General features: G+C 57.6%; 194 protein-coding genes, 11 pseudogenes and 1 riboswitch (1 of these 206 cut by a window edge). Of the genes and pseudogenes, 107 read left to right on the top strand and 98 right to left on the bottom strand.

Features of this window, described 5'->3' with window-relative positions; all coding sequences use genetic code 11:
- From AC0JZ8_RS02300 to AC0JZ8_RS02330, 7 genes are all read left to right on the top strand, one after another.
- Positions 1-280, top strand: the final stretch of a protein-coding gene (locus AC0JZ8_RS02300; protein WP_471891591.1) for a DUF6088 family protein. Its footprint begins 314 nt before the window's first position; only the last 280 of its 594 coding nucleotides appear in the window; its start codon lies off the left edge, out of view; its stop codon occupies positions 278-280.
- Positions 273-1,286 carry a nucleotidyl transferase AbiEii/AbiGii toxin family protein gene (locus AC0JZ8_RS02305; protein WP_471891592.1) on the top strand — a complete coding sequence of 338 codons (1,014 nt, stop codon included), beginning with the start codon at positions 273-275 and terminating at the stop codon, positions 1,284-1,286. The genes AC0JZ8_RS02300 and AC0JZ8_RS02305 overlap by 8 nt, the downstream gene beginning before the upstream one ends.
- A 61-nt stretch (positions 1,287-1,347) precedes the next feature.
- The gene (locus tag AC0JZ8_RS02310) at positions 1,348-1,974 is read left to right on the top strand and encodes a hypothetical protein (RefSeq protein WP_471891593.1); all 627 of its coding nucleotides are present in this window, start codon (positions 1,348-1,350) and stop codon (positions 1,972-1,974) included.
- Positions 1,975-1,992: 18 nt separating this feature from the next.
- Positions 1,993-2,361, top strand: a complete 369-nt coding sequence (locus AC0JZ8_RS02315; RefSeq protein ID WP_471891594.1) for a UvrD-helicase domain-containing protein — start codon at positions 1,993-1,995, stop codon at positions 2,359-2,361.
- Between the two features lie 325 nt (positions 2,362-2,686).
- Complete coding sequence (locus AC0JZ8_RS02320) at positions 2,687-3,313, top strand: UvrD-helicase domain-containing protein (RefSeq protein WP_471891595.1); 627 nt, start codon at positions 2,687-2,689, stop codon at positions 3,311-3,313.
- Between the two features lie 165 nt (positions 3,314-3,478).
- Positions 3,479-3,682: a hypothetical protein gene (locus tag AC0JZ8_RS02325; RefSeq protein ID WP_471891596.1), complete on the top strand. Its 204-nt coding sequence runs from the start codon at positions 3,479-3,481 to the stop codon at positions 3,680-3,682.
- A 44-nt stretch (positions 3,683-3,726) separates the two neighbouring features.
- Positions 3,727-3,984, top strand: coding sequence for a hypothetical protein (locus AC0JZ8_RS02330; RefSeq protein WP_471891597.1), 258 nt, complete (start codon positions 3,727-3,729; stop codon positions 3,982-3,984).
- Between the two features lie 231 nt (positions 3,985-4,215).
- Here the strand turns inward: AC0JZ8_RS02330 and AC0JZ8_RS02335 are convergent, their stop codons facing one another.
- Positions 4,216-5,223 carry a Rossmann-fold NAD(P)-binding domain-containing protein gene (locus tag AC0JZ8_RS02335; RefSeq protein ID WP_471891598.1) on the bottom strand — a complete coding sequence of 336 codons (1,008 nt, stop codon included), beginning with the start codon at positions 5,221-5,223 and terminating at the stop codon, positions 4,216-4,218.
- A 90-nt stretch (positions 5,224-5,313) separates the two neighbouring features.
- Here AC0JZ8_RS02335 and AC0JZ8_RS02340 point away from each other — a divergent pair, with 90 nt between their 5' ends.
- The gene (locus AC0JZ8_RS02340) at positions 5,314-5,934 is read left to right on the top strand and encodes a TetR/AcrR family transcriptional regulator (protein ID WP_471891599.1); all 621 of its coding nucleotides are present in this window, start codon (positions 5,314-5,316) and stop codon (positions 5,932-5,934) included.
- Between the two features lie 21 nt (positions 5,935-5,955).
- Here the strand turns inward: AC0JZ8_RS02340 and AC0JZ8_RS02345 are convergent, their stop codons facing one another.
- On the bottom strand, positions 5,956-6,165 hold the full coding sequence (locus AC0JZ8_RS02345; protein ID WP_471891600.1) for a hypothetical protein: 210 nt from the start codon (positions 6,163-6,165) through the stop codon (positions 5,956-5,958).
- A 369-nt stretch (positions 6,166-6,534) separates the two neighbouring features.
- Here AC0JZ8_RS02345 and AC0JZ8_RS02350 point away from each other — a divergent pair.
- From AC0JZ8_RS02350 to gcvPB, 4 genes and pseudogenes are all read left to right on the top strand, one after another.
- Positions 6,535-7,276: pseudogene (locus tag AC0JZ8_RS02350) on the top strand (DDE-type integrase/transposase/recombinase); the annotation flags it as partial.
- 478 nt (positions 7,277-7,754) lie between these two features.
- Positions 7,755-8,912, top strand: a complete 1,158-nt coding sequence (locus AC0JZ8_RS02355) for an ATP-NAD kinase family protein (protein ID WP_471891601.1) — start codon at positions 7,755-7,757, stop codon at positions 8,910-8,912.
- A gap of 28 nt (positions 8,913-8,940) precedes the next feature.
- On the top strand, positions 8,941-10,344 hold the full coding sequence (gene gcvPA / locus AC0JZ8_RS02360; RefSeq protein WP_471891602.1) for an aminomethyl-transferring glycine dehydrogenase subunit GcvPA: 1,404 nt from the start codon (positions 8,941-8,943) through the stop codon (positions 10,342-10,344).
- Positions 10,341-11,894 (top strand): aminomethyl-transferring glycine dehydrogenase subunit GcvPB, encoded by a 1,554-nt coding sequence (gene gcvPB / locus AC0JZ8_RS02365; RefSeq protein WP_471891603.1) that lies wholly within the window; start codon positions 10,341-10,343, stop codon positions 11,892-11,894. Before gcvPA ends, gcvPB begins: the two co-directional genes overlap by 4 nt.
- Positions 11,895-13,063: 1,169 nt before the next feature.
- Here gcvPB and AC0JZ8_RS02370 read toward each other — a convergent pair.
- A complete protein-coding gene (locus AC0JZ8_RS02370; protein ID WP_471891604.1) occupies positions 13,064-14,164 on the bottom strand; it encodes a LacI family transcriptional regulator in 1,101 nt (366 codons plus the stop codon).
- A gap of 692 nt (positions 14,165-14,856) precedes the next feature.
- Here AC0JZ8_RS02370 and AC0JZ8_RS02375 point away from each other — a divergent pair.
- Positions 14,857-15,702 carry a helix-turn-helix domain-containing protein gene (locus tag AC0JZ8_RS02375; RefSeq protein WP_471891605.1) on the top strand — a complete coding sequence of 282 codons (846 nt, stop codon included), beginning with the start codon at positions 14,857-14,859 and terminating at the stop codon, positions 15,700-15,702.
- A gap of 22 nt (positions 15,703-15,724) precedes the next feature.
- Here the strand turns inward: AC0JZ8_RS02375 and AC0JZ8_RS02380 are convergent.
- From AC0JZ8_RS02380 to AC0JZ8_RS02395, 4 genes and pseudogenes are all read right to left on the bottom strand, one after another.
- Positions 15,725-15,856, bottom strand: a pseudogene (locus AC0JZ8_RS02380) (IS3 family transposase); the annotation flags it as partial.
- Positions 15,857-16,054: 198 nt separating this feature from the next.
- Positions 16,055-17,602, bottom strand: a pseudogene (metG, locus tag AC0JZ8_RS02385) (methionine--tRNA ligase).
- A gap of 602 nt (positions 17,603-18,204) precedes the next feature.
- Positions 18,205-19,251 carry a LysR family transcriptional regulator gene (locus AC0JZ8_RS02390; RefSeq protein WP_471891606.1) on the bottom strand — a complete coding sequence of 349 codons (1,047 nt, stop codon included), beginning with the start codon at positions 19,249-19,251 and terminating at the stop codon, positions 18,205-18,207.
- Between the two features lie 18 nt (positions 19,252-19,269).
- Complete coding sequence (locus AC0JZ8_RS02395) at positions 19,270-19,989, bottom strand: L,D-transpeptidase (protein WP_471891607.1); 720 nt, start codon at positions 19,987-19,989, stop codon at positions 19,270-19,272.
- A 249-nt stretch (positions 19,990-20,238) separates the two neighbouring features.
- Between AC0JZ8_RS02395 and AC0JZ8_RS02400 the strand changes: the two genes are divergently transcribed.
- The 3 genes from AC0JZ8_RS02400 (at position 20,239) to AC0JZ8_RS02410 (ending at position 23,464) form a co-directional block, all read left to right on the top strand.
- On the top strand, positions 20,239-20,901 hold the full coding sequence (locus AC0JZ8_RS02400) for a TetR/AcrR family transcriptional regulator (protein WP_471891608.1): 663 nt from the start codon (positions 20,239-20,241) through the stop codon (positions 20,899-20,901).
- Between the two features lie 83 nt (positions 20,902-20,984).
- Positions 20,985-23,054, top strand: a complete 2,070-nt coding sequence (locus AC0JZ8_RS02405; protein ID WP_471891609.1) for a prolyl oligopeptidase family serine peptidase — start codon at positions 20,985-20,987, stop codon at positions 23,052-23,054.
- A gap of 23 nt (positions 23,055-23,077) precedes the next feature.
- Positions 23,078-23,464 (top strand): hypothetical protein, encoded by a 387-nt coding sequence (locus AC0JZ8_RS02410; RefSeq protein WP_471891610.1) that lies wholly within the window; start codon positions 23,078-23,080, stop codon positions 23,462-23,464.
- A 112-nt stretch (positions 23,465-23,576) separates the two neighbouring features.
- Here AC0JZ8_RS02410 and AC0JZ8_RS02415 read toward each other — a convergent pair whose 3' ends face one another.
- Positions 23,577-24,482, bottom strand: a complete 906-nt coding sequence (locus tag AC0JZ8_RS02415) for an arginase family protein (protein WP_471891611.1) — start codon at positions 24,480-24,482, stop codon at positions 23,577-23,579.
- A gap of 120 nt (positions 24,483-24,602) precedes the next feature.
- Here AC0JZ8_RS02415 and AC0JZ8_RS02420 point away from each other — a divergent pair, with 120 nt between their 5' ends.
- Positions 24,603-25,499 carry a LysR family transcriptional regulator gene (locus tag AC0JZ8_RS02420; RefSeq protein WP_471891612.1) on the top strand — a complete coding sequence of 299 codons (897 nt, stop codon included), beginning with the start codon at positions 24,603-24,605 and terminating at the stop codon, positions 25,497-25,499.
- Positions 25,500-25,614: 115 nt separating this feature from the next.
- On the opposite strand, the gene AC0JZ8_RS02425 is transcribed toward AC0JZ8_RS02420, so the two are convergent.
- From AC0JZ8_RS02425 to AC0JZ8_RS02435, 3 genes are all read right to left on the bottom strand, one after another.
- Positions 25,615-26,472 carry an alpha/beta fold hydrolase gene (locus AC0JZ8_RS02425; protein WP_471891613.1) on the bottom strand — a complete coding sequence of 286 codons (858 nt, stop codon included), beginning with the start codon at positions 26,470-26,472 and terminating at the stop codon, positions 25,615-25,617.
- 71 nt (positions 26,473-26,543) lie between these two features.
- Complete coding sequence (locus tag AC0JZ8_RS02430; protein WP_471891614.1) at positions 26,544-27,179, bottom strand: glutathione S-transferase family protein; 636 nt, start codon at positions 27,177-27,179, stop codon at positions 26,544-26,546.
- 48 nt (positions 27,180-27,227) lie between these two features.
- Positions 27,228-27,851 carry a pyridoxamine 5'-phosphate oxidase family protein gene (locus AC0JZ8_RS02435; RefSeq protein WP_471891615.1) on the bottom strand — a complete coding sequence of 208 codons (624 nt, stop codon included), beginning with the start codon at positions 27,849-27,851 and terminating at the stop codon, positions 27,228-27,230.
- A gap of 121 nt (positions 27,852-27,972) precedes the next feature.
- Here AC0JZ8_RS02435 and AC0JZ8_RS02440 point away from each other — a divergent pair, with 121 nt between their 5' ends.
- Positions 27,973-28,878: a LysR family transcriptional regulator gene (locus AC0JZ8_RS02440; protein ID WP_471891616.1), complete on the top strand. Its 906-nt coding sequence runs from the start codon at positions 27,973-27,975 to the stop codon at positions 28,876-28,878.
- A 103-nt stretch (positions 28,879-28,981) separates the two neighbouring features.
- On the opposite strand, the pseudogene AC0JZ8_RS02445 reads toward AC0JZ8_RS02440, so the two are convergent.
- The 7 genes and pseudogenes from AC0JZ8_RS02445 to AC0JZ8_RS02475 form a co-directional block, all read right to left on the bottom strand.
- A pseudogene (locus AC0JZ8_RS02445) lies at positions 28,982-29,406 on the bottom strand (flavin reductase family protein).
- A 55-nt stretch (positions 29,407-29,461) separates the two neighbouring features.
- Positions 29,462-30,211, bottom strand: coding sequence for an SDR family oxidoreductase (locus AC0JZ8_RS02450; RefSeq protein ID WP_471891764.1), 750 nt, complete (start codon positions 30,209-30,211; stop codon positions 29,462-29,464).
- 147 nt (positions 30,212-30,358) lie between these two features.
- Positions 30,359-31,252 (bottom strand): helix-turn-helix domain-containing protein, encoded by an 894-nt coding sequence (locus AC0JZ8_RS02455; RefSeq protein WP_471891765.1) that lies wholly within the window; start codon positions 31,250-31,252, stop codon positions 30,359-30,361.
- 96 nt (positions 31,253-31,348) lie between these two features.
- Positions 31,349-31,927: a hypothetical protein gene (locus AC0JZ8_RS02460; protein ID WP_471891617.1), complete on the bottom strand. Its 579-nt coding sequence runs from the start codon at positions 31,925-31,927 to the stop codon at positions 31,349-31,351.
- 114 nt (positions 31,928-32,041) lie between these two features.
- Positions 32,042-32,425 carry a nuclear transport factor 2 family protein gene (locus AC0JZ8_RS02465; protein WP_471891766.1) on the bottom strand — a complete coding sequence of 128 codons (384 nt, stop codon included), beginning with the start codon at positions 32,423-32,425 and terminating at the stop codon, positions 32,042-32,044.
- A gap of 60 nt (positions 32,426-32,485) precedes the next feature.
- On the bottom strand, positions 32,486-32,911 hold the full coding sequence (locus AC0JZ8_RS02470) for an ester cyclase (protein ID WP_471891618.1): 426 nt from the start codon (positions 32,909-32,911) through the stop codon (positions 32,486-32,488).
- Between the two features lie 78 nt (positions 32,912-32,989).
- Positions 32,990-33,739: an SDR family NAD(P)-dependent oxidoreductase gene (locus AC0JZ8_RS02475; RefSeq protein ID WP_471891619.1), complete on the bottom strand. Its 750-nt coding sequence runs from the start codon at positions 33,737-33,739 to the stop codon at positions 32,990-32,992.
- 138 nt (positions 33,740-33,877) lie between these two features.
- Between AC0JZ8_RS02475 and AC0JZ8_RS02480 the strand changes: the two genes are divergently transcribed.
- Complete coding sequence (locus tag AC0JZ8_RS02480; protein WP_471891767.1) at positions 33,878-34,177, top strand: winged helix-turn-helix transcriptional regulator; 300 nt, start codon at positions 33,878-33,880, stop codon at positions 34,175-34,177.
- 21 nt (positions 34,178-34,198) lie between these two features.
- Here AC0JZ8_RS02480 and AC0JZ8_RS02485 read toward each other — a convergent pair whose 3' ends face one another.
- Positions 34,199-34,777: a TetR/AcrR family transcriptional regulator gene (locus AC0JZ8_RS02485; RefSeq protein WP_471891620.1), complete on the bottom strand. Its 579-nt coding sequence runs from the start codon at positions 34,775-34,777 to the stop codon at positions 34,199-34,201.
- 132 nt (positions 34,778-34,909) lie between these two features.
- On the opposite strand from AC0JZ8_RS02485, the gene AC0JZ8_RS02490 reads away from it, so the two are divergent.
- Together AC0JZ8_RS02490 and AC0JZ8_RS02495 are read left to right on the top strand one after the other, a co-directional pair.
- Positions 34,910-35,878 (top strand): SDR family NAD(P)-dependent oxidoreductase, encoded by a 969-nt coding sequence (locus AC0JZ8_RS02490; RefSeq protein ID WP_471891768.1) that lies wholly within the window; start codon positions 34,910-34,912, stop codon positions 35,876-35,878.
- A gap of 406 nt (positions 35,879-36,284) precedes the next feature.
- A complete protein-coding gene (locus AC0JZ8_RS02495; protein WP_471891621.1) occupies positions 36,285-36,821 on the top strand; it encodes a DUF4269 domain-containing protein in 537 nt (178 codons plus the stop codon).
- 303 nt (positions 36,822-37,124) lie between these two features.
- Here AC0JZ8_RS02495 and AC0JZ8_RS02500 read toward each other — a convergent pair whose 3' ends face one another.
- The 4 genes from AC0JZ8_RS02500 to AC0JZ8_RS02515 form a co-directional block, all read right to left on the bottom strand.
- Positions 37,125-37,439: an antibiotic biosynthesis monooxygenase family protein gene (locus tag AC0JZ8_RS02500; protein WP_471891622.1), complete on the bottom strand. Its 315-nt coding sequence runs from the start codon at positions 37,437-37,439 to the stop codon at positions 37,125-37,127.
- Between the two features lie 27 nt (positions 37,440-37,466).
- Complete coding sequence (locus tag AC0JZ8_RS02505) at positions 37,467-38,456, bottom strand: zinc-dependent alcohol dehydrogenase family protein (protein ID WP_471891623.1); 990 nt, start codon at positions 38,454-38,456, stop codon at positions 37,467-37,469.
- A 134-nt stretch (positions 38,457-38,590) separates the two neighbouring features.
- A complete protein-coding gene (locus AC0JZ8_RS02510) occupies positions 38,591-39,514 on the bottom strand; it encodes an LLM class oxidoreductase (RefSeq protein ID WP_471891624.1) in 924 nt (307 codons plus the stop codon).
- 136 nt (positions 39,515-39,650) lie between these two features.
- Positions 39,651-40,640 (bottom strand): zinc-dependent alcohol dehydrogenase family protein, encoded by a 990-nt coding sequence (locus AC0JZ8_RS02515; protein WP_471891625.1) that lies wholly within the window; start codon positions 40,638-40,640, stop codon positions 39,651-39,653.
- Positions 40,641-40,785: 145 nt separating this feature from the next.
- Between AC0JZ8_RS02515 and AC0JZ8_RS02520 the strand changes: the two genes are divergently transcribed.
- A complete protein-coding gene (locus AC0JZ8_RS02520) occupies positions 40,786-41,709 on the top strand; it encodes a LysR family transcriptional regulator (protein WP_471891626.1) in 924 nt (307 codons plus the stop codon).
- A gap of 164 nt (positions 41,710-41,873) precedes the next feature.
- Here the strand turns inward: AC0JZ8_RS02520 and ampC are convergent, their stop codons facing one another.
- From ampC to AC0JZ8_RS02540, 4 genes are all read right to left on the bottom strand, one after another.
- On the bottom strand, positions 41,874-43,019 hold the full coding sequence (ampC, locus tag AC0JZ8_RS02525; RefSeq protein ID WP_471891627.1) for a class C beta-lactamase: 1,146 nt from the start codon (positions 43,017-43,019) through the stop codon (positions 41,874-41,876).
- 63 nt (positions 43,020-43,082) lie between these two features.
- Entirely contained in the window at positions 43,083-44,243 is a 1,161-nt protein-coding gene (locus tag AC0JZ8_RS02530; protein WP_471891628.1) for an SGNH/GDSL hydrolase family protein, read from the bottom strand.
- 108 nt (positions 44,244-44,351) lie between these two features.
- Positions 44,352-45,803, bottom strand: coding sequence for an efflux transporter outer membrane subunit (locus AC0JZ8_RS02535; protein ID WP_471891629.1), 1,452 nt, complete (start codon positions 45,801-45,803; stop codon positions 44,352-44,354).
- Between the two features lie 311 nt (positions 45,804-46,114).
- Positions 46,115-47,182, bottom strand: coding sequence for a DMT family transporter (locus tag AC0JZ8_RS02540; RefSeq protein WP_471891630.1), 1,068 nt, complete (start codon positions 47,180-47,182; stop codon positions 46,115-46,117).
- Positions 47,183-48,365: 1,183 nt separating this feature from the next.
- Between AC0JZ8_RS02540 and AC0JZ8_RS02545 the strand changes: the two are divergent.
- A pseudogene (locus AC0JZ8_RS02545) lies at positions 48,366-48,659 on the top strand (IS3 family transposase); the annotation flags it as partial.
- Between the two features lie 52 nt (positions 48,660-48,711).
- Here AC0JZ8_RS02545 and AC0JZ8_RS02550 read toward each other — a convergent pair.
- From AC0JZ8_RS02550 to AC0JZ8_RS02580, 7 genes and pseudogenes are all read right to left on the bottom strand, one after another.
- A complete protein-coding gene (locus tag AC0JZ8_RS02550) occupies positions 48,712-50,040 on the bottom strand; it encodes a sensor histidine kinase (protein ID WP_471891631.1) in 1,329 nt (442 codons plus the stop codon).
- Positions 50,037-50,714 carry a response regulator transcription factor gene (locus AC0JZ8_RS02555; RefSeq protein ID WP_471891632.1) on the bottom strand — a complete coding sequence of 226 codons (678 nt, stop codon included), beginning with the start codon at positions 50,712-50,714 and terminating at the stop codon, positions 50,037-50,039. Before AC0JZ8_RS02555 ends, AC0JZ8_RS02550 begins: the two co-directional genes overlap by 4 nt.
- A gap of 30 nt (positions 50,715-50,744) precedes the next feature.
- Entirely contained in the window at positions 50,745-51,281 is a 537-nt protein-coding gene (locus AC0JZ8_RS02560; RefSeq protein WP_471891633.1) for a quinone oxidoreductase family protein, read from the bottom strand.
- Complete coding sequence (locus AC0JZ8_RS02565; RefSeq protein ID WP_471891634.1) at positions 51,275-51,700, bottom strand: alcohol dehydrogenase catalytic domain-containing protein; 426 nt, start codon at positions 51,698-51,700, stop codon at positions 51,275-51,277. The genes AC0JZ8_RS02560 and AC0JZ8_RS02565 overlap by 7 nt, the downstream gene beginning before the upstream one ends.
- Positions 51,701-51,796: 96 nt before the next feature.
- The gene (locus tag AC0JZ8_RS02570) at positions 51,797-54,904 is read right to left on the bottom strand and encodes an efflux RND transporter permease subunit (RefSeq protein WP_471891635.1); all 3,108 of its coding nucleotides are present in this window, start codon (positions 54,902-54,904) and stop codon (positions 51,797-51,799) included.
- Between the two features lie 3 nt (positions 54,905-54,907).
- Positions 54,908-55,999, bottom strand: coding sequence for an efflux RND transporter periplasmic adaptor subunit (locus tag AC0JZ8_RS02575; protein ID WP_471891636.1), 1,092 nt, complete (start codon positions 55,997-55,999; stop codon positions 54,908-54,910).
- Positions 56,000-56,354: 355 nt separating this feature from the next.
- Positions 56,355-56,690 (bottom strand): annotated as a pseudogene (locus AC0JZ8_RS02580) (aminotransferase class III-fold pyridoxal phosphate-dependent enzyme); the annotation flags it as partial.
- On the opposite strand from AC0JZ8_RS02580, the gene AC0JZ8_RS02585 reads away from it, so the two are divergent.
- Positions 56,650-57,474, top strand: coding sequence for a LysR substrate-binding domain-containing protein (locus AC0JZ8_RS02585; protein WP_471891637.1), 825 nt, complete (start codon positions 56,650-56,652; stop codon positions 57,472-57,474). The pseudogene AC0JZ8_RS02580 and the gene AC0JZ8_RS02585 overlap by 41 nt on opposite strands.
- A 715-nt stretch (positions 57,475-58,189) precedes the next feature.
- Here the strand turns inward: AC0JZ8_RS02585 and AC0JZ8_RS02590 are convergent.
- The 3 genes from AC0JZ8_RS02590 to AC0JZ8_RS02600 all read right to left on the bottom strand — a co-directional run bounded on the left by AC0JZ8_RS02590 (position 58,190) and on the right by AC0JZ8_RS02600 (position 60,027).
- The gene (locus tag AC0JZ8_RS02590) at positions 58,190-58,693 is read right to left on the bottom strand and encodes a nuclear transport factor 2 family protein (protein WP_471891638.1); all 504 of its coding nucleotides are present in this window, start codon (positions 58,691-58,693) and stop codon (positions 58,190-58,192) included.
- Positions 58,694-58,984: 291 nt separating this feature from the next.
- Complete coding sequence (locus AC0JZ8_RS02595; protein WP_471891639.1) at positions 58,985-59,239, bottom strand: nitronate monooxygenase; 255 nt, start codon at positions 59,237-59,239, stop codon at positions 58,985-58,987.
- 26 nt (positions 59,240-59,265) lie between these two features.
- The gene (locus AC0JZ8_RS02600; protein WP_471891640.1) at positions 59,266-60,027 is read right to left on the bottom strand and encodes an NAD(P)H-dependent flavin oxidoreductase; all 762 of its coding nucleotides are present in this window, start codon (positions 60,025-60,027) and stop codon (positions 59,266-59,268) included.
- 117 nt (positions 60,028-60,144) lie between these two features.
- On the opposite strand from AC0JZ8_RS02600, the gene AC0JZ8_RS02605 reads away from it, so the two are divergent.
- Positions 60,145-60,396 carry a hypothetical protein gene (locus AC0JZ8_RS02605; protein ID WP_471891641.1) on the top strand — a complete coding sequence of 84 codons (252 nt, stop codon included), beginning with the start codon at positions 60,145-60,147 and terminating at the stop codon, positions 60,394-60,396.
- A gap of 208 nt (positions 60,397-60,604) precedes the next feature.
- On the opposite strand, the gene AC0JZ8_RS02610 is transcribed toward AC0JZ8_RS02605, so the two are convergent.
- Positions 60,605-61,498: a LysR family transcriptional regulator gene (locus tag AC0JZ8_RS02610; RefSeq protein WP_471891642.1), complete on the bottom strand. Its 894-nt coding sequence runs from the start codon at positions 61,496-61,498 to the stop codon at positions 60,605-60,607.
- Between the two features lie 97 nt (positions 61,499-61,595).
- Here AC0JZ8_RS02610 and AC0JZ8_RS02615 point away from each other — a divergent pair, with 97 nt between their 5' ends.
- Positions 61,596-62,390: an SDR family NAD(P)-dependent oxidoreductase gene (locus AC0JZ8_RS02615; protein WP_471891643.1), complete on the top strand. Its 795-nt coding sequence runs from the start codon at positions 61,596-61,598 to the stop codon at positions 62,388-62,390.
- Positions 62,391-62,659: 269 nt separating this feature from the next.
- Here the strand turns inward: AC0JZ8_RS02615 and AC0JZ8_RS02620 are convergent, their stop codons facing one another.
- On the bottom strand, positions 62,660-63,286 hold the full coding sequence (locus tag AC0JZ8_RS02620) for an FMN-dependent NADH-azoreductase (RefSeq protein WP_471891644.1): 627 nt from the start codon (positions 63,284-63,286) through the stop codon (positions 62,660-62,662).
- A gap of 115 nt (positions 63,287-63,401) precedes the next feature.
- Between AC0JZ8_RS02620 and AC0JZ8_RS02625 the strand changes: the two genes are divergently transcribed.
- The 4 genes from AC0JZ8_RS02625 to AC0JZ8_RS02640 all read left to right on the top strand — a co-directional run bounded on the left by AC0JZ8_RS02625 (position 63,402) and on the right by AC0JZ8_RS02640 (position 69,583).
- Positions 63,402-64,304, top strand: coding sequence for a LysR family transcriptional regulator (locus AC0JZ8_RS02625; protein ID WP_471891645.1), 903 nt, complete (start codon positions 63,402-63,404; stop codon positions 64,302-64,304).
- 429 nt (positions 64,305-64,733) lie between these two features.
- Entirely contained in the window at positions 64,734-66,542 is a 1,809-nt protein-coding gene (locus tag AC0JZ8_RS02630; protein ID WP_471891646.1) for a DUF262 domain-containing protein, read from the top strand.
- Between the two features lie 340 nt (positions 66,543-66,882).
- A complete protein-coding gene (locus tag AC0JZ8_RS02635) occupies positions 66,883-68,547 on the top strand; it encodes an HsdM family class I SAM-dependent methyltransferase (RefSeq protein WP_471891647.1) in 1,665 nt (554 codons plus the stop codon).
- Positions 68,537-69,583 (top strand): hypothetical protein, encoded by a 1,047-nt coding sequence (locus AC0JZ8_RS02640; RefSeq protein ID WP_471891648.1) that lies wholly within the window; start codon positions 68,537-68,539, stop codon positions 69,581-69,583. The genes AC0JZ8_RS02635 and AC0JZ8_RS02640 overlap by 11 nt, the downstream gene beginning before the upstream one ends.
- 155 nt (positions 69,584-69,738) lie before the next feature.
- Here AC0JZ8_RS02640 and AC0JZ8_RS02645 read toward each other — a convergent pair whose 3' ends face one another.
- From AC0JZ8_RS02645 to AC0JZ8_RS02670, 6 genes are all read right to left on the bottom strand, one after another.
- Complete coding sequence (locus AC0JZ8_RS02645; protein WP_471891649.1) at positions 69,739-71,619, bottom strand: ATP-dependent nuclease; 1,881 nt, start codon at positions 71,617-71,619, stop codon at positions 69,739-69,741.
- A gap of 1,007 nt (positions 71,620-72,626) precedes the next feature.
- Positions 72,627-72,977 carry a pseudoazurin gene (locus AC0JZ8_RS02650; RefSeq protein ID WP_471891650.1) on the bottom strand — a complete coding sequence of 117 codons (351 nt, stop codon included), beginning with the start codon at positions 72,975-72,977 and terminating at the stop codon, positions 72,627-72,629.
- Between the two features lie 82 nt (positions 72,978-73,059).
- On the bottom strand, positions 73,060-73,821 hold the full coding sequence (locus AC0JZ8_RS02655) for an ABC transporter ATP-binding protein (protein WP_471891651.1): 762 nt from the start codon (positions 73,819-73,821) through the stop codon (positions 73,060-73,062).
- A complete protein-coding gene (locus AC0JZ8_RS02660; RefSeq protein ID WP_471891769.1) occupies positions 73,818-74,795 on the bottom strand; it encodes a FecCD family ABC transporter permease in 978 nt (325 codons plus the stop codon). The genes AC0JZ8_RS02655 and AC0JZ8_RS02660 overlap by 4 nt, the downstream gene beginning before the upstream one ends.
- Positions 74,796-74,875: 80 nt before the next feature.
- Entirely contained in the window at positions 74,876-75,892 is a 1,017-nt protein-coding gene (locus tag AC0JZ8_RS02665; RefSeq protein WP_471891652.1) for an ABC transporter substrate-binding protein, read from the bottom strand.
- A gap of 146 nt (positions 75,893-76,038) precedes the next feature.
- Positions 76,039-76,231, bottom strand: a riboswitch (cobalamin riboswitch).
- A gap of 35 nt (positions 76,232-76,266) precedes the next feature.
- A complete protein-coding gene (locus AC0JZ8_RS02670) occupies positions 76,267-76,911 on the bottom strand; it encodes a class I SAM-dependent methyltransferase (protein ID WP_471891653.1) in 645 nt (214 codons plus the stop codon).
- Between the two features lie 846 nt (positions 76,912-77,757).
- Between AC0JZ8_RS02670 and AC0JZ8_RS02675 the strand changes: the two genes are divergently transcribed.
- From AC0JZ8_RS02675 to AC0JZ8_RS02695, 5 genes are all read left to right on the top strand, one after another.
- The gene (locus tag AC0JZ8_RS02675) at positions 77,758-79,173 is read left to right on the top strand and encodes a PepSY-associated TM helix domain-containing protein (RefSeq protein WP_471891654.1); all 1,416 of its coding nucleotides are present in this window, start codon (positions 77,758-77,760) and stop codon (positions 79,171-79,173) included.
- 41 nt (positions 79,174-79,214) lie between these two features.
- Complete coding sequence (locus tag AC0JZ8_RS02680) at positions 79,215-79,742, top strand: copper chaperone PCu(A)C (RefSeq protein ID WP_471891655.1); 528 nt, start codon at positions 79,215-79,217, stop codon at positions 79,740-79,742.
- Positions 79,739-80,329 (top strand): SCO family protein, encoded by a 591-nt coding sequence (locus AC0JZ8_RS02685; RefSeq protein ID WP_471891656.1) that lies wholly within the window; start codon positions 79,739-79,741, stop codon positions 80,327-80,329. Before AC0JZ8_RS02680 ends, AC0JZ8_RS02685 begins: the two co-directional genes overlap by 4 nt.
- A gap of 25 nt (positions 80,330-80,354) precedes the next feature.
- Positions 80,355-81,137 (top strand): DJ-1/PfpI family protein, encoded by a 783-nt coding sequence (locus AC0JZ8_RS02690; RefSeq protein WP_471891657.1) that lies wholly within the window; start codon positions 80,355-80,357, stop codon positions 81,135-81,137.
- 754 nt (positions 81,138-81,891) lie between these two features.
- Positions 81,892-82,131, top strand: coding sequence for a hypothetical protein (locus tag AC0JZ8_RS02695; RefSeq protein ID WP_471891658.1), 240 nt, complete (start codon positions 81,892-81,894; stop codon positions 82,129-82,131).
- A gap of 234 nt (positions 82,132-82,365) precedes the next feature.
- Here the strand turns inward: AC0JZ8_RS02695 and AC0JZ8_RS02700 are convergent, their stop codons facing one another.
- Positions 82,366-83,544: a GAF domain-containing sensor histidine kinase gene (locus AC0JZ8_RS02700; protein WP_471891659.1), complete on the bottom strand. Its 1,179-nt coding sequence runs from the start codon at positions 83,542-83,544 to the stop codon at positions 82,366-82,368.
- Between the two features lie 112 nt (positions 83,545-83,656).
- Positions 83,657-84,022, bottom strand: a complete 366-nt coding sequence (locus AC0JZ8_RS02705; protein WP_471891660.1) for a response regulator — start codon at positions 84,020-84,022, stop codon at positions 83,657-83,659.
- A 359-nt stretch (positions 84,023-84,381) separates the two neighbouring features.
- Between AC0JZ8_RS02705 and AC0JZ8_RS02710 the strand changes: the two genes are divergently transcribed.
- Positions 84,382-85,107, top strand: coding sequence for a Crp/Fnr family transcriptional regulator (locus tag AC0JZ8_RS02710; RefSeq protein ID WP_471891661.1), 726 nt, complete (start codon positions 84,382-84,384; stop codon positions 85,105-85,107).
- 172 nt (positions 85,108-85,279) lie between these two features.
- On the opposite strand, the gene AC0JZ8_RS02715 is transcribed toward AC0JZ8_RS02710, so the two are convergent.
- The 3 genes from AC0JZ8_RS02715 to AC0JZ8_RS02725 form a co-directional block, all read right to left on the bottom strand.
- A complete protein-coding gene (locus AC0JZ8_RS02715) occupies positions 85,280-85,651 on the bottom strand; it encodes a response regulator (protein WP_471891662.1) in 372 nt (123 codons plus the stop codon).
- Between the two features lie 233 nt (positions 85,652-85,884).
- Positions 85,885-86,094 (bottom strand): hypothetical protein, encoded by a 210-nt coding sequence (locus tag AC0JZ8_RS02720; RefSeq protein ID WP_471891663.1) that lies wholly within the window; start codon positions 86,092-86,094, stop codon positions 85,885-85,887.
- A gap of 134 nt (positions 86,095-86,228) precedes the next feature.
- Positions 86,229-86,375: a hypothetical protein gene (locus tag AC0JZ8_RS02725; RefSeq protein ID WP_471891664.1), complete on the bottom strand. Its 147-nt coding sequence runs from the start codon at positions 86,373-86,375 to the stop codon at positions 86,229-86,231.
- Between the two features lie 1,131 nt (positions 86,376-87,506).
- On the opposite strand from AC0JZ8_RS02725, the pseudogene nhaA reads away from it, so the two are divergent.
- Positions 87,507-88,698 (top strand): annotated as a pseudogene (gene nhaA / locus AC0JZ8_RS02730) (Na+/H+ antiporter NhaA).
- A 268-nt stretch (positions 88,699-88,966) separates the two neighbouring features.
- Here the strand turns inward: nhaA and AC0JZ8_RS02735 are convergent.
- Positions 88,967-90,028, bottom strand: a pseudogene (locus tag AC0JZ8_RS02735) (DUF2254 domain-containing protein); the annotation flags it as partial.
- A 207-nt stretch (positions 90,029-90,235) separates the two neighbouring features.
- Here AC0JZ8_RS02735 and AC0JZ8_RS02740 point away from each other — a divergent pair.
- Positions 90,236-91,615, top strand: coding sequence for a chloride channel protein (locus AC0JZ8_RS02740; RefSeq protein WP_471891665.1), 1,380 nt, complete (start codon positions 90,236-90,238; stop codon positions 91,613-91,615).
- A gap of 263 nt (positions 91,616-91,878) precedes the next feature.
- Here AC0JZ8_RS02740 and AC0JZ8_RS02745 read toward each other — a convergent pair whose 3' ends face one another.
- On the bottom strand, positions 91,879-92,901 hold the full coding sequence (locus AC0JZ8_RS02745; protein ID WP_471891666.1) for an aldo/keto reductase: 1,023 nt from the start codon (positions 92,899-92,901) through the stop codon (positions 91,879-91,881).
- Positions 92,902-93,095: 194 nt separating this feature from the next.
- Here AC0JZ8_RS02745 and AC0JZ8_RS02750 point away from each other — a divergent pair, with 194 nt between their 5' ends.
- On the top strand, positions 93,096-93,914 hold the full coding sequence (locus tag AC0JZ8_RS02750; RefSeq protein ID WP_471891667.1) for an alpha/beta fold hydrolase: 819 nt from the start codon (positions 93,096-93,098) through the stop codon (positions 93,912-93,914).
- Between the two features lie 73 nt (positions 93,915-93,987).
- Positions 93,988-94,545 carry an iron transporter gene (locus AC0JZ8_RS02755; RefSeq protein WP_471891668.1) on the top strand — a complete coding sequence of 186 codons (558 nt, stop codon included), beginning with the start codon at positions 93,988-93,990 and terminating at the stop codon, positions 94,543-94,545.
- A gap of 3 nt (positions 94,546-94,548) precedes the next feature.
- Here the strand turns inward: AC0JZ8_RS02755 and AC0JZ8_RS02760 are convergent, their stop codons facing one another.
- The 3 genes from AC0JZ8_RS02760 to AC0JZ8_RS02770 form a co-directional block, all read right to left on the bottom strand.
- Positions 94,549-95,007 carry a VOC family protein gene (locus AC0JZ8_RS02760; RefSeq protein ID WP_471891669.1) on the bottom strand — a complete coding sequence of 153 codons (459 nt, stop codon included), beginning with the start codon at positions 95,005-95,007 and terminating at the stop codon, positions 94,549-94,551.
- Positions 95,008-95,011: 4 nt separating this feature from the next.
- Positions 95,012-95,629, bottom strand: a complete 618-nt coding sequence (locus AC0JZ8_RS02765; RefSeq protein WP_471891670.1) for a flavodoxin family protein — start codon at positions 95,627-95,629, stop codon at positions 95,012-95,014.
- A 104-nt stretch (positions 95,630-95,733) separates the two neighbouring features.
- A complete protein-coding gene (locus AC0JZ8_RS02770) occupies positions 95,734-96,066 on the bottom strand; it encodes a response regulator (RefSeq protein WP_471891770.1) in 333 nt (110 codons plus the stop codon).
- 248 nt (positions 96,067-96,314) lie between these two features.
- Between AC0JZ8_RS02770 and AC0JZ8_RS02775 the strand changes: the two genes are divergently transcribed.
- Positions 96,315-97,172 (top strand): SDR family oxidoreductase, encoded by an 858-nt coding sequence (locus AC0JZ8_RS02775; protein ID WP_471891671.1) that lies wholly within the window; start codon positions 96,315-96,317, stop codon positions 97,170-97,172.
- 27 nt (positions 97,173-97,199) lie between these two features.
- Positions 97,200-97,412, top strand: a complete 213-nt coding sequence (locus AC0JZ8_RS02780) for a hypothetical protein (RefSeq protein WP_471891672.1) — start codon at positions 97,200-97,202, stop codon at positions 97,410-97,412.
- A 77-nt stretch (positions 97,413-97,489) separates the two neighbouring features.
- Here AC0JZ8_RS02780 and AC0JZ8_RS02785 read toward each other — a convergent pair whose 3' ends face one another.
- The gene (locus AC0JZ8_RS02785) at positions 97,490-97,813 is read right to left on the bottom strand and encodes a DUF2934 domain-containing protein (RefSeq protein ID WP_471891673.1); all 324 of its coding nucleotides are present in this window, start codon (positions 97,811-97,813) and stop codon (positions 97,490-97,492) included.
- A gap of 97 nt (positions 97,814-97,910) precedes the next feature.
- Between AC0JZ8_RS02785 and AC0JZ8_RS02790 the strand changes: the two genes are divergently transcribed.
- The 3 genes and pseudogenes from AC0JZ8_RS02790 (at position 97,911) to tkt (ending at position 101,197) form a co-directional block, all read left to right on the top strand.
- Positions 97,911-98,225: a plasmid stabilization protein gene (locus AC0JZ8_RS02790; RefSeq protein WP_471891674.1), complete on the top strand. Its 315-nt coding sequence runs from the start codon at positions 97,911-97,913 to the stop codon at positions 98,223-98,225.
- Between the two features lie 66 nt (positions 98,226-98,291).
- Entirely contained in the window at positions 98,292-98,999 is a 708-nt protein-coding gene (locus tag AC0JZ8_RS02795; RefSeq protein ID WP_471891675.1) for an MgtC/SapB family protein, read from the top strand.
- Positions 99,000-99,168: 169 nt separating this feature from the next.
- Positions 99,169-101,197, top strand: a pseudogene (gene tkt / locus AC0JZ8_RS02800) (transketolase).
- A gap of 41 nt (positions 101,198-101,238) precedes the next feature.
- Here tkt and AC0JZ8_RS02805 read toward each other — a convergent pair.
- The 4 genes from AC0JZ8_RS02805 to AC0JZ8_RS02820 all read right to left on the bottom strand — a co-directional run bounded on the left by AC0JZ8_RS02805 (position 101,239) and on the right by AC0JZ8_RS02820 (position 104,927).
- Positions 101,239-101,448, bottom strand: coding sequence for a hypothetical protein (locus AC0JZ8_RS02805; protein ID WP_471891676.1), 210 nt, complete (start codon positions 101,446-101,448; stop codon positions 101,239-101,241).
- 50 nt (positions 101,449-101,498) lie between these two features.
- Positions 101,499-101,924 carry a response regulator gene (locus AC0JZ8_RS02810; RefSeq protein ID WP_471891677.1) on the bottom strand — a complete coding sequence of 142 codons (426 nt, stop codon included), beginning with the start codon at positions 101,922-101,924 and terminating at the stop codon, positions 101,499-101,501.
- Complete coding sequence (locus tag AC0JZ8_RS02815) at positions 101,921-103,048, bottom strand: PAS domain-containing protein (protein WP_471891771.1); 1,128 nt, start codon at positions 103,046-103,048, stop codon at positions 101,921-101,923. The genes AC0JZ8_RS02810 and AC0JZ8_RS02815 overlap by 4 nt, the downstream gene beginning before the upstream one ends.
- 61 nt (positions 103,049-103,109) lie before the next feature.
- A complete protein-coding gene (locus tag AC0JZ8_RS02820; protein WP_471891678.1) occupies positions 103,110-104,927 on the bottom strand; it encodes a PAS domain S-box protein in 1,818 nt (605 codons plus the stop codon).
- 221 nt (positions 104,928-105,148) lie between these two features.
- On the opposite strand from AC0JZ8_RS02820, the gene AC0JZ8_RS02825 reads away from it, so the two are divergent.
- The 8 genes from AC0JZ8_RS02825 to AC0JZ8_RS02860 all read left to right on the top strand — a co-directional run bounded on the left by AC0JZ8_RS02825 (position 105,149) and on the right by AC0JZ8_RS02860 (position 117,242).
- A complete protein-coding gene (locus AC0JZ8_RS02825) occupies positions 105,149-105,385 on the top strand; it encodes a hypothetical protein (protein ID WP_471891679.1) in 237 nt (78 codons plus the stop codon).
- A gap of 324 nt (positions 105,386-105,709) precedes the next feature.
- Entirely contained in the window at positions 105,710-106,762 is a 1,053-nt protein-coding gene (locus AC0JZ8_RS02830) for a CBS domain-containing protein (RefSeq protein ID WP_471891680.1), read from the top strand.
- 60 nt (positions 106,763-106,822) lie between these two features.
- Positions 106,823-107,329 carry a hypothetical protein gene (locus tag AC0JZ8_RS02835; protein WP_471891681.1) on the top strand — a complete coding sequence of 169 codons (507 nt, stop codon included), beginning with the start codon at positions 106,823-106,825 and terminating at the stop codon, positions 107,327-107,329.
- A 348-nt stretch (positions 107,330-107,677) separates the two neighbouring features.
- Complete coding sequence (locus AC0JZ8_RS02840) at positions 107,678-109,846, top strand: McrB family protein (RefSeq protein WP_471891682.1); 2,169 nt, start codon at positions 107,678-107,680, stop codon at positions 109,844-109,846.
- A gap of 121 nt (positions 109,847-109,967) precedes the next feature.
- Entirely contained in the window at positions 109,968-111,101 is a 1,134-nt protein-coding gene (locus tag AC0JZ8_RS02845) for an McrC family protein (protein ID WP_471891683.1), read from the top strand.
- 434 nt (positions 111,102-111,535) lie between these two features.
- Positions 111,536-112,591, top strand: a complete 1,056-nt coding sequence (locus AC0JZ8_RS02850) for a DNA cytosine methyltransferase (protein WP_471891684.1) — start codon at positions 111,536-111,538, stop codon at positions 112,589-112,591.
- On the top strand, positions 112,584-115,547 hold the full coding sequence (locus AC0JZ8_RS02855; RefSeq protein ID WP_471891685.1) for an ATP-binding protein: 2,964 nt from the start codon (positions 112,584-112,586) through the stop codon (positions 115,545-115,547). Before AC0JZ8_RS02850 ends, AC0JZ8_RS02855 begins: the two co-directional genes overlap by 8 nt.
- Before the next feature lie 3 nt (positions 115,548-115,550).
- A complete protein-coding gene (locus AC0JZ8_RS02860) occupies positions 115,551-117,242 on the top strand; it encodes a response regulator receiver domain (protein ID WP_471891686.1) in 1,692 nt (563 codons plus the stop codon).
- Positions 117,243-117,341: 99 nt separating this feature from the next.
- On the opposite strand, the gene AC0JZ8_RS02865 is transcribed toward AC0JZ8_RS02860, so the two are convergent.
- Entirely contained in the window at positions 117,342-118,481 is a 1,140-nt protein-coding gene (locus AC0JZ8_RS02865) for an RHE_PE00001 family protein (RefSeq protein WP_471891687.1), read from the bottom strand.
- Between the two features lie 180 nt (positions 118,482-118,661).
- Here AC0JZ8_RS02865 and AC0JZ8_RS02870 point away from each other — a divergent pair, with 180 nt between their 5' ends.
- From AC0JZ8_RS02870 to AC0JZ8_RS02880, 3 genes are read left to right on the top strand one after another with little or no spacing between them, the layout of a single operon-like run.
- Positions 118,662-118,919, top strand: coding sequence for a type II toxin-antitoxin system VapB family antitoxin (locus tag AC0JZ8_RS02870; protein ID WP_471891688.1), 258 nt, complete (start codon positions 118,662-118,664; stop codon positions 118,917-118,919).
- On the top strand, positions 118,916-119,320 hold the full coding sequence (locus AC0JZ8_RS02875) for a type II toxin-antitoxin system VapC family toxin (protein ID WP_471891689.1): 405 nt from the start codon (positions 118,916-118,918) through the stop codon (positions 119,318-119,320). The genes AC0JZ8_RS02870 and AC0JZ8_RS02875 overlap by 4 nt, the downstream gene beginning before the upstream one ends.
- Positions 119,317-120,462 carry a site-specific integrase gene (locus tag AC0JZ8_RS02880; RefSeq protein WP_471891690.1) on the top strand — a complete coding sequence of 382 codons (1,146 nt, stop codon included), beginning with the start codon at positions 119,317-119,319 and terminating at the stop codon, positions 120,460-120,462. Before AC0JZ8_RS02875 ends, AC0JZ8_RS02880 begins: the two co-directional genes overlap by 4 nt.
- A 43-nt stretch (positions 120,463-120,505) precedes the next feature.
- Here AC0JZ8_RS02880 and AC0JZ8_RS02885 read toward each other — a convergent pair whose 3' ends face one another.
- Positions 120,506-120,823, bottom strand: coding sequence for an ArsR/SmtB family transcription factor (locus tag AC0JZ8_RS02885; protein ID WP_471891691.1), 318 nt, complete (start codon positions 120,821-120,823; stop codon positions 120,506-120,508).
- A 110-nt stretch (positions 120,824-120,933) separates the two neighbouring features.
- Between AC0JZ8_RS02885 and AC0JZ8_RS02890 the strand changes: the two genes are divergently transcribed.
- Positions 120,934-122,034 (top strand): NADH:flavin oxidoreductase/NADH oxidase, encoded by a 1,101-nt coding sequence (locus tag AC0JZ8_RS02890; protein ID WP_471891692.1) that lies wholly within the window; start codon positions 120,934-120,936, stop codon positions 122,032-122,034.
- 396 nt (positions 122,035-122,430) lie between these two features.
- On the opposite strand, the pseudogene AC0JZ8_RS02895 reads toward AC0JZ8_RS02890, so the two are convergent.
- A pseudogene (locus AC0JZ8_RS02895) lies at positions 122,431-123,084 on the bottom strand (TenA family protein); the annotation flags it as partial.
- A 4-nt stretch (positions 123,085-123,088) separates the two neighbouring features.
- Positions 123,089-123,565: a TenA family protein gene (locus tag AC0JZ8_RS02900; protein WP_471891693.1), complete on the bottom strand. Its 477-nt coding sequence runs from the start codon at positions 123,563-123,565 to the stop codon at positions 123,089-123,091.
- A 279-nt stretch (positions 123,566-123,844) separates the two neighbouring features.
- On the opposite strand from AC0JZ8_RS02900, the gene AC0JZ8_RS02905 reads away from it, so the two are divergent.
- The 3 genes from AC0JZ8_RS02905 to AC0JZ8_RS02915 are packed head-to-tail and all read left to right on the top strand — an operon-like array spanning position 123,845 to position 124,638.
- Positions 123,845-124,006, top strand: a complete 162-nt coding sequence (locus AC0JZ8_RS02905) for a glyoxalase superfamily protein (RefSeq protein ID WP_471891694.1) — start codon at positions 123,845-123,847, stop codon at positions 124,004-124,006.
- Entirely contained in the window at positions 124,003-124,155 is a 153-nt protein-coding gene (locus tag AC0JZ8_RS02910; protein WP_471891772.1) for a glyoxalase superfamily protein, read from the top strand. Before AC0JZ8_RS02905 ends, AC0JZ8_RS02910 begins: the two co-directional genes overlap by 4 nt.
- Positions 124,156-124,161: 6 nt before the next feature.
- Positions 124,162-124,638 carry a hypothetical protein gene (locus AC0JZ8_RS02915; RefSeq protein ID WP_471891695.1) on the top strand — a complete coding sequence of 159 codons (477 nt, stop codon included), beginning with the start codon at positions 124,162-124,164 and terminating at the stop codon, positions 124,636-124,638.
- 112 nt (positions 124,639-124,750) lie between these two features.
- Here the strand turns inward: AC0JZ8_RS02915 and repC are convergent, their stop codons facing one another.
- The 3 genes from repC to repA form a co-directional block, all read right to left on the bottom strand.
- Positions 124,751-125,965: a plasmid replication protein RepC gene (gene repC, locus AC0JZ8_RS02920; RefSeq protein WP_471891773.1), complete on the bottom strand. Its 1,215-nt coding sequence runs from the start codon at positions 125,963-125,965 to the stop codon at positions 124,751-124,753.
- Between the two features lie 154 nt (positions 125,966-126,119).
- Positions 126,120-127,145 (bottom strand): plasmid partitioning protein RepB, encoded by a 1,026-nt coding sequence (gene repB / locus AC0JZ8_RS02925; protein ID WP_471891696.1) that lies wholly within the window; start codon positions 127,143-127,145, stop codon positions 126,120-126,122.
- On the bottom strand, positions 127,142-128,356 hold the full coding sequence (gene repA, locus AC0JZ8_RS02930; RefSeq protein WP_471891774.1) for a plasmid partitioning protein RepA: 1,215 nt from the start codon (positions 128,354-128,356) through the stop codon (positions 127,142-127,144). The genes repB and repA overlap by 4 nt, the downstream gene beginning before the upstream one ends.
- 380 nt (positions 128,357-128,736) lie before the next feature.
- Between repA and trbB the strand changes: the two genes are divergently transcribed.
- Genes trbB through trbI form a run of 11 tightly spaced genes read left to right on the top strand, consistent with a single transcriptional unit; the run spans position 128,737 to position 138,257 of the window.
- On the top strand, positions 128,737-129,702 hold the full coding sequence (gene trbB / locus AC0JZ8_RS02935; RefSeq protein ID WP_471891697.1) for a P-type conjugative transfer ATPase TrbB: 966 nt from the start codon (positions 128,737-128,739) through the stop codon (positions 129,700-129,702).
- Complete coding sequence (locus tag AC0JZ8_RS02940; protein ID WP_015647763.1) at positions 129,692-130,084, top strand: TrbC/VirB2 family protein; 393 nt, start codon at positions 129,692-129,694, stop codon at positions 130,082-130,084. Before trbB ends, AC0JZ8_RS02940 begins: the two co-directional genes overlap by 11 nt.
- A complete protein-coding gene (locus AC0JZ8_RS02945) occupies positions 130,077-130,376 on the top strand; it encodes a conjugal transfer protein TrbD (protein WP_015647762.1) in 300 nt (99 codons plus the stop codon). The genes AC0JZ8_RS02940 and AC0JZ8_RS02945 overlap by 8 nt, the downstream gene beginning before the upstream one ends.
- Positions 130,377-130,386: 10 nt before the next feature.
- Entirely contained in the window at positions 130,387-132,822 is a 2,436-nt protein-coding gene (locus tag AC0JZ8_RS02950; protein ID WP_471891775.1) for a conjugal transfer protein TrbE, read from the top strand.
- The gene (trbJ, locus tag AC0JZ8_RS02955) at positions 132,815-133,618 is read left to right on the top strand and encodes a P-type conjugative transfer protein TrbJ (protein ID WP_471891698.1); all 804 of its coding nucleotides are present in this window, start codon (positions 132,815-132,817) and stop codon (positions 133,616-133,618) included. Before AC0JZ8_RS02950 ends, trbJ begins: the two co-directional genes overlap by 8 nt.
- The gene (gene trbK, locus AC0JZ8_RS02960) at positions 133,615-133,797 is read left to right on the top strand and encodes an entry exclusion protein TrbK (RefSeq protein WP_018326239.1); all 183 of its coding nucleotides are present in this window, start codon (positions 133,615-133,617) and stop codon (positions 133,795-133,797) included. The genes trbJ and trbK overlap by 4 nt, the downstream gene beginning before the upstream one ends.
- A gap of 17 nt (positions 133,798-133,814) precedes the next feature.
- Positions 133,815-134,972 (top strand): P-type conjugative transfer protein TrbL, encoded by a 1,158-nt coding sequence (gene trbL, locus AC0JZ8_RS02965; protein WP_471891699.1) that lies wholly within the window; start codon positions 133,815-133,817, stop codon positions 134,970-134,972.
- A 21-nt stretch (positions 134,973-134,993) separates the two neighbouring features.
- Entirely contained in the window at positions 134,994-135,656 is a 663-nt protein-coding gene (locus AC0JZ8_RS02970) for a conjugal transfer protein TrbF (RefSeq protein WP_471891700.1), read from the top strand.
- A 15-nt stretch (positions 135,657-135,671) separates the two neighbouring features.
- Positions 135,672-136,502 carry a P-type conjugative transfer protein TrbG gene (gene trbG, locus AC0JZ8_RS02975; RefSeq protein ID WP_471891701.1) on the top strand — a complete coding sequence of 277 codons (831 nt, stop codon included), beginning with the start codon at positions 135,672-135,674 and terminating at the stop codon, positions 136,500-136,502.
- Positions 136,503-136,505: 3 nt separating this feature from the next.
- Entirely contained in the window at positions 136,506-136,949 is a 444-nt protein-coding gene (gene trbH, locus AC0JZ8_RS02980) for a conjugal transfer protein TrbH (protein ID WP_471891702.1), read from the top strand.
- 12 nt (positions 136,950-136,961) lie between these two features.
- Complete coding sequence (gene trbI / locus AC0JZ8_RS02985) at positions 136,962-138,257, top strand: IncP-type conjugal transfer protein TrbI (protein WP_471891703.1); 1,296 nt, start codon at positions 136,962-136,964, stop codon at positions 138,255-138,257.
- A 39-nt stretch (positions 138,258-138,296) separates the two neighbouring features.
- Here the strand turns inward: trbI and AC0JZ8_RS02990 are convergent, their stop codons facing one another.
- Together AC0JZ8_RS02990 and AC0JZ8_RS02995 are read right to left on the bottom strand one after the other, a co-directional pair.
- Positions 138,297-138,959, bottom strand: a complete 663-nt coding sequence (locus AC0JZ8_RS02990; RefSeq protein ID WP_471891704.1) for an acyl-homoserine-lactone synthase — start codon at positions 138,957-138,959, stop codon at positions 138,297-138,299.
- A gap of 117 nt (positions 138,960-139,076) precedes the next feature.
- Positions 139,077-139,796: a helix-turn-helix transcriptional regulator gene (locus AC0JZ8_RS02995; RefSeq protein ID WP_471891705.1), complete on the bottom strand. Its 720-nt coding sequence runs from the start codon at positions 139,794-139,796 to the stop codon at positions 139,077-139,079.
- Positions 139,797-139,842: 46 nt separating this feature from the next.
- Between AC0JZ8_RS02995 and AC0JZ8_RS03000 the strand changes: the two genes are divergently transcribed.
- A complete protein-coding gene (locus AC0JZ8_RS03000; RefSeq protein ID WP_471891706.1) occupies positions 139,843-140,118 on the top strand; it encodes a hypothetical protein in 276 nt (91 codons plus the stop codon).
- A gap of 229 nt (positions 140,119-140,347) precedes the next feature.
- A complete protein-coding gene (locus tag AC0JZ8_RS03005; protein ID WP_471891707.1) occupies positions 140,348-140,647 on the top strand; it encodes a transcriptional repressor TraM in 300 nt (99 codons plus the stop codon).
- 15 nt (positions 140,648-140,662) lie between these two features.
- Here the strand turns inward: AC0JZ8_RS03005 and traR are convergent, their stop codons facing one another.
- Complete coding sequence (traR, locus tag AC0JZ8_RS03010; protein WP_471891708.1) at positions 140,663-141,367, bottom strand: autoinducer-binding transcriptional regulator TraR; 705 nt, start codon at positions 141,365-141,367, stop codon at positions 140,663-140,665.
- 305 nt (positions 141,368-141,672) lie between these two features.
- Here traR and AC0JZ8_RS03015 point away from each other — a divergent pair, with 305 nt between their 5' ends.
- The 3 genes from AC0JZ8_RS03015 (at position 141,673) to AC0JZ8_RS03025 (ending at position 143,435) form a co-directional block, all read left to right on the top strand.
- Positions 141,673-141,924, top strand: a complete 252-nt coding sequence (locus tag AC0JZ8_RS03015) for a hypothetical protein (protein ID WP_471891709.1) — start codon at positions 141,673-141,675, stop codon at positions 141,922-141,924.
- A gap of 134 nt (positions 141,925-142,058) precedes the next feature.
- Complete coding sequence (locus AC0JZ8_RS03020) at positions 142,059-142,814, top strand: XRE family transcriptional regulator (protein WP_471891710.1); 756 nt, start codon at positions 142,059-142,061, stop codon at positions 142,812-142,814.
- Positions 142,815-143,435 carry an RES family NAD+ phosphorylase gene (locus AC0JZ8_RS03025; RefSeq protein ID WP_471891711.1) on the top strand — a complete coding sequence of 207 codons (621 nt, stop codon included), beginning with the start codon at positions 142,815-142,817 and terminating at the stop codon, positions 143,433-143,435.
- Between the two features lie 32 nt (positions 143,436-143,467).
- Here the strand turns inward: AC0JZ8_RS03025 and AC0JZ8_RS03030 are convergent, their stop codons facing one another.
- Genes AC0JZ8_RS03030 through traA form a run of 4 tightly spaced genes read right to left on the bottom strand, consistent with a single transcriptional unit; the run spans position 143,468 to position 149,139 of the window.
- The gene (locus AC0JZ8_RS03030; protein ID WP_471891712.1) at positions 143,468-144,079 is read right to left on the bottom strand and encodes a TraH family protein; all 612 of its coding nucleotides are present in this window, start codon (positions 144,077-144,079) and stop codon (positions 143,468-143,470) included.
- A 17-nt stretch (positions 144,080-144,096) separates the two neighbouring features.
- A complete protein-coding gene (locus AC0JZ8_RS03035; RefSeq protein WP_471891713.1) occupies positions 144,097-145,263 on the bottom strand; it encodes a conjugal transfer protein TraB in 1,167 nt (388 codons plus the stop codon).
- The gene (traF, locus tag AC0JZ8_RS03040; protein WP_471891714.1) at positions 145,253-145,819 is read right to left on the bottom strand and encodes a conjugative transfer signal peptidase TraF; all 567 of its coding nucleotides are present in this window, start codon (positions 145,817-145,819) and stop codon (positions 145,253-145,255) included. Before traF ends, AC0JZ8_RS03035 begins: the two co-directional genes overlap by 11 nt.
- Complete coding sequence (gene traA / locus AC0JZ8_RS03045; protein WP_471891715.1) at positions 145,816-149,139, bottom strand: Ti-type conjugative transfer relaxase TraA; 3,324 nt, start codon at positions 149,137-149,139, stop codon at positions 145,816-145,818. The genes traF and traA overlap by 4 nt, the downstream gene beginning before the upstream one ends.
- A gap of 250 nt (positions 149,140-149,389) precedes the next feature.
- Here traA and traC point away from each other — a divergent pair, with 250 nt between their 5' ends.
- From traC to AC0JZ8_RS03075, 6 genes are all read left to right on the top strand, one after another.
- On the top strand, positions 149,390-149,686 hold the full coding sequence (gene traC / locus AC0JZ8_RS03050) for a conjugal transfer protein TraC (protein ID WP_471891716.1): 297 nt from the start codon (positions 149,390-149,392) through the stop codon (positions 149,684-149,686).
- Between the two features lie 4 nt (positions 149,687-149,690).
- Complete coding sequence (gene traD / locus AC0JZ8_RS03055; RefSeq protein WP_160012314.1) at positions 149,691-149,906, top strand: type IV conjugative transfer system coupling protein TraD; 216 nt, start codon at positions 149,691-149,693, stop codon at positions 149,904-149,906.
- A complete protein-coding gene (traG, locus tag AC0JZ8_RS03060) occupies positions 149,893-151,809 on the top strand; it encodes a Ti-type conjugative transfer system protein TraG (RefSeq protein ID WP_471891717.1) in 1,917 nt (638 codons plus the stop codon). Before traD ends, traG begins: the two co-directional genes overlap by 14 nt.
- A 49-nt stretch (positions 151,810-151,858) precedes the next feature.
- Positions 151,859-152,011, top strand: coding sequence for a hypothetical protein (locus AC0JZ8_RS03065; protein WP_471891718.1), 153 nt, complete (start codon positions 151,859-151,861; stop codon positions 152,009-152,011).
- Between the two features lie 48 nt (positions 152,012-152,059).
- The gene (locus tag AC0JZ8_RS03070; protein ID WP_471891719.1) at positions 152,060-152,551 is read left to right on the top strand and encodes a WGR domain-containing protein; all 492 of its coding nucleotides are present in this window, start codon (positions 152,060-152,062) and stop codon (positions 152,549-152,551) included.
- 64 nt (positions 152,552-152,615) lie between these two features.
- Positions 152,616-153,125, top strand: coding sequence for a thermonuclease family protein (locus AC0JZ8_RS03075; RefSeq protein ID WP_471891776.1), 510 nt, complete (start codon positions 152,616-152,618; stop codon positions 153,123-153,125).
- Positions 153,126-153,161: 36 nt separating this feature from the next.
- Here AC0JZ8_RS03075 and AC0JZ8_RS03080 read toward each other — a convergent pair whose 3' ends face one another.
- From AC0JZ8_RS03080 to AC0JZ8_RS03090, 3 genes are all read right to left on the bottom strand, one after another.
- Entirely contained in the window at positions 153,162-153,335 is a 174-nt protein-coding gene (locus AC0JZ8_RS03080; protein WP_174007836.1) for a hypothetical protein, read from the bottom strand.
- A 291-nt stretch (positions 153,336-153,626) separates the two neighbouring features.
- A complete protein-coding gene (locus tag AC0JZ8_RS03085) occupies positions 153,627-153,791 on the bottom strand; it encodes a hypothetical protein (RefSeq protein WP_471891720.1) in 165 nt (54 codons plus the stop codon).
- Between the two features lie 321 nt (positions 153,792-154,112).
- The gene (locus AC0JZ8_RS03090; RefSeq protein WP_471891721.1) at positions 154,113-154,421 is read right to left on the bottom strand and encodes a DUF736 domain-containing protein; all 309 of its coding nucleotides are present in this window, start codon (positions 154,419-154,421) and stop codon (positions 154,113-154,115) included.
- A gap of 455 nt (positions 154,422-154,876) precedes the next feature.
- Here AC0JZ8_RS03090 and AC0JZ8_RS03095 point away from each other — a divergent pair, with 455 nt between their 5' ends.
- Positions 154,877-155,050, top strand: coding sequence for a hypothetical protein (locus AC0JZ8_RS03095; protein ID WP_471891722.1), 174 nt, complete (start codon positions 154,877-154,879; stop codon positions 155,048-155,050).
- Between the two features lie 3 nt (positions 155,051-155,053).
- On the opposite strand, the gene AC0JZ8_RS03100 is transcribed toward AC0JZ8_RS03095, so the two are convergent.
- The 8 genes from AC0JZ8_RS03100 to AC0JZ8_RS03135 all read right to left on the bottom strand — a co-directional run bounded on the left by AC0JZ8_RS03100 (position 155,054) and on the right by AC0JZ8_RS03135 (position 167,606).
- A complete protein-coding gene (locus AC0JZ8_RS03100) occupies positions 155,054-155,977 on the bottom strand; it encodes an ArdC family protein (protein WP_471891723.1) in 924 nt (307 codons plus the stop codon).
- A gap of 277 nt (positions 155,978-156,254) precedes the next feature.
- Positions 156,255-156,842 (bottom strand): hypothetical protein, encoded by a 588-nt coding sequence (locus AC0JZ8_RS03105; RefSeq protein ID WP_471891724.1) that lies wholly within the window; start codon positions 156,840-156,842, stop codon positions 156,255-156,257.
- Positions 156,843-157,226: 384 nt separating this feature from the next.
- Positions 157,227-157,538 (bottom strand): hypothetical protein, encoded by a 312-nt coding sequence (locus AC0JZ8_RS03110; RefSeq protein WP_471891725.1) that lies wholly within the window; start codon positions 157,536-157,538, stop codon positions 157,227-157,229.
- On the bottom strand, positions 157,535-158,428 hold the full coding sequence (locus AC0JZ8_RS03115; RefSeq protein ID WP_471891726.1) for a DUF7007 domain-containing protein: 894 nt from the start codon (positions 158,426-158,428) through the stop codon (positions 157,535-157,537). Before AC0JZ8_RS03115 ends, AC0JZ8_RS03110 begins: the two co-directional genes overlap by 4 nt.
- Positions 158,425-160,176 (bottom strand): ParB N-terminal domain-containing protein, encoded by a 1,752-nt coding sequence (locus tag AC0JZ8_RS03120; protein ID WP_471891727.1) that lies wholly within the window; start codon positions 160,174-160,176, stop codon positions 158,425-158,427. Before AC0JZ8_RS03120 ends, AC0JZ8_RS03115 begins: the two co-directional genes overlap by 4 nt.
- Before the next feature lie 541 nt (positions 160,177-160,717).
- The gene (locus tag AC0JZ8_RS03125) at positions 160,718-165,808 is read right to left on the bottom strand and encodes a DEAD/DEAH box helicase family protein (protein ID WP_471891728.1); all 5,091 of its coding nucleotides are present in this window, start codon (positions 165,806-165,808) and stop codon (positions 160,718-160,720) included.
- A gap of 89 nt (positions 165,809-165,897) precedes the next feature.
- Positions 165,898-166,503, bottom strand: a complete 606-nt coding sequence (locus AC0JZ8_RS03130; protein WP_471891729.1) for a DUF1419 domain-containing protein — start codon at positions 166,501-166,503, stop codon at positions 165,898-165,900.
- A gap of 65 nt (positions 166,504-166,568) precedes the next feature.
- Positions 166,569-167,606, bottom strand: coding sequence for a DUF3991 and toprim domain-containing protein (locus AC0JZ8_RS03135; RefSeq protein ID WP_471891730.1), 1,038 nt, complete (start codon positions 167,604-167,606; stop codon positions 166,569-166,571).
- Between the two features lie 207 nt (positions 167,607-167,813).
- On the opposite strand from AC0JZ8_RS03135, the gene AC0JZ8_RS03140 reads away from it, so the two are divergent.
- Positions 167,814-168,188: a hypothetical protein gene (locus tag AC0JZ8_RS03140; protein ID WP_471891783.1), complete on the top strand. Its 375-nt coding sequence runs from the start codon at positions 167,814-167,816 to the stop codon at positions 168,186-168,188.
- A gap of 633 nt (positions 168,189-168,821) precedes the next feature.
- Here the strand turns inward: AC0JZ8_RS03140 and AC0JZ8_RS03145 are convergent.
- Positions 168,822-169,034 (bottom strand): hypothetical protein, encoded by a 213-nt coding sequence (locus AC0JZ8_RS03145; RefSeq protein WP_471891731.1) that lies wholly within the window; start codon positions 169,032-169,034, stop codon positions 168,822-168,824.
- A gap of 146 nt (positions 169,035-169,180) precedes the next feature.
- Here AC0JZ8_RS03145 and AC0JZ8_RS03150 point away from each other — a divergent pair, with 146 nt between their 5' ends.
- From AC0JZ8_RS03150 to cyoD, 7 genes are all read left to right on the top strand, one after another.
- Positions 169,181-170,317 (top strand): AI-2E family transporter, encoded by a 1,137-nt coding sequence (locus tag AC0JZ8_RS03150; protein WP_471891732.1) that lies wholly within the window; start codon positions 169,181-169,183, stop codon positions 170,315-170,317.
- A 29-nt stretch (positions 170,318-170,346) separates the two neighbouring features.
- Complete coding sequence (locus AC0JZ8_RS03155) at positions 170,347-171,138, top strand: DUF4396 domain-containing protein (RefSeq protein ID WP_471891733.1); 792 nt, start codon at positions 170,347-170,349, stop codon at positions 171,136-171,138.
- A gap of 108 nt (positions 171,139-171,246) precedes the next feature.
- Complete coding sequence (locus AC0JZ8_RS03160; RefSeq protein WP_471891777.1) at positions 171,247-171,717, top strand: YciE/YciF ferroxidase family protein; 471 nt, start codon at positions 171,247-171,249, stop codon at positions 171,715-171,717.
- 80 nt (positions 171,718-171,797) lie between these two features.
- The gene (gene cyoA / locus AC0JZ8_RS03165; RefSeq protein WP_471891734.1) at positions 171,798-172,637 is read left to right on the top strand and encodes a ubiquinol oxidase subunit II; all 840 of its coding nucleotides are present in this window, start codon (positions 171,798-171,800) and stop codon (positions 172,635-172,637) included.
- Positions 172,638-174,605: a cytochrome o ubiquinol oxidase subunit I gene (cyoB, locus tag AC0JZ8_RS03170; RefSeq protein ID WP_471891735.1), complete on the top strand. Its 1,968-nt coding sequence runs from the start codon at positions 172,638-172,640 to the stop codon at positions 174,603-174,605.
- Positions 174,602-175,216, top strand: coding sequence for a cytochrome c oxidase subunit 3 (locus AC0JZ8_RS03175; RefSeq protein ID WP_471891736.1), 615 nt, complete (start codon positions 174,602-174,604; stop codon positions 175,214-175,216). Before cyoB ends, AC0JZ8_RS03175 begins: the two co-directional genes overlap by 4 nt.
- Positions 175,216-175,602 carry a cytochrome o ubiquinol oxidase subunit IV gene (gene cyoD, locus AC0JZ8_RS03180; protein ID WP_471891737.1) on the top strand — a complete coding sequence of 129 codons (387 nt, stop codon included), beginning with the start codon at positions 175,216-175,218 and terminating at the stop codon, positions 175,600-175,602. The genes AC0JZ8_RS03175 and cyoD overlap by 1 nt, the downstream gene beginning before the upstream one ends.
- Here cyoD and AC0JZ8_RS03185 read toward each other — a convergent pair.
- Positions 175,559-176,089 (bottom strand): DUF421 domain-containing protein, encoded by a 531-nt coding sequence (locus tag AC0JZ8_RS03185; protein ID WP_471891738.1) that lies wholly within the window; start codon positions 176,087-176,089, stop codon positions 175,559-175,561. The two genes, cyoD and AC0JZ8_RS03185, sit on opposite strands and share 44 nt — an antisense overlap.
- Before the next feature lie 142 nt (positions 176,090-176,231).
- Here AC0JZ8_RS03185 and AC0JZ8_RS03190 point away from each other — a divergent pair, with 142 nt between their 5' ends.
- The 4 genes from AC0JZ8_RS03190 (at position 176,232) to AC0JZ8_RS03205 (ending at position 179,285) form a co-directional block, all read left to right on the top strand.
- Positions 176,232-177,491: a cation:proton antiporter gene (locus tag AC0JZ8_RS03190; protein WP_471891739.1), complete on the top strand. Its 1,260-nt coding sequence runs from the start codon at positions 176,232-176,234 to the stop codon at positions 177,489-177,491.
- Positions 177,492-177,599: 108 nt separating this feature from the next.
- Complete coding sequence (locus AC0JZ8_RS03195; RefSeq protein ID WP_471891740.1) at positions 177,600-177,791, top strand: CsbD family protein; 192 nt, start codon at positions 177,600-177,602, stop codon at positions 177,789-177,791.
- Positions 177,792-177,879: 88 nt separating this feature from the next.
- Entirely contained in the window at positions 177,880-178,308 is a 429-nt protein-coding gene (locus tag AC0JZ8_RS03200) for a DUF2238 domain-containing protein (RefSeq protein ID WP_471891741.1), read from the top strand.
- An 11-nt stretch (positions 178,309-178,319) separates the two neighbouring features.
- Positions 178,320-179,285 (top strand): cation diffusion facilitator family transporter, encoded by a 966-nt coding sequence (locus AC0JZ8_RS03205; protein WP_471891742.1) that lies wholly within the window; start codon positions 178,320-178,322, stop codon positions 179,283-179,285.
- A 41-nt stretch (positions 179,286-179,326) separates the two neighbouring features.
- Here the strand turns inward: AC0JZ8_RS03205 and AC0JZ8_RS03210 are convergent, their stop codons facing one another.
- On the bottom strand, positions 179,327-179,734 hold the full coding sequence (locus AC0JZ8_RS03210; protein WP_471891743.1) for a hypothetical protein: 408 nt from the start codon (positions 179,732-179,734) through the stop codon (positions 179,327-179,329).
- Between the two features lie 420 nt (positions 179,735-180,154).
- Between AC0JZ8_RS03210 and AC0JZ8_RS03215 the strand changes: the two genes are divergently transcribed.
- The 6 genes from AC0JZ8_RS03215 (at position 180,155) to AC0JZ8_RS03240 (ending at position 186,710) form a co-directional block, all read left to right on the top strand.
- Complete coding sequence (locus tag AC0JZ8_RS03215; RefSeq protein ID WP_471891744.1) at positions 180,155-180,409, top strand: DUF982 domain-containing protein; 255 nt, start codon at positions 180,155-180,157, stop codon at positions 180,407-180,409.
- 92 nt (positions 180,410-180,501) lie between these two features.
- Complete coding sequence (locus tag AC0JZ8_RS03220; protein ID WP_471891745.1) at positions 180,502-180,705, top strand: hypothetical protein; 204 nt, start codon at positions 180,502-180,504, stop codon at positions 180,703-180,705.
- Positions 180,706-180,759: 54 nt separating this feature from the next.
- Positions 180,760-182,070, top strand: a complete 1,311-nt coding sequence (locus AC0JZ8_RS03225) for a DUF2254 domain-containing protein (protein ID WP_471891746.1) — start codon at positions 180,760-180,762, stop codon at positions 182,068-182,070.
- 198 nt (positions 182,071-182,268) lie between these two features.
- Positions 182,269-183,087, top strand: coding sequence for a PRC-barrel domain-containing protein (locus tag AC0JZ8_RS03230; RefSeq protein WP_471891747.1), 819 nt, complete (start codon positions 182,269-182,271; stop codon positions 183,085-183,087).
- A gap of 333 nt (positions 183,088-183,420) precedes the next feature.
- Positions 183,421-185,691: a mechanosensitive ion channel domain-containing protein gene (locus tag AC0JZ8_RS03235; protein ID WP_471891748.1), complete on the top strand. Its 2,271-nt coding sequence runs from the start codon at positions 183,421-183,423 to the stop codon at positions 185,689-185,691.
- Positions 185,692-185,708: 17 nt separating this feature from the next.
- On the top strand, positions 185,709-186,710 hold the full coding sequence (locus AC0JZ8_RS03240; RefSeq protein WP_471891778.1) for a YihY/virulence factor BrkB family protein: 1,002 nt from the start codon (positions 185,709-185,711) through the stop codon (positions 186,708-186,710).
- Positions 186,711-186,731: 21 nt separating this feature from the next.
- On the opposite strand, the gene AC0JZ8_RS03245 is transcribed toward AC0JZ8_RS03240, so the two are convergent.
- Positions 186,732-188,630: a potassium transporter Kup gene (locus tag AC0JZ8_RS03245; RefSeq protein WP_471891779.1), complete on the bottom strand. Its 1,899-nt coding sequence runs from the start codon at positions 188,628-188,630 to the stop codon at positions 186,732-186,734.
- Between the two features lie 455 nt (positions 188,631-189,085).
- On the opposite strand from AC0JZ8_RS03245, the gene AC0JZ8_RS03250 reads away from it, so the two are divergent.
- From AC0JZ8_RS03250 to AC0JZ8_RS03260, 3 genes are all read left to right on the top strand, one after another.
- Entirely contained in the window at positions 189,086-189,247 is a 162-nt protein-coding gene (locus AC0JZ8_RS03250; RefSeq protein ID WP_471891749.1) for a hypothetical protein, read from the top strand.
- Positions 189,248-189,516: 269 nt separating this feature from the next.
- Positions 189,517-189,885 (top strand): helix-turn-helix domain-containing protein, encoded by a 369-nt coding sequence (locus AC0JZ8_RS03255; RefSeq protein WP_471891780.1) that lies wholly within the window; start codon positions 189,517-189,519, stop codon positions 189,883-189,885.
- Between the two features lie 160 nt (positions 189,886-190,045).
- A complete protein-coding gene (locus tag AC0JZ8_RS03260) occupies positions 190,046-191,425 on the top strand; it encodes a chloride channel protein (protein ID WP_471891750.1) in 1,380 nt (459 codons plus the stop codon).
- Between the two features lie 205 nt (positions 191,426-191,630).
- Here AC0JZ8_RS03260 and AC0JZ8_RS03265 read toward each other — a convergent pair.
- The 5 genes and pseudogenes from AC0JZ8_RS03265 to AC0JZ8_RS03285 all read right to left on the bottom strand — a co-directional run bounded on the left by AC0JZ8_RS03265 (position 191,631) and on the right by AC0JZ8_RS03285 (position 196,449).
- Positions 191,631-192,590 (bottom strand): annotated as a pseudogene (locus AC0JZ8_RS03265) (bile acid:sodium symporter family protein).
- Positions 192,591-192,757: 167 nt separating this feature from the next.
- Positions 192,758-194,266 carry a tripartite tricarboxylate transporter permease gene (locus AC0JZ8_RS03270; protein WP_471891751.1) on the bottom strand — a complete coding sequence of 503 codons (1,509 nt, stop codon included), beginning with the start codon at positions 194,264-194,266 and terminating at the stop codon, positions 192,758-192,760.
- Positions 194,263-194,724, bottom strand: a complete 462-nt coding sequence (locus AC0JZ8_RS03275; RefSeq protein ID WP_325265675.1) for a tripartite tricarboxylate transporter TctB family protein — start codon at positions 194,722-194,724, stop codon at positions 194,263-194,265. Before AC0JZ8_RS03275 ends, AC0JZ8_RS03270 begins: the two co-directional genes overlap by 4 nt.
- Positions 194,725-194,728: 4 nt before the next feature.
- Positions 194,729-195,706 carry a tripartite tricarboxylate transporter substrate binding protein gene (locus tag AC0JZ8_RS03280; protein WP_471891752.1) on the bottom strand — a complete coding sequence of 326 codons (978 nt, stop codon included), beginning with the start codon at positions 195,704-195,706 and terminating at the stop codon, positions 194,729-194,731.
- A 26-nt stretch (positions 195,707-195,732) separates the two neighbouring features.
- Positions 195,733-196,449 carry a FadR/GntR family transcriptional regulator gene (locus AC0JZ8_RS03285; protein WP_471891753.1) on the bottom strand — a complete coding sequence of 239 codons (717 nt, stop codon included), beginning with the start codon at positions 196,447-196,449 and terminating at the stop codon, positions 195,733-195,735.
- Positions 196,450-196,655: 206 nt separating this feature from the next.
- Between AC0JZ8_RS03285 and AC0JZ8_RS03290 the strand changes: the two genes are divergently transcribed.
- Entirely contained in the window at positions 196,656-197,198 is a 543-nt protein-coding gene (locus AC0JZ8_RS03290) for a 2,4'-dihydroxyacetophenone dioxygenase family protein (protein WP_471891754.1), read from the top strand.
- A gap of 95 nt (positions 197,199-197,293) precedes the next feature.
- Positions 197,294-198,019, top strand: coding sequence for an SDR family NAD(P)-dependent oxidoreductase (locus tag AC0JZ8_RS03295; protein ID WP_471891755.1), 726 nt, complete (start codon positions 197,294-197,296; stop codon positions 198,017-198,019).
- Positions 198,020-198,362: 343 nt separating this feature from the next.
- Here the strand turns inward: AC0JZ8_RS03295 and AC0JZ8_RS03300 are convergent, their stop codons facing one another.
- The 3 genes from AC0JZ8_RS03300 to AC0JZ8_RS03310 all read right to left on the bottom strand — a co-directional run bounded on the left by AC0JZ8_RS03300 (position 198,363) and on the right by AC0JZ8_RS03310 (position 199,851).
- The gene (locus tag AC0JZ8_RS03300; protein ID WP_471891756.1) at positions 198,363-199,019 is read right to left on the bottom strand and encodes a hypothetical protein; all 657 of its coding nucleotides are present in this window, start codon (positions 199,017-199,019) and stop codon (positions 198,363-198,365) included.
- A gap of 494 nt (positions 199,020-199,513) precedes the next feature.
- The gene (locus AC0JZ8_RS03305; RefSeq protein ID WP_471891757.1) at positions 199,514-199,684 is read right to left on the bottom strand and encodes a BA14K family protein; all 171 of its coding nucleotides are present in this window, start codon (positions 199,682-199,684) and stop codon (positions 199,514-199,516) included.
- Between the two features lie 5 nt (positions 199,685-199,689).
- Entirely contained in the window at positions 199,690-199,851 is a 162-nt protein-coding gene (locus tag AC0JZ8_RS03310) for a hypothetical protein (RefSeq protein ID WP_471891758.1), read from the bottom strand.
- A 505-nt stretch (positions 199,852-200,356) separates the two neighbouring features.
- On the opposite strand from AC0JZ8_RS03310, the gene AC0JZ8_RS03315 reads away from it, so the two are divergent.
- Positions 200,357-200,548 (top strand): CsbD family protein, encoded by a 192-nt coding sequence (locus tag AC0JZ8_RS03315; protein WP_471891781.1) that lies wholly within the window; start codon positions 200,357-200,359, stop codon positions 200,546-200,548.
- Between the two features lie 263 nt (positions 200,549-200,811).
- Here AC0JZ8_RS03315 and AC0JZ8_RS03320 read toward each other — a convergent pair whose 3' ends face one another.
- On the bottom strand, positions 200,812-201,675 hold the full coding sequence (locus AC0JZ8_RS03320; RefSeq protein ID WP_471891759.1) for an alpha/beta fold hydrolase: 864 nt from the start codon (positions 201,673-201,675) through the stop codon (positions 200,812-200,814).
- Positions 201,676-201,819 lie beyond the last annotated feature (144 nt).

The following is a 201,819-nucleotide window of genomic DNA, read 5'->3' on the forward strand; positions in this document are numbered from 1 at the left end:
CCGGTCCGTTTACTTCACATCCGGCCGCAGCCGAACCATGACTGTCGGCAGCCAGACGGTCGAGTTGAAGCACGTGCCGCGCTGGCAACTCGCCTTGGCGAACAAGCCTGCCGGCCTGGCTGTTCGTGCGCTGGCCTGGCTCGGCCCGGAAAAGGCTGAAGAGGCTCTTCCGAGCATCAAGCGGAAGCTGTCCACAGAGGCGTTCGCCGAACTCGTTGCCGCCGCCCCTCAGTTTCCTAGCTGGCTTGCCCGCAGTGTAGGAAAGGCCGCTCATGGCTGAACAGTTTTTGCGGCTGACCCGGGAAGATCGAAGAGAAGTTCTTGCGATCGCAGCGGAGAAATCCAGACGGCCGATCCACCTCCTGGAGAAGGACACGTGGGTCGTCTGGGCGCTGCAGACCCTTTATGGAACGACTCTCGGCGACCACCTTGTCTTCAAAGGCGGCACGTCCCTCTCGAAAGCCTACAACGCCATCCGCAGGTTTTCGGAAGATGTTGACCTGACCTACGATATCCGTCAGCTCGCCAATGATTTCGTGGGCGAGAATGAGGAGGCGTTGCCAAAAACCAGAAGCGAGGAAAAGCGCTGGTCGAGCGAAGTTCGCAAGCGTTTGCCGGTCTGGGTATCCGAGACCGTGCGTCCGCTCATTATCGATGCGATCAACGCCCAGTCGCTTCCAGCCACCGTCCGGGTCGAAGCCGACAAGCTATTCATCGACTACGAAGCAGTTGCTGGAGGATCCGGCTATGTCGCCCCAAGCGTAATGCTGGAGTTTGGAGCTCGATCGACCGGAGAGCCGGCAAGCGTTCGCGAGATTTCATGCGACGCTGCTGGCCTTGTCGATGGCATCGAGTTTCCCACCGCCAGACCGCGGGTCATGCATGCCGAACGCACGTTCTGGGAAAAGGCGACGGCAATCCACGTCTTCTGTCTGCAGGAACGGCTCCGCGGAGAGCGCTTTTCACGCCACTGGCACGATATCGTTCGTCTTGACGATATAGGCATCGCGGACAGCGCAATCGCTGATCGCGACCTGGCCAAGTCGGTGGCACAACACAAATCGATGTTTTTTGCCGAAAAAACGGCCGACAGAACGCCGATCGACTACGAAGCAGCCGTGGGCGGAGGACTGCAGCTGGCACCTTCCGGCGAAGGAAGGGCGGCTCTCGAACAGGACTACGCCCGGATGCTGGAAGACGGTCTTCTTCTCGATAAGGCCGAGACCTTCGACGAACTACTCGCTCGATGCGCGAAAATCCAAGACAAGGCCAATGCCGGCGGCTGAGAAAAAGCGTCCCTGATCGCCGGAAGCCAACTGAAATGACAATTCACGCGATGGCCGACCCGTGATTTTCAATCACTACACCACCTATCGGCCCGGCCTTTTCGCTCGTCTGCTTCCTTCCGGTAGGTGGAAGCTCCGGCTACCCACGGCGACCGCGGGCTCTGTCGAGCTCAACACCGGAACGCGGGCCGAGCTGCGATGTCTCGATACTATCGCCATCGGGATCAAAAATGCCCTGCTTTGGCACACGGTCGAAGTTCGCAAGCGCAGTCATGTCGAAACTCTGTCGTGCCTCGGCGAAGAGGCTGCGAGCCAGCTCGCGAATGACTTCCACAGGTTCATCAATCGCTACCTGCTCGAACTGATCGGGACGGATCAGGAGGCTTTAAAAGAGGTCGATGCGAAACTCGAGCCCTTGATCGAGGGAGAGCGGCAATACTTGGCGCAGGCGGATCTCGTGCAAGCCATCGCGAGTGTTTCGGGCCCAGCCGCCGCCGCACTCTCCCATCCCTTGTTTGACGCCGATGGCATAACAGCGGCCATGGAAGCTAATCTTCAACGGTCCCTGTCTTTCTTGACCGACCCCGACCGGCGCAATCGGTACAATGATGAATTTGTTGCGACCGAGCTCACCAGGCACGCCACTTTCTTCGACGATCTCGATGGCCGATCATTATCGGATCAATAGAGGGAATCCTGTATTCGGTTGGAGGACAGCAATCTCCTGATCGCGTCTGCAGGGTCCGGGAAGTCGGCGACGATGGTCGGCAAGATTGCTTATGTGCTGGACAAGGGGCTGTATCAGCCGCAGGAAATCCTCGTTCTCGCCTACAACAGGACAGCCGCTGGAGAGCTGAAGGAGCGAATTGGACGTCAGCTTGGCGTCCAACCGGCGGATCTGCGGTGCAAGGTCGCGACGTTCCACGCTCTTGCTCGGGGTATCCTCGAACTGGTGGAGGCCAAGCCACCGCAATTGGCGAATTGGGTGGACCATCCTGCTGGCGAAGCACGGGTCATCGCCAATCATCGAAGACTTGATGCGATCGGACGCGGGCTTTGCAAAGGTCTGGATTGAGCTTCTGGCGCTCTATCCGAAAGCCGATATTCCCGCGTCCGTCTTTGACAGCGATGCGGACTATAACCGCTACATCTAGGCGCGCCGGCGTGGCGGCGAAGCGTCAATCGGCGCATTTGCGGGGTCTATGTCAGATCTTTGCAAGAGCAGATGATAGCGAACTGGCTGTGGCTCAACACGGTCGAGTTCGAATATGAGCGCCAAATCGCCACGCAAGACGAAGACGGGTCGATTAGGCATGTGCATCCTGACTTCTATATCCGGCAAGTATCCCCATCCATGAGCATTTGCCATCGATAGCGAATCCTCGTCATTCACCAACTATGTGGAACATGCCGATAGCAAGCTGGCGGCCTACAACCGTACAGAACTGGACGCATTCACGACGAAATCGGCCGAGACCAACGACGGAACGCTTCTCCTTCGGCTCCAGGCCGAGCTTTCCAAACGGGGAATTCAGCTCCAGCAACGAAGCCTAGAGGAAATCCTGAACGCGGTCGAACCGGTCATCATACAACATTTCCAGAAAGTGATCGCCATCTGCTTCAAGCATATCCGAGCTGGCGATCTGACTTTGGAAATGCTCCTTGAGCGCGCAAGTACCCTTCACGACAAGAAGCGTGCCAGAACGTTCGCACAGGCAATCTGGAAAATTACCGCAGCTTTTGCGAAGAAGCTCGAAGATGACAAACGCATCGACTTTGATGCCATGGTCGCCAACGCCACCCGTTTGGTGGAGAAGACCCGGTATAAGAGCCCCTACTCCCTCATCCTCGTCGACGAATTCCAGAATATCTCGGATTCCCGCGCCAATCTGATCAAGGCACTGAAGCACCAGAAACCATTTTCAAAGATCTTTGCAGTCGGAGACGATTGGCAATCGATTTATGGTTTTCCGGATCCGACATCAGCATCTTCACGCAATTCGAGACGACCTACCGCAATCAGGTGATCGCCGATGCTGCCGCCAACTTCATACAACGGAACCCCGCTAAGCTGAGAAAAGCAGTTCGCTCGGTCAGACCGGCGATTGCGCGATCCATCACGGCAATTCCGATCACGGGCGAGAACGGCAAGCCCCAATTCAGTCAGGCCAGCCTGCGGCTCCTGGACCGGCTTGGCAGGTTTCTGGGTGGGACCGCAGACCGTCATTCGAGCTCTGGTCGATCACGCCCGCGCTCCGGATACAACGATCGACGAACGCCTGGAAGCCGTCATTGACGCACGCCACGCGGGACTTGGGTCCGCAACCGACACGGACCGCGAATTTACGCAGAAGGCAAAAGCCTCCCTGTCGCTGCTCGCCCGCCGACCGGACTAGGCGCTCCCGCGCAACCAGACCCTCAGCTGTTTATGGAGTTGGACATGAGAGAAACTCGGCCTGTGCCCATACCCCACGAAATGAAGATCGTCGACGTGATCGAGAGTGCGGATCAGGCCTTGGCTTCAGCGGTTTCTCTGGCGCGGGACCAGGCGGTTAAGAAGGCTGTCGAGGATATGAGAGCCATCGGCCAGGAGAAATCCGCGCCGGCGATGGAGTATGTTGCGAGCGTCGTTCGCCAGAGGATGTACTGCGTGATGTGCGGCGCGGACCCGGACACACTGCAGGGGCGGCGACCCTGAGATCGCGTATCACGTCATCCGCAACAGCCAGAATATCGCGAGACATTATTGGGCTGCGGATATCGAACCCTACCCGCCGAGGTGAGGAGATCTGCCGCATCTGGTCGCGATCGCAAACCGGTGTCATGAACGTGCGAAGCGATGCCCTCGGCGCGGCCGGCAACGACACGTGTTCGTTGCCGGCCGAAGATTCTTTCGAGCCGGTGTTCCCAGCAACCGATGACTCTGTCTTCAGAGGCGTTCCAGTTCCACTACAGCGCCGCCAGCCGCTTCCAGACGGTTGAGATAGGTTGCCGGATCGAGCAACTGATAAGGGAAGTAAAGACCAGGTGACGCGGGGTTGCGTCGGTCCAGTCCGGTCAAGCGTTCAAGGATCGTCGCAACGCCGAGCGCCGTCAAAGGCGCCGCCCCGCTGGGGTGAAACACTGCATGTCTTGTCAGAAGCGTCTGACCATCACGCCCTTCCCCGGACAACTCGATGATGATCTCCGTCGACTTCGGTCCTCCGCGACGCCGCGTTGAACTGACGCCGGTCGCGAGATTGAATTGTACGTCTGTCGCGCCGGTGGCCGCGGCAAGGCCCGCGACGTCGATCGACGAAAAGCCCGAAGCTTTGATATCGGTACCGTCGATCGCTCGAAACCACGCTTTAGCGTCATCACCCGCGCGCCAGATGTAGGTGCCACCGCGGAGCGTGAGCGCTGCCGGCATCATTCTGGACAAGCGTTCGAAATCTTCCGCGACAGCCGGACCGCCGCCATCCTCCTCGTCCACCAGCGCGCCGATCTTGATGCTGTCGACACGATGGAAGCTCTTGGCGAGTTCGAGTGTGGGAACCGTTGTTGCGCCCACCAGCCACTCATAGCCGAGCACCACTGCCCCCGCCTCGGGTCTGTGCATGTACGTCGCGATCTCGGGAGCAATCTCGAAGACGCCGGACGAGATGTTGAGGTGGGGTAGCGAACGCGCATGCGCAAACCTGAGACCGGCCAGACGGTTGTCGGCGTAGAAGACCGCCACGGCGCCGACGTCCCGGCCCCCCAGACCCAGATCTTCGGCGGAAAGGTCCAGTTCTACGGCGTCGGCATTGCCGAGCTCGTCCGCAGCCGCCTGCGCTTTGGCAATGTTCCGACCGGCCAAAACCAGCGGGACGTCAGGATAGAGGCTGCGCAGGGTTTGAGCGCTGAGGCGGCCGATCGCGCCGGAGCCACCCATCATCAGGATCGGTTTGACGTGCATAATCTCTTTGCTTCCATCATCTCGTAAGTTACCATTGGTAGACAATGCCGTATTAACCTACTATTGGTAGGATAGCAATCAAGGATCGATATGGACCCCAGTCAGACGACAGAGAAGTCGGGGACGGTCGCAAAGAGGCTGTCGAAGGCCAAGCGCCGACGGCAACTTCTCGACACTGCTTTGTTGATCGTTCGTGAAGAGGGTGCGGACCGCCTGACGCTGGGTCACCTCGCTGTTCGCGCCGGTGTGTCGAAGCCGGTTGCCTACGATCATTTCGAAACCCGCTCCGAACTCCTCATTGCACTTTACAGATGGATCGACACGCAAAAGGTCGACGCCTTTCGCGACGCGATGGCAGTCAATCGTCACAGCAGCACCGAGACGGTCGGTCTGCTTGCAGCCGCTTACATCCAGTGTGCCGCCGACATAGACGGCGAGTTCCATGCGGTTGGCGCAGCGCTAGCCGGCAGCGAAGAGAAAGCTGCCGTATTCCAGGAATTGCTGGCCCTCGGCGTGGCGATGTTTGTCACAGTGCTGGCGCCGCACAGCCGATTGCCCTCAGATGAGTTGAAGAGGCGCTGTGTCGGCCTGGTTGGCGCCGGTGAAGCGCTTGCGGCGGCAAAGCTGCGTGGCGACTGCGATGAAGGTGAAGCAATCGCCACGTTCACCGGGATAATTGCCGGGGCCGTGCTAAGCGCGGGGCCGTCCTGAGCCGCGGATTGTCAACGCAAGTTACCGCGTCATCGTGCCGAAAAACAAAACCTCGCCAGAATTGGTTTTCACTCCGCTGACGCTCAAGGGCGCGTCGTAGTCCGCCGGCACCTCGATGCAGAGCCGGGCGTGAAGTTCGGTGGCTGCGCCTGGAATCAACGGCAAAAGGCAACGCGCTAAAAGAGCAAGTCCGTGTATCTGCTCAGTTAGCGTCGCTTCAAGCCGGCGCAAAACTGCCTCCCGTTCGCATCCCTCAAGAGGGCGGAGGAGCTTTCGCGTCTCTTCAAGGCGCATATTGAGTGAAGACGCTGTTTGCTTCACCCAGATAGGCAAAGATCTCGCTCGAACCGACATAAGGTTCATAGCGGTCGAAGGCGTCCCTTGTTCTTCCAAGCAACCTTCCGCTCGATCGACCAGCGGACTGTCCGGCACCGCAAGCGTCACCCCTCCTGACCTTGCCCCGCTGAAATAATCCTTTTTGAAATAAGCTCTGGCCTATTGAGAGGACCAGAGAATAGAGCTGGCTCGGGAAATCTGCACAGCTAGGATAAGTGGAATTTCTGCCTGACTGCGGCTTAGATGCCGGGAACAGTAGAGAGCATGACAAGACGACCGCGCCGGAACCATAGCCCGGCTTTCAAGGCAACGGTGGCGCTCGCCGCTATTCGAGGTGAGCAGACGCTGGTGGAATTGTCCTAGCAGTTTTACGTGCATGCCGACCAGATTCAACAGTGGAAAGATCAGCTCCTTGAGGGGGCGACGGGCGTTTTCGGCGATGAAGCCAAGGCGGAACCGGCAGGTCCAACGGTCGATGTCAAAACGCTGCACGCCAAAATAGGCGAACTGACACTGGAAAACGATTTTTTCGCTGGAGCGCTCGGCAAGGCGGGATTGCTGAGCGGAAAAAATGATTGACCGCGCGCACAAACTGTCGGTCTCACGCCAGGCGAAGCTTCTCGGCTTCAGCCGTGGCAGCGTCTATTATTTGCCACGTCCAGTGTGCGACGGCGATCTGACCCTGATGCGGCGGATCGACGAACTGCACCTCGACTACCCGTTTGCCGGAAGTTGGATGTTGCAAGGGCTCTTGAGGGGAGAAGGGCTGGAGACCGGGCGGCTGCACGTCGCCACGCTGATGAAGAAGATGGGCATCGAGGCGATATACCGTCGCCCGAACACGTCGAGACCGGCACCTCGGCACAGAATCTATCCCTATCTTCTGCGCAAGCTGACGGTGACCCGGCCCAACCAGGTCTGGGCAATGGACATAACCTACGTTCCGATGGCTCGCGGTTTTGTCTATCTCTGCGCCGTCGTGGACTGGTTCAGCCGGAGGGTTCTGCCGATGGGCCCATACCACCGGCTTAGACGAAACGCTGCTACAGTTTGATCGCGTTTACGTGGCCCCACCGCTATCCAGTCATATTATTAAACGGTAAACACACGACTACATGGCCCAAATACTGCGTAGTCACAGCAACTACATCGTAGTTAGGCACCGGGGCTGGAGGAAACTACACAAAAAATCGCATTTTTCGTTACTATCTATTCGGACGAGCGAAAGCGCTCGTTTTAATCATCGCCCTAGCGCGAGATACGTCTTACTTATCTACGTGAAAACAGTTGGTGCAATACGTTACTTTCGCCTAATTGCGATTGTCGGGACATTGGCCGCAACTTCGGCACCGTCATAGCAACTTCGGTGCCGCGCACCGCAATTTCTTCCACTAAATCACAGGCTACAGGATCAGCACTAACGACACGTGCTCCGTTTCTCGAGTGCATGTCTCCGTATTTTGAAGCTAACAGAGAAGCTGCACATGTCTGTTTCCGACCGTACAAGTGATCATGATAATTCACGTCCATTCATCGGCTTCATCGTCAACCCAATCGCAGGAATGGGCGGAAGCGTCGGATTGAAGGGTACGGACGGGGAAGCGATCGTTCGTGAGGCCGTCCTCCGCGGCGCCCGTCCAATCGCTGGGGAAAGAGCCAGCGAGGCCCTAAAGCGGTTGCTGGCAATCTTACCTCACATTCGTGTCCTCACCGTCGCCGGACCAATGGGTGAGGTTGTGGCACGAGAGGTTGGCATTGAACCCATTGTTCTAAACCTTTCACACACAGGCTCATATAAGAGCCTCGATACTCGCTTGGCCGCTGAAGCTATGGCGGACCAAGGCGTAGGCCTGATCCTCTTTGCTGGCGGTGACGGCACAGCGCGCGATATACTTGGCGCGAGCGGCCATCGGGTGCCGATGTTGGGGGTGCCAGCGGGCGTAAAGATGCATTCCGCTGTCTTTGGCACTACGCCGGCCAACGCGGGTCACGTCGCCGCCCTGTTTCTGGCTGGCGGCCCCCACGCGCTGTTGCGGGAGGCGGAAGTAATGGACTTGGACGAAGATGCGATGCGCGCCGGCACCCTTTCGGCACAGCTCTATGGTTACGCACGCAGCCCCTTCGAACGTCGCCTCGTACAGAATGCGAAAGCCGGCTCAACTCGAGGTGAGAACGCAGTGCTGGACGCAGTAGCCCGGCAAGTAGCCAGCAATATGCAGGACGGAAAAATTTACATACTCGGTCCGGGAACGACCACCCGCCGTGTGGCAGACGCCATTGGTATCTCGTCCACGCTGTTAGGTGTCGATGCGGTCCTGAACCGAAAGGTCGTTGGTGCCGATCTTGATGAGCAGGCGCTCTTGGCCGTCATCGAAGGGCATCCAGCCGAGATACTCGTCGGCGTGCTCGGCGGTCAAGGCAGCCTCTTCGGGCGTGGCAACCAGCAAATCAGCGCGGAGGTAATCAGAAGGGTAGGCCGCAACAATATCAGAGTCATGTCGACTGTGGAGAAGCTGATCAGTTTACCCACCGGGGTTCTGAGCGTCGACACCGGCGACGCCGAAATCAACGCAATGCTGACAGGACATATGCCCGTCATCACCGGTCCTGACCGGACAATGTTGGTGAAAATTCGTGCCTAATCAAAACGCTCACTAAGGAGTATTCTCTATGAGAGACGAGACAGCACATCCCTATATGGCAAATTCGGTGCAGGCAATTCAGCGAGAGATGCTGGATTCGATTGGCGTCAAGACGATCGAGGACCTGTTCGTTCAGATCCCCAAGGACCACCGCATAAGCCGCCCGCTCAACCTTCCTCCCGCCCTAAGCGAGCGGGAGCTGCGGCGCCATCTCATCGAGACTCTCTCGAAGAACAGCACCACGGAGGATAATTTAAGTTTCCTCGGCGCCGGCATCTGGCAACATCATGTTCCGGCGGCGGTCGACGAGATCGTCCGGCGCAACGAATGGCTGACCTCCATTTATGGCGAGCCTAGTTCCGACCATGGGCTCTACCAAGCATGGTTTGAGTTCTGCAGCCAACTCGGTGAGTTGCTGAACCTCGACCTAGTCGGCATGCCCGTGCGTAGTTGGGGCACCGCCGCCGGCCACGCACTTCGAATGGCGGCCCGACTGACTGGCCGTCACGAAGTGGCCGTCGTTCGCGCAATCGACCCGGAGCGGCTTTCGATCATTCGCAACTATTGCGAACCGCCGGAGATGTCGAACCACATTGCAATCCGCCTCGTAGACTACGATCCGGCGACGGGGCGGATAGATCTCGAAGCTCTGAAAGCCGCGGTCGGCGAGCAGACAGCAGCCGTCTACTTCGAAGTCCCATCTTATCTTGGCATGATCGACCATCAGGCAGCCGAGATCGCCTCAATCGCTCGCGCGGCCGGTGCCGAAACCATCGTAGGCGTTGACCCGATCTCTCTGGGTGTGCTGTCCCCACCATCGTCCTACGGCGCCGACATTGTCGTCGGCACCATTCAGCCCTTGGGCGTTCACCTACATGCCGGCGGCGGGGTCGGCGGTTTCATCGCGACGCGCGACGAACCTCGCTACGCAGGGGAGTATCCGACGCTTTGCATCAGTATCGCCGAGACGCTCAACCCGGGCGAGTTTGGGTTCGGGCGCGCCATGCTCCACCAGTCTTCCTACGACCTACGCGAAAAAGGCAAGGACTGGATCGGTCACTCCGTCTACCTGTGGGCGGTCGCCGCGACTGCCTACATGGCGATGATGGGGCCGCAGGGCTTCGCTGAGATAGGTGAAATTATTCTACAGCGCGCTCACCACGCCGCGCGCCGCCTTGGCGAACTCAAGGGAGTCAGTGTCAAGTTCCCCTCGGGCTTTTTCAAGGAATTTGTCGTCAACTTCGACGACGCCGGAAAGAGCGTCTCGCAGATCAATGATGCGCTACGCGACGAAGGCATATTCGGCGGTCACGACCTCTCCACCGACTTCCCCGAGCTCGGCCAGAGCGCACTCTACTGCGTCACCGAGGTCCATACCCATTCCGACATCGAGCGCCTAGCTGGCGCGCTTCAGAAGGTGATCTCACTATGAGCGTCGAACTTAAGCAATACCAGGCCCCCGTCTGGAACGAGCCGGTCATCATGGAGATGGGATACCCGGGTCGCCGTGGCGTGCTCTTTCCGCGCGCGGAACCGGAGATCCGGCAGCATATCGGTGACGTGTCGGACTTGATCCCGCCCGGCATGCGCAGGCAGGACAAACCGGCCTTGCCCGAGTTGTCGGAGCCGGAGGTTCTCTACCATTATCTACGTCTCTCTCAGCAAACATTGGGCATGATGGGCATCAGCCTCTTCGGCACCTGCACCATGAAGTACAACCCCCAGATCAACGAGCAGATGGCCTGGCGTCCCGAGATCACGGAACTCCACCCTCTGCAGCATGAAGACACCATGCAGGGCGCATTGGAGATCGTGCACAACATGGACCTGATGCTACGCGAGCTGTCGGGGATGCATCAGTTCGTGTTCCAGGCGGGAGGCGGGTCCGAGGCAGCCTATTTGAATTGTGCGGTCACACGCGCCTATCACGCCTCAAACGGCGAGCTGGAACAGCGCGACGAAGTTATCGTGACGATCCAGACCCACCCCTGCAACCCTGCCACTGCGGCAGCGGCTGGCTTCAAGGTCATCACCCTGATGCTGGACGAAAACGGCTACCCGTCGCTCGACGCGCTAAAGGCGGTGGTGTCCAACCGCACTGCCGCGATCATGGTCAACAACCCCGATGACATGGGCGTCTACAATCCCGACATGAAGGAATGGGTGCGGATCGTTCACGAAGCAGGCGGACTAGCCTTCTACGACGCCGCCAACTTCAACGGCACCATGTCGAAACTTCGTGCTCGCGAGCTCGGTTTTGACGCTTGCATGTTCATGCTGCACAAAACCTTCGGCGCGCCGAAGACCGGCGTCGGCGGGCCTGCGACCGGCGCCTATGGGTGCTCGGCTAAACTTGCGCCCTTCCTACCATCCCCGCTGGTTGTCCGTGACGGAGACCGCTATCGCCTCGACGCTGACCGACCACTGAGCGTCGGCAAGATCCGTGAATTCCTGGGCAACATCCAAGTGGTCCTGAAGGCCTACGCATGGACCCGCGCCATGGGTGCCGATGGCATTTCCCAAGCCTCCGACATTTCGGTTATGTCCAACAACTACATGGAGAAGGGGCTGCTCGCGATCAAGGGCGTGACCCGCTCCCATCCTGAGCAGACGACCCCCAGAATGGAGATGACGCGTTACTCTTTCCAGAAGATGAAGGAGGAGACCGGCGTTGACATTCACGACGTTCAGAACCGGATGACAGACTTCGGGATCGATCCGTTGTGGGCAAGCCACGAGCCTTGGCTTCTGCCCGAACCCTTCACGCCCGAAGCCGGTGAGATGTACGGCAAGGAGGCCCTGGACCGATGGATCGCTGTCCTCAACCGCATCTCCGACGAGGCTTACTCCAATCCGGAGATCGTCAAGACTTCACCCCATAACCAAGCGATCCACCGTCTGAAGCCAGGAATGATCGACGATCCATCGACCCGGGCCATGACTTGGCGAGCTCACCTGAAAAAGCGAGCGCAGAAGGCGTAGCGAGCTCGTATCGATTGGTCAGCCGGCGGTGTGATACTGTTCGTATCCACTGCCGGAACGTCCGATCCATTGTCGCGCCCCAACTGTTGCAACGCAAGAAACATGTAACCCCACCGCTTTGCATAAGATCATCAGAGATCGTCACTCAGTCCTGCCGTTACTGCAATTTCAGCTGCGACTGCTAGCAGATTCGCCACCAAGGGTGGTACTTTATCAGGAGTAAACCATGACGCGAGCATCCTCCAGAGCAATTAAGAGCGTTGCGATTTTAGTGACATTTGCCGGTTTGGCCGTTGAAATACCAATAGTTACAATAGCTCACGCTATTGAGCCGATTTCGGGCAGTCTCATATTCAAGGGGCAACCTAAGACAAAGCTGCAGCGATCCCCAATCGGGAGCACTGTCCCACACCACTTCCACGCAGATAGAGATAGCTACTATGAAACCTACGTGCTCAGAGAAGACCGTTCACTAGAACTCATAAGCCGTCAGCGGTGGAGTAAGAGGTGACGCGTTGAACCTCTGCCTTTATATGTACTAGGCCGAGCTAATCACGACCTAGAAGTGGCGGGGCGGGTTATTGCGCTCCGTCGAAGCCGAGATCCCGCGCCTCTTTTCAAATACTATGCCGTCACATTCGCGCCATAGGCTCTTTGTGCTCGGCGACTTTGCTACGGCCGTCCACGGGAGCCTAGGAAGCCTCGATCTTACCCAGGCGCCGGGGCAGTTAAACCAACTCCAGAAAAGCCATCGCTCGAAGCCGAATACACGAATACACCGTGGACGGAGCATTCCGCCATCATGGAAATGTTAATGCTGAGTTACAAACTTAAATGACTTCGACCCCAAGCCTTGCCCAGCGAGGCCCCGCCAATATCGCGGAAACACCCAACTGCAAGTTAGAACGAGTGCTTCTGTGGGGACTGGATACCCGGGACGCAGTAAGCCCAAGCCGGCCTACCTGTCCTCCCCGAATGCTTACGAGATCAGCATCGAGTTTGTGAAAGTCCACCCGAAAGTTCCAAGCCGCGTTTCCGCTCTTTGCGTCAGGAAATTCGTCACTGCCCTTCACGTCCGATCGTCAAAGAAGAGGCTTTCCGAATCTCCGCAACATCTTGATTTGGCGGCAACACTAGTGAGAGCTACTTCACCCCGGTACTTTCATTGATCAGTCTGCTGTTAACTGCAGCGAAACTTTCGTCGGAACAATCAGAGTTTGCAGTTCCGAGACAGGCTGTCCTGCGATCGAACCAATCAGCGCTTTGGCCAACCCCTGGCCCGTTTCTCGCACGTCCTCGTGCACGACGTAGAACTCGTCGCCGAATATCGGAAGGTTTGCGAAGAGTTGCTTTGTGACGATATCGACGTCGTGGCCGATGGTAGCGCCAACATCTTTCAGAGCGGCCTGAATTGCCAGGATAGCGCCACCCGTGCCGCTGACCCCTCCGGAACTGTTGACCAACCCATCCGGCGCCGACCGTTGCTGCATCAGGCTTCTGATAGCGAGCCTGATTTGCTCAATCGAGCTATCGTTTGAGATGCCATGGATTGGCACCTCCGTCAGTCGCAGTTCGGCTATCGCCGTATTGAAGCCTTGCCGCGTGTGGTCGTGAAAACTGACGCCAGCGGGCGGAGCAAGGAGCGATATACGCTTACGCCCGAGACCGGCGAGACATTCAACGGAGATCCGAGCAAAGGCGTAGTTGTCGAAGTCAAAATACGGATGTTCGATACCCATTTGCGTTCGACCGTGTGTGACGAAGGGCATACCTTGCTCGATCATGTACTTCACCCGCATGTCCTCGGGCTCAATCCGGGAGATGATGATGCCGTCCACGGCCTCTGACTCGACCAAGTGTCTGATCGGCGCGACCGGATCGCTGTGTTTAGAATAGGGCGTGACCATTAGATGATACGGTGTGTCTTCTATCCCCTCATTGATCCCGCAAATCATCTGCGACACAAAGCTACCGATTTGCTCGTCGGTATCGAGGACCAGGCTGATTACGTTAGTCTTTCCGGTCCGCAGTCGAAGACCGGCTCGGCTTGGATGGTAGCGAAGCGTTCGCGCCATCTCATGGACGGACTCGCGCGTGGCGATGGCGATTTTCTCGTCGTCTTGCAGGGCGCGCGAGACCGTTGTAACGCCGATACCCAAGGCGGTTGCAATAGTTTTAAGCGTTGGTTTCTTACCACGTAGTTCCAATGAAAGCATCCGTATCTTGGTTTGTTTTTTGGCTGCCCTTTGCACCTTACTAACAATTCTCATCGCATTCACCGTCAAATCCGAAATAGCTTATGTTTTCGAGCGAGCAACGCTTGATCAAGCCTTTCTCTGGCTAAAGAACAGCCTCAACCAAGCAGAAGGGACCCACCACGATCCTTGACGATGAGAAGTTGTATCGATACAACTATTCTATGAAACGATACAACAGGTCTGTTTGCAGTGACACAATCTCATCGGAAACGGGTCTGAGGGAGCCCTTCCGACATACGAGGGCGTGGCCGGGTGGCGTCACTGAGCCGTTTGAGATTTTTCGGCCGACTTGGAGTACACATCGTCAAGCGCTGCCGGACGCCACGTTCTTTCAGGACATAGTCGGACACGCCCGTGTCGACCCCTCTGAGGGGCAGCACTTAAATTCCAAAGGGCATAAATGCCGTCGTCGCCTTACCTAGTTTCGCAAGGTCGCCCGTTATGAAAGTGAGCTATCAGCTTCACATTCTCCCTAGACGCACGGGTCAATGGCACGCAGTCGCCAGAGGAGTTTGTGACGGTAGCTTCTCATATAATCCGTTCGGCCGGCACAGTCGTATCTCCGGATCGCTTGCCATCCAGCTTAACTTTGGGCGCCTGTGGTGCTTGTTCACGACTCCTGACGGACGCCAATGAACGTTCAAGGTCATAGATCATTCGTGCAGTGGTACAGCACGGGGCCGCATTCGTCCCACGTGCGCTCGATGAAATCGACAGGCGGAGTTCTCAACCTGATTGAGGTCCACCGCCCGGCCGGAGACATGTCCCGCCCAGCTCTGCCAGACATCGTGCTAATGGAAGACATTCTTGGCTGCAGTCGCGTCAGGGGTGACTTAGGGGGCGGTCGATTCGATACTATGACCGGGAAAGGCACACTCGCTCTTGCTGCGCCGAATTTTGCGACCAGGGTAATCAATGACGAACGCCATCGGCTTCGTAGCCTGTCGTTTCCTGTGGCGCAGTGGCAGAGCGTGCTCGACGAGGCCGCCGATGGCCGGTTCTCGATCGACGCTTCCTGCATCTACGGGAAAGTCTTTTACTCGCCGATGATCAGGGCGATGCTACGGAAACTTTGGGCACTATGTGACGAAGAGGGCGCGCCGTCGCGACTGCTGGCGCGGGCGGCGGGCTGCGAGATACTTGCCGAACTCTGCAGATTAGGCGGAACTCCGTTCACGCCCGTAAAAGGCGGCCTTTCACCTCGGGCAGAGCGGCGTTGTCTGGAATTGATGCGGTCACGTCTCTCGGAGGATATCGGCCTGGAGGATCTGGCAGCCGAAGCGCATCTGTCGCCCTTTCATTTCGCCCGCATGTTCAAACAAAGCATTGGAGCATCGCCGCGGGTGCACCTGACGCGGCTTAGATTGGAGAAAGCCTGTGAGTTGCTTGAAACTACAAATCTGCCTGTCACAGAAATCGCCTTAGAGGTTGGTTATTCCTCCAATCAAGTGCTGGCACGGCTGTTTTTGAGACATCGGCAAATAAGCCCTTCTGAGTATCGGCGTGCAGTTCAAAATCGGGTGCGCAGATTTGCTCTGCACCCCCTGTGACGTAGCTTATGCCATTATGCCATCGTTTACCGCTGTCGACCTCGGTCTTCTTCACCCATTCATGCAGCGTGGCTGGCGAGCAGCCGATCTTGGCCGCAATAGATGAAACGGTAGCCCAGCGGGATGGATGCTCGGCTTCGTGATCCAGCACCATACGAATGGCACGTTGACGGACACTAGCTGCGTTGTTGCCCTCAGGGCACCTGGCGGCAACGGTGCAAATTAGTTGCCTGCAGAACGGCAGCATTTCAGAAATACCGTGTGAAACCTGCCTGTCTGCTTCCGGCCCCGTATCAGCCATCCCCATGAGCAAGTAGCTCACAACACCATCGCTTTGACACGCGAAAGAGAGCTAAGCCCGTTGCGGAAACAGAACGGTGCCGAGCAACGTTCTGCCGCCTGATACCGCCAAGGGGGCGTCGTATCTCGCTGGCGCGAGCAGGCCAAGTTTGACGTGCAATTCGGCCGCCGCTCTCGGCAGGAACGGCAGTAGGCAACGCGCTACGATAGCAAGCCCGTGGACCTGCTCCGCCAATGTGGCCCCAAGGCGACGCAAGATCGCGGCCCGCTCGTCTGTTCTAAGGTGGCCGAGCAGTGCTTTCGCATCCGCCCAGGGAGCCTGCCTTGTGAATTCCCTGTTCGCCTCGCCCAGTTAGCCAAAAATCTCGGCAAGGCCCACATGAAGCTCATAATTGTCGAAAGCCTGATGAACTCTTTCGTAAAGTCCTGACGCTTGTCGCACCAGCGCACTGTCCGGGACTTGAGGTGCGACCCCGTTGAAAGCATTTCTCAGAAGTGTTAGCACTCGGTTCGCCAAGTTTCCCAGTTGTCCGCCAAGTTCCCCCGACCATGCGGCCTCCAGTCGTTCTTCGGAAAAGTCGCCGTCATCTGCAGAGCGTATGTGCCGAAGCAAATAGTATCTGAGGGCATCCGGTGTGCCGTACGTCTCGACGAGGCGATCCGGGGAAATTCCGTTTCCGGCCGACTTGCCGATTTTCCTGTCGTCGACCGTCAGATAGCCGTGTACGAAAATGGATGAGGGCAGGGGCAGACCGGCGGATAGCAAAATTGCCGGCCAATAGATGGCATGGAATTTCGAGATGCCCTTTCCGACGAAATGCAGGCGTTCGCCATCACCGGCCCAGTAGCGCTGATAGATTAAATCGTCAGATCCGTGCCCGAGACCGGTCAAGTAATTGGCGAGCGCATCAAACCAGACGTAGACGACCTCGTCGCTGCCGGGAACCGGCACGCCCCATCCACGCGCTCGGTCTGCGCTGCGCGACACGCTGATATCCGTCAGTCCGCGCCGGAGCAAAGCGATGATTTCGTTGCGTCTATGCGCAGGCGTAACCTGAAGCTTTTCCGTTTCAATCAGGTCAAGGATTCCGTCGCCGTATCGGGAAAGGCGGAAGAACCAGTTTTCTTCCCGAATGAGTTCAAGAGCCACGTTATGCTCGGGGCATTTCCCGTCATGGAGTTCCGATGGTTCGTAAAACTGCTCGCAGCCTACGCAATAGAAGCCTTCGTAAGCCTTGCGATAAAGATCGCCACTGGCGGCGCAGGAATTCCAGAGGGAGTGAACGCAAGCGACGTGTCTTGGATCGCACGACGTGCGAACGAACTCATCGTTGGAGATGTCGAGCTGTCTGCCGAGCCGGTCGAAGCTTTCGCCGTTGGCAGCGACAAAATCTGCAACAGGCCGCCCGACGGCTTCTGCCGCTCGCACGTTTTTAAGGCTGTTGTCATCGGTCCCACACTGAAACCGAACATCCTTGCCAAGGAGCCGGAAATGGCGAGCATAGGCATCGGCCTGTACGAGCTCGAGTGCGAACCCGACATGCGGTGAGGAATTGACATAGGGTATCGAGGTGGTGAGGTAGATGGACGGGGTTTTCATTGGAGAATCCTCTCGAAAGCTGGAAAAGCCTAGGAGGCGGATTACCGAAGAAAAACCGCCTCAAGGGCGGTTTGTTGTGCAACAAAGACGCACGAAACCCGCCACGCTAAAAGCGCAGCATCATCATCGTAGCGTTGATCGGGTTACTATGCATGTCGGAAACAGATATCATCTTCCAAAGCAGATAACAAGCATTTATGGGTTTCAAGCCGCGCTACCCTCTTTTGCGGACATCATTGCACAGCCTTATTCCTACTGGCCGAGTGACCCACAACCGTGTGAACGTTATACTTGGCGATGATAGGATTGTAACTGTCACTCGATCAGGGCGCCGACAACGCAAATTTCCGCCGAAGCCAGCAGACGTCAGAAATCCAGTCAACTTGAAATGTGGCGCTACCCTTGCGCCGATCATTCTCCTTCTCTAGCGACGCTTCGCGGTGCAAGAGGCTTTGACAGCAACTTCGTCCAAGCGAAACTGAAACTCCCATTTTAACGGATGCAAGCCGTTGCATTATCTAACGTCGTCACGACGAACTCAGTTCTCTCTGGCTGAACGAGCTACGACACGTCAACCTTCGCGTTCTAGTTTCAGTTTGATATCAGCCCGCTGCAACCCTTAGCGACCGACTGAGCAACCCAACGGTAGGATCTGCAAATAGATGCCGCTCTTCGACAAGACCCTCTATCAATCGCAGTTCTGCTACCGCAAACTCGCTGAATGTCCGCACCAGCGAACTCATAAACCGGACAGACGGATAGGCTAGAAATGCCTCCGTTGGTTTGACCTCGTATTCCGGTAGAATTCGCAACAGTGTACCCTGCGCTATTTCGTCGTTGACCATGAGTTGCTGAACTGGCCCTGCTGCGTGTCCTTCCATCAGGGTGGCCCCGATAACGGCCGCACTGTTTGTACGGATAATCGGCCGTATCGGAATTTCAAACATGCCTCCTGTATGGTCGTGAAGTGTTAGAGTATCGGCCAAAGTGATGGATCTGGAACTGGCGACCATGTTGATTTGAGACAGGCGTTCGATTGATTCGATTGGCCCATGCCGCTCAAGGAAACTTGGAGCCGCGACGAGGATTCTGCGGATCGATCCTAGACGGCGAATGATAAGTTCCTGGCTGACGGGTCGACCATACTTGATGGCCACGTCGAAATTCTCGTAGACGAGATCTACGTCTCGATTGTCGAGAATGAGGTCGGCAGTGACAGCCGGGTGAAGACGCTGGAACGCCATGACGATTCCATGAAGGTGCTTTGTACCGATGCAGGACGGCGCATGCATCCGTAGGTGGCCTTCCACCTTGCCGAGATCACGCTTTGCACCCTCGAGCGCGGCATCGATGGCAAGCAGCGCTTCGCGGCTTGCATCGTAAAGCGCCTGCCCCTGCGAGGTCGGCCTGACGATCCGCGACGAACGTTCGAGCAGGCGCGCACCGACATGCCTCTCGAGATTTCGTAGGTGCTTCGTGACACCCGGCTGAGTGATCTTGAGATCACGCGCGGCGGCAGTCACCGACCCGCGCTCAACGGTGCGCACAAAAGCTCTCAGGGCGGCTGCAATATCCACAAGGAACTCCCGCTGTTGGTCGAAGGGTGGCTTGAGCCATGATAACCGCCAATGTGACTTTTTGAGCGGCAACCACCGGTCCCGGCGCATTTAGCCGAACGTCGGTTCCTGATGCACGACGATGCGAGCGTGATAGGGAACGCGCTCATAGAGATCGATGATGTCGTGATTAACGAGGCGGACGCATCCCGACGAGACGTTCTTGCCGATCGACTGCCATTCGGGGCTGCCATGCAGGCGGTAGAGCGTATCCTGCCGGTTCTGGAAAATGTACAGCGCACGCGCACCGAGCGGGTTCATGACACCCGGATCCATGCCGCCATTGGCGACGGAATACCGGTCCAGTTCCGGCTGGCGGGCAATCATCTCGGCTGGCGGCTTCCATCGCGGCCAGTGCTGCCGCCAGTGTATGGTGCCTTCGCCTTGCCAGGCAAAACCCTGGCGGCCGATACCGACGCCATAGCGCATCGCCGTGCCGCCCTCCTCGACGAGATAGAGAAAACGTCCCGGCGTATCGACGACCACCGTTCCTGCTGTCTCGCCGGTCGGATCGGCAACCCGCTGCCGGTAATATTTTGGATCCATCTGCCGGTAGGGAATGGCGGGGACCAGATGGCCGCCATCCTCGAACGCGGCATATCGTGCCTCCAGTTCGGCATCGACGGCGCTCAAGATACCGGGCTGCTCCACCGGCGTTCCGGCCACAGGCTGGACAACCGCTGGGCTGCTGGTAGCGCATCCCGAGAGGGCGGTGGCCGCCGAGCCGATCAGGAGCGCTCGGCGAGACAATGTCTTGGTGTCTGATTGCATCTGCACTTCGCTGTTGTTTGACGAGCGCCAGGACGGCACTCTTTTCGCGCCAGAACAGCAGAGCGACGCAATGGCGTCTATGGCTGATGGGGTAATGGGCACCATAACCGATGGTTATGCGAGGGACGCCTGACCTGCGCGCCGCGAGTTTTCTTCATTCACTACACCCTCAACCTCGATCGGAACCGTAACCACAAAATTGTCATTAACTGCCATTATCAGTGCCAATTAATGACAACAGGAGTGATCATGTCGGACCGTTCTAAAGCTGCACAGCTCGCCGTTGCCCGATCTGCGGCGCGGCTGTTCATCGAACGCGGTGTTGCTGCGACAGCGGGCGGCGAAATCGCCAGGGAGGCCGGCATCTCGGAGCGCACCGTCTGGCGCTACTTCCGCAACAAGGAAAGCTGCGTTGCGCCCCTGTTCAGCCGGTCATGGGCAAATTTCGCCGAACAGACGCGAAGCTGGCCGCGCAACATTTCATTGGAAACGCATCTGGCGACCTGCTTCGACCTTGCAAAACGCGCGCCGGAGGAGCTTGCCGATGCAATATTGATTGTTCGCTTGATCGCGATGGTGCCGGACGAACCCGATCTCCGCTCTATCTGGCTGTTGTCCTATCATGACGGCGAGGATGCGCTGGCCGAGATCATCGCCGACCGGCTCGACCGCTCGCGTAACGACTTCGACGTCAGGCTCTGCGCCGTCGCCACCATGGGCGCGGTGCGCACGATCGACGAGACGATCAGTCTCGCCGCTATCCGCCACGGCCAGAGTTTTACGACCGCGGAGGTCGTTGCCCGGATGGCAGAGGCGATCCGCGCCGTCAGCAACCTGAATTTTTGTGACCCCGTCGAGCCGAACCCTTTCGGCATTCGCACGGCTCTTCCCCTTAATAGCAAGACCCGCTGACCTGAAACCGGCCCATGCCGTTATGGCATCCGAACCCTTTCGATGTCTGGTCTGCATCGGCCTCACCTGTATTGGAGAACACTATGTCCGACATCGATTATCCGCGCACAGAGCGCATCGACGTCGTCGAGGAACATTTCGACCAGACGATCGTCGATCCCTATCGTTGGCTGGAAAACAGCGCCTCCCAGGACGCGAACGTTGTTACCTGGATCAAGGCGCAAAACGACCTGACGCGTGCCTGCCTGGAAACGTTGCCCGGCCGCGACGTGTTTCGCAAACGCATGGGCGAGTTGCTCGATTACGACCGCTACACCGCTCCTTTGAAACGCGGTAGCCATTATTTCTACACCCTCCACGAAGGACCCGTGAACCAGCCGTCGCTCTACATGCGCGATCATGTGGACGGCGAAAACCGTCTGTTGATCGACCCCAATGCCTGGTCGAATGATGGCGCCGACGCACTGGCCGAATGGCAGGTGTCCGATGACGGCAAACTGATCGTGTTCGGCATTCAGACCGGCGGCGAGGACTGGCGCAAGCTCAAGGTGCTGGACGTCGAGACCGGCAATGTTCTGGACGACGAGGTCCAGTGGGCGCGTTTTACCAAGATTGCTTGGGCCCCCGACGGTTCCGGCTTTTTCTATTCCCAGTTTCCCGAACCCGAGGCTGGCAAGGCGGCCGTCGCCGGCGTCGCCAACCAGGCCGTCTATTTCCATCAGCTGGGTATGCCGCAGCGCGACGACCGGCTCATCTACGCCACTCCGGATCGCCCGCACCTGCTGCACATGGCCGACCGGGTCGTCAACGGACGCTACCTGCACATTATTTCGACGCCGGGCTCGAACGAAAATGCGCTCACCGTCGTGGACCTCGATGCAAGAGACTGGACGCCACGCACCATCATTGCCGATCTGGAATCCGAGTGGACCGTCATCGGCGAGGATGAAACCAGGCTGGTGGTGATCACGACACACGGTGCCGAGCGCCGCCGGCTGGTGTCGCTTGATCTGGCGCAGGCCGAGCCGCATCCTGTCGAGATCCTCGCGGAAGCGCAGGACAACGCCGTGCTCAACGACGCCGCCATTCTCGGCGGCCGGCTGCTGATTGCCTATCTCGTGGATGCCAAGACTGAAATCCGACGCTTCACGCTGGACGGCGAGCAAGACGGCATCGTTGCCCTGCCCGGCATAGGCTCCGCCGGCGGCCTGCGCGGAGACAGCCAGGAGGACGAAGCTTTCTTCGTCTTCACCAGCTTCGACGCGCCGACCGCGATCTATCGCTACGATGTCGGCACGGAAAGGGTCACGCCCTGGGCCAAACCGCACGTGCCGGTCGATCTGGAGCGTTTCGTCGTCGAGCAACGATTCTACCGCTCGAAAGACGGCACCGAAGTGCCGATCTTCATCATGCGCCGCAAGGATTCGACCTCCGCCGCCCCGACCTTGCTGTACGGCTATGGAGGTTTCGGCATCAGCCAGATTCCCTATTACAACCCGCTGCAACTGGCCTGGGTGGAACAGGGTGGCGTGCTGGCCGTCGCCAACATTCGCGGCGGGGGCGAGTATGGCCGTGCATGGCATCGCGCCGGCAAGCGGGAGAACAAGCAGAATGCCTTCGACGATTTCATTGCCGCCGGCGCGTTCCTGAAGCAGGCCGCCATCACCACGCCGGACGGCCTCGCCATCCAGGGTGAGTCCGGTGGCGGCCTGCTGGTCGGCGCCGTGACCAACCAGCGGCCGGACCTCTTCGACGTCGCCCTTCCCGGGGTTGGCGTGATGGACATGCTGCGTTACGACAAGTTCACGGGCGGCATTCTGTGGCGCGGCGAATTCGGCAGCCCTGCAGAGGAAGTGCATTTCCGCAACCTGATGCGGTACTCGCCCTATCATGGCATCAAGCCGGGCCAGAACTACCCGGCGATCCTTGCCACAACGGCCGATGCGGACGACCGCGTCGTCCCGGCGCACACTTTCAAATACGTGGCGGCGCTGCAAGCCGCAGAGCTTGGACCGAACCCGCATCTCGTGCGGATTGAAACCCGGGCCGGACACGGTGCGGGCATGCCGATGGACAAGGTTGTCGCACAGCACGCCGACATGTGGGCCTTCGCCGCGAAGTGGGCCGGGCTCGAAATCCGCCCGATCCGATGATGCACCTTGATGGGAGATGAACCATGACGGATGCTTGCCCCATACCGACCGGGCCAGAGAAACAGCTCAACGACATCCTGATGCAGGCCGAAGCGGCGATGGTGGAAAAAGTCATGGCGGCACTGAGGGATGCCGAACGGGCGGCCATCGCCGGGTTTCACGAAAACACGCTCGAGGCGACACCGCCACCCCTCGAATATTTCGCCGCTGTCCTGCACCAGAGGATGTTTTGCATCATGTGCGGTGCGGATCCGCAGACCATGCAGGGTGGCGACCCGAAACTTGCCATCGCGGTGATCCGCAACAGCCAGAACATAGCCCGGCATTACTGGGGTGCCGACACGGGCCCGGTCCATCCGGCTCCTGCGGTAGAGCCTGCGGTCCCGTCATTCCCGCCGGAGGGAGAGTAGCAACCGTTGTATCGGTTGCGTCTCGCGCGATCCGGCTCGGTGTTTTGTCCGCACCGCAGCGACAGATGGCTGGATGTCTGCGGCGGCACTGACCAGCCGCCGCAGACGTTTCTCACGACTGACGCTGGGTTTGACCGACCAGAGGCAGTTTCGATAGCGCATCACGCAGCGCAATCGCATCCCATGGCATGTATTCGGTAATACCCAAGCCAACGACATCGGCCTGGCTTGCGACATCCGACAGCAGTCTGACGACCTGAGCGAGCGTCATCCGGCCGGCCTGAATGTCGTCCTCGGTTTGCGCGGGCGCGCCCGGTTTCGAAAACGTCAGCGACCGGAACAGGCTCGCGTCCAAGACATCGAGGTCAAAATGCACCGCGACGTGCTTGGCGCCGGTTGCGCGCAGCCAGGCAAGGACGGGCGCGCTGTCGGTCGCCAGTTCCTCAGGCCCTACGCGCTGGATCTGCAGGCGATCGGCAAGCTCGTCCTCGAATTTCTGCAGTTCCGAATACTGATCCGGGAGCTTGCGCCAACCCGCAACCATCGCATTGCCAGGTTTGACCGGCGTCTTCACGGCTGAGAGAAATTCCGCATCGCCCTGCCCCATCAGACTGCCGAGCACATGCGCATGGGAGTTCGGAAAAACCTTTGGCGAAAACAGGTCGCTGTGCGCATCGATCCAGAGCACGGCGAGGTCTCCACCATATCGCTCGTTCAGATAGGCGAAGGGTGCCAGGTCGACGCCACAGTCTCCGCCGAACACGACAATCCGGTCCGGCTGATGACGATCGATGCGTCGGCGGGCGTCTTGAAACTGGCTCACCACGGCATCCCGCGCCAGAACTCCGTCACTGACCGGCAAGGGTTGACCGTCCGGCTCTGCGATCGTGACTTCCTCGACAGGTCCGTCCGCCTCGGGGGCGAGCCAGGCCAACAGTTTCGAGCCGAACATGTAGGACGGATCGCCGCCACCCTGCCATTGTGGAAAGAGTAGACGAAGGGTTTTCTCGTTTTGCATAAATCAACTCCAGTTAAAACACATCCCGTCTGATATGGTGTCGAGAAAATCGCGTACCATGGCTTATTTGGGACGTTTTGGATACACTGAAGGCAAGATCCTTCCCGTACGTGAGGCTCCATGGTAGGTGCAAACCTCAACGATATCGCTGTATTCATGGCCGTTGCCGATGCCGGCAGCTTTGCCGCCGGTGCCAGGGTCTCGGGCCTCACACGATCGGCGGCAGGCAAGGCCGTATCACGCCTAGAAGACAGGCTGGGCGTGCGCTTGCTGAACCGGACGACACGCGCACTTAGCCTGACGGATGAGGGTCGGTCGTTTCATTCACATGGACTACGGGTCATCGATGCCGTCGATCAGGCAGAAGCAAGTGTCGTCAGCCCGACGGGCGTGCCCCGCGGCGTGCTGCGTATATCTGCGCCACATGCGTTCGGTCTGCGCATCCTGATGCCGTTGATCGAAAAGTTTCTTGCCCAGTGGCCCGGGACGCAGATCGAGGCGAGCTTTACCGACCGACTTGTCGATGTCGTCGACGAGGGTTTCGACCTGGTGATCCGCTTCGGCGGTTCCTCTGTCGACAGCCGGCTGATCTCGCGCGTCCTTGCTCGTGACCGCTACCTGCTCGTTGCATCTGCCGATTATGTCGAGCGGCATGGCCAGCCTAACAATCTCGACGAGTTGAGACATCACCAATGCCTTGCCTTCTGCAGTCGGGGAAAACGGCAGCAGTGGCGCTTTGCAGATGACGGCGGGCACTGGGTTACTTTGCAGGTCAAAAATCGACTTCGGCTTGATAGTGGAGAAGCTTTGCATCACGCCATCGGTCGCAATCTTGGTATCGCCCTGATGCCGAGCTTTCTGCTGGCGCAGGACGTACAGTCCGGTCGTTTCGTGCAGCTCCTGCCTGAGATCCAGACGGAAACGGTCGAGATCAGCGTGATCTATCCCGACCGACGCTTTCTTGATTCCAGGGTCAGGCAATTTGTCGATCTGCTTTCGTCAGATATCTGCCTTTAGCTCTTACGAGCTCTTGGCAATCGGCAATCGCCACTGAAACAATCCTTCCAGATTGACGGGTACCTCTTTCAGAACACGTCAATGCGACGGATCCGTCGCCATCCCGTGCTTCCTGCTAAATATTCTGCCCAAGGAAGCTACGCATGATCTGGAAGATTTCGCTTGCGTGGGTTTCGAGCGCGAAGTGGCCGGCGTCTAGAAGGTGTACGTGCGCGTTCGGCAGATCGCGCTTGTAGGCCTCGGCCCCAGCGGGGACAAAGGCCGGATCATGACGACCCCATACCGCAAGGAAGGCCGGTTGAAACTTACGAAAGTATTCCTGAAATTCAGGATACCGTTCGAGATTGGTCCGGTAATCCAAAATGAGATCCAGCTGGATTTCTTGCGCCCCCGGCCGCGCCATCAAGGCAATATCGAGCATGTAGCCATCGGGGCTGAGCAGACGGGGATCAGTCCCGGTACGATACTGCCAGTTCTCGATCACGTCTGGCGACAGCGTTAAACGGCAAGCTTCCCGCGTCTCGGGGCTGGGGTCGCGCCAGTAGGCCTGCCAAGCGTCCCACTGGTCACTGAAACCCTCAACATAGGCGTTGCCGTTCTGGCTGATGATCGCAGAGACCCGTTCCGGATGCGCGGCCGCGAGACGATAACCGGTCGGGGCGCCATAATCGAACACGTAGAGTGCATAACGATCGAGCGATAAGGCTCGTGTAAAACCGTCGATGACTTTGGCCATGTTATCGAATGTATAGTCGAACCGTCCCCGCTCGGGGGCTTGGGTATATCCAAATCCCGGAAGATCCGGCGCTATCACCCGATACTTTTCGGCAAGCAGCGGAATGAGATCGCGGAACATGTGACTGGACGTAGGGAAGCCATGCAGAAGAAGCAGAACCGGAGCATCCCCCGCGCCTGCTTCCCGATAGAATACGTTCACCTCTCCGACCTGCTGTGTTTTGTAGCTCACTGTCATGTCATTCTCCGTTAGGCTGGCAGGCATAGACCGACGGTCCATCCGTGGACCTCATGCGTCGTCTTTAGAATTCAGATGGATAAAAGGACGCTTTTTTCCCGTTCCAGCGCGCGTCGTGCCGCGGGGCGTTCGACCATCCGGTTCTTCATGGCAACGATGTTTTCCAGTTCCATGATCGGCAATCCGAGCTCGCGACCCCAGGGAAAGAAGACCAGGGCATAGGGGTCGGCAAGGGTAAATTCATCACCCATCATCCACGGGCGGTCGGCCAACGTGCTGTCGATCTCTTGCAGGTAAGCCCAATAGCTGTCCTTGGCCCGCGCCTTGAGGTCCTTATGCGAGCTGCTATCCGTGGCATAATGCTCCGGATGAATGAACTGCTTGAACGTCCGATGCACCGTTCCTGATAGCCACGCACAAGTCGCAATCGTCCGCGCCCTGTCCAGTGGATCGTCGCCGAGCAAGTCGCCATGACGATGGGTTGTCCCAACCCATCCCAAGATGGCCGTTGTTTCTAGGAGCACGCGACCGTCATCGAAACGCAGCGCCGGGACTTTCGCCCGCGGGTTGATGGCCAAAAAGTCAGCTTTGTTCTGCTCGCCGGAGAAGATGTTGACCTTCTTCGCCTCGAAGGCAGCGCCGGCCTCCTCCAATGCGACATGAGAGGCCATCGAACAGGCGTATGGGCTGTAGTAAAGGGTCAACATGCTAAGTCATCCTTGAAGTTTTGTAGGGTTCGGGAATGGAAGCTCGGATCACTGGAACGCACCTGCGATCTGCTGGCGCAATGCGCTATTCTCCGCCTCAAGTAGGGCAAGCCGGTCCCTGATTGGTCGCAGACTTTCTTCGATCTGTGCCTCGGTGTAGCGAGGGACGATATACTGGGGGCAGTTCCAGTCGAAGTTCTGAAGTCGCAGCCGGATGATCCGCTCCGCCTTGCCCGGCGCGTCTCCCAGAACCGCGGTCGTCAAAGCCGCGTCCGCGTCGAGAGGCACCGTCTCCGCCTGGACATAAATCTTCAGCCGGGTCCTGCGCGGATAGTCCATCAGGAATAGACATGCCTTGTCGTTCGCCGAAAGATTTCCCGTGCTGATATACTGGAAATTTCCGCGATAGTCGGCAAACGCGAGAGTCCGGTCGTCTTGCACTTTCAGGAAGCCTTTTGCTCCGCCGCGATGCTGGATATACGGCCACCCGGTCTCTGAAGTTGTTGCGATGTAAAAACTGTCGCGATCGGCAATGAAGCCCGCTTCCTGATCGGTAAAGCGGTCGAACTCGCGGTCACCCCGAAAATTCTCCCACATATGCGCCACTCCGAGTTTTTGCTGGACGTCACGCACCGCTGGCGTGACCGCCACATTCAAGAACCCATAGGCCATTGCCGTCTCCTATTGCCGAGCCTCATTAAGGCATACAACTGATATGACGTTATATTCGGCTTCTGAGGGATGCATAATCCGCCGATACTGGATAGCATCTGCTCGGAAATTGGGGAAATCGATGGATCGACTGGAGGCCATGTCGCTGCTGATCGACACGCTGGATGCGGGTAGCTTCTCGGCTGCCGCGAAGAAACGCGGCGTGCCTTTAGCGACACTCACGCGCAAGGTCGGACAGCTCGAACAACACCTTGGTACCGTCCTCCTGATCCGATCGACCCGGAAACTGTCGCTGACCGACGCCGGACAGCGATACCTCGTTGGCGCACGCCAGATCATAGCGCATGTGAGCGAGGTCGAGCGGGAAGCGGCGGGCGAATTCGTGGAGCCGACCGGACGGCTGGTTCTGAGCGCGCCTCGTGCGTTCGGTCGCCTCCACGTCCTGCCGATTGTCAGCGACTTCCTGAAGCTTCACGAAGGCATCAACATTGATCTGCAACTCGCCGACGGCAATGTCGATCTGGCCGCAGGCGCCGCGGACCTCGCGGTCCGGATTGGCTGGCTGCCGGACAGCAGTCTGATTGGTACCCGGCTCGGCAGTATGCGGACCGTGATCGTCGCCAGCCCCGCATTTCTCGAGCGCTATCCCGCGGTTCGACACCCCGACGATCTGGCGCTGCTACCGTCGATAAGGCTCAGCATGCCCTTGGCGGCAACGGCTGCAAAATCGAGGGCGGCGAAAGCCGACTTGCCTCCCGGTCGACAACGACTTCTTGTTTCCAGTGCCGGCGCGGCGGTCGATGCCGCAGAGGCAGACCTTGGCTTTGTGCGTTTGTTGCACTATCAGGCGGCCGGCGCCCTTAGGGCCGGCCGCCTGCGTCGAATACTCGAGGCATTCGAGGGAGATCCGGCGCCTGTGCATATCCTCCATGCGCCGCTGCCACAACTTCCCCAAAAAATCCGCAGGTTCCTCGATTTCGCGAGCGATCGGCTACGTGCCTCGCTGGTGGCTATCGGTGAAACCTGAGTAAACTTCTATCCAAGAACAGAAGTAAATGTCTTCGAGACGAACCAACACAAGCGCTCACGGATTCGGACAATCGCCTGCCCGTCGTGAACTTTGGCGCCTCTCATGGAAGGTGGCGCCATTTGACCATACGATCTTTGAGGTCAAGCGTCGCGCCATCGACGGTAAATGTACCATCATCCTGGTGATGCATCATTCGACGTTCCTTGCGGCTCTGAGGAGAGGTGCTGACACACTCTTTGCAGGTAGCGTCTTGAGCCCGAACCTATCGAATTTATCGATTGCCTCCCCAGAGCAGTTTCCGACGTCTACAACGGTTTCTGCAAGATCTGCGCCGGGCACCGCAATCACACAACCTTTAGTTTTTCGGAGAGCCTGATAACTGTGATCCCAAGGCCCGATCACGCAGCCAATGAGCGGCGGGTCGTGCTGGATCATCATATGCAAGCCCCTCGTCATTACGTTGGGCTTGCCGATTGGGCCTGGCTCCTTCATGCGATAGGCCTGAGATGCGAGTAATTCCCTCATGTTGATCTCCCTCGAGACAGTCTGCGTGAAGCAACGACCTTTCGCTGCAGCTCGGTTACCAACCCTGTTCTACTGGCAGGACGAACAGCTCTGCCACGTCTACGTGAGCCGGGGCCTGCGCTGCGAAGACGATCGTATCGCCGATGTCTTCACCCTGAAGGAATGTCATCTGGCCGGATAGCTCATCCATCTGCTTGCGATAGCCCGGATCGGTGATGTGGTCGTAGAGCTCGGTCGCGACGGCGCCTGGCTGGATGCAGGTGACGCGAATCCCATGCTTTGGGCCAACCTCCATTCGCAGTCCGTCGGAGAACGCAGAAACCGCATGTTTCGTGGCGCAGTATACCGCTAAACCCCTGAAGACCTTGCGACCAGCGATCGAGGACATGTTGAAGACGTGGCCGGAATGCTGCTTGATCATATGGGGCAGGACGGCGGCTGTCGTATTGAGCAGGCCCGTCACGTTTACGTCCACCATCCGATGCCACTCGTCGACTTTGAACTGATCGATGTCGGAGAGCGGCATAAGACCGGCATTATTGACGAGAATGTCGATCGAGCCAAAAGCCTGGACAAGCTTGTCGACGCCCGCTTCGACTGAGATCTTATCGACCACGTCCATCTCGATCACGAGAGCTCGCCCGCCCCTGGATTCGATTTGCCTTCTTAGCTCTTCGAGTTTTTCGGTGCGGCGTGCAGCGATACCGACCTTTGCGCCGGTCTCAGCCAGCTTAACAGCAGTCGCCGCGCCGATTCCACTCGATGCACCGGTGATCAGTGCAACCTTTCCGTTGAGGTTGGTCAATGTATTCACTCCTTTGTCTTGCAGCCCACCACCAAGGTGGACGTTGCGTTCTGACAAAAGGGAAGTTACGCCGTCGATCGGTGCCCTTCTCTCGCGGCCTTGCTCAACCTGTCGCGATCTTGCTCGAAATCACAGCAGGCCGAAAATTCAACCTCGCCGGTATTGGCTCGGCGGCAAACCAGTCTCACGACGGAAAACTTGAGCAAAGTGGCTTGGGCTCGAATAGCCCACCGACATGCCGATCTCGATGATGCTTGTATCCGTCTCCTGCAATAGAAGCTGCGCCTGTGCTATGCGCTGACGGATAAAGTAGCGCGACGGCGAAAGACCTGTCGCCTTCTTGAACAGACGGCTAAAATGAAACTCGCTCATGCCCACTGTTGCGGCGAGCTGGGCGAGTTTGAATGGCTCGGCCAGATTTTCTCCGAGATGGGAAATGGCCCGACGAAGCTTGAAGCCAGGAAGTGCGTTCCGCCGGTCGTGGGCAGTTTCATCCGCGACATAATTCCGGATCAAGTGCACAGTGAGGCTCTGGGCAAGCCCTTCGACGAACAGCTGGCTTCCCTCTCCCTCCGCGATCAACTCCTGATGAATGAGAGCGAGGAGATGCGATAGCTGGTCGTCCCTCCCGCCGGAAACGTCGCGTAGCGAGAAAGGCGCAACGCTGCCCAGAACGTCGCCGGCAACACGTTGGATTTCGGCTACCGATAGATAGAGATGCATCACTTGGAACGGTACATCACCGATCGCGCGCCAGCGCATTTCATAAGGCGTGGGCGAGTGAGTTAGAAAGAAATCCCCGACGGTGACGGTGTTTGCAACCCAGTCGCCGTCAAGTTCGCGTTCTTCCACCACCGCCTCACCGGAGATGACCCAGACGATGAGAGGTTCGGCAACAGCGGGGACAAGAAACCGTTCCTGGCTTTTCAGACGAGAGTGGACCTGCACAAACAGATCCTTCCAGGCTGGGCTATCGCCACTGAAGAGTCTGCGGCCGGCAATATACTGTTCGAGCCCAAGCGCGGAAGTCCGTTCGGACATTTTACAAATACTTCCATCCCCTTCTGATTTTACCTCGGCGATATGATTTTCGTTGACGACCATATCTGACCTTTATCTTGCTTCGCTAAGCGAACTTCACAGCGTTTTACCGAGCAAATTTCTGGTAGAGGTTCGGACAAACTCGGAGAACATTTCGGACTGTTTGGATCCCGAGTCATCTTTCGGAATCCGCGCCTCAATGGCGAGGTTTACACGAGACCGGAACTCCGGGTCTCCTTTGCTGGCGTGATCTACGAGCGCTTTCACGATGGTGCTACGGACGAGCCCTCCCGCTGAACGACGCAGCTCTTCCCGGTTTTTCACATCGTCTTCGGAAAAACCAGAATCAGGCGGCAGCACAACGCTTTGGGAGTTGTTGTCGTCTGACTTCCAACCTCGAGCGATGGTCCCGCCTACACGCAGTAACTTTGACGCCTTTCTTACGTCGCCACCTCTTTGGGTCGCAACGTCAGCACCGCACGCAATTAGGAACAGATGATGTATCGCCACGTCGGCATAGTAATCATCCCGTCTGCGCCTTGTTGGGTGACCCAGATAAGGATGGGCCGCAGCGTCTCTTCTTGCTTTCTCGACTGCAGCCGAAATGGCACTTTCCAGCTCATGCTGGATCTGAAGACCTTCGGCCGCACTCGAATCTGTCGCTTTGTCTGCCATCTTTTGTTCCTCAATCAGGTTCAGTCGATCCGGGTGGATATCAGAGACAGAGGGCTCTTACGCTTGTCTGAGAAACCTCGCGAACCGGCTTACGAAGGCAATCCGAGTTGCCCTTTAAAACATACCGTTTGAATTCGCAAAAACCTTGGGAAGGATCTGGAGTACGTCCCAGTGCTCAACGATTTTACCGGAGCGATCACACCGAAAGATGTCGATCGCAGCATAGTCATCGCTTCCTGGCCAGGTCTGACAGCAATGGATGACAACCAAGTCACCCTCGGCCACGGCGCGTTTAATCTCCACCTGCTTGCCAGGAAACTCGCGTGCCATTCGCTCGAAGTAGGCAACAAACCCTGCCCTGCCGCTTTCAACATGGGGGTTATGCTGAATGTATTCGTCGCCGATATACCGCTCCACCGCCTCGCGCGGCTGGCAATCGTTGAACATCAAATTGTAAAAAGCGATGACATTCGCCTTGTTCCGTTCGGAATCGCCTATCTTCTCCGCGTGCAAAAAGCAGCCCTCCTCCGGTTTTTTCCGCAGGGTTCAGAAAGCACCTCAACCACTGACGATGCCAAGCTGCGTCTGCATAATGGATGCCGCGTTGTAGCAGTGAAAAGAGGTGACTTTCCCGTCTTCGACGTGAAAAACATCGCAGCACGGCACATCTATTATTCTACCTGTTGGAGCAATGGTCCCGGAGGGAAGCGCTAGTTCACCTGTATGCGTGCCACGTATGGCAAGTTCGACAACGGCAACGTTCCCCGCGAAGTGCATGTCGAACAGTTCGCGGTGTATATCGGGAAAGGCAGCCGTTAGGGCAGCTAGATAGGCACCGATGTCCTTGCCTCGAAGCGTTACCTCGGCGGGAATGTCGGTCATGTATCCATCGCTGGAAAAACTGCTGACGAATGTCTCCATGTCCAAGGCGTCGCCCTCAGCAACGGAGTAGAGTTTGCGGATAATCGTCTCGATGTGGCTCATTCTAATTCCTTTGAGCGTTAAATAGGTAGGATAGTTGATGATCCGTCGTCGATGTTCGAAGTGCTGGCCGGAGCTATTCTAGATCTGTGCCTGTCCGCCGTCGGCAAAGAGTTCGCTGCCGTTGACGAAACTGCTGTCTTCGGAGGCCAGAAACAACGCCGCCGCTGCCGTTTCTTCGGTTCTGCCCATTCGACCTAGTGGGATTTGGGCCTCCATTGCCGCAACGAAAGCGCGCTTTGCTTCTTCACTCGAATTTAGAGCGTGCAAACCCGGCGTTGAGGTCGCACCAGGAACGAGTACGTTCACGCGGATGCGTCGGGGCGCAAGGTCCAAGATCCAGTTGCGGGCGAAGCCTCGGATCGCTGCTTTGCTGGCGCCGTAGACACTAAAGGCTGGTGAGCCTGTGGTTGCGGCGGTGGAGCCGGTCACGATTATCGAGGCACCGTCTACGAGAAGAGGCAAAGCCTTCTGAACAGTAAACAGTGTTCCCTTGACGTTCGTTGCGAAGGTGCGTTCGTATTGCTCCTCCGTAATTTCTGACAACGCCGCGAATTCGCCGCCGCCAGCATTTGCGAACAAGACGTCGATTTTATCAGCTTCGTTGCGAACGATCTCGTAGAGCCGGTCCAGGTCCGACATACTTGAAACATCGCCTTGGACACCTCGTGCGCCGTGACCGACCTCCGCCACTGCCCTTTCCAATTCCGCCTGCCTCCTGCCCGTCATGAACACGCGAGCGCCCTCTTGCGCAAAGCACTTGGCGCTCGCCAGGCCGATTCCGCTGTTCGCCCCTGTTATGACCGCGACCTTTCCCTCAAGTTTGCCCATTTCCAGCTCCAATCGTTGCAGAAGTTCGAATTGTAATCGAAGCTAACATCTTGTATAGTACCTACCTTTAGGTAACTAGGAGGTAGTGCTTTGGTGACGGATAGTGCAGAATGTGGCCTTGATGTCGCGCTTGCGGTGATGGGGGGAAAGTGGAAGCCTATGATTTTGTACCATCTGCAGCATGGTCCCAGACGGTTTGGAGACCTCAAGCGATTGATGGGCGGTATTAGCGAGAAAGTGCTGATCCAGCAGCTACGGGATCTCCAAACGGTCGGCGTGCTCGTTCGGCATGATTATAAGGAAGTGCCACCGAGGGTAGACTATACAGTAACTCCTTTCGGAATGACGCTTGTGCAAGCTCTTATGCCGCTATGCTACTGGGGCACCCAAAACAGATTAGAGGTGACACGAGTCATGGCTGGGAACCCGCCCATTTAGGAATTGGTGTCGTCCTCGAGTTTACGTAGTGCGCAACCCCGCGATAAGTACAGATACTAGCTTCCTGGCATTGCACTCCCAGTCTCCATGAGAGGCAATCGCGGCCACTCCTGCAACGGCGCGCATCAAATCAAGCGGATCAAAATCAGGACGGACGCACTTTGCGGCCACAGCGCTCTCAAATAAATCGGTTAACGCGGCCCTGACATCTGCTCCTGATGAGCCCGCTATCGCATAGGATGGTGACACCAATGCACTGACAGCCTCCGCAACGATTTGCTTGGTGGCGATATAATCCACAAAAGCTGTCATCCATGACCTAAGTGCCTCCAACGGGGCGAGTGTTTCAGCAAAAAATGAGGCGGCTTCGACCAGCTCGCGGGTGTCTTCACGGCACACGGCTTCCACCAACGCGGCTCTATTTGGAAAATGGCGATAAAGCGTTCCATTTCCTACTCCCGCGGCCTGAGCGATTTCATCGAGACTGGCAGCAACTCCTTTTTCAGAAAGGATTCGGTTAGCCGCCTCCAGTATGAGCGCCCGGTTTCGCTGCCCGTCTGAGCGAGTTTTACGCATTGCAGGGGGTGGCGAGTCTTCCAACAGCGTTTCCTTCTTGCTAAGAGGAGCATCACTCCTTATATAAGCGGAGTGATGCTCCTATTGTTATATTATCGGGAATGACAGCGTGCGGCAATTAGATGCGCGACACGATCAACCAGGATGGCGCAGAAAATGGACAAAATATTTAACGACATCTCCACCACAGATGACGTTCTTGAAGGTGCCGATCTAAGCGGGAAAAGAGTCCTTCTGACCGGCGTTTCGGCTGGCCTTGGCCTTGAGACCGCCCGCGCTCTTGCTTCACACGGCGCTGAGGTGGTCGGCACTGCTCGCAATCTCAACAAGGCGAGAGCAGCGATAGCGCAAGCTGCCAGGGACGCGCGAAATGGCGGTTCGATCGAGCTACTCGATCTGGATCTTGCATCCTTATCGAGCATACGAGCTGGAACCGATGCACTGGTGGAAGACGGCAGGTTGTTCGATGTGGTCATCAACAACGCGGGTGTCGCTCATCCGCCCTTCGGCCGAACATCTGATGGTTTTGAGACCCAGTTCGGGACAAATCATCTCGGCCATTTTGTTTTGACGAACCGCATTGTCTCCTTGATTGCTTCTGGGGGAAGGGTCGTGAATGTCGCCTCGGCAGCCCATCGGTTTTCAGACATCGATCTCGATGACCTCAATTACGAACATACCGCCTATGACCCATTCATTTCTTATGGAAGATCCAAGACAGCATGTATTTTGTTTGGTGTCGAATTTGACCGACGTTACCGATCGATAGGTATCCGAGCGACTTCCGTACATCCGGGGGTGATCAAAACCGAGCTTTCACGTCACGTGGACTCCACAGGCATCGACAAGATGGTGGAGACCATGAATGCGGATCGTTCGAAAGCCGGAAAACCGCTCTTTCGTCTTAAGAGCATTCCGCAAGGCGCAGCAACGTCTGTTTGGGCTGGGTTTGTCGCCAACGCGGGCGACGTCGGTGGCCATTACTGCGAAAACTGCCACGTAGCTACCATTGTCGACGGGCCCCTTGATGCTGTAGAAGAAGGCCTTTACGCCTACGCTGTAGATACGCAGCGGGCCGAGGCGCTTTGGCACAGAAGTGAAGAAATGGTTGGAGAACGCTTCTGAGCGTTCAGTCCAGTTAGCTTCGTCTCCTAGCGATTTTTTGATTATCCAAGGCGAGAGTGATCTTTAAGTCGCTGACCGGGACGCTAAGATATTGCGGAATCTTGCACCATGAGCAGATCCTGTCCTGATTTCAGGGAAAACCACGTGCGGAAAAGTGTGCCACCGAACAATCCAGCAGGCAAAGCAACAACCTATGCCGACCAAGGACTGCCTCCCGGCACAGGTTCGTTGACCCACTTCAAGGTTTACTGAAGAGCTACGTTGGCGCCAATAGAGACCTCGCACAGGGGACTGTCGCGCCATATGAAACATCACTGAGACCAGTTTCGCTGATGAGCGTGATAGGCGTTGAATGGGGATGTATATTCGAAAGTTTGTTTATGCTATCCTCCGATAAGCCAACACAATGACCCGACCCAGCTATCTCGGCGCGATCGACGCACTGAATATCCTTAAAGACCTTACCCACTTCGACCCCCACGTTGCCGGGACGCCGCCTCTTGGACTTCACACGGCCAAAAGCGATATCGACATTCTGTGTCATAGCGTCAGTATCGACCATTTCGTAGAGACATTGTGGGCGCTGTATTCAGATCAGACAGGATTTCATGTATGGCAGTGGGCCTCCGATGGTAGGCCGGTCGTCGCCCGTTTTACGGCCCATACTTGGGATTTCGAGATTTTCGGCAGTGCCGAACCTGTCGAGCGCCAACCCGGATGGCAGCATTTTTTGGTCGAACATCGACTGCTCGCGCTTGGTGGGCCATCGTTCAGGGCGAAGGTGATGGAACTCCGTCATGCCGGTCTTAAAACAGAGCCGGCTTTCTGGTCGGTTCTGAACCAGTCGGGTGACCCCTATTCCGGCATGCTGTCACTCATCGGCTGGTCCGACCAGGCCATGGCAGGGCTTTTGCAGAACGCGGGCTTTAACGCGCCAGCTTAAGCCAAAGGTAGGACAGAATTGATGTCCGCAAGACGTGCCGTCCGGCGCGCGATGCAGAAGCGATCGCAGGCCAGACATCAATGATCGCTCAAAACGAGCAGTGAAGCAGCACGTCCTGCATCCTGACTAACAGCATCCTGTGATAGCTCGCACAGGACAGTTTTCAGAGGGAATAATGGCCCCCGCTCCAAGTTCAATCAACACTTTTAGCTTCCAAAAAGTGTGCTAGTTGCCTCTCCATGCCTGCCTCACCGACAGAAGTCAGGACTGGTTTTCCGATTTTATCCAGTTTGCGGCGGCCTCTCAGTCATCACGTCCGCTTGCCCAAAAAGCTGTGCCTTCGAAATGGCTGATCGTCGGTTCCTCCGAGAAATATTCCTGTATGCCTCTCATGAATACCTCATGATCTTCGCTCGCTTCGAAGCCCGGCGTGTGATCCTCAAGCGAGCGCCACTGCACGATAAGATTGAAAACTTCTGGCGTTTCGATCCCTTGCGCCAGAACGTGGCCTCGGTAACCCTGAGCGCTGCTAAGTAACGGAACCACGTCGGAAAATGCTTGTCTAAACGTTTCAGTTTGCTCCTTGTGAACGGTGAGCACCGCGATCTCATAAATCATGATTGCACCTTTCCAGGTTTTAAGGGTTTATGAAGCTGCCCGTGCAGGCTCAGCCGACGGGTCGACCGCGATCGCGATCTTGCCGCGGACACCGTTGTTTGGGGTTTCGAGCAGTGCATGTGCGAGGGAGAGATCAGCGAGGGCATAGACAGCGCCCACATGCGGCCGGAGCTGACCACGTTCAACCAAAGTGGCGAGTTCATCGAGCTTGCCTTGGTTCTGCCGTGTGAACACGAAGTGGTAACTTGCATTCTTGCCCCAAGCCTCGATGAGGTTCTGTGGCTGTGCGATGTCCACGATCGAGACAACACGGCCAAGCTGTGCAAGCACTTTTGCGCTGTGGGTTAATGTATCGCCGCCGAGCGTATCGAAGACGACATCAACCCCGCGGCCATCCGTTTCCCGCATGATGGCATCGATGTAGTCTTCTTTCCTGTAGTCAATGACCACATCGGCCCCAATGCTCCGTGCAAAGTCCAAGTTATCTTCGCGTACGGTCGTGAATACCTTCGCGCCTATGGCTTTCGCGACCTGGATCGCCACATGACCGACCCCTCCCGCGCCGCCATGGATCAGGATGCTCTCTCCTACTCTTAGAGCCGCACGCGAGACCAGAGCCTCCCACGCCGTGCCGCCAACCAGGCTGAGGCTTGCTGCTTCGAGATGGCTTAGAGACTTGGGTTTGCGTCCGATAATGTTTTCGTTGGCGACGTGATACTCGGCATAGCTGCCCGGACCATCAAAGATTTGCGGCGTGTACCAGACCTCGTCTCCCGGAGCGAACGCCTTTACCCCTGGACCAACGGCTTCGACAACGCCGGATACGTCATGACCGGTAATGGCCGGCAATGGTACATAATCACGATAGTCGCCTCGCCGAACCTGATAATCCAAGGGATTGATCGACGTGGCATGGACGCGGACCAAAACTTGCCCCGCCTGGGGATCTGGCTTTGGTAGTTCGGAGAGCTCGAACGATTCTGGGCCGCCGAAAGATTTGAGTGTCATCGCTTTCATTGTAAGGTTCCCTGTTTTGGCAAAGGTGAAAACTGCGGATTGTCGGCATCGTCCGTAACAACGGGGGTCTTGCCAGTTTGCAGGCGTTGATCAGAGATGCTGTCAGGGCTTTGTCTTGACAGCGGCCGCGCGGTTCATGGGCCACTGATGCAGAAATTTGGAATGACTTCAGTTCCGATCTCATCGAGAACATCGGCTACCGGTCTCCGGCTGAACTTGAGGTTCAGCGCGACGTGGTTGATCCCACTTGAGCGGAGGTCGCCCAACAGATCGGCTAGACCCCGCCGGCCCACCCTATATCCGAGATGGATGGGTCTTCGCGGCGTATTCGGATCTGCGGCCAGATCGACGTAGAGCGATTGAGCAATTGGCTTGAACCCTGCTCCAAGGCGGTCGACTGTTTCGCGCCAATGCGAGGCGACCTGCGCCTGCTGAACTAAGTCCCGCGGATAAGTGAGCCAGCCATCGCTACGCTGCGCGATCCAGTCCAGCGATTGCTGGCTTTGCCCCGTAACGAGGGTGGGCTGCCGGCGCGAAAGAGGTTTTGGCACGAGATCGCCGCCGGCCGCCAGCCGCCCATAGTGCGCCGACACGTGGACCGGAAAACGCTTCGTCAGCAACACCTCGACATAGTCGAATGCTTCGCGGAAGAGTTCGCCACGCAGGTTCGCATCGCGGCCATAGGCCGGGTACTCGACCGGACGATCGCCCGAAGCAACGCCGAACACGAAACGTCCGCCGGATAGGCGATCGAGCGACGCGGCCGCCTTGGCGACATCAATGGGGTGATGGAGCGGCAGGATGATGGCACCTGTAGCGAGGGCGATGCTGGACGTGTGCGCCGCGATCGTCGCGAGCCAGACGAAAGGGTCGTAGATCTGGCCCAGATCGCCGAAGCTCGGGTCGTTCAGCGGCACGTCCCGCGCCCAGAGCGCAGCAAAACCGAGACGCTCGGCTTGCTGGGCAAGCTCGATCTGGTCTTGCATACTCGGCTCGGGTCCGTCGAAAGACTCGATCGGAAAATAGACCCCGACCGTCAACTGCTTGGGCGCGAACATCGACGCGTAGCCGCGGCCAAAAGGGTTGCGCCCGGTATTTTCGACCCGCGATGGGCCTATATTCATTGTTTTATCCTTCCTGAGACGGACGGTCGGGTTGTCCTTCGACCGTCCGCGCGATGTTCCAGATGTCGCGTTAGGCACTCGCCTCGCCCGACACGTCGATCACGACCTTGCCGCGCAATCCGCGCGCGGAGCCGTTTTCCAACAAATCGTGGGCTTCCCCGATGCGGGCAAGCGGCAGTGTGGCGCCTATGACGGGCTTTACCAGACCGCGCTCGACCAGGTCCGTGAGCGCATTGAGCTTGCCGCGATTTTGTCGGGTGAACACGAAATGATAGGCTGCGTTCTTGCCCCAGGCCTCTATGAGGTTCTGCGGCTGCGCGATATCGACGAGACTGACCACACGTCCGGCATCCGCCAGAGCGAGAGGGCTTCGTGTGAGCGTGTCACCGCCGATGGTGTCGAAAACGACGTTCACACCCTCCCCTCCGGTCAGCCGGGTCACCGCCTCCACGTAGTCTTCCGCGGTGAAGTCGATGGCCTCGTCGGCACCGAGCGAGCGCACGAACTCGTGGTCTCGGGAGAGCGCCGTCGTGATTACCCGTGCGCCAATCGCCTTGGCTACCTGAACGGCAATCGTGCCAACGCCACCAGCGCCGCCATGAATGAGGATTGTTTCGCCTGCCTTAAGCTGTGCGCGCTGGTTGAATGCCTCCCAAACCGTGCCGCCAACGAGCGTCAAGCTCGCAGCTTCGAGGTGCGTAATATTGCGAGGCTTGCGGCCGACGAGCTCTACGTCGGCGACGTGTTGCTCTGCGTATGAGCCGGCCCCGCCGAAGATCTTCGGTGTGTAATAGACTTCATGACCAACGGCGAACTCATCAACGTCTGAACCCGGTTCCTCAACCACGCCTGAGATGTCGTGTCCGATGATTGCGGGCAACGGCACATAGTCAGTGTAGTCGCCGCGGCGGATCTGGTAGTCAAGTGGATTAACAGCGGTCGCATGCACCCGCACTCGTATTTGGCGCGAACCCACTGTCGGCACTTGCACGTCGCGAATTTCGAATACGTCCGGGCCACCGAAACGGGTGAGGACGGCTGCCTTCATAGTATTGGTCATGATGATATCCGTTTCATTAGAAGAACACTGACGGCGCCCTCAGAAAATGGCGCCGTCTCGATGTCTCGTATTTAGACTTCCGTGATTGCTTTCAGTAGCAGGCCTGTCTTAGGATCAGTTTCAACAAAATTTTGAAAGTGGTGTCATGGACGTTGACGATTTAAACTTGTTCGTACGCATCGCCCAACTTCGCAGCATCAGCGCCGCGGCTCGCGATTTAGGTCTGACGCCGGCAGGAGCCAGCGCCAGACTCGCATCACTCGAGCGCAAACTCAGCGCCAGACTTCTCCATCGTACGACGCGACAGGCGACCTTGACCGAGGACGGTCTTGCATTCCTACCGCACGCAGAACACCTTGTGCTGGCTGCAGGATCCGCTCGAGCGGCGCTCGGGCGAGAGCAAGCCGCGCCCCGAGGCACATTGCGGGTAGCGGCTCCGGCATCTTTCGCGCGCATGCATATCGTGCCAGGTCTGCCCGACTTCTGCAGGCAATTTCCTGAACTGGCTCTCGATTTTCGCATTTCGGACAGCATCGTCGATCTCGTCGAAGGTGCGTTCGATGTGGCGGTTCGTTATACAGAGCTCAGCGACTCGTCATTCATTGCGCGGCGACTTGCGCCGGACCATCGAGTGCTGGTTACGTCGCCCCAGTACATCGAGCAACGCGGGCGGCTAAACACTCCCGACGACTTAGCGAAGCATGCCTGCCTTGTTGTCGGCACGCTCGATCTCTGGACGTTTCGTGGGAAAGATGGCGAGGTGATTGAGCGCCGCGTTACCCCAAGCCTTCGCATCAATGACGGGGCCGCCGTGCGAGACGCAGCCTCTTCAGGGCTTGGTATTGCTCTGATGGCGACTTGGTGCGCATCGGACGAGCTCCGGTCCGGTGCCCTCGTGCCAGCGCTACCCGAATATCCGCTGATCTCAACCCAGACGCTATGGGCAATATACCCAAGTTCCCGCGAGCTGGCGCCGAAAGTGCGGGTGTTCATCGACTGGCTCGTCAATCGATTCGGAACTCAACCATATTGGGACCAAGGTTTGGAACGATCTTTGTTGAGGAGGTGAGAACCCGTTCCAAGCGTTAGACTTAGTCAAGCGCGACTTTGTCTTATATCCCGCAGCCCGCGCGTGTTAACACGCCATGGACCGTTCCTCGGCGACGGGTGATGTGTTCAGCATCAGGGCGTTTTTATAAAGCACGTTTCTAGCCACTTGGAACGACATGGACGCTATTTCCCTGTCAAATCGCCGATCAACGATAAAGTTGCTTTCACGCGAGCTTCATTTGGGAAGTTTCTGTTTGCAAGGACAACAACACCAATGCTTTGGCTTGGCACCATAGCAATGTAACCGCCAAAGCCATTCGTTGAACCGGTCTTGTTAAGGATCACATCTTTTCTACCGGTGATCTGCAGATTAATTTTCTCGAAAGGTTGAGGCTTCATAATGAAGTCGTAGCCATTTCCAGTCAGCATCGTTTGCAAATTAGCGGGCCAAGGGTAAGTCTCCCAAATCATCGCCTGTGAGAAAAAAACCGTACTGAATTGTTCCTCCTGAGTACGCTCAACAGCCTTTCGCAGCTCACCATCGATCTTCCCGCCTCCTAGTTCAACATCCAGCACTGTGAGCATGTCGCGCGCGCTCGACTTCACGCCGTAAGCTTCGGCGTCCAAAACCCCCGGGTTTACGCGAATGGGTGCGTTAGTCTTGCGGTCATAACCATAAGCGTATTGGCTCATCTCACTTTTCGGAACGTCGATCCATGTGTTGGTAAGGCCGAGTGCCGGGAACAGCAGATCTTGCGCCGCCTGCTTGTAAGTTGTTCCAAACGCTTTGCCTGTAATGTAACCTAGCATGCCTATGCTGATGTTTGAGTAGCTTCGCTTTTCCGGCTGGGGCGGCCGCCAGCTCTTGAGCCATGTGATGAGACCATCAGTATCGGTGATGTTGTCCGGTATTTGCAGAGGCAGTCCACCCGAGTGATGCGTAGCCAAGTCCATTAAAGTCAAATTTTCACCGATCGCGCATGCGTCGGCACAAATGTGATGTGCGACCGTGTCATCCAGGCTGAGTTTCCCACGCTCCTCAGCAAGGGCCGCCATTGTGGCGGTGAAGATTTTACTCATCGAGCCGAGCTCGAACAGACTGTCAGGGGTGGCCTGCTGGTTGTCAGCACGTGATGCCAGCCCAACCGCGTAAAAATCGTGCTTGCCGTTTCGTGTGACACCGACCACCAAGCCGGGAATGTCGTATTCTTTCACAACGGGATCGAATGACGCTTTAGCGCTCTCGATAAAGTCATCCGCTCGCACCGTCGGCGTAAGGGATGCTAAGAAAAGCGTCGCAGATGCAAAAAGATGCCAATACCGCTTCATGTCACACTCCTTGTTTTCAGTCAAAATCGACGCTACGCCGACTATCAGGCGCACTTTGCTGAGTCATCGGCACCATTTGCGTCGCAGCAACGGAGCAAACCGCTCGCCTATCAGGCGGTGGGTTTCTGCATCAGGGTGCAGTCTATCTGGTAGCGGTAGGCGACCGTGGTCCTCTTCGCCGTATAATTCACGCCCGTCTAGATAATGGATGTTTGCATCGTCCCTTGCCCGCCTTTCAACAATGGACTGAAGATGTTCACGGATGACGGTAAGAGTCAGTTTTCCCATTGCAACCTCTTCAGGCCGTCCGGAGGCTAAAAACTTTGATTGTCCCGTTGCCAGCGCCTGGAAATCAAATACTCCCGGACCAGGCGTTGTTTCATGGATCGGGCAATAAATCGGTGAAATAACCAGAAGTGGTGTTTCGGAGTGACCTTCTCGGATTCTGTCGAGAAAGCCATGCACCGCAGGGCCAAACGCCCGCAGTCGCATTACGTCTAAATTAACGAGGTTAATCCCCATCTTAATGCTGATAAGATCGGCGGGGACGTCACAAATTGTTCGAGCCATGAAAGGATCAAGCAGTGCATTGCCGCCGAACCCCAGGTTCACAAGGTCTTGGCCGGTCAGTCTCGCTGCGACGGCGGGCCACGTACCTGTCGGAGAGGTAGCGTTCGACCCTTGGCTAATCGAGCTGCCATGGTGAAGCCAGACCGGTGTCCCTGTACTGACAAGCGGCCGAACGGGAGCGTTCGTGCGCAAGCCTCCGATCTCGGTAATTTCGTTGTGCGGCAGCCAAATCTCGACCAGCTTCTCGCCATAGGCTAGACCGCTGAACTGCAGGGTTTGGACGGATCCCTGCTCGCGAGTCGTGGTTCCTGAAGACAGGTCGATCCGCAGGATCGATGCTTCAATGGCGGACTGCTGAGCTGTCATCTGTCCGTCAATGTACAGCTCATAGATCCCGTTCGGCCGTGGCGGAACGCCAGTAATCTGCCGACGGATGGGTAAAACGTCCAGAGCAATATCTGTCGCTTCTGTTTTAAACACTAGCCGAAGGCCAGACGGCTCTGTCTCCACCATTGTAAGAAGTGGGTCCGAGAATTGCGCCCTTGCCTTGGTGGGCAGCCGATGCGGTAACACACCGAAGGGCGTCTGCTCCAGTTCAACGAACCCACGGACTAAGGGTTCGGTAATCGGCGTCGATAACGTGAGGTTGTCCATCTGTAATTTCTGTATTTTTCGAGTAAAACAATTGAGACGTTTGCTTGATGTCTTAGTTGGTAGAGCGGGCAGACATCTCGGCCACATTGTCTTCGAACGACGACGTCATTAGTTTTTTAGAACCAGCTTGGCGGAGGCCACCTGTGCCGTCGGAGATCCGAATGCATAGCCGCCACCGAGTGCGACGTTGAGCGAGACATAGTCCTGCGCCATCTGCTGTACGGCCTGGGCCAGACTTGCCTGGGCGGTGGAGACTTCGCGCTGTGCGTCGAGAACGTCGAGCAGCGAGGAGGCGCCATCACGATAGCTGGCGGTCGCGAGCTGCAGCGCTTCCTCATAGGATTTCACGGTCGCACGGAGCGCCGCCACGGTGCGGCCATCGCGGGCAACGGCGGCAAGCGCGTTCTCGACTTCCTCGACGGCATCGAGAACCTTCTGCTTCCAGGACAGATAGGCTTCGCGGGCGGACGAACCGGACGACTTGACGTTGGCACGCAGGGCGCCGCCATCGAAGATCGGAAGGATCAGCGCTGGACCAAAGGACCAGGACAAGGCGCCACGTTCGCCAGCGCTAGCAACGCGGGTGTAGGATGGCGAGATGGAGCCACCGAGCGTAATCGCCGGATAGAGCTGTGCTTCGGCAACGCCGATCTGAGCCACGGCCGCTGCCAGCGCGCGCTCGGAAGCACGAATGTCGGGGCGATTGCGGATCAGGTCGGCCGGGATGCCGGACTTGGTGCTGTAACGCGCCGCCGGCTGGCGGGCGCCGGCCTGAAGTTCGGGAAGCAATGCGGATGCAGGCATGCCCAGCAAGGTCGCGATGCGATGGGCCGCCGTGCGATACTGGGTTTCGAGACCCGGAAGTTCCGAAAGCGTCGAATTGACGAGACCTTCCGCCTGTACCACGTCGAGCCTGGAGGCAGCACCGGCTTCGAGCTGAAGCTTGGTGAGATCAAGCGTTTCACGGCGAGAACCGAGGTTCTTTTTGGTGATCGCGATACGCTCCTGATAGTAGCGAACATCGATATAGGCTGCGGCAACCTGCGAAAGCAGGCTCAGGCGCGCAACGTCGACACTTGCATAGGAGGCGTCGAGATTGGCAAGAGCCGATTCCTTGCTGCGGCGGTAAAGGCCGAACAGATCCAGGAACCAGGACGCGCTGGCTCCACCGACGGCGGATGATTGCGGGGGTGTTGATGTTGTTGGACCGAGCCGCCCGCCGATGTCCTTGCTGCCGCTGCGCTCGCCCTGAGCATCGATATCGAGTGAAGGAAGACCGCCGGCGCCTGCACTGACGACGGACGCCTGGGCCTGATTGATGCGTTCCAGGGCCTGAAGAACGCCGAGGTTCTGCGACAGGCCCGTCTGCATGTAGTCGTTCAGGCGGGTGTCGGAAAACGCCGTCCACCAAGCCTTCATGGAAACGTCGCTGTTGCTCGTCTGCCCGCCCTCGGCAAACTTTGAAGGAAGGGACACTTCCGGGGCCCGATAGTTCGGTCCGACCACGCAGCCGGAAAGGAGGAGTGTGACGAGAGGGGCGGCTACGCGAATAGATGTCATACGTTGGATGGCACTCATTTCAGGCGAAAACAGCACAGTCACGCAACCGCGTCCATAGTTGAGGAGGGTATGGGTGCCATAACCGATAGTTATACCAAAGGCTCCGCCCGTTTTCAGCCTCGCGGAGTGCATCGCAGGCGGTTCCTTGGACGCAGCTGACATGAACCTGTTTGTGCGTAACGCTCAGCTCCATCAGCGCGACGGCCCGCGATCTTGGCCTTTCTCCCACGCCTGCCAGCGCGAGACTGGGGGCGCTCGAACGATGGCTATGCGCCCGACGTCTCCAGCGAACTGTCGACGCATATCGAAATCTACTCCCCGAAGCTGCTGCCGGACAGTATCCCTGCGGCAACAATCAGCATACCGCCTACAAGCAGGCCGCTACTGAGCGTCACAAATCCAAATGCCAGCAGAATCACTGCACTTAGGAGAGGTGTGGCATACGCCATTGTTGCCAATAAATGCTGCTCCCCGCGCCGCAACCCGTTGTCCCACAGGATCGCACCTAGTCCGAGTGGCATAGTTCCGACTAGCAACGCGAGCAGGAGGGATGACGCTGATGGGGTGACTGTCGTTTCAGTAAGTACGTGCAGAGCTGCAGCAACGAGCGCAGACCCTGCAAATCCCAAGGTCAAAACCGGCCTTGCAGTATCACCTTCAACCATACGGAATATGCAGAAGGAGGCCCACGCAACGGCACTCCCCAAGGCAAAACCAATGCCGAGCCAGGATAGCGTGAAACCACTTCCACCGATGACAAGCGCGGCACCCGCCAAGCCAGTTGCGACTGCGAGCATTCTTCGCCGATTCATGTCTATCAAGTGTAGGCTGCTTGCCAACACTACGATCATAATTGGCCACAGGTAGGATATTAGGTTTGCCTGTGCCGGCGGTATGAGGTGCATTGCAAAAACGTAAAGCGCATTCGAGCCCAGAAGTCCTATGACAGCCATGAGCACAGCCAACCACCGGACATTTCGGATGCTTGTAGGCTGGGCGTTGGTTCGATCGATTACACCTAGCAGCACCGCGCCCGTGCCAAAGGCAATAGTCAACAATTGGAAGGTAGGAAGCCGTGAGGCGATGGGTGGCACAGTGGACGATAAGGTCGCGAGAAGTGGCCAGGTTGACCAGAGCGGGATGGCCAGCGCCCCAAGCAAAGTCCACCTTGCCTTAGTCAGTTGACGTTCACTGTTTGAATATAAAGAACTGTCATTTTTTGAGCTCACTTCACACCATGCCCATTCTCCATTCAGCTTTTCTCCTCCTCCGCAATACGAGACAGATTTATCTCGTTCACCTTTTTGGCTTCTCAGGATAGCGACAAGATTAATGTAGCAATGGAACGACTTTACTTTGCCATCCCCGAGCTGCCACACGTCGCAGCACGGCGCGTCGCACTTTTTGCCCGTTGCTCGGAGGACGCCATCTGGAAGTTTGAGATCACCCTGACGGATACCTTAAAGATTTGGGTCGAATACAACTACATAGTTAAACGTATAATAGAATCTTGCAATACTTTTCATCTTGTTTACAAATTAAACCATATAGGGTCAGGTACTTACCTGTCGGTAAGTACCCGTAATTAATCCTTGAATCTCCCCGCTCCCTCTTCAACGCAGACGAGGAATGTAAGCCTGAGAAAGATTGGGACGCCCTGGCTATTAGATAGTCCTATCGCACTAGACACCGCCGCATAGCACGTTTTATTGCTTGGCACTTACTCGCCGACGGGAAACCGAATACCGACTCGCCAGATCCTGTAGAAGCCGACGTCCTGCAGGCTCAAGAGGACGAGCGGCAGAATAAGCCGCAAAAATGGTCGAGGGCCAGCATTACTTCTGCTGTAATCATCAAGCACGAGCATGACCAATCTCCCCGCATCACTATGCTCTAGAACAAGGTAGGCGGCGGATGATCGATCAACGGCAAGCGCTGGGATAATGTCGGACAATTATCCTGCTTCGCCCGACGGGCGATATTTTGTTGTGCGCAGGCGGCGGTCGCGCAAGGTTGATCCAACACTTGAAAAGCCCATAAGGGATGCACTGCTCAAGGATTTGACGTCTGGACGCCAGGCCGTTCGGGACGCCAAACACGACTGCAATGCGATCGCCAAAGCCCGAAATTTGGTCGGTGACGCCGAGGTTGCCTCGAAACACTCGAAATCAACTTGCCTGCGGGCGCCCTACTCCGTCCAAAGCTTCGCGTAATTCCTCAGCTCGTTCGTTGCTAATTTGACATGCCGTTTCGATCTGGTGCGGGATCGAACTTATGCTTTCACAGAGATCCTCCCCAGCGGAGGTCAAATCCACCATCACCCGTCGTTCATCCTGTTTATCCCGCCTCCTAGTGATCAGCCCAGATGCTCCAGCCGTTTTACGATTGGGGTAATCGTGCCAGTATCCATACCGAGCCTCTGGCCCAGTTCACCGACTGAGGACGGTCGCGTGCCAAGCAGCTCTAATCAAAAGGAGAAGATTTCTATATAATGGTGGCTCGATTAGAGGAGGCGGTGATGATGCAGAAAGCCAGCCCGCAGAAACTTGACCCGAACACGTTATCAAGGATATCCGCCGTGCGACGCGCAAGCATTGGCCTGAGCGGAGATGAAAGCATTGCCACTCTTTGCCGTGGCGAAGGCATTGCTGAGAGCCTTTAATATAGTTGGTCGAAGGAAATTCTGGAAGCCGGCAAGAGCGGCTGGTCCGGGATACGGCATATTCAGCAACCTCCGATGAGGTGGAGGTTCTGCGCTGTGAAATGCGCGATCTGACAGAAGTTGTCGCGGAACAGACACTAGGAGTGCGGATACGAGGAATGAAGCTGCGGTCGGGTGTCCGCCGAGGCTTCCGACCCATCAACTCAACGCATTTTGGATATGGGTCGCCCAAGCATCATGACATCCTTACCCCAGAATGAGCCTGAAGCGGGCGCCCTTGGCCTGTCGAACAATGCTGACCTCCCCTTTGTGAACCATCGCGATCTGACGGACGATACTCAGACCAAGGCCCGCCCCTGTGGGTTTTGGCCTTGTCCGGTAGAAGGGCTCGAACACCCTGTCTCGCTCATGGTCGGGAATACCCGGTCCCTCGTCGGCGATTTCGATCGCCCCGTCGTGCCCGACCTCGACAAGGATTTTTCCTGAGCCGCCGCCGTGCTCGACTGCATTCATCACGAGGTTGGTGATGGCCCGTTCGAGCGAATCGCGGTCACCGTGCACTACGAAGACCTTTACCGCGGCTTTGATTTCGAGCTCGTATCCCGCATCGATCGCCAGCGGCGCACAGTCCGCCACGACCGTCTCGCAAAGCGAGACGAGATCGACGTCCGCCCAGGAAAAGACGCCGGCGAAGCGCTGCATGTCGAGAAGCTGTTCAGCGGTTGCGGCAAGCCGACCGACGTCGAGAAGCAGTCTCGCCTTGTCCGTCCCGGCCGCAATCCCCTCCAGCCGCGTCTGCAGGATGGCGATCGGAGTTCTCAGCTCATGGGCGGCATTGGCAAAAAAGCGCTGACGCTGATTGACCTCGTCGTCAATGCGCGCCAGCGCTGAATTGAACGCTGTGATCAAAGGATGAAGTTCCTCGACAACGTCGTCCTTGGGCAGCCGAGCGCCGAGACTGTGAGCATCGATCGACGCAGCACGGCGGATCGTCGTCTTCAGTCCGGAGAGTGCCTTGCCGACCAGGAACGGCAGCGCCAGGAACACCAGGCCGATCGGAATGAGCGTGAACGGAATGTAGAGGATGCTCATGCCTAGCAGCACGTTGAATCGTAAGGAACCGGGCGTGGCCTTTCCGCCGTAGACCACTTTTAGCGTGCCGGCACTTGTGTCGAGCTCGGCGAAACTTGCTGTAATCCGCGAGCCTTCGCTGCCACGGACATCGAAGTGCTGGAACGAGTTCAGTATTCCGATCACTCCATCAAATTCAAGGGGAACATCGCCGTAGCGCGCCAGCCGGCCGTCTGTATGGACCGCCGCGAACCAGAACGTCGGAAAATCCTTTTTTGTTTTGAGCAGGTCTTCCGTTTCGACGACAACCAGCCGATCATTCTCCTGTCGCATGGCATTCGCGATGATCGGCCTCATCTTCCGGTCAGCGTCATTCGTCGGGGGAACAAGAAGTAAAACCACGACAAGGAAGCCGAGGTTCAACGCTATCAGCAGTGCGCCAAGAACCAGCGAGAAGCGCCAGACAATCTGGCCCTTCAGGGATTTTCGGCTGAGCATATTCATGTTCCCATGGCCTTGAAGAGATAACCAAGACCGCGAATGCTGTGAATTTCCACGCTTGCGCCGCTATCGGCCAGCTTCTTGCGAAGACGCGAAACGTGACTGTCCAGCGCATTGGACTGAATCTCGTCGTCATACCCATAGACGGCGTCTTCCAGCGCACTGCGCAGAACGGTTCGACCTGCCCGTCGCATGAACATCTCGAGAACCAGCATTTCACGACGGGACAAGGCGATAATCGTGTCGCCGATCCTTGCCTCCTTATGATCGAGATCGAGGCAGACATTTCCTTCCTCGATGGTCCGGCTCTCGTAACTGTCCGAACGCCGGACGATTGCCCGCAGCCTTGCCACCAGTTCGTCGGCCAGGAACGGCTTTCCAAGATAGTCATCCGCGCCGTCATTAAGGCCGAGAATGCGGTCGGTTGCCGCATTGCGTGCCGTCAGGACAATCACCGGCGTGGTGTTTCCCACGTCCCGCATCTCGCGCAGGAACGCCAGACCGTCGCCGTCGGGCAGGTGCCGATCAAGGATGATGGCATTGTGAACCTTTGACCGGATGGCCTCACGGGCATCCTCGATGGTCTGGATATGATCAACGACGTAGTGGTGCTGAACCAGGATGACCGACAGCGCCCGTGCCATCTCGATTTCATCTTCAACAAGCAGCAGTCTCATGGATCCTCCTGTTGGGTATGAGCAAGATCATCAAGGCTTTATAACAACCCGACCAAGAGGGTTGGCCGTCTCCGCGAAGGCATGCGCTGCCGCGGCCTCGGCAAGCGGGAACACGCGTTCGACCACCACCTGGATACGCCTTGCAGCCGCAGCCTCAAGCATCTGGTCAATTGTCGCGCGAACTGCCGGCCGCTCTAGAAGCGGTCCAATGAACACGCCAAGGAGCGATTTATTGGCCTGCATGGCCCATAGATCGACCGAAAGATCGCCGTCGCCGGCATTCCCGGAAAATACGAGGCGTCCCTCGGGAGCAAGCGCTGCCAGCGAAGCCTGCAAGGTAGTTCCGACCGGGTCGATGACGATATCCGCACCGGCGTCGCCCGTGACGCGCAGGACCGCGCCGACAACCTCCTCTGCTCGGCGATCGATAAGATGGTGGGCGCCGAGTTCCAGCAAGCGGTCTCTTCTTTCGATGCCGCTGGCAACGGCGATCACGGTCGCGCCCGTCTGGGACGCCAGCTGGACTGCGGCGAGACCAACACCGCCCGCCGCCGTTTGGATCAGCACGGTTCACCCTTGGCGAGTGCGGCTCTTGCAAACAGACAATGGTGTACCGTGCCGAACGAGATCGGAAGCGATGCCGCTTCCGGCATGCCCAGGTCGTTCGGGACTAACCACGTCCGCGAGGCAGGCACCGCTCTCATGCTGGCATGCGATCCCTGCATGTCGAAGCTGGTCACCCGGTCGCCGACAACGCGGCCGCGGACATTGGCACCGACGGCTGCGACTGTTCCCGCAGCGGCGTATCCAACCACGAAGGACGGGTGCGGCGGTGGTGATGCACGCTGGTTGATGAGGTCGCCGCCTTCGATCGAGACCGCCTCCACCGAGATCAGGACGTCGTCCGGTCCGTGTACGGGATCCGGCAGGTCGACATATCGGAAGACACCAGGTGCACCCGGCTCGTCGTAGATCGCTGCTTTCATCGGATGGTCCTTTGTTTGAATGAGCGGTCGCGCGAGGAACCGTGCGGCCTTAAGTCTCCCTTACTGAAGAGACGACGTGCCTGTGAGAACCTTCTTTTACCCGGTAGACCCTTGGCCGAGCCAGCCTATTATGCGACGTGACAAGCCGTCGAGATAGGTAAGCACGACGGGCACGAAGACGAGGGTGAGCAGGGTCGACGAAATGAACCCGCCAATCACCGCGTGCGCCATCGGAGCCCGCTGCTCGCCGCCTTCACCGACCCCCAGCGCCATCGGCAGCATGCCGAAGATCATCGCAAGCGTTGTCATGACGATCGGCCTCAGCCGGACCGCGCCAGCATCGGCAAGGCTTTGGCGCAGATCCTTGCCCTCGCGCACGCCCAGATTGGAATAATCGACCAGCAGGATCGCATTCTTCGTCACCAGCCCCATCAGCATGATGAGCCCGATCATCGAGAACATGTTGAGCGTCGATCCTGTCAGCAGCAGTCCCACCAAAACGCCAACCAGCGATAACGGCAGTGTCATCATGATGGCGATCGGCTGGATGAACGAGCCGAATTGCGATGCCAGGATGATATATATGAAGATAACAGCCAGAATAAGCGACTGCATGGCATAACCTAGGCTCTCCGCCAGGTTCTCGGCATCGCCGCCAAACGAGATGCGGTAGCCCGCCGGAATATTCAGTTCGGCAATGGCAGCAGTGAGGTCCGCCGTCACATCTCCCAGCGGCCTGCCCTCGATATTGCTGGATATACGAACGTCCCGGGAGAGATCCTTGCGGGTGATCGCATCGGGCGCAGTGCTTTCGACGACATCGGCAACCTGGTCCAGTAGAACCGTGATCGGCTTGCCGTTTTCGTCGGTGCGACCGGTGGCGATGGTGAGGTTGCGAAGCTGAGCTGCATCGCGCCGGCCAGACGCGGGCAGGCGCACGACGATATCGTAGGACTCGCCATCCGGCGCATTCCAGACGGAGATCGCGTCCCCCGCAACCAGCGGTCGGAGTGTGTCGCCAATGGTCGCGATTGAAACGCCGAGATCGCTTGCGGCCTCGCGGCGGACCCTTACCGCCAGCGACGGCCGGGTATTTTCGATCGACGATTCGACTTCCGCCGCACCCGCAATGGAACTCAGCGCGCCGGTGATCTGGTCGGAAATCCGCCGCAGTTCCTGGTCTCCATCACCCAGGATCGAAAGCTGCAGCGGCTTCGTGGAGCCGCCGACGCCCGTTGACTGGCCAACGGAGATCTGAAGGCCGGCTATGCTGGCGAGCCGCGCGCGAATGGGCTCGATGCTCGCAGTGGTGGTCAGATTTCGCTGGTGGTTCGGCACGAGTTGCACGGCAACCACGGCCTGGTTGAAGCCGCGGGCAGCGCCGGAGTTGATCGTCGAATAGGTCGTCGCGACGTCGTCAAATTCGCGCAAGGCCCGCTCGACCTGGGTCACCTTCGCGGCCATGTAGTCGAGCGATGCGCCTTCGCTGGCTTCCAGCGAAACGCTGATCTCGCCCTGATCGGCGGCCGGCAGGAACTCCGCTCCAATTCGTGGCACGAGCATGAGGCTGGCGACAAACATGCCCACGACCACAGCGATGGTTGTCTTTCGATGGTCGAAGGTCCAGTGAATGAGGGATCGATATCGGTGTGCGAGCCCCTCAAACCATCGATCGAAGCGTTCGACCAGCCGGCCGAAGAAACCGCGCTTCGCGTCCTTTTGCGAATCCGGATCGTACCAGACGCTCGACAGCATCGGATCGAGCGTGAAGGACACGAAGAGCGAGATCATCACGGCAACGGCGACGGTGACGCCGAACTGCAGAAAGAAGCGGCCGATCAAGCCGCCCATGAAGGCGACGGGCAGGAACACGGCAACGATGCAGAGCGTCGTCGCCAGAACGGCAAGGCCGATCTCGTTGGTCCCGTCGAGCGCCGCCCTTACGTGATCTTTGCCCATTTTGAGATGCCGCGTGATGTTTTCGCGAACGACGATCGCGTCATCGATGAGGATGCCGATCGACAGCGACAGTGCCATCAGCGTCATGGTGTTGAGCGTAAAGCCCAAGGCATGGATCACCGCGAACGTACCGATGACGGAGATCGGCAGCGTCAGCCCGGTGATGACCGTCGAACGCCAGGAATTCAGGAAGACAAACACGATCAGTACCGTCAGCACGCCGCCTTCGATCAGGGTTCGCTGCACTTCGGATACCTGTGCGGCGATCGTGCGTGAATTGTCGCGGGTTATCGTCAGCTCGACGTTTTCTTTCGTCAGTTCGGTATTCAGCGCCGAGATTTCCTGGCGGAGCGCGGCTGCCACCTGGACGGTATTGGCGCCCTGAACCTTGACGATATCCAGCCCGAGCGACGGTGCCCCTTGATAGGTCGCCCGGCTGGTCACCTCGGCGCCGGTGTCGAGAATGGTTGCCACGTCGGAAAGGTAAACGGGATAGCCGCCACTCTGAGTGACGATGATGCTGTTGAAACCGGCCGCGTCCGCTATGCGGCCCTCAACCGTCACGATCCGCTGGTTGATGCCGGAGATCAGCGTTCCGGCAGCCCTGTCCTGGTTTTCCCGCCGGATCGCATCCATGACCGATACCACGCTGACGCCGTAAGCCTCGAGACGGTCCGGATCGACGACGATGAGAACCTGCCTTTCGCTTCCGCCGACCAGCGAAATTTGGCCGACACCGGAGATGACGTTGAGGCGGTTGGTGATGACGCGGTTGGCAAGCGTCGTGATCTCCGACAGCGTCCTTATCGGAGAGGATGCAGCGACCGACAGGATTGGCTGATCATCTGGATTGAAGCGCGTGACTTGCGGCGTATCCACGCCATCCGGGAATGCGGCCTCCAGCCGCGTCACCCGATCGCGCACTTCCTGTGCTGCGACCTGTGAATCGACGTCGAGATCGAACTGAACAACGACGATCGATCGCCCCTCGTAGGATTCAGAGGTAATCGTGTCGATGCCGCCGATCGTGTTCAGCGATGATTCGATCGGTCTCGAAACCTCGCTCTCGACGGACGCCGGAGATGCACCGGTATAGGTGGCCGTCACCACCACGATCGGCAGGTCGGTCTCCGGGAACTGGTCGACGCCGAGCCGGCTGTAGGAAAACAGCCCGAGGACCAAGATCGTGACCATCATCATGGTGGCGAAGACCGGATGAGCGACGCTGATGCGGGTGAGGAACATCCGTTATGTCCCTTCGACCGTGACAGACGCGCCGGCCACAAGATCCGGCAAGGGCGCCGTCACGACGACGTCGCCTTCCGCGACACCCGATACCTGCACGAGATTGCGATCGGCCCAGCTGATGCCGAGCCCGACCGGCTGTCTCTGCAAGGCACCATTGGCGACTTTGAGAACGAAAGTCCCCTCTGCGTCATGGCGGATGGAGGCCACTGGCAGCGCTATGACGCTTTTCTGATCATCCACCTTGAGGATGCCGGTGGTGAACATCCCGCCCCGCAGCAGTCTTTCGTCGTTGGTGATGGCGATGAACACGCGCACGGCGCGCGAGCCAGCAACCGCTGTCGGTGAAATGCGCATGACCTTACCGACAAAGCTGCGGCCCGGAAATCCTTCGACGCTCAGCTCGACAGGCTGCTCGAGCCGGACGAGCGGGATGCGGCTGGTGGGAACACCGGCATCAACCTCCATGCGGCTGAGGTCAACGATCGTCATGAGTTCGGTATTGAGCGGCACTGTCTGGCCCTGCTCGACCGGGCGAGCGGAGACGGTGCCATCAAATTCGGCCCGCAACTCGGCGTAGGCGAGCGAGCGTTCTGCATCGGCAAGCTCGGCCTGTTTCGAGCGTAGCTGGGCGCGCAGATTGAGAACATTGGCTTGCGCTTCCAGTCGCGTCGCTTCGGAGGCAGCGCCTCGCTCGCCCAGCGTCGTATTGCGCTCCAGAACCGCCAAGGCCAGTTCCGTCTGGGCTTCGAGCGCTTCGACCTCCGCGGTCCGCGCAGTCACGGCAGATGATAGCGCGTCCGTATCGAACCGGACCAGAACATTCCCGGCCTTGACGACGTCGCCGACCTGCACGGGCAGTTCGAGAATGGTCGCAGAGATGCGAGATGTGAGCGTCGAGCGGCGGATCGGTGTTAGCGACCCGGCAATGCGCACTTCGTTGGCGATGTCCTGGCGGACAGCCGTGCTGACGTCAGCGCGCGACAGCTCGATCGGCAGGGTCCCTGCAGCCTGCTGTGCCGAGACCGTCGTTGCAAAGCCAATTGTAACAGCAATGGCGGCGAAGCGGAAAATCCACCGCTGATAATTCGTCATGGTGGCGGTCCTTGTGTGAGACTGGCTGCAGGCTCGGCTCCGTCGGGTGTCACGCGGCGGGATTGCCGGGCGTCCGCTCAAGAGCGGCAAGCGAACGCCCGATCCACTGCGGCGGTGGTCAGGCACCGCGACTGGAGAGCTGCACTTGGCCGCCTAGAGATTGCAGGAACATTACGAGGATTACACGTCGTTCTGATTGCGGCCTGCCGGAACTGCAATCGAGGCCACCTCAGATGGAACGGAGGATCTAGGGATCGGCACTGGTGTTCGATGGCCAGCCAGTCCGTCGCCGGCATCCTGCTGCCGCGGCAACGCCGGGCTGCGGATGTGTCTTTCGGCCAAACCGTTTACGCACTCACGGTTTTGCGATTGCAGCCTGCAGCGCTTCCGACATGATCTCGAGGCCCTGATCAATCTCTGCGTCAGAAACCGTCAGAGGCGGCGCGATGCGAAACACGCCACCCATGCCGGGGAGCTTGACGATATTCATGCTGAGGCCCCGGTGCATGGCCTGTTCCATGACCTGGGCTCCGAGCTCGAAGCCGGGAGCCTTCGTGTGGCGGTCTGCTACCACCTCGAGCCCAAGCAGAAGACCGCGCCCTCGAACGTCTCCGACGCAGTCGAACTTTTGCTTCAAGGAAACGAGGCCCTTGCGCAGCCGGTCGCCACGCACGACGGCCGGCTCGATCAGCATCGGGTCGCTTCAGGTTGGCCGCACCCAGTCGGCGCTCAGCATGCAGATGCAGCGCCTTGAGGATGCGATCGGCCACGCCCTGTTGCACCGCAGCGGGTCCGGCGTGCGGCTGACCGCAGCCGGTGAGAAGCTGCTGGTGCATGCGGAAACGATCCTGGCCCAGCACGATGAAATCCTCGCGGACATGGGCGGAACGGCACTGAAGGGCTCGGTGAGCCTCGGCTGTCCGGAAGACTATTCGATCGCGTTCCTGCCCGAGCTGCTCAGGGATTTTTGTGCGCTGCATCCCGAGGTGGAGTTGCGAATGGTGTGTGCACCGACCACCGAACTGCGTCCCTTGCTGCATCGCCGGCAGATCGACATGGGACTTGTGTCGATCCCGGAGCTTGATAGCCAAGAGATCATTCGAGAGGAAAGCTTTGTATGGGTGGCGGACGCACCAGTGCCCGACGTCCTTGCCCACACCATTCTTCCGCTGGCGCTATCAGCCCCCACAAGCCTCGACTACAGGGCGGCATGCGATGCCATGCAGGCGACCAACCGCCGCTACAGGGTCGCCTTCGCCAGCAACAGTCTCGCCGGCCTCATTGCGATCGCGCGGTCCGGGCAAGCCATCAGCGTTCTTACGCGAACCGCCGTGCCGCCCGACCTTCACATCGTCACGTCCGGGCTTCCAGCCCTTCCCACTATCGGCATCGCCGTGGAGTTCGCCGAGACCCAGCCGCCCTCGATTTCACGAGCGCTGGAGGACTACATTCGCAGTGCGCTGCCCCTTTTGTGAGGTTTTGCCGCGGAACGTCGGCGATTTCTAGAGGGCTGCCATGCAGCCCTCCTTCGTGTTTGAAACGTGCCGTCGTCAGAGCCAGGGCAAAAACATTGTCGAAGGCATGCCGCTCTGCCGCGACCTCTCGAGCCACGCCTCGGCGCACTGCTTACCGGCGGCACTCACGCCGATCCGGATCGCGCCTGCAGCGGTCCCTGCGCGCGCGATCCGTCATGCCCTGAGCGTTGCGGGCAACCTCTTGCGTCAATCGCATCTGCTCCAGCGACGACGTTTGGGCGTCGTCACGTCGCGCCTGTTGTTGAAGCATGCAGTCCGTGTATGCGCGAGACCCATAGGGGGCGCCAAAATTCCCGCACGTGCCAGAGTCCCGATACTGTTGTTCTTCGGATGACACGCAAGCGGTTAAAGCGAGACCGAACAAGCTTATGGAAAAGATGGTAGTCGCAGATCGACGATGTTCGGCAAAGGAACGTTGCAGCATAGTGTTCATCTCCTATTGGGATTGCTCTAACGGTCTATGAGGGACGCGCAGCGGCGTCGCTCGCGGCGACCGGGACGAACGCCAGAAAACAGGAGAAGATTGCAGCAACATTGTCTGCGAGGAAAAGGCCTAAGAGACAGCCGGGTTGATGGTCGATTTGCGGATCTGACGAACAGTCATCCGTTGAGCCCAGTTGAGCTCTTGGTATCGCCCGCTCTCAATTCTGCCTGCTTAGCTTCTCAGCGTCGCGACAAGATTGTTGTAGCAATGGAACGACTTCACCTTGCCATCCGTGAGCTGCCACACGTCGCAGCACGGCGTGTCGAACGTTTTGCCCGTGGCGCGCAGCACACCATCCGGAAGGGGTAGATCACCCTGATGGGTACCCTGCAGTTTCAGTTCGACGACGACCACATCGTCAGCAGTAGAATAGAACTTGAGAAGCTCACGATGCATGTCGGGGTAAGCTGATATCAGACCCAAGACTGGTTCACGGATCTCTTGGCCGGTCCACTTCTGCCCGGAAGATACGTCAAGAAAGTATCCATCGTCCGCGAAAAGCGACACGAATGTGTCTGCGTTCAGACTGTCGCCCTCGGCAACGCGGTACAGTTCTCTGATGATCGCCTCGTTCGTCTGAGGCTTTGGCGCCTGCGCGTGAACCTGCCTTGCAAGAGGCATTGCTGCGATCGTTGCGAGCCCTGTCAAGATCGAGCGGCGATGGACGAGAGTCATGGTTTTCATCCTTGTTGGAGTGGGATCTGACCTCGCATCTAGAATTGCCACAATATCTCGTCAAGTACTTACCCATTGGTAAGTGGTTGAAATCAAATGCCTAAAATTACAGTCTCGGCGCTGGAACGACCGCGCTTGTGTCGTGCATCGAGATGGCGACGAGGTGGCCCGTTACGTTTCTCAAAATTTGGCGGGCGACACGGCGAAACGCTGCTTCATGTCCCGCAGGGCCGACGCGGCCTTGCCAGGCAGCGTAACCATGCAAGGCATCCCGAGGCGGTTGCGTCTGATTTATCGAACGGCGTCCAGTCCGCGAACGAACTGGCCGACGAGATCACCGGCGGGCAGGTCCTGGATCAACGGCGCCCCCTGCCCAGCCCATTGCGCTGCAAACTCGTTGTTGCCCCTTGCCTTTGCGGCGGCATGCAGGGCCTTGCCTGCATCGTAGGCGACCGGGTAGCTCGGAGCCGCTGGCCCATCTGCACTCATGATCATGAACCGGTTGGCGAGGCCCCGCGCCGGCCTCCCGGAAATGGCAGTGGTCAATCGCGTGTCATACACCCGGTCACTCTTTAGGGAGCGCGGTAAGACGCATCAGCTGCACTTTCCGGGCAAAGGATAAAGGCTGTCCCCATCTGCACAGCCGCTGCACCGAGCGCCAGAGCGGCCTTGATCACGTCTGTATCCATAATCCCGCCCGCCGCAATAACCGGTATGCGAACGTGACGCACGAGCAGACTTACCAGAACAGACATGCTCAGTTCCGGGTCAAGCTGTGAAGGGTCAAATCGCCCTCTATGTCCTCCCGCCTCGATGCCTTGCGCGACGATCGCGCTTATTCCTGCTCGCTCGATCTGGCGGGCTTCATCAACATTCGTGGCCGTCGCCATTGTGAACACGCCTGCATCGTGCAGAGCCTGAATGCGATCCTGCGACGGCAAGCCAAAATGGAAGCTCACCACCGCAGGCCGCATGTCGAGCAGCATGCGCAAGGCGTCGTCGTCGTCGATAAAGCTGCGGTAGATCTCGTAAAGTCCGGTCGGCGCGACCGCTCCGAACTCTTGAAAGAGCGGGGTCAGGAAGGTTAGCCACTCCGCCTCGATTGCAGCATCACGTTGGGGCGGGGCGTGGCAGAACACATTGACGTTGAAGGGTGCCGCTGTCAGGACGCGAGTGTCGCAGATCAGACGTTCAGCTGCCGATCGTGAGCTTGCGCCGATCCCGATCGACCCAAGTGCGCCGGTGTTGGAGACGGCAGCCGCCAGGGCCGGAGTCGATACACCTGCCATGGGTGCTTGAATGATTGGATGAGTGAAAAGATCGCGCAGCTTCATGAAGCTAGAATAAGCGGCTCCGTCTAGAATTCAAGATTTGCGCATCGCAACAACCACAGTGCCGGCGTTGGCGCGTCAGCTTGCTTTGGGCAGACGGATGCCCCAGATAGATCGGTCATGCCAGCGATCTATCTGGGGCGCGGTCGCCATCGTTCTTGGGTCACGGCACCGCACTGGCTCGTGACCAAAGCCCTTGTGCCGCTTCCGGCTGGCTTCCGCAAAGCCTATCCGGAGGTCAAGCTGCAGCTGCTGCTCGATCACGATGTCATGAACATCGTCCACGGGGACATCGACGTGGCCCGTCGCAAGCGGAAATTATTTCTGCCAAACAGTCATTTTCCGCTCAGATTCCGACCAGTGAGAGAGTGATACCCTTTGCTTTCTCATCGTCGCCAGCTACGGGCATCGCGATCTGGTCAACGGAGCCGGCGGGCTGCGGTGTCACCATTTAGGTTCACGATGCATGGCTTCGGTCTTGATAACATAGGAACCGATCTCTCAGCCCGTCACGTGACTAAGGGAAGGCGCGAGCCGCCTGCGACTTTGCGGCGCCCTGATCTGCACGTCGTGAGCTGTTTCACCGTCGAAGCCGCAGGGTATCGATCAGTGCTGTCAAAGCCGGCGTCTTCTGGCGCCTCGTCGGATAATAGAGGTGATAGCCCGGCAGAGGTGGGCACCACGCGTCAAGGCAGCGGATGAGTCGACCACTGGTGAGGTGGTCGGCCACCTGTTCCTCGAAGATGTAGGCGAGGCCAAGCCCACGGGTAACTGCAGCCTCCAAGGCGTCGCCGTCATTTACGGTCAGTGCGCCATCGACCTTGACCTCAAGGGGGCGACCGTTTTCCGAGAATTGCCAGCGAAAAATGTTGCCCGCGCTGGCCATACGGAAATTGATGCAATCGTGCAGGTGAAGATCGCGCGGACTGTCGGGCTTTGGATGCCGTTCGAAATATGACGGTGTAGCCACCACTGCGGCGCGGGCATCTGGGCCGATGGGCACCGCGATCATGTCCTTTTCGACTTGATGGCCAAAGCGGATGCCTGCGTCGAAGCCACCCGCCACAATATCGGTGAAGGCATCATTGACGGAGATTTCCAACTTGACGCCAGGATAGGCTTTGCGGAAGTCGGGTAGAGCTGGCAGAACCAGCGCCATGGCCGGATATCTGATCGATGTTATCCGGATAGTCCCCGAGGGAGTATCGCTTAAGGCCGCAAGCGCCTGCACCTGCTCATCGATGGACGCGAAGGCCGGCCGAAGAGTTTCGAGTAGCCTTTGTCCGGCCTCAGTGGTGCGAACGCTGCGTGTCGTGCGGGCCAACAACCGGATGCCAAGTCGTCGTTCAAGATTGCTCACAGTTTGGCTCAGCGTCGCCTGCGACAGGCCAAGCTGGGCCGCTCCGCGCGTAAAACTACGTTCCTCGGCAACGGCGACAAAAGCTGCCAGGTCGCTCAGATCTTCACGCTTCATTCATAGACCCAACCAATGAACCCATTCACATTGTTCAGTCTAATCAAAAAGGCGTCCTTGTCCTATCTCCTAATCACAATTCCAACGGAGATACCAAATGTCCAACAGCACCCGCTCCACGGCCCTTGTCACCGGCGCTTCATCCGGCATCGGTGCAATTTACGCCAGGCGTCTGGCGGCCCGCGGCCACGACTTGATCTTGGTTGCCCGTCGCGCCGACCGGCTTGAACAACTTGCCAATGACTTGGCCGGCACTTATGGCGTCGCGGTTCGAGCCGTCGTTGCTGATCTGTCGACCGAAGCCGGCGTGGCGGAGGTCGGCGATATCCTCAAGGGAGATGCCTCGGTCGAGTTCCTGGCCAACAACGCCGGTGTCTCACCCCTCGGCAGCTCCACGGACCTGCCGCAGGCGGCGATCGACAAAATGATCGCGGTGAACATCACTGCGCTGACCCATCTGTCCCGCGCAGCGCTTCCGGGCTTTATCGCCCGCAACCACGGTACGATCGTCAATATCGGTTCGGTCATGGCGTTCAATGCCTTTCCGATAACCTCGGCCTACAGCGGCAGCAAGGCATATGTCCTGTTGTTCAGTAAGGGTCTGCAGGCTGAACTCAGGGACACGAATGTCCGGGTGCAGGTTGTGCTGCCAGCCGGTGTCGCTACCGAAATCTATAACGGCAGCATCATGCCACTCGATTCAATTCCAGAGGAGCTCGTCATGAGCGTCGATGACCTGGTCGACGCGGCACTGGCAGGGCTCGACAGGGGCGAAAACACAACCCTGCCCTCGATAGACGATGTGGAGCTTTGGGCACGTTACGAATCTGCCCGCGATGCGTTGTTCGCAGCGAGTCAGACCGGCAAGCCTGCATTGCGATACCGTTTCTGATGCTGGTAGGCCTCTTCGTGCTAGGGGCACGGTAGAGGCCTACAACTCAAGTGTACTGTCCAGTTTAGCCGGCATGCAAAATGTGGACTGGCCTTTGGCAAACAAAGCCCTAAGCGAAAGGGACGTCATGAAAATGGTTCACGACGGTTGCGTACTCGTGTCCACCGGAACCCCATGGTTAAGCTCTGCGACCTGCGCGAGTTGGGTCCGGCGGAGGGCTTTCTCCCGCCGGCAATGCTGGACCTCGCCTACGGGAGATGGAGGGTCGCTCAGGCAGGCGTTGCACCGACCGCTCTGGCAATATCCGGGGCGAACCTACGGAGGAAGTCAGCTTTGGTCGTCTGCCCCATGTCCACCAACTTCGCGTTTCCGCCCGCCACGATCGCGACGTCTTCGATGCCTATCACTTTGAGTATCAACCTGAGATAGCTCGTCGCGATGTCTCGATCGCGGATCGGCGAGCCTTCCGTGTAGACTCCGCCCGATGCCATCAGGATCGTGCACTGCTTCCCATGAACCAATCCCTCGCCGGAAAAGCCGAGCGTCTTGCCCTTGCGAACGATGTGGTCGATGTAGGCCTTTAAGACCGCGGGTACGTTGTAGTTGTAGACCGGCGTTCCGATGACGATATGGTCGGCCGCCAGAAGTTCATTGACCAAAGTGTCCGAGAGCTTGATGATGTCCTGCATCTCCGAGGTGTGAAGTTCCTGCGGTGTGAAGTACGCCGAGAGCCATGGCAGGGTCACGAAGGGTAGGTCGCTTTCCATAAGATCGCGTTCGACAACGCGCCCGTTTGGGTTTCTCTCCCTCCACTGTTCGACAAACATGGCGGTCAAGCCGCGTGATATGGACTGGCCGCCGCGCGGGCTGGATTCGATCACGAGCAGTGTCGGCATTTCAACTCCTTTGATGCCGCGGGGAAGCGGCGAGATCAGCCCTAAGGGTAGCGAATTGATTCGATCTTTGAAATCGATGAAATTATGATTGAATCTATCGGTTTTGGAGATGACGATGATTGGCTCACTGACTTTGGATCAGCTTCGCGTGCTCGTCTCTATCGCCGATGAAGGAGGCTTTTCGGCCGCTGGACGGGCGCTGGGCCGCGTCCAGTCGGCGATCAGCCAAGCAATCAAAACGCTGGAAGATATTCACCAGGTTGAACTCTTCGACAGAACCGGCCATCGGCCGGAGCTGACGCCGATTGGCCGGGTTCTCGTGGAGCAGGCGCGTGCGGTCCTCAGGACGGCCGAGCGATTCGAAGCGATTGCTGAGGGGGCCAAGCAAGGCCTGGAGCCATCGCTTTCCCTAGCAATCGATCCTCTGGTCCCGACCGATCCCATCATCGAAAGCATCAAGGGACTAAGGAGGACGTTTCCCGATCTGCCAGTTTCTTTTTTCACGGAAGGCTTGGATGGAGCCGAACGGCGTCTAAGGGCGGGCTCCGCGTCGCTTGCATTCTGCATGCTCCTCCCGACCGTGCCTGAAGACCTGCAGGCCTATCCACTTTTGAACCGTGAACTCGTCGCCGTTGCGGCCTCGACGCATCCACTAGCTTGCCTCGATCGCGACCTGGGGGCCGACGATCTCGAAGCCCACGTGCAACTTGTCCTCTCCAGCAGTTTGGAAAACGACGGGCCGAACTACGGCGTCGTCAGCACTCGGATATGGAAATTTGCCGACCTCGGCCGCCGATTGGATTTCCTGCTCGCAGGTCTTGGCTGGTGCCGAATGCCGTTGCACCTCGTCGACCCGTTCATAAAGGCAGGACGTCTGCGAGAATTGAACCTTAGCAACGGTGCGGTTCCACGCGCCGAGGCACTACCCGTCTATGCGGCGCATATGCGCGGCAGGCCTCTGGGCCGTGCAGGAACATGGTTGCTCTCCGACTTGCGCAATCGACTGGCAGTGGAATGATTCTAGACCCCGGAACAACGGGACAAGCGAGGGTAAAGTAGCACTCAGTGGATCTGTACCTGTAAATTTGCGCTGCGCGTACAGCCGACCATCGCTCAATCATCGCCGATGTCAGTGGCCTGCATAATCTCGGCGCGGGCGTCGCATTCACGATTATACTTATGCTAACAAACCCCTTGCAAGATTGTTGAAGCCTTTAGAGTCCGGCGCGGAATTGCCTCGGCGATACTGAAGGTCGCCTTGAACCACTCGGAACCTGCGACCCTGTTATTCGGGTAGATCTAACGTGTTGAAGTTCCTAGCGGGGAGACGGGTTCTCTTCCGCGCAACTAATACCCTAAAAGACTGTCCAGCTTGAGATCCGCTCTAGTCCAAGTTGCATGGAAGCAATACTATTGCTGACAGAATCAGAAATCTGGAATGTCTTGAATGCAGATCGTCACCCATACGCTCGCCCTTAGCCTTATCCTCGGATCATCCAACGAACAGTTTGTGATTCCATCCTATCAACGGCGATATTCCTGGCTCGACAAACAGTTTTTCGATCTGATTGATGACATCAACTTCATCGACGGCAACGACCACCATCTTTTGGGAAGTATCGTCTGCCTAACCGGGAACCACAAGGCCGGGGTTAATCCGCTGGAGCTGGTGGACGGACAACAGCGCTTGACGACGATCGCCATTCTCCTGGAATGTTTGAGAGAGCGATTCAAGGTCGAATTGTTATCAGAGCATGTCCAGGAGCTGGATCGACTGCTGACAGCTCGACCTTACAGTGGTCCGGCTATTCCCAAAATCGCACTGGACACTATGGATGCAGAGGAATTTGACTATCTCGCTAAGAATCCCGAAGTCGAGGAGGGAAGATCATTTTTAAATGAGCGCTTGTCGAACGCCTTCGCCAACGCAAGGGAGTGGGTCGGGGACCAGGAGATCGATGACCTGCTGGCCTTTAAGTATCGGCTTTTGAACCAAGCGCTTGTGATCCGACTGGATGTCGGCAACGCCAAGGACGCGTTCAAGCTCTTCGAGACGATCAATAATCGAGGATTGAAGCTCAGCCCTACGGATCTTATCAAAAACTTCTTGTTGGGCAACGCGGCACGTTTTAGCGAAGCGGCCCTAAGTGACGCCAAGCAAAGCTGGGGCAAGATCATTAAATTCCTCGACAGAGGTGATACCGACGGTTTTTTTCGTTACTTCTTGATGTCCAAAACTCAGTCACGACTGACTAAGGCTGAGATTGTCGGCCAATTCCAAGGTTTCTTCATGCGACAGATCGTCGAGGCGGAGAAGTTGCCCGACAGGAAGTGGTATGCCTACGAGGAGGAAGCCGAGGAGGAAGAAGCGACGCTTGAGCCGGAAGATGTAGCGGCCGCGCAAGGGCTGGATGAGATCGACATCGGGTCTTCCGAGCCCGACCAAGTGAGCTTTGAACAGTTCCTGAAGGGATTGGTGAAGTCCGCGCAGGTTTATAGCGAGCTTATCAATCACGACACCGGTGACGCCGCCGTTGACCGTCATTTGCGGAATCTTCGCATGATCAAGGCGACCCAGGCATACGGGTTCCTCATGCATCTCCGTACTGGCGGCACCAACCGCAAAGCCTTCCTCGAGGTTCTTCGTCGGACCGAGGCATTCATCCTGCGGCGGCACGTATGCCGGGAAAGGTCGAACGAGACGGAAACGCTCTTCGCGAACCTATGTGCTATTGACTCGACGGACCCACTGGCAGCAATCAAGGAGTCTTACAGGGACTTCTCCCCGTCGGACGAAAAGTTCGAGGAAGAGTTTGCCGCCGCTCAATTTACATCCAATATCATGGACCGGGCTCGCTACTGCCTTGAGCAGATCGAGCTGGCGAAACACGGTAAGCACCCCGAACTCGGCGTGTTGGGAACTGACGCAGTCCATGTGGAACACATCATTCCGCAAAAAATCACGACTAAACGGAGCCGCGAGGAGTTCGGCAATTGGGAGGATTACTTGGGTGACAGAGCCAAGCGACTTCATCCAAAGCATGTGAATCGGATCGGTAATCTCACCTTGTTCGCCGGCGATCTAAATATTCGCGCATCGAACAACCCGTTCGCTTTCAAGAAAGCCAATTACAAGCTCTCGTCGATACTGCTAACCCAGGACGTTGCTCAAATGAGTGCCTTTAAGTTCGTGCATGTGGGGAACCGCTCGAAGGAACTCGCAAAACTTGCGGTGACACAGTGGCCCATTGGATAAGTGAATACCCCACAAAGCTAAAATTGCGATACTCGCGGGTAGCGAGATGCAGGTCCAAACCAGCTGCACTGTTTGTCAGGGCTAGTCGATTTGTGCCGTGAACTCTGCCAAACAGTGCTTTTTTCAGAAATCTTTTTTGTGGGCGTTCTGCTGCACCACCCATAAAACTTGCCCGGATACGGTTTAGGCATTGTTTTGCACTTGACCGAAAACTCGTGTCGCAATTTCCACTGAATCCGCAGTCCGAAAACAAGAACAAATAGTAGACAGAAATTTACCGGTATAGGATAGGTAAGCGGCAAGACAGCGAACCCATGCGTGCACGATTCGGGAGCTAGCCGTGACTTTCGTTACCCATCGCGACCCTATCGACACACCCGTCCTCCGTAAGGAGAGAGGCGCGTTCTTCACGCCTCCCGCGATTACCCGTTTCATTTCGAAATGGGCCATTCGCGCGCCTGAGGATCGCGTGCTTGAGCCTGCTGCTGGCGACGCTGCATTCCTGGTTTCCGCGGTCAATCGCCTTCGTGAACTCGCTCCACGCAGGCGCTCGTGCCCAATGGTTCATGGCGTGGAGATACACGCCCACAGCGCAGAGGTTGCCCGCAAGCGGGTCGCTGAAGCCGGGGGCGAGGCCGATATCCAACTGTCCGACTTCTTTGCCGTTACGCCGGATCCAGCGTTCGACGCCGTCATCGGAAACCCTCCCTTCATCCGATACCAGGACTTTACGGGGGAAGCCCGTGCCCGTGCCCGGGAGGCGGCCATCAGGGGCGGGATTTCCCTGACGGGGCTCGCATCCAGTTGGGCTGCGTTCACCGTACACTCGGCGTTGTTCCTTAAAAGAGGTGGCCGACTGGCGTTCGTCTTGCCCGCCGAACTACTCTCGGTGAACTATGCCGCCCCCGTTCGCAAGTTCCTGTTCAATCGATTCCGCGACGTGCAGCTCGTATTGTTCGATGAGCAAGTGTTCCCGGAGGCGGAAGCGGATGTCGTGCTTCTTCTTGCTGATGGCTACCTTGAGGGGCCGGCGGATTCTGCAACGATCCGCCAAACTAAGAACGCTGCAACGCTCGACACTTTAGGCCCGGGACTGAGCTGGACACCGGCCGACCCAGCGGGCAAGTGGACCAGCAGTCTCGTCGATATCGACGCAGTGCAACTTTTGCACGCTCTCTTGGCGGCAGGCCTCTACACGGATCTGGAAACCTGGGGCGACACAACGCTCGGAATGGTAACCGGAAACAACAAATACTTCACACTTTCCCCCCAGCGCGTAGCCGAGCTCGGACTTCGCCCAGACGAGTTGCTCAGCCTTTCGCCACCCGGAAGCTCACATTTGCGGGGCCTCTCGCTTTCGAGTGCCCAGCTAAAGAAACTCGGTGAAGATGGCAGCGCGATCCACCTGTTTTATCCAACCGACCCGCCTTCCAGGGCTGCTGCGGCATATATTGCCGACGGCCACAGGACAGGCGTCGACACCGCCTATAAATGCCGGGTCCGCAAGACCTGGTACCGGGTTCCGCTCGTTTCACCCGCGGACCTTTTACTGACCTGCATGAATGCGGACACCCCCCGGATTACCGAAAACTCGGCCAAGGCTCGTCACCTGAATTCGGTACATGGGGTTTACCTGAACAAGGCATATACGGCCTTGGGCAGTGAACTCCTTCCGGTCGCCAGCTTGAACTCGATCACCTTGTTGCATGCCGAAATGGTCGGCCGCGCCTATGGAGGCGGGATCCTGAAGATCGAGCCAAAGGAGGCCGACGTGTGGGCCATGCCTTCCCCGACCCTGGTCGCCTCTCGTGCCGATGAGCTTCGCAAGATCAAGCGAAGCGTGGGAAAGCTTTTGGAAAAAGGTCGGCTGCTCGATGCCGTTAAGCTGGTTGACGAGGTACTGCTGGTCGACGGCAACGTCTCACCGATACAAATCGAGGCCGTCCGGAAAGCACGCGCGGAACTTGCAAACCGTCGCAATGTGAGGTCAGCCAGTGGCCGCTAAACCCAGTTCGAAGGCAGAAGCCTGGGAAATTTTTGATCACATCGTCGAAGCTGCTGCTCGCGCTGGGGAACACAGTAATCCATGGATTCTTGGACGTGACGGCCAGCCGCTCTTCAAACCCGACTACGACACCCTAGTGCTTTTGCTCGGCGTACCGCTGCACCTGAAAGTCGAGACGCAGACGGGCGTGCCTGCCCTCGCCCTCGATGTCTGGCTCAGCTACGAACTTCGAAGGGCTGGTTTCGGGACGGATCAGGTTTGGCCGAGGCCTGCTAATCCGCGCATTCTACCAGCACCTGTCTCAGCATTCGTCAAGTCGCTTCCCATGGCGATACGAGCTCAAGCTCAGTCCCACCTGAGAAAGAAATCATCGATCCCGAATGTTACCTCCTCTTCCGCGTCGATTCTCGGGAAAAACTACTTGAAGCAGGTTGACGTCATCATCACAGACTGGGTAACCGGCCCAGAATTATTGATTTCGACGAAGCGAATGGATTCCTCTTACGGGAAGAATGCACCAAACCGAATAGAGGAATCCTATGGTGACGCCAAGAACCTTCGCTTGCGCCACCCACTAGCGGCTTTAGGTTTTCTGTTTGGCCTGCGGTCCGATATCCTGGAGAAGGAGCCTAAGACGGCCGAATGGTTGTTCGACCTTTTGGCGAAGCTCGGCCGCGAGGACGACGCGTATCACTCGACCTGTTTAGTATTGATGGAATACTCAAGCGATCCACCAGATCCTACCGCTGACGTGGAAGAACCTGGTGAAGGTATCTTGGAGCCTGGTGCGCAGCCGACAGCTGATCCCGCTGAGGATGAGATCGTACATCTTGCTGACAGTGCCGTCGAGGGTATCGTCAAAGCCCTCCCTAACGTAACAATCCTATCAGACCGAACCCCTGAAGACCTTTCTCCAGCTAGTTTCCTGACCTCTTTAATTACCCGCGTTCTTGCGACCACTCCTGTCAACATGCATGAAGAGGCGAGGCGTCGCCGAGCTTTGGTCCTTCCAAAGAAGTCTAATCATTTTGGATAGGATATTGAGCAGGTCCCGCAGGTTCCACCGTGTTCAATTTCCTTGCGACCCAGTGCGTTTCGTAGCCCTGGTTGGCATGTTATTGGATTTGCCAGACCGGATCCGATTTGAGCGGAGCGCACTACTTCCTATAGTGGATCATTGGGGCCGGCTCACTAAGCTACGGGATTAAGACGTGGATTGGTGGTTTCCCCGCTGGATTTGGCCCATGAGACCAGTTCGGCCTCTACCTGCGCAATAAAATCTCCGTTCGCATCGTGGCCAGCCGGATCGAAAGCACCGCCCTCAAACAGGCTGCTTATGAGCGATCTCACTTTCGTCTTCAAAGCTTCGTCGCCCGTAACGCGGTCAAACGCAGCGTAGGGCTTATCCTTTCCAAGCTCCTTGCCTCCGAGATATCGTTCGAAGTCGGGTATGCTCCAACGGTGATAGACCGTTTGTCCAAGTTGGCGGCAACGGATAATCTCATCGCGAATGGACGTGTTAATGGTCCACATTGCGTTATTTGCGCCGTCTTTCCTCCGCGGCCAGTCCACATCATGTACGATGCCAAAATCGGTCTTGAAGTGACGCAACATCTTTATCAGCGGAACGAGAATCGCTTTCCCACGCGCGCGTATAATACTTACCTTACCCGCCAGCTCGTGCTGAGCTTTCACGATTGCGGATATGAAAGCAGCGTGTTCCGTGTCCCCCTCGACTAGAATTGGGTAGCTGCCGAAGAAAATCTCAGAGAAACCTACGTCAGTGAGTTGGAGCGCCTGAAGGTTATCTTTCTCCTCTTTGGAAAACTCCATCTCGTCCGCTACGTATAAGCGGGGTGATAGCGCTTTCCCGTCGCTCGATCTCTGTAGGCGAGCGATCGTGGTGTGATCTTCAAGTGGATTGACGAAGTAAGGTGAGTGTGTTGTTATCAACACCTGCCAATCGGGATGCTGCCCTAGAGCATATAGATGTGCTTGAGCTGCTCTTGCAGCCATGGGGTGAAGCGCATTTTCCGGCTCGTCCATCAGAAGAATGTAACCAGGCAACGCTGGATCCTCGGCATCTTCTGGAATCGCGCCACCTTCGTTGAGAGCAGCTATCTTCTGGGTGATAAGTTTGGTTGCTTCACTGTCCGGGTCTTTCTTCCTTTCCTTTAACAGACTGGCGTTGAGCGGCTTCAATAGCGCCTCGCGCCGCTCTGTCTGACGGCTGATTTCGTTGTGTACCTGAAGCATTGCCCAAAATAGTGCCCGCCGAGCGCCCGTGCCCTTTTGGGCCACGCGGGATTGGCCAGAGGGCTCCTCCACGCGGATGCCAGAGCCTTGCTTCAGCAATGAATCAATTTTCAATTCAGGGCTGGTCATCTCAACATGAAGACTGACACTGAGACCTGGAAATACCCCTTGGAAGCCGGTCTTTATTTGGTCCGAGATAACGTCCAATCGGTTTTTATGAGGCTGTGCAAGCGCATTTACCGTCGCTGCGAGGGCAGCTTTGTCTTTGGAGATTTGCGACTCCGAGTCTGTCTCCAGTGCCTTAAGTTCTTTCACCAAGGGGCTTAGCGCCAGTGTGAGCAGTATATCCTCAGTCGACAGAGCATCATCCAGGGATTTAATTCGCATTGGCTTTGGTAGGCGGGACGTGAAAACGTTATCTGCTCCTCCAGCCTTTCCCTCCTCCGCCCAGTCGCCAGTTTGCGGATCCCAGGTCTGTCGAACGGCCTTTTCACCGGCCGGCCAACTCCACCGGCTGCGTACAATGCGTTTTTCGCCCTCTACTATTTTCCACTTCTCATCGACATTGCCCATGCCAGCCGGAATGTGGACATCCAGCTGGATTTCCGACGGCTCGCCAGCGGGTGCCCAGTTGCACCGATCGTGCGCGGTAAACGTGCCCGGGTTCACCGCGAGCTCATATGCGCGCAGAATTGTCGTTTTCCCGGAATTGTTTGGGCCAACCAGGCATAGAACATCATCAAGTTTGACGCTGATGGACTCGGATCCGATGCAGCCGACATTCTTCACGGTGATCTTAAGTAGTTTCGACCTCATGCAACCCCCATCCATAAGACGATGAGAGAATGGCTGAGTCTGAGATCAGTCTCAGCTTCCAATCGTTCCAATTCACTGGGAGATCAGTGACAATGGGATAACATATCTTGAGACGTTGCAAACCCGTTGTTTGCAAAACCTAACGCGCCGAAAATGCATAGTGGCGGGCGGCAGCTTGTCTACGGGGGAACGGCTCATATCGGGCCGTTATCGGACTGACCGATATTGGCGGGGAATTCGAGAAAGTGACATCCAACATCCGACAGGCACGAAGTCCGGGCGGTATTTCGCGCAGGTTTAATCGAATGCCGGGGTAGAAGTGCAAATCGGCGAGAGCCGTCTTTCATGTGCTTTATTTGGTGGACTTGCTAGGTTTGAGGGACGGGTTATTCCCTGGTGTGGTTTTGTTATCACGGCGGCGCTGGTCCGGTTTCCCTGTGGATTTTGCTATCGGCTTTGGTCCTGGTTTAAGTGCCATGAGTGCTCTCCATTTTGATTTAAGAAAACGGGCCTGTGCGTACCTTCTGACGGGGACTGGGGCACAACAATACTATGTAACAATCCACACCAGTTCCGGCCGAAGTCAAGGCCCAATTTATACTCACACAGTAGCAACACCACGCGAAAATAGGCAGACCCGGCCATATGCACTTTGCCTTCCTGTTCATATCAGTGGCTGTGCGGGCGATCGGTTATTCCGTATGGACGAAGTTTCTGAGCGCCTGCTGTTGGTCGGGATTGGCGTTAGCCTCGGCCGATCACGTTGATTGAGGTACTTCCATCTGTTCCAGGAGCAAAGCCTGCTCCCCGCGCTGTTCTTCGCTACCAGGGCGCACACCGACCGACAACTCTCTGCTTATTGCGCCATGGGAAGCGGCGATCGACGGCTTTCAGTACGGGTTGGGAACCGAATGAACGACTGATATGCGGGCGCAAAGTAGCCATGTCCGTTCGCCTATTCGCTCTTGAGCGGAATCGAACTATCGACCCATTATTGAAACGTAATCTTATTGATTCCGTTCAACAATCTGACCAATATGCTTCACTGCCCCCGGTCGCACATCATCCGGCAGCTTCATTTCGGCCAGCGGCGCGTCACCAACTCGCACGACCATGACCATGCCCATGTCGTAGTGCGGCGTGCACATGATCCCGTAAAAGCCTTCCTCGGTGAAGGTGACTTCGATCTCCTGATTGATCTTGCCCTTGAACGGAGTGGCTCCTTTCGGGAGGAAATCCTTGATCGTAGCTGCATTATGCCCCCGCTGCGTCGCCAGGAACTTCACCATGTCACCTGGTTTCAGCGACAGGAAATCCGGTTCGAAAGCCATGCCGCCGGTGGCATTGCCGTTCAGCATCTTTACTTCGAAAGTCTCGGCATGGGCAGCGACTGGCGCCAGAGCCAGGAGAGTGGCAAAGAAAATGGATCGCATGAGAACCTCATTGAATGGATTGGAACCGGATCAGGCTTGAGCCATCCGTGTCTTCGATAAAACGGGCCGTGACACCAAAAACGTTGCGGATCAGGTCGAGCGTCAGAATCTCGGCAGGAGTCCCCAAGGCCAGAAGCGCACCTTTCGACATTACGCCGATGCGGTCGCAGGTCATCGCCTGATTGAGATCATGGAGCGCGATCACCGACGTGACGGGAAGCGCCTTGACGAGACCGAGGATAGAGAGCTGATGCTGAATATCGAGATGGTTGGTCGGCTCGTCGAGCAGCAGGATTTTAGGCTGCTGTGCGAGCGCACGGGCGATATGGACGCGCTGTTTTTCCCCACCTGACAGTGTGTGCCACGATCGCTTTTCCATGCCGGCCATATCGACCTGTCGCAGGGCCTCTGCGACGATCCAATCATCCCCTGCCGACCACGGCTGCAGCGCCGACAGCCACGCCGTTCGACCGAGCTCTACCGCGTCGAGGACAGTCAGTCGCTCGAGCGTATCGCTTTGCTGCTCGACAAAGGCCAAGGTCTGACCAACCTGTCGCCGGTTCATCCGCGCCATGGCTTGGCCTTGAAGCGAGACGCCACCTGATGATAGTGTGAGGATGCCGGCCAGCAGTTTCAACAGGGTCGATTTGCCGGAACCGTTCGGCCCGATCAATCCAAGCGTCTCTCCGTCCTGTACGTCGAGAGATACCTTTTCCAGGATGCTGGTACCGCGGACCTTCCAGCTCAAACTGTCAGCGGTGAGGATCATCGAATGCGCCTTCCGCGAATGAGGATGATGGCGAATCCCGGTGCGCCGACAAGGGCGGTGATGACGCCGATCGGCAGGACCTGATTGGGCACCAGCACCCGCGAGCCGATATCGGCAAGCACGAGAAAAACCGCTCCCATCAGCGCCGACACGGGCAGAAGGCGGGCGTGACGCGGCCCGACGAGAAAGCGCGCGGCATGGGGAATAACGATGCCGACGAAACCGATCGATCCGACAATGCTGACCATGACAGCGGTCATCATCGCCGCCGTTCCGATAACGATCGCCTGGATCTTTCGGACGGGCACTCCGAGAGAGGCCGCGGAGTCCGCACCGAAGGTGAAGGCATCCAGCGCCCGGCGATGCCACATGCAAATACAGACACCCAGAATGGCGATCGGAACGGCCAGCATGACATCGTTCCAGCGTACGCCGCTGAGGTTCCCCATCAGCCAGAACATCACGCCGCGCACCTGCTCAGCATTGGCGGATCGGGTGATGATGAAGGAGGTCAGGGCATTGAAGAGTTGCGAACCGGCGATGCCGGCGAGGATGATCAGCCCGGTCGCCTGAATGCCGACACCGCCGCCTGCAGCGCGCGCCAGCATCACCACCAGAAGAAAGGCGATGAGCGAACCGGCAAAGGCACCAAGCGAGAGCGAAAGAAGTCCACCGCCGATACCCAAGATCAGGATGGTGACAGCACCCGTTGATGCACCAGCGGAGATACCGAGAATATACGGATCAGCCAGCGTATTGCGCAGCATCGCTTGCAGGACGACGCCGGACACGGCCAGTGACGCACCGCAGCAGGCCGCCACGATGGCGCGTGTGAGCCTATAGTTCCAGATGATGCCAGCGTCGATCGAATCGATGGCATAGGATGCGCCGAACATCTTGTTGGCCAGCGTCTGGCCGACAAGATGGATCGGCATGGACGTCTCCCCGACGGAGACGCCCAGCGCAATGGCCATGAGGAGCAGGAGGACGGAGCCGGCCAGATAACCGATCAGGCGCGTGGCGATCCTCCCGTCCCGCTCCACTGCGATATCGGTCACTGCTTGCCCTTAATGTCTTCAAGCGCGTCGGCGACAGTTTCAATGCCGGTCGGGATGCGAATGCCGGCATGGACGGCGTGGGCATCGACCACGACGATATTGCCGTTCTTGACGGCCTCCATCTCACGGGTCACCGGATCGCTCTTCAGGTAGTCGAGCTTAACCTGATAGTCGTCGGCCGGATAACGGCGGCGATCCATGCGCGCGATGATGATGACATCCGGATTGGCCTTGGCGATCGTCTCCCAACCGACGGACGGATATTCCTCATCGCTCTCCACCACGTTCTTCACGCCGAGCGTATTCATGATAAAGCCGGGAATACCCTTCTGGCCAGCGACAAAGGGATCGAGATCGATATCGGCGCTGGAGAACCAGAAGACGGCAGAAACGTCCTTCAGATCGAGCGACTTCGCCTTTGCGGCAGCGGCGGACACGCGTGAGCGAAGCTGTTCTTCGAGCTTGTCACCGCGATCCTGCACGTCGAAAATCGTCGAGAGTTCATCGACGGCGCGGTAAACCGTGTCGATCGAGAACGGGACTTTGCGCGAACCGTCGCCGCCCGACATGTTGTCCTTGCCGACGCAATCGGCGGGCATGGCATAGACATTGATGCCGAGCTCGTTGAACTGCTGGCGCGTGCCGACCACGCCCTGCGGGCCGACATGGACCTCGAACTGGGTCGTCACCAGCTCGGGCTTCTTGGAAGCCACGGCTTCGAAACCGGGATGGTTGTCCGCCAGACGCGGCACCTTGGCATTGACGTCCTTGAACTCCGGCAGAACCTCGTTGAACCAAACCGACGTGCCAACAACTTTGTCGCCGAGGCCGAGCTCATAGAGCATCTCAGTCGTCGACTGGCCGACGGTTGCAACGCTTTTAGGCGCAGCATTGAAGGTCAGTTCCTGACCGCAATTGCTGATCTTGAGCGGATAGGTCGTCGAGGCAGCATAAGCGCCCGAGCTCGCGAACAGAAGGGTCGAAAAGGCAAGCGCTGCCTTGAGTTTCGTCATGATCAATCTCCGGTCAGTGAAAAGGACCCGATCGGGGATCGTCGAGACGGCATGGGACACCCGCCTGCCAGTTTTCACCGCCATTCGAAACAGCACGCAAGAACGCTGCAAACATCCGCTTCCTCCTCCGGACACCCCGCCGGCATTAGTTTACCCAGGTGTCGGCAGGTCTCCTGACTGGCGGGTCGCTGCGTCCTTTCGCCTTCCCGGGCAAAGCGCCCAGTGGCCGATGAAAGGATGCTCGCCGCCTACAGTTGCGGGGGCAGTTTCGTTTGACGGATCGCTCCGTTTCGAATTCCCTGTTCGTCCCTTACGGGAACCGACGGTTGAAAGCTATACAGGCTTGGATTTGCCACGCAAGCTTTGGATCTGCGTCAGCGCGGCTTTGTCGCTGTCAGCACGAAATATTCGATCTGCTGTGTGCTATCATCGTAGACGGCACCATAGGGATGCGTTTCAAAGAGATGCTTCCACGACTGCACGTCGCCGAAGCCAGCCTCATGCAGCAGTGCACGCGCATCAATATCCGTCAGGCCGTTAAAAAACGGCAGTTCCTTGCCGAACTCAACTGCGCTGTCGTTTTTGCGATGCAGGAACCACAGGCCGTCCGACACCAGAAGCTTGCCACCGGGCCTCAGGATGCGGTGAGCCAGGGACAGCGCACCCGCCGGGTTCTCAAGCGTCCATAGAACATTGCGCAAGGTAACGATATCGACGCTCGCGTCAGGAATTTCGGCGTCATCCATCGTCGAATGGACAAAGGTCAGGTCGAGGCCGCGGGCCTCGGCATCTTGACGCGCGTGGGACAGCATGCCCTCTGAACCATCCACTGCGGTGACCCGATGGCCGAGCTCCGCGAGCAACAATGCGCAGGCCCCTGTGCCGCATCCAAGATCGACAGCATCGCGGATGTTGTCACCGAGTGCAGCGGAGAACACGCGTTTCCAGTCGTCGTGATGACGTTTGTGTGAGGCCGCACCGTTGAAGCGATGGGCGCGCCCGTTCCAGTGATCGGACATAGCCTTGGCAGTGTTCGGGGCAGCTTTCATAAGACCATCTTTCAGAGCTTCGAGACCGCTCGCAACGTTCGCGGTGTGAATTGTCTGCCACAAAGGCGAAGTCGAACCAAGCCTTGACTGACACGCTGCTCGCCCGCCACGCGTCAAATTGTCACCACGCTTGCGACACATTGCGCCGTCCCGATCGAGGGAGTATGACATCCGTCAGGTTTCACGGGCAGATCGATGAGATGATCCGGAATTTTGGGCATTTGCGGCAATGGGGGCTGTGCATCGCATGCGCACTCGCATTCCTTTTGCTCGGGTTCGCCCATAAGACACCTGTCCTCGACGCTGGCCCAATTCCAGCCAGCGAAATTGCCGCCTACATTCTTCCTGACGGAACTTTGCCAGTGCTTTGCCTTCCATCAGAAGATGGCAAGACACATCAGCATGGCCAGAAGGCCGGCGGATTTTGCGAAGCTTGCCGACTGGCCGCCGCAACTATCCTGCCGACGCCCACCGACACATTTGGCGCGCCCATCCTGCGCGAAGTCGCACATGCTCAATCAGTAGCAATCGAGCTTGCACCCCGCTCCTTCCTACCATCCGGCGCCTCCGCCAGAGGCCCTCCCCTCGCTATCTGACATTTGATCGTCTGCCCTATCGATCGTCTCTCCGAGAGGGGGAGTAGCAATCGATAGCCGTCTGCGTTCGCTCTCCGCTGCGCTTTCGTAGCCAGCAGAGCGTCTGACGGCAGAAATCCGGCAGATTGCGCCTTCGTCCCCGCCGGACGGAGCATCGCTCAGGCGCACGATCAATCCAACATCCATTCAACGCAGCGACATCGTACCAGAGGGGATACGTATGACCGTGATCGCAGAACCCACGGCGGGAAAAGCCGACAATCGCAGCACGCGCGACTTCTACAACACCGCCTGGCGCTGGCATTTTTATGCCGGACTGTACGTCGCGCCTTTTCTTCTGATACTCGCCGTAACAGGGCTCATCATGCTTTGGTCATCGGTCCTGGTGGGGCGTGACGGAGAAAAATTTTACACCGTCGCCCCCGCGCACCAGGCGCTTGCCGTCTCGCAACAGGCTGAGGCGGCAAAAGCTGCCGTGCCAAGAGGTGCTGTAACCCAGTACATCGTGCCCCGCTCGGAAACACAGCCGGCCGTCTTTCGCGTCAATTCGGGCGAAAAGGCAACCATGGTGGCTGTCGATCAATATCGGGGAACGGTTATCGGAACATGGGATCGCCGTGATGCGCTCTACGATCTGGCCAATCTCATCCATGGGACCTTGCTGATTGGAACAGTCGGCGACCGACTGATTGAGATAGCCGCGGGTTTCGGCATCGTTCTCATCATCACGGGTCTTTATTTGTGGTGGCCACGCGGCGAACGCAGTCTGGCGAAATCGCTTATCCCGCAGTTTCGTGGCCGGCAAGTTTGGAAATCACTGCACCAGACTGTGGGTGTTTACATCGCCCTCATCCTTTTCGCCTTTCTCCTTTCCGGCCTGACGTGGGCTGGGGTCTGGGGTGAGAAGATGACACAGGCCTGGAGCACATTTCCTGCGGAAAAATGGGATAATGTGCCGCTGTCGGATGTCACCCATGCGAGTATGAACCATGAGGGCGTCAAGCAGGTTCCGTGGGTGCTGGAACAGACCCCGATGCCCGCATCTGATCCCCATGCTGCGCATAATGGCCACGCAATGCCATTAGCCTCTAACGCCTCGGGCGTGGACGCGGTTGTCGCTCAGGCAAGATCGCTTGGGTTCGGCGGGCGCTTCCAGCTCTCCTTTCCGAGTGGGGAAACCGGTGTGTGGACAATCGCTCGCGACACGATGAGTAATGACAGCGCCGATCCCGTTTCCGACCGCACCATGCATATCGACCAGTATAGCGGCAAGGTTCTCGCTGATATCCGCTACGAGGACTACGGCGCCGCGGGCAAGGCCATGGCAGTCGGCATTGCGCTGCACGAGGGCGATATCGGTGTCTGGAATATCGCTCTCAACACGCTCTTCTGTCTTTCCATCATCTTCCTGTCGGTCAGCGGCATCGTCATGTGGTGGAAACGCAGGCCCGCCGGCGCCATCCGTCTCGTTGCTCCGGTCACTCCGGAGAAGATGGCTCTCTGGAAGGGGGCAGCCATTGTCATGCTGGCCGTATCGCTTCTGTTTCCGCTGACAGGCCTCGTCCTCGTCGCCGTGTTGGTGCTCGACCTTTTCGTCATCCGCCACATCAAGCCGCTCAAACGCGCGCTCACCTGAGAAAGACCGAAATGCCGAATTCATTCCAAGGAGGATCCTTCATGTCATTCACCCGAATCAAAATCTTCGCCGCGGTTCTTGCCCTGTCGCTTCCGGTCTCGGCGCTCGCACATCACGTCGATGGTCACGTCAAGGGCGACATCAAGGTCGAGTCCGCCTATTCCCGCGCCATGCTGCCGGTCGCCAAGGTCGGCGGCGGCTACCTGACGATCGTCAATAGCGGCGCAGCAGACCGCCTTGTCAGTGCCACCTCCGATCGTGCCGGCGAGGTCCAGATTCACGAGATGAAGATGGATGGCGGCGTCATGGAAATGCGGGAATTGAAGGATGGCGTTGCCGTTCCGGCTCACGGCTCTGTCGAATTCAAACCCGGCAGCTATCACCTGATGTTCATGCAGGTCGACAAGCCCTTCAAGGAAGGTGAGACCGTCAAGGCGACACTGGTCTTCGAGAAGGCCGGGCCAGTCGATGTCGAACTGTCCGTCGGTCCAGTGGCTGGTGGCGCAAAGCCTGAGGCTGCGCATGGCGGGCACGGCGATCATGGCAGCCATGAAGGACATGGCCAATGACACCCAATCCGTTCATGCTGGTCGCCACAACCATCTCGGTGATCTTTGTGACAGTTCTGATTGGCATTCTCGCGTTCACATTCAAGGACGAGCCCCGGTACGCGGCATTCGACACCGATTTCTCCCTGGTCAATGACCGGGGGGAGCCGGTCGACAAGTCACTATTCAAGGGCAGCCCGTCGCTCGTCTATTTCGGTTACACCAACTGCCCGGAAGTGTGCCCGACGACGCTTTTCGAAGTCGCAGGCTACCTGAAGGCGCTCGGCGAGGCGGGCAAACCGCTGAAGACCTACTTCTTCTCGATCGATCCTGAGCGCGACACGCCGTCGATCATGCACGCCTACGTCACAGCCTTCAGCAACCGCATTACCGGCGTCACCGGCAAGCCGGAGGAAATGAAGAAGGTCACAGACGGGATGATGATCCATGCCGCAAAGCAGGAAGGCAGCAATCCCAACTATCACATGAGCCACACGACCTCGCTGCTGATGTTTGGCGCAGACGGGCGGCTGAAAGGCCTGCTCCCCTACGGCGAGCCCGAGCCGGAAGCCGTCGAGCGCATCCGCTCGAGCCTCCTCAAGTCATAGCCCTGCAAAACCAAGGATCGTCCAAATGAACCGTCGTGATTTCAATCTCCTGATGACTGCAGCCGGCGCAGGGCTGCTGCTGAACTCCGGCCAAGCATTCGCACAGGGTGAGACGCCAAAAGATGCTCCTGTGTTTGCCATGCTGGTGCATCCCAAAATGATATTGCTCGACCTCACGGGGCCGTTGACGGTGTTCAACATGACCCGCGGCAAGGTCCATCTTGTCTGGAAGGACCAGTCCCCCGTTTCGACCGATGTCGGCATCCCCGTAACCGCCACGACGACGTTCATGGACTGCCCACGCGATGTCGATGTCTTCTTCATTCCGGGCGGGCTTGTCGGCGCGACCGAGCTGATGGAAGATCAGGAAACGCTCGATTTCGTTCGCGAGATGGCCGGCCGCGCCCGTTTCGTGACGGCCGTCTGCACAGGTTCGCTTGTGCTCGGTGCTGCGGGCGTTCTCACGGGGAAACGGGCAACCACGCTGTGGAATGTTCGAGATCTGCTGCCGATATTTGGCGCTACACCGGTCCATGACCGTGTGGTCGAGGATGGAAACATCATCACTGCGGGCGGCACCACGGCAGGCATCGATTTCGGCCTGTCGATCGTCGCGCGCCTGCGGGGCGAAGAGGCTGCAAAACGCATTCAGCTCATCATCGAATACGATCCGCACCCACCCTTTGATGCAGGCAGCCCGGAAAAGGCCGGACCGGAGATCAGCAATTCGTTGCTGAATGCCAGAAAGCCAGCGATGGACGACGCAAAGGCTGCGGCCCTGAGGGCGGCTGAGCGCCTGAAGGCGTGAGGCTGCGATAGGCAGTCTTACCGCAGGTGACCTATTCATATTCGACAGCGACAGCGACACCGGCCGCCGCTGCCGTCCGAAAATGACCGACGAAAATTATGAAGCAACCTTTGATGATCTGGTCGGTGGTGTCGCCTCGGCACCCGGTCGTTCGTTTTACCTGACGATTTCGCAGCGATTCTGAACTGCCGAGACAGATGCCCGTCAACTGTCGTGATGGTGGTGCCTCCGTTCAATGGGCACCACGCGAGGGCTGGACGGCATGCCGTGAGAAATATCGCGCCGTCGGAACGAGCATCGCAAGTACGGGGATCACCAGGCACAGGATACCCGTGCAGATCAGCACGCTTTCTCTTCCTAGAAGGTTCACCAAGGGCGCCATAAGCGCCAACCCTGCCAGTGCTAGCCCATAGGAAAAGAGGAAATCGAGCGAAGAAACACGTGAGAGCCGGTTCTGTGGAACTTCGCTCTGGACCGAGGTGAACCAGGGCACATTGAATATTTCGATCCCTATGCCCGCCACGAAATATGCTGTTACTAGGATTTCTATAGTCCCTGCAAGGAGAAGGCTGAACGGCGCCAGCCCGTAAGAGCGAAAGGCCGACAAGCGCGACCCAGCCTCTATCGGCAGGATGCCATCTCACCATCAGCAATGCGCCAGCGAGCGCCCCGGCCATGTAGGCCGTCGCCGTCGCTGTCATAAGTGTTACACCGCCAAAGACGTCCTGACTGCAACATCAAAGTCGGAACGATCATGCCCTGGGCCGTCGATACACCTTGGTGGACACATGCCGCGAACTATTCCGGCCACGAGCCACAAATGACCATGATGGATGACCCCGAACTGGTCGTCGATGCGATTGTGAAGGCATGCACCGATCCGAAAGAAGAACAGCCGGTGGGCTGGAAAGCCAAGGGCTCCAGCATATCGCATCATCTCATGCCCCGACCTAACCGAACGACTGTCGGCGAATATTTCGAAATCCGAGTCTGAGAAAGCCGCTTTTCGGTCGGCCAACCGGGGATCCATCCACACACCCATGGCGGACGGCATGAAAATGGATGGCGGCATCCGCGAACGCATGCGTTCAGAATACGCCGCCAAATAACCCAGCTTGAAGGCGGGCGTCTTTACCAGTGCCGCAGGAGCACTGCTCTGACGATCTCATCGCAGCGAGGGCGATGAATTCTTTGTCGGAGTGATTTCCGGCCAAGCGGCCCATGCTCGTTACGATGGCACTCGCAACGTAAAGCGTGTTTCTTCCGGCGAGGACTTGACCGACAGTGTTCCTCCATGCGCCTCGGCGATCTGAGAAGCAATATATAGCCCCAAGCCAAGGCCTCCCTTGGACGCATGACCCATCGGACGAGTGAAGGGCTGAAAAAGCTTATCCAGGGCGTCCTCTGGGATTGGATCGCCACCGTTGCTGATCCAAAGCTCAAAGGCGTCAGCGGTTGTCTCAGCGACCACGTTGACCGGAGAATCGGCGGCCCCATGCGTCAAAGCATTGCCAAGCAGGTTCGAAAAAAGCTGCGCGAGGCGCTGATGATCCATCCTTGTGGGATGTGAGATCCTGAACTCAGACTCGATCTTGCGGTCTATCCAAACGCTTTGTAGTTCACTGACGACCTGTTCCAGGATCGGTTGCAGTGGTTCATCTGTCAGCTCAAGAGAAATCCCGCCGCCGAGCCGCCCTCGCGCGAAGTCCATGACATTGTCGACGAGGTTCGACATCCGATCGGCGCTTTTCAGCATCAGCTGGACAACGGATTTTGCCCTCTCGTCTAGTTGAGATTTGGCCAGCAGTTTGGTTCCGGCCACCATGGATGCGAGAGGATTGCGCAGATCGTGTCCCAGGACAGCGACAAACTGCTCCCGAACCTTGGATATCTCCTGCTCCACCCGCAAGCTTTCCTCTGTCATCAGTAACTCGGTCCGTGCGTCGAGGTGGTTCGCAATCATCTCGGCAAACAGACGAAACATCGTCAGCGTCTTCTTGTTGTTGACTTGCGCCGGCTTGGGATCGATCGCGCAGAGCGTACCGAAAAGCGTGCCGTCCTTCTGGACGATTGGAACGGAAACATAGCTTTGAAACCCGTATTGAAGCGGTGTGTGATGTCCCGCGTAGGGGCTATTGGCAACGTCATCGATCGCGACGGCCTCGTGGCTCGCGCAGATTTCATGGCAGATCGTCGTCTCGACGGCGAGTTCACCACCTTCTTTCAGGCCGAAATCGATCCCATCGAGCACCTTGCACGCGACCCACCTGCCCTCGGTCACCCGCGCCACGGCGACGAAGCCCATGCCTGTCGTGGCGCTGATGACTTCGAGGATCGACGGAACTGCTGCTATCCCGGCAATAGCGTCCATATCAGACTGGAAATCGTGTCGCTCTGTCTCGTTCATCGATGCCTCATCGCGACCAGGTCACAATGGTCCGGTACCGGCCAAAGCAACATGGCCGTGACCATAGACATCGAAGAGGGTTATGCCAACAGCTTCCGTCTTTGGACGGATATTACCGCTCGCTTTCCAGTTCCTTGAGGGTCTCGATGACGAGCGCCTGATCCAAAGGCTTTCCAAGAAAACGAGCCCTGTCTGGCAGTTCCCCGCTTTTCGGCGTTACAGCGCCGGAGGCCACTACAACATGGACATTAGGCCAATGCTCGCCCACGTATCGTGCCAAAGCAAGGCCGTCCATGTCGCCGGGCATCTGGATATCGGTCATCAGCAACTTCAGGGATGAGTGCTTGGCGAGAAGTTCGAACGCTTCGTCCGCGCTTCGCGCTTCGATAACATGGTAACCGGCAGAGGCTATCATATCGGCCGTGTCCATGAGGATGAGAGGCTCATCGTCGACAACCAGCGCTATTGGATCCTGCATTGAGATGAACTCCTCATTCCTGAGCAGCTAAGCCGCCGGCGCGGGTTCAGTTCCAAAAAGAAATAAATCACCGCAACTTAGCGGAGCGATATTGCCGGCACACCGTCTCTGAAACACTGTAACGGTCCTCAGCGTGTGGCCCGATACCGGACTGCATGCGGCAGAAAATGCCGGGAACGCGGTTTAGAATACCGGCCATGTATGAACGGTAACGTGCAGAGGGTGAGGACAGGATTGCTTGTCGTCATGCCGGAACATAGAAAAACCGTTGTTGGAGAATAGGAATAACAGCATCGGCAGCTGACTTTTGGCGCGGCCGGCTGGGAGACCCGATTGCTCTTGCCTCACGAGGACGAGCAATGAAGACCTTCCCGCAATCTGGATTCCGCAACCGCCTGCTTTTCAAAATGTCGTCCCCGGACATGGCGCGGCTGCTACCATTCCTCGATCCCGTACAACTTCCGCAAAATCATGTTCTCTCGCAAGCCGGCACGCTGAGCGACTTCACTTTTTTCCCAGAGACGGGCATCGGTTCTGTCGTGCTTCGCGCCGCGACTGGAGAAGGAACGGAGATCGGATTGTTCGGCAGCGAGGGCCTGGCGCCGACTTCTGGCATTCTGGCGACAGCGTCGGCTCCCTTTGAAGTGTTCATGCAGGTGGGTGGATCCGGCCACGTCATCGCCAATTCCCACCTCCAGGCTGCGATCTCAGAGAGCGAAAGTTTACGACTGCTTATGAGCCGCTACATACACACGGTCTCGGTCCAGACGGCTTACACCGCCTATTCAAATGCGGTGGATCGGATCGAGAAGCGCCTCGCGCGGTGGCTTTTGATGTGCCACGATCGAACCGAGGGAAACGATATTGCACTTACACACCAGTTCGCGAGCCTGATGCTGGCCGTCAGACGCCAGAGCGTGACGGATGCCTTACACGTTCTTGAGGGCAATCACATGATTGTCTCATCACGAAAATATATCACGATCCGCGATCGAAAGGCGCTTCAGGACTTTGCAGGTCAGGCCTATGGCGTTGCCGAGCAAGAATACGCCACGAATATTGGTGTCCGGCTGGCGAAAACCTGAGTGCGATCAGGTCTGTTTGTCGGCCGTCTGTACCGTTGGAGCTAGAACGCGGTGCGACATTGCATCGTCTGCCATCTTCTGCCGCTTCAGGATTTTGGCAGCGATGCGCATGAGATCGTTGGCGGATGTGCCTTTCCTGATCTCTACAGACATCCGGGCCAAGAGGACTCGGTTAAATCTCGTCATGGGCTGCCAATGCTGCAATGATTGCGGTCCGCAGATCGCCCGCCGAGCACGGCTTTGCCAGCCACAAACCGAAGGCGAAGGTAGGCTCCTCTGAGGTAAGCGAGCCAAGATCACCCGAATAAACAATGAACGGTATGCTCCTTGACACCAGAATACGGACGGCGTCACGGCAGAGACCGTCGCGAAGGCGAGGATCCACAATCGCAAGGGATGGATTGTTATCTTGCAGCCACTTTGCAGCGGACACCCCGCTAGAAACGGTGTGGACATGGGCGCATCCCATCTCGCCGAGAGACTCCTCGATATCAAGCGCAATCAGAGCTTCATCCTCGAGAACGAGGACCAGGCTTTCCTTCAAGTCCAGGTTATCCACCATCTACCTGACTGGCCGGCACCCTCACCCTTTGAAGTATGAGAGTTGAGCCTTAGGTTGTATTCCAACAGCTCTTGAATTTTTGATCTTGCAACGAACGATACCGGACAATTCACAGAATGTCTTTAGCGATGCCGGAATTTTGCGAACTGTGATCCGAAAATATAGAACGGCAAAATCAGCCGCGCAGTGTCATTGCAACTTATGCGGATACCCTGTTATTTGGGGTCTTCCACGTCTTGCTTTATTTTGTCCGAGACATCGATCTTCTCATATTCGGAGAAAAGGCGCGAAAGCATAGCCAGGGTCGCTTCGACACCTGCTCGCCCGCGGTCTCCTCCGGTCTGCCGCACCAACGTCCGTTTGATCCGGAGGAGCTCCACCATCAGTCGCGTGAGAGCTGAATCGTCGCCAATAGCATCCTGCATTGTAAGCCTCCGGTTGCAGCAGGCGAGAGCTACTTCTCCCAGCCGTCGGTGCCTGAGATCTCTGCTGACGATCGCTCATATTAGGACGTCATAACTTGAAAGTCTATCACATTGCACGTTACCGGACATTACTCCTAGATGTCCCAGGTATTGTTGTGGAATTCGGCACCCAGACCGCGAAAGATCAGGATGAGGATAACGACAAGCACCTCCTCATTCGGAGTTGACCAGAAGGCAGCTTTCGAGTCCAAGGTGGCGAGCAGGTTTGGCGTCTTGCCCAATTTCTTCTAGACGGCGGCTGACGCGCCAAGGCTGATCAGCGAGTTCTGGGGGTTTGCCAAATCCGCCTATCTCGACAATGTCTTCCCTTCCGTCTTCAAGGAGCGGCTCTTCGTCCACCCCACCTCTCCCGGTTTTGCCAGGTCAAGTATTAAATCGTTCGCCATTTCGGATTTCTGGTCGGAGAAGAACATCACGTCGGGGATGTCTCGGCTCGCCACAGTCCGCGGCCGACGTCGTCAAGCTTTTATCGCGGCCAATCGTCCCGTCGGTCGGCGAACTTGACAATATCCTGACTGGACTGGAAACCTACCCGACCACAGTACCTGTTCCGGCGTCAGACACACGAGCGGAGGCCGATCTCTTTGCGCATGCGGCGTACTATTTATCCATCCCGAAGCTGGCGATCGCGCGCGGCGTGCTTTGAGGATTGCGCTGGGGCAACAACACTTACGTTGCAGGCTGACCCAGTGCCTACGATAACACGCGATTAGTGTTCTGGAACGAACGCCTGCATATCATATTAGTAATCTAATCTTAGGATACCAGAGCAGTACGACTGCGTCATTGGCTTGTCCGCCAAACTGCTATTCATGAACTGCACCCGTTTCGACCGGATACTCAGCGTACGCGAGAAAGCGATGCGATCTGCGGCATTCATTGTTAGGCGGTCGGAAGTGGCTGCGTCGCGGGTCAACATCTCCGGCCAATCGGCCGCATCCGAATGCGCTCTTCCCATAGCCGACCTGCCGGCACAATCGTTCAATCGTTACGACATGCTCGAGGTGGTCCGGCCCCTCGCATCCCCAAGGGTCGGGAGAGTGTCTGGTTATGATGTTCTCCTAGGAAAAGGAGGATCTTAGGAGGCTTGAAGCGTTGACGAATCTGTCGAGGACGAACATCGTCGCCTGAACCAGCCGAGTGGCAATGGTGTATGGTACGTTCAAATTGCCGAAGACGTTGCTTGCTGATGGTGCAGTCCCAAACCGCATTTCGAATTTTGCAGCCGATTTTCCTAGAAATTGCGATATTCGTTCTTTAGGTTAGTGATTATGGCGCGTGCTGCGTGCGCTGCGGGATCCCCCGAAATTGACGGAGACTTCGATCAACCTCTCAACAGGGAGCGAGAACCCATGTCTTCAGCAACAAGACCCGGTCGCATTCAATCCACACTTCGCCATTTCCTCGACAACGAGGCATCTGGCGGAATCGTCTTGATGGTCGTTGCAGTTCTGGCAATCATCACTGCCAATTCACCGCTGGCGAAAACCTACTTCGATCTCCTCCACGTCCATATCGGGCCGCTCAGCCTGTTGCACTGGATCAACGACGCGCTGATGGCCGTCTTCTTCCTGCTCGTCGGGCTGGAGATCAAACGCGAAATGCTCGATGGGCAACTGTCTACCTGGAGCAGGCGTATTCTTCCAGGCGCAGCAGCGGCCGGCGGCATGCTGTTTCCTGCGCTATTCTATGTGTATTTCAACTGGAACGATCCTGCAGCGCTGCGCGGATGGGCTATTCCAACGGCAACTGATATCGCGTTTGCGCTTGGCAAGTAATCTCTCTTCTCGGAAGCCGTGTCCCGGCTTCGCTCAAGATTTTTCTCGCAGCGCTGGCCATCATCGACGACCTTGGCGCGGTGATCGTTATCGCGATCTTCTACACGGCCGACCTCAATCTGCTTTCCCTTGCCGGAGCAGGCATCGTGGTCGGCAATCTGATCATCTTCAACCGGATGGGCGTCAAGGCGCTCTGGCCTTACCTTGTGCTGGGCGCAGTCCTTTGGGTGCTCGTGTTCGCATCAGGCATTCATGCGACCTTGGCCGGCGTCATTCTTGCCCTGACGATCCCGCTGAAGATGACACCTGGGACGCCGGAAGCAGCCCATCACGAGTCACCGCTACACAAGCTCGAGCACTTGCTCCACAAGCCAGTAGCTTTCGTGATAGTGCCGATCTTCGGATTTGCAAACGCCGGTGTGTCCTTCGCCGGCATTTCCATGTCGGTGTTTTCCGAGCACCTGACCATGGGCATTGCCGCAGGGCTTTTGCTTGGCAAGCTGGTTGGCGTCCTGGGAACGGTGGCACTTCTGGTGAAACTTGGCGTCGCGGATCTACCGGCTCAGGCAAGCTGGGGTCAGGTGGCAGGAACTGCCCTCCTCTGCGGTGTCGGCTTCACCATGAGCCTGTTCATAGGCCTTCTGGCATTTGATGATCCTGGCGTTCAGGATCGGGTCAAGATCGGCATATTGCGGGTTCGATCCTGTCAGGCGTGCTGGGGGCGGTCGTACTGTCGGCATTCGGACGGCGACGCCCAACAGCATAGGAATTTTTGGCATTGCTCTTGCTTTGAGCGGCGACGCGCGGCGGCAAACAATGAGGTATTCCACATCAGTGATGCTTCGGGCGACGTCCCTCACCCGTTGCCTGTCGTTTTCAAGGGTCAACGCCGTTTCGGCACGCTCGAGAGCTTCCTTTGAATGTCGAATGGCATTCTCGCGAAAGCGGGGCTGATCGAAGCGCGCAAGAATGCCAAGTGCTTTTTGAAGACGCAGGCAGACTTCGATGAGGGCAGCACCGTCGCGTGCAATCGGCGTGAACAGGTCATCGAAGATGTCGTCAAGAAGGATAGGCGGAACGTAGACGCTCTCAAACTCGATTTTATCATGCGATGAAGCTTCTACCCGTTCGTTCCAGACCGCCACAACGCGCAGTGCGCGATTGATGACGTCGATCGCAGTGCCGGGATCATTGACCGCCGGCGACAGGGCACGGGAGGCGATTTCGGATAGCACTGACGCGCCAAACCGTGGATCCTGATCATAGGAACGGGTATCGTCGACCGAAAAGCATGTCCTGATAGCGGCAAGGATCTGTTCGACGTTTTCGGTTCCGACACCGTCTACGGATGCAACCGGTCTGGTCGGATCAATCAACTGCCCTGGGATCATCCGCACGAAAATCCTCGCTTTGGCATCGGTGGCTAATCTGGACAACGCGCCGGTGTCGAGATGCTGGATGTAGCCGATCCTGTCGATGAACACGTCGATCGCAGAGACTGGAATGTCCTTGGCATCGGCCAATTTATTGCCACCGAGATAGGGACGCTGGCGTCGTGAGCGCATGGCGTCGATTGTTACCTTCTCCACCCGTTCTGTGGTCTCCGTCACGCGACCAAGACGTGAGAGATGGTCGATCCAGCGCAAAAGGGTCACGACGATCAGCACGATCACAGCGATCGTGACGATAAACAACACGACACGGCCGCGATCGCCATAAGCTCCTGTGCTGAGCGCAATGATGCCGACAAGGCTGAACAGGAACGAACCGACGAATGTCGCCAGAACATTCTGCGTCGTGCTGTCTTCCATCACCAGTTTTGTCGCACGCGGCGTCACATTGCTGGTTGCCGCCGAATAGGCAGACACCATTGTGCTGAGAGAAAACGTCGTGACCGTCAGCATGCTGGAGGCGATGATGCCGAGGATGTTGTCGACGGCATCAGCACCGATCTGAGTGGGCAGATCGCTAGGAATAAAGGGGCTGGCGACGATGGCAACCAAGGCGGTGGCGACGGCCAGGATGGAAAACAGGGTCGCCCGAAACCAGATCCGCCGTGCGACCTTTGCAAAGAACCAAGCCCAACGTGATGTCATCAGAATTCCATTTAAACAGGCGAGGCCAATAGAAAGGCGCCGATATCAATGGCCTGCGTTATAGTCCAGAAAGTGGATTATCCCGACAATCTGTTTTTGGTGGCGGCGGTTCCTACCCTACCATTAAATTCAGGGTCGTCTTGAATGCTTGCATCACTGGTCGGCTGAGCCGATAAGCAGGCGATCCCTTGAAACTTGGCCAGCAGAATGCCCCTCTCCTATCGCAAGTCCAAATTCATCCGTCGCTCCCGCCTGTTTCGCGGCTCGCTCAAAATGTGGAAGCCGCGGGTGGTTTTCTGGACCGGGGCGCTGGCAATCGGCGTGACCAGCGTCGTGTTCGCATGGATCGCAGACATGGCGCAGAGGGCCTTTGCAGGGATTAACACATCTGGCAGCTGGACCCATCTCCTCCCGCTGGTTCTGACACCGCTCGGCTTTACACTGTCTGCGTGGCTCGCCATCACCGTCTGCCCGAACTCTCAAGGAAGCGGCATTCCACAGGCGATCGCTGCGAGGCACCTGCATGACGAGGCGGACCGGTCCGCTCTCCTGTCGCTTCGCATTTCGTTCGGCAAAATTGCCCTGACGGTGCTCGGACTCTTTTGTGGCGCCTCTATCGGGCGAGAAGGCCCGACAGTCCAAGTGGGCGCATCCTTCATGCTGGCCGCAGCACGCTTCGGTGGAATGGCGCAGGCCCGCGGCCTTATTCTGGCCGGCTCTGCCGCCGGCATCGCGGCGGCCTTCAATACGCCGCTTGCAGGCATCGTCTTTGCGATCGAGGAAATGAGCCGCGCTTACGAGTCACGAGCCAACGGTATCGTGCTGACGGCCGTGATCCTGTCGGGTCTTGCAGCACTCGGGTTGTCGGGCAGCTACAACTATTTCGGCACAGCGACGGCGGCGCCTATGTACTTCATGGACTGGCTGCTTGTGCCGATTTGCGGAATCGGCGGCGGCATGCTTGGCGCCGCGTTCAGCGGGTTCGCACTGTATTCGGGCATCCGCATTCGCCGATGGGCTCAGCCGGCGCCGCTCAGGCGCATGGTTCTGCTCGCCGGTTTGTGCGGGCTTGGTGTGGCCATCGTTGGAATTGTTTCCGGGGGAGACACATTCGGCACCAGTTACGAGCAAGCGCGCGGCGCGATCGAGGGTCATCCAACGCAATCGCTATTCTTTGCCGAGAAACTGATGGCAAGTTTCCTGTCGATGATGTCAGGAATTCCCGGTGGCATCTTCGCGCCGTCACTGGCGGTCGGCGCGGGATTTGGCAGTACCGTCGGCTCTCTTCTGGGGACCAGTATCGCACTTGCCGCCATTCTCGGCATGGCTGGATACTTTGCCGGGGTGGTGCAGGCTCCCATGACAGCCTTCGTCATCATTCTCGAAATGACCGGCGATCACCAGGCCGTCATCCCGATCATGGCCGTCTCGATGCTTGGATATGTCACGTCACGCGTGCTGTCGCGCGAGCCACTCTATCACGGTCTGTCACGCAACTTCATTGCTGCCGCGATGCGTGCCAAACGTGCAAAGGACCACGCGGCGGTGAACGAACAGCAAGGGCGCGATCGGGACAACAATATCTAGCGATATCGACCCGGCTCGATCCAGTTTGCCACTGCGACTCAAGGCATCCCTAATGTCGTGTGTTGGCAGGGTTTTGGCTGCATCGATACTCTTTCAACACTCACGCCTTGAAGGGATTGGAACCTTCGACCCGTCATTCCCAGCGAGCGACGCAGAGGCTTTTCTAAAGCTCAGCAATCCCTTAGCCGCTGCATCAACCGAAATCTGAATTAGCATCAACAGTCGCGAAACGGATCGGCCGTATTACAGCCGATCCAGCCAAATTACGCCACCGGTGTAGCAGCGTCTTTGTGGACAAGTCCGTGCGACTTCAGCTCCTGCCAAAATTCGTTCGGGATCTTGGTCTGCAGCGCATTCCAGTCTTCGCGGATCTGACGGTCACTGCCGGCGCCGATGACAAGCGCAACGGCGACATCTGGAGCCGCGGAGAACTGGATGGCGGCGATGCGCAGATCAACGCCATGGCGTTCCGCGACGTCCCGAAGTTTTGCCCGCTTTTCGATGACCTCGGGTGGGATCTTGTAGTTCTCCGCGCCGTAATTGTAGCGCGGGCTACCGCCAAGGAAACCGGCATTCAGGCTGGAGCCGATGACCAGCGACACGCCTTTTTCACGCACGGCCGGAAAAAGGTTGTCGATCGTGTCGGCGTGGTCGATCAGCGAATATTGTCGGGCGCAGAGGCACACGTCCGGATCGGCATCGTCCATCACCTTGTGGATAGCCATGGGCGTGTTCACGCCGACGCCCCAGCCTTTGATGATCCCTTCGTCGCGCATCTTCGACAGCGCCGGAAACGCTCCCTTGCGGGCGATCTCGTATTGCTCTTCCCAAGGCGTCGGGAAAAACGCGAAGTCCGGCGATAGATCATGGACAAATGCAATGTCGAGGCTGTCGACACCGAGCCGCTGCAGACTGTCCTCGATCGAACGGCGGACGCCATCGGCGGTGTAATCGATGACAAGATCGTTCGGAGAATCCGACAGAGGGTACATCTTCTCGTGGCTGTTGGATTTTGACGCCTTGAGAAGCTTGCCGACCTTGGACGACAGAAGATAGTCGGAGCGCTTCTGATTGTGCAGGAAGTGGCCAAACCGACGCTCAGCCAGACCCAAGCCGTACCAGGGAGCGACGTCGAAATACCGGACACCCACGTTCCATGCCGTTTCAAGCGCGGCTTGCGCCTCCTTGTCGGTGATCTTGTTGAACTCGTTTCCGAGCGAAACGCCGCCCATTCCGAAACGGAATTCCGGCTTAAAGATATCTTTGGCGCGTCCGGTCTTTGTCATTGATGCTTCCTCGCTGTTTAACTGGCGCTGATTGGGCACCGCCCACCGGATCAGAACGTGGAAGCCGGCGACGAGTTCGAGAGAAAATGATCGCTCCGGCGGCAAGGTCCGTCGGCCAACATCCCCGCGCTCAGCGCCGGAACCATTCGACCGCTCGACCGGTTACCCAGCCTCAACATAGCGAGGAAACAACCATGGCATTTATCGAAGCGAAGGACGGCGTTCAGCTCCATGTGAAGGACATCGGCAAGGGCCATCCGGTCGTGCTGATCCACGGCTGGCCGCTGACCGGCGACATGTTCGAGTATCAGACGCTTGCCCTTCTGGAGGCCGGCTATCGGGTCATCACCTATGATCGCCGCGGCTTCGGTCAGTCAGGTCATCCTGGCGACGGTTACAATTATGACGTCTTCGCCGACGATCTGGCTGCTGTCCTGGAGGGCCTCGATCTGCAGCAGGCACATCTGGTCGGGTTCTCGATGGGCGGCGGTGAGATCGCACGTTACCTTTCGCGGCATGGCGCAGGCCGCGTGTCGAAGGCGGTCCTGGTGTCATCGGTCGTCCCTTACTTGCTAAAGGATGACTCCAACCCCGACGGCGTCGATGCCAGCGTGTTCGCCGATATGAAACAGCAGGTCCGCGAGGACCGCTTCGCATTCCTGCAGAGCTTCGCCAAGACGTTCTACGGCGTAGGGCTGGTCAGCAAGCCGGTCAGCCAGGGCGTGCTCGATTGGTCCTTCGTCCTCGGCGTCATGGCCAGCCCGAAAGCGACGATCGACTGCATCGATGCCTTTGGACGAACGGATTTCAGGCCGGACCTACCAGCCTTCACGATCCCGACGCTCGTCATCCACGGCACGTCGGACAAGACCGTTCCGATCGACCCCACCGGGCGTGCTGCCGCCAACGGCATCGCGGGTGCGCGCCTGATCGAATACGACGGTGAGCCCCACGGTCTCTTCGCCACCGCACCGGAACGGCTGAACCGCGATCTCATCGAGTTCCTGGCCTGACCATCCTCGCAACCAGCTATGTCCATCGCAACATGGCTGGTCGCTCACCCCCTCTTGAACCGACAGGTGTGTCATGACGACATCAGCACGCAAACCACCAGAAAAACCCAGCGACGAGGCCGATCGCCACCAGATCGCCATGGCGAAGAAGGAAGGTGCCGCCTACCACGCGTCGCTTAAATACATGGCCGAAGAGGTGGCCGATAGCGGCGGCATGAAGCATGCCGGCGACTATATCGTTGCCTATGCGCAAGAGCGAGCCGAGGGCATGTATATGCTGAAAGGCGAAGGCAAGCTCGATTGGGATGCCCCGACGGACGAGAACTGTCATCTGGAAATTTCCGTCAGCGACGCCGGCGACCAGCGTTTCATCCCCTATTTGGAGATCACTGCCACTCTGACGCCGGAAAAGGGCAAGGCGGTCGGCCCGTTCGATGTGCCGTTCGTCTGGCACCCAGGGCTCTATCACTATGGCACGAACATCAAGGTGCCCGGCGACGGTGACTACCGTCTCGACATCACGATCAAGCCTCCGACCTTCATGCGGCACGATGAGGTCAACGGAAAGCGCTACGCCAAAACCGTGGACGTCACCTTCGACAAGGTATCGATCAAGACTGGCCAGGAATAGGTTCTAGCCCATTCCCTTGCTGTGGAGCTCTTTGAGCGCCTTTTCGGACTTGGGCAGATGAAGGCCCATGCCGCGTAGAACATCCGGTGCTTTGGTGAACTGCAAATCGCCATACTCGACAACCTCGATCCGGTTGCCCCAGGGATCGAGGAAGTCGAGAAAATGCCCATCCAGCATTTTGGCGCCCGCTTTGATCGCGAGGTCGCGCACAGCGCTCCGATCGTCGACAACGAGCCCGAAATGCCGATCCTGGTCCGGGCACTGATGGCGGCCTCGGCTCAGAGCGATGAATTGATCGCCCAGATCGATGAAAGCCATCACCACCCGACCGGCGTCATCCTTGTGTGAGCCTCGGAGGTTGAAGGAAAAGATGCCGCCGTAGAAGTGCAGCGCCTCTTCGATATCGCCAACCTCGAGCGCGATATGGTTCAATCCGACGAGACGGGGCTTGCCTCCAGACATCCGATCAATCCTTCTCTTCGCCGGGATACTGGCTGGCTTTCAGCAAGGTAGCAAGATGAACCGTATTGCGCACCAGCATGTCGACCATGGTGGTGACGGCATCAGGGACAGCTTTCAGGTCCACGAAATTCGTGCTCCCCATCGCCTCACCGACCCAATAGGCGACGGCATTGGCGGGGATCGTGAAGCCGACATCATTCAGGGCCTGATAGACGTCCGCGGAGACGTTGTGGGCGCCGTCCTCGTTTCCGACGACCGCTACCGCCGCCACCCGGCCATAGGAGACCATCCTCCCCTGATCATCGGTCTCAGACAGAAATGCGTCCATACGCTCGAGCGCACGCTTGGTGACGGATGAGGTCTGACCCATCCAGATCGGCGTGCCCACGATCAGGATATCGGCCGCAAGCACCTTTTCACGGATGGCCGGCCATGCATCACCCTCCCCTTCATCCGAAGTAACGCCGGGCAGAATGTTGTGGTCGGCCAGCCGGATGATTTCGGTGTCGATGCCATGCTTCTTCAGTCCGTCGGCGATCAGCCCAAGCAGACGGTCGGTGGAAGAGGGGTCGCCACCAGATGATTTCAGCGTTCCGTTGAATGCGATTGCCTTGAGGGTCATGGTTCTCTCCGACTTTGTGCCATCGGCTGAACCCGCAATTCGCGCCCAGGTTCCCGAAGAGGGAGGCCGCCAAAAACCCATCGCCTTTCCCTGCCGTGCAGAATCTACCGGATAGCGGCTTCGATTTTCGCAGACAGATCGAGCTCGGAATATGGCTTGCTGAGAAACTGTGTCCCCTCTTCGAACCCTTCCGGCAATTCCGCATAGCCGGTGGAGACCATGACGGCGAGTTCGGGTTTGATCAGTCGTACCTCACGCACCAGCTCGGCACCTGACATCCCGGGCATCGAATGGTCTGTGATCAACAGGTCGATCTTCTGCCCGTGGCCGAGGATTTCGAGGGCCTCGGCTCCCGAATGCGCTTCGATTGCCTCGTAACCCAGCGCCTCCACCATATCGACCGCGGTCAGCGCGATCAGAGGCTCGTCATCGACGATTAGGGATGCGTTTTGTCACCGGCTCCTCCGCTCGTTGTCCGAAAACACGTCTCGGCCCGATAATTTAGGATGCTTCCCGCTGATGTCACGGTCTCTTTGAAGACGCTTGGAACATTCCGTTTGCGCCGTCGGTTTTCCAGTTTCTGAAACCGGTCTTCGAACCGTCCGCGCTCCACGCAATTTCACCCGCCGGATGAGATCGGTGAGGGCCGGTAGTGATTGGAAAGTGCTTCCAGGAAGGAAAAGCGATGACGACCTATCCGACACCCCCGTTCGACACCCCTCGCCAGTCCATGCCAGGCTCGACACACGCAATGTCGCCTGTCCCGGATCACGGCGAGGAGAGCTACAAAGGTTCAGGGCGCCTTGCCGGCAAAAAGGCGGTCATTACCGGTGGCGATAGCGGAATCGGCCGGGCCGTCGCCATCGCCTATGCACGCGAAGGCGCCGATGTCCTGATCTCCTATCTCGATGAGGATGAAGATGCCGAGGAGACCAGAGCCTGGATCGAGAAGGCGGGGCGCAAGGCGATCCTGGTACCGGGTGATATTCAGTACGCGCCGCACTGCATGGAAATCATTGATAGCGCCGTCTCGCAGCTCGGAGGGGTCGATATCCTGGTCAACAATGCCGCACACCAGGCGAGCTTTTCCGACATTGGCGATATCAGCGACGAGGAATGGGAGCTGACTTTCCGGACGAACATCCACGCGATGTTCTACCTGACGAAGGCGGCCGTTCCCCACATGAGGCCGGGTAGCGCGATCATCAATACCGCCTCGATCAATGCCGATAGCCCGAGCCCTCACCTGCTCGCCTATGCGACCACCAAGGGCGCGATCCAGAATTTTACGGCAGGCCTTGCACAGATGCTGGCCGACAAGGGCATCCGTGCGAACGCTGTCGCGCCGGGCCCGATATGGACGCCGCTCATTCCGTCGACCATGCCAGATGAGAACGTAAAGAACTTCGGCAAGCAGGTTCCGATGCAGAGGCCGGGCCAGCCGGCGGAGCTCGCAACATCCTATGTGATGCTCGCCGATCCGCTGTCGAGCTACGTGTCAGCCGCAACCATCGCCGTCACGGGCGGTAAGCCGATTCTTTGATCAGCGATCCAGCAAGAGGAGGAGACCATGAGCAAACCGGAAGATGATGCAAAAGGCCAATACGCGCCGTCTCAAGCGGACCGGAAGGCAAGCGGCGTTCATGGTGCCAAGCCGACTGTCGTGACGGGATCCGAGGATGCGACCGTCAATCGGACACCGCCGGGCCAGAAAAACGAAAAAGACTTCGATCTCAACTATGATCCCGCCGACACCAGCGGCGCGAATGAAAGCTCACGATAGTTTGTCATGCCGTCACTTCGTCACAGCATCCGCCCGACATATCGCTGTCGGGCGGATGGCTCGCGAATTCCTCGCGTCTATTGAGTGCTCGCCTGATCGCCGGACTTCGATTTTGTCCCGGTGCGGGCCGGCTTTGCCGGTTTGTTTTTCGAGACTTCCGTTTTTGGCGACACGCCTCCAGCATGGTCGGAAGACCAGGTCTGCGGCGCTCCACTTGACCGCGTCGCCTCCTCAGCTTCACGCCAATGGCGCTCATGCTGGCCATGAGGCCGGCCCTCGGCCTCCCAACGTGCGTAGGCCTGTCTGCTGATTTCCTCTTTATTCATCAGATCTCCTCCTGATTTTGGCTGGGGAATGTCTCCGCCGGCCAAGTAAATTAGGGCATCCTTTTGTTGCGCCAAGGATCGCTTTTGATCCTGCCTGGTCAGGCTCTCAGCGCGGAACTTCGTCTGGGTTTCGCAGTCATTTTTGCGTCTGATGAACTTAGGGAGATGTTCCATGCCCCGTGGCGACAAGTCCGCTTACACGGACAAGCAAAAACGAAAAGCCGAACACATTGAAGAAGGCTACGAGGATCGCGGCGTCCCGGAGAAGGAGGCCGAACGGCGGGGCTGGGCCACCGTGAACAAGGAGAGCGGTGGCGGCAACAAGTCCGGTTCGGGTCGCGGTCACGCAGAAAGCCATGCCTCTTCGGAAAAAGGCGGCCGCAAAGGAGGCCAAGCGTCTGCTGCACGAACGAAGGAAGAGCGATCCGCCTCGGCGAAGAAAGCTGCTGCAACGCGCAAGCGCAACGAGCATCATGCGCATCACTGATGAAACAGGCGGCGCTGATACACCTCGGCGCCCATTTGCCCAATCACAGCCCGAACGACGACACCAATGAAATTCTTCGACGAGCTGATGCCGATCACACCCACTTGGCCGGATTTTGGCTTGCGGATCGCCGCCACTCTGGTTGCCGGCGTCCTTATCGGCATCAACCGCGAGCGTGGCGGTCATGCCGCAGGCCTCAGGACCACGGTATTGGTCGGGATGGCGGCGTGCATCTCGTTGATTCAGGCCAACCTGCTCCTGTCGACAAGTCAGGCGGCGAATGGATCGATGGACGCCCTGAGATTGCCACTTGGCATTTTGACCGGCGTTGGCTTCATCGGCGGCGCTGCTATTCTGAGGCGCGGCGATGTCGCGACAGGCGTCACGACTGCAGCCACGCTCTGGCTCATGACGGCCATCGGTCTGTGTTTCGGGGGTGGGCAGATGATCATCGGCGCCATCGCCTCGGTGATTGCTTTTGTCACACTTTCTCCGATGAAGGCGTTCGGTCTTTGGTTATCCAGCGAGCAGAAGGGTTCGATCGGCATAAAAGTCCCGTCGGGCGGCAAGCTCCCTGAAATTGCCACCTCACTGCCGCCCGGCGCCGAGGCCTGTTTTATCGCCATCCATTCAATCGATACCCATCACGAGGAAGTCGTGTTCGAACTGCGCTGGAAGACCAATGGTGGGAAGCCGACGTCGGCGGAGCTCGTAACTGCCATTCGCGCTCATCATGACGTCAAAAGCTTTGAACATCGCACAACCGTCACCTGACATAGACCGACGCGCCGGCTGCAAGGTGATGCGCGCATATGCGTTATTGGCGATGGAACTTGCCGCTTATCCTGTCGTTTTCCGACTCGTATCGTCAAAACCCTTCCAAGAAAGATGTCTTTGGACTGCGGCGCACGCTCGCATGGAAAGGCACGCAAGAGGAGTGATCATGTCCGATATCACTGACCAGTCCCGCAAAACCTTCCCCGCAACCAAAGATCAGCATCGGCGCGATATGGCCAATTGCATCCGCTTTTTGTCGATGGATGCGGTTCAGGCGGCCAAGAGCGGTCACCCCGGCATGCCGATGGGCATGGCCGATATTGCGACCGTGCTGTTTTCCGATTTCTTGAAGTTTGATGCGGCCGATCCACATTGGTTCGATCGGGATCGCTTTCTCATCTCCAACGGCCATGTGTCGATGCTGCTTTACAGCCTGCTCTACCTGACCGGCTATGAAGATATGACCATCGACGAGATCAAGCGCTTCCGTCAGATCGATAGCCGCACCGCTGGCCATCCGGAATATCATCATGCCACTGGTATCGAGACGACGACCGGGCCACTTGGCCAAGGGATCGCGAATTCGGTCGGCCTGGCGCTCGGCGAGCGTATCCTGAACGCGTCTTTCGGCGATGATCTGGTGGATCACCACACCTATGTCTTTCTGGGTGACGGTTGCCTCATGGAAGGCATCAGCCAGGAAGCAATTTCGCTGGCGGGTCACCTGAGGCTCGGGAAGCTCATCGCCTTTTGGGACGACAACTCGATTTCGAGCGACGGCGCGACGAGCCTTGCCGAATCCGACAACCAGCTGGCCCGGTTCCAAGGCAGCCAGATGGCATGTCCAGGAGATCGACGGTCATGATACCGACGCCATTCGGGCTGCTATCGCTGAAGCGCAGAAGGTAACAGACCGCCCCTCGCTGATTGCCTGCAAAACGGTCATCGGGTTCGGATTCCCGACCAAGGCAGGAACCCAAAAAGCTCATAGTGACGCACCGGGTGAAGACGAGATCGCTGGCGCCCGCGATAATCTCGGCTGGACGGCGCCGCCTTTCGAGATCCCTGAAGACTTGCTCGATGCTTGGCGCAAGATCGGCGCGAAGGGTCGCACGGAACGGGCGGGCTGGGCAAAGCGGGTTGAGGGATCCGGAAACCGCGATTTCGAGCGACGGATGAAAGGCGAACTACCGCAGAATTGGCGATCGGCCATCGCCGCGGCCAAAGCTGAGCTCCTTGCATCCGAGAAAGATCTGGCAACGCGACAAGCAAGCGGCGTTGTGTTGAACCACCTGTTCGACGCGATCCCTGAACTGGTTGGCGGTTCGGCGGACCTCACGCCGTCGAACAACACCAAGGCGAAAAACCAGGTCGAAATCACGCCCGGGAATTTCGACGGTTCGTATATTCATTACGGCGTGCGTGAGCATGGCATGGCGGCCGCAATGAATGGTTTGGCGCTCCATGGCGGGATCATTCCGTATGGCGGGACCTTCCTGACATTTTCCGACTACTGCCGCCCTTCGATCCGCCTAGCTGCGATGATGGAAATCCGTTCGATCTCTGTCATGACCCACGATTCCATCGGGCTTGGCGAAGACGGGCCGACCCATCAGCCGATCGAGCATCTCAGCGCGCTCAGGGCGATCCCGCGGCTTGCCGTCTATCGGCCGGGAGATCCGATCGAGACGGCAGAATGCTGGGAGGCAATTCTCGATACGCCGCGTGAAGCGGCGCTGATCGCACTCTCGCGCCAGCCTATGCCTCTCCTCCGGCGGGACCCGTCCTTAGACAATCACTCGGCAAAGGGCGGTTACGTTCTGCTTGAAGCCGAAGGCGGAGAGCGGCAGTTAACGATTCTCGCAACGGGGTCTGAACTTCATTTGGCGGTCGAGGCGCGGGACGCCCTGCAGAAAGACGGGATTGCGACAGCTGTCGTCTCGATGCCTTGCCGTCTCATATTTGAGCGACAAGATCCGAGTTATCAGCGTCAGGTGCTGGGCGAGACGCGGGCGCGTGTCGCAGTCGAAGCGGCTGTCCGCGATTCCTGGGATCGCTATCTTGGCCTTGATGGCGAATTCGTCGGCATGCATGAGTTCGGCGCATCGGGTAAAATTGGCGACGTCTACAAGAAGTTCGACATCACCACAGATGCCGTCATACGCGCAGCGCGGAAAACATTAGCCCGGGTGTGATAGCCGAGGCGACAGTGCGGAACCTTAATGGCGGCCAAGACCTACTGGGGCCTGCCTGCCGCCGGCCAATCGTTCGAGGGCTCCTCGATCTGATGATCGGACCTGTTGTCCAGCGCATCACGAAGCTGGGTAGATTCTTTTTCGATCATGTAGATCACCGCGGACCGCTCGGCGCCCCTGGCAACGAGCTCATCGACCAGAGCGAGAAGCTTTGGCTTGACCTCTTTGAGAATGTTTTGATTTTGGCTCATCGTTTCCTCCCACGCCTTAGTCGCGCTCAGCCGATGCTCCTCCAAGCACCTTAGCCGAAGTGCTTTCCTGCATTCGCATCCTCCGCCAGCACCAGGCTTGCTGGTGGGGTACCGCTATCGTCCCCCTGGATGATTGCCGAGACATAGACCAGGGCATTCTTCATGCCGTTCATCGTGTAGGGCTTTTCGATTGCCCCGAGAGCACCGGCAAAATCCTGCGGGATCCGCTTGATGTTTCCGCTGACGAAGACATAAGGGATGCCGGCAGCCGCTAGTTCGCGCCCAACATCGATCCCGGTCGGGCCGTCCATGAGATGGATGTCAACGAACGCGAAGTCCGGCTTTGAAGCCCTGATCTGTTCGCTCGCCTGTGTGCTGCTCATGGCAAGACCTGTGACCTGATGGCCTGCCATCTCCACTTCGCTTTCAAGCTCCATGGCGAGTAGCATTTCGTCTTCGACGATCATGACTTTCAATGCGTATTCTCCTGATGGTCGCCGACAAGCAGCACCACATCAACGACCGTCTTTCGGCCGTCCTGTTTCCGCTCGATTTCGGCGCCCAGCTGCAAGGCCGACGCTTCAAGCAACATTTTTCCGAGCTGGACGCTCTCACTATCCGGCTCGACCGGTTCCGACGTGTCTTCGACACGGATCAGGAAGTGACCGTTCAGGCGCCGCACGACAACATGGATGTCGCCGCCGCCGTCGCTCAATCCGCGGCGAACGGCGTCCCCGACCAGCTCGTTGACGATCAAGGACAGCGGCGTCGCTTTGACGGCGGGCACGAGCAGCGGGGAGAGATCCAGAGACAGGCGAATGTCCTTGCGGCCGGTAGCATCGACCAGATCGGTCACCAGCTCGCGGGTGAACTCCGACATGTCGAATTTCGAGACGTCGTCGAGCGTGAACAGCTTGCGCTGCACCGTGCTGAGAGCCTCAATTCTGTTGAGCACCGACATCAGTGTGTGCCTTTGCCGATCGTCTTTGGTGATCCGCGCCTGCATTTTGACGATCGAGGCCATCGTCAAGAGGTTGTTCTTCACCCGATGATCAACCTCGTGGACGAGCAGTGTGCGGGCATCCAGCGCCGCACGAAGGTTGGCCGTATGCTTTGCGACCTCGGCCTCGGCCTGATGGCGGGCCGCCGCAAGGTCCGCTTCCCGGCTCTTGACCGTCGTGAAATCAAGCTGGGAGGCAAAGAAATAGATGATTTTGTCCGCTTCGTCCCGTACGGGGCTGATGAAAACGGCATTCCAGAACGTGCTGCCATCCTTGCGGTAGTTCAAAATGTCCACAGCGACATCCTGGCCGGCGGCGATGCTGTCGCGGATCTTAGCGACGGTCTCCCCGTCCGTCTCAGGCCCCTGCAGAAAGCGACAGTTCCGGCCGATGATTTCCTCGTCGCTGTAACCGGTCAGCTTTCTGAATGCCTCATTGCAAAAGATGATCGGATTGTCGGCCTGGCTCGGATCCGTGACAATCATCGGCATGCGCGTGGCTTTGAACGCCGCCGCAAACGGGTCTTCGCTTACATGCCCGGCGACCAGACGGTCTCCTGCACTGCGCGCATCCCGCCGGTTTTGATCCTTTTCCTGCATCATGATCCTGATTGTGTTGCCCCACGACAGAAGTCGTGGCGGAAGAATTCGTTCCTGCCGGTCATTTCGTGGCGTGCGGTAGAAGGACGGCCTCGATTTCGCAGACGACGCCGGCAGCGTCATAGACGATTGCCGACGTACCGTTGAGCTCCGCCGCCAGCAAGCGCTCGACCAGGCGCGATCCAAAACCCTTCCTGGTCGGTTGAGCGACCGTCGGCCCGCCCTTTTCCTGCCAGCGGAGGCTGAGAGCCGAGGTTTTGGGGTCATAGGTCCAGATGATCGACACCAGTCCCGTTGGAACGGACAGCGCCCCATATTTAGCCGCATTGGTTCCAAGTTCGTGAAGAGCGAGCGACAGTGTGGCGACAGCCTTTTGTGGCAGGAGAGCCGGCGGCCCCGAAATCTCGAAGCGCTCCGGCGGGTATGGCGCAACGGCCTGCTCGACCACCGCCGTGAGATCGGCACTTTGCCAGTCCCCTTCGGCAAGCAGATCGTGGGCGTGCGCCATTGCCGACAAGCGTGCTTCGTACGCCGCGACAGCATCCTGGGTGTCTGTCGCCTTGGCCAATGTCTGGCGTGCAATGGCGATGACCGTTGCAAAGACGTTCTTCACACGGTGATGCAGCTCGCCGATCAGCACGGCCTGAAGCCGCTCCGCCTCTTTCTTCGCGGAGATGTCATGCGCGATTTTCGAGGCGCCAACAATCCTGCCGGCGGAGTCATAGATCGGTGAGACGCTGAGGAGAACGTCGACCAGACGTCCGTCCTTACGCCTGCGCTTCGTCTCATATGCGTCAACCGGGGCACCTGCTCTGATCTGCTGCAAAAGTGCAGGTTCTTCCTCAAGCCGATCATCCGGCACGAGCATAAGGACAGAATGACCGAGGACCTCTTCAGCCTTGTAGCCGTAAAGGCGTTCAGCCCCGCCGTTCCAGGCCGTAATGTTCATGGCCAGATCGATGCCGAGGATGGCGTCGTTGGAGGACGCGATGATCGAGGCCAGTCTGCGTTCGGCTTCCTGAGCCTGCTTGCGCTCGGTGGTATCGACCGAGATGACGGCAACCTGGTGGATCCGCCCTTCGTCATCGCGCAAAGCAGAGACCGTATTGTTCACCCAGACGAGGCTACCGTCTTTGCGAACATAGCGCTTCTCCATGTCGAAGCTTTCGCCGGCCGCGGCCAGCCGGTTGAACAGGCGGGTCTGCTCAGGCATGTCATCGGCATAGGTGATGTCCGCAATGTTTTTTCCGAGAAGTTCGTCCTCTTCATAGCCGACGATCTCGCAGAACCGCCGGTTGATGTGCAGGATCTTGCCTTCCAGGCTTGCCTGGCCAATGCCGGCGGCCGACTGGGATATGACTGCCCGAAGCCTTTCCTCGCTTGCCTGCAGTGCCTGATCGGCGCGAACACGGTCGGTCGTTTCGTTGACGATGCAGAAGACGCCGCGGACCGCGCCGTGTTCATCATGAATGGCCGAATAGGATATGTCGAAATAGACGGTTTCCGGATAGCCGTGCCGCTCGATGTAGAAAGGACGATCCTTTGCCGCGACCGTCTCGCCGGTCTCCATCACCCGGCGCAGGAGCGGCTCGAGATCATCCCAGAGCTCGGCCCAGTTCTCTCGCGCCGGTCGGCCGAACGCATTGGGGTGCCGTTGGCCGATCGTCGGCGCATAGGGTTCGTTATAGAGCGCGACCAGGTCGGGGCCCCAGAACATCACGATCTGGGCCATTGCCGGCAGCATGATATCGACAGCGGATCTGAGACAGAGGGGCCATGTCGACGGCGGGCCGAGGATGGAATCGTCCCAGCTTCCGCTCTCGATAAGCCGAGAGATCTCGTCCGTCCCTTTGAAAGTCTTCCCCGCTTCGCTCCGCATTGGTATCCGCTCTACATTTCCATTGCGTGACCGCGTCTTGTTCCCGATCTGTCGGTGGCAGATTTATGGCGCAGGCACGGCTCTGCAAGGCCTTTCCGCAATGAAATCAGCGTGAGATGCCAGCGGGGCTCGTAAATCCGTCCTCAGTTGATCGACCGTAATTCGGTCTTGACCGATCAGGCTCGATTTCCCATATCGGCGCCGCAAAGAAGGGGAAGGCTATGCGCGCGTTTCTGGAAAGGCCATTCGGCCCGACTGAGTTGCAGTTCATCGAGGAGTCGTTCCACGATTGGCTTGTCGCGAACCGCGTTCTCAAGGACAGCCCGGAAGCCGAGCTCGCCGCAGCAATCATCATCACTCTTTATCGAGAGGGACATGATACCCGATCGGGCCTGGAGACTGCCATGTCCAAGCATCGCGGCCTGAAGGATCTGGCCGACTTGGCATCCAGGTCTTGAAGAGATTAGGACCAACGACCCGTTATTGTGCCAACCGAATTTCACTGAAAATTCCGTGCCTTCACTTTCAACGTCTCGATCTGCAGATTGGGATCGTAGATCTCCTTCGGCCGAGGGGCGTCTCGCGGATCCGGCCCCGCCACCATGCGCAGACTCGTCACCGCGGCGTACAATCTTCGCTAATACTACTGCAGCTCTTAAAGAGCCTGCTTAATTGAACATTGGGCGGTAACCGTCGCATCCATATTGCCACATAAATTGGTCCTGAGAACGGAAAATTCGTACTTATGGCATACTGCAGCAATTCAAGTTGGGGGCATATGAATGGCTGACATAGCAGACGAACTCCGAAGAGTTTTGAAGGATCTAAAGAGTGGGAAAACGGCCCATCCGGTAACGATAAGAACCTTCCTCTCTTGGTTTGGAATGCAGCGCCGAACTGCATCCAATGTCGAATATATTAATTCTCAGCTTAAGGCTGCTGGCGTTCGTACCGTTCCACATTACCTGGACATTTGGGTTGACACCCCGATTACGTTCGAGCTGACCTCTAAGCACAAAGAAAGCACTTCCAGTAGCGTACCACCAGCTCCAACTCCGGAACAGGCTGCGGAGCCAATCAACGATGGTAAGTCACCCGATGATCCATCGTTTCGTATCGGTAAAATCGAATCTGCAAATCGGCCTCCGATCAGCGTCAAGCCGACTGCGACACTGCAGGAAGCCATTACTTTGATGCTGGCCCGAAATTTCTCGCAGCTGCCTGTGATGACAACTGATCGTGAAGTCAAGGGAGTGATCAGCTGGGAGTCTATCGGAGCGCGCAACGTCACGAAAACTGACGGCACTCAAGCACAGCATTTTATGGACGAGGCGCAAGAGATTTCCGCATCGGCATCGTTATTTGCGGGTATAAAGATCATCCTAGATCATAACTATGTTCTGATACGCGCGGCGGATAAGCGCATTGCTGGAATTGTAACGTCAACAGATATTACTCACCAGTTTGAAGAGACGAGCACGCCATTTTTGCTACTAGCAGAGATCGAAAACCATCTACGGGCATTAATTTCCAAAAAACTTACGATCAGCGATATCAAAAATGCATGCAGCGAGGAATATCTTCCAAAGGAATTTAAGAGCGTCGCAGACCTAACATTCGGGAACTACATCCGGATTTTGGAAAGCGATGAAAACTGGGAGAAGCTTGGGCTTCAGCTTGACCGCACCACCTTTTGCAAGGAGCTAATCGAAGTCAATTCTATAAGAAACGACGTTATGCACTTTGATCCAGATCCCTTGACGTCAGAAAATCTCTCGACCCTAAGGAACGTTGCGAAGATGCTCGACCTCATACGAAGTTTTGGGGGCTTTTGATCACACGGACTGCTTTAGTCCCCCCTTGTCATTCGACTGTCATTGCCAATTAGAGGCCATATGCTGCGCAATCTCCTACAGAAACTCACTCTCTCGTCCAGACGAAGTGCGACTTCAAGGACGAACGTACCAGCAGTAAAGGAAGCCGATTTCGTCAAAGGGCCAAAACAATTCTATCCGCACGCGTTGCTCACCCGCGAGAAAAGAGCATATGAAATCTTCGTCCTGGAAAGCGACTACAATTGGTTCATGATCGCGGCCAGACGTCTCGGCGACGTCGGGGAGAGTGTGGCAGTGAACATTGCTTCGCTGAAATGCAAGCAGGTCGGAAACACCCAGAAGTGGTCGATAAGTAAGGCATCTCTGCCAAAGTCATACGAGGGTCTAAATCACGCCGACCGCTATGACGTCGCAAATGCTATGCTCCAATATTGCGTCGAGGTAATACAGGTTGAAATTGGGCCTGAGGGATATCAAACAATTCATGACATCGATGCTTGGAAAAGGTGGGAACGGCATTGTGCAGAGCCTAGTTTCCAGCTTGAATTAGATCGTCCTCTCCGCTGAGCCGACTGGTGAAAAATACTGCCCGTGGTCTCGGACGCCGGTTGCTCGATGACTTAGACAAAAAGCGCCCTCCGGCGATTAACGGTACCGTCCTCCCGCTACGTTTGGCAAAAAATCCGTCTTACGTGACCGGATGTCATTCTCGGGTTTGAAAGGAACAGAGCCTACGACCCTGCTATTGGAACGAAACCAAGGCTCTGAAAATCCTCAATTCGAACGTCGGCCTTTCTTCGAACGGACTGCAATCGAGTGAAATGAGGCTGACGGCTCTTGGCGGCATGAATATATCTAAGCGATCTTTAACCGAGGCGTCCTATGGATGTGTGCATCGACGCCTGGGGAGAAGACATGTCGCGCTACAGTCCGTTTCATTCAAATTCAGAGACCACCTTGGCGGCGGCGACCGAATGGAGAGACCGCTGCCTAAAGAGCGATGGGTCGCTTTTTGGACCGGACCACCTCTGGTCCAGCGAAGGGCTCGCGGAAGTTGCCGAGCGCTTTAGCGGGGCGGTCGAAAGCGGCGTCGGCGGATTTTACGAGAAGTTGACGCATCAATTTGAAGGCGCGTCTCCTAACGCCTGCAAATTGCTGTCCGAGATCCTCTGGATTCTGTACCTCTTCCCCAACAACATGGGCCCTCACTCGAAGCGAGAAGGCATAGGCGACGTATGGGCATGGTCGGGGGCGCCGCTCGAAGGTGAACAGGATGAGCGACTTCTTTCCGACGATGTCCTCAAGGGTCTCGGCTCCGGCGGACCCGGCTTTATGAACCACCGGCCTCGTGAATTGGGGTTTCTTATTCGTGCCATAACGTCCTTCAAGTTGCTCTCATCCGAAATGCAGCTGTCGTTGCTGGATGATGCATGGGCGTTTGCGACATGGCTCGAGGAGGTGCCTGACGCCGGCAAGCGGCAGCTCAAGCTGATGGTGCCGCATTTGCTCTTTCCTGAGACGTTCGAGCGTTTCTCAAGCACCGGGCAAATCAGGCAGGTTCTTGAAACGCTTGGGAACCTGCCCCGTACGACCGTTCGCCGGATGACCAAGATCGAGCGAGATCGTGAACTTGCGCGCGTTCGCCAGGAGTTGGAGGAGAGCCGGGGAGAACTGATCGACTTCTATCAGGCCGACGTCAAGGAGGTCTGGGATCCGGCTAAAGAAATCGACGATGCGCCAACCCTGACCTCCGTCGGCATCCACGACGTCGCGGGCACCGGCGAGGTTTCGTCGAGCATGCCGCTCAATCAAATTCTGTATGGCCCCCCCGGAACGGGTAAGACCTTTCAAGTCGTCGATCGAGCCGTCGCCATCCTAGACCCGGAGTTTCTAATTCGGTCGGACGGGGATCGCGAAGGCCTGAAAGAACGTTTCGACGAACTTGTCGACGAAGGGTCGATCCGCTTCGTCACGTTCCATCAAAGCTTCAGTTACGAGGAGTTCATCGAGGGCCTGAGGGCGGAAACGACCGAGGCAGGTTCCGTCCGATACGTGGTTCGCGATGGCATCCTGAAGTCGTTCTGTGAATCGTCAGTCCAGCCCTTCAAGCTCGGAGAGCAGTTCTCGAGCGGATATGTGGTCAGCCGATGCACTCCGGAGATTTTGTGGCTCGACAAGCCGAACGGCTCACAACTTCCTTTTCCTTGGAAGGTGCTCGACGAACTTGCCGAGGCGGTGCGGCGCGGCAAACTCACCGTCCAAGACATCCGGGAGAAGAAGGTCTTCGATCTCATCCCCGATTGCCGGCTCGAGAAGTTCCTCGTCAACGGCTACAACAACATCATCCCAGTTCTCGTTGAGCGCATTCTCGATCGCACTTCGGCAAAAAACGACGTCTTGCGCAAGAAGGTCCTTATCATCGACGAGATCAATCGCGGTAACATCTCGAAGATACTTGGCGAGACGATCACGCTGATCGAACCGTCAAAACGTCTCGGGGCGAAAGAAGCGTTAACGACTATCCTGCCCTATTCTAAAACGACGTTCGGCGTACCAGTCGGGCTTCACATCATCGGCACGATGAACACAGCCGATCGCTCGCTTGCGTCTATCGACATGGCTCTACGTCGCCGCTTCGTTTTCGAGGAAATCGAGCCGCAGACGACGCAACTTGAAGGGGTTGAGATCGCGGGCGTTGATCTTGCCCAGTTGCTTTCGATGATGAATGCACGGATCGAAGCGCTTCTAGATCGTGATCACCGCCTGGGACATGCCTATTTCCTGAATTTGCAGGCATCCGACGACATCGATCAACTTAAGGAGCTGTTTTCCCGAAGGATCATCCCGCTCCTGAAAGAGTACTTCTTCGACGATTGGCGGCGAATTCGCCTCGTCTTGAATGATCAGCGGAAGAAAGACCCGCGGGATCAATTCATCGTCGAGGGACCCGACGACGCGGCGGCGCTCTTCGGGCCCGAACAACACGGTGTCGCGATCAATGGAACTTGGCGGATCAATGCGACAGCTTTTGATCGACCGGAAGCCTACAGACAGATTGTCGGCGGACAGAATGCCGACCGTTAGGGAGTTCGCCCGGCTAACGACTAGGCAAATATCTTCCTCCCTGGATCGCGCGTCGATCTCGTCGAGTGCCTTCGATTGGCTATTGCGGTACGGGCGAGGCAATGACCAAGATTTCCCGTTTGTGCAGATCGTTTCGCCCGATACGATTAGCCTGCAAAACTATGTCGGCGTGATCGAGACGCCCTGCGGCACACAGATCGAAATTCTACCGAAGCACGTATCAGAGACGTCCGACGTATCGCGGATCCGCAGCCTGCTCATCAAGATGATATCGGAAAGCCTCAATCTGCGCCCTCGTCGCGCGGACAACGCGGACGTCGCCGCGTTCCATATGCCGATGACCGAGTGGTTTGCCGGCGCGTTCCTCGATGAAGCTTCGGACCTGATCAGGCGAGGCCTCCGCTCCGGCTATGCTACCATCGAGACTAGAGAGCCATTTCTCCGCGGAAGACTTGACGTCGCAAAGCAGATCGGCGCAGCCGGCGGACTTCATCAGTTTAGTGTTCAGTTGGACGAGTATTCTCTGGACCGCCCGGAAAACCGAATTTTACGGTCTGCAGTAGAGTATGTCGCCCGCAATACGGCCTCGTCGGAAAATTGGCGCCGAGCCAGAGAACTGTCAGTGCTCCTCGGCGAGGTACCGGAAAGCGGAAACGTGAGCTCCGACCTCGGCAAATGGGAGCAAGGGAGGCAACTCGCCTACTATGGGCGTGTTAAGCCGCTGGCCGAACTGCTGGTCACCCATCGGCTGCCGTTTGCTACGTTCGGCGACCGGAAGGGCATGAGCATGCTGTTTCCGATGGAGCGGCTTTTTGAACGCTATGTCTTTTCTTCGGTGTCGGCCTCGCTCAAGCCGGTCTTCAAGTCAGTTTGGCAACCGAACCGACATCACCTCTGCTCCCTTGGTGCGGCGGAATGGTTTCGGTTGAAACCCGACATGTTGGTGCATAACAAGGCGCGGAGATGGATCATTGATGCGAAATGGAAGCGACTGAACCGCGACCGAAACGCAAATTTTGGACTGTCGCAGGCGGATTTCTACCAGCTCTTCGCCTATGGTCAGAAATACTTGGAGGGGTCGGGCGACATGTTTTTGATGTATCCGGGCGTCGAAGAGTTCCCCGTTCTGCCAAGACCGTTCGAATTTTCGCGGGATCTTCGCCTTCACATATTGCCATTCGATTTGCATTCGCGGACAGCACCCGTGTGGCTATCCGTCATAGACCGCGACTGCAACCAGGAATCGGCGGGATAGTTTCGAATTCGGGCCAGCCCTCAGCAGCGACATTCAAGTTCAAATGCTAAGGCTCACGTCCCACACCTGTCATTAAAGCGGGCTGTAGATCAGGTTAAACTACTAAATCTTGTTTAAAAACACGCATCTTCGAGGCGTAGAGTAGAGGATTCGGGGATCGTCAGTGGTGTCTGACGCTGCACGTTCTCCAAGTGCCGGTGTGGTGCACCGGGGATCAGTAGCACCTGAACGTCATCGCCTTTTTCCTCGAAACTCGGTCTAGCCGATTGCGAATCACTACAAGAGTAGTTGACAAATCGATTTCTAGAAATGCGAGTAGGAAAGGGCGAAATTTAATAACGTTTCACCGCCATAATAAAAGTCTGTGCGAAACGTCGCGACGTACGGATCCTGATCGGCGGCACGACACAAGAACTTAGAATGCTGAATACTTGATGATAAATGTTGTCGATTTCTTCTGCGGTTGTGGCGGCACCAGTGCCGGGCTGCGTAATGTTGGCATGAATATTGTCGCTGGGATCGATATCGACACCGATGCCGGAAAGACTTACGCTGCCAATTTTCCAGATTCCACCTTCGTGCAACGCGACATCCGTGGCTTCGAACCGTCAGAGCTGGAAAAGATGCTCGACGGCATGCCAGGGAAATTCCTGTTTGCGGCATGCGCTCCATGTCAGCCTTTCACAAAGCAGGTCACCCAAAAGAAGGATGGCGACATCCGCCGCGAGCTGCTCGATCATTTCCATAAGTTCGTGGAGCAGCTTCACCCAGACTACGTGCTTCTGGAAAACGTGCCCGGCCTCCAGAAAATTGCCCAAACGGAAGGTCCCCTTGGCCGCTTCCTCGATCTGCTGCGGACCCACGGCTACAGCTTCGATGTAAAGGTCGTCTCGTCTCTGGATTATGGGGTTCCTCAAGTCCGAAGAAGGCTAGTTCTTATCGCAAGCAAGCTCGGACCCATCAGCGTGCCTGCAGCGACCCACGGCGTGCTCTCAGAGAGGCCCCACGCCACCGTGTGGGACTGGATTGGCGATCTTCCCTCGATCCGTGCCGGTGAAGAGGACTACACTGTTCCAAATCATAGGGCGGCCAAACTGTCAGAACTGAACCAGACTAGGATTCGCAACACGCCGGTCAATGGCGGCAGACGGGACTGGCCTAGCGATCTAAACCTGCGCTGCCACGAGGGTCATTCTGGACACACGGATGTCTATGGACGCATGTCCAAAGATCGGCCTGCCGCGGCGCTTTCGACGCGCTGCATCAGTCTTTCCAATGGGAGATACGGGCACCCAACCCAGGATCGTGCTATCAGCGTGCGTGAGGCCGCCCGGCTCCAGACCTTCCCGGATAGCTTCGAATTCAGCGGAAGCATGATTTCCATGGCAAAACAGATAGGCAATGCTGTTCCGGTCAAGCTCGCCGAGGCAATGGGAAATGCGGTCTTTGCCCACTTGAGCCAAATGACCTCGGACCGCAGCAATGGCTAACTTCAAAGTCCGTGCACGAACTCTCGATATGCTCGGACGGCAGCAGATCGCCGGCGTGCCGACGGCGCTGAGCGAACTGTTCAAGAATGCGCACGATGCCTATGCCAAGCGTGCCGAGGTCGACTACTTCCGGGATGAAAAGCTTCTCGTCCTCCGTGACGACGGTCTTGGGATGACACGAGTCGACTTCGAGCAGCGGTGGCTGACACTCGGAACGGACAGCAAGGTCAACAGTGCCGCCGGACTTGCGCCGCCGCCAGTCGATGCCAAGCAGAAGACTCGCCCTATCCTTGGAGAGAAGGGCATCGGTCGGCTCGCCATCGCGGTCATCGGCCCACAGGTTCTTATCGTCACCCGCGCCAGACGGGAAGGCATCGCGCAACCCACGCTCACCGCGGCCTACATTCATTGGGGCATGTTCGAGCTGCCTGGCTTAGACCTTAGCGAGGTAATCATACCGATCAGGGAACTGAGCGCCGATGTCCTTCCCAGCGATGAAACCGTTCGCGGCATGGTTAATGAGGCGCGTGCCGCTCTTGAGCAGATCGGTTCTCGGGTGGAGGCGAACCAGCGACAGCGTATTCTGGACGAAATGGAAGAATTCTCCGTGTCACCGCAGACGATGGAGACATACCTTAACGAACCGAAGCTCACCGGAGACGGTTCTGGAACCCATTTCTATATTTTGCCCGCCGACAGTCTCATCGAGAGTGACATCGATGCGCGCGACCATGAGGGTAAGGCCACCAGGTTCGAAAAGCACCTAATTGGCTTTACGAATACCATGACCACAACGGCCGAGCGCGCTCCTCCGATCGTGACTCGCTTCCGCGACTACGTGGACGAGAGCTCGCCGATAGAACGCCTTGGCGAGAATGCCTTTTTCACAAAGGACGAGTTCAGCGAGGTCGACCACCATATTTCTGGACACTTCGACGAATTTGGGCAGTTCCGCGGTCAAATCGGGGTCTATCACACAGCGCCGGAGTCATATGTTCTTAATTGGCCAGATGGCGACAATCGCCCAACCCGCTGTGGGCCCTTTAGAGTCGATTTTGCCGTAGTTCAAGGCGCTGCCCGTGATAGCCTGGTGCCGCCAGAAGAATACGTGCGACTGACCAGAAAGCTTCAGAAGCACGGCGGTGTCTACATTTACAAGGATGGCATCCGGGTCCAGCCCTACGGAGATTCCGACTACGACTTTCTTGACATAGAGAAGCGACGCACGCTCAGTGCCTCTTACTACTACTATTCGTATCGAAGGCTGATGGGCGTGATCGAGCTCGACGGCGTGCAAAACGTCGAGTTGTCCGAGAAAGCAGGCCGCGAGGGCTTCCGCGAAAACTTGGCTTACAGACAATTTCGCTCGATCCTGATGAACTTCTTCCTGCAGACCGCAGCTGACTATTTCCGCGAAGAGGGCAAATATTCGGGAACGTGGGAGGTTGGCCGCTCGGACCTTCAGAAGAACGCCGAGATCAGAGCAAAGAAAGCCAAACAGTCCACAACAAAGAAGCGCGTTTTGCAGGCAGAGCTGAACGAATTCTTCCAATCGCTGGAAGATCGCGTGCCGGAATTGTCGGTCAAGTCGGAGCTTGAAAGTCTTGCTACTCGTGTAGCCGATATTGTCAACAGTCGTCGCGATGGACCATCCAAGGCGCTAGCGCTGATGCGCGTCGAGAAGGAAACTAAGGACGTCATTTACGAGTTGCAGTCCGGCCTACAGATCCAGAAGCCGCGTGGAGTTGGGCTGACACGAGCGATGAACAACGAGTGGATCGCCTATCAGACGGAACGGGAGCGGTTGGAAAACTCGATCTTTCAGACCGCTAACGCCTCCATATCCGATATCATCAACCGCGCGGCTGAGACCAACGGCATCCACGTCGATGAAGCCAACAGGTTTATGGGCAACGTCAGATCAAGCGCCGATCGCTCGAAAGAGCAAATTAAGTCCTCGCGCGCCAAAAGCGATCAGGCGATCAACGACCTGTACGCCAAGGCTAAAGCTGTCAACGCCGATGCGACAAAGACGGTAAACCTCGCTTTGGACCGGCTTTTGGTCGAGGCCCAATCCTTTGTGGCGGCAGCAAAGCCGGAAGATCTGGACAAGGAACGCGAACGAATAGTCGGAGAATTCACTGCGCTTTTCACGAAGGAAAATGCCCGCATCCTCGACCTGCAGAACCAGATCAATCTGGTCAGACGCTTCATTGACGGCGACGGATTTGATGCCGACGAATTGACGGAGTCGCTCGAGGAGGAACTTGAGGAGCTGCGGGACCGCCGCTCGTCGGAGCTTGAGCTTGCGCAGATCGGACTGGCCATTAGCGCAGTTAACCACGAATTCGATAAGGCTGTGCATACGTTGCGGGACGGTTTCCGGAGGCTAGAAGGTTGGGCAAAGGCGAACCCGGAAATTACAAGTCTCTACCACTCAATGTTCTCAAGCTTCGAGCATCTGAATGGATATCTTACACTCTTTACCGAGATGGACATTCGGTTTAATCGCGAGACGACGCGCATCACCGGCAAGGACGTGCTGGACTTTGTCCGCAAGCTGTTCGAACTCATTCTCGAACAGGAATCGATCGAGTTGAACGCAAGCGATGCCTTCAATTCTTATTCGTGGGAGGGGCATACCTCGACCTTCTATCCGGTCTTCGTGAACTTGGTCGACAATGCCATCTATTGGCTTCGAGATAAGAGGACCGGGACCAAGAAAGTTTTCTTCGATGTCGACGTCGACGACCTCCTAGTGATCGACAACGGGCCTGGCATCAGTCCTCGCGACCGCGAGAATGTGTTCAGTTTGAATTTCACCAGGAAGCCGGGAGGACGCGGCATGGGACTATATATATCGCGCCAAGCCCTGAAGAAGATCGGCTATGAGCTACGGCTCGATCCTGCGGACAGCGGAACTATTTTTAGAATTGCACGGTCTGGGCAGGAATAGGGCATGGATACATTCGACGACTTCAGGCTGGAAGCCACACGCCAGTTCGCCCACACGCTCATCGTCGTCGACGACGAAGCCAGCACGGAGACGTTGGAAACTGCCGGGTCTGCCGCCGTGTTGAAGAAACCCGGTCGCATCCATCTCACTAAAGCTCTGCCTGCTGCCTCGGTAACGCAATCGCCAAGCCACCCACTGAAAGCGGACGTTCTTGTCGAGACTTCGATGTCGCTCGGCCTTATTTGCTCGGTGTTAAAGCCGAAACCGGAAGACGGATCGGTGGCGCGCGTTGCGAAGGCTGCTGAAAAGGCTGACATACTATGCGTCGACTGGGAAATGCACCGCGACGAGGGCAAGACGGCTTTAGAAATCATTGGCGAGGTTGTCGCGCACGACGAGACCATCGGTGGCCGGTTTCGGCTGATTGCCATTTACACCGGGGTCTCCGACAAGGCGAAAATTCTCAACAAGGTGTTGGAGCATCTACCGAAAGCTACTGTCGATCGCCGCGGGATCCTAATCAAGGAAAACTTTCTGGCTAGTACCGACGGTCTCCGGATTGTCTGGCTGCTAAAGAAAGGCGGCACATATCCCAAAACACTCGCCGCGTTCGCTGCTGACGAATCAGAATTACCGGCTCGGCTTCAGAAGGAGTTTTCATACCTTTCCGGCGGCGTGCTTACCAACGTCGCGATCGCTACGATAGCTTCGATCAGGTCGGCGACCCATCACGTCATTTCCAAATTCAGCAGGGATATGGACGGCCCGTATTTTCATCATCGGAGCACTGTACCGAGCGCTGAGGACGCCGAAGAATACGCAACCCAGATCATCCTGAGCGAGTTGAAGAACGCTATCGACAGCAGTTCGATTGCGGCTCAGTTCGCAGGCAGGGATGCTCTGGAGAAAGCGATAACCTCAGTGCTGCCAAAAGAAGGCGTGTCAATAGGCTTAGGACCTAAAGCGCTATCCGTTTCAGTCGATCAATACAAGGACCTCATCATCGACGGCATCGGTCCGACCATTAAGAAGTTCAACGATGCGAACGCGTCGCTTGGTCGCAAAGAATCGTTCTTCCAGGAGTTTTTGGCGGATCCCTTCTCCGACAGCAAGGCCAGCAGAAGGGATATGCTTAAGTTCGCGGCCCTGACTTGCCTGGCTGCGGACGCGGTTTCCGGCTATCGACACCATGAACCGTTGCTTTCTCTAGGTTCCATCATCAGGGATGCGGACGGAAACTACGCCCTTTGCGTCCAAGCATCCTGTGATTCCGTCAGATTGAAAAAGCCGCAGCCATTCCTTTTCGCGCAGCTTGAGATCGTTCTTGAGGATGCGGTCTGGCAGACGAAGGAAAAGATCGAGTTTGTCGTGCCGCATAAGCCCACAGCGAAAGACGGCCGAGAGTTCTTGTGCCTCAAGCTTTCGGACAAGGCTCCTTATGCAGCGCTGAGATCGATCGTTTTCGCGCCGACAAAAGATGAAAAGGTTACCGCGTCCAGGTCGCCGACCGGCATCATGACGTTCGAGGCATCCTCGATGCCAGCAGGCAAACGATCCGACAAGCATAAGCAATATGTGTGGATCGCCGACGTAAAGCGGCGTCGGGCGCTCCGCACGGTGCAGTACATCGGGCAAACGATGGGCAGGATCGGGTTTGACGAGTTTGAGGCTTTTCGCCGGAAGTACGGAGGTTAGCGACAGTCAAAATGCTGTTCCGGCAACGCAAATTAGTGGCCTCACGGACCATGCATCTATTGCGCGATGCGTCACAACACCGATCATTTGTACTTTGCATCATAGGATCCCCCATGCCCGAAACCTCCCCCTCCCCGTCATCTCGCGCAGGCCCAGCTCCAAAACAATCCGCCGCGCCGCCTGCGGCGTCACATTGAGCGTCTTCGCCACCATTTTTGCCGACACCAACGGTTTGGTCATCACCAACTCAACCAGCTCCGGCAGTCTTGAAGATGTCCGGCGCCCTTCCAGCTTTCGCTCCATAAGTGTTCGAGCCAGCGCCAGCTTGTCATGTTCTTTCAGTCCGATCTCGGCAGCCGCCAAAAATCCGTGGACGATGGCCAGCAGCCGGGTTTCCCGATCGCGATGCCGGCGCCGATCGACGGGAATAGTTTTCAGGCCGAGATTGATGGCGGCGAGATGGGCACCTGACGTGACGCCGGACTGGCGCAGGATCGAGGCGGAAAACAGCCGGCCAAGCCACGGCGCGTGCTGAAGGACCGAAAGTTCGTTCCAGGCGTCAAGGGCGAAGATGGCCTGCAGCACCGCCGGCAAGTTCTCGGCCTGGCGCAGCACGCCGCGCCATTCGTCAAGCCGCGCATCCTCGTCCCAGTCGAGATCATACACCAGCGGATCTTTTTCCGCCGCGTCGGCGCGACCGGGCCGTGTAGCGTTCTGGATCGCGGCCTCGGATCGGGCGAGCACCGCATCGATAGCGGCATAGTCGACGTCAGGAAGGTTTTCGATGTCGTCGACATCGTCCCCCTCACCTTCCGGATCGTCCGCGACGGCGCGCCGGATGGCGCCGACCGCCTGCACCTCTTCCGTGTCGGCCGACGTAATCTCTGCGGTTTTTCTGAGAGTGCGGACGCCGTCTGCCGACAATGCCCAGCCGGGAAGTTGGGCAGCGATGCGCCGGCGGGTGCGCAGCACGTCGCGGGCGATTGTCAGTTCGTGGGTGGGTGTGCGAATATCTCTGATATCGTCGTGGAGGACGAGGTCTTCAAGATGGACGAGTTCGCCGTCGATCCACAGCGAGGCGCAGGCGTCGGCGAAGTGGGATCGTTCGATCAAGCCCGCACCGACCGGTGAGCGGGCCACGCGCTCGTCCAGACGCGCCAGTTCAATGCCAGCGCGAAAAGCCGGCTCCATCAAGGCTGTCATGCTGATTTTTGCGAGATCGTAAGCCATTGAAGTCATAGTAAATGATTCTCTAAAGGAACTCTATCTAAATGTTATTATTCCTCACATGGTATGGTTGTCAGTTGGCGGTCTAACCCTCGATAAGTACCTCTTATCGGGGGTTAGCCATCTATGGTATTTTGCTTGCCATCTGGTATGGAATCTCTATATTGAAGCCACGATTTCACGAGGCGCACCATGTCCGAACCGCAGCTCTCCATTCGCAGCAGCAAGGCCCGAGATCTGGCCCATGCCCTCTCCCGCCGCACGGGCCAGCCGATCAATCGGCTCGTCGAACTGGCACTCGAGCGTTACGACCAGGAGTTGAGCACTGACAACATCCGCTATCCCATGGACGCCGTATGGGATCTGGCAGACGAGGATCTACGCAATATCGCACCCGGCACGACGTCCAATCACGATGACTTCTACGATGAGAACGGTCTGCCGATATGATTGCCGTCGATACGTCTGTTATTATCGCGATATCGATGAAGGAGCCGGAAGCAGAAGTGTTCAGACCACTGATGGGACGCGAGCCGGTCATCATCGGTTGGCCGACCTTGCTTGAGGCACGGATGGTCCTGTCGGGTAAAGGATTCGTCAGTGCCGCCAAAATCATCGGGCGGCTTGCCGAAACTGCGAATGTCACGACTGTCGCTTTCGATGAGAAACACTACCGGGCGGCAGAAGAGGCTTTCGAGCGTTTTGGCCGTGGTCGTCATCCAGCTGCGCTCAATATGGGCGACTGTTTCTCGTACGCTGTTGCCGCTGTTGCCAAGGCGCCGCTCCTGTTCAAGGGGCATGACTTCGGCCACACTGATCTCAAACTGCATCCCGCGTCGTCGATGGCATGACAAACAATGACTCAGACCCGGTCGATCGCCGCGCCCAAGAGTTGGACACGATTGCAGCAGTTCTGCCTCTGGAACGTCGCGACGAGCTGGCCGAGTTGCTCACCGACCAGGATGTCGCAACGCTGCGCCATCTGGTGAACGAGGGCATGGGCGAAAATACCCTTCGGGCCCTGACGTCTGATCTTGCCTATCTGCAGGCCTGGTCGCTGGCAGCGATTGGCAAATCTCTGCCCTGGCCGGCGCCCGAAGCCCTGCTCCTGAAATTCGTCGCACATCATCTGTGGGACCCGCAGAAGCGCGAAACCGATCCGGATCACGGGATGCCGGCAAAGGTGGAGCAGAACCTCCGACGTCAAGGTTTTCTAAAGTCGGCAGGCCCGCATGCACCCGATACCGTGCGCCGGCGCCTCGCCACGTGGTCGACTCTCACGAAGTGGCGCGGACTAACCGGCGTCTTCGCCTCCCCTGCCCTCAAGTCCGCGATACGGCTTGCGGTGCGGGCGACGCCGCGACAACGTCGTCGGAAGAGTGCCAAGGCTGTTACCGGCGATGTCCTTGGCAAGATGCTCGCAACCTGCAGCACCGAGAGCTTGCGCGACATCCGTGATCGAGCAATCTTGATGGTCGCTTTCGCCTCGGGCGGTCGGCGCCGCAGCGAGATCGCCGCCATGCGCGTCGAACAGTTGACGGTCGAGCCATCAATCGACCTTCCCGATGGCTCTCCCCTCCCCTCGCTTTCGATCCATCTCGGCCGCACGAAGACATCTGGCGCCGATCATGATGAGGTCGTTTATCTCACCGGCCGGCCCGTCAATGCGCTGAATGCCTGGCTTGCGGCAGCCAGGATCGACAAGGGCAGCATATTCCGAAAGGTCGACCGCTGGGGCAATCTCTCCAAGCGGCCGCTCGAGCCCAGCGCGGTCAATGCGATCGTCAAGCAGCGGGCTGAAATGGCCGGGCTTGAGCCTGGGGATTTCTCGGCACACGGGCTGCGATCAGGGTATCTGACCGAGGCGGCCAATCGCGGCATTCCGCTGCCTGAAGCTATGGAGCAGTCGCGACATCGATCCGTCCAGCAGGCATCCAGCTATTACAACAGCGCGACCAGAAGAACGGGCCGAGCTGCGCGTCTGATCAGCTAAAACGCTCGGCTCGCAAAAGCGTACGTTCCAGCTGCTCATGACTTTATGCGGCGTTCGCCCCTGCCCTGGCAAAAATCGCTGCCTCGACGACAGCGAGCAGCCCTGGAAACCGTTCGTCGAGCTCATGTCGTCGAAGCGCATTCATGTGAGAGACCCCTTCATTGCGCGTCCACACAAGGCCTGCTTCCCGTAACACCCGAAAGTGGTGGGATACGCTCGATTTGGGTCTGCCGCCATCCAGCGCACTGCAGCTGGCTTCGTCCGTGCGGCAGAGTTTCTGCACGATCTCAAGACGCACCGGATCACTCAGCGCGTAGAACACTTGCTCGATGCTGATCTCGTGCATGGCCGGATGTTTCATGACTCTCATAGGACGTGCTCTAGCACCGAACCAACCGTATTGCTATTGTTCTATTGTATTCGAACTTACGAAGGGATAGACCGGCCGGGAAATTCCACTGGAACACATCAATGCCAAAGCTATTCGATCCTTTCAGCCTTAAGGGCATCACCCTGCGCAATCGCATCGCGGCCTCGCCCATGTGTCAATATATGGCGACGGATGGCGTGGTTTCCGATTGGCACCTTCCTCACTATGCCGGCCTGGCGCGCGGTGGCGCAGGATTGATTGTCCTCGAGGCGACCGCCGTTTCGAAAGAAGGACGCATCACACCTGGCGACCTTGGCATCTGGAACGACGCGCAGGCAGATGCACTTCGTCCAATTGTTCAGGCCATCAAAGCTGCCGGGGCGACGCCGGGTATCCAGATTGCCCATGCGGGTCGCAAGGCCAGCGCAAATCGTCCTTGGGAAGGTGACGACCATATCGTCGATGGAGACGCACGTGGTTGGGAGACGATAGCGCCGTCGGCAATCGCCTTTGGTGGGGACCTCGGTAAGGTTCCGACCGAGATGACGAAGGCAGACATACTGCGCGTACAGCAGGATTTTGTTGACGCCGCCGAACGCGCACGCGACGCTGGATTTGAATGGCTGATGCTTCACTTTGCGCACGGCTATCTCGCGCAGAGCTTCTTCTCCATCCATTCCAACCAGAGAGAAGACGAATATGGCGGAAGCGCAGAAAAGCGCGGCCGCTTCCTACTGGAGACACTCGCAGCGGTCCGCAAAGTGTGGCCCGAGGACCGACCGCTGACAGCCCGTTTCGGCGTCATCGAGTTTGACGGACACGACGAAGAAACGCTCCAGGAATCGATTGCCCTGGTCAGCCGCTTTAGGGATGCAGGTCTCGATGCCATCGATGTCAGCGTCGGGTTCTCCACACCGACGGCGCAGATCCCATGGGGTCCAAATTTCCTGGCCGAGACAGCCGCGCGCGTCCATAGCGAAACCGGTCTTCCGACGGCGACAAGTTGGTTCATCAGCGATCCCAAGCAGGCCGATGCACTCGTCCAGAGTGGCAAGACGGATCTCGTGATGCTTGCCCGGCCGCTGCTTGCCAATCCGCATTGGCCTTATGCCGCAGCAAAAACGCTCGGCGTCGAAGATCCTGCTTGGGCAACCTTGCCGGCGCCCTACGCCCACTGGTTGGCACGCTACCGCACGAGCTGATTACCAAGGCGATAAACGCATGCCCCGTTTCAATGACGTCGCGGGGCATGCGGCACAAGCACGGCGTTCATTGCACCTATCCATTCGTATAGCACATTCGAACATGAGCGAGGTTCTGCCGTTACCTCTTGCCGGGGAGATCGTCGCAGACGCGAGATGCTTTCCTCGGATCCGTAGATCTTCGCTAATGTCGCATCATCGGACATACTGCCCATATCATCGAGTAACGCACCTAACTTCACGTCAAGGAGACCTTGGCACCGTCTCTCAGCACGGGTTCCGCCGGTGATGTTTCCGCGTTGGAGGTATTGGAAGAAAGCCCCTCCCCTCTCTCGTAGGCTTGGGCATGACACCATCCGGCGCATGGGTCTCTGAAGCGGTTAGTGTTAGCCCGGTCGCATCGAGCCCCATCTGCCAGAAGTCTGTCTCTAGCCGTGACGCATTTGCGAAAAGGCTGGCCAATTCCTCGAACCGTCGCCCGGTCATGCTCCTTTCCGCGAGTTCGTCGAGTTGGCGTCGCGCCGCGATAGCGACGCCCTGATAGGCGTCGCCTGCATATTCACAGATCCACTCGCGATATGGATGCTTCCCAAGCGCCCCGACGCCGGCGGGAGAAAGGGCGAGCCCGATCTCGGCGTAGCCGATGATGCAGGGCGCCAGCGCGACCTGCAAATTGAGGAGATCGCCAGCGGCTCCGCAATCCAGCACGAAGCGGGTATAGGCGACCGTCGCCTGATGCTCCGGAATGGTTTCCAGCCTTCGGCGGGAGATACCCCAGCGCCGGCATAGCCGTAGATGAAGTTCAGTCTCATCCAGTATGCCGGCAAGCCCCGCTTGAGCCGCGCGGATGTCGGCGATTGTCCGACTCTTATAAGCCGCCAAGCCCCATGCGCGGGCGAACTGGATCAGGAATAGATAGTCCTGAACAAGATAGGAGCGAAAAGCCGCTTGTGGCAGCGTGCCATCACCCAACTGGACCACGAATTCGTGGTCTACATAGCCTGCCCAATCGGAAGCGGCTACCTGTTTAAGGCGGTCAAAGACGTCCACGAGCTTACTCCCCTGACTGGTAGGCGGCGTCAAAGAAAGCGAGTTCGAGCGCCACGGCTCGCAGGAAAAAATCCTTGCTCGCCTGTGGCTCAGATGGACCGACCCGATCTAGTTCCTCGCGCAGAAAAGCGACGAAATCGCGGAAGTCCGGATTGTCGTGCAGCTTGATCCATTCGGCGTGGATGAAGTTCTCAGGCAGAACCTTCGGCGCACCGAAGGCCCAGTCTAGATAGAGCCATTCGGCGACGTTGAGGACCGAGAGCACGACCGTGTAGGACCGCGTCGCGGCCGCCTCGCGCATGATCGCCTGGAACCCGGTGGTGGGCGGGGTGTCGGGGATGAGGGCACGCTGCTCCTCTGTTACCCCCAGAGCCTCGAACGCGTGCATGAAGTAGGTGTTTTCCTCGCCTGAAACCATGCCGGCAAACCGACCAAATCGGAGCCGGGCCTCGAAGGTATCCGCCGTGGCGTCGTTTTGCATTTAGTCGTGAGATTCCAGTCCTAACAGTTTTAATGGGATAGCCCGCCACTTAATTCGCGACTTGGCATTTAACTTGAGATTCTGGCTTCGCGTTTGGAACTTAATGTGAGATTCGTCGCCAGGAAAACATGACTACTTACGGCCACGCTTCCATGAGAAAATGACTTATCTTACAGATGGTTTTCGCCGAACTAGAAGGCGTTTGGCACGGACAATCACACCGACTAATCTCAAATAAGGTGCCAACACCAGTCTGAACGGGCGCATTCTTACAGTTAAATGCCAAACGACAACGGCGCGCGCGACTGGAACACGTTGTCTGCCAGACTGGCCAAAGCTGATCACCCTCCGTTCCATTTGCGCCAAAGAGTGCAGGGGCGGTATCTTGGGCAATCCGTCAAGGGCGAATTCAGCGCGTTGTTATCCTGCGGTACATACTGACTGTGCGTTTCGATGAACCGGTGGATACCGTTACATTCGACAGTTTTTCCAACATGCGCCGGATCGTAGAAAGCATGGTCGACACTACCGGAAATTCTGTCCGTAAAACTTCGAACGGGGCGCCGCACCTGACTTTAAGCGCGTTATGAGACGAAGTGGAGTTCATTCGCGAATTCCCACAGAGCGTCCAAACTCTCCAGATAGCTACTAACCTGTTCTGGCGCGGTGTCTTCGGACAATTTTTCCTCGGCGCCTATATGGCTTGGTGTCATAGCGAGGACCTGTGGGGCGCGATCCAAACTGTCGGAGTGGCGGGTCTGTGGATGATGATCCTCTCGACACTCGCCACATTCTGCCTCATGGACACGCTGCGCCTGGCGCCGGTGGCAGACGTGATGACAATACATGCCGCCCTTCCCTTCTTAACTGCCTTGTTCGCACTCGCCTTCATCCGGGGAAAATCCCACTCAACCAGGTCGTCAACCGACATGTTCAGCGAGAAGTGCACAGGCACCAGCATCGCCGTGTTGCTGCTGCGCTCTCATTCTGTTTTGTCAACAGAATGCTGGTCCGACGTTTTGTTCCGCTGCGAGGAGACGAGTCCGCATTCTGCTTTCAAAAAGGTAGCGTGAAAAACACCGCTTTTTCAACTATTTACTACAGTGGTCAGCTGACCACCAACGGTAGCAGGCTCTCGACACGTTTAGTATCGCCCGCCTGCAGTCCAGCACCCTGTTCTCAGCCTTACCCAGCCTTCAAGATACTCTGGCCGCTGACTTTCAATAAGGCCATGATCATCGGGCCGAGAGAGAACTCGCCACGCTCTGTTCGGCGCGTCAGATCGCGCAGATAGCCCCCGGGCGAGTTGATAAACGCCGATCGCTCCAGAACGCACGCGATCGCGGTAGCCGCATTCTCTGGCCCCATAACTTCACAGGATTCCTGGTAGGCCGACGGGCTTACGCCCAGCATTGACCGAACTACCACCACGGCCGACATCAGATCGCGCCAACTTGCAATCGCGCCGCCCGGTCCATAGTCGGCGATCATTGGGCATGCCCTGAGGACCATTCCCAATGGGAACTCCTTTCTCTGCTTCTTCAGCGGTTGGCGGATATCACTCGTCCCATCGCCCTGCTCTTTTCCAGAGCTAGGTTCAAGTTCAGGTAAGGATTCGGTATTTGAATTCTGTATGTGCTGCTCATTATGATCACCATTGGTGCTGTTATTTTCAGGATTCCCTTGAAATTCCAATCGATTGACGATTTCCTCGTGAAGCATTTGCATTTCTTCGAGTATTCCAGTGACGTCAGTCAGCGTAGGGGCGCGGGGGATCCGGCTCACAAGGGCCACATAAATCTCCTCGACCCCTTGCCAGTCGCCGTCCGCGCCTTCTTCCATCGCCGCGGTGATCAGCTTCCGGACATCACGTCGGCAAATGGTCAAGCTCTCTTTTGTCTTTCTGAAAGCTGCGCGACTGGCCGCTACGTGCTGAGCGAGCATCGCCAGTTCTTCGGATCGGGCGAGAAGGGGGGACAGGTCGAAACCAAACGCGCACTCGATCTGGCCTGCCCGATCTTTCCGAGCATAGCGCTTCCCGTTGGCGCTATCTTTCCGCACGATCAAGCCTGACTCCACGAGCACGGCGATATGTCGGCGCAACGTCGCGCCAGCCATTCCATGGGCTCGTAGCGCAAGCTGAACATTCGATGGAAAGACAATCAATTGTGCGTCTTGGCGCAACTCATTATGTGGGTAGAAACTCAACAGCGCGTCAAGAACCGCAAGGCTATTGGATTGAATCCCAAGCAGATCCATGGCGGCAGAAGCATCCCTAAAGACCTTCCACTTGTCCGCAGTCTTGCCTGGTTTAATGTCGACCATCGCCACTTGTCTCCGCACGAGCGCAAGCGTGATCTGTCGCCGCCCAAATGGCGTCGTTACACTTCCTGTCTGCATCATCTTTCACCTTTCAGCAGGCAAAAGAAATTCACTCACCAAAATGGCGCCAAGTCTCTTGACGAGGATTCGAGGAAATGCGATTCTGTTCTTGCTACAGAGACAGAAGGGCTTCCGCGACGGCGACGTTGAGGGGGCTCTTTTCTTTTGCGGGTTACTCTCCCTGTTTCCGTTGGATTTGTGCGCGGTGCGCTTGAAAAAGCGTCGGCAACTGTTCAAGCACAAAGGCCGCGAACTCCGGCGTCGCCTTCTTGTCGATCGTGATTTCCAGCTTGGACTTGCTCTGCGTAACCTGCGCAATTCTAGCACCGTCCGGTGTTGACATAACTTCAGGAAGCCCACGAGCCACTCCGCGGGGCTTCAGGTTGGCGATCACTGCCTTGAACCTTTCCGCCGACGGGAGAGCCTGCACCTCATCCGATAGCGCGTATTTTGACGCTTCCGCCAAGTAAGAGGGTGCCTTTTCGACAAGCGCCGCCAGTTGCTGCCAGCTCGGTCGCCCGATCCCGGGAGCCGCCCCAATCGCATCGATCAAATGCGAGGGGAGGGCGTCGACGAGCAGAAGCATCTTCGACAGATTGCTTTTGTCGATCGACATTGCTGCGATAACGATCTCGCGTGCAAACTGCTTGTTCAAATGATACGCGAAGCGCGCCTTCTCGATAAATGTAAGATCTTCGCGCTCATTATTTTCCTGGCCCTGGGCAACGACCAATTGCTCATCAGTCAAATCGCGAACAATTGCTTTGATCGGAAGACCCAGTTCTGACACCGCCCGAAGCCGACGGTGGCCGAATGCAACCTGATATCGCCCGGGCTGATCCGGGTGAGGTCGAACGAGGATCGGAACCTGCTGGCCTTGCTCTCGGATGGATGACAGGAGCCCGTCGATGTCCCCTGCCATACGATCCTGCACGAAAGACGGATCGATCGTTGAAGCGTCCAACTCGATTACCGCCTGCCCCTCCGCCAGGCGGCGCTCGATCTCTTCAGCACGGCTCAAACGATCATTCTGTTCACGCAGTGCGTTGCCAATATTCGCTGTCAGCTTTGTTGCCGGATCGCGTTCTTTCCTGGCTACACCCAGAAGCGGCATTGACCGCGTTTTGCCTGCAAGGTTATCCGCAGGCAATACGTTGGGGGCGTCCGTCGAGACGCCAAGGATGTGCTTCCTGCTCATGTGGGTCTACCCCATGCTTTTTTTATTAGGGACTCGATCTCGTCATTGACGGCGTTCATGGCCTCCAATGCGCGATCGTAGGTCGATCGCGTAAACTGGGCACGCTCGACTTCAAACAGAGTTTGGTTTGTTAGCCCTGCATCCGATACCGCTGTGGTTTTTAGCATCGGAAAATTGAGAACATTTTCGCCAAAAATCGACCGAAGGTAGCCGACCATCTGGTTTTGTGGTCCGTCGCTCGGTTCGAAACGGGTAATCAGGTAGCGCATCCAATTGAACTTGAACTCGGCGCCAGCGCTCTCAATTTCCCGCAGTAGGTTTGACGTCATTGCCAGAAACTGGTTCATGGACATCACATCCAACATCTGTGGGTGGACAGTGACAAGGATTGATGTCGCGGCCGTCAAAGCTGATAGCGTAAGGTAGCCAAGTTGGGGGGGGCAGTCGATAACCACGACGTCATAGTTATCCGCGATGTCTTCAATCGCCTGGCTGATCCGACCGTAGAAGAGCGTGTCGCCCTCCTTGCGTTTCATCAACGCGCGGGGAGTGTCGTGTTCAAATTCCATCAGTTCAAGGTTACCGGGAATCAGATGAAGGTCAGGAATATATGTTCCTCGGACAACTTGCTCGATCGGTACTTGCTCATCATCGTATCTGATGGCGCCGTACAGCGTTTCGTTCGGGCCAACATCGGTTTCCGGTTGGCTGCCGAAGAGCGCGGAAAGGCTGGCCTGAGGATCAAGATCGATAGCTAGGACGCGGTACCCACGCATTGCGAGGTACTGGGCCAGATGCGCGGCGGTCGTCGTTTTGCCTGACCCACCTTTGAAATTCATAACGGAGATAACTTGAAGCTGCTCACCGTCTCGACGATGCGGGAGGTACCGACGGTTCCCGCGGCCAACTTGGTCCATATGCTTGCGGATCGCATGGATATCTTCGATCGAGAAAATACGCCTGCCGCCCGGGCTCATGCCGACATTCAACTCTGGCATTTCCGAAGCAGTCTGTCGAAGATAAGACTCTCCGACACCGAGCAACTTAGACGCCTCGGACGGTCCGAATGTCCGAATTCCCTTCTCAGAAGTTGGGGGGAAAACTTTCAGATGATGTGCTTTAAGTTGGCTAGAAAGCGCGTCGGCATGACGCTCCATTAATGCGGTCAAGCCTTCAATCACAGGTGCCGTTTTCGGGGCGGTCTTCGCCATCTCAAAACCCATTTTTTGCCATTGGCGGTAATTTTCGCGAAACCTGCAAAACTCCGCCACTGACAAATAGCGCCGATTCTGTTTTTCGAGCAAGAAGTTTTGGGTTAACAAAACCTTAACGCAGTTGCGGCTAAGCGATGCAAATTTACAATTAGGTTGCATTTTCATATACTTAGATCCGCTAAATTGACCTGCCCCACTCAGGCTTCCCACAGCCTTTTGCCAGCCTCAACGCATCCGAAAGGCGGCCGACGTAGTGATTTGCGCAACCGTGACGGAATCCATGGAGAATCGCGAGGTACAAATTTGTAGATGGACATGTCCTCCCGCTCCGGTTTTGTCTCCCTCTCGAAACATCCAACGAGGAGACAGTGCCACCCATGCTGCAATCGCACTCACGCCTTGTCCGCAAACTTCAAGAAGCCTTGGGCGACCGCCTTTGTGTCGCCCTCGACGACCCCAGTGTCGTGGAAATCATGCTCAACCCCGATGGAAGGGTTTTCATCGAACGGTTAGGGCAGGGTATTGCGCCTGCGGGTGAGATGGCTACGACAGCAGCGGAAACAATCATTGGCTCAGTCGCACACGCTCTCCAATCAGAGGCGGACGACGGGCGACCGATCATCTCCGGCGAGCTCCCTATTGGAGGGCACAGATTTGAAGGACTGCTGCCTCCAGTCGTAGCGTCGCCAACCTTCACGATCAGGCGCAGAGCCTCCAGGCTGATCCCACTCGACGACTATATCGCTGATAAAGTGATGACAGAGGCACAAGCGACAGTGATCAGGAGCGCTATCGCGAACCGGCTAAACATCGTGATTGCAGGAGGTACGGGCTCAGGCAAAACGACCCTCGCCAATGCGGTGATCGCTGAAATCATAGCCTCAGCGCCGGACGACCGCATGGTCATTCTTGAAGATACCGCGGAAATCCGGTGTGCGGCAGACAATGCGGTGTGCCTGCATACCAGTGATACGATCGATATGGCGCGGCTGCTCAAGAGCACCATGCGCCTCCGTCCTGACCGCATCATCGTTGGCGAAGTCCGCGATGGCGCCGCACTGACGCTGCTGAAAGCATGGAATACGGGCCATCCCGGTGGCGTCACCACCGTCCACTCCAATACCGCCATGTCGGCCTTGCGCCGTCTGGAGCAATTGACCGCCGAGGTCAGTCAGCAGCCGATGCAGGCTGTGATCGGCGAGGCCGTTGATCTTGTCATTTCGATCGAGCGCGCGGGGAGGGGGAGACGGGTACGAGAGGTCATCAATGTCGAGGGCTTCAGCGGTAGCCGGTATCAGACCGAACATTACGCTCAAATAGATGAGGACATTCATGCTGCATAATCGCTCTTTTCGCCTCGGACTGCTCGCTGCGATGTTCTGCGCGGCGCTTGCCGCGCCAGCCCTTGCCAGTTCCGGTGGGAGTCTTCCCTGGGAGGGGCCGCTTGAACAGATTCAGGAATCCATCACTGGGCCAGTCGCAGGAGCAATTGCCCTCGCCGCCATGGCGATCGCCGGCGGAATGCTGATCTTCGGCGGCGAGCTCAACGATTTCGCGCGACGCCTCGTCTACATCGTACTGGTCGCCGGTATCCTGCTGGGGGCGACGACGATTGTCGGACTGTTCGGTGCGACCGGCGCGTCGATCGGCATCACTGCCACAAGTTTGCCAGGGACCGTTTCCCAGCCGATGTCCGTTGCAAGAGGGGAGGGGGCCAATGGGTGAGCCGCATTCCGCTCTCCAACGCAATCGCATTCACCGCGCTCTTTCACGACCGAATCTGCTGATGGGGGCAGACCGAGAGCTCCTGCTTGTCACAGGGCTGGTGGCGATCATCCTGATCTTCGTCGTGCTCACCCTGTATTCAGCGCTGTTCGGCATCGCCATCTGGTTCGTGATCGTCGGCGCACTGCGCATGATGGCAAAATCCGATCCCCTCATGCGTCATGTCTACGTGCGGCATTTGCGCTACCGGCATCACTACCTGCCCACGTCTTCGCCGTGGCGACGTTTCTAGAGGTGCAATGATGGTCGCTTTGCGTTCCCTTCGCCCGTCTGCACCGTCGTTCGCCGATCTCGTGCCCTATGCCGGACTGGTCGATAACGGGGTCATTCTTCTCAAGGACGGAAGTCTCATGGCTGGATGGTATTTTGCCGGCCCTGACTCCGAGAGCGCCACGGATTTCGAGCGCAACGAGCTGTCCCGTCAGATCAATACGATCCTTTCACGGCTAGGTTCCGGCTGGATGATCCAGGTCGAGGCCGTGCGCATCCCAACGACTGACTATCCTTCTGCGGAACGCAGTCATTTCCCTGATGCTGTCACTCGCATGATCGATGATGAGCGGCGCAAGCACTTCGAACAGGAGCGCGGCCACTTCGAGAGCCGGCATGCGCTCGTCCTGACATATCGCCCTCCCGAGCGCCGGCGATCTGGCGTCACGCGTTATATCTACTCGGACACTGAGAGCCGGACGGCGACCTATGCCGACACGGTGCTCGACAGTTTCAGACGCTCGATAAGGGAGATCGAGCAGTACCTCGGCAACGTCATCTCAATCGAGCGCATGCGAACGCGTGAAGTACCGGAACGCGGTGGCGCCCGTATTGCCCGCTACGATGAGCTGTTCCAGTTCATCCGGTTCTGCATCACCGGTGAAAACCACCCAGTCCGTCTACCTGAGATTCCCATGTATTTGGACTGGCTGGCGACCGCGGAGCTAGATCACGGCCTCACCCCGAAAGTCGAAAACCGGTTCCTCAGCGTGATTGCGATCGACGGTTTGCCGGCCGAGAGCTGGCCAGGCATCTTGAATAGCCTCGATCTCTTGCCGCTCACCTACCGCTGGTCGTCGCGCTTTATCTTTCTGGATGCTGAGGAAGCCAAACAGCGGTTGGAGCGCACGCGCAAGAAATGGCAGCAAAAGGTACGGCCTTTCTTCGACCAACTCTTCCAGACACAGAGCCGATCGGTTGACCAAGACGCAATGGCCATGGTCGCGGAGACTGAAGACGCGATCGCCGAGGCCTCTTCGCAGCTGGTCGCTTATGGCTATTACACGCCGGTGATCATCCTGTTCGACGAGAGCAGAGAAAATCTTGCCGATAAAGCCGAGTCCGTTCGAAGGTTGATCCAGGCTGAAGGATTTGGCGCGCGGATCGAGACGTTGAATGCGACAGACGCGTTCCTCGGAAGCCTGCCAGGCAACTGGTACTGCAACATCCGGGAACCGCTGATAAACACCCGCAACCTCGCTGACCTGATCCCCCTCAATTCCGTCTGGTCGGGCAGTCCGCTTGCGCCCTGCCCGTTCTATCCACCCGACGCGCCGCCACTGACACAGGTGGCTTCCGGATCGTCACCCTTCCGACTGAACCTTCACGTGGATGATGTCGGGCATACGCTTATTTTCGGACCAACCGGTTCCGGCAAGTCAACGCTTCTCGCGCTCATCGCAGCGCAATTTCGCCGGTATAAGGGTGCGCAGGTTTTCGCCTTCGACAAAGGCAACTCTATTCTGCCGCTGACGCTGGCGGTGGATGGCAATCATTACGAAATCGGCGGCGAGGGAGGGGAGGGGGCTAGGCTTGCCTTTTGCCCCCTCTCCGACCTCTCGACCGATACCGACCGCGCCTGGGCTTCCGAATGGATCGAAACACTCGTCTCCCTGCAGGGTGTCACGGTCAACCCGGACCACCGAAACGCCATATCCAGGCAGATCGGTTTGATGGCGGGGGCTCCAGGCCGGTCGCTGTCGGATTTTGTGAGCGGCGTGCAGATGCGGGAGATCAAGGACGCGTTGCACCACTACACTGTTGACGGCCCCATGGGCCAACTTCTCGACGCTGAACGGGATCCGCTAACCCTCGGTCTGTTCCAGTGCTTCGAGATCGAGCAACTGATGAACATGGGCGAGCGAAATCTCGTCCCCGTGCTGACCTATCTGTTTCGGCGGATCGAAAAGCGGCTCACGGGGGCACCAAGCCTTATCATTCTGGATGAAGCGTGGCTGATGCTCGGCCACCCGGTTTTCCGCGACAAGATCCGCGAGTGGCTGAAGGTGCTGCGAAAGGCAAACTGTGCTGTCGTTCTCGCCACTCAGTCAATTTCGGACGCGGAGCGCTCGGGCATCATCGATGTCCTGAAGGAATCCTGCCCAACCAAGATCTGCCTCCCGAATGGGGCTGCCCGCGAGTCCGGGACACGAGAATTCTATGAGCGCATCGGCTTTAATCCTCGCCAAATCGAAATCGTCGCAGCCGCTATTCCAAAGCGGGAATATTACGTGACGTCGCCGGACGGACGCCGCCTTTTCGATATGGCGCTGGGGCCGCTCACCCTCTCTTTCGTCGGTGCTTCCGGCAAAGCCGACCTTGCTCAAATCCGGGAACTTCTCTCAACCTACGGCAAAGACTGGCCGACCCAATGGCTCAATGAAAGAGGGATCAATCGCTATGCTTGACCATATCCTATCGCTCAGAAGCAAATCTGCGACCGCTGTCGTGGCAGCTTTTGCAGTCTGCGCTTCGGTACCAGCATTTGCCGGTTCAGCGACTGGCACTGCCACCGAGTGGACACAGCTCGCCAACAATGCACAGCTCGTCGACCTCCTTAAAAGCTCCGGCCTGCAGGTGGACAATCAGCTGACCCAGATCAGCCAGTTGGCCGAGCAGATCCAAAACCAGCTGAACATCTACGAAAACATGCTGCAAAACACGGCGCAGCTGCCCGATCATATCTGGGGGCAGGTGGAGAGCGATCTCAATCAGCTCCGCGATATCATCGATCAGGGACAGAGCATCTCTTTTTCGATGGGGAGCGCAGATGATGTGCTGAAGCAGCGCTTTCAATCCTATGCTGATCTTCAGACTGCCGCCGGCAACGGGACGGACCTATCCTCGAACTACGCCCATTGGTCAGACACCAACCGCGACACCATCGCCAGCACACTTAAGGCTGCGAGCCTGACGGCTGACCAGTTCGACAGCGAGGAGGATACGATGGGCTCCCTCAGAAACATGTCAGAATCTGCCGATGGCCAAATGAAAGCCCTCCAGGTCGGCCACGAGATTGCAGCGCAGCAGGTTGCACAAACGCAAAAGCTACGTGGTCTCGTATCACAGCAGATGACGATGATGGGGACGTGGCTGCAAAGCGAGCAAACCGACAAGGATCTGGCACAGGCACGACGGGAAAAGTTCTTCAACGCGGATACCAGTGCCGTCCCCGAAGGTCAGAAGATGGAGCCCCGCTGGTGAGCCGCGCGATCGTCATTGCTATCGCGCTTTTGGTCGCGGCGGCGTCAGTGTCAGCAGCAACGGTATTCATCATGAAGTCCGACGAGAGATCCTCATCCAAAAAGAGCGAGAAATTTTTCGGTGTGAAAAAGGACCTGCCCCCGATCGAAAAGGGCCAGGAAATGCGTCCAAGATGGTGAGGGCACGGATCGAGTTGATGCTTTTTGCAACCGGCCTTGCCTGCCTTATGCTGGCCGGCCCAGCGTTTGCACAGCAGGGCCAAGTCCTCACGGAGCTTGAAAATCAGGTTTCTTCCGCTGCCAAGGGCTGGGAAACAACCATCATGGATGCGGCAAGGTCTCTGTTTTGGATCCTCGCCGGAATAGAGGTGGGGATTGCCGCAGTGTGGCTCGCCATTCAGTCGGCATCCCTCGACAGCTGGTTCGCAGAGCTTGTGCGAAGGATCATGTTCATCGGCTTTTTTGCCTTTGTTTTGACCCAGGGACCAACGTTTGCCAAAGCTGTTGTCGATAGTCTCTATCAGATCGGGGCCGGTAGTGGGTCAGCTTCGCCCGCGGAGGTGTTCGATGCGGGTATCCGTGTCGCTTCGCAGATGTCGGAACAGGCCAAGTTCGGTGTCTTCGAGGATAATGCTCTTGCGATCGCAGCCGTTCTCGCCATGGGTATTGTTGTGATCTGCTTCTCGCTGGTGGCAGCGATTTTCGTGGCTGTGATGGTCGAGATGTATGTCGGCCTACTCGCGGGGATGATTATGCTCGGCCTTGGTGGATCCTCGTTCACCAAGGACTTTTCTGTCCGATATCTCGTTTATGCTTTCGGCGTTGGGATGAAGCTCATGGCCTTGGTCATGATCGCAAAGATCGGCTCCAATGTCCTCCTGGGACTTGCTCAGGCCCCTACCGCCGAGACCGACCAGTTCATCACGACACTTGCGATCGCCGGCATCTCGGTCGTTGTGTTTATCATCGCGATGTATGTTCCAGCCATCATGCAGGGCGTCGTTCAGGGGGCGTCTGTTTCCGGCGGGATGGAAGCCATTCAGCACGGTGGGCAGGCGGCGTCTTTCGCGACTGGCGGAGCCTTCCTGGCCGCAGGTGCGGCCGGAGCAGGATTTGCAGCAGGTCAAGCGGCGCGGGCCGCCGGATCATCCTTTGGAGGAGCGGCTATTCGCGGAGTGGGTGCAGGCCTTGGCTCGGCCGGGCAGGCCGCAGGATCCGCAGCCAAGGAGAAGGCGATCGGGTCGCCCGGTGCCTATGCCGGCTCCATCCTCGGCCTGGCGAACGCGAAGCTCGACCAGGCTCGTGGCAAAGGAGCCTCGCCCGGTCAGCCGCCGGAACGACACGACAAATCGTAAATTTAAGACAGGGAAAACAATATGGCAGCGCAACGCGCCCCCGAGAACCCGTACCTTGCCGCAAGGCAGGAATGGTCGGAACGATACGGCTCTTACGTGAGGGCGGCCTCGGCATGGCGGATGGTCGGAATCTTGAGCCTCGGCATGGCGGTGATCGGTTTCGGTTACTCGTTGTATCTGAGCACGCAAGTGAAGCTTGTTCCGTACATCGTCGAGGTCGACAAGCTCGGAAACACCATCTCGGCAGGATTTCCGCAGCAGATCGAATATGCCGACGCCCGGGTCATCCGGGCAACGCTCGGCGGCTTTATAACCAGTTTCCGCTCGATCACGCCGGATGCCGTCGTCCAGAAACAATACATCGACAGGACCTATGCGCTTCTCAGGACGAGCGATCCATCGACCCAGAAGATTAATGCCTGGTTCCGTGGCAACTCGCCATTCGAAAAGGCCGTGAATGCGACCGTCGCCATCGAGGTGAACAACATCGTCGCGCTGTCGAACCAGACCTACCAGATCGACTGGACCGAGTATGAGCGCGATCGCAAAGGCAAGGAAATCGCGACACGCCGATTTCGCGGCATAGCCACGGTGGCGATTACCCCGCCCCAGGACGAGGCGACGATCCGGCTCAATCCCATCGGCGTCTATGTCAAGGACTTCGACTGGACCGCGCAACTGTAAGGGCAGGGGACTTCAATGAATACAAGGATAAACAGGACAGCGCTATGCTGCATGACGGCGCTTGCATTTTGGTCCATAGCGACGACATCGGGCTTTACCCAGAACCTGACGACAAATGAGGCTAAGGGAACCACCCTCTCCAACAAGTGGCGCGGGCAGCGAGGCTTGGTGACGACGGGAGCCGACGGAAAGGTCATCTTCCTGTTTGGTGAGACGCAGCCTTCTGTCGTGTGCTCACCTTTACAGGTCTGCGACATCGAGCTTCAGGGTGGGGAGATTGTGCGCGACGTGCTTGTCGGCGACACGGTACGCTGGAAGGTCGAGCCGGCCACATCCGGTGCTGCAGGGGGCCAAGCAATTCACCTGATCGTCAAACCGTCTGAGGCCGGGCTGGTCACGTCGATGGTGGTGACGACATCAAGACGCACCTATCACATTCAGCTCAAATCGCATCCAAGCCAGTACATGGCCCGCGTTGGCTTCGAGTATCCGGAAGAGGCCGCGACGAGATTGTCCGACATCAACGCTCGCATTCAGACGATGACCAATTCCGACGGCGGCGTGCCGCCAGAGCAACTTGCCTTCGCCTATTCACTGAGCGGCAGCGCGCCTTGGAAGCCGAAGCGCGTCTATTCGGATGGGCTGAAGACCTACATACAGTTTCCGCGAACGCTCTCCGGTCAGGATGCGCCGGTCCTCTTCGTGGTTTCTGGCGGGCAAAACCGGATCGTAAACTACCGGATGAAGAACGACATGATGATTGTCGATTACAACATCGACAAGGCTGTCCTTCTTTCGGGCGTCGGCTGGCGTCAGCAGAAAATTACCATTAGGAAAGGAGGCTGACCGATGCGCTTATGCATTCTTCCTTTCGTCTCCGCCGTTCTTCTCTCTGGTTGCCAGACCGGAACAGACGCGCTCACGACGAGCGCCGCGCCTTCGACGGTAACAGGCCCTGCCGCAAGCGCGATCGCCGGCGACATAGCTGGACGTTATGCAGAGCAGGCAGGGTCAACCGCGACGCCGATCAGGCTTCACAACGACACATCGGATTTCGCGACCGCGCTCGAGGCCGCGTTGAAGGGGTGGGGTTTCACTGTCGTGACGGATGACAAGGCGCGCTCCTTGAAAGACACCGCCAAACCGATCGAGCTGGCATATTCGTTGATCGACGTTGATGGACAGGTACTCGTGAGGCTTTCCAGCGAGACACTCGAGCTTGGGCGGGCCTATTCGGTGTCATCTGGTGGCGCCGCGCCGGCGAGCCCGCTTTCATTGATGAAGCGAAACTGAGGAGAGACAGATATGGTCCAGTCGCTCCAGCTCGGCAATCCGAGCAGCGCCTCGCAGGAAAAGGGCATGAAACGGCTCAATCGCCTGCCGGTGTTCTTTGGCATCGGTATCGCAGTCGTCGTCGCCTGTGTCCTTGTCTACGGCATCTCATCCAGAGGACTGCGGTTCGGCGACAGAATTCCGGATGAAGCAGGCTCGAACGTCCCGGCCTCGACCTTCGCTGATCAGATGAAGCGCGGGGTGAAAGACGGCATCATCGGGGATCGCGAAGAACAGCCCGTGTTCCAGCCCACGCCTGCAACCCAGACAAATGTCGAGGCCAAGCCGATTGAAGAAGAGCAGATAAAGCAGCAGGCAGTGGAAGAGCGCCGACCGCGAATGGAGTCGGAAGAAGAATGGTTGGCCCGACTTCGCCGCGAGCAGCGCGAACAAGTCCTGCGTGAACAGCAGCGACAGCGCATGGCCAGCCTTCAGGCCCGTGCTACTGCGTTTGATTCGCCGCTGAAGGTCAAAATCTCGGAGCTGGGAAACATCTCCAACAACACCAGAACAACAGACTGGCAGCCGGCCACCAATAACGGTGCCTCCGATCTCTATGCCGCGGCCATGAAATCAGGTTTGGTGGGGCAGAATGTCGATCCAAATGGGCAGACTTCGAAAGAGGATTTCTTCAACGCTGACATCAAGGATCTCGGCTACCTGCCGAACCAGGTTGTACCTCAGCAGTCACGCTATGAATTGAAGCGCGGCTCCGTCATCCCCGCGACCATGATTACCGGCATCATCTCCGATTTGCCGGGCCGGATTACAGCGCAGGTGAGCCAGAACATCTACGACAGCGCCACAGGACATTTTCTTCTCATTCCGCAGGGTACAAAATTACTCGGACGCTATGACAGCAAGGTCTCGTTTGGCCAAAGCCGCGCTCTGGTCGTCTGGACGGATGTCATCTTCCCGAATGGCTCGACACTGCAGATCGGCGGCATGGCTGGAACGGACTCGGAGGGCTATGGCGGGTTCTCTGACAAGGTCAATAATCACTATTTCCGAACCTTTGGGTCAGCGGCGCTCGTTGCGCTTATCGGTACCGGCATCGATATGGCAGTTCCGGAGAGCTCCACCCTCGCCACACAGGATACGGCCTCTGACGCGGTGCGCAGAAACTTTGCGGAGACCTTCGGCCGCGTCGCGGACCAGACAATTTCCAAGAATCTGAATGTTCAGCCCACCATCCAGATCCGGCCGGGTTACAAGTTCAACGTTCTCGTCGACCAGGACATTGTCTTTCCCGGCAATTATGGCGGTTGAGGCACACATTGCCGCAACCGCCTTGGGACAACTCCTTGATCAGGCAGATATGCGCACGGGCTCGCTGGCTGCATTTTTGCGCGGGCGATATCCTGCATAGAGGGGAGCCGCGACACCAAGCGCCTGCTGCATGCGCGTGCGAACTTCCTCTGAAACTTCGAAGATACCGCAGCAAACCGGAGAGCGACCATAGCCGTCCGCACGGCCAACCTCTTCAACGGCGAGCCCCGCCCGGCGATAGACCCGCGCCAGGTGCGGCTCGTAGTTCGAGACCAACGTCTCGATACCATGCGATAATCCGCATTCGCACAAGGCCAGCAACAGCATGCCGAAAGCTTTCCCTATTTCCAGACTTGGAAAGTCCTCGGAAAGTGTTTCCTCATCAAGGCACATTCTCGTTCCCTCATAGATGCCAGGTGCGATCAGGCTGGCACCCGCAAAAGTGTCGCGGAAAACGTCGTAGAGAAGCGTCGGGCCCGTTGTTGGCATCAGTCGCAACGTTCCATAAAGGCGATCCGCGCGATCATTGCACCACATCAGGTAAGCCGGCCACAGAGCATCGTACTCGTCACGCTCGCAATCACCGTCGATTGTCACGGCCCAACCGAGTTGATCGTGAAAGACGCGCTTGCGAAGGCGAAATGCCTGATCCAAGAGAGACTTATAACGGGTGTACTGATGCGCCTGAACCAGAATGAACAAGGTTTATCTCCAGCTGTTGATCTTGGCTGGAAGATGCCGCCTGGCGGAAGAGCCAGATATTCCCGCATATGGTCAGACCCATATGCGGGTATTGTCAAAGGCTGGCGTGCGATCGGCTCATATCGTGATCACGCGCAGCTTCAGGGCAAGAGTGGCCGCCGCCGAGATCGTAGCGCAACCAAGTTTTGTCCTCGCCGACTTGATGTAGCTGCGGGTCGTGTGATGCGAAAGGCCGAGAATAAGCGCGATATCCTTGTAATCCTTACCGAGCGCGCTCCAGTAGAGGCACTCACGTTCCCGCGGACTCAAGACCGGGATCGGATCGCTCGCTCCATGTAGCTCGAACACGGCAATCTGGTGGACTAGATACGCGAGATCGACCCATTCACTCCGATGCGCACCGACCATATCCTCCCAGTGCTCGGCGGAGGCGTTCGAATTGAACGAGAGGATGGCGCGACGGCCGGCTTTATCCGATATCGGGATGGAAAAACCAAAACGGCCGATCCCATGGCGTATTGCGTCTTCCAGAAACATCAGCATCTCGGGCGCGACTTCGAGTTCTCGCCAATCGAATGGCAGCTGGCGCAAAAAGCCCTCCCGCGCGACAGGATCAATGGTGACATAGCCCTTCAACAGATAGGTGGATACCCACGCATCCGGGTAGGTCGTGCGCACGAACGGGGCGTCAAAATCACCGATCACCGTCGAAGCGAGATGGTAGGTTATGAAATCGACGCGATAGACCGACTGTATGAAATGGAGCGCTTCCGTCACCGAGCCCGTCTTTGCAAGGCGTTCCTTAACGTCGGAAAAATCGGCGAGAGATCGTGTCAATATCCGCTTCCAGCACTGCGACCTGACAATCCGCCGCAGAGATCGAATGATCAGCCAAACGAGTTCGGCGGCGATGCAGAACTTCAAGGGATCGTGCTGTAGCGTGATTGCTTTCGTGGTTCAAACGCAACTTTCCGGCGAAGAGAGGCATTGCAATGCCGAGGTTAATTTCGTTCGACTATTGGACGATCACCCGTTTCATTTTGGACAACAAAGCGACAACGACGCAGCTCCTTCTTCAATCGTTGGCCGCGAGCCGACCTCGTTCGCCAACAAATCTGCGGTGGCGCGGATGAGGTTAGGTCGCTATAAGCGCTGGTGAGGCAGTACGCGCTGCCTCCGGGCTTAGTAACCCGACGCATGCCGGTTTGGCGTCCGCCGTTAGGGCGCCGAATTCCTCGACCTATGGTCGGGGAGCCATGGACGTATGTCCAGGTTCCTCGGAACTAAAGGTCTATGGGCCGGCGCATGCTCGGTTACTAACTCCCCGATCGCCAGGGGTCAGGAACTTTGCGGGGGCGCACCGCGCATTCCTGTTTTGGGAGTTGAACATGGACGCCGACGACCGATTGAATGGCGAGGCAGTTGATCTGAAGCCGCTGGTAGGCCTCCTGCATGGGTTACCGTCACCGCTCATCGAACGTCTCACGATCGATGCAATCCGCGAACATCGGGATCTATTGGAGCGGGCAGAAAATCTGTTCAATGAACTGCCGGCTGACGTTAAAGCCGGTAAGGAGCTTGTTGGCGATACCCATATTGCCTATCTCGAAGCAACCATCAGGATGCACGCGCAAATGTCGGTGCTGACCACCCTGCTGCACATTCTAGGCTATACGCCCAAGGCCTGACAACGCCGGATCAGCTTAAATCAGGCCGCGTCGGATAGCCAAAGCCACCACCTGCGCATGATTGGCCAGATTGTAGCGCGTTCTGACATCGTCAATCGCCGAGCGGACGCCAGCATACTTTGCCTGCTCCAGCTCAGCGATCACCTCGACGGTTTTGCCAAGCGACAGCCAGCGAATGTAGTTCACCTGCTTCGGCGTCAGGACGATCTTCTCCTCGATGGAGGGCGTGACCCGCAAGTGCTCAAGACGGGCATGAAGTTGAGCAACCGCTGATGCAGCCATAATCGCATCAATCTCCATATCACTGGCAAGAGAAGGCTTCGCCGATGCAAAGGTCAGCATGGACATGGCACCGTTGGCGGTGGCGACCGGGATGGAAACGCCCGAGCGAATGTTGAAATCAGCGGCTTTCGAAAAGAAGTTTTTCTGCTCTTTTGACAGGGAGCTCTTTTCGGCTTCGCCGGACCAGGCGAAAGCGCGCCTTATCAGTTGGGCCTGCCGCATGACCGGATCGATGAACCGGTAGTCCAGCGTGTCATAGATTTTCTGCCAGTCGATATCGTAGTTGGAGACCGCATAGGTCTGCCCCGGACGAATGTTGACGAAGGCATAGCCCACAAAATCGAACCGATCGGCAAGATTGGCCAGTGCGCCCTTGACCATGGACTGATCGTTTCCGATCACAGTGATATCCAGCAGTTTCTCGACCCAGTTTGACATCCATACTCTCCCTGCAAATCGCACCCGTTCCGCGGTGGCAAAATGCGTCGGCAGTCAGAGGGACCACGACGCGCGCGAACAGTGACCTGGTAAAGAATGAAGCATATTCAATCGCGTAAGTTGACCATGATGGAATGGTTTTCTAAATCGTTTTCTCGGAATTGCAAACCACGGATTTTGCTTACTCGCGGAAAACGTGTCAGCTCACAATTGGCCAAGCGATCTCAGCTTCATGGCCCCTGAGCAGAAATCTGTCATTGTTTTGCGAAATGCTTTACATGGAAGGACCCATTTAGAGCGAACCCATGTTGCAGCTTACCCACGACACCGAGCAGCTTGCCCGTAAAATTGCGGCCCGTGTCGGGCGCAGACCGGACGATATCATACGCGCTGCCCTCGAACGTGAAGCTCAGGCCCTCGGGGTTTTCGGCGACCTGCCTGTGAGACATCGCATGACCGTCGAACAGATGACAGCGCTCGGGGAAAAGGTTTCTGCCCTACCGCTGCTTGATACATCATCCTCGAAAGAAATCCTCGACGACCTGCATCAACCATGATTGTCGTCGATCACTCCGCAGTCGTCCACGTTGCCGCAATCAGGACACAGAAGATCAGGAGCGCTACGCTCTTTACCAACTTGACGAACTTAACCAACCTTGCCATATATAGCTCTCCGAACGGAGGGTGAGAGATGGCATCTCTGAAGTCCAAAACCAGCATACGTGACGGTGCAAGCGGGCGCGAAAAACCGGGCGCTGAATCCATGGCTTTTTTCCTGACCACGGGCGCCACCCCGCTGGCGAAGGGGAGAGCAGCCTTCAAGATCAAGATCCCGGACAATGCATCAAAAGCACTGACCGGCAATCCCAATCGCGTCAAGGCGCTCCTCCAGGAATACGGTCAGGCGATCGCAAAAAGCCGTTCTGCTGGCCACCCGGTCAGCTTCCGTGTCGATGTCGATTCCGAAGGTGAGATGGTTGTCACTCCCGTTGAGGCGGTGGAAATGACAACGGTGCCTGTCGTAGAGGCAAACGATGCACTGGATCCGGAGTTGGAGCAGGCGTTGGTGGCCGCACGGGCGCGGGGACGCATAAAGGCTGCTGAGGTCCTCAGCGGCACTGACATGCTGAATGCCGACGAATTCGCCAAGCTGCTTGGCACGACAAGGGTAACGGTAAATTCAAAGCGCCAGACCGGACTGGTATTGGGGCTGGATGGCGCGAAACGCGGCTTTCGCTTCCCGGATTGGCAGATCGATGCCGATGGCAAGCCGTTTGCAGCGCTTGCAACGCTCCACGAGCGACTGGGCGGAGCCTGGGCGGTTTACCGGTTCCTGGTCCAGCCCCACGGAGAGCTGGACGGACTGACAGGTCGCGAGGCATTGGAGCGGGGACGGACCGAGCAAGCGCTCGAGGTTGTCGAGAGCATTGGTCGAGATTTCCGCTGAATGGCACGTACTCTGCCGCCTCCCGGCTTTGCAAATGCAAGCCTTCACCTGCATACGGTCCCAGCCGGACTTCGGTTCGGTCGCATCTATCTGGGCACCTACCCTGATCCACTAGGCTTCGGTAAAACGCCGAGCCGTTTCAGCGATCCACGCCGGCGCAAATTCGCTAACCGGTTCGGGGTGCTCTATTTGGGCGATACGGTGAAGGTGTGCTTTCTCGAAGCCGTCTTGCGCGATCAACGCGATGGGGTCCTCGGCGACCTGCCGATAGCTGAATCCGAATTGTACGACCGCAATTTCGCAGAGATCGAGGTCATCAATCCGCTGATGATGGTCGATCTTCGAGACGACGGGCCGATCAAGATGGGTGTGCCGACGGATGTCGCGAAGGGCTCAAAGCAATCCCTCGCACGGAAGTGGGCGGTCGCCTTCAATGAACACGACAGCCAGGTGGACGGCATCATCTACCCGTCTCGGCTCAACGGCCACACCAACCTTGCAGTGTTCGATCGAGCTATTGTGAAACTTAGGGCGGTCCGCACGACGAAGCTGATCCGCGCGCCGGGTCTGGCTGATATACTAAACGACCTCAATGTCGCAATTGTCGAACCTGATCCCTGATATTTTACCTGTCGTCGAAGCCGGATCCAGCACTACTTCTGCCCACCGATCCGAGACAAATCGACCCGAATTCCCGCAGTCCCAACCTCTTTTTCGTCTAAGGGCTCCCCTTCGCTCTGGGAGGGGTTAGAATCCGCAGGTTTGTCCGCGGCATCCGAAGAAACTTCCTTCCGATCGACGATCGTTCCACCTGGATCCTCCGCCTGAAACACGCTTTCACCTTCGAACTGGCCGGTGTTCCAAGCGTAAACGGCATCTTCGAAGATCTGCGGAAGCACCTCACTGCTCGTTGGGTTGCCATACCACTTTGAAACGATGCGCTTGATCTTGGAAAACATCTTCGTCCCCATGCGAACGTTTTCGCAAGGTGCGATCAGATCTGGTTTCAGCTCGGAGGCGTCCTTCACGCCGACACCCGCCGGGAACTGCGTAAGGCCCACACGTACGACGGCCTGTCCGACATACTGGCGTATGACCTCCATCGCCTCGTCTGGCGTCTTCGGTTTTGGTACAAGGATGAGCCGCCCTCCGGCTTTGACCGTGACAGCAAGCGGATCGCCCGGACCAACAGCGGACACGAACTGCTCGACGATGGCGGGTTTCAGGGAGGGATCGGCGCATTCCGCGATAAAGGCAGCATCCATGACGAAGGCTCCAAAGTTCAGATATTGAAGGAAATCACAAGGGGGACGCCGAACAGGGCGGACCAGGCTTTGGCGCTCGCGCGCTGGATGGCGACGATGTTGCCACCCGTCGTCCACCAGCCATTGCCGATCAAAACGATCGCGTCGGGTCGGTGTAGCATCGACTGGAGAATGGGCCACAGTACGAGCTGCTCGTAGCAGATAAGAGGCGCGATCTTTCGGCCCGCGACCTCGACGACAGGATTGGCCAAGAGGTTGGCGCGGGCGCCGCCAATCTCTCCTGTCCATCGCTCCCACGGACGCCACATCGAAACCGGCACAGGCATGCGCTCGCGATAGAGGACACGCCCCCCATGCGCATCGATGGCCACCATGACGTTGTCGTAGCCAACCGCATCGACGACCGCCGCGCCGGCGACTACAGTCACGTGCGTTCCTTGCAGCTCATTCCGCCAGAAACGTTCAAGCGTTGGCGTCCAAAAGCCCAGTGTGCTCTCGGGAAGCACGACGACGGTCTCTCGTGTTCCGGCAGCCTGCCGAACATCCGTCGCCAGGTCACGTTGACGTTGAAGGGATTGATCGCGGCCAAGGCTCGCACCCATTTCAAGGTCAACACCACGCCACCCCTCCGGTAGAATCTGATTTGTCCCCGATGCGGCGGACCAAAGCCATAGACCTGACAGAGCAATGGCGATAGCCGGCCCGATCCGGGTTACGAGACCGATCAGGACGGCTGTCAAAGCGAGCAGCCCCCACCATCCCCATCCCGGAAACAGTATGCCGGCCGCTGTCAGCGGATGCGCCCAGCCTGTGATCCCGAGTGGCGGAAAAGCAGTGAGACCAAGGACCATGAGATAGCGCGCGGGCTTTGCCCATCCGCGCCGCACTGTCCAGAGTACCGCATGGACGGCAATGAAGGACAATGCCGCCACGATCCAGAAGCAGAGGCCGACCCAGAGATCCGCAGCAAAGAATTGGGCAACGCCGGCAGGCAATCCTCGCGACGCCGCCAGGAAATAGCCCGCTGCGACGAGTGCCGCGGCGATCCGCGTCGGTGATCGCGCCCACAGAAGCGGGAAGAAGGTTGCCGCAGGTAGAAGGGACGCCTGGCCGCTCCAGCCGACCGCCCCGGCGACCACGGCAAGCGGTACGAGAACGGCAGTCATCATGACCTCACGGCGCATAGGTCAACACCTCTTGCGCCAGACCGAGCACACCTGAAACAGGTACCGGCCCGAAATACCTGGAATCCCATGAGCCGACGAAGTTGGAGTGCAGATACACCCCTCCGGGTGGAACCATACCGCTTCGATCATGCCTTAGCGATCGCCCCTGTCCATCCGCCCCGATGATAGGCGATCCGGGGATTGGCACGCCTTCAACTGCGATGTGATCGGTGACGTCCACGCGCTGTCCCGCCAACGCGACAACTGTCTTGATCAGTGGACCGAACCCACCGGGGCAAAGTCCCGGGCGGAGATATCCGCGCTGCCTCGCCTGGCGCATGGCGTTATTGTCAGGCGGGCAAACGAAAACCGTTTCCCCGGATCGGACCGAGCGATTGAGAGGAACGATGCGCCAGAGGCCGAGCGGCTCACTCGGCGTCGTGTTGATGCGCAGACCACCACTCCAACCGGCAGCAAAGAGGACGCCAAACATGCCGGCGGCCACGGATAACGTGACGCAGGCGTGGCCTCGTTGACGAGGCATCGTCCAACCTTCACGCATCATCATAATCATTTGAGGGAGAGCCCCTTGGTCTGGGTTTGCCGCTCTGTTTGAGCCTGCTTCAACGCCAGCGTGGTGCGCTCGTGCGCGGCGAGTTGCTGCACAGTGCGCATGCTGTTCCAGGCCGACTGCACTTCGCTTTTCTGCGAAGGGTTCATCCCGGCCGTTATTTTGTGAAAGGTCTCGCCGTTCGCATCTTTTGCCGAGATCGGCAGCAAGCTGCGTTCTCCGAAACGCTCGGACACAGCCTTGGCAAAGCCCTCTAGTTCCGCTTTGACGTTTCTGTCGGCCAGCGCATATTCGAGACCGGCGGGAAGATCGTTGCGATCGATCGCATCGCGGATCCGCTCAAGCGTTTGCCTGGCCGACGGAGAGAGGGCAGGGATGTCGACGGAGACCTTGAGACGGATTGCCCGCTCTTGCGCTTCATGCTTGCGCTCTGCCTCGGCCCGCGCCGTCACATATCGCTCGAGGTTTCGCGCCAGGGCGGGCACGTTGACAAGCGCCGTGTCGCGCGCGGCCTTCTCGGTCGCTCCGGCGAAGATGCCGGTCTTGCCCTTGAGTGCTCCAAACCTTTCCGGCTCGGCTGCGATCTTCGCAAGCGTTGGCTGCGCTCTTGCCGGATCTTTCAGCATGGCATCGACATTGACCGCCTTGAACGCGGTCTCCGGCTCGGCGAAGACCTGGGTAAAGCGTGTCGTGACCTCCTGCCATTGCTTCTTCAAACCGGGATCGGCAGTCAGACGATCCTCAACGGCCTGGTCGATCGATTTCGGGAACGTCGTGATGCCTGATACCATTGGCTTTTCCTCCATGAAGGGTTTCGGGGTCACATGCGTATTCGGGCCCTTGAGACCGAGCTGTGCGCGGATCGTCGCCAGGCGGGCGGTGAGATCAAAGAGCTTCTGTTTCTGTCGAGCGGTCCAGTCGAGGCGGTCGCGAACGAGGGTGCGCGCGACATTGACCAGATGAAGGCCGCGCGCGTCGGCGAAGCGAAGGGCCGCGCGATAGAAGGCGCCCTTCTCGTAGTCGAGCGTCGTTTCCTTTGAGTTCGTGCGCGATAAAAGCTCGGCAAGGCCACCCGCCTTGGCGAAGGATCGCGAGCCATAATAGACGCCGATATCCTCTCGATGACGGGTCATCGCCACATAGGTCAGGTGACGATCGAGGGAGAGCGAGGCCAGAAGCTTGACCCTGTCGACGGTCGCCCCCTGGCTCTTATGGATCGTGGTCGCATATCCATGATCGACATTGTTGTAGAACCGCTGCTCTACGCTGATAGCTTTGCGATGTTCGCCTTCACCAATTTCGGCAACGATACGCCCCGGGGTGGCTTCCACCACCTTGGCCAGCATGCCGTTCTTGACGCCAAGCGAGCTTTCATTCTTGAGGAAGACGATCCGATCTCCGGCGGCGAAATGACGGATACCGTGTTCCGTCTTGAAGGCGTGACCGCCATCGACAAGCCCGCGCTCGACGAGCTTGGCGCGCGCCAGGGTATTGAGCATCCGCACGTCGCGGCGAAGGTGGGCGAGGATCAGCGAGGACCGGGCCGGATCGTACTCGCGGTTCCAATCGAAAATAAGGTTTTCGACGGCTTGTGACTTCAATGTCGATCCCATCATCCGACCGTTTGCGCTGTAGGACTCGACAGCCTTGGCGATGTTGCCGCGGGCGAGATCGAGCGACGCGTTGCGCATCCATTGCTCGCGCTGGCGATAGATGGTTTCGAGTTCGGCATAACCGATGCGCTCAGTGATGGCGCGGAAGGCGGCACCTGCCTCGATCGGCTGCAGCTGTTCGGGATCACCGATGAGAACGAGCTTTGCCCCGCGCGCCGTTGCCTCTTCGACAAGCAGCGCCATCTGTTTCGAAGAGACCATGCCGGCTTCGTCGAGGACCATGACAGTCTTGTCGTCGAGATGGTCGCGACCTTGGGCCCAGCGCAGTTCCCAGGAGGATAACGTGCGGGAAAGAATACCCGCTTCCTTTTCCAATCCTTCGGCCGCCTTCCCCGCCAGGGCGGCGCCAACGACACGATAGCCGGCCGCTTCCCAGGCCTCGCGCGCCGCCTTCATCATTGTGGTTTTGCCGGCGCCGGCGCGGCCGATCACGGCTGCAATCCGCTCTGGCCCTGCAACATGCTCGATGGCCGTTCTCTGCTCATCCGAGAGGCGCTCATGGCGCTCGAACACCGCCCCGATGATCTTCTGGCGGACGCCATGCGATGATCGCTGGGACAGCCATATCGACCGGTTTGCCATCTCAGCCTCAAGGCGGATCATCGCGCGCGTCGTATAGCGGGCTGGCGTCCTGACACCGGAGGTAAAGTCGATACGCTCACGGTCGAGACGCAGCACGTCCAGATGCTGCATGATCCGCGCCATCAGGCTCTGGAAGAGAGCCGCGTCGTCGACATAGCGATGGAGGACTTTCGCCACGTCCTGGTTGTCGAAAACGCTCTTCTCCCGAGTAATGAGATCAAGCACGATGCCGGGATTGCGCTGGATGCGCCGGACGTTCTCCGCGCGCCGCTCTTCCTGCAATTCGATCCGCTCGAGCTTCCGTGACCCGGCTGTCGCCAGCCCGTTTTCCATTTCCGATTTTCGCTCGATGGCGGTGGCGCCGACCCCGATATGAATGGTCGGGGTCAGGTCGATACCCTGCTTTTCGAAGGATCGGCCATCGATGCGGATATCGAGCCCCGCAAGCGCCAGGTGCCGATTCTGGACAGCAAACCATCCATCACGAAAAGCATTGAAGTCCTCAGTGCCACCCGCCCAGAGTTCATAGACGATTTTGCCGGCATCATTGCGAATGGGCTGGCCGTCTGGTCCTGTTACCGCGACCTTTTTGGCGCCGAACCCGTCCTCGCTCAGAGGCCGCAATGTCGTCATCAGGTGGACATGCGGGTTGCCGGGTGCATCGTGATAGACCCAGTCTGCGACCATACCATTCGTCGTGATATGCTCGGCAATGAAGTCCCGCATCAGCGCGACGTTCTGCTCGGAGGATAGCTCAGTCGGCAGCGCGATGGTCACATCCTTGGCGAGTTGGGCATCGACCCGCTTTTCGAACACCTCGACCTTGTTCCAGAACGCTTCCGAGGCTCCCGAGACCGATCGATCGGCAATCATGACGCGTAGCCAGTCTGGCGCATCGGCAGGGATGACGAACTCCTCGTGCAAAAGACCCTGCTTGCCGGTGTAGTCGATTGTGCGTGCTTCCCGCTCATACTCCATCCTGGCGCAGTGCCGGTAGGCCGCAGACAGCACTGCGCTGCGGCCAGAGCCACGGGTGACGATGCTAACTGAGAAATGCGGGACGGCCACGGGTGGAGCGCTCCTTCTTGCGAACGAAATCAACAGGTTGATCGCAAGAGGTGGCCCCGCCAGGGGGCAAAAGCAGAACGTCGCGTCAGCGACGTATAATTGCGCCCTTGGATCCGCTCTTGTCGAGCGGCGGGATCATTCGCCAAATTCTGACGCTTTGGCGAGGTACAAATTTGTACCTGTCCTGCCGGGGAAAAATCGGGGACTCTCATCCCACCATTCCACGGATATCACTGGAGATTGCATCCCGATGAAGAAGCCAACGTCCAAAATCCGCGAAGAACTTGCCCGCTTGCAGGAACAGCTGAAGCAGGCGGAAACGCGTGACGCCGAACGCATCGGCCGCATTGCGCTGAAGGCCGGACTTGGAGAGATCGAAGTCGACGACGCCGACCTTCAGGCAGCTTTCGAGGACGTTGCAAAGCGGTTTCGCGGAACCAAAGTCGGATCGAACGGAAAAGAAAAGGGTGCCGCTGGAGCGACCGGAACATCGTCGGCCACGCCGAACGGCGCTGGCGCGGCTACGAGCCAGGCTGGCGAGGCTTGAACGTATGCAGCGGCTGACCACAGCAGAGGCCAGAAAGAAGGATGCTCGTGAGAAGATCGAGCTGGGCGGCCTGATAGTCAAAGCCGGGATGCGCTATGAAAAGCGCGCGCTGTTGCTCGGCCTGTTGATCGAAGCGAAGACGAGGATCAAGGGCGATGAGGCGGAGCGATCCCGTCTGATCGCAATCGGCGCGGAGGCATTTGGCAATGACAGCGAATAGGATCCTGCTCGCCGTTGTCCCGCCGCTGATGATGATCGGCATCGCCCTCCCGTTGCCGGGGATAGAACAGTGGCTCGCGACGTTCGGAAAAACGGCGGAGGCGAAATTGACGCTCAGCCGGATTGGCCTGTCGTTACCCTATGTGGCGAGTGCTGCGATCGCACTTATCTTTCTCCTCAGTGCCCAGGGATCGGTCAACATCAAGACGGCAGGGTGCGGCGTCGGGGCAGGATCGGGCGTCGTGATCGTGCTTGCCGTCATTCGGGAAGGAATGCGGCTCTCGCAGTTTGCCGGACAGGTGCCTGCGGCCAAGTCGATCCTGTCCTATATCGATCCGGCAACGATGACAGGTGCTGCGGCGGTTCTCTTCTCTGGCATCTTCGCGCTTCGCGTCGCGGTGATCGGCAACGCCGCATTCTCGCGTTCCGAGCCGAAACGCATCCGCGGTAAACGCGCGCTGCATGGCGAGGCGGAATGGATGAAACTGCCGGAAGCAGAGAAGCTGTTCGCAGAGGGTGGCGGCATCGTGATCGGCGAGCGGTATCGTGTCGATCGCGACAGCACGGCGGCACTCTCGTTTCGGGCCGATAAGCCTGAGACATGGGGCGCCGGGGGCAAGTCACCGCTCCTCTGCTTCGATGGTTCGTTCGGATCGTCACATGGCATCGTGTTCGCCGGCTCCGGCGGTTTCAAGACAACGTCGGTCACGATCCCCACGGCGCTGAAATGGGGCGGCACGCTGATCGTGCTTGATCCATCCAATGAGGTGGCGCCGATGGTCAAGGCGCACCGAATTAAGGCCGGCCGTGATGTGTTCGTGCTCGACCCGAAGGATCCGGATATCGGGTTTAATGCCCTCGACTGGATCGGTCAGCACGGCGGGACGAAGGAAGAGGATATCGCTGCGGTCGCCTCGTGGATCATGAGCGAAAGCGGCCGCGCCAGCGGCGTTCGGGACGATTTCTTTCGGGCATCCGGCTTGCAGCTGCTGACGGCGATCATCGCCGATGTCTGCCTCTCCGGTCATACGGAAAAAAAGGATCAGACGCTGCGGACAGTGCGCATGAACCTATCGGAACCGGAGCCGAAGCTGCGCGCGCGTCTTCAGGAAATCTACGACAACTCCGAGTCCGATTTTGTGAAGGAGAACGTGGCAGCGTTCGTGAACATGACGCCCGAAACCTTCTCCGGCGTCTATGCCAATGCGATCAAAGAAACACATTGGCTGAGCTATCCGAACTATGCCGGTCTCGTGTCCGGTTCGACCTTTTCGACCGATGACATCGCGTCGGGAAAGACCGACGTGTTCGTCGCCCTGGATCTTAAAACGCTGGAGACCCATGGAGGTCTGGCGCGGGTAATCATTGGCTCATTCCTGAACGCCATTTATAATCGTGACGGAGCGATGCCGGGACGCGCTCTGCTCCTTCTCGACGAGGTCGCGCGCCTGGGTTTCATGAGGATCCTTGAGACGGCACGCGATGCCGGCCGCAAGTACGGGATCACGCTTCTGATGATCTATCAGTCGATCGGCCAGATGCGCGAAACCTATGGCGGACGCGACGCCACCAGCAAGTGGTTCGAAAGCGCGAGCTGGATCAGTTTCTCAGCGATCAACGATCCGGAGACCGCGGACTATATCTCCCGGCGTTGTGGAACAACGACGGTCGAGATCGACCAGGTCAGCCGCAGCTTTCAGGCGAGGGGTTCGTCACGAACCCGATCAAAGCAACTTGCCAGCCGACCATTGATCCAGCCGCACGAAGTCCTGCGCATGCGTGCCGATGAGCAGATTGTGTTCACCGGGGGAAATGCGCCGCTTCGATGCGGTCGCGCGATGTGGTTCCGGCGAGCCGACATGAAGTCCTGCGTTGGCGATAACCGCTTCCATGGAAACCGTTGACCATTGGAAATCAAGGTCTGAGGGAGAACCCAGATCCGGAGATCGGGAGATGAGATATTGGGAAGCCTGCGAGGCACAGGTCACGGCAGAAGCGGCCATCGAAGAATGCCGCATCCATCAAATTGAGGCAATCGTTCGCAATAGCGATAGGGCTTTAGTAGATGTCACGACCGGTGATGTCATCGCTCAGCCAGACCAGTAAGCCAACGATTGCGGCGCCGATATTCTCGTTTACCTGGGATACTGATCAATGGCAGTCGGCTATCGCGGGAGGATCGTTACCGGGATCGGCGAAGACCACAGCCGGGCTTCGTTTGCTTCAGCGAATAGAGCCGTACGCCAAAGGCGGACCGCCCCGCGCTCCTTCAGTCCATACTTCACAAAACTGAATCGTTCCGCGACCATCGATTCACAACTCTCGTTGGACGCATGGGCCCGATCGCGCGATTCTCTCACCATGATCGCCCAGCCATATCGCCTCTATATCGAACGCACGGACGCCGAGAACAACATGGCGCGCTTCTATGCCATGTCGATCGAACCGACCCTCTTCGGAGAGGCCTGTCTTATGCGGCGCTGGGGACGCATCGGAACCAGAGGCCAGCTAAAGGTTCATCACTTCGAGCAAGAGAAAGACGCGGTTGAATTGTTCCTTGATCTCGTCAGGCGAAAACGCCACCGGGGATACCGTACAATCAACTCGGCGCAACATACGTACCGGGACAGCTTGCAGCGGCCTTAGCGCCAGCTTCACCGAAGAGCGATATGAAAACCATCTCTGACGGATCGAACTCAAATTGAGAACCATTGAATTGCAGAAGAATGACCATAGCCTTCGGCCAGAGGTCCGTTATCCCGTGAAAAAGATCATCGTCGCGATCGCAGTATCTTTTTCCGGCTGCGCGTTGGGCGCCCACATATTTGGGATCGCTGCAGTCGCTGAGGCTGCAAGTATGGTCATCAGTCCGGAGACAACATACCGGAAATGTTTCGTTGGTGATCGCGTCACCTGCGTCGTGGACGGAGATACGCTCTGGATTGAGGGCGCAAAAATCCGCATTGCCGATATCGACGCTCCCGAGATCAGTGAGCCGAAATGCGCAACGGAGCTGGCGCTCGGAAATCGAGCGACCGATCGCCTGATCGAACTGGTCAATCAGGGTTCCTTCAAGCTTCGCGCATGGCCCGGACGCGACGAAGACAGATACGGTCGCAAGCTCCGCGTCCTCATCCGTGACGGCAGGAGCCTCGGCGATATCCTCGTATCGGAAGGCCTGGCCAGAACCTGGACGGGCCGTAGACAGCCCTGGTGCTGAAACCGGCCCACGATTGCTGGCCGTTGCACAACGCCGTTATCGGCGCCTGCTCCAATCTGTTTCAAAGGAGATCTCGATCTCGACGAAGAACGGGATCTTGATCGCGAGCTTCAGGCCGAGTTTGCCCTTGCGGAAAAAGTGGCCGATCACCTTGCCAAGGGAAGAAAGCTTGCGACCTGTGGCGGCCAGGAATTGTGCGAGGCGTTGCATGGTGGTTTCTCCTTGTCGATTGCGGACATCGCAGGGATCGGCCGCAGGCCGGGACAAGGAGGGTTGCATCGGTACGGCCGCAGCGAAGCGGAGGACTTATCGACAGCTGAATTTTGGCGCGCAAGGAGACGCGAAGCGGCGGGGAAAATTCTGATGGCGATGAGTTGCTGCCCGACGACCGGACTGCAACATCCCTGATGTCGATGACCTCACTCGACAGGACACCGTGCAATGTCTCCACCTTTCGACATCTTACACAGAGACAACGCCTGGCTGTGTAGTCTACCGCCCTCAGAAGGGCGGCCCGGCATCGACGCTACCGTCCTGCTCTGCCGTGATGATTGCCAACTCCGATTGAGCCAGGTCCAGCTCGGTCTGGATCTCGCGGCGCTCCGCAGCGTCGCAAGCGGTCTTCAGCTCGGCCCGCAGTTCTTCGATGTGCTGTTCAATCGTCATCGTCTCATCTCCTTGAGTTTGTGAAAGACGATTTCGCAGGGCGGGACGGGATGGCGGGGTCAGGGATCGCGGATGCGACCGCCAGCGGCGGCGAGTGGGGGAGCCGATTTCGTGTGGGCGCTCTTCGAGCGTTCGCGCGAAATTGGGGGAACCGCTCGTCCTTGAGGCCGTCATTACGGCCCGGCATCCTCGACAGATCTGAGCAGCTATCCCCCGTTTCCGTATGCCACCAAAAAAGCCGGACCTGGCTCGATGCCGGGTCCGGCTTTGATTTTCGGAAGAGGAGAAGGCTCCGCCGGTGGCGGAGCCTCGTGGTGTCAATCAGTCCCGGTTCGGGCGGGACCAGATGAGCTGGAGGCCATCCTCGCCCTCGACCTCGGCGAGCGTTGCGTAGATCGGAGCTGGAAAGCTCGGATCGTCGAGCTTGACCGAAAGGTAGTCGCGGCCCTGTTCGGAGGTTTTTTGCCAGGCGGCACCTAGCTCGACGCTGCCGGCGTAGACGCGGAACTGCGGGCCCTTGTCGGAGGGGTTCTCGACCCGGGCGATGCGAGCCTTGACGTTGAGGGCGAGCGTGCGGATGGAGCCGGTGAAGCCGTTTTCGGTGGAGTTGAATGTGCCGATGGTTGCCATTGTCGTATTCCTTTTCTCGTATTCGGGCCGCGCCCATCGCGACCTCGATAGCTGTCAAAAGACCGGTGACGATCGGACCGCACCCAATAGGGCCGTAATGAAATGGAGGGCGGCAAGTCGCAGATTTGTTAGTGGGCGAGGAGGAAGGGGCAGCCTTCCGGGGTAAGAAATCTGCGGCTTGCCGTTGCGGGAAGACGATCGAGGCGCAGCCGGTCTCCGGTCAGACATGCCTCATCGAGCCCGCAAATGGGTTGCCGGAAACTCTGACGTGAAGGGATATGGCAATGGTGTTCCGCCGCACTCGCCCAGGCACGAATGGCATCTTGCGCCATCCCCCGCTTCGACCGTCGTTGCTTGCTTCAGTCGGGGACACGAGCCCCTCGCATCATCGGCCCACTTGCCCAACTTACCCCGTGCGATATCGTTGCAATCGCGAATCGCCGCCTGGAGGATCAATGCGTCAGCAGACCAAGCCGTTCATCATTGAGCGCAAACCGTCCCGCAAACCCAAAGCCGACGCTCAAAAACCGTCGATCTGGGGAAAGCTGGATGCTCACATCGCACAAGGTCTGAAGGACAAACGGGATGAGGATCACGCGGCCGCCGCCGGTGGTGACGGCCGCGCCTGAACGTCAGGCCGCAGCCTTCACATCCGCTTCCGGCTGCAAGGAATGCAGGAAACTCACGGCACGCTGCGCATGGGCCGCCGCCTGGAAGATCGCCCGCTTATCATTGGCCAGCACTGAAAGCCACGACTGCAGATAGGACGCATGGTCCGGCCGCGGCTCAAGCTCCGGGGCGATGCCGAGATCGGCGCAAAGGAAGCAGCTGCCGAGCTCAGCAATGAGTTCTTCTCGGGCACGGTCCGTCCGGTCCTTCGCATAGCGCGACAGGTCGCGTCCGACGCGGTGCTCTGCCGCTGTCCAGTGGGTCGCCTCATGGCTGAGGACAGCCGCGTATCCGGCAGCATCACAGAACGCCTCGAAGGGCGGCATCTGGATATAGTCCTTGATCGGCGAGTAGTAGGCTTGGTTGCCGCCCTGCCGGATCGCGGCGCCGGTGTTGCGGAAAAAGAGATCGGCGCACTCTATTCGCTCGACAGGATCCAACACCTTGGCCAGCGGGGCATAATACGTGTCGGGCAAACCACCGATCTGCTCGATATTGAACACAGAATATGCCTTCAGGAACGGAATCTCCCGGTCGATATCATTGCCGTTTCCGTCGGCCACTGACTTGGTGAAACGGCTGGCGAAGACGACGGTCGAGCCCGTTTCGCCCTTCCGCACGGCCCCGCCCAGTTCGAGAGCCTGCTTGAAGGTCATCCACATCGAGGAGGAGAACCCCCGCGATACCTGCTCCGACCACAGGAGCAGCACGTTCATGCCGGAATAGGGGAGGCCATTGTGGCGCATCGGTCGGCTGATGCGACTATGCGTGTTGGCGGCGCTCCATGGTTTCATCCAGGGACGAACCCCTTGGTCGAGATCTTCAACGATCCGATCGGTGATCCGCGTATAGATATCCGCACGGTCCGATTCCGATTTCTTTGTCATGACTTCTTTTCCTTTTCTCAGGACCGCGCCTGTCGCGGTCCGTCACGGAGGTCCGAAGTCAGGGGCCGATGGTGCAGCCATGCACCGGAACGGCCGCAACAGCGTGGAGGACGGCAAAGCCGTTGCATGGGTGCCCGGCTCCTGCAGGACCGCCGAGCGGGACGGGCCGCTATAGGCGCACATCCAGCTTTCGTTTTCGACCTGAGACAAGGCCGGCGCATGCAGGCGCCAGCCAAGGAACAACAAGGAAGGGGCGGGGTGCGACCCCGCCAATGTGTTATCCGAAAGCGGCCAACTGAGCTTCCGCGGCTTTGCGGTCGAGCGATGCGCCCGGATTTTCGACCGGCCTGTCGAAGGGCTTCCAGGTCTCGCCGATGACCTGTTCGTAAGCCGCGACTGCGCCCTCGGCTGCCATGCGCAGCGCGTGCGATTGGACACCCATGTCGGCCGCGAACTCCCGCTTGCGCTGGGCGGCGCTGTCATAGCCGACCGGACCGTCGAGGTCCTCATCGCGGGCGTCGTTGGACGCCTTGGCCGTGGCATCGCGCGCCTCGGTGACGGCGCGGGAGTAGAATTGCCCGGCGCCATGCGCGGATCCGACGAAGGCCCCGACGATGCGCTGGAGGTGGATCTGCATCGCCTTCTCGCCGAGGCCTTCGGACAGGCTTTCGGCGGTCTCGACGATCAACCGCTCGTGAAGGCTGCGGATGCCATCGCTGTCGACGACTGCCGTGCCAAAGCTTGTCGCGATCTTGAATGCCTGGGTGGCGTCGGGGCAGGAGAGGCGGACCATTTCGATGGTGGTACCGCGGCGGGATTGCGACGACCTGGTGTTGGAGCGATTGGGGGTAGAGGGCTTGGCCATGTCTGTTCCTTCCTTGGCTTCCGAAGCGGTTCCGGCCCGTGCCGGTCTGCCCTTCGATGCGGACGACCAAGAACCGGCAAGGGACGGGCGGCTTCACAGGTCCGATCCGGCTGAGCCAGCAGGGCAGGGTTGCGGGCCAGCAGGTCTTGACCTGAGCAGACCGCGAGCCTGCCCTCGCGCAGAGAGGCTGGATCGGCCGCCCCGCGGCGCGACAGCGGCCTTGAAACGACCGGCCGCCGGTTCAGACCGCAGCGAACAAGAAGGGCAGTCCGGCACTGGTCCGATATCAATCCCAAGGCAAGCGACAGACATGGCCAAGCCCCCCATAACGATGACATCGAAGCCGGGTAAGGACATCGCCAGGTCCTTTCGCCTCCGGTCCTCCTATATCGCCGGATGCAGCACAGGATCGCGGTCGCGATGCTGGAACGCCCCGATGACCTGCTCCTGCATCGCTAGCCTGCAGGCGATCGTGTCGAGTTCGACCCAGCGCTCGAAGGCAAAGCGGTCGACGAGCTCCCGATGGTAGAGACGGGGACTGGACCGGCGCCGCGCGCGGCTCCGGACCTTCACCGTGGTCGCCTGTCTCCCGGCGCGCGCCGCAATCTGACGGGTCAGACAATCGAGATGCCGCTGGGTCTCGCGCCGGGCGCCGATTGCTTTCGCCAGAGGTTTCGACGTGCGGATGTCGATCATGACTCATCCCCCTGGTTTCGCCAGCCAATGAAGGAGGACGGCCCGTCATATTCAGCGTGACGAGCGAGATCGATGACGAAGCCGAACCGCCCCCGCACCGCATATTCGTCGCTTGCCACCAGAAAGCGGCGTTCTTCACCACCCCGGATATGGCCCCCGCCGATCTTCGCCACGACCTCCGTCATGCCGGGGCGCTGATCGGACAAGATTGCCGACATAACGATGTAGTCCGCAGCATGGCGCTGATCGAACGCTCGGCGATCCTTGACCCAGCTCTCACCCTCGGCGAGCGAGCGGCCATGGATTTTCTCCCAGAAGTGGGGCCAGGTATTGCGGATGGTCTTTCCTGCCATCGACCGCTCATAGGCGGTGAACAGGTCCGGGAAACTTATCGCGACGATCGCCCATTCGCAGTCTTCCTCGTACCAGGGCATATTCTTGCGCAGCAGCGGATGGACCTTGGCATTGCGCCCTGTCGACAGATGGAAGCCGCCTTGCCCTGATGTCAGGTAAGCGACAACGCCCTCTGCATAGACAACCGCCATCTGCGATCCGCCCCATGGTGTGCTTACCGACATGCGGGTTTGCACGCGGTGCAGCTTGGCCAGATCGCGTTTGTGACCAGCGGTCTCGGCGACGCGCGCACGGAATTCCGCTTCATCCGCCACCCGGCCGTCATGCCCGATGAAATCTGCCCGCGTCAGATCGGCAAGTGGCCGACGGATCGCACCGGCGCTTGCAACAAAAGCAAGGCCGCTGGGTGATGTGACCATGGCAAGGACCAGATTACCGATGCGGGCCACGGGCACGCCGTCCGCGCTGGTGGCAAACTCCGCCCCCGAAAGATCGGGGGTGGATGCTGCGATGTTCGAATTGAGGGCGGCGGTCATGCTGCAGCCCTCTGATCGAAGTCCTCGTCAAGCTCAGCGTCATCGGGGCGGTCTGCCCCCTGCATACCTTCCCGTTCTATATCGCTGTCGATCTCCCCATCCTGGTCCTCAGCGGGATCATCAGCGCGGCCGTCGTCGCGCGACCTGGCGCCGACGACATCTGTGGCAGAGCCTGCCCGGATCCAGTCGAGCAGTTCGTCAGCCGGCGGTGCGAAGCGACCTGACGGATGGACGAAGTGTTCGTTTGCGAAATGCTCCACGAGTGCGGCGCGGGTTTCGCGGACCTTCGGGCGCGGCTGGACCGATGCCTCGGCGCAAGACGCTTCCAGTGCCTGCCGCGACAGGCACAAGAGGAAGTCCTCTGAGCCCATGTTCGGAAGGAATTCGTCAGCGCCGATAGCCTCGCCGGCGATGCGCGCGACCATGCCGCTGTTCGACATGCCCCGCCGGCAAGAGAGGACGTCGATCAGCACGGAGCGAACCGCAACCCGAAGCGTATCCTGATCGAAGGCGAGCTTGCCATGCTCGTCAAACAAGCCCACGACATGGCGCGAGAAGCGCTTGCCGCCGTAGAAGGTGCCATCTGCGCCGGAGTCGATGCGGACATTCTGGCCGGCGAAGGCCAGGACCATCAGCGCCAGCAGCATATCATCCTCGATCGGCGCGCGACCGAGTGCATCGTGCAGGGCATCGGTGCGGAAATCGCCGATCATGTCGTGGCCCTTCTGCGTGACGTCGGGCCGGGCTTTCGGCGTGGCGACTGCGTCGGTTTCATCGCCGCCAGTGACCGATCCGTCGCCAACAGCACCCTTCGGCTTCGCCGCCTCGGGCATGCGGTAATGCACCGTCTGGACCTTGCCGTCACGATCGAGGTAGAGCGCCGTATGGTCGGACTTGGACGGCTTGCCGTAAACTTGGGATCCCTTCTTCGGCAGTTCCGGCTGGCCCCAGCTGTTGACCTCGACGATCGCGCCGCGCTTCGGCAGGTTGCTCGTCATCCATTCGTGCTGGGCGCCAAGAAAACCTTCGACATTGGAGGTGTAGCGGCCGTCCTCGTCGGCCGGTGCGAAGAGATCCTCCACCCATTCGATGCCGTAGGCCTGAGCCAGATCGTCACCGAAGCTCGCGTCCTTGGCATACATGCGCTTTTTCGTCAGCGCATTGGCGATCTGCCACCATGGCGCCGTGTCGCCCTTCTTGGGCTTGTGCGCTTTCCAGACCTCCTTCTGGTCGACCTGGCCCCCCGCTGCGATCACCCGCAACTGCTGCTCGGACGGCATATCGCCGAGCGCCATTTGTTCGAGCATGGCTGGAAGCACATTTGCGAGCAGGCGCAGCTTGCGGATCTGGCGGACGGGAAGAGCGAGAGCGACGGCGATCGCTTCCTCTGTCCAGCTTAGTGCAACAAGGCGTTCAATACCTCGCCATTGGTCTACCGGATTGAGCGCTTCGCGAACGCTGTTCTCGACCATGGAACGCATCGCGCCGTTGTCGTTGGCTGCAGCAACGACGAGGATTTCGATTTCTTCGAGACCGGCCGCGATGGCAAGGCGCACCCGGCGATGGCCAGCGTCAATGATATAACCATTTCCGCCATCCGTTTCCGGTGCGACCACCGGCGGCTGAACGATGCCGACGGCCTTGATCGTCGCCAGCATCAGCGCATCGGCCTGCGGCGACGACTTCGACTGGCGCATCCGGTCGGGGTTTTCCTTCAGAGCGCGCGGGTCAACCTTGATGATCTGCATGGGATTTGTCCTTGTCTAGAGAGTTCCGGACCGGCGCCATGCCAGCCTTTCCTGTCTTCATTTTTCTCGAAGACATCTCCCGGACCGCTGATCGGCCGGACTGACGCAACTGCGACCGAGCATCCCTGCTGCGAAGAACAAGCGGGGCTGACAGCCCTGCGAAGGACGAGTAGCCGGGATGGCGCAGGTGGCGGTTGAGCAGCTGCGTCGGCAGGAGGATCGATCAGCAATCGGTTCTTTCCCTCCTCCTTCTCCTCCATTCCCTTATTGAAGGGCTGGCCCGCGCACGCTGCGGCGCGAATGGCACGCAGGACCTTGCCAGGAAACGAAAGCGCAAAAAGGGCGCTCGACCGGCGAGGGGAGCGCCCTTTGTCTAACCCGGACGACTCCGAAAGCCATGGCCAAGCGCCATTTGCAGGACAGCATCTGAACGGGAAGTGATCATCAGACATGGATGAGGTCGAGAAATTACAAGTCTCGACCTCATCATCGCAGCGACGGGACTGGAGCCGGGCCGCGGGGCCAGCCCGGGCATGCGTTCTCATGCAGCAATCGGTTCTGCATCAGCGATAGCGGAGGCCGCCAGTTGCTCCTCGACGTCGCGAAGTTGCTTCCTTTTAGCACCGAGCTCATCGCCGAACTGGAATGCACCGCCGATGCGCGACTGATACGAAACCAGGCGGCGCTCGGACTCCTCGAGGCGCCGACGATACTGACGCAGCTCCTCTTCGAAGCCATCAAGGCCATGCTCAAGTCGGGAGATGGCACCGAGCGGCGTGACCGTGATCGCCAGATCGATCTCGTAGTCCGCACCGGTACGCCGAAGCAGCGTCTCGTAGCGATAGCCGTCGCCCTTGCCGAACCGCTCACCATCATAAACGAGATTGAAGCCGCCGATCGTCGCCAGATGAACTTCACCCTCCTGCTGGAGCTGTAGCAGTGTGAGTATCTCCTTCATCAACGCGCGGCCAGCCTCCTTGCGCTCGGCATGTTGTTTACCGAACACCGTCATGGTGAAGGTATCACCGGTGGTCAACTGTAGCCGCGCGATGTCCTGGCCGATTTCGTCGATCCGCCGGGTTGAGACCTCGATTTCGCGCTCTGCATCGCGCATCTGCCGGCGGACGGCGTATTGATCGTCCTCGTGGGCGGCCCGCAGCCGTTCGAGCCGTGCGATATCGGCCTCCAAGCCCGCCTTCTGCATCAACCGTTCATCGCCGGATGCGATCGCCTTGGCCATGGCGAACTGGTTGGCCGCCCCCTCGCCAACGTCTTCGAGCCGCCGGATCGAGGTATCTCCCGACAGAGCCGCGGCAATGAAGCGGGCCTTGCGCTCGTTATTCTGCCACATGCTGGCATCGAGCGAACCCTCGGTGGCATAGGCGAAGATATCGACCTCGTCGTGCTGGTTGCCCTGACGGACGATCCGGCCTTCTCGCTGTTCGATCTGCGATGGCAGCCATGGCACATCGAGGTGATGGAGCGCCTTCAGCCGAAGCTGGGCGTTGACCCCCGTGCCCATCGTTTCAGACGAGCCGATCAGGAAACGGACCTTGCCAGCGCGCACATCACCGAACAGTCGCTGCTTGGCTTCGGTCTTCTTGTAGTCCTGCATGAAGGCGATTTGCGATGCCGGCACGCCGAGCCGGATCAGCTCGTCGCGGACGAAGCGATAGGCAGAGAAACCGCGGGACTTCTCGACATTGATCGTGCCGAGATCGGAAAAGATCATCTGGGCAGCGCCCGGTAGCTCAAAATCCTTGCCATCGGGGCGCCGATAGATGGCTTCCCCGTTTTCCTTCCAGATCCGATGGGCATTGCGCACGAGCAGATTGAGCTTGTTATTCTCCTCGTTGTCGGCCGCCGGCATGACGAAGCGCATGTCGATTGCCGCATGGCGCCCATCAGTGATGACGGAGAGAAGAATGTCATCGCCGGGCTTGGCGGGACCCTCACGCTGCTCGATCGCCTTGATCCTGCTGCCGAGGGTCTGCTGATAAGTCTTGAACAGTGCCGTCGGCTTGGCAGTCAGGATCTGCCGCCGGCCGGTCGAGATGTCAGGGACCTTCACAAATTGCCGCAGATCCTCAGGCATCACGACATCCGCGAACGAGCGGAACATGGCGATCAGCTCCGGCACGTTGACGAAGGAGGCAAAGCGGCTGACCGGCTTGTATTTTCCCGATGGCTGAATTTCGAGTTCGGTGGTCGTGTCGCCGAAGCACGATGCCCAGGCGTCGAATTCGTGCAGCCCGCGCTCAGAAAGTGCCGCATGACCGAGCAGGCGCTGGATGGAGAACATCTCGCCAAGCGTATTGGTGATCGGCGTGCCGGAGGCAAGCACGAGCGCCCGGCCAGGGTTCCTCGTTTCGATGTAGCGGGACTTCACATAGAGATCCCAGGCCCGCTGCGATCCATTCGGATCGATGCCCTTCAGCGTCGACATATTGGTGGCGAAAGACAGCTTGCGGAATTCCTGCGCCTCATCGATGACGATCTGGTCGATGCCGATTTCCGAAATAGTCAGCAGGTCATCCTTGCGGGTCGCCAAGCCTTCGAGCCGCTCCTGAAGACCTTCCTTTAGCCGCTCTAGGCGCTTGCGCGAGACGCGGTCTTCGCTGTCAACCTTGGTCAACAGGTCCTCATAAAGCTGCAACTCATCCTGGATCATCTCGTGTTCGAAGGCAGAGGGCACGGCGATGAAGCGGAAGGCCGAATGCGTGATGATGATCGCGTCCCAGGTCGCGGTTGCCGCCCGTGACAGGAAGCGAGCACGCTTATCTTTGGTGAAGTTGGTTTCGTCAGAGACGAGAATGCGGGCATTCGGATAGAGGCCTAAAAACTCGCGGGCGGCCTGCGCCAGGCAATGGCCAGGCACGACCAGCATCGCCTTGGCGATCAAGCCGAGCCGTCGCTGTTCCATGATCGCGGCAGCCATCGTCATCGTCTTGCCGGCGCCGACGGCGTGAGCGAGATAGGTCGAGCCATCGGCTATGATCCGCCATATGCCGCGTTTCTGGTGCCCATACAAAACAAAGGCGCCAGAGGCGCCAGGGAGTTTCAGGTGGGAGCCGTCGAATTTCCGCGGCGCGATATTGTTGAAGCGATCATTGTAATCACGGGCCAGCCGGTCGGTGCGATCCGGATCAGTCCAGACCCAGTCCTGAAACGCCTGCTTGATCCTCTGCAGCTTGTCACGCGCGGCTTCGGTGTCAACGACATTGAGGACTCGGCGCTCTCCGTCCGCATCCTTGAACACGTCGAAGACCTGAGGCACTCGGCTATTCAGTGCATCGGCGAGCAGATCGCCTGCATGGCGGCGGCTGGTTCCCCATTCAGATGTGCCAGCGGCGCTATAACCGAGCTGCCGTGCCTCCACAGTCCAGGACCCAAGCTCCGGCATGTGGTAGATGCGGATTTCCGCCTCCATCTTTTGCCTGACGAAGGCGACGACATCGGCGGGCGGGATCCAAGGTGCGCCGAGCCGGGCTGTGATGTCGGATGGCCGGAGATCAGCCGGCTGGACCTCCTGGAGGGCGCGGACATTACGCTCATAGGCGGGGTCGAGCTCGGCCGCAGCCTGCGCGGCGGCGAGCTTCGTGCGGACGGCCCCTGAAAGATATCCTTCTGCCGTCTTCCACGATCCATCGGCCGGATCACGGAAGATGGCCTCGCCCAACTCGTCGACCACATCAGCAGGATCGCTGTGCAGCAGCTCGGCGACATGGTCGATATCGACGTGGCCTCGTTCATTCAGCACGACGGCGAGCGCATCGGCAGGTGAGGTAATCGTTGGTGCGGCCGGCGGAGCAATCACGCGTTCGGAAAAAATCGGCCCCGGTTTCGCCGTGTCCGTCTCCAGATCGTAGTCCTCGATCGAGGCGACAAGCCAGCAATCGGGATCGTCGCGGAACGGTGCGAGGTTCGGTTGGCGATGCGTTTCCTTGACCTCGCCGGTCTCGATATCCTCTTGAACGGACACGACTGTGTGGTTGATCGGCCCGAAATCGCGCACAAAACTCGACCAGGCGATGCGCAATCGCACTTGGAGATCGCGCCATGGCCGATCGGTTTCCTGCGCCTTCAGGACCTCGCGCACTGCATCGCGGATCGGGATCAATTTTGAGATGATCCGGACGTGCTTTTCCGGGACCCCATCGCCTGAGCGACCCTTGCGGACGGTGACCGGCACGGCCGATCCGTCGATCATCTGCATCAGGCCCTTTGACCGATCGATGAAGAAGCTGCCCTCGCGAACAGTCCCGCCCTTCGGCTGCAGATCGACGACATCGCCGAGCTCGTCTTCCAGATTGATATCGATCGGTGTCGGCTCGCCGTCATAGAGATCGGCCGGCAATAGATCGATTGCAGCGGCGAGCGCGGCGTCGAGATCCTCGTCATCGCGGGGCCGGCATGTGTAGGTCTTGCCGAACAGGCCGGAGGTCAGGGCGTGTGTGCCGAGCACGAAGTCCGGATGCCGACCAAACCAGCGATTGACCCTGATGGCGCCTTCTTCGTCGGTGGCCGGCCTGATCTCATCGACATCGAGCCACAGCTGATTTCCCTCCGGCTCTCCGGGCTTCCGCTTGCGGAAGAACAGGATGTCGACGACGACATCCGTGCCGGCGTCACGGCGAAAGCTGCCTTCGGGCAGCCGGATTGCCGCGATTAGGTCGGCGGATCTGGCGATATGCTCCCGTGCCGTTGTATCGGCCTTGTCCATGGTGCCATGCGATGTGACGAAGGCGGCGAGCGCACCGGGCTTCAGCAGGTCAATCGACCGGGCGATGAAATAGTCGTGCAAACGAAGGCCAAGCGACCGGTAAGCGCGATCCGAGCGGACGGTGCGATCGGAGAAGGGCGGATTGCCGATGGCGAGATCGTAGATCGGAGCCAGATCGGTACGGGCAAAGTCGCCATTGATGATCCGCGCCTTCGGCTGGAGAAAGTGGGCGATGCGGGCGGTGACCGGATCAAGCTCGATCCCGGTCACAAAGGCTGCGTCGCGAAATGGCTCCGGCATCAGTGCAGGGAACAGCCCCGTGCCGATGCCAGGTTCCAGCACCCGGCCGCCGCGCCAGCCCAGTTTCTGGACCCCAGTCCAGATTGCCCTGATGATGAACTCCGGCGTGAAATGCGCATATTGGGTGCAGCGGGCAAGCGACGCGTAGTCGCTCTCGGAAACCACGGTCTCGAGCGAAGAACCAATATCGTCCCAGCCCTGGCAGAAATCGACCTCGCCCGGTCGACGGAACATACTGTTGGCCAGTTCGCCGGCGCCGAAGCCGGTGAAGCGGATCAACTGCGCCTGCTCCTTGGGTGTCGCCGGCCGATCCTGCTTGGCAATGCCGTCGGCGACGAGGATCGCTGCGACATTGGCGCGGGCGCGATCTTTCCAGGAGGCGGCAAGCCCGCGGTCGCTATCGAGATAGAAGTTTGCCCGAAGCCTCGCGCGCCGGGCAGGCGTGGCAGCGACGGCGAGGGCGGGTGCAGGTGCTGGCGGCAGGGGATCCGGATCGTCGTCATTGGCGGCATCAGGTGAGAACCCGCCGAACGCTGTCACGCCAAGTCCGAGGCCGGACGAAAGCACGCTCGAGCCGAACATGTCTGATGTAAATGGATCGTTGCTCATGGGAAAGCTCCTTGAAATGAGTGCGTGCGCCATCGCTCGGCCACCGAGAAGACCGCTTTCGGCGCGGAGTTTGCGAATGATGATCTGGCTCAGGCGGCCAGGGCTGAGGGGAGGTGGCGTAGATGCACCGGCAGCTTGGCCGCGATCTCGTTGTCAGACAGGGTGTCGAGCGATTTCAGAAAGCTTCCTTCACTGCCACCGTAGAGCATCACCGCGCGATGTCCTTGCATGGGCTTGGGCCAACGCGCGCTGGCATAGCCTCGATAGACGTCGGTGGTCGTGCTCCAGATATGCTCGAGCCGTTCTTCGCGGCTCATCGCCCGGACTGGTCGGGTTTCGCGGTTAACGATCGCGGTCCGCATCGCCTCCACAGAGTTCGGGTCCGAGAGGTCGCAGTAGGTGTGAAAATAACGGACCGCTTCATCGATCCGGATCGCGTAAAACACCGATGTCACCGAACCGGTCATGAACTCTCGCATCGCAAAGATCGGTCCACGCATCCAGAGCGGCGGTAGAATGTCGAGCATATAGGAGTAGGAGGTCTCGTCGATCTCAAACCATTCGCCGGCATAGACGGCGGATTGGTCGCCAGCAAAGCGGTCGGGGCGCATCGCGTGCCTGTCGAACATCCGGAACATGTCGGCACGCTTGGCCGCTCCTTGAAAGATTTTGCGGGGAAGGGCTCTCGAGGTCATCAGCTTGATCCTTTCGGGGGGTTGGACCGAAGGCAGCACAAGTCGTTTCGACCTTGCCATTCTCTTCAGTCCTTCATGACCCCTTCCGCTCTGCCGGCCTCGTGTCCGGCCGGGTCAAGGGCCGGCGCATGCCGGGCGGAGCCTCCCTTGATGCGGCCGGCGCGCATGCGGCAGGCCTCGTTGTTCTTCTCGCTCTTCATTTCCCATTTTTCCCTCTCCCTGTTTTGGAGAACCTCGTTCCAATCCTCCGCCGGCGGACGTAACCGCTGCCAGTGGCAGCCGGATGCCTCGGCGAGCGTCCGCAATCGTTCTGCATAGACATCCCCTTGGGAATTGGCATCCGTGGCCGCGACCAGTGTCAGGCCCGGGCGCACCGCAAGTTCGGCAAGCGCCGCATCTGTCGCCGGAGACCACCCACCGCCAGTGCTGAGATAGAGAGTTTGCTCGCGCGAGCCCTCGAGCGCTGCAAGGCTCATCGCGTCGATCGCGGCCTCGGTAACGCAGAGACGAGAGGCATCGCTTGGTCCAAAACGGAAGAGAACCTTCGAACCCCCGGTGGCAAAGCCACGCCAGTCGGGACCGCGCTCTTCCCAGCCGACGACGCGACCCTCGCTATCGACATGGGCCGCCCACATACTGCCGAAGGGTCCTTCCCGCAGGACACCCTCTCGAATAGCCTGTCCGGCGATGGCAGTCGGGATCTCGCGCGCCCGGCACAGATAGCGCCAGGCACCGGATCCGGGCGAAGGCGTGGGCCGGCTGCGCCAACGATCGCAAATGTCTTTTACTGGCACTGAAGACCGCGAGGACCTCCATTCCGGCCGGGAGAGTTGATACCCGACAATTGACGCGACCGCTTTTATTGCGGACGGGAATGGAACTCCTACCAGGAACATGGCAAGCCCGAAGACATCGCCCTTTTCGTCACTGAGCGGATCGAACCAGCCGCGCCCGTCATGCGTGACAATGACAATGCTGCCGCTACGCCGGTATTTGACGGCGCGGCGCGTGCTTTCTTTGAGATCGATTTCATAACCGGCTCGTTCCAGCACGGCTTCGCAACTTGCCTTGGCGCGTAGCGCCTCCAACTCTTCTCTCTTCATTGTTTTCCAATCACTTGTCGATCGCCCTTCTTTTCCAATCCGCATACCTGCGGCCATCCTCGTTTCCGCCGCGAAGAATGGAGGGGGCAAGGGCGCGGCAATCAAGGTGCAGATTTGCACCGGCCGCGGCGGAGCTTCCCTTGCGGCCGACAGGTCGCCAGCGGCAGGGACATGCGGGTCTCAATGAGACCCGCGGGGGACATATTCATGCACGATCTCAAGATCGTCTTCGTCATCGAGTTCGTCGGACGGAAGGACGCCGAATTCGTCCCCAGATTTGAACAGGGTGACGGGAACCATGAGGATGCGGGAAAGCGAAAATGCGTGGCTTTGTGCGAGTGCAAGATCCTGTGCCATGTGAGAAACCTCCGTCCGGAGCGGGCCGATCCCGCTCGATGGCTTCTCAAAGGACCGGGGACGGTCGCGATCACCGCGCAGTCGAAGACAAGCGGCGGCAGCTTGCTAGCCGACCCCGATAGTGGGTTGATCGACGGAGATCCGGACATGGTCCAGAACGCCATCCATAAAGAGCGGGATTGGTTTGCTTTGGCGGGAATTGAGGTATCCGGCACAGATCGTTGACGGAAGCCAGCTCAGCATTTGTTTCCGAGCATCTGTCTGACCAGCCCATCAGTCAGCAACGGCCGGCTTTCTCCTGATCGGACAAGGGTTTGAGAACAGCGAAGTCCATCTCAGCGCATGGCTCTATCCGGGCTATCTCGCTGGCGACTTTCGATCAGTGCGAGAACTCGTCTATATCACCACTGGACCGGCGATGGAGCGCACGGCGCTGTGCTTCGTAGTAGGATCCGGCTGGGTCCGAAATTGCGAGAAGCCTGGCATCAGCCTGCCATCGCCGCCGTATTGCCCGGCGATGTGCGAGCAATCGTGTGAGAAAGCGGATCATTAATCTCTCGAGACCGGTGGCGATGGAGGCAAGTTACCACAAAATCCGAATGATAGAGAGGCGGTATTACACAAACTATCTCAATAGCTTATCAAGAATCGCATAAGCATATTTATGGAACTACTGGGAGGTCGATCTGCGATTTGACAAAAACCTGAGCAGTTTAGGCGCTTCTTTTGAAAACCTGATCGGGCGTTTGTATGCGGGCACTACGCTCGAGAACGACGAATAGCCGGCCGCTTTGCGCCTTAAAAAGAAACGATTATGCTACGCATTTGGCGACGACTATCGATGTCCGGTGGCAGGCATTAAATCTCAAAAAGAAAGTCCGAAAGCGGAGCAAGCTGTTGTTTGTTCACTTGCGCCTCCTCGTCTGCTCGGTGTCCGAGGAGGAAATCGATCTCTCGCTTATCCGATCCGAACTCTTCGATGATCCGTAGCGACTCTTCCTTGCTGACGGAGTAATGCCTCACGATGTCCTCGGGTAGATAGCTATCTTCTGCTGGTTGCTCGTTGTTCACGTCATTTCTCCTTTTTATTCAAAAGGGTTTGCGACCGCCAATGGTTCCTTACGTTCGCTTATGCCAGTCATGAACTTTAACGGATTTGGATTTTGAAACGATCAGCGCTAGTGTCCGCCACTTATAATATAAGCAAGGCTCAACAATTGGACAATTTTCAAGAAGGTCGACATCTGCCTGACCCAGTCGCCTCGGGTCGTTCATCAGCGCTGGCATCGGTTCCACGATGGGCAATTATAGGTCTTTTCTTCTATGCGTCGATACTGTTTTTAAGTTTCGCCAAGGAGTTTCTCGTTCCCATCGTGCTGGCGTTCTTGCTTGCATTGGTCTTCAGCCCGATCCGACGGATCTTCGACGCTCGCGGGATCCCGCCCACGGTCACGTCCCTCATCATCGTCGGAGCATTGATTATCGGGATTTCATTCATTCTGGGAACAGTGATTGTGCCTGTTAGCGGGTACGTCGAAAGCCTGCCAAGGATCGAGCAGGACATTCAACTTAAGCTGACGAGCATATCTGACAATCTTTCTGGATTGTTCGAGGCCAGCCGACGCCTCACCGACGTCATGAAAAGTCATGCTACAAATGTGCAACAAGTTGAGTTGCGGGGCAACGGCTTGATCACTAACGCAGCGCTCGTGGTCCCGGCATTGATCGCCCAGGCCCTGTTTACATTGATCCTGCTTTTGTTTTTGCTCGCGTCAGGCGACATGTTTTATGAGAAGCTTGTCGAAATGATGCCGACCATTCAAGACAAGCGCCGGGCAATGCAGATTTCCAGCGATATCGAACGCAAGCTCTCGCGTTATCTGCTGACGATAACTGCGATCAATCTTGGTCTGGGTTCTTTCGTTGCAGTCTTTCTTTGGCTGTCTGGCATGCCGAACCCGCTTTTGTTCGGCGTCATTGCGTTCATCTGCAATTTCGTGCCGTACGTCGGACCACTGACGAGTATGATTGCAGCCTCGGCCGTGGCACTGATCTCATCGAACGGGATCGGATTTGCGGTTTCAGTTGCAGCAATTTATCTGGTGGTCATGACGATCGAAGGCCAGATCATCACACCATACTTCGTGGGAAGGAGGCTGCGATTGAACACGGTGGTCGTCTTCATCGCAATTTCCTTCTGGGCATGGCTGTGGTCGATTGTCGGCATGCTTGTAGCGGTGCCACTTCTCGTGACATTAAACGTGTTTTGCGACCACATCTCTGGTCTGCAGAGTCTTGGAAATCTCTTGTCGGCGAGAAGTGAAACGATATCTGACAACGAACGCGTTGGATGATGCTCCCAAGCGCTCGGAGCTCGACAGGTATGGCCGGGAACGCTCCTGCCACCGCTCTTCAAAAAGCGGAAGTTTCGCGTAACGCGAACAACAGCTGGCAGCACCTGTTGTCAGGCCGGGCACGACTGAACAAGGCGGAATACATGCTTGAGACTATCCGCACCTTTTTTTCAGGACCGATGTTCCTCGTCGCCTGGACCTTGGCCATGATCCCATGCCTAGCCTTCGTCATCTATGACCTGTCGACGAAGAATGCGCATTTGATGTCGCTCATGAAGCTCGTCTGGGTTTTGACGGTTCTGTATTCGGGACCGCTTGGACTGGCAATTTACCTTGTCAGCGGTCGCAAGGAAATCGGGGACGACAGCCTGTGGCGGCGGTCGTTTCGTTCAGTCGCCCATTGTTATTCGGGATGCGGCATGGGAGAGATCGTTGGCGTGGTGATCGCTACCAGTTTTATCTCGTCTGGAAATCTCGCGGTAGGGCTGACGACCTTCGTGCTTGCCTACATCGCCGGCTACGCTTTGACAGTCGGACCGCTGGTTCAGGATGGCGTTGCTCTCAAGACCGCTTTATGGGAAGCCTTGGTCTCGGAGACACCGAGCATCACCGTGATGGAAATCGTAGCAGTTGGTGTCGATCTGGCCGTGGGAGGCCGATCGACGATCGGCGAGCCTCTCTTCTGGTCATCAATGATTTTATCGCTCACCTGCGGCTTGCTGGCGGCCTATCCTGTCAATGTTTTGCTGCTCCATTATGGCGTCAAGGAGGGCATGATGGACCCGCGAGTGACCGACCATCCCGAACATAAGGGCTCCTGAACGAGCGGCCATTTCGACCGCGTTTGACACCGATTCATCCCTTCAAATTACGCAATGGAACAAACGGGGTTTCGGGATGTTTGCATCAATTCAACCTGGAGAAATTGCATGGAAACGCTTGCTGATTTGTTCGAGCACACCCTGAAAGACGTCTATTACGCCGAGAACGCGATCGCGAAAGCACTGCCGAAAGTAGCCAAGGCCGTGAAGAACGCTGAGCTGAAGATGGCGATCGATCACCACCTCGAAGAAACCAAGGGCCAGATCAAGACCCTCGATAAGGTCTTCAAGACCATCAACGTCAAGCCGGAAGGGGTCAAGTGCGATGCGACCGACGGGCTGTTGAAAGAAACCGAAGGCTTGATGGAAGAAGGCAAGGGTGTAGCGCTTGACGCCGGCCTGCTCGCAGCTTGTCAGGCTGTTGAGCACTATGAGATTGCCCGATATGGTTCGCTGCGCGAATGGGCAAAGCTCCTTGGCAATGAGGAAGCCCATGTTTTTCTCAGCGAAATCCTCGATCAGGAAAAAGCCGCAAACAGCAAGCTCACTAACATCGCGATAACAGCGGTCAACAAGTAAGCTCCAACGAATGGGCGCCAGGATCGGTTCACCTGAACCTGGCGCTCAACAAAGCGCGGCTCGCAGGGTTCGATCCTTCAATGAATAATGCGCTTCAGTCCGGCATCCTTGCGCCTCAAGGCCCCATCGCAGCCGCGGAACGAACGATATTGCTCAACGCCACACTGATCATGTTGGCGGTAATCGTGCCCGTAATCATCGGCACACTCGTTTTTGCTTGGTGGTTCAGGGCTAGCAACGCAAAAGCGAAGTACCTCCCGGACTGGTCTTATTCAGGCCGCATCGAACTGATTGTCTGGTCAATACCTACCCTCATCGTGCTTTTCCTCGGCGGGATAGCCTGGATTGGCTCTCATGATGTCGATCCCTTCAAGCCCTTCACTTCAGACCAGAAGCCCGTCGAAGTCCAGGTCATCTCGATGGACTGGAAATGGCTGTTCATTTATCCGGACGATGGCATCGCCAGTGTCAACCAGCTCACAATTCCGGCGGGTCGTCCCATCCACTTTTCGCTGACATCGTCGTCGGTGATGAACAGCTTTTTCGTGCCTCAGTTGGGGAGCCAGATCTACACGATGGCGGGTATGGTCACACAAGTCAGCCTTCAGGCTGATCGGCCGGGCGAGTTTACTGGCATTTCCGCGCAGTTCAGCGGCGCCGGCTTTTCGGACATGACCTTTACCGTGAAGTCCGTCTCGGACGATGACTTTAACGGATGGATTGCTTCGGTTCGGCAATCAGGATCTCCTTTGGACAAGGCCGCCTATGTGCAGCTTGAGCAGGCGAAGGCGACGGCCAGTCCGAAAACATTCTCATCTACGGAAAAGGGGCTTTTCGATGCTGCTGTCGGTGCATTCAGGGACCGCGAGAAGGAGACTGATCACGTGAGTTCGATCCCTGCCCATCGGGAGATCCACTGAATGTTCGGCAAACTCAGCTGGGATGCACTTCCGCTCGGACAGCCCATTCCGCTCACGGCCGGTATAGCGGTCATAGTTGGCATGGCTGCACTTATGGGGTGGATCAGTTGGAAAGGTTGGTGGCCATACCTTTGGAAAGAATGGATCACCAGTGTCGACCACAAGCACATCGGGGTGATGTACTGTGGCCTTGCACTTATCATGCTGGTTCGTGGCTTCGTTGATGCCATCATGATGAGGACACAACTGGCACTCGCCGCCAACGGCGCTCAGGGCTATCTGCCGCCTGAGCATTACAATCAGATTTTCTCAGCCCACGGCACGATCATGATCTTCTTCGTGGCGATGACTTTCATGATCGGGCTGATGAATTTTGCCGTCCCACTTCAACTCGGCGTGCGCGACGTCGCCTTTCCCGTCCTCAATTCAGTGAGCTTCTGGCTGACGGCGGCGGGCGTGCTTCTGGTCAATATGTCGCTTGTAATCGGCGAATTTGCCAAAACCGGATGGCTTGTCTACCCGCCCTTGTCGGAACTCACCTACTCGCCAGGGGTCGGGGTCGACTATTACCTTTGGGCACTGCAGATTTCCGGCGTCGGCACGTTGCTCTCCGGGATCAATCTCACAACCACCATCCTTAAGATGCGGGCGCCCGGCATGGGTTACATGCGAATGCCAATCTTCTGCTGGACAGCGCTGGCTTCGAACCTCTTGATCATTGCAGCCTTCCCGATCCTGACCGCCACCTTCGCGATGCTGATCCTCGACCGGTATCTCGGTTTCCACTTCTTCACCAACGAGCTCGGCGGCAACGCCATGATGTACATCAACCTGATCTGGGCATGGGGACACCCGGAGGTCTACATCCTAATCTTGCCCGCCTTCGGGATATTCTCCGAGGTCATCGCGACATTTTCCAGCAAACCGGTGTTCGGCTACCGGTCGATGGTGATTGCCACGATGGCCATCTGCATATTGTCGTTCCTGGTGTGGCTGCATCATTTTTTCACAATGGGGGCCGGCGCTGATGTCAATGGCTTCTTTGGTATCATGACGATGATCATCGCCGTGCCGACCGGCGTCAAAATCTTCAACTGGATGTTTACTCTCTACGGCGGGCAGATCCGGTTCAGCGTCCCCCTCTACTGGGCGCTCGGCTTCATGGTAACGTTCGTTATCGGCGGTATGAGCGGCGTGTTGCTTGCGATCCCGCCGGTAGACTTTGTCCTTCACAACAGCCTGTTTCTGGTTGCCCACTTTCATAATGTCATCATCGGCGGCGTGCTGTTCGGCGCGTTTGCCGGCTACACCTACTGGTTTCCAAAATCCTTTGGCTTCACGTTGAACGAGCCCATCGGCAAAGCGATCTTCTGGTGCTGGCTTGTCGGCTTTTATCTGGCGTTCATGCCGCTCTATGTTCTTGGACTGATGGGCGCGACAAGGAGGATGCAGCATTACGACGATCCAACCTGGCGGCCGTTGATGATTGTCGCGCTTGCAGGCGCAGCACTCATCCTCGTCGGTATTATCCTCACGGTGGTGCAACTGATCGTCAGTATCCGCACCCGCAACGAAAACCGTGATACCAGCGGCGATCCCTGGAATGGGCGAACGCTGGAATGGTCGACGTCGTCACCACCGCCCTCCTACAATTTCGCCATGCTTCCGGTGGTCGAAGGCAATGACGCATTCTGGAACGTCAAACAGTCAACCGATGGAACTGGGGACGGAAGGCAGGGCCGGACACCGTTCGAGATGCCCGACAACTCCATGCTGGGATTTGTCATATCGTTCTTTTCCGTGATGATGGGCTTTGCGCTCATCTGGCACATCTGGTGGCTGGCGCTCATCGGCTTCGCTGGAATACTGACAGCGGTTCTGATCCACGGTTGGCGAGCGTCGAACGAGCACGAGGTGGAAGCCGACGCTGACCTTGTCACCGACAGTCATGAAGCGAGGCCGATATGAGCGTTGCCCAGTCGCCAAATTCTGACGCCATCCCACTGTCACAGCGCGGTCCCGCATCCAGGGACATCGTCGTCCGCTTTGGGTTCTGGTTGTTTCTGCTCAGCGATATCGTTGTGTTTGCCGCGCTGTTTGCCGCTTATGCAGTCCTCTCGCGAGAGACGGCAGGAGGGCCATCCGGAGCCGAATTGTTCAGCCGGAGCCATACCTTCATCGAAACCACCTGCCTGCTGCTGTCGAGTTTTGCCTGCGGCCTGATGACGATCGGCGCAGAGCGTAGGCAAGCCTGGATCATCTATGTCGCAGCGTTTTTCACATTCGCATTGGGCACGGCATTTATCGGCCTTGAATTGTGGGAATTTGCCGATCTTTTGGCGCAAGGGGCAGGTCCGTCACGCAGCGCCTTTCTGTCGGCATTCTTCGGCCTGGTCGGCGCCCACGGGTTGCATGTGGCAGTCGGTCTGGGAGCGCTCCTCCTAATGGTTCTGCAGGTCGCAACATTGGGCTTGCGCCCGATGGTGATACGGCGGCTTTTTTGTTTCGGCCTCTTTTGGCACGCGCTCGATATCGTCTGGGTCGGCGTGTTCACGATCGTTTATCTGGGAGCGCATTGATGGAGGATCACGGCAAAAGCCACTCGACTGCAAATGACCGTGCACCGGGAGAACATCGCGAAACCGAAAGCTCGATCAGGCAATATCTAATCGGTCTTGCTCTGGCCTTTATTCTGACCCTTGCATCTTTCTGGGCAGCCCAGACCGATATGGTCTATGGGCCGGCCATCCCGATCCTGCTTGCAGCGCTTGCCATCGGCCAAATGGGCGTGCACCTGGTGTTTTTCCTCCATATCTCGACAGGGCCAGATGACACCAACAACACTTTGGCTCTGGCGTTCGGCGTCTTCGTCGTCGGTCTTGTCGTATTCGGATCTCTGCTGATCATGTACAATCTGAACATCAACATGATGCCCTCTGACGAGATGATGGAGATGCAGCATTGAGGGAGTTCAGGGGCAAAGAGGGCATTTTCGCCAGCACACTTAGCGATCCGTCGGTTTCCAGGATGACCGCGGCCACGTCCTGGGCATCTGCATGTCCTGAAGCTCTCATCGCTGAAACGATTTCAGCTTCGGTCAGTCTTTGTCGTCGCAACGGCCCATCGAGGAACGAACCATTGCTGAACACCAGCGTCGGTTCGCTCTTCACCAGTTTGTCGACCCAACCGACACGCACGGACAGCCAAGTTATTGCAAATTGCAATCCGATGAGAAGAGCGAGCGCCAGAATGCCCTCGAGCAAGGGGACCGATTTGCTCAGAATGACGGTTGCAAGGACCGAACCTAATGCGACCGTGACCACCAGGTCAAAGGCATTCAGTTTTGTCAGCGTTCGCTTGCCTGAAACACGTAGCATGACGACAAGAGCCGCATAGGCAACCGGCCCAACGATGAGGATCCGGACGATACCAGCCCAATTGTCGAACAACATTTTCACCTCTTTCATGCGCTGGTGCAAAGCCGCGACGGCGGCGAGAGGCCGTGGCTTCCGTGACCTATCCGTCCGCGGAATGACTTCGTCGCATTTGCGTAGAACCTGCTAGATTATCAGCTTATCACAAAGGAATGGCCCGGTGCTGTCGATCTTTGAACTTTCCGCCGTGCTGCTGACCCTTTCCGCCCTGCTTGGCTGGATCAATCACAAATATCTGCCGATGCCCCATACGATCGGCCTGCTGGTGATGAGCGTGGCCGCATCTCTGATCCTTGTTATCATCGACGCCGCAGTTCCCGATCGCCACCTATTCGATGCACTCACCAATGCCTTGCTTCAAATCGATTTCAGCACTGTGGTGATGGATGGAATGCTGGCGTTTCTGCTGTTTGCCGGTTCGCTCCACGTGGATCTCGGTAAACTGCGCGAACGAGCAGCACCTGTCGCAATTCTGGCGACGTTCGGTACGGTCGTCTCCACCTTTATAGTCGGTGCTGGATTTTGGCTGACAGCAATGCTCATCGGCCAGCCATTACCCCTCGCCTGGGCCATGGTGTTCGGCGCGTTGATCAGTCCGACAGACCCGGTTGCTGTTCTCGCCACCCTCAAAAACGTCAAGGTGCCCCAAAGCCTCGAGGTAGAGATGCAGGGCGAGTCGCTGTTCAATGACGGCGTCGGTATCGTAGTGTTTACGGTCATGCTTCTATTCGCCACAGGCGACACGGGTGAACGAACGACCGTGTCGGCAATCTCAGAACTCCTCGTCGTTGAAGCCGGGGGCGGGCTTCTGCTTGGGGTCGTTACAGGTGGCATCGCCTATTGGGCCATGCGGCTGATCGATGATTACGCAGTCGAGGTTTTGATATCCCTCGCCCTGGTCACCGCTACCTACGCGATCGCCCAGAGATTACACCTCAGCGGTCCCTTGGCGGTCGTCGCCGCGGGCCTTCTCATCGGGTATCACGCGCCGCGTAAGGCGATGAGCGATCGAACTCAAACCTACGTGTTCGGCCTCTGGACCCTGATCGATGAAATCCTCAACTCGGTCCTGTTTCTGCTGATCGGCCTTGAAGTTCTTGTCCTGAAGTTCGACGTCACGGCAATGGTGATTGCCGCCATAACAATTCCGATCGTCCTGTTTGCCAGACTGGCGGCTGTCGGCGTTCCGGCGGTGGTTTCGTGGTCTGGCGAGCTCATGTCGACCCGAAACGTACCCTTCCTGACTTGGGCCGGGATCCGGGGTGGTATTTCCGTCGCCCTTGCCCTCTCCGTACCGGACAGTCCGTCGAAATCCGTCATCCTTGCCGCCACATATGCCGTCGTGCTGTTCAGCATCATCGTTCAGGGATCGACCCTTGGTATTTTGGCGAGGAAGACGATCCTCAAGCGGGATACCTGACCTATCAGATCGAGCAGCATGATTTATTCCCTCAACCGCGATGGAACAACTCGACATCCCACCGGTTCACGGCGAGGAGACAATTCCGCTCTCCTCAAGGAGATTACCATGGGAAGCACCTCAGACAAGGTATCCGGCAAGGCGAACGAACTGGCCGGCAAGGCACGTCACGGCGTCGGCGACGCAATGGACGACAAGGAAATGCAGGCGAAGGGTACGGCTCAGGAAGTCAAGGGCGATGCCCAGCAGGCAAAGGGCGAGGCAAAAGACGCTGTGAAAAAGACCGTCGATAAAGCCTGATGGTCCACGTCCGCCGGAGCTCACGCTGCGGCGGACTTCCTCAAGCTTATTCATCGCACCGTTTAAAGAGTGCCGTCGAAAGTTTCAAATGAGCGCCTCCGTGTTCGGCCGCGTCCTGGCGTGGTGCTTCATTGCTATAGCGCTGATTTTCAATGTCTTGGGTTATGCGCTCGATCTTTATTCGTATGTCTGGTGGTTTGACCGCGTCCTCCATTGCGGCACGCTTTTCGCAATGACGTTTTGGGGCATCTTGTTCCTCATCGCGCCGACCATTCGTCCCGATCACGCCCGCCCGATCATAGTTTTTTGTCTCTTGACGAGCACAGGGATTGCCATTGGCGCGTTGTGGGAAATCATCGAGTGGGGGTTCGACCTTTATACAGTCGTCGACTCGATCAAGGGAAAGTACGACACCATCCTCGATATCATCATGGATGCCATAGGCTCTGCCTTGGCGACAGCCGCCGTCATGACTGTACTAACGACGGCGGCCCCAGGCCCCTACACCGATCTATAAAGGGACTGCAGATGAACGCTAAAGGCTCATCCTTTGTCATCTGGGCGGCATTGGCGGGCAACACGCTGATCGCAGTCACAAAGTTTGTGGCTGCCGCCTTTACCGGCTCGTCGGCAATGTTGTCGGAGGCTATCCATTCCAGTGTCGATACCGGCAATCAGGGCTTGCTTCTCTACGGGTTGAAGCGGGCTGCAAGGCCCGCCGACAAGCAGCATCCGTTCGGCCATGGACCGGAACTCTATTTCTGGAGTTTCGTCGTGGCCGTGCTGATTTTTGGTCTGGGCGCCGGTGTGGCGTTTTATGAGGGTATATCCAAGTTGATGGATCCGGCTCCTCTGAAAGATGTCTGGTGGAACTATGGTGTACTTGCGGCGTCCATGGTGTTCGAGGGCACGACCTGGGGGATTGCCCTGAAGGAGTTCAATGCCCATCGTGATACGACAGGCCTGTCCGCAGCCATTGCACAGTCGAAAGATCCGACGGTCTTCACAGTGCTGTTTGAAGACAGCGCGGCTCTTGTGGGTCTGGTGATTGCCCTTGTCGGTACGATCGCAGCCGACGTCTTTGACGTAACCTGGTCGGATGGGGCCGCGTCCTTGCTCATATCGTTGGTGCTGGCCGTCACTGCCGCCATGCTTGCGCGAGAGTCGAAGAGTCTTCTGACCGGCGAAGCTGCTTCGCCCAAGCTTGTGGCGGAAGTACGTGATCTCATTCTCGCTCATCCGGCAATCGCAGGGATCAATGAACTCAAAACGATCCACCTCGGTCCTAGCGACATTCTTGTCGCGGTCAGTCTCGATTTTCGCGATGAGCAAACATTGTCGGCCGTTGAGGATGCCGTGCGAATTATGGAAAGGCAGATCAAGCGGGCTTATCCCGCCATCCGGCAGTTGTTCTTGGAGGTGCAAGCCAAGGACGATCATCTGTCTGACCTGCGGCGAAATACCAGTCAAGGAGACAGCCCCGGCGAAAGCTAATGTTTGCCGGGGCTGTCGAGTTTTTATCGCACTATGCCGGATCAGATGGCGGGAGCGGCCGCAGGCATTTCCTTCATGTCGACTAGCTTCTGGGCGCAAAGGTCGGCTCCACCATCGACCTTATCGACGCCGGCAATCGTCATCCACCCGCCCTTTTCGATATAGTCATCGCGCTGCCAGGACGACGTATCTTTGAGAGCAGCAAGGTTCTCGACTGCGTCGGGAGAAGCTGCAAACTTCTGCACGCAGATCGATGATGCCAGTTTCGCAGTGGCTTCACTCGCAGATGTCGCCGCCATCTTTGTGGCAGTGCCCCCTGTCGTCCAGCCCCCGGCGGTGAAGCCCACCACCATAGTGACGACCGCTATCCCGACCATCGACCAGAACCACAGCGTCTTGGTTGGTTTGTAATTTTCAAATCGCGTCGAGAATGTTGGCTTATCAGACATCATCATGTCCTTTCACTTCCCCATCCTGCAAAAAAAGCGCGGTTGCTTTGTCGCTACCCTCTCCACTGCCAACTAGGATTTAAATGAAGGGTTGGCTTCCGGGAATACGTTTGAAATAGGGCGGTGATAATTTTATTCCAGTAAATAACCCGTTAGCACAATTTAATTTCCTCAGTACTGAATTATAACATATGTTTATGCTAACCTCTTTGTTGGATGCCATAACCGTCTGTTAAAGCCAGCGCATCAAGGTATTCCTCACAGACGAAACTACAGCGTTATTTGGACCAAGCCATCAACCATCCCCGTTATTCATAGTTGGGCAAGCTTTAGCTATCAACGCAATATCTGACAGCTCCGAACGGGTTGAAACGCGCAAATGAATATTGATTTTATCAACCACGTTAGGGAGGAAAGAGGATGAACACTGACATCGCATCGACAGCGACATGGCAAACGGCTGTGCTGGTGAGGATTGGTTATGGATCGTCTGAAACGGTTCAAAGTACATCGGAAGCGCTCCATTACCTCATGCGAAGGTGGCCGGCGGAACGAGGCCCTCTACATGAAGCCGCGATGCAGGCGTGCAAAGCTGCATCCGAGGGGACCTTGCCGATGCAGGTCGCAAAAGAGGCATTGTTTGCTGCGGCGATCGAAGCAAATGTTCGCGCATAGCCTTCTATACTCGGTGCGCGCATGGCGATAAAACTTATCGGCGGGCCAATCATCACCAAGGGAAGGGAGGCCGGGCCTCCTTAAGTGGAACGATGGACTATTATGTTAGAGGTTATGACCTTAAAACCGGCAAGGAAATCTGGCGCGACCGGCTTCCGGGCGGCGGGCAGGCAACACCCTCGACCTATCTCGGGGCTGACGGTCGCCAGTATCTTGTCGTCGTGGCTGGCGGACATGGTTCAACCGGTACAAAAGCCGGGGACGCCATCATCGCCTATGCTTTGCCCAAGGGATAAATTCGCCTGGGCGGCTCTGGTTGCCCGCTTTGACCTCGCTTGGGATCGACCGATTTGAAGGCACGCCTCAGAAAATTTCTCACCGATCTCACCGAAACTTTCTGGCTCGTGCCGGCTTTGATGACGCTCGGCGGCATCCTGCTAGCGATCGGTATGGTCAGGATCGACGCATCGGGCCTTTTGCCTGGTTGGGTGCTCAACAGCCCTTTCCTTTATAATGGCGGCGGAACCGGAGCACGGACGTTGCTTGGCGCTGTCGCATCATCAACGATCGGCGTGGCAGGTACGGTGTTCTCGATCACCATTGCTGCCCTGTCGCTCGCGGCCGGACAGATGGGCCCTCGCCTCCTGCGCAACTTCGTCAAGGACCGCGGCAACCAGGCAACTCTTGGTGCCTATCTCGGGACTTTCTCCTATGCCCTCATGGTCCTTCGCACCGTCCGTACTCAGGACGAAGGTGCATTCGTACCGCATTTGTCGCTTTCTTTCGGCATCCTGCTGGCGTTCGTCTGCGTCGGAACGCTGATTTATTTCGTCGGCCATATGGCCGGGCGGATCAATGTCGATACGGTCATTGGCCTTGTAAGCGAGGACGTGCGCGATGCGATTGCGGCCCTGACCGTTGAACAACCTGCACCAGCACCGCCGCCGAAGGCAACCTGGCACGACGCCCACCCAGTGGTCGATAGCCGCAGCGGATATCTGCAGCAGCTCGATCGATCCGGACTTGCCAAGTGGGCCGATGAGCACAAGACGTCCATCCTCTTGCTGGTGCGTCCAGGAGACTACGTCTTTCCCGGTGCACCCATCGCCCTGATCAAGCCAAACGTTGAAGGAAGCGAGAATGCGATCCGTAATGCGACCGCGCTTGCCGGCCATCGTGGGAGCCCAGCCGATCTCGAGTTCCCGATACGTCAACTGGTGGAAGTTGCGGTTCGGGCGCTGTCTCCAGGCGTCAATGACCCGCATACGGCCATGAGTGTCATAGACCGGCTCGGCGCGGCCCTTTGCGACCTGGTCCCTCGCTATCTCCCCACGGGTGTCACCGTGAAGGATGATCGACTTTTGCTTGTGACGCCGAGCGTCGATTACGATGGTCTGGTCGATGCGATGTTTCACATGATTCGCCAGAACGGGTCCGGAAGCACGGCAGTGATGATCCGGATGCTCGACGTATTGACCTCCGTCGTCAGTTGCGAACACGATATCATCCGCCTGCAAACCTTGACCCGCCATGCCGAATTGGTGGTGAGCGATGCCATACGAACCATTACGGGGCCGGCGGATCAGGATGCGGTCAAAGAGCGACACGCGACATTCTTGACGATGCGGGATCAGGGTCCGCTCGGTCTCTTGTCGGCCTGAAAGCCTCGCGCGCCTTTCGTTTGCTCGCGTCAGTTGTCTTGAACAAATGTCGGAACTATTCGAGACCTTATCAGTTTGCAGTAAGCGGAGTTCATCCAGCTCGTTCATCTCAAAACGAATTTGTTGTGTTATCGCGGTGCAAAAAATCTCCGTTGCACTTTTTGCGATCGGGCCAACCGAAAAATCTAGGAGATACCTATGAGAAAGTTTCTTGTAACCACAGCCCTCGCCGCAGCCCTGCTTAGCGGAACCGCTTACGCGGCGACTATGGCGCCGATGGCAATGTACCAGCAGCAGCCAACCGACATTATGGCATCCAAGTTCATCGGCATGCGCCTTTATGCGACCGAAACGCCGATGACGGCGGACATGATGGTCAAGTCCGGTGCTGAGAAGGACTGGGACGATATCGGTGAGGTCAACGAAGTGATCCTCAGCCGGCAGGGTGAAGTGAAGGCAGTTGTCCTTGGTGTCGGCGGGTTCCTTGGCATTGGCGAAAAGGACGTCGCCATTGCGATGAAGGACGTGAAGTTCGTGCGCGATGGTGACGGCCCAGACGACTATTTCCTCGTCGTCAATGCCAATAAGCAGATGCTGACTGATGCGCCCGCGTACAAGGCGCCGACGACCACGATGGCGAACAATACGGCGGCTGCGACAACTCCGGCCCAGACCGGAATGGCTGGCAACACCGCGATGATGCGCCCGGACGTCAAGCGGGACGGCTACCGCGCATCGGACATGAAGGAACTCACCTCTGAAACTCTGACCGGAGCGCATGTTTACGGCGCCAAGGACGAGGATATTGGTGAGGTCGACAAGCTGGTTCTCAACGCTGACGGAACGGTCAAGCAGTTGGTGCTGGATATTGGTGGCTTTCTCGGGATGGGAGAACATCGTATCGCCGTGCCTCTCGATCAGGCCAACATCATGCGCAACGAAAAGGGCGACGACGTCAGGGTGTATGTCGATGCCACCAAGGAAAAGCTGAAGGCGCAGCCTGAATATACCAACTAACCATCGTGACGCCGGTCCATTCAGGGACCGGCGTCATCCTGCTTTGGGTCATGAAACAATAGGAACGACAGGGTCGGGGTCTACTGCGTTCGAGCCGATCCTGACCGGCGATTGGGCACGTCTCTCACGAGCATACAAAGCCTATGCTGCGCTGGCCGGTCGTTCAGGATGCGGAAATGTCTGATTGAATTTCTCGAACCACATCCTTCTGCTCATACACCAGAATCTAGGCGCCCAGACCGCAAGGCGCGCCACAGTTGACTTCCCCCGCGATCCCCTACCTGTGCTAATATCTCTGAAAGCCGTTCGTCTTGTCGGACATTGAGGAATTGAATGCCGGCCACGACCCACCGACTATTTCTCTGTCTTCTCTTGTTTTTCTGCTCCTGTGATCTCACACGCGCTCAAATGCCCGTGACATCGCAACCGCCCGAGCATCAAACGACGGATGCTAAGCTCAAGAACCTGATCGACGTCTTGCGCGACGACAAGGCCCGCGAGGCGTTGCTGATCGAACTGGAGAAAGCGTCGCGACCGGCTAACGAAAACGAGGTTCGTCAGCCTGTCACTCCTGCCCTGGATGCTTCGATCGGGAGCAGGATCGCAACAGTGACGCGCTCTTTCGCCGAGAAAGCGGTGACCTCGGTGGTCATATTCGGGCAACAGCTCGCCGCTGCTCCCTCGTCCTTTTCCAGCTTGAACGGTACTGAGGCAGAAGTCGTTCTGATAGCGCTTCGAAATCTCGCGCTGGTTATCGTCGTTACCTACGGGGTTTTTGCGGTATCAAGAATGGTGACAAGACGGATCGACCGAACATTCGGCAGGCGAGCGCTATCGGCGGGGTTCTTCGAGAGACTGGTTCTGGTGGCGGCCTCCGCCGCCATAGATACTGGTATCGTCGTACTCGCCTGGGGGGCGGGGTATCTCGCCGCCTTGACGGTCTTTGGTGATCTCGGGCGAATGGATATTCAGCAGACGCTATACCTCAATGCGTTCACTGTCGTGCAACTGGCCAAGGTTGCGATGCGGACGATTTTGTCGCCCGCAACGTCTGAACTGAGACTTATACGAGTGTCTGATGGCGCAGCCCGACGGACGAGCCGGATTCTCACGTTGATCATCAGCATTCTCGGATATGGACAGCTGTTGCTGCAACCGATCCTCACACAGTCGATCTCGCTGGCTTCTGGGCAGGCGATCTCCGCGCTGGTGGCTCTAACAGCCCTCGTCATCGCGATCATTGCAACGCTTTCGAGTCGTCAAGCCGTAGCGGGGTGGCTGCTTGAGACACCCGACAATCGGCCCCGCCACAGGCGGGTGCGATTTATCGCGCGGCGTTGGCACTGGCCGGTCCTGGCCTATCTCGCCTTCTTGTTTTTTGTGGTTCTGATCGGCCCGGCCGAACGTCTGTTTATCGTCCTCGTTGCAAGTGCACAGGCTTTTGGAGCGATGATTGTTGGCTTCGTAGTGGCCGACTGGTTGGCCCACGCCGTGACGAAGGGCGTTACACTCCCCGAGAACGTCAACCAAAGACTTCCGCTCCTCGAACGGCGTGTAAACGGGCTTGTGCCGCGCTTTCTGACCATTCTGCGCCTCGTTATCCTAGCGGCTGTCATCGGTGTCGTTCTGTCGGTGATCGGTGTTTTTGATCTGGTCGCCCTCTTTCGGTCACGGCTCGGGCTTGCCTTTACCGGGGCGGTTGCGTCAGTCTTTTTTATCCTGCTTACCGCCTACGTTATTTGGCTCGCCCTCACCTCATGGGTCGACTATCGCCTGAACCCGGCATTTGGCTCGATCGCGACGTCGCGGGAAACCACACTCCTGTCACTGCTGCGCAATGCCGCAACGATCGCCATCGTCGTGATTGCACTGATGTTTTCACTGTCGCAGATGGGCCTCGATATCGCTCCGCTTCTCGCCTCAGCCGGCGTTCTGGGTCTTGCAATCGGATTCGGTGCCCAAAAACTCGTGCAGGACGTCATTAACGGTGTGTTCATTCAGCTTGAGAACGCCATCAATGTTGGCGATGTCATAACGGTCGGCAGCACGACGGGAACCGTCGAGCGCCTGACGATCCGCTCCGTCAGCCTCCGCGACGTTCGCGGCGCCTATCATATCATCTCTTTTTCCTCCGTGGAGATGGTCACAAACCTAATGCGCGACTTCTCCTATCACGTCGGAGATATCGGCATAGCCTATCGGGAAGAGGTCGAAGATGCTCGTGCGGCACTCTTTGAAGCCTTCGAGGAACTGCGTGCCGACCCCTCCATCAGGGATCTGATTATCGGCGACATGGAGTGGTTTGGAGTGCAGGAGCTGGCCGACAGCGCGGTCATCGTCCGCGTTCGTATCAAAACCTTGCCCGGCAAGCAGTGGGGCGTTGGCCGTGCGCTGAACGGAGCAGTCAAACGTGTCTTCGACGCTCATGGCATTGAGATCCCGTTCCCACATCAGACAATCTACTTTGGCGTGGATAAGAGCGGAGACGCACCGCCCGCTTTCGTCGCGATCCGCGGGGACAAGTCAAGAGACGCAGAAAAAAAGACCGGCGCATCGTCGGTCATTTCCCAAACGCCCTCCGATGCTGAGGATCTCGAGAATTGACCCGACCGACCTCCCCAATAAACACCTTTGCTTCCGATGCAACATCGAGCGACCCAAATCTCGTTCCGGCCGACGTCGAACGCGGCCGATTGGCTGAAAAGCCGGGTCAGATACCATCCCGAGGGCTGCGTGATGTATTCTGGCGGACGGTCTCCGAATTTTCTGAAGATCGCGTCACGTTGATTGCCGCGGGCGTCACCTATTATCTGCTGTTGGCAATGTTTCCGGCACTCGGCGCTCTGGTTTCTCTCTATGGGGTGATATCGGACCCCGCGACGATCTCGAAACACATCGCGTTCCTGTCGACGGTATTTCCTCCGGGCGCCTTCGACCTCATCCTTGGGCAGCTTGATTCACTCTCGCAACAGAAGAACTCAACGCTGAGTTTCGGCGTGATAACGGGTTTCCTGATCGCGCTATGGAGCGCCAACAACGGCATCAAGGCCCTGTTCGACGCCATGAATATCGCCTACGGCGAAAGGGAAGAGCGCAGTTTCATCTGGCTAAATCTTGTCTCGCTCGGCTTCACTTTCGGCGCGCTGATCATCGCTATCGCACTAATCACCGCCGTCGCGGTCGTGCCGGTGGTGCTCAGCCTTATCTGGCTGGACCAATGGACGGAGCTTCTGGCAAAGCTGGCGCGCTGGCCGCTACTGCTGCTTCTCGTTGGCATCGGCATAACGATGGTCTACCGCTACGGCCCAAGCCGTCACCCTGCGAAATTACGGTGGCTCAACTGGGGCACGGCATTCAGCACGATCCTCTGGTTGGTCGCTTCCATCGCTTTTTCCTTCTACATCGAAAATTTCGCCGACTACAATGCGACCTACGGCACGCTTGGCGCGCTCATCGGCTTCATGGTCTGGATCTGGATTTCGGTGATCATCCTGATCCTCGGGGCCGAGATCAATTCAGAACTCGAGCATCAGACCACAATCGACACAACGATCGGCGCGCCACGACCAATGGGAAAACGCGGGGCGTACGTAGCTGATAACGTGGGTGATGCAGTAGAATAGCTCTGCTGCCCGGCGTTTCGCTTAAATAGTGTTCTGGATCCCAAGCTCGACCACACGACCGGTCGGCAGCTTGAAATACTCAGTTGCGTTGCTGGCGTTGTCAGCCAGCGCGATAAAAACCCGGTCCTGCCAAAAGGGCATGCCACCCTTGGCAGAGGGGATGAGCGTCCGTCGCGACAAAAAGAACGACGTCGACATGATATCGAACTTCCAGCCGAGCTTACGAGCGAGAATGAGAGCCTTCGGAATGTTTGGCGTCTCCATGTATCCAAAGGTTATAACCGCCCTGCTGAACAGCGGATTGAAACTTTCAAAGAAAATCTTTTCGTCATCCGGCACAAATGGCGACGACGACGTGACGACACTGAGAATGACGTTGTTTTCGTGGAGGACTTTGTAGTGTTTAAGGCTGTGGAGCAATGCGGTCGGAGCGCCTTCAACCTCGCTGGTCATGAAGATCGCGGTGCCAGAAACTGTTGGTAGATCTTTCTTCGCCAGACTTGCCATGAGAGTATCCAACGAAATTTCATCGGCTTTGGTGCGCTTCGCCAATAGCTGTCGCCCTGACATCCAGGTCTGCATGAGAAACGCGATCAGGATGGCCACGACTACTGGTACCCATCCGCCCTGCCCAAATTTTGCAACATTGGACACGAAAAACCCAACGTCGATGATCATCAGCGGCGTCAGGATGAACAACGTGGTCCACAGCCTCCATGCCCAGATGCGCCTCATCACGACGAAGAGGAGGATTGCCGTGATCAGCATCTCTCCGGTTACCGCAATTCCGTAGGCTGCGGAAAGGGCGCTCGAGCTCCTGAAATTAACGACGAGAATGATTACCGCGATCATCAGCAGCATGTTGATCTGCGGAAGATAAATCTGTCCGGCCTGCGTTTCCGAAGTATGGCGAACGTGAAACCGAGGCAAAAGATTGAGGTGCATCGCTTGACGAATGAGCGAATAGGCCCCGGAAATCACGGCCTGGCTGGCGATGACCGTGGCCGCGGTCGCCAGGATAACCATCGGCAGCCTCGCCCATTCTGGTTGCATCTCGAAAAACGGATGCTCCACACTTTCCGGGTGGGTGAAGATGAAGGCACCCTGGCCGAAATAGTTCAGGAGAAGGCAGGGAAAGACGAGTAAGAACCAGGCGACAACGATCGGGCGACGGCCAAAATGGCCAAGATCGACATATAGAGCCTCGGCGCCTGTGACTGCCAGAAACACGCTACCCAGGATAACAATCGCGATGTCAATGTGAAATACGAGAAAGGCAGCACCGTAGTAGGGGTTGAGCGCGGCGAGAATTCCCGGAGCTTCGATAATGTGGGCGAGCCCCGAAACCCCCAATACCAGAAACCATAAGGCTGTGATCGGGCCGAAGACGATTGCGACACTTCCAGTCCCGAACCTTTGCACGAGAAACAGCGCCACGATAATTGCGAGCGTGATCGGCACAACCCACTGCGAAAGAGCCGGTGCGACAACCTTCAACCCTTCGACCGCAGATAATACTGAAATTGCAGGTGTGATGATCGCATCGCCCAAGAATAGCGAAGCACCCGCGATGCCAAGAACCAGCACCCAGATCGGCCGACCCGTCAGGCTTTCCCTGGCCAAAGTCATCAGGGACAAGGTGCCGCCCTCGCCCTTGTTATCGGCTCGAAGAACGAACCCGACATATTTGATTGTCACAACGATGGTCAGCGCCCAAACGATCAGAGATAGAAGGCCCATCACTTCACTGCCTACAACCGCATCGGGGACCTGCCCTGATGCATGCAAAGCTTCACGAAAGGCGTAGAGGGGGCTTGTCCCAATATCACCGTAGACGACACCAAGAGCGCCCAGCACGAGAAGTGGAAAGGATTCTGTCTTGGCATGAGATCCCTGAATCTCGGGATCATCGACTCGCATCTGCGTGGAGGTCAAAAACAATTCTCGTTATCAGAGGTACTTTGGATGCAATTGTGCAAGACACGCGTCTCTAGCATAAAAGCTAGTCGCCGTCGAAATATAAAGTATCAATATTAAACTCCACAAGGAGTGCGTGCATTTGGACCTGAAAGGCCGGCCCGGCGACGGGCAAGCTCGTGAAGAAGGCTCGTCCAGCGGTGGACTGTCTTGGAGAAGCACTGCGCCGAGCATGGGGCGCTGTACAGCATAGCAGAAACTCAGAGACGCATACCCGCGCCTAGAAAGCGACGACCTACGGCTACGTCGCTTGAACCAAGATGTGGGTCTCCGATCGACCACGTCTCAGCATCCCAATCGCTATGCTTGCGGCAACCTTTGCAGGAATTCTTGAACAATGTACCTGCTAAATTGTAGTATGCTGGGACGCTGAGGCAAGCCGCACGATTGGAGAGCAGATGCCAAAGTTCAATTTGCACATTATGGACGGCAAAGATGCGGAAGTTGAGATTGAAGCAATGAATCCGCACGAGGCCATTGAGACAGGCGTAAACGCACTCGCCCAGTTTGTCTGTAAACACTTCCCACTGCCTGAGAATTTGCAGGTATATCAGCGATGAACAAGGTCGATCCGTCGCCACAGTCAGTTTTGCGTTCAACATTAAACTTGCACCAGGTGTGGCAAACTGACCTTCTGCTCACCGCCGGGTCAATTCGAGACATAAGAGACAGTTAGCGCCTCTATCGAATGTAATCCAGGAACGCCTGTGCTATGGGCAGCTTGGCTCTCGTTGAGTCGCGATTGAAACACGAGGGACTGATGAGCCGAGGCAAAACGAGCACTGGGGGCCCGCACCCTGTCGATATCCACGTGGGCCAACGCGTCCGGATGCGGCGCAACGAGGTAGGAATGTCTCAAACAAACCTCGCGGACGGGTTGGGGATTACATTCCAGCAAGTGCAGAAATATGAGCGAGGGACGAACCGTATAAGCACGTCGAAGCTCTACGAGATAGCGATCGCTCTTGAGACGCCAATAACGTACTTCTTCGAGGATTTTGCTCTTAGCGACAAGATGGCTGGAGAATCCATGGCAAACCTCGAACGTCAACAGTCTTACAGATCGAGCAAAGAGGGATACGACGTCATCGACGCAATGAGTAAGCTTCCGCGTTCGATACGGTCGAAGGTACTATCGCTCCTACTCGTGATTCCACCCGGACAATCCGAGGACCACAGCGGTGGTACAGACGCGTAGCGCTCGGCGGTTCCGTCCTCCTTGTATCCATTATAGCCCAAAGTCAATTGCGAGTGAGGTCGTTTCGGCCCAGTGATCGAGCTCGATATCGTCCTGAATGCTTGCATCATTGTTCGGCTGAGCCGATAAGCCTGCGATCCCTTTATAACCGGCAGGCAGAATGTCCATCTCCTATCGCAAGTCTAAACTCATACGGCGATCTCGCCTGTTTCGCGGATCGTTCAAACTGTGGAAACCTCGTCTGATCTTTTGGACTGGGGCGATGGCAATCGGAGTGACGAGCGTTGCGTTTGCTTGGGTCGCCGACATGGCGCAGAACGCTTTCTTAGGGATCACGACGTCGGCTGGTCGTACCGCTCTCCTGCCGCTTGTCGTAACACCGCTCGGCTTTATCCTGTCCGCTTGGCTCGCGATAACTTTCTTTCCAAACTCCCAAGGAAGCGGAATCCCCCAAGCCATTGCTGCTAGGCACCTGCATGACGAGGTAGACCGCTCGGCTCTCCTGTCACTCCGTATTGCATTTGGCAAGATTGGCTTGACGGTCCTCGGGCTTCTTTGCGGTGCCTCAATCGGACGAGAAGGTCCAACAGTTCAGGTAGGTGCTTCCTTTATGTTAGCCGCAGCCCGCTTTGGTGGAATGGCCCAGGCGCGAGGGCTCATTCTGGCAGGCTCTGCCGCCGGTATCGCAGCAGCATTCAACACGCCGCTTGCAGGTATAGTCTTTGCGATCGAGGAAATGAGCCGGGCCTATGAATCACGCGCCAACGGAATCGTACTGACGGCGGTCATCTTGTCGGGCCTTGCAGCACTCGGCCTGTCGGGTAATTACAACTATTTCGGGACGGCGACGGCTGCTCCTTTCAATGTCATAGATTGGCTGCTTGTGCCGATTTGCGGGATCGGCGGCGGCATGCTCGGCGCCGCGTTTAGCGGGTTCGCACTGTACTCGGGTATCCGCATTCGTCGATGGGCTCAGCCCTCCCCTCGTAAGCGCATGATTCTGCTCGCGGGCATATGTGGGCTCGGCGTAGCCGTCGTCGGTGTCGTGTCTGGCGGTGATACCTTCGGCACAAGCTATGATCAAGCGCATGGTGCGATTGAAGGTCACCCTACACAATCGCTGTTTTTTGCTGAGAAACTGTTGGCGAGTTTCCTGTCGATGATGTCTGGAATCCCAGGCGGCATATTCGCCCCGTCACTCGCTGTGGGCGCGGGTTTCGGCAGCACCGTTGGATCACTTCTTGGAACAAGTATAGCGCTTGCGGCTATTCTCGGCATGGCCGGATACTTCGCCGGGGTCGTCCAGGCCCCTATGACAGCCTTCGTCATCATTCTGGAAATGACCGGAGATCGTCAGGCCGTTATCCCAATCATGGCTGTGTCTATGCTGGGATATCTCACTTCGCGCGTCCTCTCGCGCGAGCCGCTCTATCACGGTCTCTCACGCAATTTCATTGCAGCGGCGATGCGTGCCAAACGTGCGAAGAACCATGCGGCGGTGAACGAACAGCAGGGACGTGATCGAACCAACAATTTATAGCGATATTGGCCTAACTCAATACAGTGTGACATTGTGGCTCAAAGCGACCTGGGTTTCGTATGCTGGCAGAACGAGGCCGTATTGCTGGTCTCTCTACTGTCATCCCTAGAATCTCAGACAAGGTGGTGACTGAGGAATTGCGCACACAAGCCTTTGGCACTCGCGCCTAGCTCTCAAGCATGCTGCAAACCTACAATCGCCTTTGTCAGATCGGCCGCTCGGATCCGACTTGCGTATCCTCCTCAACCTTCCCCGAAAACCAATTAGCCAAAAGCGCGCCGGAGATAGTGTGCCAAACGCTGAAAATGGCGCTTGGGACGGCGGCAAGAGGCGAAAAATATGCCGTGGCCTATGCCGCACCAAGCCCCGAATTTTGCATTCCCACCTCGATGGCGATCGCCTTGCGCGTAGCAAGAGACATTCCACTTGCTCTTGCTGCAAAATACCCGAGCAAATAACCTAAACCATTGTGAAGAACGACGACCGCAAAGATCATTAAGCCAGACTGCACGATCGCGCCCTTCGAGGCCCCGACAACGGCTGAAACAATCAACACGATACCGATGACGCTGATGAGTGGCAGCGCAGGAACTGCCGCCTTGACTACACCGGGAAGCAATCTTTGCATGAGGGCACCAAGAGCTAGCGGCATGAGCACGACCTTGACGATGCTTAAAAACATCGCCCATCCATCGACCGGAAGGAACTGGCTGGCAAATAGCCAAACCAAAAATGGCGTCACCAATGGCGCGGCAAGCGTTGTCACCGACGTGCAGGCAACCGACAAGGCCACGTCGCCCTTTGAAAGATATGTCATCACATTGGAAGAGGTTCCGCCTGGGCAACAACCGACCAGAATAACACCGGCCGCTACTTCTGGGGACATCGGAATGATCTGCGTGAGAAGAACGGCGAGAAGGGGCATGATTAGAAACTGACAGAAGACGCCAATACCCACGTCTACCGGACGCTTCACGACTTCACGGAAATCATCGACCGAAAAGGTCAGGCCCATACCGAACATAATGATCGACAGTAGTGTTACGATAAAGGGAACGATCTGTTTGAACGTATCAGGGAAAAAGAACCCCAGAAACGCAAAAAGAATCACCCAAACGGCGAACGTCTTGCCTACAGATGCCGATACGCTTGCTATTGATTTCATGCCCTACTCCCATACTTCCGCAATTCGTCACGGGGGTCCTAGTCGGGTGCGTTGTGGTGTCAAGGCTAGGATAAGCTAGCAACGACTACATTGGTCATATGAAAGGTCATTCATACACCTAAGTTGCGAATTGTAATCCAAACGTCTGGACCGAAAATCGTACATACTTAAGTTCCCGTGTCATCTGCCGAGGAACCCGAGTGTCGTCTACGGATTGCAGCAATGACTGGATAGCTCCAGACAATCAGAGTCACCACACCAAGCGTCCCTGAAATCGGACGGTTGAAGAAGTTGATGTAGTTGCCGTTCGCTTTAATGATCGAAGACATGAAGTTCTGCTCGACCACCTGCCCCAAGACGAGTCCGAGAATGAGCGGCGCCGCGGGATACTCATTTTCCTGCATGATCCAGACGACGAGGCCGATGACCAGCACAACCCACAACTCAAATATATTGTTACTAACGGCATAGGTCCCGTAGATGCACAGCAATAGGATCAGTGGGTAAAGGATCTGCTCACGGACAGAAATGACGAACCGGCCAAGATAGATGGAGGCGATGCCAAGCGGGATCAAAATGATATTTGCCAGCAAGAAGATGATGTAGATCGCGTTGACCATGTCAGCCGAATTGACGAAGACAAGCGGTCCCGGTTGTATTCCCTTGAGGATCAGCACACCGACGACGATAGCCGTAATCGAATCTCCTGGAATGCCAAAAACCAAAGTTGGCACATAAGAGCCAGACAAAGCAGCGTTATTTGCTGAAGCCGCCCCCGCCACGCCTTCGGAAGACCCCTTGCCGAATAGCTTCGGTTCACGGGCGAAGCGTTTCGATACCGCATAAGTCACCCAAGCCGCAATGTCGGCCCCGGCGCCTGGCAAAGCACCGACGAGAGTGCCAATCACGCCACCGCGGGCGATATGTTTACGCTCGCGCCAGAGCGATGCCGCGCTCGGATATGGCCGACCCGTAATTTTAATCGAAGCATCAAGGCTGCTACCATCGAAACTTGAGGCTTTTCGGAAAATTTCGGCCAACGCGAAGGCGCCGATCATCACCGGAATGAATCCAATACCTCCTTGGAGGTTCATGTTCCCGAACGTGTACCGCTGGGTTCCGGTGACGAAATCAAGGCCGACGACGGACAGAAATAGACCCAGCATCAGCGAGATCCAGCCTTTGAGCGCGTCATCGCCTGCCACCAGAGTGGCGCAGGACAGACCAAGCAATGCGAGCCAGAAATACTCGTAGCTCGAGAAGTTCATAGCAAAATCTGCGAGGAACGGCGCGCCGAACATCAAAACGACCGTGCCCATGATGCCGCCGATGGCAGAGGACATCACAGACATCCCAAGCGCATCGCCGAGACGGCCAGAGCGCGTTAAGTCATTCATGTCGCTAGTATACGCAGCAGATGCAGGCGTCCCAGGGATACGCAGGAAGGCGGCGGGAATGTCGCCCGCGAACATAGCCATACCTGAGCAGGTAATGATCGTGGCGAGGGCGGCGACCGGCGAAAGCGTAAATGCCACAGGCACCAGCAATGCTACGGCCATGGTCGCACTAAGCCCCGGAATCATGCCAACGAAGAGCCCAAACATGGCCGAGACGAGCATTGTCACGAGCACATCGACCTGCATCACGAGGGCAAGCCCATCAAGAAAACCCGTCATCCGATCATCTCCTCTAGAATGCCCTGTGGCAATGGTATTCCGAGCAGGTGACTGAACAGGAGTGAGACAACCAACCCAGCTGCGACTCCTACAATCGCTGCGGTGAGCGGCTTGACTCCGTAGAGTAGACAATGCGCGGTCACGATGACAACCGCCATAATCATCGACCCAAGCACCGGTGCAAGTACTGCATAGGCGATGATAGCCACCGGAATGAAGGCGATCAGCGCCATCTGCCGCGGTGATGAAATCCATGCAGGCATCGCAACGTCCCCTGCGTTACGCCAGCCGCGCAACGCGATCAGGCCGCCCAAGACGGCCATGATGCTTCCAATGATCGTCGGAAGAAGTTTTGGGGAGGCCGCGCCTGCCGAAACGTGAAAGCCTTGTGCCAGCAATGCAATGGTGACGCCAAAGATTGCAAAGGCCAGGCCCGTCCAGAAGTCGGGCAGGCGCATTGTACTACTCCTTGCGCTGGGCGATGCCCAGATCGTTCATGATTGTACCAACCTGAGTGTATTGCTCGGTCAGAAACTGTCCGAAGCCCGCTGTATCAAGAACGCGGATGCCAAATCCTTTATCGTTCATGAACTTCACGAAGTCTTCAGAGCTGGCCACCTTGACGACAGCATCGCTGAGTTTCTTCTGGATGTCCGCAGGAAGCTTCTGAGGTCCAACCACCCCACGCCAGGTGCCACCGCTGAACGCTACGCCCGTTGCTTCTTCGGCAGTCGGTACATCCGGAAACGCTGCGATGCGCTTTTCGGCAAACACGGTCAGCGGCTTTGTCTTCCCCGCCTGCATCATCGCGATGCCTTCAGGTAGCGAAGACAAAACGACATTTGAGCCCCCTGCCGCCAGTTCCTGGAAACCAGGTGCAGCACCTTGCGACGGCACGAGCGTAACCGAAAGCGGATCGACCCCATTTGCTTTCAAGAACCCGGCAAATGCCAGGTGGTAGGCTGCGCCTGTGCTCGTGCCGGTCACGGTGTAGGTGCCGGTCGGCTTCGACTTGATATCCGCGAGAGCGGATTTGACATCCTTCCAGTCACCAGACGTCGATACGTGGAAGGCGCCAGAGTCAAAGTTCACAAGAGCGATTGGATTGAAATCTGTTGCCTTGTACTGGCTCTGGCCAGCCCAATAGAAGCTTGCGAGCTCAGCTGTCGCGAAGCCCAACGTATAGCCGTCAGGTTTAGTCGACAGCATTTCCGAATGGCCGATGACGGAACCGCCGCCGGGCTTGTTGACGACGTTGACCGAAACACCGAGTTCCTTCTCCAAACCACCGGCCAGAAGGCGTGCAATCGCATCCGTACCGCCGCCAGCGGCCCAAGGAACGATGAGCGTAATTGCTTTCTCCGGATATTCCGCAACAACTGTACCTGCGGATACGCCAAGGACGGCGGCCGATATTATCAGTGATTTAAGCAATGGCATTGGTTTCTCCTCCTCTATGCCTTGGTCTATTCGATCAGCTTCGCGACCTTCATTTTCTCCGTCGTGAACTGGATCGTATCGAGCATCGCGCGCTCGGCGGCCGTTGGATCATGAAGCCGTATGGCTTCAAGAACCGCCAGGTGATTGCTAAGATTGGCGCGAAAATTTTCCATATGGTTGGCGGTGACCCCGAACAGCACCCCGAGGATGCTATCAATCGCACTATCGAACGCCTGCAGGATCGGGTTGCCGGTTGCCTTCAGTATGGCGAGATGGAACTCACGGTCGGCTAGTACCGCTGCCTCCGCGTCGCCACGAAGGGCTGCGTCCTCCATTCGTGCGTAGGCAGTCTCGATGTCGATGATTTGCAACCGCGTCGCTCGTTTCGCCACAAGAGCGGCGGACGCCGGCTCGAAGACCCGTCGTGCCTCATCTATCGCCTCAAGAATGCCCGGTGTCATGACCTTGCTGTCCATTAACCAGCGGAGCACATCTCGGCTGAGCGTATTCCACTCCGAGCGATTGGTGACGGTCGTTCCACGGCGGGGAGCTGTCGTGACCATGCCGAGACCGGCCAGTGTCGAGACCGCTTCGCGCACCGAAGACCGTCCCACGGAGTATAGCTCCATCAGTTCGGTCTCGGTCGGTATTGTCTGTCCGGTTGTGAGACGACCGGCGGCAATATCGGCGCCCAGCCGATCAAGAACATTATCCGAGCGACGTATCCGTGCGGTTACGGACATATCAGACGTATCCTCCCATTTATGAGATGATTTTTCACATTCATCTGATGATTGTCAACTTCATTCGTGTTAGCGTTCGTTATCGGCGGAAATGAGGGAGGGGCGGACGAACGCCCATGTCTCAACTTTTCGTTCGTTTTTGGCTTCATCAATTGTCGTCGGGGTCGCACTGAAGCACTCGACCCGACAGCATCAAGGAGGAAATCATGGAAGATCTGACCCCGGAGCAGATGGATGCGGAAGCTATCCGCCGAATGCCGTATCAGAAGCCGCAACCTGAGGGCATGCTCCCTGACTTGGTCGTTCCGGACGCAATTCCCAAAGATGATCGCATCTGGGTGCCGCAGTCTGAAAACGTCTGGTTCCGCCCGCTTTGTCTGAATCGCTCCGCCGGCTACTGGATGAACTTGCTTAAGGTCCGCAAATCCGGCGTGCTCAGCCGACATCGTCATCCAGGCCCGGTTCACGCGCTTGTATTGAAGGGAAGCTGGCGCTACCTCGAACATGACTGGGTCGCGACAGAAGGTTCGTATGCATTCGAACCCCCGGGCGAGATCCATACGCTGGTAGTCGACGAGGGCGTCGAGGAGATGATCACTTATTTCCAAGTAAACGGTTGCATGTATTACGTTGACCCGTGGGGTAACAACAACGGCTACGAGGACGTCTTCACCAAGATCGACATGTGCCGAGCACATTACGAGTCCGTTGGGCTGGGACGCGACTATGTTGAGCAGTTCATTCGCTGATCAGTCTTCTGGCCTGTCCATTCCTGGCCCTGCAAGGTCTCGGATGGCCGGTCCTTTCATCGACGCATTCTGTCTTCATTGCACGAGAAATTACCATGACATTCCAAACGGATCTCTTCTCCGGAAAGGTCGCCCTCGTCACCGGCGCCACCACGGGCATTGGCGCAGCAATTGCCACCCATTTAGCCGAATTGGGGGCGACCGTGGTTGCCGCGGGGCTAGGAGCCGACAAGTTTGAGGGCAGGCCGGAGCTAAAACTGTCAGCACAGGAACTGGACGTATGCGATCAAGCTGCCGTCACATCTCTGGTTGAGGGCCTCGATCGTATCGATATCGTCGTCAACTGCGCAGGCGTGATCCGACGCGCGGAAGAGCATCAGCTCGACGTCTTCGAAAAGGTATTGTCGATCAACCTGACGGGAACGATGCGCGTCTGCACGGCTGCAAGATCCAGACTTGCAGCCTCCGGCGGAAGCATCGTTAACACAGCGTCGATGCTGTCCTTTTTTGGTGGCGGTCTGGTTCCTGCATATAGTGCCAGTAAAGGCGGAGTTGCTCAGCTGACGAAGTCCCTTGCGATTGCCTATGCAGCGGAAAAGATCCGAGTAAACGCGGTCGCCCCAGGCTGGATCGCAACTCCTTTGACCCAGGCACTGCAGGATGATGCCGCTCGCTCGAAACCCATTATCGACAGAACGCCCCTAGCAAGATGGGGCCGACCGGAGGATATCGCAGGCGCTGTTGCATTTCTGAGCAGCCCCGCAGCATCCTTCGTTACCGGCGTGGTCTTGCCGATAGACGGCGGATATCTGATTAGCTGACGTGAGTGCACCACCGCCTAAGGTATGCGAGTCAACACCTTCCCGTGACGGTTCGGTTCAGCCGGCACATTCAGCATCGAGCGGGCCGCTATCCCAGGTGTCAATGCACGACACCTAAGTTGCGAAGCGCCATGACGTCACCGGTCAGGCTGTGCGGGGTCTCTCGTTCCGACACAAGGATTCGCTGAGGGCAGGAGTGGCCCTCGATCGTTTCCGGCGTTACCCTTCGAGCCTTTATCACAGCATCCTGAGATAGGATCGTCAGTAGACTGGCAACGGGGGTCGTTGCTGTCAAAGGTGTTATGCAGCGGTGCTTCCGTAGTGCTCTAAATTGCTCTCTCATTCAGTCAGAAATTTCGATCGAGCGAATAGTCGCAACCAGGAACATCACTGGGATTCCGAACTCCAACACCTCCTCTATCACGCCCAGCAAGAAGACAGTGTGATCGCTGAATGAAATACCGAACGGTGCAAGCTTCCGGTCCAATCCATCAATGGACTTGGAAACAACGGCAAGGCCGATCGCCGCGAGGATGCTCCATGCCCAAACGGCGCGGCGTCTAAAGCCAGAGAGAAGCTCGGGGCCGTTTCGAACGATTAGCCTAATTGCGACCGTCGCCACGAATACAAGTACCAAGACGCCGAAGATGCGCTCGACGGGTTGCGCTATGTTCGTCAGGTAGAGGTTACTCTTAAGCATACCAACGCTGGTCAGTCGCTTGTCGAGGTCCAATTCGCGTCCCATCATCAAAAGCATGACGGCTGCAACCTGCCAGTCCCGCCGCCATGTATCTCCGGTGCGAGTCCACAACCAGACCATTGTGGCGTACGCGTAGAGCAGCGCAGTTGAAATTTCGAGGGCACCGCTTTCCTTTGCCAAAGCTTCAGTAAAACCGTTACTCGCGAGGTCTACAGCGAACAGAACAGCAGCGCCCACGAGCGCGATTGTGAGCAGATGCCACGGACGGGATGTTACTGCATAGGATTGTCGAATAGACATTTCGGTTCTCGAAATTTTTGATTTTTCAGGTCCTACAGGAAGCGGGGTCGGTAACACGGCCTGCACACAGCCGCAATAATGGATTATTAGGTTATGGAATACGCGCTCGCGAGCGACTGTTGGAGACGTTCTCCAGGCTTGACTTTGCCCGCAGCGCCAATGTTACGGTCGATGACACCGACAGATTCCTGTCGGACCGGTGCACTGACATTAAGCTTTCATACTTGCGGCTCCGGCGCTACGCTAGACGAAAGCTAAGCAGTTCCGGTGGTCGTTTCTCGCTGAATATGTGCTTTAACAGAAAAACTTGCCTTTTTACTCCTTGCCAGATGAAAACAGTGAGATGGCAGCGCACAGGATTCATGATCAGTTGGCAATATGATGCTATCAGTCAGCAGCGTGCAGTTAGCCGTAGATCTGAAGCAGCCGGGTGGAGAGCAGTGTCAAGCTGTAAAAGGCGGCATCCTGCCGCCTTCAATCATGCCTTGTTAGGTTCAATAAGGCGAAACGCAATGAGCTCGATACCCTACACGCGGAACGTACGTGTTGTCGGAGGCCCGGTAGGTCCGGTAGCGGTTCGCACACCAGGACTGATGACTATTACCGGCATATGCTGGACGCGACGGGCTAGCTAGAGCACCGCCTATTATTGCACCAGCTGCCAACCCACCTATAATTGCGCCAGCGTCGTTGCGATGATGACGGCGGTAGTGCCGACCGTAGTGTCGATCACCGCGGTGGTGGCGGTAATGGTGACGGTGTCCGCGATGATGCCTGAATTGATGGCGTCGATGATGCCGGTGATTCCGAAATTGGACTTGCTCGACGTCACTGACCTTCGGAGCTGTGACTGAGGGTAACGGCATCGCCGAAACGGAACCTAGCGACGTCAAAGTTAACATAACCGAGATCGACAGGGCAGAGAAAGCTTTCGTTATTTTACGCATTGGTGTCTCCTCATGTAAGAAATCAAAATGCATAGATGAGGACATGTGTTCCACGAAGGCGGCATGAAGGTTAATCGATATGTGCAAAGGGCAGCACTTGCTGGCAACCCGCACTGCGCGAGTAGTAACGCGAGGAGCTATTCGTCAGTGTCGGCCTGGCACGCCTGCGCACAAAAGCGCTCTTCTATGCGGGCACGAAGATCGCTGCAGGGCATCTGTTTCGTCAGTACGCTGCATACCAATCTCACGGCTAGTTGATTCGGAACGATGATCGGCGCGACGAGTTCTTTGTGCAGGCGGACCGTTAAACGACCGACGATGGACTTCCCCGGCGACGCGACCGGGTAGCAATTCGAGCGACGTGCGCTACCGCTGATATAGGAGGATCTTATCTGTTCGACATCAGACAAGATTTCCGGCAAAGCAAATGAGCTGACAGGTAAGGCGAAGGAAGCGGTCGGCGATGCCACCGATAACCGTAGCATGCAGGCAAAAGGTGCAGCTCAGGAAGCCAAGGGTGACGCCCAGCAAGCGAAGGGCGAAGCCAAAGACGCCGTGAAAAACGTAGTCGATAAGGCATAACGGCTTTCATAACATTTTTGACGAACTGGCCCGCTCTCGAGCGGGCTTTCTTGTTTCTATACCGCCTGCCTCTACTCCAAAGACCTGCTCGAGCCTTGCCCTCCGTTCTCGTGAGAGTGACGCGATCGCTATATATTGCAACGAATGTTGCATCTCGCAGGTTATGTTGTCCGCTTTGGCTCCCAAAGCAGCTCGATCACTACGATTGAATTTGCCTCATCGGTTCGCGCCAAAAACTTTGTGGCAGACACGTGATCGAACGGTTATCTTAGACCCGTAAAGAACCCTTCGATGTGTCTTGCAACGTCATCAGGAGCTTCTTCGGCCATGTGGTGCCCGCTTAATATCCCCTGTTTCATGACAATCTTGTCACTCCATTCCTCCCAAGGATCTGCCGGGTCGCCGTAGAGGCTCTCCATGTCGTCGTGGACAGACCAAAGCACACCTAATGGACACTGCAGTCGCCGGCCGGCTCCCTTGTCGCGTTTGTCGTCGTCATAATCGAACTCGAGCCCTGCTCGATAATCCGCCAGCATGCCGCGCACGACTTTCGAGCTTCGCGTAGCGGAGAGGTAGTCCCGGTTGTTCTCCTGACCAACAGCTGCTTCGGGAGGATACCAAAGGTCAGGATGCGCTTCGATCGCTGCTTCGGCTTTCTCGCTTTGCGCAAAGAAGAACCAATGCCACCAGTTCTTTGCAAACCGCCAATCCGCACGGTTCAAAACCTCATAGATTGGAATGCCATCCATGACGACTAACCCCGCTACGCTTTCAGGGAAGTCCATCGCCAGTCGAAAGGCGCGATACGACCCACGGTCATGACCCGCGACACCAAACCTGTCATATTCGAGCTCCAACATACATTCATGTAGTGCCGCGGCCTTTGCCTTTCCCGAGCTAGCCGCGACGGTTTCAGGCTGATAGCTCCCTCCAAAACCTGGCATATCGGCACAGACAACGGTAAAATTCCGCGCAAGTTGAGGAGCAACCTTGAACCAGGTGGTGTGCGTCCTCGGGTGTCCATGTAGAAGAAGGATGGGAAAGCCCGACCCGCCAAACCGGACACGAATATCGCCTTGTGATGTCGTCACAAGCCTTTCAGTGAAACCCTCAAAAAACTCCGCCATCGTTAACCCTTTAATCGGTCTGATCTATGTCGTTGCGGGGTAAGAGCTACTACTGGATATTCCCTTCCCGAATGCGGGTTGAGACCACTTGCGGACTTCGTCGAGTTTAGAGGATCCCAGCAGGCTTACACGAGGACATAAGCT

This window comes from Velazquezella soli (assembly GCF_977018685.1).

Excerpts from the sequence above, each read along its gene's own strand:
- AC0JZ8_RS02820 (WP_471891678.1), bottom strand. The coding sequence starts at position 104,927 with ATGCGGAGCGAAGCGGGGAAGACTTTCAAAGGGACGGACGAGATCTCT.
- AC0JZ8_RS03290 (WP_471891754.1), top strand. The coding sequence starts at position 196,656 with ATGGAAGATCTGACCCCGGAGCAGATGGATGCGGAAGCTATCCGCCGA.
- AC0JZ8_RS02840 (WP_471891682.1), top strand. The coding sequence starts at position 107,678 with ATGTCGCGCTACAGTCCGTTTCATTCAAATTCAGAGACCACCTTGGCG.
- AC0JZ8_RS02455 (WP_471891765.1), bottom strand. The coding sequence starts at position 31,252 with ATGTCCGAACGGACTTCCGCGCTTGGGCTCGAACAGTATATTGCCGGC.
- AC0JZ8_RS02490 (WP_471891768.1), top strand. The coding sequence starts at position 34,910 with ATGGACAAAATATTTAACGACATCTCCACCACAGATGACGTTCTTGAA.
- AC0JZ8_RS02835 (WP_471891681.1), top strand. The coding sequence starts at position 106,823 with ATGCTGCGCAATCTCCTACAGAAACTCACTCTCTCGTCCAGACGAAGT.
- AC0JZ8_RS02575 (WP_471891636.1), bottom strand. The coding sequence starts at position 55,999 with ATGACGAATTATCAGCGGTGGATTTTCCGCTTCGCCGCCATTGCTGTT.
- AC0JZ8_RS02460 (WP_471891617.1), bottom strand. The coding sequence starts at position 31,927 with ATGGCAGACAAAGCGACAGATTCGAGTGCGGCCGAAGGTCTTCAGATC.
- AC0JZ8_RS02680 (WP_471891655.1), top strand. The coding sequence starts at position 79,215 with ATGTCATTCACCCGAATCAAAATCTTCGCCGCGGTTCTTGCCCTGTCG.
- AC0JZ8_RS03220 (WP_471891745.1), top strand. The coding sequence starts at position 180,502 with ATGGACTATTATGTTAGAGGTTATGACCTTAAAACCGGCAAGGAAATC.
- AC0JZ8_RS02890 (WP_471891692.1), top strand. The coding sequence starts at position 120,934 with ATGCCAAAGCTATTCGATCCTTTCAGCCTTAAGGGCATCACCCTGCGC.
- AC0JZ8_RS03135 (WP_471891730.1), bottom strand. The coding sequence starts at position 167,606 with ATGAAGAGAGAAGAGTTGGAGGCGCTACGCGCCAAGGCAAGTTGCGAA.
- ampC (WP_471891627.1), bottom strand. The coding sequence starts at position 43,019 with ATGAAGCGGTATTGGCATCTTTTTGCATCTGCGACGCTTTTCTTAGCA.
- AC0JZ8_RS03015 (WP_471891709.1), top strand. The coding sequence starts at position 141,673 with ATGTTGCAGCTTACCCACGACACCGAGCAGCTTGCCCGTAAAATTGCG.
- AC0JZ8_RS03025 (WP_471891711.1), top strand. The coding sequence starts at position 142,815 with ATGGCACGTACTCTGCCGCCTCCCGGCTTTGCAAATGCAAGCCTTCAC.
- cyoB (WP_471891735.1), top strand. The coding sequence starts at position 172,638 with ATGTTCGGCAAACTCAGCTGGGATGCACTTCCGCTCGGACAGCCCATT.
- trbH (WP_471891702.1), top strand. The coding sequence starts at position 136,506 with ATGCGCTTATGCATTCTTCCTTTCGTCTCCGCCGTTCTTCTCTCTGGT.
- AC0JZ8_RS02900 (WP_471891693.1), bottom strand. The coding sequence starts at position 123,565 with ATGCAAAACGACGCCACGGCGGATACCTTCGAGGCCCGGCTCCGATTT.
- AC0JZ8_RS03215 (WP_471891744.1), top strand. The coding sequence starts at position 180,155 with ATGAACACTGACATCGCATCGACAGCGACATGGCAAACGGCTGTGCTG.
- AC0JZ8_RS02675 (WP_471891654.1), top strand. The coding sequence starts at position 77,758 with ATGACCGTGATCGCAGAACCCACGGCGGGAAAAGCCGACAATCGCAGC.
- AC0JZ8_RS02410 (WP_471891610.1), top strand. The coding sequence starts at position 23,078 with ATGACGGATGCTTGCCCCATACCGACCGGGCCAGAGAAACAGCTCAAC.
- AC0JZ8_RS02710 (WP_471891661.1), top strand. The coding sequence starts at position 84,382 with ATGAAGACCTTCCCGCAATCTGGATTCCGCAACCGCCTGCTTTTCAAA.
- traC (WP_471891716.1), top strand. The coding sequence starts at position 149,390 with ATGAAGAAGCCAACGTCCAAAATCCGCGAAGAACTTGCCCGCTTGCAG.
- AC0JZ8_RS02475 (WP_471891619.1), bottom strand. The coding sequence starts at position 33,739 with ATGGGCAAACTTGAGGGAAAGGTCGCGGTCATAACAGGGGCGAACAGC.
- AC0JZ8_RS02605 (WP_471891641.1), top strand. The coding sequence starts at position 60,145 with ATGCCAGCGATCTATCTGGGGCGCGGTCGCCATCGTTCTTGGGTCACG.
- AC0JZ8_RS02870 (WP_471891688.1), top strand. The coding sequence starts at position 118,662 with ATGTCCGAACCGCAGCTCTCCATTCGCAGCAGCAAGGCCCGAGATCTG.
- AC0JZ8_RS02355 (WP_471891601.1), top strand. The coding sequence starts at position 7,755 with ATGTCTGTTTCCGACCGTACAAGTGATCATGATAATTCACGTCCATTC.
- AC0JZ8_RS03270 (WP_471891751.1), bottom strand. The coding sequence starts at position 194,266 with ATGACGGGTTTTCTTGATGGGCTTGCCCTCGTGATGCAGGTCGATGTG.
- AC0JZ8_RS03030 (WP_471891712.1), bottom strand. The coding sequence starts at position 144,079 with ATGGATGCTGCCTTTATCGCGGAATGCGCCGATCCCTCCCTGAAACCC.
- AC0JZ8_RS03320 (WP_471891759.1), bottom strand. The coding sequence starts at position 201,675 with ATGGCGGAGTTTTTTGAGGGTTTCACTGAAAGGCTTGTGACGACATCA.
- AC0JZ8_RS03205 (WP_471891742.1), top strand. The coding sequence starts at position 178,320 with ATGAACGCTAAAGGCTCATCCTTTGTCATCTGGGCGGCATTGGCGGGC.
- AC0JZ8_RS02825 (WP_471891679.1), top strand. The coding sequence starts at position 105,149 with ATGCGCGCGTTTCTGGAAAGGCCATTCGGCCCGACTGAGTTGCAGTTC.
- AC0JZ8_RS02685 (WP_471891656.1), top strand. The coding sequence starts at position 79,739 with ATGACACCCAATCCGTTCATGCTGGTCGCCACAACCATCTCGGTGATC.
- AC0JZ8_RS02705 (WP_471891660.1), bottom strand. The coding sequence starts at position 84,022 with ATGCAGGATCCAATAGCGCTGGTTGTCGACGATGAGCCTCTCATCCTC.
- AC0JZ8_RS03035 (WP_471891713.1), bottom strand. The coding sequence starts at position 145,263 with ATGCGCCGTGAGGTCATGATGACTGCCGTTCTCGTACCGCTTGCCGTG.
- AC0JZ8_RS02610 (WP_471891642.1), bottom strand. The coding sequence starts at position 61,498 with ATGAAGCGTGAAGATCTGAGCGACCTGGCAGCTTTTGTCGCCGTTGCC.
- AC0JZ8_RS02505 (WP_471891623.1), bottom strand. The coding sequence starts at position 38,456 with ATGAAAGCGATGACACTCAAATCTTTCGGCGGCCCAGAATCGTTCGAG.
- AC0JZ8_RS02645 (WP_471891649.1), bottom strand. The coding sequence starts at position 71,619 with ATGAGGTCGAAACTACTTAAGATCACCGTGAAGAATGTCGGCTGCATC.
- AC0JZ8_RS02555 (WP_471891632.1), bottom strand. The coding sequence starts at position 50,714 with ATGAGACTGCTGCTTGTTGAAGATGAAATCGAGATGGCACGGGCGCTG.
- AC0JZ8_RS02830 (WP_471891680.1), top strand. The coding sequence starts at position 105,710 with ATGGCTGACATAGCAGACGAACTCCGAAGAGTTTTGAAGGATCTAAAG.
- AC0JZ8_RS02370 (WP_471891604.1), bottom strand. The coding sequence starts at position 14,164 with ATGAGAATTGTTAGTAAGGTGCAAAGGGCAGCCAAAAAACAAACCAAG.
- AC0JZ8_RS02535 (WP_471891629.1), bottom strand. The coding sequence starts at position 45,803 with ATGACATCTATTCGCGTAGCCGCCCCTCTCGTCACACTCCTCCTTTCC.
- AC0JZ8_RS02615 (WP_471891643.1), top strand. The coding sequence starts at position 61,596 with ATGTCCAACAGCACCCGCTCCACGGCCCTTGTCACCGGCGCTTCATCC.
- AC0JZ8_RS03110 (WP_471891725.1), bottom strand. The coding sequence starts at position 157,538 with ATGATCGACATCCGCACGTCGAAACCTCTGGCGAAAGCAATCGGCGCC.
- AC0JZ8_RS03155 (WP_471891733.1), top strand. The coding sequence starts at position 170,347 with ATGGCCGGGAACGCTCCTGCCACCGCTCTTCAAAAAGCGGAAGTTTCG.
- AC0JZ8_RS03080 (WP_174007836.1), bottom strand. The coding sequence starts at position 153,335 with ATGCAACGCCTCGCACAATTCCTGGCCGCCACAGGTCGCAAGCTTTCT.
- AC0JZ8_RS02405 (WP_471891609.1), top strand. The coding sequence starts at position 20,985 with ATGTCCGACATCGATTATCCGCGCACAGAGCGCATCGACGTCGTCGAG.
- AC0JZ8_RS03160 (WP_471891777.1), top strand. The coding sequence starts at position 171,247 with ATGGAAACGCTTGCTGATTTGTTCGAGCACACCCTGAAAGACGTCTAT.
- gcvPA (WP_471891602.1), top strand. The coding sequence starts at position 8,941 with ATGAGAGACGAGACAGCACATCCCTATATGGCAAATTCGGTGCAGGCA.
- AC0JZ8_RS02945 (WP_015647762.1), top strand. The coding sequence starts at position 130,077 with ATGGGTGAGCCGCATTCCGCTCTCCAACGCAATCGCATTCACCGCGCT.
- AC0JZ8_RS02695 (WP_471891658.1), top strand. The coding sequence starts at position 81,892 with ATGCCCTGGGCCGTCGATACACCTTGGTGGACACATGCCGCGAACTAT.
- AC0JZ8_RS03105 (WP_471891724.1), bottom strand. The coding sequence starts at position 156,842 with ATGGCCAAGCCCTCTACCCCCAATCGCTCCAACACCAGGTCGTCGCAA.
- AC0JZ8_RS02480 (WP_471891767.1), top strand. The coding sequence starts at position 33,878 with ATGGGGGGAAAGTGGAAGCCTATGATTTTGTACCATCTGCAGCATGGT.
- AC0JZ8_RS02630 (WP_471891646.1), top strand. The coding sequence starts at position 64,734 with ATGCAGATCGTCACCCATACGCTCGCCCTTAGCCTTATCCTCGGATCA.
- AC0JZ8_RS02665 (WP_471891652.1), bottom strand. The coding sequence starts at position 75,892 with ATGACGAAACTCAAGGCAGCGCTTGCCTTTTCGACCCTTCTGTTCGCG.
- AC0JZ8_RS03285 (WP_471891753.1), bottom strand. The coding sequence starts at position 196,449 with ATGTCCGTAACCGCACGGATACGTCGCTCGGATAATGTTCTTGATCGG.
- AC0JZ8_RS02335 (WP_471891598.1), bottom strand. The coding sequence starts at position 5,223 with ATGCACGTCAAACCGATCCTGATGATGGGTGGCTCCGGCGCGATCGGC.
- AC0JZ8_RS03300 (WP_471891756.1), bottom strand. The coding sequence starts at position 199,019 with ATGTCTATTCGACAATCCTATGCAGTAACATCCCGTCCGTGGCATCTG.
- AC0JZ8_RS02865 (WP_471891687.1), bottom strand. The coding sequence starts at position 118,481 with ATGACTTCAATGGCTTACGATCTCGCAAAAATCAGCATGACAGCCTTG.
- AC0JZ8_RS02940 (WP_015647763.1), top strand. The coding sequence starts at position 129,692 with ATGCTGCATAATCGCTCTTTTCGCCTCGGACTGCTCGCTGCGATGTTC.
- AC0JZ8_RS02330 (WP_471891597.1), top strand. The coding sequence starts at position 3,727 with ATGAGAGAAACTCGGCCTGTGCCCATACCCCACGAAATGAAGATCGTC.
- AC0JZ8_RS03070 (WP_471891719.1), top strand. The coding sequence starts at position 152,060 with ATGGCAGTCGGCTATCGCGGGAGGATCGTTACCGGGATCGGCGAAGAC.
- AC0JZ8_RS02790 (WP_471891674.1), top strand. The coding sequence starts at position 97,911 with ATGCCCCGTGGCGACAAGTCCGCTTACACGGACAAGCAAAAACGAAAA.
- trbB (WP_471891697.1), top strand. The coding sequence starts at position 128,737 with ATGCTGCAATCGCACTCACGCCTTGTCCGCAAACTTCAAGAAGCCTTG.
- AC0JZ8_RS03175 (WP_471891736.1), top strand. The coding sequence starts at position 174,602 with ATGAGCGTTGCCCAGTCGCCAAATTCTGACGCCATCCCACTGTCACAG.
- AC0JZ8_RS02400 (WP_471891608.1), top strand. The coding sequence starts at position 20,239 with ATGTCGGACCGTTCTAAAGCTGCACAGCTCGCCGTTGCCCGATCTGCG.
- repC (WP_471891773.1), bottom strand. The coding sequence starts at position 125,965 with ATGCAGACAGGAAGTGTAACGACGCCATTTGGGCGGCGACAGATCACG.
- AC0JZ8_RS02690 (WP_471891657.1), top strand. The coding sequence starts at position 80,355 with ATGAACCGTCGTGATTTCAATCTCCTGATGACTGCAGCCGGCGCAGGG.
- AC0JZ8_RS02805 (WP_471891676.1), bottom strand. The coding sequence starts at position 101,448 with ATGAGCCAAAATCAAAACATTCTCAAAGAGGTCAAGCCAAAGCTTCTC.
- AC0JZ8_RS02420 (WP_471891612.1), top strand. The coding sequence starts at position 24,603 with ATGGTAGGTGCAAACCTCAACGATATCGCTGTATTCATGGCCGTTGCC.
- AC0JZ8_RS03275 (WP_325265675.1), bottom strand. The coding sequence starts at position 194,724 with ATGCGCCTGCCCGACTTCTGGACGGGCCTGGCCTTTGCAATCTTTGGC.
- AC0JZ8_RS02520 (WP_471891626.1), top strand. The coding sequence starts at position 40,786 with ATGGACGTTGACGATTTAAACTTGTTCGTACGCATCGCCCAACTTCGC.
- trbG (WP_471891701.1), top strand. The coding sequence starts at position 135,672 with ATGAATACAAGGATAAACAGGACAGCGCTATGCTGCATGACGGCGCTT.
- AC0JZ8_RS02655 (WP_471891651.1), bottom strand. The coding sequence starts at position 73,821 with ATGATCCTCACCGCTGACAGTTTGAGCTGGAAGGTCCGCGGTACCAGC.
- AC0JZ8_RS03185 (WP_471891738.1), bottom strand. The coding sequence starts at position 176,089 with ATGTTGTTCGACAATTGGGCTGGTATCGTCCGGATCCTCATCGTTGGG.
- AC0JZ8_RS03210 (WP_471891743.1), bottom strand. The coding sequence starts at position 179,734 with ATGTCTGATAAGCCAACATTCTCGACGCGATTTGAAAATTACAAACCA.
- AC0JZ8_RS02855 (WP_471891685.1), top strand. The coding sequence starts at position 112,584 with ATGGCTAACTTCAAAGTCCGTGCACGAACTCTCGATATGCTCGGACGG.
- traF (WP_471891714.1), bottom strand. The coding sequence starts at position 145,819 with ATGATTATGATGATGCGTGAAGGTTGGACGATGCCTCGTCAACGAGGC.
- trbJ (WP_471891698.1), top strand. The coding sequence starts at position 132,815 with ATGCTTGACCATATCCTATCGCTCAGAAGCAAATCTGCGACCGCTGTC.
- AC0JZ8_RS02775 (WP_471891671.1), top strand. The coding sequence starts at position 96,315 with ATGACGACCTATCCGACACCCCCGTTCGACACCCCTCGCCAGTCCATG.
- AC0JZ8_RS02415 (WP_471891611.1), bottom strand. The coding sequence starts at position 24,482 with ATGCAAAACGAGAAAACCCTTCGTCTACTCTTTCCACAATGGCAGGGT.
- AC0JZ8_RS02950 (WP_471891775.1), top strand. The coding sequence starts at position 130,387 with ATGGTCGCTTTGCGTTCCCTTCGCCCGTCTGCACCGTCGTTCGCCGAT.
- AC0JZ8_RS03000 (WP_471891706.1), top strand. The coding sequence starts at position 139,843 with ATGATCAGCCAAACGAGTTCGGCGGCGATGCAGAACTTCAAGGGATCG.
- AC0JZ8_RS02565 (WP_471891634.1), bottom strand. The coding sequence starts at position 51,700 with ATGAAAGCAGCGATCTACGACGAGCCGGGTGCACCTGGTGTCTTCCGA.
- AC0JZ8_RS03085 (WP_471891720.1), bottom strand. The coding sequence starts at position 153,791 with ATGACGATTGAACAGCACATCGAAGAACTGCGGGCCGAGCTGAAGACC.
- AC0JZ8_RS02305 (WP_471891592.1), top strand. The coding sequence starts at position 273 with ATGGCTGAACAGTTTTTGCGGCTGACCCGGGAAGATCGAAGAGAAGTT.
- AC0JZ8_RS03245 (WP_471891779.1), bottom strand. The coding sequence starts at position 188,630 with ATGCGAGTCGATGATCCCGAGATTCAGGGATCTCATGCCAAGACAGAA.
- AC0JZ8_RS02720 (WP_471891663.1), bottom strand. The coding sequence starts at position 86,094 with ATGCAGGATGCTATTGGCGACGATTCAGCTCTCACGCGACTGATGGTG.
- AC0JZ8_RS02780 (WP_471891672.1), top strand. The coding sequence starts at position 97,200 with ATGAGCAAACCGGAAGATGATGCAAAAGGCCAATACGCGCCGTCTCAA.
- repA (WP_471891774.1), bottom strand. The coding sequence starts at position 128,356 with ATGGCGAAGACCGCCCCGAAAACGGCACCTGTGATTGAAGGCTTGACC.
- AC0JZ8_RS02880 (WP_471891690.1), top strand. The coding sequence starts at position 119,317 with ATGACAAACAATGACTCAGACCCGGTCGATCGCCGCGCCCAAGAGTTG.
- AC0JZ8_RS02815 (WP_471891771.1), bottom strand. The coding sequence starts at position 103,048 with ATGCAGGAAAAGGATCAAAACCGGCGGGATGCGCGCAGTGCAGGAGAC.
- AC0JZ8_RS02395 (WP_471891607.1), bottom strand. The coding sequence starts at position 19,989 with ATGCAATCAGACACCAAGACATTGTCTCGCCGAGCGCTCCTGATCGGC.
- AC0JZ8_RS02660 (WP_471891769.1), bottom strand. The coding sequence starts at position 74,795 with ATGGCCATTGCGCTGGGCGTCTCCGTCGGGGAGACGTCCATGCCGATC.
- AC0JZ8_RS02765 (WP_471891670.1), bottom strand. The coding sequence starts at position 95,629 with ATGACCCTCAAGGCAATCGCATTCAACGGAACGCTGAAATCATCTGGT.
- AC0JZ8_RS02510 (WP_471891624.1), bottom strand. The coding sequence starts at position 39,514 with ATGTTCGCGCCCAAGCAGTTGACGGTCGGGGTCTATTTTCCGATCGAG.
- cyoA (WP_471891734.1), top strand. The coding sequence starts at position 171,798 with ATGAATAATGCGCTTCAGTCCGGCATCCTTGCGCCTCAAGGCCCCATC.
- AC0JZ8_RS02425 (WP_471891613.1), bottom strand. The coding sequence starts at position 26,472 with ATGACAGTGAGCTACAAAACACAGCAGGTCGGAGAGGTGAACGTATTC.
- AC0JZ8_RS02795 (WP_471891675.1), top strand. The coding sequence starts at position 98,292 with ATGAAATTCTTCGACGAGCTGATGCCGATCACACCCACTTGGCCGGAT.
- traD (WP_160012314.1), top strand. The coding sequence starts at position 149,691 with ATGCAGCGGCTGACCACAGCAGAGGCCAGAAAGAAGGATGCTCGTGAG.
- AC0JZ8_RS03200 (WP_471891741.1), top strand. The coding sequence starts at position 177,880 with ATGAGCGCCTCCGTGTTCGGCCGCGTCCTGGCGTGGTGCTTCATTGCT.
- AC0JZ8_RS02860 (WP_471891686.1), top strand. The coding sequence starts at position 115,551 with ATGGATACATTCGACGACTTCAGGCTGGAAGCCACACGCCAGTTCGCC.
- AC0JZ8_RS03090 (WP_471891721.1), bottom strand. The coding sequence starts at position 154,421 with ATGGCAACCATCGGCACATTCAACTCCACCGAAAACGGCTTCACCGGC.
- AC0JZ8_RS02670 (WP_471891653.1), bottom strand. The coding sequence starts at position 76,911 with ATGTCCGATCACTGGAACGGGCGCGCCCATCGCTTCAACGGTGCGGCC.
- AC0JZ8_RS02495 (WP_471891621.1), top strand. The coding sequence starts at position 36,285 with ATGACCCGACCCAGCTATCTCGGCGCGATCGACGCACTGAATATCCTT.
- AC0JZ8_RS02515 (WP_471891625.1), bottom strand. The coding sequence starts at position 40,640 with ATGACCAATACTATGAAGGCAGCCGTCCTCACCCGTTTCGGTGGCCCG.
- AC0JZ8_RS02700 (WP_471891659.1), bottom strand. The coding sequence starts at position 83,544 with ATGAACGAGACAGAGCGACACGATTTCCAGTCTGATATGGACGCTATT.
- AC0JZ8_RS03250 (WP_471891749.1), top strand. The coding sequence starts at position 189,086 with ATGCCAAAGTTCAATTTGCACATTATGGACGGCAAAGATGCGGAAGTT.
- AC0JZ8_RS02745 (WP_471891666.1), bottom strand. The coding sequence starts at position 92,901 with ATGACAAAGACCGGACGCGCCAAAGATATCTTTAAGCCGGAATTCCGT.
- traG (WP_471891717.1), top strand. The coding sequence starts at position 149,893 with ATGACAGCGAATAGGATCCTGCTCGCCGTTGTCCCGCCGCTGATGATG.
- AC0JZ8_RS02885 (WP_471891691.1), bottom strand. The coding sequence starts at position 120,823 with ATGAAACATCCGGCCATGCACGAGATCAGCATCGAGCAAGTGTTCTAC.
- AC0JZ8_RS02440 (WP_471891616.1), top strand. The coding sequence starts at position 27,973 with ATGGATCGACTGGAGGCCATGTCGCTGCTGATCGACACGCTGGATGCG.
- AC0JZ8_RS02435 (WP_471891615.1), bottom strand. The coding sequence starts at position 27,851 with ATGGCCTATGGGTTCTTGAATGTGGCGGTCACGCCAGCGGTGCGTGAC.
- AC0JZ8_RS03130 (WP_471891729.1), bottom strand. The coding sequence starts at position 166,503 with ATGACCTCGAGAGCCCTTCCCCGCAAAATCTTTCAAGGAGCGGCCAAG.
- AC0JZ8_RS02340 (WP_471891599.1), top strand. The coding sequence starts at position 5,314 with ATGGACCCCAGTCAGACGACAGAGAAGTCGGGGACGGTCGCAAAGAGG.
- AC0JZ8_RS03115 (WP_471891726.1), bottom strand. The coding sequence starts at position 158,428 with ATGACCGCCGCCCTCAATTCGAACATCGCAGCATCCACCCCCGATCTT.
- AC0JZ8_RS03295 (WP_471891755.1), top strand. The coding sequence starts at position 197,294 with ATGACATTCCAAACGGATCTCTTCTCCGGAAAGGTCGCCCTCGTCACC.
- AC0JZ8_RS03020 (WP_471891710.1), top strand. The coding sequence starts at position 142,059 with ATGGCATCTCTGAAGTCCAAAACCAGCATACGTGACGGTGCAAGCGGG.
- AC0JZ8_RS02600 (WP_471891640.1), bottom strand. The coding sequence starts at position 60,027 with ATGAAGCTGCGCGATCTTTTCACTCATCCAATCATTCAAGCACCCATG.
- AC0JZ8_RS02750 (WP_471891667.1), top strand. The coding sequence starts at position 93,096 with ATGGCATTTATCGAAGCGAAGGACGGCGTTCAGCTCCATGTGAAGGAC.
- AC0JZ8_RS02740 (WP_471891665.1), top strand. The coding sequence starts at position 90,236 with ATGCCCCTCTCCTATCGCAAGTCCAAATTCATCCGTCGCTCCCGCCTG.
- AC0JZ8_RS03125 (WP_471891728.1), bottom strand. The coding sequence starts at position 165,808 with ATGAGCAACGATCCATTTACATCAGACATGTTCGGCTCGAGCGTGCTT.
- AC0JZ8_RS03260 (WP_471891750.1), top strand. The coding sequence starts at position 190,046 with ATGTCCATCTCCTATCGCAAGTCTAAACTCATACGGCGATCTCGCCTG.
- gcvPB (WP_471891603.1), top strand. The coding sequence starts at position 10,341 with ATGAGCGTCGAACTTAAGCAATACCAGGCCCCCGTCTGGAACGAGCCG.
- AC0JZ8_RS02905 (WP_471891694.1), top strand. The coding sequence starts at position 123,845 with ATGCCAAACGACAACGGCGCGCGCGACTGGAACACGTTGTCTGCCAGA.
- AC0JZ8_RS02570 (WP_471891635.1), bottom strand. The coding sequence starts at position 54,904 with ATGTTCCTCACCCGCATCAGCGTCGCTCATCCGGTCTTCGCCACCATG.
- AC0JZ8_RS02375 (WP_471891605.1), top strand. The coding sequence starts at position 14,857 with ATGAAATCGACAGGCGGAGTTCTCAACCTGATTGAGGTCCACCGCCCG.
- AC0JZ8_RS03065 (WP_471891718.1), top strand. The coding sequence starts at position 151,859 with ATGAGATATTGGGAAGCCTGCGAGGCACAGGTCACGGCAGAAGCGGCC.
- AC0JZ8_RS03235 (WP_471891748.1), top strand. The coding sequence starts at position 183,421 with ATGCCGGCCACGACCCACCGACTATTTCTCTGTCTTCTCTTGTTTTTC.
- AC0JZ8_RS02970 (WP_471891700.1), top strand. The coding sequence starts at position 134,994 with ATGGCAGCGCAACGCGCCCCCGAGAACCCGTACCTTGCCGCAAGGCAG.
- AC0JZ8_RS02760 (WP_471891669.1), bottom strand. The coding sequence starts at position 95,007 with ATGTCTGGAGGCAAGCCCCGTCTCGTCGGATTGAACCATATCGCGCTC.
- AC0JZ8_RS02550 (WP_471891631.1), bottom strand. The coding sequence starts at position 50,040 with ATGAATATGCTCAGCCGAAAATCCCTGAAGGGCCAGATTGTCTGGCGC.
- AC0JZ8_RS03140 (WP_471891783.1), top strand. The coding sequence starts at position 167,814 with ATGCACGATCTCAAGATCGTCTTCGTCATCGAGTTCGTCGGACGGAAG.
- AC0JZ8_RS02530 (WP_471891628.1), bottom strand. The coding sequence starts at position 44,243 with ATGGACAACCTCACGTTATCGACGCCGATTACCGAACCCTTAGTCCGT.
- AC0JZ8_RS02625 (WP_471891645.1), top strand. The coding sequence starts at position 63,402 with ATGATTGGCTCACTGACTTTGGATCAGCTTCGCGTGCTCGTCTCTATC.
- AC0JZ8_RS03120 (WP_471891727.1), bottom strand. The coding sequence starts at position 160,176 with ATGCAGATCATCAAGGTTGACCCGCGCGCTCTGAAGGAAAACCCCGAC.
- AC0JZ8_RS03095 (WP_471891722.1), top strand. The coding sequence starts at position 154,877 with ATGCGTCAGCAGACCAAGCCGTTCATCATTGAGCGCAAACCGTCCCGC.
- traR (WP_471891708.1), bottom strand. The coding sequence starts at position 141,367 with ATGTCAAACTGGGTCGAGAAACTGCTGGATATCACTGTGATCGGAAAC.
- trbL (WP_471891699.1), top strand. The coding sequence starts at position 133,815 with ATGCTTTTTGCAACCGGCCTTGCCTGCCTTATGCTGGCCGGCCCAGCG.
- AC0JZ8_RS02430 (WP_471891614.1), bottom strand. The coding sequence starts at position 27,179 with ATGTTGACCCTTTACTACAGCCCATACGCCTGTTCGATGGCCTCTCAT.
- AC0JZ8_RS02875 (WP_471891689.1), top strand. The coding sequence starts at position 118,916 with ATGATTGCCGTCGATACGTCTGTTATTATCGCGATATCGATGAAGGAG.
- AC0JZ8_RS03280 (WP_471891752.1), bottom strand. The coding sequence starts at position 195,706 with ATGCCATTGCTTAAATCACTGATAATATCGGCCGCCGTCCTTGGCGTA.
- repB (WP_471891696.1), bottom strand. The coding sequence starts at position 127,145 with ATGAGCAGGAAGCACATCCTTGGCGTCTCGACGGACGCCCCCAACGTA.
- AC0JZ8_RS03255 (WP_471891780.1), top strand. The coding sequence starts at position 189,517 with ATGCGGCGCAACGAGGTAGGAATGTCTCAAACAAACCTCGCGGACGGG.
- AC0JZ8_RS02620 (WP_471891644.1), bottom strand. The coding sequence starts at position 63,286 with ATGCCGACACTGCTCGTGATCGAATCCAGCCCGCGCGGCGGCCAGTCC.
- cyoD (WP_471891737.1), top strand. The coding sequence starts at position 175,216 with ATGGAGGATCACGGCAAAAGCCACTCGACTGCAAATGACCGTGCACCG.
- AC0JZ8_RS03100 (WP_471891723.1), bottom strand. The coding sequence starts at position 155,977 with ATGACAAAGAAATCGGAATCGGACCGTGCGGATATCTATACGCGGATC.
- AC0JZ8_RS02470 (WP_471891618.1), bottom strand. The coding sequence starts at position 32,911 with ATGAGCCACATCGAGACGATTATCCGCAAACTCTACTCCGTTGCTGAG.
- AC0JZ8_RS02500 (WP_471891622.1), bottom strand. The coding sequence starts at position 37,439 with ATGATTTATGAGATCGCGGTGCTCACCGTTCACAAGGAGCAAACTGAA.
- AC0JZ8_RS02590 (WP_471891638.1), bottom strand. The coding sequence starts at position 58,693 with ATGACTCTCGTCCATCGCCGCTCGATCTTGACAGGGCTCGCAACGATC.
- AC0JZ8_RS02850 (WP_471891684.1), top strand. The coding sequence starts at position 111,536 with ATGATAAATGTTGTCGATTTCTTCTGCGGTTGTGGCGGCACCAGTGCC.
- AC0JZ8_RS03195 (WP_471891740.1), top strand. The coding sequence starts at position 177,600 with ATGGGAAGCACCTCAGACAAGGTATCCGGCAAGGCGAACGAACTGGCC.
- AC0JZ8_RS03005 (WP_471891707.1), top strand. The coding sequence starts at position 140,348 with ATGGACGCCGACGACCGATTGAATGGCGAGGCAGTTGATCTGAAGCCG.
- AC0JZ8_RS02650 (WP_471891650.1), bottom strand. The coding sequence starts at position 72,977 with ATGCTGAACGGCAATGCCACCGGCGGCATGGCTTTCGAACCGGATTTC.
- AC0JZ8_RS03230 (WP_471891747.1), top strand. The coding sequence starts at position 182,269 with ATGAGAAAGTTTCTTGTAACCACAGCCCTCGCCGCAGCCCTGCTTAGC.
- AC0JZ8_RS02755 (WP_471891668.1), top strand. The coding sequence starts at position 93,988 with ATGACGACATCAGCACGCAAACCACCAGAAAAACCCAGCGACGAGGCC.
- trbI (WP_471891703.1), top strand. The coding sequence starts at position 136,962 with ATGGTCCAGTCGCTCCAGCTCGGCAATCCGAGCAGCGCCTCGCAGGAA.